Annotated in this window: 204 protein-coding genes, 5 tRNA genes, 6 rRNA genes, 1 pseudogene, 1 riboswitch and 1 other annotated feature (2 of these 218 cut by a window edge); of the genes and pseudogenes, 119 read left to right on the top strand and 97 right to left on the bottom strand. The window is 55.9% G+C overall.

Annotation, left to right across the window (positions count from 1 at the left end):
- From lldP to trmL, 5 genes are all read left to right on the top strand, one after another.
- Positions 1-348 carry the end of an L-lactate permease gene (gene lldP / locus LOC22_RS09885; RefSeq protein WP_003860175.1) on the top strand. The gene continues 1,308 nt to the left of window position 1, outside the view, so only the last 348 of its 1,656 coding nucleotides appear in the window; its start codon lies beyond the left edge, outside the window; the stop codon is at positions 346-348.
- Entirely contained in the window at positions 345-1,118 is a 774-nt protein-coding gene (gene lldR / locus LOC22_RS09890; RefSeq protein ID WP_006808630.1) for a transcriptional regulator LldR, read from the top strand. Before lldP ends, lldR begins: the two co-directional genes overlap by 4 nt.
- Positions 1,115-2,302 (top strand): FMN-dependent L-lactate dehydrogenase LldD, encoded by a 1,188-nt coding sequence (lldD, locus tag LOC22_RS09895; protein ID WP_017382576.1) that lies wholly within the window; start codon positions 1,115-1,117, stop codon positions 2,300-2,302. Before lldR ends, lldD begins: the two co-directional genes overlap by 4 nt.
- Before the next feature lie 180 nt (positions 2,303-2,482).
- Complete coding sequence (locus tag LOC22_RS09900) at positions 2,483-3,823, top strand: MFS transporter (protein ID WP_023295614.1); 1,341 nt, start codon at positions 2,483-2,485, stop codon at positions 3,821-3,823.
- Between the two features lie 45 nt (positions 3,824-3,868).
- Positions 3,869-4,342 (top strand): tRNA (uridine(34)/cytosine(34)/5-carboxymethylaminomethyluridine(34)-2'-O)-methyltransferase TrmL, encoded by a 474-nt coding sequence (gene trmL, locus LOC22_RS09905; RefSeq protein ID WP_003860178.1) that lies wholly within the window; start codon positions 3,869-3,871, stop codon positions 4,340-4,342.
- A 38-nt stretch (positions 4,343-4,380) separates the two neighbouring features.
- On the opposite strand, the gene ilvC is transcribed toward trmL, so the two are convergent.
- Positions 4,381-5,856, bottom strand: coding sequence for a ketol-acid reductoisomerase (ilvC, locus tag LOC22_RS09910; protein WP_006808634.1), 1,476 nt, complete (start codon positions 5,854-5,856; stop codon positions 4,381-4,383).
- Positions 5,857-6,008: 152 nt separating this feature from the next.
- Here ilvC and ilvY point away from each other — a divergent pair, with 152 nt between their 5' ends.
- On the top strand, positions 6,009-6,899 hold the full coding sequence (gene ilvY, locus LOC22_RS09915) for an HTH-type transcriptional activator IlvY (protein WP_017693777.1): 891 nt from the start codon (positions 6,009-6,011) through the stop codon (positions 6,897-6,899).
- 97 nt (positions 6,900-6,996) lie between these two features.
- Here the strand turns inward: ilvY and ilvA are convergent, their stop codons facing one another.
- The 7 genes from ilvA to ilvL form a co-directional block, all read right to left on the bottom strand.
- Positions 6,997-8,541, bottom strand: coding sequence for a threonine ammonia-lyase, biosynthetic (gene ilvA / locus LOC22_RS09920; protein ID WP_026094330.1), 1,545 nt, complete (start codon positions 8,539-8,541; stop codon positions 6,997-6,999).
- A gap of 2 nt (positions 8,542-8,543) precedes the next feature.
- Positions 8,544-10,394, bottom strand: a complete 1,851-nt coding sequence (gene ilvD, locus LOC22_RS09925; RefSeq protein ID WP_008501574.1) for a dihydroxy-acid dehydratase — start codon at positions 10,392-10,394, stop codon at positions 8,544-8,546.
- 60 nt (positions 10,395-10,454) lie between these two features.
- Positions 10,455-11,384 carry a branched-chain-amino-acid transaminase gene (ilvE, locus tag LOC22_RS09930; protein WP_003860182.1) on the bottom strand — a complete coding sequence of 310 codons (930 nt, stop codon included), beginning with the start codon at positions 11,382-11,384 and terminating at the stop codon, positions 10,455-10,457.
- An 18-nt stretch (positions 11,385-11,402) separates the two neighbouring features.
- On the bottom strand, positions 11,403-11,666 hold the full coding sequence (gene ilvM / locus LOC22_RS09935) for an acetolactate synthase 2 small subunit (protein ID WP_003860184.1): 264 nt from the start codon (positions 11,664-11,666) through the stop codon (positions 11,403-11,405).
- Positions 11,663-13,309, bottom strand: coding sequence for an acetolactate synthase 2 catalytic subunit (gene ilvG, locus LOC22_RS09940; RefSeq protein ID WP_230239515.1), 1,647 nt, complete (start codon positions 13,307-13,309; stop codon positions 11,663-11,665). Before ilvG ends, ilvM begins: the two co-directional genes overlap by 4 nt.
- Positions 13,310-13,311: 2 nt before the next feature.
- Complete coding sequence (gene ilvX / locus LOC22_RS09945) at positions 13,312-13,362, bottom strand: peptide IlvX (RefSeq protein ID WP_166792073.1); 51 nt, start codon at positions 13,360-13,362, stop codon at positions 13,312-13,314.
- Between the two features lie 86 nt (positions 13,363-13,448).
- Positions 13,449-13,547 (bottom strand): ilv operon leader peptide, encoded by a 99-nt coding sequence (gene ilvL, locus LOC22_RS09950; protein WP_001311244.1) that lies wholly within the window; start codon positions 13,545-13,547, stop codon positions 13,449-13,451.
- A gap of 340 nt (positions 13,548-13,887) precedes the next feature.
- On the opposite strand from ilvL, the gene LOC22_RS09955 reads away from it, so the two are divergent.
- On the top strand, positions 13,888-15,408 hold the full coding sequence (locus tag LOC22_RS09955) for a YifB family Mg chelatase-like AAA ATPase (RefSeq protein ID WP_032620478.1): 1,521 nt from the start codon (positions 13,888-13,890) through the stop codon (positions 15,406-15,408).
- 27 nt (positions 15,409-15,435) lie between these two features.
- Here LOC22_RS09955 and LOC22_RS09960 read toward each other — a convergent pair whose 3' ends face one another.
- Positions 15,436-15,774: a DUF413 domain-containing protein gene (locus LOC22_RS09960; protein ID WP_006808641.1), complete on the bottom strand. Its 339-nt coding sequence runs from the start codon at positions 15,772-15,774 to the stop codon at positions 15,436-15,438.
- 118 nt (positions 15,775-15,892) lie between these two features.
- Between LOC22_RS09960 and hdfR the strand changes: the two genes are divergently transcribed.
- The gene (gene hdfR, locus LOC22_RS09965) at positions 15,893-16,714 is read left to right on the top strand and encodes an HTH-type transcriptional regulator HdfR (protein WP_045339136.1); all 822 of its coding nucleotides are present in this window, start codon (positions 15,893-15,895) and stop codon (positions 16,712-16,714) included.
- Between the two features lie 100 nt (positions 16,715-16,814).
- Here the strand turns inward: hdfR and LOC22_RS09970 are convergent.
- The 9 genes from LOC22_RS09970 to btuB form a co-directional block, all read right to left on the bottom strand.
- Positions 16,815-16,890: transfer RNA gene (locus LOC22_RS09970), tRNA-Trp, on the bottom strand.
- Positions 16,891-16,942: 52 nt separating this feature from the next.
- Positions 16,943-17,019 (bottom strand) — tRNA-Asp (locus tag LOC22_RS09975).
- A 55-nt stretch (positions 17,020-17,074) separates the two neighbouring features.
- Positions 17,075-17,190: ribosomal RNA gene (gene rrf / locus LOC22_RS09980) — 5S ribosomal RNA — on the bottom strand.
- 72 nt (positions 17,191-17,262) lie between these two features.
- Positions 17,263-20,167: ribosomal RNA gene (locus tag LOC22_RS09985) — 23S ribosomal RNA — on the bottom strand.
- 180 nt (positions 20,168-20,347) lie between these two features.
- Positions 20,348-20,423: transfer RNA gene (locus LOC22_RS09990), tRNA-Ala, on the bottom strand.
- A 36-nt stretch (positions 20,424-20,459) separates the two neighbouring features.
- A tRNA-Ile gene (locus LOC22_RS09995) sits at positions 20,460-20,536 on the bottom strand.
- Between the two features lie 70 nt (positions 20,537-20,606).
- A 16S ribosomal RNA gene (locus LOC22_RS10000) occupies positions 20,607-22,148 on the bottom strand.
- The 16S, 23S and 5S rRNA genes sit together here with 4 tRNA genes alongside, the layout of an rRNA operon.
- A gap of 386 nt (positions 22,149-22,534) precedes the next feature.
- Positions 22,535-23,386, bottom strand: coding sequence for a glutamate racemase (gene murI, locus LOC22_RS10005; protein ID WP_003862067.1), 852 nt, complete (start codon positions 23,384-23,386; stop codon positions 22,535-22,537).
- Positions 23,331-25,181, bottom strand: a complete 1,851-nt coding sequence (gene btuB, locus LOC22_RS10010) for a TonB-dependent vitamin B12 receptor BtuB (protein WP_017694253.1) — start codon at positions 25,179-25,181, stop codon at positions 23,331-23,333. The genes murI and btuB overlap by 56 nt, the downstream gene beginning before the upstream one ends.
- A 65-nt stretch (positions 25,182-25,246) precedes the next feature.
- A riboswitch (cobalamin riboswitch) is annotated at positions 25,247-25,423 on the bottom strand.
- 104 nt (positions 25,424-25,527) lie between these two features.
- Between btuB and trmA the strand changes: the two genes are divergently transcribed.
- Positions 25,528-26,628, top strand: coding sequence for a tRNA (uridine(54)-C5)-methyltransferase TrmA (trmA, locus tag LOC22_RS10015; RefSeq protein ID WP_003862063.1), 1,101 nt, complete (start codon positions 25,528-25,530; stop codon positions 26,626-26,628).
- A gap of 80 nt (positions 26,629-26,708) precedes the next feature.
- On the opposite strand, the gene LOC22_RS10020 is transcribed toward trmA, so the two are convergent.
- The gene (locus LOC22_RS10020) at positions 26,709-27,068 is read right to left on the bottom strand and encodes a YijD family membrane protein (protein WP_017383113.1); all 360 of its coding nucleotides are present in this window, start codon (positions 27,066-27,068) and stop codon (positions 26,709-26,711) included.
- Between the two features lie 9 nt (positions 27,069-27,077).
- Positions 27,078-27,716, bottom strand: coding sequence for an HTH-type transcriptional repressor FabR (fabR, locus tag LOC22_RS10025; RefSeq protein ID WP_003862059.1), 639 nt, complete (start codon positions 27,714-27,716; stop codon positions 27,078-27,080).
- A 196-nt stretch (positions 27,717-27,912) separates the two neighbouring features.
- Here fabR and sthA point away from each other — a divergent pair, with 196 nt between their 5' ends.
- Positions 27,913-29,313, top strand: a complete 1,401-nt coding sequence (gene sthA, locus LOC22_RS10030; RefSeq protein ID WP_003862057.1) for a Si-specific NAD(P)(+) transhydrogenase — start codon at positions 27,913-27,915, stop codon at positions 29,311-29,313.
- Here sthA and oxyR read toward each other — a convergent pair.
- From oxyR to argC, 4 genes are all read right to left on the bottom strand, one after another.
- Positions 29,296-30,213 carry a DNA-binding transcriptional regulator OxyR gene (gene oxyR, locus LOC22_RS10035; protein WP_003862055.1) on the bottom strand — a complete coding sequence of 306 codons (918 nt, stop codon included), beginning with the start codon at positions 30,211-30,213 and terminating at the stop codon, positions 29,296-29,298. The two genes, sthA and oxyR, sit on opposite strands and share 18 nt — an antisense overlap.
- A 305-nt stretch (positions 30,214-30,518) precedes the next feature.
- Positions 30,519-31,892 (bottom strand): argininosuccinate lyase, encoded by a 1,374-nt coding sequence (argH, locus tag LOC22_RS10040; protein ID WP_032104309.1) that lies wholly within the window; start codon positions 31,890-31,892, stop codon positions 30,519-30,521.
- A gap of 105 nt (positions 31,893-31,997) precedes the next feature.
- Entirely contained in the window at positions 31,998-32,774 is a 777-nt protein-coding gene (argB, locus tag LOC22_RS10045; RefSeq protein ID WP_015569958.1) for an acetylglutamate kinase, read from the bottom strand.
- Between the two features lie 6 nt (positions 32,775-32,780).
- The gene (gene argC / locus LOC22_RS10050) at positions 32,781-33,785 is read right to left on the bottom strand and encodes an N-acetyl-gamma-glutamyl-phosphate reductase (protein ID WP_015569957.1); all 1,005 of its coding nucleotides are present in this window, start codon (positions 33,783-33,785) and stop codon (positions 32,781-32,783) included.
- An 88-nt stretch (positions 33,786-33,873) separates the two neighbouring features.
- Here argC and argE point away from each other — a divergent pair, with 88 nt between their 5' ends.
- The 3 genes from argE to gldA all read left to right on the top strand — a co-directional run bounded on the left by argE (position 33,874) and on the right by gldA (position 39,258).
- Positions 33,874-35,025, top strand: coding sequence for an acetylornithine deacetylase (gene argE, locus LOC22_RS10055; protein ID WP_230239516.1), 1,152 nt, complete (start codon positions 33,874-33,876; stop codon positions 35,023-35,025).
- Positions 35,026-35,296: 271 nt separating this feature from the next.
- Entirely contained in the window at positions 35,297-37,948 is a 2,652-nt protein-coding gene (ppc, locus tag LOC22_RS10060; RefSeq protein ID WP_017383108.1) for a phosphoenolpyruvate carboxylase, read from the top strand.
- Positions 37,949-38,154: 206 nt separating this feature from the next.
- A complete protein-coding gene (gldA, locus tag LOC22_RS10070) occupies positions 38,155-39,258 on the top strand; it encodes a bifunctional L-1,2-propanediol dehydrogenase/glycerol dehydrogenase (RefSeq protein WP_003862047.1) in 1,104 nt (367 codons plus the stop codon).
- Positions 39,259-39,349: 91 nt separating this feature from the next.
- On the opposite strand, the gene katG is transcribed toward gldA, so the two are convergent.
- The 4 genes from katG to metB all read right to left on the bottom strand — a co-directional run bounded on the left by katG (position 39,350) and on the right by metB (position 46,374).
- The gene (katG, locus tag LOC22_RS10075) at positions 39,350-41,530 is read right to left on the bottom strand and encodes a catalase/peroxidase HPI (RefSeq protein WP_045142634.1); all 2,181 of its coding nucleotides are present in this window, start codon (positions 41,528-41,530) and stop codon (positions 39,350-39,352) included.
- Positions 41,531-41,674: 144 nt separating this feature from the next.
- Complete coding sequence (gene metF, locus LOC22_RS10080; protein ID WP_032104303.1) at positions 41,675-42,565, bottom strand: methylenetetrahydrofolate reductase; 891 nt, start codon at positions 42,563-42,565, stop codon at positions 41,675-41,677.
- A gap of 213 nt (positions 42,566-42,778) precedes the next feature.
- Positions 42,779-45,211 carry a bifunctional aspartate kinase/homoserine dehydrogenase II gene (locus LOC22_RS10085; protein ID WP_017383103.1) on the bottom strand — a complete coding sequence of 811 codons (2,433 nt, stop codon included), beginning with the start codon at positions 45,209-45,211 and terminating at the stop codon, positions 42,779-42,781.
- A gap of 2 nt (positions 45,212-45,213) precedes the next feature.
- Positions 45,214-46,374 carry a cystathionine gamma-synthase gene (gene metB, locus LOC22_RS10090; RefSeq protein WP_015569951.1) on the bottom strand — a complete coding sequence of 387 codons (1,161 nt, stop codon included), beginning with the start codon at positions 46,372-46,374 and terminating at the stop codon, positions 45,214-45,216.
- 275 nt (positions 46,375-46,649) lie between these two features.
- On the opposite strand from metB, the gene metJ reads away from it, so the two are divergent.
- A complete protein-coding gene (gene metJ, locus LOC22_RS10095; protein WP_006179183.1) occupies positions 46,650-46,967 on the top strand; it encodes a met regulon transcriptional regulator MetJ in 318 nt (105 codons plus the stop codon).
- Between the two features lie 48 nt (positions 46,968-47,015).
- Here the strand turns inward: metJ and rpmE are convergent, their stop codons facing one another.
- Positions 47,016-47,228 carry a 50S ribosomal protein L31 gene (gene rpmE, locus LOC22_RS10100; protein ID WP_003862040.1) on the bottom strand — a complete coding sequence of 71 codons (213 nt, stop codon included), beginning with the start codon at positions 47,226-47,228 and terminating at the stop codon, positions 47,016-47,018.
- 200 nt (positions 47,229-47,428) lie between these two features.
- Here rpmE and priA point away from each other — a divergent pair, with 200 nt between their 5' ends.
- From priA to rraA, 7 genes are all read left to right on the top strand, one after another.
- On the top strand, positions 47,429-49,624 hold the full coding sequence (priA, locus tag LOC22_RS10105) for a primosomal protein N' (protein ID WP_015569950.1): 2,196 nt from the start codon (positions 47,429-47,431) through the stop codon (positions 49,622-49,624).
- Between the two features lie 119 nt (positions 49,625-49,743).
- Entirely contained in the window at positions 49,744-50,769 is a 1,026-nt protein-coding gene (cytR, locus tag LOC22_RS10110; RefSeq protein WP_017383100.1) for a DNA-binding transcriptional regulator CytR, read from the top strand.
- A gap of 92 nt (positions 50,770-50,861) precedes the next feature.
- On the top strand, positions 50,862-51,824 hold the full coding sequence (gene ftsN, locus LOC22_RS10115; protein WP_230239517.1) for a cell division protein FtsN: 963 nt from the start codon (positions 50,862-50,864) through the stop codon (positions 51,822-51,824).
- Between the two features lie 94 nt (positions 51,825-51,918).
- Positions 51,919-52,449 (top strand): ATP-dependent protease subunit HslV, encoded by a 531-nt coding sequence (gene hslV / locus LOC22_RS10120; protein WP_003862036.1) that lies wholly within the window; start codon positions 51,919-51,921, stop codon positions 52,447-52,449.
- A gap of 9 nt (positions 52,450-52,458) precedes the next feature.
- A complete protein-coding gene (gene hslU / locus LOC22_RS10125; protein WP_015569947.1) occupies positions 52,459-53,790 on the top strand; it encodes an HslU--HslV peptidase ATPase subunit in 1,332 nt (443 codons plus the stop codon).
- A gap of 62 nt (positions 53,791-53,852) precedes the next feature.
- Positions 53,853-54,779 carry a 1,4-dihydroxy-2-naphthoate polyprenyltransferase gene (gene menA, locus LOC22_RS10130; RefSeq protein WP_198739800.1) on the top strand — a complete coding sequence of 309 codons (927 nt, stop codon included), beginning with the start codon at positions 53,853-53,855 and terminating at the stop codon, positions 54,777-54,779.
- A 92-nt stretch (positions 54,780-54,871) separates the two neighbouring features.
- Complete coding sequence (gene rraA, locus LOC22_RS10135) at positions 54,872-55,357, top strand: ribonuclease E activity regulator RraA (protein ID WP_003862032.1); 486 nt, start codon at positions 54,872-54,874, stop codon at positions 55,355-55,357.
- Between the two features lie 585 nt (positions 55,358-55,942).
- On the opposite strand, the gene zapB is transcribed toward rraA, so the two are convergent.
- Positions 55,943-56,182 (bottom strand): septal ring assembly protein ZapB, encoded by a 240-nt coding sequence (gene zapB / locus LOC22_RS10140; RefSeq protein ID WP_003862031.1) that lies wholly within the window; start codon positions 56,180-56,182, stop codon positions 55,943-55,945.
- Between the two features lie 399 nt (positions 56,183-56,581).
- On the opposite strand from zapB, the gene LOC22_RS10145 reads away from it, so the two are divergent.
- The 4 genes from LOC22_RS10145 to fpr all read left to right on the top strand — a co-directional run bounded on the left by LOC22_RS10145 (position 56,582) and on the right by fpr (position 60,933).
- Entirely contained in the window at positions 56,582-57,427 is an 846-nt protein-coding gene (locus LOC22_RS10145; RefSeq protein WP_003862030.1) for an MIP/aquaporin family protein, read from the top strand.
- Between the two features lie 21 nt (positions 57,428-57,448).
- Positions 57,449-58,957, top strand: coding sequence for a glycerol kinase GlpK (gene glpK, locus LOC22_RS10150; RefSeq protein WP_006808669.1), 1,509 nt, complete (start codon positions 57,449-57,451; stop codon positions 58,955-58,957).
- 122 nt (positions 58,958-59,079) lie between these two features.
- The gene (gene glpX, locus LOC22_RS10155) at positions 59,080-60,090 is read left to right on the top strand and encodes a class II fructose-bisphosphatase (protein ID WP_015569942.1); all 1,011 of its coding nucleotides are present in this window, start codon (positions 59,080-59,082) and stop codon (positions 60,088-60,090) included.
- A 96-nt stretch (positions 60,091-60,186) separates the two neighbouring features.
- Positions 60,187-60,933 (top strand): ferredoxin--NADP(+) reductase, encoded by a 747-nt coding sequence (gene fpr, locus LOC22_RS10160; RefSeq protein WP_003862024.1) that lies wholly within the window; start codon positions 60,187-60,189, stop codon positions 60,931-60,933.
- Here fpr and LOC22_RS10165 read toward each other — a convergent pair whose 3' ends face one another.
- Positions 60,934-61,353 carry a DUF805 domain-containing protein gene (locus LOC22_RS10165; protein ID WP_006808672.1) on the bottom strand — a complete coding sequence of 140 codons (420 nt, stop codon included), beginning with the start codon at positions 61,351-61,353 and terminating at the stop codon, positions 60,934-60,936.
- A 112-nt stretch (positions 61,354-61,465) separates the two neighbouring features.
- Here LOC22_RS10165 and LOC22_RS10170 point away from each other — a divergent pair, with 112 nt between their 5' ends.
- Together LOC22_RS10170 and tpiA are read left to right on the top strand one after the other, a co-directional pair.
- Positions 61,466-62,062: a DUF1454 family protein gene (locus LOC22_RS10170; protein WP_017383094.1), complete on the top strand. Its 597-nt coding sequence runs from the start codon at positions 61,466-61,468 to the stop codon at positions 62,060-62,062.
- A 111-nt stretch (positions 62,063-62,173) separates the two neighbouring features.
- On the top strand, positions 62,174-62,941 hold the full coding sequence (gene tpiA, locus LOC22_RS10175; protein WP_003862019.1) for a triose-phosphate isomerase: 768 nt from the start codon (positions 62,174-62,176) through the stop codon (positions 62,939-62,941).
- Positions 62,942-62,977: 36 nt separating this feature from the next.
- On the opposite strand, the gene LOC22_RS10180 is transcribed toward tpiA, so the two are convergent.
- The 6 genes from LOC22_RS10180 to cpxP all read right to left on the bottom strand — a co-directional run bounded on the left by LOC22_RS10180 (position 62,978) and on the right by cpxP (position 69,115).
- Positions 62,978-64,282, bottom strand: coding sequence for an SLC13 family permease (locus LOC22_RS10180; protein WP_045327173.1), 1,305 nt, complete (start codon positions 64,280-64,282; stop codon positions 62,978-62,980).
- Between the two features lie 73 nt (positions 64,283-64,355).
- A complete protein-coding gene (locus LOC22_RS10185; protein ID WP_032670737.1) occupies positions 64,356-65,099 on the bottom strand; it encodes a CDP-diacylglycerol diphosphatase in 744 nt (247 codons plus the stop codon).
- A 118-nt stretch (positions 65,100-65,217) separates the two neighbouring features.
- Positions 65,218-66,207, bottom strand: coding sequence for a sulfate ABC transporter substrate-binding protein (locus LOC22_RS10190; protein ID WP_032660777.1), 990 nt, complete (start codon positions 66,205-66,207; stop codon positions 65,218-65,220).
- 216 nt (positions 66,208-66,423) lie between these two features.
- A complete protein-coding gene (gene pfkA, locus LOC22_RS10195) occupies positions 66,424-67,386 on the bottom strand; it encodes a 6-phosphofructokinase (RefSeq protein WP_003862009.1) in 963 nt (320 codons plus the stop codon).
- A 184-nt stretch (positions 67,387-67,570) separates the two neighbouring features.
- The gene (gene fieF, locus LOC22_RS10200) at positions 67,571-68,455 is read right to left on the bottom strand and encodes a CDF family cation-efflux transporter FieF (protein ID WP_023304638.1); all 885 of its coding nucleotides are present in this window, start codon (positions 68,453-68,455) and stop codon (positions 67,571-67,573) included.
- 153 nt (positions 68,456-68,608) lie between these two features.
- The gene (cpxP, locus tag LOC22_RS10205) at positions 68,609-69,115 is read right to left on the bottom strand and encodes a cell-envelope stress modulator CpxP (protein ID WP_003862006.1); all 507 of its coding nucleotides are present in this window, start codon (positions 69,113-69,115) and stop codon (positions 68,609-68,611) included.
- A gap of 150 nt (positions 69,116-69,265) precedes the next feature.
- On the opposite strand from cpxP, the gene cpxR reads away from it, so the two are divergent.
- Together cpxR and cpxA are read left to right on the top strand one after the other, a co-directional pair.
- On the top strand, positions 69,266-69,964 hold the full coding sequence (gene cpxR, locus LOC22_RS10210; RefSeq protein ID WP_003862004.1) for an envelope stress response regulator transcription factor CpxR: 699 nt from the start codon (positions 69,266-69,268) through the stop codon (positions 69,962-69,964).
- Positions 69,961-71,334, top strand: coding sequence for an envelope stress sensor histidine kinase CpxA (gene cpxA, locus LOC22_RS10215; RefSeq protein ID WP_015569937.1), 1,374 nt, complete (start codon positions 69,961-69,963; stop codon positions 71,332-71,334). Before cpxR ends, cpxA begins: the two co-directional genes overlap by 4 nt.
- 52 nt (positions 71,335-71,386) lie before the next feature.
- Here cpxA and yiiM read toward each other — a convergent pair whose 3' ends face one another.
- Together yiiM and sodA are read right to left on the bottom strand one after the other, a co-directional pair.
- Complete coding sequence (gene yiiM, locus LOC22_RS10220) at positions 71,387-72,061, bottom strand: 6-hydroxyaminopurine reductase (protein WP_230239518.1); 675 nt, start codon at positions 72,059-72,061, stop codon at positions 71,387-71,389.
- A gap of 66 nt (positions 72,062-72,127) precedes the next feature.
- The gene (gene sodA / locus LOC22_RS10225; protein WP_003861999.1) at positions 72,128-72,748 is read right to left on the bottom strand and encodes a superoxide dismutase [Mn]; all 621 of its coding nucleotides are present in this window, start codon (positions 72,746-72,748) and stop codon (positions 72,128-72,130) included.
- Between the two features lie 288 nt (positions 72,749-73,036).
- On the opposite strand from sodA, the gene rhaT reads away from it, so the two are divergent.
- The gene (rhaT, locus tag LOC22_RS10230; protein WP_017694058.1) at positions 73,037-74,071 is read left to right on the top strand and encodes an L-rhamnose/proton symporter RhaT; all 1,035 of its coding nucleotides are present in this window, start codon (positions 73,037-73,039) and stop codon (positions 74,069-74,071) included.
- Here the strand turns inward: rhaT and rhaR are convergent, their stop codons facing one another.
- Both rhaR and rhaS (LOC22_RS10240) read right to left on the bottom strand, forming a co-directional pair.
- Positions 74,072-74,920: an HTH-type transcriptional activator RhaR gene (gene rhaR, locus LOC22_RS10235; protein ID WP_230239519.1), complete on the bottom strand. Its 849-nt coding sequence runs from the start codon at positions 74,918-74,920 to the stop codon at positions 74,072-74,074.
- A gap of 73 nt (positions 74,921-74,993) precedes the next feature.
- Entirely contained in the window at positions 74,994-75,830 is an 837-nt protein-coding gene (gene rhaS, locus LOC22_RS10240) for an HTH-type transcriptional activator RhaS (protein ID WP_015569934.1), read from the bottom strand.
- Positions 75,831-76,131: 301 nt separating this feature from the next.
- On the opposite strand from rhaS (LOC22_RS10240), the gene rhaB reads away from it, so the two are divergent.
- The 9 genes from rhaB to rhaM all read left to right on the top strand — a co-directional run bounded on the left by rhaB (position 76,132) and on the right by rhaM (position 86,018).
- A complete protein-coding gene (rhaB, locus tag LOC22_RS10245) occupies positions 76,132-77,601 on the top strand; it encodes a rhamnulokinase (protein WP_047051662.1) in 1,470 nt (489 codons plus the stop codon).
- The gene (gene rhaA, locus LOC22_RS10250; protein WP_017382693.1) at positions 77,598-78,857 is read left to right on the top strand and encodes an L-rhamnose isomerase; all 1,260 of its coding nucleotides are present in this window, start codon (positions 77,598-77,600) and stop codon (positions 78,855-78,857) included. The genes rhaB and rhaA overlap by 4 nt, the downstream gene beginning before the upstream one ends.
- A gap of 96 nt (positions 78,858-78,953) precedes the next feature.
- Positions 78,954-79,784: a rhamnulose-1-phosphate aldolase gene (gene rhaD, locus LOC22_RS10255; protein ID WP_015569930.1), complete on the top strand. Its 831-nt coding sequence runs from the start codon at positions 78,954-78,956 to the stop codon at positions 79,782-79,784.
- Between the two features lie 82 nt (positions 79,785-79,866).
- Positions 79,867-80,853 carry a rhamnose ABC transporter substrate-binding protein gene (rhaS, locus tag LOC22_RS10260; protein WP_015569929.1) on the top strand — a complete coding sequence of 329 codons (987 nt, stop codon included), beginning with the start codon at positions 79,867-79,869 and terminating at the stop codon, positions 80,851-80,853.
- A 99-nt stretch (positions 80,854-80,952) separates the two neighbouring features.
- Positions 80,953-82,455, top strand: coding sequence for a sugar ABC transporter ATP-binding protein (locus LOC22_RS10265; protein WP_063933767.1), 1,503 nt, complete (start codon positions 80,953-80,955; stop codon positions 82,453-82,455).
- The gene (locus tag LOC22_RS10270; protein WP_230239520.1) at positions 82,456-83,460 is read left to right on the top strand and encodes an ABC transporter permease; all 1,005 of its coding nucleotides are present in this window, start codon (positions 82,456-82,458) and stop codon (positions 83,458-83,460) included. It abuts the gene before it with no gap.
- Positions 83,457-84,461 carry an ABC transporter permease gene (locus LOC22_RS10275; RefSeq protein ID WP_015569926.1) on the top strand — a complete coding sequence of 335 codons (1,005 nt, stop codon included), beginning with the start codon at positions 83,457-83,459 and terminating at the stop codon, positions 84,459-84,461. Before LOC22_RS10270 ends, LOC22_RS10275 begins: the two co-directional genes overlap by 4 nt.
- A 97-nt stretch (positions 84,462-84,558) precedes the next feature.
- Complete coding sequence (gene fucO, locus LOC22_RS10280; protein WP_039269443.1) at positions 84,559-85,707, top strand: lactaldehyde reductase; 1,149 nt, start codon at positions 84,559-84,561, stop codon at positions 85,705-85,707.
- Positions 85,704-86,018: an L-rhamnose mutarotase gene (gene rhaM / locus LOC22_RS10285; protein WP_062933607.1), complete on the top strand. Its 315-nt coding sequence runs from the start codon at positions 85,704-85,706 to the stop codon at positions 86,016-86,018. Before fucO ends, rhaM begins: the two co-directional genes overlap by 4 nt.
- Here rhaM and LOC22_RS10290 read toward each other — a convergent pair.
- The 4 genes from LOC22_RS10290 to LOC22_RS10305 form a co-directional block, all read right to left on the bottom strand.
- Complete coding sequence (locus tag LOC22_RS10290) at positions 86,006-87,283, bottom strand: MFS transporter (protein WP_230239521.1); 1,278 nt, start codon at positions 87,281-87,283, stop codon at positions 86,006-86,008. The genes rhaM and LOC22_RS10290 overlap by 13 nt on opposite strands.
- 44 nt (positions 87,284-87,327) lie before the next feature.
- Entirely contained in the window at positions 87,328-89,451 is a 2,124-nt protein-coding gene (locus LOC22_RS10295) for an alpha-galactosidase (protein WP_230239522.1), read from the bottom strand.
- A gap of 105 nt (positions 89,452-89,556) precedes the next feature.
- On the bottom strand, positions 89,557-90,552 hold the full coding sequence (locus LOC22_RS10300) for a LacI family DNA-binding transcriptional regulator (RefSeq protein WP_193136546.1): 996 nt from the start codon (positions 90,550-90,552) through the stop codon (positions 89,557-89,559).
- A 17-nt stretch (positions 90,553-90,569) separates the two neighbouring features.
- The gene (locus LOC22_RS10305) at positions 90,570-91,118 is read right to left on the bottom strand and encodes a helix-turn-helix domain-containing protein (protein ID WP_003861973.1); all 549 of its coding nucleotides are present in this window, start codon (positions 91,116-91,118) and stop codon (positions 90,570-90,572) included.
- Between the two features lie 103 nt (positions 91,119-91,221).
- Between LOC22_RS10305 and LOC22_RS10310 the strand changes: the two genes are divergently transcribed.
- Both LOC22_RS10310 and LOC22_RS10315 read left to right on the top strand, forming a co-directional pair.
- Positions 91,222-91,881: an AzlC family ABC transporter permease gene (locus tag LOC22_RS10310; protein ID WP_015569922.1), complete on the top strand. Its 660-nt coding sequence runs from the start codon at positions 91,222-91,224 to the stop codon at positions 91,879-91,881.
- Positions 91,881-92,204 carry an AzlD domain-containing protein gene (locus tag LOC22_RS10315; protein WP_163296844.1) on the top strand — a complete coding sequence of 108 codons (324 nt, stop codon included), beginning with the start codon at positions 91,881-91,883 and terminating at the stop codon, positions 92,202-92,204. Before LOC22_RS10310 ends, LOC22_RS10315 begins: the two co-directional genes overlap by 1 nt.
- A gap of 42 nt (positions 92,205-92,246) precedes the next feature.
- Here the strand turns inward: LOC22_RS10315 and LOC22_RS10320 are convergent, their stop codons facing one another.
- The 6 genes from LOC22_RS10320 to fdhD all read right to left on the bottom strand — a co-directional run bounded on the left by LOC22_RS10320 (position 92,247) and on the right by fdhD (position 98,413).
- The gene (locus tag LOC22_RS10320; RefSeq protein ID WP_017382680.1) at positions 92,247-92,846 is read right to left on the bottom strand and encodes a hypothetical protein; all 600 of its coding nucleotides are present in this window, start codon (positions 92,844-92,846) and stop codon (positions 92,247-92,249) included.
- The gene (locus LOC22_RS10325) at positions 92,837-95,260 is read right to left on the bottom strand and encodes a fimbrial biogenesis usher protein (RefSeq protein WP_230239523.1); all 2,424 of its coding nucleotides are present in this window, start codon (positions 95,258-95,260) and stop codon (positions 92,837-92,839) included. The genes LOC22_RS10320 and LOC22_RS10325 overlap by 10 nt, the downstream gene beginning before the upstream one ends.
- Positions 95,261-95,286: 26 nt before the next feature.
- A complete protein-coding gene (locus LOC22_RS10330) occupies positions 95,287-95,973 on the bottom strand; it encodes a fimbria/pilus chaperone family protein (RefSeq protein ID WP_047716213.1) in 687 nt (228 codons plus the stop codon).
- Positions 95,974-96,050: 77 nt separating this feature from the next.
- Positions 96,051-96,764 carry a DUF1120 domain-containing protein gene (locus LOC22_RS10335; RefSeq protein ID WP_032103438.1) on the bottom strand — a complete coding sequence of 238 codons (714 nt, stop codon included), beginning with the start codon at positions 96,762-96,764 and terminating at the stop codon, positions 96,051-96,053.
- 485 nt (positions 96,765-97,249) lie between these two features.
- Positions 97,250-97,462, bottom strand: a complete 213-nt coding sequence (locus tag LOC22_RS10340) for a DUF1471 domain-containing protein (protein WP_003861966.1) — start codon at positions 97,460-97,462, stop codon at positions 97,250-97,252.
- A 114-nt stretch (positions 97,463-97,576) separates the two neighbouring features.
- A complete protein-coding gene (fdhD, locus tag LOC22_RS10345; RefSeq protein WP_023295636.1) occupies positions 97,577-98,413 on the bottom strand; it encodes a formate dehydrogenase accessory sulfurtransferase FdhD in 837 nt (278 codons plus the stop codon).
- Between the two features lie 371 nt (positions 98,414-98,784).
- On the opposite strand from fdhD, the gene fdnG reads away from it, so the two are divergent.
- From fdnG to fdhE, 4 genes are read left to right on the top strand one after another with little or no spacing between them, the layout of a single operon-like run.
- Positions 98,785-101,835, top strand: a complete 3,051-nt coding sequence (fdnG, locus tag LOC22_RS10350; RefSeq protein WP_230239524.1) for a formate dehydrogenase-N subunit alpha — start codon at positions 98,785-98,787, stop codon at positions 101,833-101,835.
- A 12-nt stretch (positions 101,836-101,847) separates the two neighbouring features.
- Positions 101,848-102,750 carry a formate dehydrogenase subunit beta gene (gene fdxH, locus LOC22_RS10355; RefSeq protein ID WP_014072386.1) on the top strand — a complete coding sequence of 301 codons (903 nt, stop codon included), beginning with the start codon at positions 101,848-101,850 and terminating at the stop codon, positions 102,748-102,750.
- Entirely contained in the window at positions 102,747-103,382 is a 636-nt protein-coding gene (gene fdoI / locus LOC22_RS10360) for a formate dehydrogenase cytochrome b556 subunit (protein ID WP_015569914.1), read from the top strand. The genes fdxH and fdoI overlap by 4 nt, the downstream gene beginning before the upstream one ends.
- On the top strand, positions 103,379-104,308 hold the full coding sequence (fdhE, locus tag LOC22_RS10365; RefSeq protein WP_003861956.1) for a formate dehydrogenase accessory protein FdhE: 930 nt from the start codon (positions 103,379-103,381) through the stop codon (positions 104,306-104,308). The genes fdoI and fdhE overlap by 4 nt, the downstream gene beginning before the upstream one ends.
- 39 nt (positions 104,309-104,347) lie before the next feature.
- On the opposite strand, the gene LOC22_RS10370 is transcribed toward fdhE, so the two are convergent.
- Together LOC22_RS10370 and LOC22_RS10375 are read right to left on the bottom strand one after the other, a co-directional pair.
- On the bottom strand, positions 104,348-104,719 hold the full coding sequence (locus LOC22_RS10370) for a type II toxin-antitoxin system VapC family toxin (RefSeq protein ID WP_023295637.1): 372 nt from the start codon (positions 104,717-104,719) through the stop codon (positions 104,348-104,350).
- 2 nt (positions 104,720-104,721) lie between these two features.
- Positions 104,722-104,964 carry a ribbon-helix-helix domain-containing protein gene (locus LOC22_RS10375; RefSeq protein WP_015569912.1) on the bottom strand — a complete coding sequence of 81 codons (243 nt, stop codon included), beginning with the start codon at positions 104,962-104,964 and terminating at the stop codon, positions 104,722-104,724.
- Between the two features lie 198 nt (positions 104,965-105,162).
- Between LOC22_RS10375 and LOC22_RS10380 the strand changes: the two genes are divergently transcribed.
- Positions 105,163-106,083 carry an alpha/beta hydrolase gene (locus LOC22_RS10380; protein WP_017382675.1) on the top strand — a complete coding sequence of 307 codons (921 nt, stop codon included), beginning with the start codon at positions 105,163-105,165 and terminating at the stop codon, positions 106,081-106,083.
- A gap of 8 nt (positions 106,084-106,091) precedes the next feature.
- Here LOC22_RS10380 and fabY read toward each other — a convergent pair whose 3' ends face one another.
- The 6 genes from fabY to LOC22_RS10410 form a co-directional block, all read right to left on the bottom strand.
- Entirely contained in the window at positions 106,092-107,033 is a 942-nt protein-coding gene (gene fabY / locus LOC22_RS10385) for a fatty acid biosynthesis protein FabY (protein ID WP_015569910.1), read from the bottom strand.
- A 44-nt stretch (positions 107,034-107,077) separates the two neighbouring features.
- Positions 107,078-107,515 carry a D-aminoacyl-tRNA deacylase gene (dtd, locus tag LOC22_RS10390; protein WP_015569909.1) on the bottom strand — a complete coding sequence of 146 codons (438 nt, stop codon included), beginning with the start codon at positions 107,513-107,515 and terminating at the stop codon, positions 107,078-107,080.
- A complete protein-coding gene (locus LOC22_RS10395) occupies positions 107,512-108,393 on the bottom strand; it encodes a virulence factor BrkB family protein (RefSeq protein ID WP_003861949.1) in 882 nt (293 codons plus the stop codon). The genes dtd and LOC22_RS10395 overlap by 4 nt, the downstream gene beginning before the upstream one ends.
- Positions 108,387-108,986 (bottom strand): glucose-1-phosphatase, encoded by a 600-nt coding sequence (gene yihX / locus LOC22_RS10400; RefSeq protein WP_047055778.1) that lies wholly within the window; start codon positions 108,984-108,986, stop codon positions 108,387-108,389. Before yihX ends, LOC22_RS10395 begins: the two co-directional genes overlap by 7 nt.
- 118 nt (positions 108,987-109,104) lie before the next feature.
- Positions 109,105-109,905 carry a DeoR/GlpR family DNA-binding transcription regulator gene (locus tag LOC22_RS10405; RefSeq protein ID WP_003861944.1) on the bottom strand — a complete coding sequence of 267 codons (801 nt, stop codon included), beginning with the start codon at positions 109,903-109,905 and terminating at the stop codon, positions 109,105-109,107.
- 34 nt (positions 109,906-109,939) lie between these two features.
- Complete coding sequence (locus LOC22_RS10410; protein ID WP_230239525.1) at positions 109,940-110,836, bottom strand: sugar kinase; 897 nt, start codon at positions 110,834-110,836, stop codon at positions 109,940-109,942.
- A gap of 155 nt (positions 110,837-110,991) precedes the next feature.
- Here LOC22_RS10410 and yihU point away from each other — a divergent pair, with 155 nt between their 5' ends.
- From yihU to ompL, 7 genes are all read left to right on the top strand, one after another.
- Positions 110,992-111,882 (top strand): sulfolactaldehyde 3-reductase, encoded by an 891-nt coding sequence (gene yihU / locus LOC22_RS10415; protein ID WP_230239526.1) that lies wholly within the window; start codon positions 110,992-110,994, stop codon positions 111,880-111,882.
- Positions 111,883-111,899: 17 nt separating this feature from the next.
- A complete protein-coding gene (gene yihT, locus LOC22_RS10420) occupies positions 111,900-112,775 on the top strand; it encodes a sulfofructosephosphate aldolase (protein ID WP_100135133.1) in 876 nt (291 codons plus the stop codon).
- Positions 112,776-112,789: 14 nt separating this feature from the next.
- Entirely contained in the window at positions 112,790-114,031 is a 1,242-nt protein-coding gene (gene yihS / locus LOC22_RS10425) for a sulfoquinovose isomerase (protein ID WP_045348646.1), read from the top strand.
- A gap of 16 nt (positions 114,032-114,047) precedes the next feature.
- Positions 114,048-116,072 carry an alpha-glucosidase gene (locus LOC22_RS10430; RefSeq protein ID WP_230239527.1) on the top strand — a complete coding sequence of 675 codons (2,025 nt, stop codon included), beginning with the start codon at positions 114,048-114,050 and terminating at the stop codon, positions 116,070-116,072.
- Positions 116,073-116,117: 45 nt separating this feature from the next.
- A complete protein-coding gene (locus tag LOC22_RS10435) occupies positions 116,118-117,500 on the top strand; it encodes an MFS transporter (RefSeq protein WP_003861932.1) in 1,383 nt (460 codons plus the stop codon).
- A gap of 43 nt (positions 117,501-117,543) precedes the next feature.
- A complete protein-coding gene (locus tag LOC22_RS10440) occupies positions 117,544-118,968 on the top strand; it encodes an MFS transporter (protein WP_017382668.1) in 1,425 nt (474 codons plus the stop codon).
- 74 nt (positions 118,969-119,042) lie between these two features.
- Positions 119,043-119,729 (top strand): porin OmpL, encoded by a 687-nt coding sequence (gene ompL / locus LOC22_RS10445; protein ID WP_003861929.1) that lies wholly within the window; start codon positions 119,043-119,045, stop codon positions 119,727-119,729.
- A 79-nt stretch (positions 119,730-119,808) separates the two neighbouring features.
- Here ompL and typA read toward each other — a convergent pair whose 3' ends face one another.
- Positions 119,809-121,632: a ribosome-dependent GTPase TypA gene (gene typA, locus LOC22_RS10450; protein ID WP_003861927.1), complete on the bottom strand. Its 1,824-nt coding sequence runs from the start codon at positions 121,630-121,632 to the stop codon at positions 119,809-119,811.
- 377 nt (positions 121,633-122,009) lie between these two features.
- Between typA and glnA the strand changes: the two genes are divergently transcribed.
- The 4 genes from glnA (at position 122,010) to LOC22_RS10470 (ending at position 126,281) form a co-directional block, all read left to right on the top strand.
- Positions 122,010-123,419 (top strand): glutamate--ammonia ligase, encoded by a 1,410-nt coding sequence (gene glnA, locus LOC22_RS10455; RefSeq protein WP_003861925.1) that lies wholly within the window; start codon positions 122,010-122,012, stop codon positions 123,417-123,419.
- A 167-nt stretch (positions 123,420-123,586) separates the two neighbouring features.
- Positions 123,587-124,636, top strand: coding sequence for a nitrogen regulation protein NR(II) (gene glnL / locus LOC22_RS10460; protein ID WP_003861923.1), 1,050 nt, complete (start codon positions 123,587-123,589; stop codon positions 124,634-124,636).
- Between the two features lie 11 nt (positions 124,637-124,647).
- Positions 124,648-126,060 carry a nitrogen regulation protein NR(I) gene (glnG, locus tag LOC22_RS10465; RefSeq protein ID WP_003861919.1) on the top strand — a complete coding sequence of 471 codons (1,413 nt, stop codon included), beginning with the start codon at positions 124,648-124,650 and terminating at the stop codon, positions 126,058-126,060.
- 110 nt (positions 126,061-126,170) lie between these two features.
- Complete coding sequence (locus LOC22_RS10470; RefSeq protein ID WP_017382667.1) at positions 126,171-126,281, top strand: YshB family small membrane protein; 111 nt, start codon at positions 126,171-126,173, stop codon at positions 126,279-126,281.
- Positions 126,282-126,381: 100 nt separating this feature from the next.
- Here the strand turns inward: LOC22_RS10470 and hemN are convergent, their stop codons facing one another.
- A complete protein-coding gene (hemN, locus tag LOC22_RS10475; protein ID WP_015569899.1) occupies positions 126,382-127,755 on the bottom strand; it encodes an oxygen-independent coproporphyrinogen III oxidase in 1,374 nt (457 codons plus the stop codon).
- 188 nt (positions 127,756-127,943) lie between these two features.
- Positions 127,944-128,459 carry a Der GTPase-activating protein YihI gene (yihI, locus tag LOC22_RS10480; RefSeq protein ID WP_015569898.1) on the bottom strand — a complete coding sequence of 172 codons (516 nt, stop codon included), beginning with the start codon at positions 128,457-128,459 and terminating at the stop codon, positions 127,944-127,946.
- 579 nt (positions 128,460-129,038) lie between these two features.
- Here yihI and yihA point away from each other — a divergent pair.
- Positions 129,039-129,668 (top strand): ribosome biogenesis GTP-binding protein YihA/YsxC, encoded by a 630-nt coding sequence (gene yihA, locus LOC22_RS10485; protein WP_003861913.1) that lies wholly within the window; start codon positions 129,039-129,041, stop codon positions 129,666-129,668.
- Between the two features lie 313 nt (positions 129,669-129,981).
- On the opposite strand, the gene polA is transcribed toward yihA, so the two are convergent.
- Complete coding sequence (gene polA, locus LOC22_RS10490) at positions 129,982-132,774, bottom strand: DNA polymerase I (RefSeq protein ID WP_230239528.1); 2,793 nt, start codon at positions 132,772-132,774, stop codon at positions 129,982-129,984.
- A 439-nt stretch (positions 132,775-133,213) separates the two neighbouring features.
- Here polA and LOC22_RS10495 point away from each other — a divergent pair, with 439 nt between their 5' ends.
- A complete protein-coding gene (locus LOC22_RS10495; protein WP_032620765.1) occupies positions 133,214-134,122 on the top strand; it encodes an acyltransferase in 909 nt (302 codons plus the stop codon).
- A gap of 22 nt (positions 134,123-134,144) precedes the next feature.
- On the opposite strand, the gene dsbA is transcribed toward LOC22_RS10495, so the two are convergent.
- The 3 genes from dsbA to LOC22_RS10510 all read right to left on the bottom strand — a co-directional run bounded on the left by dsbA (position 134,145) and on the right by LOC22_RS10510 (position 136,127).
- Entirely contained in the window at positions 134,145-134,768 is a 624-nt protein-coding gene (dsbA, locus tag LOC22_RS10500; protein ID WP_003861908.1) for a thiol:disulfide interchange protein DsbA, read from the bottom strand.
- Positions 134,769-134,795: 27 nt separating this feature from the next.
- Positions 134,796-135,782 (bottom strand): serine/threonine protein kinase, encoded by a 987-nt coding sequence (locus LOC22_RS10505; RefSeq protein WP_023295647.1) that lies wholly within the window; start codon positions 135,780-135,782, stop codon positions 134,796-134,798.
- A gap of 75 nt (positions 135,783-135,857) precedes the next feature.
- Complete coding sequence (locus LOC22_RS10510) at positions 135,858-136,127, bottom strand: YihD family protein (RefSeq protein WP_003861904.1); 270 nt, start codon at positions 136,125-136,127, stop codon at positions 135,858-135,860.
- A 68-nt stretch (positions 136,128-136,195) separates the two neighbouring features.
- On the opposite strand from LOC22_RS10510, the gene mobA reads away from it, so the two are divergent.
- Both mobA and mobB read left to right on the top strand, forming a co-directional pair.
- The gene (mobA, locus tag LOC22_RS10515; RefSeq protein WP_230239529.1) at positions 136,196-136,780 is read left to right on the top strand and encodes a molybdenum cofactor guanylyltransferase MobA; all 585 of its coding nucleotides are present in this window, start codon (positions 136,196-136,198) and stop codon (positions 136,778-136,780) included.
- Positions 136,777-137,280 (top strand): molybdopterin-guanine dinucleotide biosynthesis protein MobB, encoded by a 504-nt coding sequence (gene mobB, locus LOC22_RS10520; protein ID WP_045142553.1) that lies wholly within the window; start codon positions 136,777-136,779, stop codon positions 137,278-137,280. The genes mobA and mobB overlap by 4 nt, the downstream gene beginning before the upstream one ends.
- Before the next feature lie 99 nt (positions 137,281-137,379).
- Here mobB and rrf (LOC22_RS10525) read toward each other — a convergent pair.
- The 4 genes from rrf (LOC22_RS10525) to LOC22_RS10540 all read right to left on the bottom strand — a co-directional run bounded on the left by rrf (LOC22_RS10525) (position 137,380) and on the right by LOC22_RS10540 (position 142,355).
- A 5S ribosomal RNA gene (rrf, locus tag LOC22_RS10525) occupies positions 137,380-137,495 on the bottom strand.
- A gap of 69 nt (positions 137,496-137,564) precedes the next feature.
- Positions 137,565-140,471 (bottom strand): 23S ribosomal RNA (locus LOC22_RS10530).
- A gap of 182 nt (positions 140,472-140,653) precedes the next feature.
- Positions 140,654-140,729, bottom strand: a tRNA-Glu gene (locus tag LOC22_RS10535).
- Positions 140,730-140,813: 84 nt separating this feature from the next.
- Positions 140,814-142,355: ribosomal RNA gene (locus tag LOC22_RS10540) — 16S ribosomal RNA — on the bottom strand.
- Between the two features lie 455 nt (positions 142,356-142,810).
- On the opposite strand from LOC22_RS10540, the gene LOC22_RS10545 reads away from it, so the two are divergent.
- Together LOC22_RS10545 and mdtD are read left to right on the top strand one after the other, a co-directional pair.
- Positions 142,811-143,518, top strand: a complete 708-nt coding sequence (locus tag LOC22_RS10545) for a FadR/GntR family transcriptional regulator (protein WP_003862405.1) — start codon at positions 142,811-142,813, stop codon at positions 143,516-143,518.
- Positions 143,515-144,948 (top strand): multidrug transporter subunit MdtD, encoded by a 1,434-nt coding sequence (mdtD, locus tag LOC22_RS10550; RefSeq protein WP_023295649.1) that lies wholly within the window; start codon positions 143,515-143,517, stop codon positions 144,946-144,948. The genes LOC22_RS10545 and mdtD overlap by 4 nt, the downstream gene beginning before the upstream one ends.
- On the opposite strand, the gene rbsR is transcribed toward mdtD, so the two are convergent.
- From rbsR to kup, 7 genes are all read right to left on the bottom strand, one after another.
- Positions 144,914-145,906 carry a ribose operon transcriptional repressor RbsR gene (rbsR, locus tag LOC22_RS10555; RefSeq protein WP_003862402.1) on the bottom strand — a complete coding sequence of 331 codons (993 nt, stop codon included), beginning with the start codon at positions 145,904-145,906 and terminating at the stop codon, positions 144,914-144,916. The two genes, mdtD and rbsR, sit on opposite strands and share 35 nt — an antisense overlap.
- 3 nt (positions 145,907-145,909) lie before the next feature.
- Positions 145,910-146,839, bottom strand: coding sequence for a ribokinase (gene rbsK / locus LOC22_RS10560; protein WP_045343944.1), 930 nt, complete (start codon positions 146,837-146,839; stop codon positions 145,910-145,912).
- Positions 146,840-146,947: 108 nt separating this feature from the next.
- Positions 146,948-147,838 (bottom strand): ribose ABC transporter substrate-binding protein RbsB, encoded by an 891-nt coding sequence (gene rbsB, locus LOC22_RS10565; RefSeq protein ID WP_003862397.1) that lies wholly within the window; start codon positions 147,836-147,838, stop codon positions 146,948-146,950.
- A 27-nt stretch (positions 147,839-147,865) separates the two neighbouring features.
- Positions 147,866-148,831 (bottom strand): ribose ABC transporter permease, encoded by a 966-nt coding sequence (gene rbsC, locus LOC22_RS10570; protein ID WP_003862395.1) that lies wholly within the window; start codon positions 148,829-148,831, stop codon positions 147,866-147,868.
- Positions 148,832-148,835: 4 nt separating this feature from the next.
- On the bottom strand, positions 148,836-150,341 hold the full coding sequence (rbsA, locus tag LOC22_RS10575; RefSeq protein ID WP_230239549.1) for a ribose ABC transporter ATP-binding protein RbsA: 1,506 nt from the start codon (positions 150,339-150,341) through the stop codon (positions 148,836-148,838).
- 7 nt (positions 150,342-150,348) lie between these two features.
- Positions 150,349-150,768, bottom strand: coding sequence for a D-ribose pyranase (gene rbsD / locus LOC22_RS10580; protein WP_003862392.1), 420 nt, complete (start codon positions 150,766-150,768; stop codon positions 150,349-150,351).
- A 214-nt stretch (positions 150,769-150,982) separates the two neighbouring features.
- On the bottom strand, positions 150,983-152,851 hold the full coding sequence (gene kup, locus LOC22_RS10585; RefSeq protein ID WP_006808744.1) for a low affinity potassium transporter Kup: 1,869 nt from the start codon (positions 152,849-152,851) through the stop codon (positions 150,983-150,985).
- Between the two features lie 222 nt (positions 152,852-153,073).
- Between kup and ravA the strand changes: the two genes are divergently transcribed.
- Both ravA and viaA read left to right on the top strand, forming a co-directional pair.
- Positions 153,074-154,570: an ATPase RavA gene (ravA, locus tag LOC22_RS10590; RefSeq protein ID WP_230239530.1), complete on the top strand. Its 1,497-nt coding sequence runs from the start codon at positions 153,074-153,076 to the stop codon at positions 154,568-154,570.
- Positions 154,564-156,015, top strand: a complete 1,452-nt coding sequence (viaA, locus tag LOC22_RS10595) for an ATPase RavA stimulator ViaA (RefSeq protein WP_015570153.1) — start codon at positions 154,564-154,566, stop codon at positions 156,013-156,015. Before ravA ends, viaA begins: the two co-directional genes overlap by 7 nt.
- Here the strand turns inward: viaA and asnA are convergent, their stop codons facing one another.
- Complete coding sequence (gene asnA / locus LOC22_RS10600; RefSeq protein ID WP_003862385.1) at positions 156,016-157,008, bottom strand: aspartate--ammonia ligase; 993 nt, start codon at positions 157,006-157,008, stop codon at positions 156,016-156,018.
- 151 nt (positions 157,009-157,159) lie between these two features.
- On the opposite strand from asnA, the gene asnC reads away from it, so the two are divergent.
- From asnC to phoU, 24 genes are all read left to right on the top strand, one after another.
- On the top strand, positions 157,160-157,618 hold the full coding sequence (gene asnC, locus LOC22_RS10605) for a transcriptional regulator AsnC (protein ID WP_003862383.1): 459 nt from the start codon (positions 157,160-157,162) through the stop codon (positions 157,616-157,618).
- Positions 157,619-157,708: 90 nt separating this feature from the next.
- Positions 157,709-158,158, top strand: coding sequence for an FMN-binding protein MioC (mioC, locus tag LOC22_RS10610; protein ID WP_003862381.1), 450 nt, complete (start codon positions 157,709-157,711; stop codon positions 158,156-158,158).
- Positions 158,159-158,532: 374 nt separating this feature from the next.
- Positions 158,533-160,422, top strand: coding sequence for a tRNA uridine-5-carboxymethylaminomethyl(34) synthesis enzyme MnmG (mnmG, locus tag LOC22_RS10615; protein WP_032668933.1), 1,890 nt, complete (start codon positions 158,533-158,535; stop codon positions 160,420-160,422).
- A 107-nt stretch (positions 160,423-160,529) separates the two neighbouring features.
- Positions 160,530-161,153, top strand: a complete 624-nt coding sequence (gene rsmG, locus LOC22_RS10620) for a 16S rRNA (guanine(527)-N(7))-methyltransferase RsmG (RefSeq protein ID WP_017383708.1) — start codon at positions 160,530-160,532, stop codon at positions 161,151-161,153.
- Between the two features lie 615 nt (positions 161,154-161,768).
- The gene (gene atpI / locus LOC22_RS10625; RefSeq protein WP_003862375.1) at positions 161,769-162,149 is read left to right on the top strand and encodes a F0F1 ATP synthase subunit I; all 381 of its coding nucleotides are present in this window, start codon (positions 161,769-161,771) and stop codon (positions 162,147-162,149) included.
- Between the two features lie 8 nt (positions 162,150-162,157).
- Positions 162,158-162,973, top strand: a complete 816-nt coding sequence (atpB, locus tag LOC22_RS10630) for a F0F1 ATP synthase subunit A (protein ID WP_003862373.1) — start codon at positions 162,158-162,160, stop codon at positions 162,971-162,973.
- 49 nt (positions 162,974-163,022) lie between these two features.
- On the top strand, positions 163,023-163,262 hold the full coding sequence (gene atpE, locus LOC22_RS10635; protein ID WP_000429386.1) for a F0F1 ATP synthase subunit C: 240 nt from the start codon (positions 163,023-163,025) through the stop codon (positions 163,260-163,262).
- 48 nt (positions 163,263-163,310) lie between these two features.
- Positions 163,311-163,781, top strand: a complete 471-nt coding sequence (gene atpF, locus LOC22_RS10640) for a F0F1 ATP synthase subunit B (protein WP_003862370.1) — start codon at positions 163,311-163,313, stop codon at positions 163,779-163,781.
- A 14-nt stretch (positions 163,782-163,795) separates the two neighbouring features.
- A complete protein-coding gene (atpH, locus tag LOC22_RS10645) occupies positions 163,796-164,329 on the top strand; it encodes a F0F1 ATP synthase subunit delta (protein WP_015570151.1) in 534 nt (177 codons plus the stop codon).
- 12 nt (positions 164,330-164,341) lie between these two features.
- Positions 164,342-165,883, top strand: a complete 1,542-nt coding sequence (gene atpA, locus LOC22_RS10650; protein ID WP_003862367.1) for a F0F1 ATP synthase subunit alpha — start codon at positions 164,342-164,344, stop codon at positions 165,881-165,883.
- A 51-nt stretch (positions 165,884-165,934) separates the two neighbouring features.
- Entirely contained in the window at positions 165,935-166,798 is an 864-nt protein-coding gene (gene atpG, locus LOC22_RS10655; RefSeq protein WP_003862364.1) for a F0F1 ATP synthase subunit gamma, read from the top strand.
- A 31-nt stretch (positions 166,799-166,829) separates the two neighbouring features.
- Positions 166,830-168,212: a F0F1 ATP synthase subunit beta gene (gene atpD, locus LOC22_RS10660; protein WP_015570150.1), complete on the top strand. Its 1,383-nt coding sequence runs from the start codon at positions 166,830-166,832 to the stop codon at positions 168,210-168,212.
- A 20-nt stretch (positions 168,213-168,232) separates the two neighbouring features.
- Entirely contained in the window at positions 168,233-168,652 is a 420-nt protein-coding gene (locus LOC22_RS10665; RefSeq protein WP_006177560.1) for a F0F1 ATP synthase subunit epsilon, read from the top strand.
- 138 nt (positions 168,653-168,790) lie between these two features.
- Positions 168,791-170,161, top strand: a complete 1,371-nt coding sequence (glmU, locus tag LOC22_RS10670) for a bifunctional UDP-N-acetylglucosamine diphosphorylase/glucosamine-1-phosphate N-acetyltransferase GlmU (RefSeq protein WP_045333544.1) — start codon at positions 168,791-168,793, stop codon at positions 170,159-170,161.
- A gap of 225 nt (positions 170,162-170,386) precedes the next feature.
- On the top strand, positions 170,387-172,216 hold the full coding sequence (glmS, locus tag LOC22_RS10675) for a glutamine--fructose-6-phosphate transaminase (isomerizing) (RefSeq protein WP_015570148.1): 1,830 nt from the start codon (positions 170,387-170,389) through the stop codon (positions 172,214-172,216).
- Between the two features lie 331 nt (positions 172,217-172,547).
- Positions 172,548-173,072, top strand: coding sequence for a fimbrial protein (locus LOC22_RS10680; RefSeq protein WP_045339486.1), 525 nt, complete (start codon positions 172,548-172,550; stop codon positions 173,070-173,072).
- A gap of 95 nt (positions 173,073-173,167) precedes the next feature.
- Positions 173,168-173,851 carry a fimbria/pilus periplasmic chaperone gene (locus LOC22_RS10685; protein ID WP_230239531.1) on the top strand — a complete coding sequence of 228 codons (684 nt, stop codon included), beginning with the start codon at positions 173,168-173,170 and terminating at the stop codon, positions 173,849-173,851.
- A 38-nt stretch (positions 173,852-173,889) separates the two neighbouring features.
- On the top strand, positions 173,890-176,367 hold the full coding sequence (locus tag LOC22_RS10690; RefSeq protein ID WP_230239550.1) for a fimbria/pilus outer membrane usher protein: 2,478 nt from the start codon (positions 173,890-173,892) through the stop codon (positions 176,365-176,367).
- A gap of 9 nt (positions 176,368-176,376) precedes the next feature.
- Entirely contained in the window at positions 176,377-177,429 is a 1,053-nt protein-coding gene (locus tag LOC22_RS10695) for a fimbrial protein (protein ID WP_047729016.1), read from the top strand.
- A gap of 246 nt (positions 177,430-177,675) precedes the next feature.
- The gene (gene pstS / locus LOC22_RS10700; protein WP_017383706.1) at positions 177,676-178,716 is read left to right on the top strand and encodes a phosphate ABC transporter substrate-binding protein PstS; all 1,041 of its coding nucleotides are present in this window, start codon (positions 177,676-177,678) and stop codon (positions 178,714-178,716) included.
- Between the two features lie 128 nt (positions 178,717-178,844).
- Positions 178,845-179,804, top strand: coding sequence for a phosphate ABC transporter permease PstC (gene pstC, locus LOC22_RS10705; protein WP_015570141.1), 960 nt, complete (start codon positions 178,845-178,847; stop codon positions 179,802-179,804).
- Positions 179,804-180,694 carry a phosphate ABC transporter permease PstA gene (gene pstA / locus LOC22_RS10710; RefSeq protein WP_003861156.1) on the top strand — a complete coding sequence of 297 codons (891 nt, stop codon included), beginning with the start codon at positions 179,804-179,806 and terminating at the stop codon, positions 180,692-180,694. Before pstC ends, pstA begins: the two co-directional genes overlap by 1 nt.
- 47 nt (positions 180,695-180,741) lie before the next feature.
- On the top strand, positions 180,742-181,515 hold the full coding sequence (gene pstB / locus LOC22_RS10715; RefSeq protein WP_003861154.1) for a phosphate ABC transporter ATP-binding protein PstB: 774 nt from the start codon (positions 180,742-180,744) through the stop codon (positions 181,513-181,515).
- A 26-nt stretch (positions 181,516-181,541) separates the two neighbouring features.
- A complete protein-coding gene (phoU, locus tag LOC22_RS10720; RefSeq protein ID WP_003861153.1) occupies positions 181,542-182,267 on the top strand; it encodes a phosphate signaling complex protein PhoU in 726 nt (241 codons plus the stop codon).
- A gap of 44 nt (positions 182,268-182,311) precedes the next feature.
- On the opposite strand, the gene yieH is transcribed toward phoU, so the two are convergent.
- Positions 182,312-182,977, bottom strand: a complete 666-nt coding sequence (yieH, locus tag LOC22_RS10725; RefSeq protein WP_017383705.1) for a 6-phosphogluconate phosphatase — start codon at positions 182,975-182,977, stop codon at positions 182,312-182,314.
- A gap of 165 nt (positions 182,978-183,142) precedes the next feature.
- Here yieH and adeP point away from each other — a divergent pair, with 165 nt between their 5' ends.
- Positions 183,143-184,480 (top strand): adenine permease AdeP, encoded by a 1,338-nt coding sequence (gene adeP, locus LOC22_RS10730; protein ID WP_017383704.1) that lies wholly within the window; start codon positions 183,143-183,145, stop codon positions 184,478-184,480.
- A gap of 88 nt (positions 184,481-184,568) precedes the next feature.
- Here the strand turns inward: adeP and LOC22_RS10735 are convergent, their stop codons facing one another.
- The 9 genes from LOC22_RS10735 to rpmH form a co-directional block, all read right to left on the bottom strand.
- On the bottom strand, positions 184,569-185,135 hold the full coding sequence (locus LOC22_RS10735; protein WP_045333543.1) for an NADPH-dependent FMN reductase: 567 nt from the start codon (positions 185,133-185,135) through the stop codon (positions 184,569-184,571).
- A 36-nt stretch (positions 185,136-185,171) separates the two neighbouring features.
- Entirely contained in the window at positions 185,172-185,918 is a 747-nt protein-coding gene (locus LOC22_RS10740) for a 4'-phosphopantetheinyl transferase family protein (RefSeq protein ID WP_017694032.1), read from the bottom strand.
- 122 nt (positions 185,919-186,040) lie between these two features.
- Positions 186,041-187,012 carry an HTH-type transcriptional regulator YidZ gene (gene yidZ, locus LOC22_RS10745; RefSeq protein WP_017383702.1) on the bottom strand — a complete coding sequence of 324 codons (972 nt, stop codon included), beginning with the start codon at positions 187,010-187,012 and terminating at the stop codon, positions 186,041-186,043.
- The gene (locus LOC22_RS10750; protein WP_045333542.1) at positions 186,981-188,156 is read right to left on the bottom strand and encodes an MFS transporter; all 1,176 of its coding nucleotides are present in this window, start codon (positions 188,154-188,156) and stop codon (positions 186,981-186,983) included. Before LOC22_RS10750 ends, yidZ begins: the two co-directional genes overlap by 32 nt.
- A gap of 111 nt (positions 188,157-188,267) precedes the next feature.
- Complete coding sequence (gene mnmE / locus LOC22_RS10755) at positions 188,268-189,632, bottom strand: tRNA uridine-5-carboxymethylaminomethyl(34) synthesis GTPase MnmE (RefSeq protein ID WP_015570136.1); 1,365 nt, start codon at positions 189,630-189,632, stop codon at positions 188,268-188,270.
- A 72-nt stretch (positions 189,633-189,704) separates the two neighbouring features.
- Positions 189,705-191,348, bottom strand: coding sequence for a membrane protein insertase YidC (yidC, locus tag LOC22_RS10760; RefSeq protein ID WP_003861138.1), 1,644 nt, complete (start codon positions 191,346-191,348; stop codon positions 189,705-189,707).
- Between the two features lie 2 nt (positions 191,349-191,350).
- Positions 191,351-191,608, bottom strand: coding sequence for a membrane protein insertion efficiency factor YidD (gene yidD, locus LOC22_RS10765; protein ID WP_001307474.1), 258 nt, complete (start codon positions 191,606-191,608; stop codon positions 191,351-191,353).
- The gene (gene rnpA / locus LOC22_RS10770) at positions 191,572-191,931 is read right to left on the bottom strand and encodes a ribonuclease P protein component (protein ID WP_006808764.1); all 360 of its coding nucleotides are present in this window, start codon (positions 191,929-191,931) and stop codon (positions 191,572-191,574) included. Before rnpA ends, yidD begins: the two co-directional genes overlap by 37 nt.
- A gap of 16 nt (positions 191,932-191,947) precedes the next feature.
- A complete protein-coding gene (gene rpmH, locus LOC22_RS10775) occupies positions 191,948-192,088 on the bottom strand; it encodes a 50S ribosomal protein L34 (protein WP_000831330.1) in 141 nt (46 codons plus the stop codon).
- Positions 192,089-192,726: 638 nt separating this feature from the next.
- Between rpmH and dnaA the strand changes: the two genes are divergently transcribed.
- The 4 genes from dnaA to gyrB are packed head-to-tail and all read left to right on the top strand — an operon-like array spanning position 192,727 to position 198,739.
- A complete protein-coding gene (dnaA, locus tag LOC22_RS10780) occupies positions 192,727-194,121 on the top strand; it encodes a chromosomal replication initiator protein DnaA (RefSeq protein WP_003861124.1) in 1,395 nt (464 codons plus the stop codon).
- Positions 194,122-194,125: 4 nt separating this feature from the next.
- Positions 194,126-195,226, top strand: a complete 1,101-nt coding sequence (gene dnaN, locus LOC22_RS10785) for a DNA polymerase III subunit beta (RefSeq protein WP_015570134.1) — start codon at positions 194,126-194,128, stop codon at positions 195,224-195,226.
- Entirely contained in the window at positions 195,226-196,299 is a 1,074-nt protein-coding gene (recF, locus tag LOC22_RS10790; protein ID WP_000060091.1) for a DNA replication/repair protein RecF, read from the top strand. The genes dnaN and recF overlap by 1 nt, the downstream gene beginning before the upstream one ends.
- Positions 196,300-196,327: 28 nt before the next feature.
- Positions 196,328-198,739: a DNA topoisomerase (ATP-hydrolyzing) subunit B gene (gene gyrB / locus LOC22_RS10795; RefSeq protein ID WP_230239532.1), complete on the top strand. Its 2,412-nt coding sequence runs from the start codon at positions 196,328-196,330 to the stop codon at positions 198,737-198,739.
- Positions 198,740-198,772: 33 nt separating this feature from the next.
- Here the strand turns inward: gyrB and LOC22_RS10800 are convergent, their stop codons facing one another.
- Positions 198,773-199,708 (bottom strand): LysR family transcriptional regulator, encoded by a 936-nt coding sequence (locus tag LOC22_RS10800; RefSeq protein WP_040117007.1) that lies wholly within the window; start codon positions 199,706-199,708, stop codon positions 198,773-198,775.
- Positions 199,709-199,821: 113 nt separating this feature from the next.
- Here LOC22_RS10800 and LOC22_RS10805 point away from each other — a divergent pair, with 113 nt between their 5' ends.
- From LOC22_RS10805 to LOC22_RS10840, 8 genes are all read left to right on the top strand, one after another.
- Positions 199,822-200,847 (top strand): zinc-dependent alcohol dehydrogenase family protein, encoded by a 1,026-nt coding sequence (locus LOC22_RS10805; RefSeq protein ID WP_017694027.1) that lies wholly within the window; start codon positions 199,822-199,824, stop codon positions 200,845-200,847.
- A 113-nt stretch (positions 200,848-200,960) separates the two neighbouring features.
- Positions 200,961-201,773, top strand: coding sequence for a sugar-phosphatase (yidA, locus tag LOC22_RS10810; protein WP_230239533.1), 813 nt, complete (start codon positions 200,961-200,963; stop codon positions 201,771-201,773).
- Positions 201,774-201,999: 226 nt separating this feature from the next.
- On the top strand, positions 202,000-202,689 hold the full coding sequence (gene dgoR / locus LOC22_RS10815) for a D-galactonate utilization transcriptional regulator DgoR (RefSeq protein WP_003861109.1): 690 nt from the start codon (positions 202,000-202,002) through the stop codon (positions 202,687-202,689).
- A complete protein-coding gene (locus LOC22_RS10820; protein ID WP_045906975.1) occupies positions 202,686-203,564 on the top strand; it encodes a 2-dehydro-3-deoxygalactonokinase in 879 nt (292 codons plus the stop codon). The genes dgoR and LOC22_RS10820 overlap by 4 nt, the downstream gene beginning before the upstream one ends.
- A complete protein-coding gene (locus tag LOC22_RS10825; RefSeq protein ID WP_230239534.1) occupies positions 203,548-204,165 on the top strand; it encodes a 2-dehydro-3-deoxy-6-phosphogalactonate aldolase in 618 nt (205 codons plus the stop codon). The genes LOC22_RS10820 and LOC22_RS10825 overlap by 17 nt, the downstream gene beginning before the upstream one ends.
- Positions 204,162-205,310: a galactonate dehydratase gene (dgoD, locus tag LOC22_RS10830; RefSeq protein ID WP_003861103.1), complete on the top strand. Its 1,149-nt coding sequence runs from the start codon at positions 204,162-204,164 to the stop codon at positions 205,308-205,310. The genes LOC22_RS10825 and dgoD overlap by 4 nt, the downstream gene beginning before the upstream one ends.
- Positions 205,311-205,427: 117 nt before the next feature.
- Positions 205,428-206,765 (top strand): MFS transporter, encoded by a 1,338-nt coding sequence (locus LOC22_RS10835; RefSeq protein ID WP_015570129.1) that lies wholly within the window; start codon positions 205,428-205,430, stop codon positions 206,763-206,765.
- Between the two features lie 51 nt (positions 206,766-206,816).
- Positions 206,817-208,046 carry a DUF3748 domain-containing protein gene (locus LOC22_RS10840; protein WP_072201432.1) on the top strand — a complete coding sequence of 410 codons (1,230 nt, stop codon included), beginning with the start codon at positions 206,817-206,819 and terminating at the stop codon, positions 208,044-208,046.
- Here LOC22_RS10840 and LOC22_RS10845 read toward each other — a convergent pair.
- A complete protein-coding gene (locus tag LOC22_RS10845) occupies positions 208,043-208,375 on the bottom strand; it encodes a YceK/YidQ family lipoprotein (protein ID WP_017383693.1) in 333 nt (110 codons plus the stop codon). The genes LOC22_RS10840 and LOC22_RS10845 overlap by 4 nt on opposite strands.
- 247 nt (positions 208,376-208,622) lie before the next feature.
- Positions 208,623-208,697 (top strand) — a sequence feature (ROSE (Repression Of Heat Shock gene Expression) occurs in the 5'-region of heat shock genes and acts as an RNA thermometer to modulate expression.).
- Between LOC22_RS10845 and ibpA the strand changes: the two genes are divergently transcribed.
- From ibpA to LOC22_RS10860, 3 genes are all read left to right on the top strand, one after another.
- Complete coding sequence (ibpA, locus tag LOC22_RS10850; RefSeq protein WP_006177605.1) at positions 208,691-209,101, top strand: small heat shock chaperone IbpA; 411 nt, start codon at positions 208,691-208,693, stop codon at positions 209,099-209,101. It overlaps the preceding feature by 7 nt.
- Before the next feature lie 136 nt (positions 209,102-209,237).
- Positions 209,238-209,666 carry a small heat shock chaperone IbpB gene (gene ibpB / locus LOC22_RS10855; RefSeq protein ID WP_015570126.1) on the top strand — a complete coding sequence of 143 codons (429 nt, stop codon included), beginning with the start codon at positions 209,238-209,240 and terminating at the stop codon, positions 209,664-209,666.
- A 191-nt stretch (positions 209,667-209,857) separates the two neighbouring features.
- The gene (locus LOC22_RS10860) at positions 209,858-211,519 is read left to right on the top strand and encodes a putative transporter (protein WP_017694020.1); all 1,662 of its coding nucleotides are present in this window, start codon (positions 209,858-209,860) and stop codon (positions 211,517-211,519) included.
- Here LOC22_RS10860 and LOC22_RS10865 read toward each other — a convergent pair.
- Positions 211,487-212,233 carry a GntR family transcriptional regulator gene (locus LOC22_RS10865; RefSeq protein ID WP_017383690.1) on the bottom strand — a complete coding sequence of 249 codons (747 nt, stop codon included), beginning with the start codon at positions 212,231-212,233 and terminating at the stop codon, positions 211,487-211,489. The genes LOC22_RS10860 and LOC22_RS10865 overlap by 33 nt on opposite strands.
- Before the next feature lie 222 nt (positions 212,234-212,455).
- On the opposite strand from LOC22_RS10865, the gene LOC22_RS10870 reads away from it, so the two are divergent.
- The 4 genes from LOC22_RS10870 (at position 212,456) to LOC22_RS10885 (ending at position 216,174) form a co-directional block, all read left to right on the top strand.
- Complete coding sequence (locus LOC22_RS10870) at positions 212,456-214,078, top strand: alpha-glucoside-specific PTS transporter subunit IIBC (protein ID WP_023302822.1); 1,623 nt, start codon at positions 212,456-212,458, stop codon at positions 214,076-214,078.
- Positions 214,075-215,397 (top strand): 6-phospho-alpha-glucosidase, encoded by a 1,323-nt coding sequence (locus LOC22_RS10875; RefSeq protein WP_015570123.1) that lies wholly within the window; start codon positions 214,075-214,077, stop codon positions 215,395-215,397. The genes LOC22_RS10870 and LOC22_RS10875 overlap by 4 nt, the downstream gene beginning before the upstream one ends.
- Before the next feature lie 92 nt (positions 215,398-215,489).
- Positions 215,490-215,837: a YidH family protein gene (locus LOC22_RS10880; protein ID WP_003861080.1), complete on the top strand. Its 348-nt coding sequence runs from the start codon at positions 215,490-215,492 to the stop codon at positions 215,835-215,837.
- Positions 215,827-216,174: a DUF202 domain-containing protein gene (locus LOC22_RS10885; protein WP_017383689.1), complete on the top strand. Its 348-nt coding sequence runs from the start codon at positions 215,827-215,829 to the stop codon at positions 216,172-216,174. The genes LOC22_RS10880 and LOC22_RS10885 overlap by 11 nt, the downstream gene beginning before the upstream one ends.
- An 82-nt stretch (positions 216,175-216,256) precedes the next feature.
- Here the strand turns inward: LOC22_RS10885 and dsdA are convergent, their stop codons facing one another.
- Both dsdA and dsdX read right to left on the bottom strand, forming a co-directional pair.
- Positions 216,257-217,543: a D-serine ammonia-lyase gene (gene dsdA / locus LOC22_RS10890; RefSeq protein WP_230239535.1), complete on the bottom strand. Its 1,287-nt coding sequence runs from the start codon at positions 217,541-217,543 to the stop codon at positions 216,257-216,259.
- A gap of 17 nt (positions 217,544-217,560) precedes the next feature.
- Entirely contained in the window at positions 217,561-218,898 is a 1,338-nt protein-coding gene (gene dsdX / locus LOC22_RS10895; RefSeq protein ID WP_049134769.1) for a D-serine transporter DsdX, read from the bottom strand.
- A gap of 204 nt (positions 218,899-219,102) precedes the next feature.
- Here dsdX and dsdC point away from each other — a divergent pair, with 204 nt between their 5' ends.
- On the top strand, positions 219,103-220,029 hold the full coding sequence (gene dsdC, locus LOC22_RS10900) for a DNA-binding transcriptional regulator DsdC (RefSeq protein ID WP_023302824.1): 927 nt from the start codon (positions 219,103-219,105) through the stop codon (positions 220,027-220,029).
- 84 nt (positions 220,030-220,113) lie between these two features.
- Positions 220,114-221,199, top strand: a pseudogene (locus tag LOC22_RS10905) (cellulase family glycosylhydrolase); the annotation flags it as partial.
- Here LOC22_RS10905 and emrD read toward each other — a convergent pair.
- The 4 genes from emrD to tisB form a co-directional block, all read right to left on the bottom strand.
- On the bottom strand, positions 221,105-222,289 hold the full coding sequence (gene emrD / locus LOC22_RS10910) for a multidrug efflux MFS transporter EmrD (protein WP_015570118.1): 1,185 nt from the start codon (positions 222,287-222,289) through the stop codon (positions 221,105-221,107). The pseudogene LOC22_RS10905 and the gene emrD overlap by 95 nt on opposite strands.
- A gap of 175 nt (positions 222,290-222,464) precedes the next feature.
- A complete protein-coding gene (locus tag LOC22_RS10915; protein ID WP_133982172.1) occupies positions 222,465-223,298 on the bottom strand; it encodes a DMT family transporter in 834 nt (277 codons plus the stop codon).
- 62 nt (positions 223,299-223,360) lie between these two features.
- Positions 223,361-223,807, bottom strand: coding sequence for a GNAT family N-acetyltransferase (locus LOC22_RS10920; protein ID WP_003861064.1), 447 nt, complete (start codon positions 223,805-223,807; stop codon positions 223,361-223,363).
- A 64-nt stretch (positions 223,808-223,871) separates the two neighbouring features.
- Positions 223,872-223,961 carry a type I toxin-antitoxin system toxin TisB gene (tisB, locus tag LOC22_RS22315; RefSeq protein ID WP_017383683.1) on the bottom strand — a complete coding sequence of 30 codons (90 nt, stop codon included), beginning with the start codon at positions 223,959-223,961 and terminating at the stop codon, positions 223,872-223,874.
- Positions 223,962-224,447: 486 nt separating this feature from the next.
- Here tisB and LOC22_RS10925 point away from each other — a divergent pair, with 486 nt between their 5' ends.
- From LOC22_RS10925 to LOC22_RS10960, 8 genes are all read left to right on the top strand, one after another.
- Positions 224,448-224,762 (top strand): type II toxin-antitoxin system HigB family toxin, encoded by a 315-nt coding sequence (locus LOC22_RS10925; RefSeq protein WP_023302825.1) that lies wholly within the window; start codon positions 224,448-224,450, stop codon positions 224,760-224,762.
- Positions 224,759-225,178 (top strand): helix-turn-helix domain-containing protein, encoded by a 420-nt coding sequence (locus LOC22_RS10930; protein ID WP_127350921.1) that lies wholly within the window; start codon positions 224,759-224,761, stop codon positions 225,176-225,178. Before LOC22_RS10925 ends, LOC22_RS10930 begins: the two co-directional genes overlap by 4 nt.
- A gap of 146 nt (positions 225,179-225,324) precedes the next feature.
- Positions 225,325-225,423 carry an ilvB operon leader peptide IvbL gene (gene ivbL / locus LOC22_RS10935; protein ID WP_057979964.1) on the top strand — a complete coding sequence of 33 codons (99 nt, stop codon included), beginning with the start codon at positions 225,325-225,327 and terminating at the stop codon, positions 225,421-225,423.
- A gap of 106 nt (positions 225,424-225,529) precedes the next feature.
- Positions 225,530-227,218 carry an acetolactate synthase large subunit gene (gene ilvB, locus LOC22_RS10940; RefSeq protein ID WP_062938354.1) on the top strand — a complete coding sequence of 563 codons (1,689 nt, stop codon included), beginning with the start codon at positions 225,530-225,532 and terminating at the stop codon, positions 227,216-227,218.
- Positions 227,219-227,221: 3 nt separating this feature from the next.
- Entirely contained in the window at positions 227,222-227,509 is a 288-nt protein-coding gene (gene ilvN / locus LOC22_RS10945; RefSeq protein ID WP_015570113.1) for an acetolactate synthase small subunit, read from the top strand.
- A gap of 125 nt (positions 227,510-227,634) precedes the next feature.
- Complete coding sequence (gene uhpA, locus LOC22_RS10950) at positions 227,635-228,228, top strand: transcriptional regulator UhpA (RefSeq protein ID WP_003861054.1); 594 nt, start codon at positions 227,635-227,637, stop codon at positions 228,226-228,228.
- Positions 228,225-229,730: a signal transduction histidine-protein kinase/phosphatase UhpB gene (gene uhpB, locus LOC22_RS10955; protein WP_033487017.1), complete on the top strand. Its 1,506-nt coding sequence runs from the start codon at positions 228,225-228,227 to the stop codon at positions 229,728-229,730. Before uhpA ends, uhpB begins: the two co-directional genes overlap by 4 nt.
- Positions 229,723-230,686, top strand: partial view of an MFS transporter gene (locus LOC22_RS10960; RefSeq protein ID WP_048973083.1) — the 5' portion only. 347 nt of this gene lie beyond the right edge of the window; 964 of the gene's 1,311 nt are visible here — the first part of the coding sequence; it begins with the start codon at positions 229,723-229,725; the stop codon falls past the right edge of the window. The genes uhpB and LOC22_RS10960 overlap by 8 nt, the downstream gene beginning before the upstream one ends.

A 230,686-nucleotide genomic window follows, 5' to 3' on the forward strand; every position in this document is an offset into this window, starting at 1 on the left:
CATACCGGCCACGCGTTTACCTTCTTCTCGCCGTTCCTCGGCTGGCTGGGGGTGTTCCTGACTGGTTCAGATACGTCATCTAACGCCCTGTTTGCCGCCCTACAGGCCACGGCCGCGCAGCAGATTGGCGTCTCGGACGTGCTGCTGGTCGCCGCGAACACCACCGGCGGCGTGACCGGGAAGATGATCTCGCCGCAGTCCATCGCCATTGCCTGTGCCGCGGTGGGGCTGGTAGGCAAAGAGTCGGATCTGTTCCGCTTTACCGTTAAACACAGCCTGATATTTACCTGCATGGTGGGCGTGATCACCACATTGCAGGCCTATGTCTTAACCTGGATGATTCCATGATAGTGATGCCCAGACGCCTGTCCGACGAGATTGCCACTCGCGTACGGGCGCTGATAGAAGAACAACAGCTGGAAGCGGGCATGAGATTGCCCGCCGAGCGTCAGCTTGCCGCTCAGCTTGGCGTGTCGCGCAACTCACTGCGCGAGGCGCTGGCGACGCTGGTTAGTGAAGGGGTGCTGCTGAGCCGTCGCGGCGGCGGCACCTTCGTGCGCTGGCAGCATGACGACTGGTCCGAACAAAACATCGTGCAGCCGCTGAAGACGCTGATGGAAAACGACCCGGACTACAGCTTCGACATCCTCGAAGCGCGTCACGCCATCGAAACCAGCACCGCGTGGCACGCGGCGATGCGGGCAACCGACGCCGACAAAGAGAAGCTCAAAGCCTGTTTTGAGGCCACGCAAAGCAGCGACCCGGACATCGCCTCCCAGGCGGACGTGCGGTTCCATCTGGCGATTGCCGAGGCCTCGCACAACGTGGTACTGCTGCAAACCATGCGCGGGTTCTTCGACCTGCTGCAATCCTCCGTAAAGCAGAGCCGCCAGCGCATGTATCTGGTCCCGCCGGTGTTTGCTCAACTGACCGAACAGCACGAGGCGGTGCTCAACGCCATTCTGGCCGGTGATGCCGAGGCCGCGCGCAAGGCGATGATGGCGCATCTCGGCTTCGTGCATACCACCATTAAACGATTCGATGAAGATCAGGCCCGACAGGCGCGTATTACCCGTCTGCCTGGCGAGAGTGATATTTCCAGGGAGAACAAAGCATGATTATTTCAGCAGCCAGTGATTATCGCGCCGCGGCGCAGCGCATTTTGCCCCCGTTCCTGTTCCACTACATTGACGGCGGGGCGTATGCCGAATACACCCTGCGCCGCAACGTGGAAGACCTGTCGGAGGTGGCCCTGCGCCAGCGCGTGCTGAAGAATATGTCTGACCTGAGCCTTGAGACGAAGCTGTTTAACGAAACGCTCTCCATGCCGGTAGCGCTCGCACCTGTCGGTTTATGCGGCATGTATGCCCGTCGCGGTGAAGTGCAGGCCGCCGCCGCCGCAGATGCCAAAGGCATTCCGTTTACCCTTTCCACCGTGTCCGTCTGCCCGATTGAAGAAGTCGCCCCGACCATCAAGCGCCCGATGTGGTTCCAGCTGTACGTCCTGCGCGATCGCGGTTTTATGCGCAACGCGCTGGAGCGCGCCAAAGCGGCGGGCTGCTCAACGCTGGTCTTTACCGTCGACATGCCGACCCCCGGCGCGCGCTACCGCGACGCCCACTCCGGCATGAGCGGCCCTAACGCGGCCCTGCGCCGTTACTGGCAGGCGGTGACGCACCCGCAGTGGGCGTGGGATGTCGGGCTGAACGGCCGTCCGCACGATCTGGGCAATATTTCGGCCTACCTGGGTAAACCGACCGGGCTGGAGGATTACATCGGCTGGCTGGCGAACAATTTCGATCCGTCGATCTCATGGAAAGACCTGGAGTGGATCCGCGAATTCTGGGACGGCCCGATGGTGATCAAAGGGATCCTCGACCCGGAAGATGCCCGCGACGCGGTACGTTTTGGCGCCGATGGGATCGTGGTCTCTAACCATGGTGGCCGCCAGCTTGACGGGGTGCTCTCCTCCGCCCGCGCCCTGCCGGCCATTGCCGATGCGGTGAAAGGCGATATTGCGATCCTGGCCGACAGCGGCATCCGTAACGGGCTGGACGTGGTGCGCATGATCGCCCTGGGCGCGGACAGCGTGCTGCTGGGCCGTGCTTACCTGTACGCGCTGGCCACCAGCGGCCAGGCGGGCGTGGCGAATCTGCTGAACCTGATCGAGAAAGAGATGAAGGTGGCGATGACGCTGACCGGTGCGAAAACAATCGGTGAAATCAGCAAAGACTCTCTGGTGCAGGAGCTCAGTAAGCTGCCTGCGGCGCTGGCCCCTCTTTCTCAGGGAAACGCGGCCTGATCTCCCCCGGTTAGCCTTCCCTTCTTCCGCGCCCGACTTCCCCCTCGGGCGCTTTTTTTGTTGAAAATAACACCTGCGTAACATTCTGGATAAGAAAATTTGACACACCCCGCCTCTCCGCAATTGTATAGACAAGCAAATACAAGAACACAAAAACAACATCACATCGGAGGGGAACGTATGGCGTATTCAGGTAAGGTGGATATTCAGCAGGTGATCGATGAAAGTCCTTTTTCAGGGTTTCACTGGCTTCTTATTGTGCTGGGCTTTCTGGTGCTGGCGATTGATGGGTTTGATACCGCAGCGATGGGTTACATTGCGCCTACGCTGTCGACAGAGTGGGGAATACATAAACAGGATCTGGGGCCGGTGCTGAGTGCGGCGCTGCTGGGGCTGTCGCTGGGAGCCCTGATTGCAGGTCCGGTATCGGACCGGATGGGACGCAAGCGCGTACTGGTCTTTTCATGCCTGTTCTTCGGCCTGGCGAGCCTGGGCACGGCCTGGGCGCAAAGTCTGAATACCCTGACGCTGTGGCGCTTTCTGACGGGCCTGGGCCTCGGCGCTGCCATGCCTAACGCCATCACGCTGATCTCCGAGTTTGCCCCCCAGCGCTGCCGCGCCATGGTAATTAACACCATGTACTGCGGCTTTCCGCTGGGTGCGGCGGGCGGCGGGGCGATCTCGTCCTGGCTTATCCCTCACCACGGCTGGCGAAGCGTGCTGCTGACCGGCGCGATTGCGCCGCTGATTTTAACGGTGCTGCTGGCGCTGCTGTTGCCGGAGTCGGTGAAGTTTCTGGTGCAGCGCGGGAAAGACGTCGCCCAGGTTCGCCGCATCGCCAGCCGGTTCGCCCGCAGCACGCTGGATAGCGTCACGGGCTTTTTCCTCGCGGAGGAGAAAGTCGCGTCGAAAAAAGGCAGCGTGTCGCAGCTGTTTTCCATGCCCTGGCTGCCCGGCACCCTGATGCTGTGGGTCACCTATTTTATGGGGCTGGTGATTTATTACGTCCTGCTGAGCTGGATGCCAACGCTGATGCAGGGGATGGGATATGCGCTGACGGAATCCGCCTGGCTTACCTCGCTGTTCACCTTCGGCGGCACCGCTGGCATTTTGCTCGCGGGCTGGATGATGGATCGCTGGGAAGCGCACAAGGTGGTCGCGTGTGGTTTCGTGCTGACGATGGGCCTGATTCTTTTACTCGGCATTGAGCATAACCATATCGCCCTGTTTGGCGGGTTAATTTTCCTGATGGGGATCGCGATGAACGGCGCGCAGTCGGGCATGCAGACCCTGGCCGCCACCTTTTACCCTACCGAGTGCCGAGCGACGGGTATCGCCTGGATGCAGGGGATCGGCCGCTTCGGCGGCGTGGCGGGCACCATGACCAGCGCCCAGCTTCTTTCCATGCAGTGGCAGGCGGACAGTATTTTAATGATCCTCAGCGTACCTGCTCTCGTGGCTGCGGCGGCAACCGTCTACAAAATGCTGTATAGCCGCGCGCAGGAGCCGGGCGTCGCCTAGTCCCTCTCTTTTCTGCTATTCTGCCCCCGCAATTAAGGGGGCAGCATGCTTAACATCGTCTTATTCGAACCAGAAATTCCGCCGAACACCGGCAATATTATCCGCCTGTGCGCCAACACCGGTTTTCGTCTGCACATTATTGAGCCGATGGGCTTTACGTGGGACGACAAACGTCTGCGCCGCGCGGGGCTGGACTACCATGAGTTTACCGCCGTCGTTCGTCATCACGATTACGCCGCGTTTCTGGGATCCGAAAAACCACAGCGCATGTTCGCCCTGACCACCAAAGGTACGCCAGCGCACAGCGCCGTAAGCTATCAGGACGGGGATTATCTGATGTTTGGTCCGGAAACCCGCGGCCTGCCGGCCACCATTCTGGATGCCCTGCCCGCTGAGCAGAAAATTCGTATTCCGATGATGCCGGACAGCCGCAGCATGAACCTGTCGAATGCGGTGTCGGTGGTGGTGTATGAGGCGTGGCGCCAGCTGGGTTATCCCGGCGCGATATTGCGTAGCTAAAACAGTTCGGGTGGCTTACGCCACCCGATTCGTCGTGTTTAGCCTGCTACCGCGATACGTTTCATATCGGTCATGTAGCCACGCAGTTTCTGGCCCACTTTCTCGATTTCGTGGCTGCGAATCGCTTCGTTGACGTCACGCAGCTGCGCGTTATCAACCGCTCCTTCCGCAATCGCCTGGCCCAGATCGCCCGCTTGCAGGGTGGTCATGAACTCTTTCAGCAGCGGTACGCAGGCGTAAGAGAACAGGTAGTTACCGTACTCGGCGGTATCGGAGATCACCACGTTCATCTCATACAGACGTTTACGGGCGATGGTGTTTGCGATCAGCGGCAGCTCGTGCAGCGATTCGTAGTACGCAGATTCTTCAATGATGCCCGAATCCACCATGGTTTCGAACGCCAGCTCAACGCCCGCTTTCACCATCGCGATCATCAGGACGCCTTTATCGAAGTACTCCTGCTCGGTGATCTTGCCGTCATACTGTGGTGCGGTTTCGAACGCGGTTTTACCGGTCTCTTCGCGCCAGGTCAGCAGTTTCTTATCGTCATTCGCCCAGTCCGCCATCATGCCGGAAGAGAACTCGCCGGAGATAATGTCGTCCATATGTTTCTGGAACAGCGGCGCCATGATGGTTTTCAGCTGTTCAGAGAGTGCGAACGCGCGCAGTTTTGCCGGGTTGGACAGTCGGTCCATCATCAGCGTAATGCCGCCCTGCTTCAGCGCTTCGGTGATGGTTTCCCAGCCGAACTGAATCAGTTTTTCCGCGTATGCCGGATCGGTGCCTTCTTCCACCAGCTTGTCGAAGCACAGCAGAGAGCCGGCCTGGAGCATGCCGCACAGGATGGTCTGCTCGCCCATCAGGTCAGATTTCACTTCCGCAACGAAGGAAGATTCCAGCACGCCCGCACGATGGCCGCCAGTGGCCGCAGCCCAGGCTTTGGCAATCGCCATGCCTTCGCCTTTCGGATCGTTTTCCGGGTGAACGGCGATCAGCGTCGGTACGCCGAAGCCACGTTTGTACTCTTCGCGCACTTCGGTGCCCGGGCACTTCGGTGCCACCATCACCACGGTGATGTCTTTACGGATCTGCTCGCCCACTTCAACGATGTTGAAGCCGTGGGAGTAACCCAGCGCGGCGCCGTCTTTCATCAGCGGCTGTACGGAACGCACAACGTCAGAGTGCTGCTTGTCCGGCGTCAGGTTAACCACCAGATCCGCCTGCGGGATCAGCTCTTCGTAGGTGCCCACTTTGAAGCCGTTTTCGGTCGCTTTACGCCAGGAAGCACGCTTTTCGGCAATCGCTTCTTTACGCAGGGCGTAGGAGATATCCAGCCCGGAGTCACGCATGTTCAGGCCCTGGTTCAGACCCTGTGCGCCACAGCCGACAATGACCACTTTTTTACCCTGAAGGTAGCTCGCGCCATCAGCAAATTCATCGCGCGCCATGAAGCGGCATTTGCCCAGCTGCGCCAGCTGCTGGCGCAAGTTCAGTGTATTAAAGTAGTTAGCCATGGGTGATACCTCGTGATGTTGTGTGTCTTATTGTTCGGTTCGCGTTTCAGCGAGAATGTACCCACATTACAACAGGAAATTTATTGCGGAAATTGATATATTCACAACGTCACATTGCAATTTATGCAATGTAAAAAGAGGGAGTGGAATCGGTGGATTTACGCGATCTGAAAATGTTCCTGCACCTGGCGGAAAGCCGTCACTTTGGCCGTAGCGCCCGGGCGATGCACGTCAGCCCCTCCACGCTGTCGCGCCAGATCCAGCGCCTTGAGGAAGACCTCGGCCAGCCGCTGTTCGTGCGCGATAACCGCACCGTCACCCTCACGGAAGCAGGTGAAGAGCTGCGCATCTTTGCTCAGCAGACGTTATTACAGTACCAGCAGCTGCGACACACCATCGACCAGCAGGGGCCGTCGCTTTCCGGCGAGCTGCATATTTTCTGTTCCGTGACCGCTGCCTACAGCCATCTTCCCCCCATTCTCGACCGCTTCCGCGCGGAACATCCGTCGGTTGAAATTAAGCTCACCACCGGCGATGCCGCCGACGCGATGGAAAAAGTGGTGACGGGCGAAGCGGATCTGGCGATTGCCGGAAAACCTGAAACGCTGCCGGGGGCGGTGGCGTTCTCGATGCTGGAGAATTTGGCGGTAGTGCTGATTGCCCCGGCGCTGCCCTGCCCGGTGCGCAACCAGGTTTCGGTGGAGAAACCGGACTGGTCCACGGTGCCGTTTATCATGGCCGATCAGGGGCCGGTGCGCCGCCGCATTGAGCTGTGGTTCCGCCGCCAGAAGATCAGTAACCCGTCGATTTACGCCACGGTCGGCGGCCATGAGGCGATGGTATCGATGGTGGCGCTCGGCTGCGGCGTAGCGCTGCTACCGGAAGTGGTGCTGGAAAACAGCCCGGAGCCGGTGCGCAATCGCGTGATGATTTTAGAACGCAGCGACGAGAAAACGCCGTTCGAGCTAGGCGTGTGCGCACAAAAAAAGCGGCTGCATGAGCCGCTTATTGATGCGTTCTGGACGATATTGCCGAACCACTAAAGCCGGGTGGCGCTGCGCTTACCCGGCCTACACGCAGTTCAACCCTTAGAACGTAGGCCTGATAAGCGCAGCGCCATCAGGCATTTTCCCGAACAACCTAACCCGCCAGGAAGAAACGGAACGCCGGGTTGTGGGTTTCGTCATGGCACTCATAGCCCAGCTCGTTCAGGCGCGTTTCGAAATCCGGCTCGTGCTCGCCCAGCTCGAACGCCGCCAGTACGCGGCCATAGTCGGTGCCGTGGCTGCGGTAGTGGAACAGAGAGATGTTCCAGTGCGTGCCCAACGTGTGCAGGAACTTGAGCAGCGCGCCCGGCGATTCCGGGAACTCGAAGCTGAACAGGCGTTCCTTCAGCGGCTTGGATGGACGGCCGCCGACCATGTAACGCACGTGCAGCTTCGCCATCTCGTCGTCGGAGAGATCGACCACGCTGTAACCGCCGTCATGCAGCAGGCTGAGGATCTCTTTGCGCTCCTCCACGCCACGGCTCAGACGCACGCCGACAAAAATGCACGCATCTTTGGCATCGGCAAAGCGGTAGTTGAACTCCGTTACCGAACGACCGCCCAGCAGCTGACAGAACTTCAGGAAGCTGCCCTTCTCTTCCGGAATGGTCACCGCCAGCAGCGCTTCACGCTGCTCACCCAGCTCACAGCGCTCGGAAACGTAGCGCAGACCGTGGAAGTTCACGTTGGCACCGGAAAGCACGTGCGCCAGACGCTCGCCGCGAATATTGTGCTGGGCGATGTATTTTTTCATTCCCGCCAGCGCCAGCGCGCCGGATGGTTCCGCCACCGCACGCACATCCTCGAAGAGATCTTTCATCGCCGCGCAGATAGCGTCGCTGTCGACGGTGACGATATCGTCGAGATACTCCTGGCACAGGCGGAACGTTTCGTCGCCAATGCGCTTCACCGCCACGCCCTCGGCGAACAGCCCGACGCGCGGCAGATCTACCGGATGTCCGGCGTCCAGCGCCGCCTTCAGGCAGGCAGAGTCTTCCGCTTCAACCGCAATCACTTTGATCTGCGGCATCAGCTGTTTGATCAGCACCGCCACACCTGCGGCTAAGCCGCCGCCGCCCACCGGGACGAAAACGCGGTCGAGATGGGCGTCCTGCTGCAACAGTTCCAGCGCCAGCGTACCCTGCCCGGCAATCACCATCGGGTGATCGAACGGCGGCACCCAGGTGAAGCCCTGCTGCTGCGCCAGCTCAATCGCTTTGGCTTTGGCTTCGTCAAAGTTAGCGCCGTGAAGCAGCACTTCTCCGCCGAACCCGCGCACCGCGTCGACCTTGATATCTGCGGTGGCGACCGGCATCACGATCAGCGCCTTCAGCCCCAGACGCGCCGAGGAGAACGCCACGCCCTGCGCGTGATTGCCCGCCGAGGCGGTAATCACCCCGCGCGCTTTCTGCTCGTCCGTCAGCCCGGCCATCATCGCGTAGGCGCCGCGCAGCTTGAAGCTGTGCACCGGCTGCCTGTCTTCACGCTTCACCAGAATGACGTTGTCGAGACGTGAAGAGAGTTTGTCCATTTTTTGCAGGGGCGTGACCTGCACCGCTTCATAGACCGGCGCGCGTAGCACCGCTCTCAGGTATTCCGCCCCCTCCGGGGCGGCGGATAAGGGTTGTGACTCGGCCATCATTAGCCCCCCAGTTTAGATTTATCGCGCACCGCGCCTTTATCTGCACTGGTGGCAAGACTCGCGTAAGCGCGCAGGGCGAAGGAGACTTCACGCTGACGATCTTTCGGCGTCCAGGCTTTGTCGCCGCGGGCTTCCTGCGCTTCACGACGGGCCGCAATCTCCTGGTCACTCAGCTTCAACTGAATGCCGCGGTTCGGAATGTCGATTTCGATCAGGTCGCCATCTTCGATGATCGCGATATTGCCGCCGCTTGCTGCTTCTGGCGAGACGTGACCAATGGAGAGGCCTGACGTGCCGCCAGAGAATCGACCATCGGTGATCAGCGCGCAGGCTTTGCCGAGGCCCATCGATTTCAGGAAGGTGGTCGGGTAGAGCATCTCCTGCATGCCCGGACCGCCTTTCGGCCCTTCGTAGCGAATGACCACCACGTCGCCTTCCACCACTTTGCCGCCGAGGATAGCGTCTACCGCTTCGTCCTGGCTTTCATACACTTTTGCCGGACCGGTGAATTTGAGGATGCTGTCGTCCACGCCTGCGGTTTTCACAATGCAGCCGTTTTCCGCGAAGTTACCGTACAGCACCGCCAGACCGCCGTCTTTGCTGTAGGCATGTTCCAGCGAGCGAATGCAGCCTTCGGCGCGATCGTCATCCAGCGTGTCCCAGCGGCAATCCTGCGAGAACGCCTGGGTGGTACGGATGCCCGCCGGACCGGCGCGATACATGTTTTTCACCGCGTCGTCTTTGGTCAGCATCACGTCGTACTGCTCCAGCGACTCCGGCAGCGTCAGGCCGAGCACGTTTTTCACGTCGCGGTTCAGCAGCCCGGCACGATCCAGCTCGCCGAGAATACCAATCACGCCACCCGCACGGTGGACATCTTCCATGTGGTACTTCTGGGTACTCGGCGCGACTTTACACAGCTGCGGCACTTTGCGGGAGAGCTTGTCGATGTCGCTCATAGTGAAGTCGATTTCAGCTTCCTGCGCGGCGGCCAGCAGGTGCAGAACGGTGTTGGTGGAACCGCCCATGGCGATATCCAGCGTCATGGCGTTTTCAAACGCCGCTTTGCTGGCGATGTTGCGCGGCAGCGCGCTGGCGTCGTCCTGCTCGTAGTAGCGTTTGGTCAGCTCAACGATGCGCTTACCGGCGTTAAGGAACAGCTGTTTACGATCGGCGTGGGTCGCCAGCAGAGAGCCGTTGCCCGGCTGAGAAAGGCCCAGCGCTTCGGTCAGGCAGTTCATGGAGTTGGCGGTGAACATCCCGGAACAGGAGCCGCAGGTCGGGCACGCGGAACGTTCCACCTGGTCGCTCTGCTCGTCAGAGACTTTCGGGTCCGCGCCCTGGATCATCGCATCGACCAGGTCGAGCTTGATGATTTTGTCGGAGAGCTTGGTTTTCCCCGCTTCCATTGGGCCACCAGAGACGAAGATCACCGGAATGTTCAGGCGCAGGGAAGCCATCAGCATCCCCGGGGTGATTTTGTCGCAGTTGGAGATACAGACCATCGCATCGGCGCAGTGGGCATTAACCATGTACTCCACCGAGTCGGCGATCAGCTCGCGCGACGGCAGTGAATAGAGCATTCCCCCGTGGCCCATTGCGATACCGTCATCCACCGCAATGGTGTTGAACTCTTTCGCCACGCCGCCGGAGGCTTCGATTTGCTCGGCAACCAGCTTACCGAGATCGCGCAGGTGCACGTGGCCCGGTACAAACTGGGTGAAGGAGTTCACCACGGCGATAATTGGCTTGCCGAAATCGGCGTCGGTCATTCCGGTGGCGCGCCACAGTGCGCGGGCACCCGCCATATTACGGCCGTGGGTGGTGGTGGCTGAACGATACTTAGGCATGCTTTATTTACTCCCGTCTGACTATTTAATGGGACGGTGCGTGCCGTCCCAAATTTATATTTAGTGATTAACCTGATCCAACCAGCCGTATTTGTCTTCTGTTTCGCCGGTGAACAGGCCGAAGAAGGCTTGCTGAATGCGTTTGGTGACCGGGCCACAGCGGCCTTCGCCCACCTGAATGCCATCGACGCTACGCACCGGCGTAATTTCAGCCGCGGTACCGGACATGAACACTTCGTCAGCCAGGTACAGGGATTCGCGGGACAGTACCTGCTCGCGCACTTCGATACCCAGATCTTTTGCCAGCTTGATGATGGCGTCGCGGGTGATGCCCGGCAGCGCGGACGAAGTGAATGGCGGCGTAAACAGAATGCCGTCTTTCACTTCAAACAGGTTTTCACCCGCGCCTTCGGAGATGTAGCCATTCACATCCAGCGCGATACCTTCCTGATAGCCGTGACGGCGCGCTTCGCTGCCGACCAGCAGTGAGGAAAGGTAGTTACCGCCCGCTTTAGCCGCAGTCGGGATAGTGTTTGGCGCCACGCGGTTCCAGGAAGAAACCATTGCGTCGATCCCCTGATCCAGCGCTTCCGCGCCCAGGTAGGCGCCCCACGGGAACGCGGCAATGATCACATCGGTGTTATAGCCGGCGGGCGGGTTCACGCCCATGCCAACGTCGCCCACGAACACCAGCGGACGAATATAGGCGCTGGTCAGTTTGTTCTGGCGAATCACCTCGCGGCAGGCTTCCATCAGCTCATCAACGCTTTGGGAGACCGGGAAACGATAAATTTTGGCTGAGTCATGCAGACGCTGCATGTGTTCGCGATGGCGGAACACCACTGGCCCTTTGTGAGAGTCGTAGCAACGGATCCCTTCAAACACGGAGGTGCCGTAGTGCAGCGCGTGGGACATCACGTGAACTTTCGCGTCTTCCCAGCGAACCATCTCACCATTGAACCAAATGTAATCAGCTTTTTTTGTCGTCATTTTTTCGTCCTGTCACGCTTAAGCGCGGATTTGTTGTGATGTGGTTGTGCTCTGGCAGATGGCAACATGGGCAACGTCTACCAGTTTTGATAACTGACTAAACAGTAAGTCGACCGGCCGCGGGCTGGCAACGGTTAATTCGATACTGATGTTCTGCGCGTCGGTGGCCGTTTCCATATTCATAGAGCAAATCTGAAAGCCACGGTGGCGAACCACGCGCAATACGCGTTCTAAAGTTTCCGGGTTGAAGCGAGCCTGCACGGCGACCTGATGTTGCATCATGATAATTTCTCCAGCATTTGTGAGTTACTGGCACCGGGCGGTACCAACGGCCAGACGTTCTCAAGCTCGTCGATTGAGACATGAAGCAGGTATGGCCCTTCGCTTGACAGCATGGTGTCGAGTGCCGCTTCAACCTGGTCTTTACGGGTGATGTGCTGGCCAGGAATGCCGAAGGCGCTGGCCAGGGTGAGGAAATCGGGGTTATCGGTCAGGGTCGTTTCGCTGTAACGCTCCTGGAAGAACAGCTGCTGCCACTGGCGAACCATGCCTAAACGCTGGTTATCGAGCAAGACGATCTTCAGCGGTAACTGCTTACGCTTCACGGTGCCGAGCTCCTGGACGTTCATCATGAAGGAGCCGTCACCGGAGATACAGATAACGGTATCGTTCGGGCGGGCAACCTGCGCGCCAACGGCTGCTGGCAGACCGAAGCCCATCGTCCCTAACCCGCTCGAGGTGATAAAGTTCTCCGGGCGGGTGTAGGTCATGTGCTGGGCTGACCACATCTGATGCTGGCCGACATCCGTCGTTACCACGCTGTCTGCGGGTTTACGGTCTGACAGCTGTTTCAACAGCAGCGGCGCATAGATGGCGTCGCCTGGGTGATCGTAACGCCACGCGTGTTCAGTACGCATATCAGCGGTGTGCTGACGCCATGAGTTGATATCCAGCGGCTGCTCCAGCGCCGGTAACAGCGCGTTAAGATCGCCCTGCAACGCGACATGCGCCTGACGCAGTTTGCTCATCTCCGCCGGGTCGATGTCCATATGGATCACTTTGGCGTTCGGCGCGAAGGTATTCAGCTTGCCGGTAACGCGGTCGTCAAAACGTGCGCCGACGGCGATAAGCAAGTCGCATTCCTGCACCGCCAGGTTTGCCGCTTTGGTACCATGCATCCCCAGCATGCCGAGGTAGTACGGGTAATCCGCCTCTACCGCACCGAGACCTTTCAGCGTGCAGGTGGCGGGCATTTGCGTGGTCGCAATGAACGCGCGAAGCGCCGGAACAGCCTGCGCCATGCCCACGCCGCCGCCTACGTACAGCATCGGTTGTTTGGCCTGCGCCATCATCTGACGCGCCTCTTCCACCTCTGCATGCGGGAACGCATTATCGCTTTCCACGGTAGAGAAATGCGGCTCCAGTTCGCCGAGTGCAACCTGGATATCTTTCGGGATATCAACCAGAACCGGGCCAGGACGGCCAGAGCTGGCAACCTCGAACGCTTCGGCCATCACCCGCGGCAGCTCTTCGAGAGACTGAACGAGGAAGCTGTGTTTGGTGCAGGCCAGCGATAAACCGAGCACATCCACTTCCTGGAAGGCATCGGTGCCGATGAACGGAGAGGCCACCTGGCCGGTGATCGCCACCACGGGTACGGAATCGAGCAGCGCGTCAGCCAGGCCGGTGATCAGGTTCGTTGCGCCCGGACCGGAGGTGGCCATACAGACGCCGGTTTTACCGGTCGCACGGGCATAACCGATGGCGGCCATCGCTGCGCCCTGCTCGTGTCGGCACAACAGGTGTTCCACGCCGCCGTCATACAGTGCATCGTAAATCGGCATAATTGCGCCACCCGGATAACCGAATACGGTTTCGACTCCCTGCGCGCGCAACGCATGTACTACCCATTGTGCCCCATTCATAGTTAGTTCCCCGTCATAAATCTGGAGAAACAGAATTTTGTGCTAGTCGTCATTCTCTGCTCCTCATTTAAGTTTTTTAGTCATAAAAAAACCCCCGGACCTTTCGGTGCGGGGGTCTTAGTTCGTTAAGGCTTGATTTCTAAGCCTTTCCTCGTCCAAGTGCAGCCCCGCACGGTGGGATAATAATCACCACCACGCTAATCACGACCAGGCTAATCACTCGTAGAAGGGCTGTCATTTTCAGTTCTTTTTGCATCTTGTTCGAAGGAATACCTAAAGAGTTACCACAGATATTTCATCTGACACAAGATTTTTTTATGACCTATATCTGTAGCATGCGAACTATTTCTTTCAAAATCGTTGTTTTATATAGGGAAAAAATAGAAATGAAGATTTTTCATTTTTTTGTCCTGTTTCATCAGGCAAGGCGCGCATGATTTCTTTTCTGCGAGGCCGATTCCACCGACATGTAAGGATTACATTTTGCCGCTAAAAGGCTGGAACGAGCGCCGTAATTCAGTGAATTAGTGCTAAACAGGAAAAAATGATGCTGGCATAGTCACCGCCAAGGAGGGCTTATGTCACTGTCAGTTGTTTATACACGCGCGGCCATCGGCGTGAAGGCACCGCTTATTTCTGTAGAGGTTCATTTAAGTAATGGACTGCCCGGACTGACGCTGGTCGGCTTACCAGAAACGACCGTTAAAGAGGCGAGGGATCGCGTGCGCAGCGCAATTATTAATAGCGGTTATGCTTTTCCGGCGAAGAAGATCACCATTAACCTTGCGCCTGCCGATTTGCCAAAGGAGGGAGGGCGATATGATTTACCTATTGCTATAGCGCTTCTCGCGGCTTCTGAACAGCTCAATACGCCAGGGCTAAGCTCGTGTGAGTTCGTGGGTGAATTAGCGCTTACAGGCGCGTTAAGAGGCGTTCCCGGAGCAATCTCGGGTGCGCTTGAAGCCATACGCGCGGGAAGACAAATCATTGTGGCCAATGAAAATGCCTCTGAAGTAAGCCTTATCGCCGAAAAGGGGTGTCTTGTCGCAGGACATTTGCAAGAGGTTTGCGCCTGGCTGGAAGGCCGACACGAGCTTGCCGAGCCGCAGGAGAATGACGAGGTGGCGCCAGCTTCGCCCGAAGATCTCAGCGATATTATGGGTCAGGAACAGGGTAAGCGGGCGTTAGAGATAACGGCCGCGGGTGGGCATAACCTGTTACTGATAGGTCCGCCAGGCACGGGGAAAACGATGCTGGCGAGCAGATTGAGCGGTCTGTTGCCACCCCTCAATAATCACGAAGCGCTGGAAAGCGCCGCGATATTTAGCCTGGTCAGTTCTACGTCGCTGCATAAACAGTGGCGCCGCCGTCCTTTCCGCTCTCCACACCACAGTGCGTCTCTTACCGCGATGGTGGGCGGGGGTTCGATCCCCGGACCGGGTGAAATCTCACTGGCGCACAACGGCATTTTGTTTCTGGATGAATTGCCAGAGTTTGAACGCCGCGTGCTGGATGCATTGCGGGAGCCGATTGAATCCGGCGAAATCCATTTGTCTCGTACTCGGGCCAAAATAAGCTACCCTGCGCAGTTTCAGCTGGTCGCGGCGATGAACCCTAGTCCTACGGGTCATTATCAGGGCAATCATAACCGCTGTACGCCGGAGCAGACGCTGCGCTATCTGAGTAAGCTGTCTGGCCCCTTCCTCGACCGTTTTGATTTATCTCTCGAGATCCCCCTGCCCCCGCCCGGTCTGCTGAGGCAAACCGGTATTAGGGGCGAAAGCTCAGCAACTGTGCGTGAACGGGTTATTGCGGCGCAGGCGCGGCAGTATGCTCGTCAGAACAGGCTGAATGCCCGGCTGGATAACAGCGGGATCCGACAGTTTTGTTCTCTCAACGCTGAAGATGCAGGCTGGCTGGAAGAGACACTGACGCGGTTTGGGCTATCCATTCGCGCGTGGCAGCGTTTGTTGAAAGTAGCGCGCACGGTCGCCGACGTGGAGGGCTGCCCCGGAATAGAGAGGCGGCATTTGCAGGAGGCATTAAGTTACCGTGCGATCGATCGGCTGCTGTTGCATCTGCAAAAAATGCTGGCGTAAAAAAAGGGGCCGTAGCCCCTTCTCTTCTTAATCGTCAGACTCGGTGTAGTCTTCTGCACCTTCCATCTGCGGCTTACCGCCAGACAGCGTATGGAAACGCTTAGGACGCTTAATGCGAGCCATATACTTGATCCATACACGTTCTGCATCAGACTGCGGCTCACGCTCACCACGGCAAACAGAGACAAACTGTTTTTCATCTTCGGTTGCCGGTTCACGTTTACCCAGATCCAGCTCGTTAAAGGCATAACCATGGCGCTCAAGAAGTTGAGCTTCTTTGATAGTGAAATCGCCGTGACGAGAGAACCCGCGCGGGTAATGTTTATTGTCGAAAAAACGATTAGTCGTCGTAAAGCTTTCCGCCATCCTACACGCTCCTAATTCTTTGGCCGAGCTATTTATGGCGCGGAGTATTAGTTACGCTTGACAGAGTGTAAAACAAAACATTTAAATCATAACGACAAATAATTTTGTGGAGAAAGATGTGGATACGGAATTGCTAAAAACTTTCCTCGAAGTGAGCAGAACGCGACACTTTGGGCGAGCAGCTGAAGCCCTCTACCTGACGCAGTCAGCAGTCAGTTTTCGTATTCGACAGCTGGAAAATCAACTGGGTGTGAACCTTTTTACCCGCCATCGCAACAATATTCGTTTAACTCCGGCTGGTGAAAAGCTGTTGCCTTATGCAGAAACCCTGATGAATACCTGGCAGGCAGCGCGAAAGGAGGTTGCGCACACCTCCCGGCATAATGAATTCTCGATCGGTGCCAGCGCATCGCTATGGGAATGCATGCTCAGCCAATGGCTTATGCGGCTATATCGCACACACAACCATCTGCAATTTGAGGCGAGGATTGCGCAACGTCAGTCGCTGGTTAAGCAACTCCACGAGCGGCAGCTTGATCTGCTGATCACCACAGAAGCCCCCAAGATGGACGAATTTAGCAGCCAGATTGTTGGACAGTTTAGCCTAGCGCTCTATGCATCGGAGCCTGCAATGATGAAGGCCGACCTGAATTATTTACGCCTGGAATGGGGGCCTGATTTTCAGCAACACGAGACGGGGTTAATTGCCAGCGATGATATCCCGCAGCTCACGACAAGCTCAGCGGAGATCGCATGCCAGCATCTTCCCGCATTGAAAGGCTGTACCTGGTTACCTGTTCGCTGGGCGGATAATAAACCTACACTCCATGTTGTCACCGATTCGACAACGCTCTCCAGGCCGCTGTATGCCATTTGGCTGCAAAACAGCGATAAGCAGTCGCAGATAAAAGATCTGTTAAAAACCAGCATACTGGATTAACGCAAAAGCCTGCGGAAACGCAGGCTGCTTATTCTTCAGGAAGGTGTTGAGCTGTTTTGCAGGCAAAAAAAAATCCTTTGCCGAAGCAAAGGATTCTATATGGCAGGGGCGGAGAGACTCGAACTCGCGACACCCGGTTTTGGAGACCGGTGCTCTACCAACTGAGCTACGCCCCTAAAGTTTTTGCCATTAAGCCTGCCGGAAGGGCAGGCTTAATGTCTTAATAAGTGGCGGAACGGACGGGACTCGAACCCGCGACCCCCTGCGTGACAGGCAGGTATTCTAACCGACTGAACTACCGCTCCACCGAATACTTCTGTAACCACCGGATTAATGCACCGGCTTACTACTTAATTTGATGCCTGGCAGTTCCCTACTCTCACATGGGGAGACCCCACACTACCATCGGCGCTACGGCGTTTCACTTCTGAGTTCGGCATGGGGTCAGGTGGGACCACCGCGCTAAAGCCGCCAGGCAAATTCTGTTAATCTGTATCAAAGCTGAAATTTGATTGTCTGTCTCTTCGCCAAAACACCTTCGGCGTTGTAAGGTTAAGCCTCACGGTTCATTAGTATCGGTTAGCTCAACGCATCGCTGCGCTTACACACCCGACCTATCAACGTCATCGTCTTTAACGTTCCTTCAGGAGACTTAAAGTCTCAGGGAGAACTCATCTCGGGGCAAGTTTCGTGCTTAGATGCTTTCAGCACTTATCTCTTCCGCATTTAGCTACCGGGCAGTGCCATTGGCATGACAACCCGAACACCAGTGATGCGTCCACTCCGGTCCTCTCGTACTAGGAGCAGCCCCCCTCAATTCTCCAGCGCCCACGGCAGATAGGGACCGAACTGTCTCACGACGTTCTAAACCCAGCTCGCGTACCACTTTAAATGGCGAACAGCCATACCCTTGGGACCTACTTCAGCCCCAGGATGTGATGAGCCGACATCGAGGTGCCAAACACCGCCGTCGATATGAACTCTTGGGCGGTATCAGCCTGTTATCCCCGGAGTACCTTTTATCCGTTGAGCGATGGCCCTTCCATTCAGAACCACCGGATCACTATGACCTGCTTTCGCACCTGCTCGCGCCGTCACGCTCGCAGTCAAGCTGGCTTATGCCATTGCACTAACCTCCTGATGTCCGACCAGGATTAGCCAACCTTCGTGCTCCTCCGTTACTCTTTGGGAGGAGACCGCCCCAGTCAAACTACCCACCAGACACTGTCCGCAACCCGGGTAACGGGTCTACGTTAGAACACCAGCCATTAAAGGGTGGTATTTCAAGGTTGGCTCCACGCAGACTGGCGTCCACGCTTCAAAGCCTCCCACCTATCCTACACATCAAGGACCAGTGTTCAGTGTCAAGCTATAGTAAAGGTTCACGGGGTCTTTCCGTCTTGCCGCGGGTACACTGCATCTTCACAGCGAGTTCAATTTCACTGAGTCTCGGGTGGAGACAGCCTGGCCATCATTACGCCATTCGTGCAGGTCGGAACTTACCCGACAAGGAATTTCGCTACCTTAGGACCGTTATAGTTACGGCCGCCGTTTACCGGGGCTTCGATCAAGAGCTTCGCGTTGCCGCTAACCCCATCAATTAACCTTCCGGCACCGGGCAGGCGTCACACCGTATACGTCCACTTTCGTGTTTGCACAGTGCTGTGTTTTTAATAAACAGTTGCAGCCAGCTGGTATCTTCGACTGATTTCAGCTCCACCCGCAGGGGCTTCACCTACACATCAGCGTGCCTTCTCCCGAAGTTACGGCACCATTTTGCCTAGTTCCTTCACCCGAGTTCTCTCAAGCGCCTTGGTATTCTCTACCTGACCACCTGTGTCGGTTTGGGGTACGATTTCGTGTTACCTGATGCTTAGAGGCTTTTCCTGGAAGCAGGGCATTTATCACTTCAGCACCGTAGTGCCTCGTCATCACACCTCAGCGTTAACAAGGTACCGGATTTACCTGGAACCTCCGCCTACATGCTTAAACCGGGACAACCGTCGCCCGGCTGACATAGCCTTCTCCGTCCCCCCTTCGCAGTAACACCAAGTACAGGAATATTAACCTGTTTCCCATCGACTACGCCTTTCGGCCTCGCCTTAGGGGTCGACTCACCCTGCCCCGATTAACGTTGGACAGGAACCCTTGGTCTTCCGGCGTGCGGGCTTTTCACCCGCATTATCGTTACTTATGTCAGCATTCGCACTTCTGATACCTCCAGCATGCCTCACAGCACACCTTCAACGGCTTACAGAACGCTCCCCTACCCAACAACACATAGTGTCGCTGCCGCAGCTTCGGTGCATGGTTTAGCCCCGTTACATCTTCCGCGCAGGCCGACTCGACCAGTGAGCTATTACGCTTTCTTTAAATGATGGCTGCTTCTAAGCCAACATCCTGGCTGTCTGTGCCTTCCCACATCGTTTCCCACTTAACCATGACTTTGGGACCTTAGCTGGCGGTCTGGGTTGTTTCCCTCTTCACGACGGACGTTAGCACCCGCCGTGTGTCTCCCGTGATAACATTCTTCGGTATTCGTAGTTTGCATCGGGTTGGTAAGCCGGGATGGCCCCCTAGCCGAAACAGTGCTCTACCCCCGAAGATGAGTTCACGAGGCGCTACCTAAATAGCTTTCGGGGAGAACCAGCTATCTCCCGGTTTGATTGGCCTTTCACCCCCAGCCACAGGTCATCCGCTAATTTTTCAACATTAGTCGGTTCGGTCCTCCAGTTAGTGTTACCCAACCTTCAACCTGCCCATGGCTAGATCACCGGGTTTCGGGTCTATACCCTGCAACTTAACGCCCAGTTAAGACTCGGTTTCCCTTCGGCTCCCCTATACGGTTAACCTTGCTACAGAATATAAGTCGCTGACCCATTATACAAAAGGTACGCAGTCACCCCATAAAGAGGCTCCCACTGCTTGTACGTACACGGTTTCAGGTTCTTTTTCACTCCCCTCGCCGGGGTTCTTTTCGCCTTTCCCTCACGGTACTGGTTCACTATCGGTCAGTCAGGAGTATTTAGCCTTGGAGGATGGTCCCCCCATATTCAGACAGGATACCACGTGTCCCGCCCTACTCTTCGAGTTCACAGCATGTGCATTTTCGTGTACGGGACTATCACCCTGTACCGTCGGACTTTCCAGACCGTTCCACTAACACACAAGCTGATTCAGACTCCGGGCTGCTCCCCGTTCGCTCGCCGCTACTGGGGGAATCTCGGTTGATTTCTTTTCCTCGGGGTACTTAGATGTTTCAGTTCCCCCGGTTCGCCTCGTTAACCTATGTATTCAGTTAACGATAGTGCAACGGATTGCACTGGGTTTCCCCATTCGGACATCGCCGGGTCAAGGGTTCATATCACCTCGCCGGCGCTTTTCGCAGATTAGCACGTCCTTCATCGCCTCTGACTGCCAGGGCATCCACCGTGTACGCTTAGTCGCTTAACCTCACAACCCGAAGATGTTTCTTTCGATTCACCATCGACTTGCGAAAATTTGAGAGACTCGAACACACATGAGCTGTGTGTCGTTTCAATTTTCAGCTTGATCCAGATTTTTAAAGAGCAAAACTTCGCAGTGCACCTTTTCAGGTTCACTCTGAAGTTTTCTTGTGTTCGCAGTAAAAGATGGTGGAGCTATGCGGGATCGAACCGCAGACCTCCTGCGTGCAAGGCAGGCGCTCTCCCAGCTGAGCTATAGCCCCATCGTTTACAACCTCTTCAAATTTGCGAGGCAAATTTGGTAGGCCTGAGTGGACTTGAACCACCGACCTCACCCTTATCAGGGGTGCGCTCTAACCACCTGAGCTACAAGCCTGTAGAGGTTTTTTACTGCTGTTTTTCATCAGACAATCTGTGTGAGCACTGCAAAGGCAGGTTCTTTAAGGTAAGGAGGTGATCCAACCGCAGGTTCCCCTACGGTTACCTTGTTACGACTTCACCCCAGTCATGAATCACAAAGTGGTAAGCGCCCTCCCGAAGGTTAAGCTACCTACTTCTTTTGCAACCCACTCCCATGGTGTGACGGGCGGTGTGTACAAGGCCCGGGAACGTATTCACCGTGGCATTCTGATCCACGATTACTAGCGATTCCGACTTCATGGAGTCGAGTTGCAGACTCCAATCCGGACTACGACGCACTTTATGAGGTCCGCTTGCTCTCGCGAGGTCGCTTCTCTTTGTATGCGCCATTGTAGCACGTGTGTAGCCCTACTCGTAAGGGCCATGATGACTTGACGTCATCCCCACCTTCCTCCAGTTTATCACTGGCAGTCTCCTTTGAGTTCCCGGCCTAACCGCTGGCAACAAAGGATAAGGGTTGCGCTCGTTGCGGGACTTAACCCAACATTTCACAACACGAGCTGACGACAGCCATGCAGCACCTGTCTCAGAGTTCCCGAAGGCACCAAAGCATCTCTGCTAAGTTCTCTGGATGTCAAGAGTAGGTAAGGTTCTTCGCGTTGCATCGAATTAAACCACATGCTCCACCGCTTGTGCGGGCCCCCGTCAATTCATTTGAGTTTTAACCTTGCGGCCGTACTCCCCAGGCGGTCGACTTAACGCGTTAGCTCCGGAAGCCACGCCTCAAGGGCACAACCTCCAAGTCGACATCGTTTACGGCGTGGACTACCAGGGTATCTAATCCTGTTTGCTCCCCACGCTTTCGCACCTGAGCGTCAGTCTTTGTCCAGGGGGCCGCCTTCGCCACCGGTATTCCTCCAGATCTCTACGCATTTCACCGCTACACCTGGAATTCTACCCCCCTCTACAAGACTCTAGCCTGCCAGTTTCGAATGCAGTTCCCAGGTTGAGCCCGGGGATTTCACATCCGACTTGACAGACCGCCTGCGTGCGCTTTACGCCCAGTAATTCCGATTAACGCTTGCACCCTCCGTATTACCGCGGCTGCTGGCACGGAGTTAGCCGGTGCTTCTTCTGCGGGTAACGTCAATTGCTGAGGTTATTAACCTCAACACCTTCCTCCCCGCTGAAAGTACTTTACAACCCGAAGGCCTTCTTCATACACGCGGCATGGCTGCATCAGGCTTGCGCCCATTGTGCAATATTCCCCACTGCTGCCTCCCGTAGGAGTCTGGACCGTGTCTCAGTTCCAGTGTGGCTGGTCATCCTCTCAGACCAGCTAGGGATCGTCGCCTAGGTGAGCCGTTACCCCACCTACTAGCTAATCCCATCTGGGCACATCCGATGGCAAGAGGCCCGAAGGTCCCCCTCTTTGGTCTTGCGACGTTATGCGGTATTAGCTACCGTTTCCAGTAGTTATCCCCCTCCATCAGGCAGTTTCCCAGACATTACTCACCCGTCCGCCACTCGTCAGCGAAGCAGCAAGCTGCTTCCTGTTACCGTTCGACTTGCATGTGTTAGGCCTGCCGCCAGCGTTCAATCTGAGCCATGATCAAACTCTTCAATTTAAAAGTTTGATGCTCAATGAATTAAACTTCGTAATGAATTACGTGTTCACTCGTTGAGACTTGGTATTCATTTAGTGTCCGAGGACATTAAGAATCCATGTCACTTTGAGTGCCCACACAGATTGTCTGATAAATTGTTAAAGAGCAGTTGCAACGCGGCTTTCAGCTCATCGTTGCGAGGTCCCGTATATTACGTTTTCCTCATTCAGAGTCAAGCAATTATTTTCACTTTTCTCTGTTGGTGTTCATCTCTGAACCCCGCTGTCCCGGCGGCTTGTAAGCCGTTGTTCCGTGTCAGTGGAGGCGCATTATAGGGAGTTCTCCGACGTTGACAACCCCTCTTTGAAAAAAAACGTTCAACCGTCTCTTTTTTGCTCAAAACCGTGCTACAGCGCCAGTTTTTCGAGCGTTTCGAAGCCATAACGACGTAAAACGGGCAAAAGTTGTTCGGTTTCTTTTGTTATCGCCATACAGAAAGCGATGTTCGCATCCGCTGATTTCGCATCCGGCGCCTCGTGTTCCAGCAGCCAGGCCGTCCGACGCGCAATTGCAGCACCGGAATCCACCAGCCGGGTCCCTTCAGGCAGAACCTTTAACAGCTCTTCCTGTAATAGCGGGAAATGGGTGCAGCCGAGAACAACCGTATCCGGTGGTTCCTGCATCCGCAGCCATGGACGCAGAATACGGCGCAGCTCTTCAAGCGATACCGTCTCGCCGTGCAGTTTTGCTTCCGCCATTTCCACCAGCTCCGCGGAGCCGAGCATGGCGATCTGGCATTCATTGGCAAAGCGCTCTATAAGCTCACGCGTATAAGGACGTTTTACCGTACCGCGCGTAGCCAGCAACCCCACAATGCCGTTCGCCGTCAGACGCGCCGCAGGTTTGATTGCCGGAACAACGCCCACAACCGGGAACGGGAATTTTTCGCGCAGGGCAGGAAGAGAGACCGTGCTTGCCGTATTACAGGCAATGACCGCCAGCGCCAGGGGATAACGCTTTTGTACCGCGGTGACGATTTCAACCACACGTTCAACAATAAAGTCTTCACTCTTTTCCCCATACGGGAACGCGACGTTATCGAAGGCGTAGATGTAATGGAGATCCGGCAGGAGCTGCCGAATCTCATCATAGACCGACAGCCCACCGACGCCGGAATCAAACACCAGCACGGTGGGACGCGGATCAGAAGGTGTAGCTGCCAGACAAGGTGTATTCCCGTCCTGCAGTTTGGTAGCCATAAACTGTCTCGTAATCTTTATCGAACAGGTTGGCTATTTTACCACGAACTGTGAGATGAGAGGTGACAGGATATGAAACCGCGACGTCCCACAGGCTGACGCCGCCCATTTTCACGCGTTCTGTTGCATAGGTATTCGGATCAACGGCAACATCATAGCGAGTGCCCAGATAACGGTACGCCAGATTCCAGTCGAGATCCCACACCTGCCAGTCAAGCTGATACTTAACCTGTTGCTTTGAGCGACGAGCCAGGACTTCGTTAGTTTTCGCATTACGCGGGTCGACGTAGTCGTAAGAAATCTGATGCCCTACCGGGCCAGTGTCGAACTGGGCCGTCGCCTCGATTCCTTTAATACGGGCTTCATCGACGTTGTAATAACGGTAAGTCCGCGGGTCGCTATTAATGAGGTTATCGATATCATTACGATAGCCCGTCACACGCCAGTTTACCGGCCCCGTCAGACCTTCAAAGCCGCCTTCCCACTGCTTACTCTCTTCTGGCTTCAGATCCGGATTACCGTAATCTTTACTGTGGATCTGGCTCATGGTCGGTGCTTTATACGCTGTACCGTAAGAACCGATGATGCGATACCCCTCGATGAACTCCCATGCGGCGCTGGTCTGCCAGGTGGCGTGATTGCCAAAATTAGAGTTATCGTCATTACGCGCCGCCGCTTCCAGCGTCACGCTGTTGAACTGCTGCATCGCCGAAAGGAACACGCCGGTATTACGTTGTTCGTAACCTTTTTCCAGATAGCCCGTACCCGCCTGGGTTTTCTGCTTCTGCCAGTCCAGACCCGCGCCGATATTGCCGTGACCCACTTCAACCGTATTCAGCCACTGGGTGGTGTACTGCTTCACGTCATCCATGGTTGCGGAGTCAGCGTAGCGGCCTTTTTTCGGATCATAGTTCTGATCTTTGCTACGGCCATACCCTGCCACCAGCTGTGACTGGAAAATACCCTGGTTATAGCGCAACCCGGTGTCCCAGTTCTGGCTGTAAACCTGACGCGTGTCCGGCCGCCCATCAATGCCGGTCGCGCCATAGTGATCGTAACCGTCATACGCGGAGCGGTTATCGTAGCCAAAGCCACGGACGAATCCGCTGACGCTGTCGGTAAACTGCTGCTCCACCGAGCCAAACAGCGATTTACTCATAAAACCATCGCGGTCTGGCTGGCGCGGGGCATCTTTTGCGGCAATATCAAAACCACGGGTATAGGTATAATCACCGGCCATGGTGATTTTGGTTTTATCGAACACCTGCTGGAAGGCACCGTTATAGTTTTGATACCCCTTTGAACCGACACCCGCAGAAATTTCCGCACCCGGCTTGTCGCGCCCGGTAATGATGTTAATCACACCGCCAATCGCGTCGGAGCCATACAGCGCCGAACGTGGGCCGCGAATGTACTCAATACGCTGAATCAGCGACGTCGGAATTTGGCTTAAATCGGGAACATTGCTGATCCCGGCATTATTCAGGGGGATACCATCAATCAGTACCAGAACATGGCGGGATTCCGTACCGCGAATAAACGTTGAAGAGGTTGACCCCATCCCGCCGCTTTGTGCGATGTCCACACCCGGCAGGCGTGACATGATTTCCACAACACTCGTTGCCTGCCAGCGTTCAATATCCTCACGGGTCACGACGGAGGTCGGAGCCAGAACGGTTTTTGCTGGTTGTTCGAAACGGTTTGCTGTCACCACCAACGAGTCGGCGCTTTCCTGCGCCCAGCCCGAAAATGCCGTGACGGAAAACGCCGTCAACAGCGATACTTTTTTAATCATTGTTAAAGCATCCACAATATAAGAAGGATGCCGCAGGCCTCATCGATAGCACGCGATGATGAAACCAAATGCGACGTGATCCCGGCAGGTCTTCGGGCTGGGTGGCGTTATACGGATGAAGACTTCCCATTTTCACAGTGTCTACAACTCTCATCCCGCCAGTCTTTACCGCTGCGCGTCAGCTCCAGATTTGCACTGGATTCCCTTTTCACTCTCAGGAGACCGGAAACAGAATGCTACAATTAGACACGTATAGATGTCCAGATAGCTATTAGCCATTAAATCTGGACATCCACTGCACAATCCCTACAATCCCCGCGTAATTCTTTATCACTCAGGACGCATCATGACCCCCGAACACCTCCCGACAGAACAGTACGACGCACAGCTGGCAGAAAAAGTTGTCCGCCTGCAAAGTATGATGACGCCTTTCAACGCGCCGGTTCCCGAGGTGTTTCGTTCTCCGGTCAGCCACTACCGTATGCGCGCTGAGTTCCGCATCTGGCACGATGGCGATGACCTGTACCACATCATTTTCGATCAGCAGACGAAATCCCGCATTCGCGTAGACAGTTTTCCGGCGGCGAGTGAGCTCATCAACCAGCTGATGACGCTAATGATCGACGGTGTACGCAATAATCCGGTGCTGCGCAACAAGCTGTTCCAGATTGACTACCTGACCACTCAAAGCAATCAGGCCATTGTTTCTCTGCTCTATCACAAAGCGCTGACCGACGAGTGGCGCGAGCAGGCAGAAGCCCTGCGCGATGCGCTGCGCGCACAGAACATCAACGTGCACCTGATTGGCCGCGCGACCAAAACCAAAATCATGCTGGACCAGGATTACATCGACGAGCGTCTGCCGGTAGCAGGTAAAGAGATGGTTTACCGTCAGGTAGAGAACAGCTTCACCCAGCCGAACGCCGCCATGAACGTGCAGATGCTGGAGTGGGCGCTGAAGGCGACAGAAGGGTCTAAGGGCGATCTGCTGGAGCTCTACTGCGGTAACGGCAACTTCTCGCTGGCGCTGGCGCGTAATTTCGAGCGCGTGCTGGCGACGGAAATCGCCAAACCGTCGGTGGCCGCCGCGCAGTACAACATCGCCGCTAACCATATTGATAACGTACAAATTATTCGTATGGCGGCAGAAGAATTTACCCAGGCGATGAACGGCGTACGCGAGTTTAACCGCCTGCAAGGGATTGATTTGAAGAGCTACCAGTGTGAGACAATTTTTGTCGATCCGCCGCGCAGTGGCCTGGACAGCGAAACCGAGAAGATGGTGCAGGCGTACCCGCGTATTTTGTACATCTCCTGTAACCCGGAGACGCTGTGTAAAAATCTGGAAACATTAAGCCAGACGCACAAGGTTGAACGTCTGGCGCTGTTCGATCAGTTCCCGTATACGCACCATATGGAGTGCGGCGTTTTACTTACCGCACGGTGATCTGTAGGCCGGATAAGCGTAGCGCCATCCGGCATTTTTTGGCAGATGGCGCTTCGCTTACCTGCCCTACAAATAATTCATTACTCCGGTAACTGGCTCTTGCGGCTACGCATGCGCGAGCCAATCCAGAACACCAGCGCCACAGACAGTACCGCAGGCAGGAAGTTAGAGCCAATATCCGGATACTCTGCACGCACCACGGTGCTGTACAGCAATACACCCAAAATAAAACAGGCTGCGGCCAGTCCCGGTAACCCAACCGGCATCGTGCGGTTCAGATAGCGTTGATGCAGGCAGTACACCGTCAGCACCAGCGCGATAATCGGGAAAATCGAGAACGGTACAATTGAGCTAAAAACCGCGGCAAACGTACCATTAATGGATAAGCCAGCGATCAATGCCAGCAACAGCGTTCCTTTATCCTGACCTGACTGTTTCATTACTCACCTTCACTCATCGTTTTGATGTGCCAACTTCTCTTGTTCACGGCGATACCAGTAGTACGCACCTTTAGAAATCATCCGCAGCTGCAATACCAGTCGCTCTTCGAGTTGCTTACGTTGTTCAATGCTGACATCCAGCGCTTCGGCACCCGCGCTGAAAACAATCGTCACCATCGCCTCGGCCTGTGCTTCAGTAAACGCACGCGGCATATGGTTTTCGAGTTCAAGATAGTCGGCAAGTTCCGCGATGAAATGCTGAATTTCACGTGCGACGGCGGCACGAAACGCGGCTGACGTTCCGGAACGCTCACGCAACAGCAGGCGAAACGCGTTAGGGTTATTGCCGATAAATTCCATAAATGTCGACACGGAGGTGCGGATCACGCTGCCGCCTTTGGCGATACGCTGACGCGCCTGACGCATAAGCTGGCGCAGCATCAAACCGCTCTCGTCGACCATGGTCAGGCCCAGTTCATCCACATCACGGAAATGACGATAGAAGGACGTTGGCGCAATCCCGGCCTCGCGCGCCACTTCACGCAGGCTCAAACTGGCAAAACTCCGCTCAGCACTCAGTTGACTGAATGCGGCTTCCACCAGCGAACGCCGGGTTTTCTCTTTTTGTTGTGCTCTTACGCCCATCACGATAGTTGAATCCTTCCAAAGGCCCGTTGGCACTATACCAGAGAATAAAATTAATCTGTTTACCTGGCTTTGTGAATGATTGTTTACGGGCGGTTTGTGCTCCACTGCCCGAAAAAAGCACAACGATAATTGGGTTACCCTGGCAATGATGTTATGATTCTGTTGCTTTTATGTATAAGAACAGGTAAGCCTTGCCATGCCACATTCCTACGATTACGACGCAATAGTTATTGGTTCCGGCCCCGGCGGCGAAGGTGCTGCTATGGGTCTGGTAAAACAGGGAGCCAGAGTAGCGGTTATTGAGCGCTACCATAACGTCGGCGGCGGTTGCACCCACTGGGGCACCATCCCTTCGAAAGCCCTCCGCCACGCCGTTAGCCGCATTATCGAATTTAACCAGAACCCTCTTTACAGCGACCACTCCCGACTTCTTCGCTCCTCCTTTGCCGATATCCTGAATCACGCAGACACGGTCATTAACCAGCAGACGCGCATGCGTCAGGGTTTCTATGAGCGCAACCACTGTGAAATTCTGCAAGGGAACGCGCATTTTGTGGATGAACACACCCTGGCGCTGGAGTGCCACGACGGTTCGGTTGAGACGCTCACCGCTGAAAAATTTGTGATCGCCTGCGGCTCCCGTCCTTACCATCCGGCAGACGTGGATTTCTCGCACCCGCGCATTTACGACAGCGACTCCATCCTCAGCCTGCACCACGAGCCACGCCATGTGATCATCTACGGCGCGGGCGTGATTGGCTGCGAATATGCGTCGATTTTCCGGGGAATGGAGGTCAAAGTTGATCTGATCAACACCCGCGACCGGCTGCTGGCGTTCCTCGATCAGGAGATGTCAGATTCCCTCTCCTACCACTTCTGGAACAGCGGCGTGGTGATTCGCCACAACGAAGAGTACGAGAAAATCGAAGGCTGCGACGACGGTGTGATCATGCACCTGAAATCCGGTAAGAAGCTGAAGGCGGACTGCCTGCTGTACGCCAACGGCCGTACCGGCAACACGGATTCATTGCAGCTGGAGAATATCGGGCTTGAAACCGACAGCCGCGGTCAGCTCAAGGTCAACAGCATGTACCAGACTGCGCTGCCGCACGTTTACGCGGTGGGCGACGTGATTGGTTACCCAAGCCTGGCCTCCGCCGCTTACGATCAGGGCCGCATCGCCGCACAGGCGCTGGTGAAAGGTGAAGCGACGGCGCATCTGATTGAAGATATCCCGACGGGCATCTACACCATTCCGGAAATCAGTTCTGTCGGCAAAACCGAGCAGCAGCTGACGGCCATGAAGGTGCCTTACGAGGTGGGTCGTGCCCAGTTTAAACATCTGGCGCGGGCGCAAATCGTGGGGATGAGCGTAGGTACGCTTAAGATCCTGTTCCATCGCGAGACGAAAGAGATCCTCGGTATTCACTGCTTCGGTGAACGCGCGGCGGAAATCATTCATATCGGCCAGGCGATCATGGAGCAAAAAGGTGGTGGCAACACCATTGAGTACTTCGTTAACACCACCTTTAACTACCCGACCATGGCGGAAGCCTATCGGGTAGCTGCGCTAAACGGCTTAAACCGCCTGTTTTAACGCGCTGTCGAAATGGCCATCCATCGCACCCCGGATGGCCTCTGCCAGCTGCTCATAGCGGCTGCGCAGCGGTGACCCCGGACGATAAACCAGACCAATGGTGCGACGCGGCTCCGGCTTAATACACGGCAGATAGACCACGCCATCACGTTTACGCTCGTGCGGCACCGCCAGCGCAGGCAGCAGCGTAATACCGCTTCCCGCCGCCACCATATTACGCAGCGTTTCCAGGCTGGTTGCGCGGAAATGGGTATCTTCATCGGCACCCGCTTCGAAGCAGAAGCCCATCGCCTGATCGCGCAGACAGTGGCCGTCTTCCAGCATCAGCAGTTTCTCACCGGCCAGATCGGCCATCGGCACGCGATCGCGGTTCGCCCACGGGTGATCTTCATAGATCGCCAGCATCATCGGCTCATCGAACAGCGGTACTTCAATAAACGCTTCACTCTCTTTGACCAGCGCCAGGATCGCGCAGTCGAGCTTGCCGCTGTCCAGCTGCGCCAGCAGCTGATGGGTTTGCGCTTCATGCAGGTACATTTCGAGTTTCGGGAACGTCTGGTGCAGCATCGGAATGATTTGCGGCAACAGGTACGGGCCAACGGTTGGGATCAGGCCAATATGCAGCGGGCCGGACATCGCTTCCCCCTGCTGGCTTGCCATTTCCTTGAGCACTTTGACCTCGCGCAGTACGGTGCGCGCCTGATCCACCAGCAGAAGACCTGCCTGCGTGAACAGTACCTTACGACTGGTGCGCTCCAGCAGCATCACGCCCAGCTCATCTTCCAGCTTGCGGATCTGACCGCTCAGCGTTGGCTGGCTGACGTGGCAGGAGTCTGCCGCGCGGCGAAAATGGCGATGCTCAGCTAACGCTACCAGGTATTCAAGATCACGAATATTCATTATTCATCCTCCGTCGCCACGATAGTTCATGGCGATAGATAGCATAGCAACGAACGATTATCCCTATCAAGCATTCTGTTGAATAATACATCACATAGACGAGGCGGCACGTGTTTGACCCTTGACGTCCCCGCACCGTCAGCGAGTTTCTCTCAAAACTCGAAAAACTAAAGCCAACGTGAACTTTTGCGGACCCCGTGGTCCGCTTTTTTTTGCGTAAAAAAAAGCCCAGCACTAAGCCAGGCTCCGTTTTTCTCCCTCTCCCTGTGGGAGAGGGCCGAGGTGAGGGCACCAGCCCGCACTATTCAAACCAACCGGTTTTTCGCATCCGCAATCGCCTGCGCTACCTGCTTCGGCGACACGCCACCTTTCGCTGCACGCTTATCCAGGCAGGATTGCAGGGCCAGAATCGGGTAGACATCATCCCCGATAACCGCGCTGAATTTTTGCAGGTCGGCAAGCGCCAGCTCTTCAAGGGCTTTACCCTGACGAATCGCTTCCACCACCGCTTCACCCACAATATGGTGCGCCTCGCGGAACGGTACGCCTTTCGCCACCAGGTAGTCCGCCAGCTCGGTAGAGTTAGCATACCCCTGCTGCGCCGCTTCCTGGCAGCGCGGACGTTTCACCTGAATGCCGTCCAGCACCAGCGCGCCCATATGCAGACAGTCCAGCCAGGTGTCGAGCGCGTCGAACAGCCCCTCTTTGTCTTCCTGCATGTCTTTGTTGTATGCCAGCGGCAGCCCTTTCAGGGTCATCATCATACCGGTCAGCGCGCCCTGCACACGGCCACACTTGCCGCGGATCAGCTCCAGCGCATCCGGGTTTTTCTTCTGCGGCATCAGGGAGGAGCCGGACGTCACGCGGTCGGACAGCTCTACAAACCCGGCTTCGCCAGAATTAAAGAAGATCAGGTCTTCGGCAAAGCGCGACAGGTGCACCATCCCGATAGAGGCATTCGAGAGCAGCTCCAGCACGTGGTCACGGTCAGAGACGCTGTCCAGGCTGTTGCGGGTGGCGGAGGCAAAGCCCAGCCAGCCTGCCAGCTGCTCACGGTCGATTTCATACGCCGTACCGGCCAGCGCGCCGCTGCCCAGCGGGCTGACGTCCAGACGCTTTAAGGTATCCTGTAAACGGCTCTCATCACGCGCCAGCATCTCAACGTAGGCCAGACACCAGTGCGCGAACGTCACCGGCTGCGCGCGTTGCAGGTGGGTATAACCCGGCATCACCGCATCCTGATTGCTCTGCGCGGTGTCCACCAGCGCGCTCTGCAACTGACGATTCGCCGCCAGCAGTTCGCCGACGGTCTCTTTGCACCACAGCTTCAGGTCGGTCGCCACCTGGTCATTACGGCTACGCCCGGTATGGAGCTTTTTACCCAACTGGCCGACTTTGTCGATCAGTTTGCCTTCCACCCAGCTGTGAATATCTTCGGCATCGCTCTGGAGGATTTGCTCCGGATCCAGACGCACCTCTTCCAGCAGGTTGTTCAGCGCCTCTTCCAGCTGCTGCTGTTCGTCTGCGGTCAGCACGCCAACGGTCACCAGCGCTTTGGACCAGGCCACAGAGCCGACAATATCCTGTTCGGCCAGGCGGTAGTCGAAGCGCAAAGAGTCGTTGAACTGTTTGAACCGCTGATCCGCTGCCTGTGTAAAACGCCCACCCCAAAGTGCCATAACGAATTTCCTTAATGATGATATTTTTGCCCGGTGGCGCTGCGCTTACCGGGCCTACAAAATTCACGTAGGCCGGATAAGCGAAGCGCCATCCGGCACAGAATCTTAAGCCAGAATACGCGTGCCAATCGGCGTGCCGTTAAACAACGCCGGGAGTTGCTCCGCGTGACGCCAGGAGGCGATATCCACCGGGCGGCCCAGCGTGCGGGCCGCATCCAGCGCGGCGTTAACTTTAACGATCATGCCGTCGGTGATAATGCCCTGATCGATCAGCTGCTCGGCTTTTGCGGCGGTCATTTCCGCAATGCGCTGGCCTTTGCCGTCCAGAATGCCGCTCACGTCGGAGAGCAGGATCAGGTCTGCGCCCAGCGTTGCCGCCAGCGCCGTCGCCGCCTGGTCCGCATTGACGTTCATCAGTTCGCCCTCTTCGGTCACGCCGATTGAGCTCACCACCGGCAGGAAACCGCCTTCCAGCAGGGTGTTAATCAGCTCAGGCGAACCTGGCTGCGCCAGTCCAACATGGCCAAGCTCTTCGTCGAGCTGGGTCACTTTTACGCTATCTCCATCGCCCAGACAGAGGCCAACGGAGGCGATATGGTGTTTCTTCGCCCACGCCAGCAGCGTTTTGTTCGCCGTTCCCGCCAGCGCGCCGGTAATGATGTCGATCTGATCCGCTGGCGTCACGCGCAGGCCATTTTTCTTTTTCACCGGCAGGTTGAGCCCTTTCATCAACTCATCCACCACGCAACCGCCGCCGTGCACAATCACCAGCGGACGTTGGTGTGATTCGCGATAGTTCACCAGTGCGGTAAACAGGCGCTCCAGCGCTTCTTCGCTGTCCAGCAGTACACCACCGAGTTTGATAATTAATGGATTCATCATCACACCTTAAATAAGAGCCTGCGTTTCAGGGAAGCCGAAACGAATATTTGCACACTGCATTGCCTGTGCGGCAGCGCCTTTGAGTAAGTTATCTTCTGCGGCGACCACAATCAGATGCTCGCCCTGCACGGCAAAGCCGATGTCGCAGAACGGCAGGCCAACCACGTTTTTCAACGCCGGCACGCCTTTGTCATACAGGCGCACCAGCGGTTTATCCGCATACGCCTGCGTGAAGACCTCGCTCACCTGTTCTTTGGTCACACCCGGCTTCAGGCGGCAGGTAATGGTTTCGAGGATCCCACGCGGGAAGCTGCCGAGGTGCGGGGTGAAAATTACATCCGCGCCCAGATGGGTGGTGATTTCAGGGTGATGGCGGTGATTAAACACGCCATACGGCTGAAGGCTCACTTCGCAGAAGCTGTTGGAGATCGCCGCCTTGCGCCCGGCGCCGCTCACGCCACTGGTGGCGTTGATCACCGGCCACTGATGCAGATCCAGCAGACCGGCGTCGATCAGCGGCTTCAGGGAAAGCTGCGCCGCCGTCGGGTAGCAGCCCGGCACGGCAATCAGATCCGCTTCTTTCAGTTTGTCAGCGCTCCACTCCGCCAGGCCGTACACCGCTTTTTCGAGCAGATCCGGGTGCTGATGGGTGAAACCGTAATATTTTTCGTAGAACGCGCTGTCGTTAACGCGAAACGCGCCGGAGAGATCAAAGACCACGCAGCCAGCCGCTAAAAATTGCGGTGCCAGGTCGTGGCTAACTTCATGCGCCGTGGCTAAAAACACAACGTCAACGCCGTCGGTGAACTCGCTGATGTCAGACATGGGCTGCAAAGGCAAATCAACCACGCCCTTAAGCTGTGGATGCAAATCGGAAATTAACTTTCCGGCATCATTGCTTTGCGCTGACACGGTCAAAGCGGTTATGGTCATATGAGGGTGGCGATTTACGTAGCTTACAAGCTCTGCGCCCGCATAACCGCTAGCGCCTACAATCAGCGTATTCAACATCGGGTTCCTTTATGCTCAACGATAATGTATTTTTATTCACATTTATTGCATGAATATTGATACTATCACGACCTAAGGTGTGTCAACAATGAAAATGAACTTACCGCCATTTATCGAGATTTACCGCGCCCTGATTGCCACACCCTCCATCAGCGCGACGGAAGAAGCCCTGGATCAGAGCAATGAGTCTTTAATCAATCTGCTGGCGGGTTGGTTTAGCGATCTTGGGTTTAACGTTGAGGTTCAGCCCGTCCCCGGAACACGCCACAAATTTAACCTGCTCGCCAGTACCGGACATGGCGCGGGCGGCCTGCTGCTGGCTGGCCACACTGACACCGTGCCGTTTGATGATGGCCGCTGGACGCGCGATCCGTTCACGCTGACCGAATATGACAACAAACTCTACGGTTTGGGCACCGCCGACATGAAAGGCTTTTTCGCCTTTATCCTCGACGCGCTGCGTGACGTGGACGTGACAACCCTGAAAAAGCCGCTCTACATTCTGGCGACCGCCGATGAAGAGACCAGCATGGCGGGCGCACGTTATTTCTCTGAAAACACATCGATTCGTCCTGACTGCGCGATCATCGGCGAACCGACCTCTCTGCAACCGATTCGGGCGCACAAAGGCCATATTTCTACCGCGGTGCGCGTGCTCGGACAGTCCGGCCACTCCAGCGATCCGGCGCGCGGCGTGAACGCCATCGAGCTGATGCATGACGCGATTGGCCGCATCATGACCCTGCGCGACGATCTGAAAGAGCGCTATCACTACGAGGCGTTCACCGTGCCGTATCCGACGCTAAACCTCGGCAGCCTGCACGGCGGTGATGCGTCCAACCGTATCTGCGCCTGCTGCGAACTGCATATGGATATCCGTCCTCTGCCGGGCATGACGCTGAGCGATCTGGATGGCTTACTGAACGAAGCGCTGGCACCGGTCAGCGAGCGCTGGCCGGGCCGTCTGACGGTCTCCGAACTGCATCCGCCGATTCCAGGCTACGAATGTCCGCCTGACCATCAACTGGTTCAGGTGGTGGAAAAACTGCTCGGCGAGAAAACCGACGTGGTGAACTACTGCACCGAAGCGCCGTTTATTCAGACGCTGTGCCCGACGCTGGTTCTGGGCCCTGGCTCCATCAACCAGGCCCACCAGCCGGACGAATATCTCGAAACCCGCTTCATCAAGCCCACTCGCGAACTCATTACCCAGGTTGTGCATCACTTCTGCTGGCATTAAAAACGCACCGAACAGTCCCCTCTCCCTGTGGGAGAGGGTTAGGGTGAGGGCAACAAATCGCATGATCTTCGTCACATTCCCATAAGCATCTCTTATCTGACGCAATACGAATTAAATTTCGTAAATTGCCCACATTTATTCGTTTGCTGAACCGTTTTCGCAGCAATTGACGACGGGGGTTTTACGTGGCTTTATAAAGGGAGATGACAAAATAATGTCCAGAAGATTTTCGCATGGGCATAAACAAAAATGATGGGGTGACTGGGTTTTTATGAACGAACAATATTCCGCGTTGCGTAGTAATGTCAGTATGCTCGGCAAAGTGCTTGGAGATACCATCAAAGACGCACTGGGGGAGAACATCCTCGACCGCGTTGAAACCATCCGCAAGCTGTCCAAATCTTCCCGCGCCGGTAACGAGGCCAATCGTCAGGAGCTGCTCACCACCTTGCAGAACCTCTCCAACGATGAGCTGCTGCCCGTTGCCCGCGCCTTCAGCCAGTTCCTGAACCTGGCAAACACCGCTGAGCAATACCACAGCATTTCGCCAAAAGGCGAAGCGGCCAGCAACCCGGAAGTCATTGCCCGCACCCTTCGTAAACTCAAAGACCAGCCCGACCTCAACGAAGCGACCATCAAAAAAGCGGTGGAATCCCTTTCGCTGGAGCTGGTGCTGACCGCACACCCAACCGAAATCACCCGTCGTACGCTGATCCACAAAATGGTGGAAGTGAACAACTGTCTGAAGCAACTGGATAACAAAGACATTGCCGACTACGAACGTAACCAGCTTATGCGCCGTCTGCGCCAGCTGATTGCCCAGTCCTGGCACACGGATGAAATTCGTAAGCATCGCCCAAGCCCGGTCGACGAAGCCAAATGGGGCTTTGCGGTGGTGGAAAACAGCCTGTGGGAAGGGGTCCCCAACTACCTGCGCGAGCTGAACGAACAGCTTGAAGAGAACCTGGGCTACCGCCTGCCGGTTGATTTTGTTCCGGTGCGCTTCACCTCCTGGATGGGCGGCGACCGCGACGGCAACCCGAACGTGACGGCGGAAATCACCCGTCACGTCCTGCTGCTGAGCCGCTGGAAAGCGACCGACCTGTTCCTGAAAGATATTCAGGTGCTGATCTCCGAGCTGTCGATGGTGGAAGCCACGCCGGAACTGCGCGCGCTGGCCGGTGAAGAAGGCGCCAGCGAGCCGTACCGTTTCCTGATGAAAAAACTGCGCGGTCAGCTGATGGCCACTCAGGCCTGGCTGGAAGCGCGCCTGAAAGGCCAGCGCCTGCCGAAGCCGGAAGGTCTGCTGAGCCAGAACGAACAGCTCTGGGAGCCGCTGTACGCCTGCTATAAATCGCTCCAGGCCTGTGGGATGGGCATCATTGCCAACGGCGAACTGCTCGACACCCTGCGCCGCGTGAAGTGTTTCGGCGTGCCGCTGGTGCGTATCGACGTTCGTCAGGAAAGTACCCGTCATACCGAAGCACTGGGCGAGCTGACCCGCTACCTCGGCATCGGCGACTATGAAAGCTGGTCAGAAGCCGACAAACAGGCGTTCCTGATCCGCGAGCTGAACTCCAAGCGCCCGCTGCTGCCGCGCAACTGGGAGCCAAGCAACGACACCCGCGAAGTGCTCAACACCTGTAAAGCGATCGTGGATGCGCCGAAAGGATCGGTGGCCGCCTATGTGATCTCCATGGCGAAGACCCCGTCCGACGTGCTGGGCGTTCACCTTCTGCTGAAAGAAGCCGGCATCGACTATGCCTTGCCGGTCGCCCCGCTGTTTGAGACCCTCGACGACCTGAACAACGCTAACGACGTGATGACCCAGCTGCTGAACATCGACTGGTATCGCGGCTTTATTCAGGGCAAACAGATGGTGATGATTGGCTATTCCGACTCCGCGAAAGATGCGGGCGTGATGGCAGCCTCCTGGGCGCAGTATCAGGCGCAGGATGCGCTAATCAAAACCTGCGAAAAAGCCGGTATTGAACTGACCCTGTTCCACGGACGCGGCGGCTCCATTGGTCGTGGCGGTGCGCCTGCACACGCAGCGCTGCTCTCTCAACCACCAGGAAGCCTGAAAGGCGGCCTGCGCGTGACCGAGCAGGGTGAGATGATCCGCTTCAAGTACGGCCTGCCGGAAGTGACCATCAGCAGCCTGTCGCTCTATACCAGTGCGATCCTGGAAGCCAACCTGCTGCCGCCGCCGGAGCCAAAAGAGTCCTGGTGCCGGATCATGGACGAGCTGTCTGACATCTCCTGCGACCTCTATCGCGGCTACGTGCGTGAAAACAAAGACTTTGTGCCTTACTTCCGCTCAGCAACGCCTGAGCAGGAGCTGGGTAAACTGCCTCTGGGTTCGCGCCCGGCCAAGCGTCGCCCGACCGGCGGCGTTGAATCCCTGCGCGCCATTCCGTGGATCTTCGCCTGGACGCAAAACCGTCTGATGCTGCCGGCCTGGCTGGGTGCCGGTGCGGCGCTGCAAAAAGTGGTGGAAGACGGAAAGCAGAGCGAACTGGAAACCATGTGCCGCGACTGGCCATTCTTCTCTACCCGTCTGGGCATGCTGGAGATGGTCTTCTCGAAAGCCGACCTGTGGCTGGCGGAATACTACGATCAGCGTCTGGTGAAACCAGAGCTGTGGGCGCTGGGTAAAGAGCTGCGCGAGCTGCTTGAAGGCGATATTAAAGTGGTGCTGGATATCGCTAATGACTCCCACCTGATGGAAGACCTGCCGTGGATCGCCGAGTCTATCCAGCTGCGTAACATCTACACCGACCCGCTGAACGTTTTACAGGCTGAACTGCTGCACCGTTCGCGTCTGGCGGAGGAGGAAGGTAAAGAGCCGGATCCGCGCGTTGAACAGGCGCTGATGGTAACGATAGCAGGCGTTGCGGCAGGTATGCGCAACACCGGTTAATGCTCAGTGCCCGGCAGCGCTACGCTTGCCGGGCACTTCTCGATCTTCCCCCTTCCCTGATCTCCCCCTCAATCTTTGCCACCGGTAAGGCAATCACGTTTCCCTTAGACGTAGCGCAACAAATGACCGGCACGCCGGGAGTAGAGTCACTCTTAGTGCAGTTCGAACAGGACAGAATTTACCTCAAACACTAAGGGAGTAATGTTATGGACCGTGTCATTCAATCCCCGGGAAAATACATCCAGGGCGCAGATGTTCTCACTCGCCTCGGCGACTACCTGAAGCCGCTGGCAAATCGCTGGCTGGTGGTGGGCGATAAATTTGTGCTGGGTTTTGCTGAAGAAACCCTGCGCCAGAGTTTTAAAAAAGCCGGACTCCATGCCGAAATTGCACCATTTGGTGGCGAATGTTCGCAAAATGAAATCGATCGCCTGAAAAAACTGGCCGACAGCGCTGACTGTCTGGCGGTGCTGGGTATCGGCGGCGGAAAAACGCTGGATACTGCCAAAGCGCTGGCCCACTTTATGGACGTGCCGGTGGCCATTGCCCCGACCATTGCCTCCACCGATGCGCCGTGCAGCGCCCTTTCCGTGATTTATACCGACAGCGGCGAGTTCGATCGCTACCTGATGCTACCGCACAACCCGAACATGGTGATTGTCGATACCAAAGTGGTGGCGGGCGCACCTGCGCGCCTGCTGGCCGCCGGGATTGGCGATGCCCTGGCAACCTGGTTTGAAGCGCGCGCCTGTTCGCGCAGTGGCGCCACGACCATGGCGGGCGGCAAGTGCACGCAGGCGGCGCTAGCGCTGGCAGAGTTGTGCTACAACACGCTGGTTGAAGAGGGCGAGAAAGCGATGCTGGCGGCGGAACAGCACGTGGTCACACCGGCTCTGGAACGCATTATCGAAGCCAACACCTATCTCAGCGGCGTGGGCTTTGAAAGCGGCGGGCTGGCGGCGGCGCATGCCATTCACAACGGCATGACGGCGGTGCCGGATGCGCATCATTTCTACCATGGTGAAAAGGTCGCGTTCGGCACGCTGACGCAACTGGTACTGGAGAACGCGCCGGTTGAAGAAATTGAGACCGTCGCCGCGCTTTGCCACAGTGTTGGGCTGCCGATCACGCTGGCGCAGCTGAATATCAAAGAGGATATTCCGGCCAAAATGCGGCTGATCGCGGAGGCGTCCTGTGCCGAAGGGGAAACCATTCACAACATGCCTGGCGGCGTAACGCCGGATCAGGTCTATGCGGCGCTGCTGGTGGCGGACCAGTACGGACAGCGTTTCCTTCAGGAGTGGGAGTAATAAAAAAGCCGGGTGGCGCTGCGCTTACCCGGCCTACATGGCACTTTAATTTGTAGGCCGGGTAAGGCGTAGCCGCCACCCGGCACAATGGCTACTTCACGTCAAACCGGTCCAAATCCATCACTCGCGCCCACGCGGCAACAAAATCACGAACGAACTTCTCGTGTGCATCACTGCTGGCGTAAACTTCGGCCAGCGCACGCAGGACTGCGTTTGAACCGAAGACCAGATCGGCGCGGGTCGCGGTGTATTTCACTTCCCCGCTGGCGCGATCGCTACCGGCAAACAGCTCGTTTGAGTCGTCGGTCGCTTTCCACTGGGTGTTCATATCCAGCAGATTAACGAAGAAGTCGTTGCTCAGCACGCCCTCGCGGTTGGTAAACACGCCATTCTTGCTGCCATCGAAGTTTGCACCCAGTACGCGCAAACCGCCGATCAGCACCGTCAGTTCCGGCGCAGTCAGGGTCAGCTGCTGGGCTTTGTCGATCAGCAGCGACTCCGTGGTGGATACATCCACCTGCGCACGGTAGTTGCGGAAACCGTCAGCAACCGGTTCGAGCAGGTTAAACATCTCGATGTCCGTCTGGTCCTGACGCGCATCCACGCGGCCCGGCGTGAACGGTACGTTGACGTAAACACCTGCGGCTTTCGCAGCCTGCTCAACGCCTACGACACCCGCCAGCACGATGATATCGGCCAGTGAAGCTTTGTTGGTGGTGCGCTGGATGGCTTCCAGAGCCGGTAACGCGCGAACCGCTGCGGCGTTCACATCCCAGTCGCGCTGAGGCGCCAGTGCCAGACGCGCGCCGTTGGCACCGCCGCGCTTATCGCCACCTCGGAAGGTTGAAGCCGACGCCCAGGCAACCGAAACCAGTTCGCTCACGGACAGACCGGATGCCACAATTTCCGCTTTCAGGCTTTCAATGTCTTCTTTCGACGGATTGAACACCGCCTGCGGCAGCGGATCCTGCCAAATCAGATCTTCTTTCGGTACTTCCGGGCCGATGTACCGCGCTTTTGGCCCCATATCGCGGTGGGTCAGCTTGAACCAGGCACGCGCAAAGGCTTCGTTGAAGGCCTGCGGATCGTTCAGGAAGCGACGGGAAATTTTCTCGAATTCCGGATCAAAACGCAGCGTCAGGTCGGTGACCAGCATGGTTGGCTTGCGTTTTTTCGACGGGTCGAACGGGTCAGGCATAATTTCCGGCGCATCCACGGCTTCAAACTGAATGGCGCCCGCCGGGCTACGCGTCTGCACCCATTCGTATTTGAACAGGTTCTCGAAGAAGTAATTGCTCCACTGGGTCGGGGTTTGAGACCAGATAACTTCCAGCCCGGAGGTGATGGCGTCAGCGCCAATACCGGTGCCGTGCGTGCTGGCCCAGCCCAGGCCCTGCGCTTCAATCGGCGACGCTTCCGGGTCAGTGCCCACGTGCGTGGCTTCACCTGCGCCGTGCGTTTTACCGAGCGTATGGCCGCCCGCAATCAGCGCGACGGTCTCTTCGTCATTCATGCCCATGTTGCCAAAGGTAGCGCGGATCGCCGCCGCCGCAGACAGCGGTTCACCGCTGGCGTTCGGCCCTTCCGGGTTAACGTAAATCAGGCCCATTTCGGTGGCCGCAAGCGGGCGCTTCGCCAGCGCTTCCGGGTCACGGTGGGTCAGCCAGGCTTTTTCATCGCCCCAGTTCACGTCCAGATCCGGTTCCCAAACGTCTTCACGCCCGGCACCGAAACCAAAGGTGCGGAAGCCGGAGTTCTCCAGCGCCACGTTACCCGCGAGGATAAAGAGGTCAGCCCAGGAGATTTTTTGTCCGTATTTTTGCTTAATTGGCCACAGCAGGCGGCGAGCCTTATCCAGGCTGACGTTATCCGGCCAGGAGTTCAGCGGTGCAAAGCGTTGCTGACCGCGTCCGGCGCCGCCGCGACCGTCAACGGAGCGATAGGTACCCGCACCGTGCCAGGCCATACGGATAAACAGGCCCGCATAGCTGCCCCAGTCGGCAGGCCACCACGGTTGTGAGTCGGTTAACAGTGCTTTGAGATCGCCCTTAAGGGCGGAATAGTCGAGCTTGCTGAATTCTTTGCGGTAGTCGAAGTCTTCACCCAGAGGGTTAGAACGGCTGGAGTGTTGATTAAGTAGATCGATGCGAAGTTGTTTAGGCCACCATTCTTTGCTGCCGGTACCTGCACCCGCGCTATGATCGACGCCGCCCTGGTGGAACGGACATTTGCCGGCGGATGCCGCGTTATTGGTCTCGTCTGACATGCTCATCGCTATGCTCCCTTTACAGTGTTACCGTTACGATATACACCACTAGCGATAAGAGATAGTTGAATTAATCCACAGATTCGATAGCTAATACCTTTTAACTCTCCGTTCGATTAAAAAACCCTCATTTTATGAGGGATTTTTACTTTACAGCGCCGGGCGAACACCGAGCGTATGGCAAATGGCGTAGCTCATTTCCGCGCGGTTCAGGGTATAGAAATGGAAATCTTTCACCCCTTCGCGACTTAAAATCTTCACCATGTCCATCGCGATATTGGCCCCCACCAGCTTACGGGTTTCCGGATCGTCGTCCAGCCCTTCGTACATTTTGGACATCCACAGCGGAATGCGCACGTTGGTCATATCTGCGAATTTCTTCGCCTGTTTGAAGTTCGAGACCGGCAGAATGCCAGGAATGATTTCGACATCAATACCCGCCGAGACGCAGCGGTCGCGAAAGCGCAGGTAGCTTTCCACGTCAAAGAAGAACTGAGTAATCGCGCGGTTAGCACCGGCCTCCACTTTACGCTTCAGGTTGAGCAGATCCGCCTGGGCGCTTTTGGCTTCCGGGTGAACTTCAGGGTAGGCAGCCACGGAGATATCAAAGTCGGCAACGTCTTTCAGCAGCCCGACCAGATCGGTGGCATACATCTCCGGCTTGCCGCTGCCTGGCGGGAGGTCGCCGCGCAGGGCCACAATGTGGCGAATGCCGTTATTCCAGTAGTCCTGGGCAATGGCGCGTAGTTCATCACGGGTGGCGTCGATACAGGTCAGGTGCGGTGCCGCTTCCAGACCGGTTCGATCTTTAATGCCCTTAATGATGCTGTGCGTGCGGTCACGCTCACCGGAGTTGGCGCCGTAGGTTACGGAGACGAACTTCGGCTTCAGGCTGCTCAGGCGATCGATAGAACTCCACAGGGTTTGCTCCATTTCACTGGTGCGCGGCGGAAAAAATTCAAAAGAGACGTTAATCTGGCCGTTTACTTCGGCCAGGCTCTGATTCAGGGCTTCCCGCTGGTTGGCGTGAAAAAAGCTCATACCTTACCTCTATCTTTCGCGTGTCGTTGTTTGTTGTGTTGTGAACTTCTATACGTTTAGACGTCCAGATGTAAAAATGACGGAAAAGCGGGATGACGTCAACAGAAATAATCAACATTAACGGTGAGGTTTGTTCAGGGAAGATGAAGGGCGTTCATGATGGGGGTGAGAAGCACGCCCTCTCCCCATTGGGGAGAGGGTTAGGGTGAGGGGTTACAGCAGCTTAGCCAGACGATTAATATCAGACTGAATGGCTCCGGCGGTGACATCGCGTCCCGCGCCCGGGCCACGGATCACCAGCGGGTTATCGCGATACCAGCGGCTTTCGATGGCGAAGACGTTGTCGCACGGCAGGAGCGCCGCCAGCGGATGTTCAGGACGCACCGCCTCCACGCCCACGCGCGCTTTACCGTTCGCCTCGAAGCGCGCCACGTAACGCAGCACCAGGCCCATCTCGTTAGCCGCTTCCAGACGTTGCACCATCTGCTCATTCAGCTCGTCGCCGTTCTCGAAGAAGTGATCGACGGACCCTTCCTCGCAGCCCGCAGGCACCAGCGACTCAACGCGTACCTGACCCGGCTCAATGTCGTAGCCGGCTTCACGCGCCAGGATCACCAGCTTGCGCATCACGTCTTTACCGGCAAGGTCAACGCGCGGATCCGGCTCGGTTAAGCCCTGCTGCCACGCCTGATCCACCAGGTCGGTGAACGGAACGGTGCCGTCAAACTGCAAAAACAGCCAGGAGAGCGTGCCGGAGAAGATCCCGCTCAGCGCCAGAATACTGTCGCCGCTTTCAATCAGGTCGCGCACGGTATGGTTCACCGGCAGGCCCGCGCCAACGGTGGCGTTATACAGCCAGTGACGGCCCGTTTTTTCGAATGCGTCATGGATCTGACGGTATTTATCAGTGCTGCTCGCGCCCGCCAGTTTGTTGGCGCTGATGACGTGGAAACCGTGGCTGGCGAAATCCAGATACTGATCGGCCAGCTGTTCGCTGGCAGTCACGTCCAGCACCACCAGATCGTCGTACGGGTGCGCGCGCATCCACAGGAACAGCGACTCTTCATCCTGCTCAACCGCTTCATCGTTAAAGAAGGCCAGCGCCCGGCTGGCGTCCAGCCCTTCGTAGTTCAGCAGGCTGCGGCGGCTGTCCACCACCCCTGCCAGAATAAATTCAAACCCGGTACGCGCCGAAAGCGTTACCTGCTCGCGGGCGAACAGCTCCAGCCAGCGGGAACCGATATTCCCTTTCCCGAACAGTACCAGGCCGATGCGTTTTTCCGCGCGGAACAGGGAGGTGTGCAGACCCTGAATCAGGCTTTCGGTTGGCCCTTTACGCAGCACGGCAACCAGACTGATGCCCTCTTCCGACTGCCAGGTGAACTCCACCGGCTGACCTTTCAGTTGCTGCCAGAAGCGGTGGCAGTGGAGCGGGTTACGGGTGACGCCCGCGCCCACCATCGCCACCAGCGCCAGCCCCTGACGCAGGCGAAGCTCGCCCGGCAGGCCCGCTTCATCCAGAATTTTCAGGGCGCTGTCCACCACTTCAGCGGTATAGCAGAACTGCAACAGCTGACGATCGTTATGTACGCCAACGGCCAGCGGACGCACCTGGGCACGTTTCAGGATGGTGTCGATATCTTTGTGTGCCAGTTTGAAATCCTGGCCCGCAGGCACCTGGAACTCAATCAGGCAGATGTCATCATGGCTGGTGACAATGCGCGCGCCCGTGCCGGATGCCAGCACGCGTTCAATGCGGGTGGAACCCTGATCCGGCGTGTAGCTACAGCGTAGTTGCAGGTCGATGTCGCTGCCGGAAACCGGCTGTAGCGTGCGCGCGTGCAGCACCGGGGCCGCCAGACGCGCCAGTTCGCTCGCTTCGTCGAGACGCAGCAGCGGCAGCAGGCAGGCATCTTTTACTTTGCGCGGGTCCGCGCTGTAGACACCGGCCACGTCGCTCCAGATGGTGACGCGGGACACGCCCGCCAGGGCGCCAATCTGCGTTGCCGAGTAGTCAGAGCCGTTACGGCCCAGCAGAACGGTTTCGCCAGCATTGCTGCGGCTGATAAAACCGGTGACGACAATACGTTTACCAGGATGTTGCACCAGCAGCTGTTGCAGCAGCGGGTAAGACAACCCTTCGTCCACCTGCGGCTGTGCGGCACGTTCGGCACGCAGGAAATCACGCGCGTCGAGCCAGGCGGCTTCCACACCAAGATGTTGCAGCACGGCGGCCATCAGGCGCGCAGACCACACTTCACCGTGGCCAACCACTTCCGCATACACTGCATCGGTAATGCCGCTGTCCAGCAGAGCGGCCAGACGCTCAAGGTCGTGCGTAAAAGCGCTAATCAGCCCGTCTGCCACGTCCGCAGGCAGCAAACCGGCAATCAGTTCACTCTGGTAACGACGTAAGGACTGTTGCACCTGATGCGCAGAGAGGCGATCGGTCTGGCTCAGTTTCAGCCAGCTAATCAACTGATTGGTGGTGCTGCCCGCCGCAGAGACAACCATCATGTCCCCCGGCTGTGAATACTCGGTCATGATCCCTGCGACACGCAGATAACATTTCACATCAGCAAGACTACTACCACCAAACTTGTGCAGCTGACGACCCTTCGTCCCTGCCTGCGCTATCACACTCATGATTACCCCTTGGCTGCGACCCGGAAGCCATTTTCCAGATCGGCAATTAAATCTTCAGAATCTTCAATACCGGTCGAGATACGCAGCAGCGTCTCGGAAATCCCGGCGGCGGCACGTGCTTCGGGTGCCATACCTGCGTGCGTCATGGTTGCGGCGTGGGAGATCAAGCTTTCTACTCCCCCTAAGGATTCCGCCAGCGTAAACAATGACAACCCGCTCAGGAAGCGACGCAGCGTTTGCTCGTCACCGTCCAGTTCAAAACTTAACATCGCGCCAAATCCTTTCTGTTGGCGCGCGGCAATCTCGTGCCCCTGATTTTCCGGCAGCGACGGGTGATAAAGCTTCTTCACCAGCGGCTGGGTTTTCAGGAAATCCACGATCGCCTGGGCATTACGCTGCGCCACGTCCATACGCGGCGACAGCGTACGGATGCCGCGCAACAGCAAATAGCTGTCGAACGCGCCCGCGGTGACGCCAATGTTATTGGCCCACCATGCCAGTTCGGTGACTACCTCAGGATCTTTGGCAATCACCACACCTGCTACTACGTCAGAATGGCCGTTCAGATATTTAGTGCATGAATGCAACACCAGATCGGCACCCAGTGCCAGTGGGTTCTGAAGGGCCGGACTGAGGAACGTATTATCCACTACACTTATCGCTCCCGCATCCCTTGCGAGCTGACAAATTTTCGCAATATCGACTACGCGCAACAATGGATTGCTTGGACTTTCCACCAGCACCAGCTTCGGCTGCTCGGCAAGCGCCTGTTTCAGCGCCTGTTCGTCGTTTTGATCGACAAACAGCACACGGTAGCAGCCACGTTTCGCCAGGCTATCAAACAGACGATAGCTGCCGCCATAACAGTCGTGCGGCGCCACCAGCAGATCGCCAGGTTTCAGGAACACCGTAGTCACCAGGTGAATGGCAGACATGCCGGTATTGGTTAATACCGCACCCGCGCCGCCTTCCAGTTCCGCCAGCGCGCGCTGCGTGACGTCACGCGTAGGATTGCCGCGACGCGAGTAGTCATGCGCGCGGGGTTCATTAAATCCGGTGAAATTATAGGTGCTGGAGAGATGAATTGGCGGGACAACGCAGCCGTACTGCTCGTCATCATTCAATCCGCTACGCACTGCGATGGTGGCCTGTTTACGCGTCATGGTGAGGCTTCCTGGCGAATGAGGTGAAAAGTCAGGCACCAGAGTAAACATTGAAAGTATGGACGTCAATACATCTGGACATCTAAACTTCTTTGCGTATAGATTGAGCAATGTGCAAATAGCCGTTAAAATTATATGCTTTAGGACACGCTACAGCGGCAATATCCGTGCCTCGGTATCGTCTCTACGGTAAACTACGCAAGATTACGGTTCAAAACTGATGGTTACCGGTTTTGCACCTTTAGATTAATGACTGAGAGGATTAAAGGTATCTCATGGCTGAATGGAGCGGCGAATATATCAGCCCATACGCTGAGCACGGTAAGAAGAGTGAGCAAGTCAAGAAAATCACGGTGTCCATTCCTCTGAAGGTGTTGAAGATCCTCACCGATGAACGTACGCGTCGTCAGGTGAACAACCTGCGTCACGCCACCAACAGCGAACTGCTGTGCGAAGCGTTCCTGCATGCGTTTACCGGCCAACCGTTGCCGAACGATGACGATCTGCGCAAAGAGCGCAGTGACGAAATTCCAGAAGAGGCGAAGGTGATCATGCGTGAACTGGGTATCGACCCGGATACGTGGGAATACTGATAAGCGGATACAAAAAAGGCACCTTGCGGTGCCTTTTTTTCGGGAAACTTATTTAGCGCCCGGGATGCTGAAACGCTTGTTGAAGCGGTCAACACGGCCACCGGTTGCAACATCACGCTGCTTACCAGTGTAGAACGGGTGGCATTTGCCGCACACGTCCAGGTTCAGATCGTGACCCACGGTAGAGCGGATCTGGATAGAGTTACCGCAAGAGCAGTTTGCAGTAATCATTTCGTATTTCGGGTGAATATCTTTTTTCATGGGAGAACCTCAGTTAAGGCCGCGTCGCTCTTCCAGCCCTAACGCCAGACACCACGCGATGTTGAATGTAAGTTCTTTGGCGTAAAATACACCAAAGGCGGCGAATCATACAGAATTTGACCAACGTATGCAAACTGATCCGCACGCCGCTTTCACTAATGTGTATACTAACGCGCCACTTTTCAAGTCAGGAAGATTCGATGCCCGTCGCTCACGTTGCCCTGCCCGTTCCGCTTCCCCGCACCTTTGACTACCTGCTGCCCGACAGCATGAGCGCCAAAGCGGGCTGTCGCGTGACCGTGCCGTTTGGCAAACAGCAGCGCGTGGGGATCGTGGTGTCCGTCAGCGAACACAGCGAACTGCCGCTTAACGAGCTGAAATCGGTTGTTGAGGTGCTGGACAGCGAGCCGGTTTACTCCACCAGCACCTGGCGGCTGCTGCTGTGGGCGGCAGATTATTATCATCATCCGATTGGCGACGTGCTGTTCCATGCCCTGCCCATTATGCTGCGCCAGGGCAAGAGCGCCAGCCACGCGCCAATGTGGTACTGGTTTGCCACCGAGCAGGGCCAGGCTGTGGACATTAACAGCCTGAAGCGCTCGCAGAAACAGCAGCAGGCGCTGGCCGCGCTGCGCCAGGGAAAAATCTGGCGCCATCAGGTCGACGAGCTTGAGGTAAGCGAAACCGCGTTGCAGGCATTAAGGAAGAAAGGGTTGAGCGAGCTGGCCAGTGAAGCACCTGCCCTTCACGACTGGCGCGACGGCTTTTCCGTCTCGGGCGATCGCCTGCGTCTGAATACCGAGCAGGCCACCGCCGTGGGCGCGATTCACAGCGCCGCCGATCGTTTTTCCGCCTGGCTGCTGGCGGGCGTCACCGGCTCCGGTAAAACCGAAGTATATCTGAGCGTGCTGGAAAACGTGCTCGCGCAGGGCAAACAGGCGCTGGTGATGGTGCCGGAAATCGGCCTGACGCCGCAAACCATCGCGCGTTTCCGTGAACGCTTTAATGCGCCCGTTGAGGTTCTGCACTCCGGCCTGAACGACAGCGAGCGCCTCAGCGCCTGGCTGAAAGCGAAAAACGGCGAAGCAGCAATTGTGATCGGCACCCGTTCATCGCTGTTTACGCCCTTTAAAAATCTCGGCGTTATCGTAATCGATGAAGAGCATGACAGCTCCTATAAACAGCAGGAAGGCTGGCGCTATCACGCCCGCGACTTAGCCGTGTACCGCGCCCACAGCGAGCAAATCCCCATTATTCTCGGGTCCGCCACCCCCGCGCTTGAAACGCTGCACAACGTTCGCCAGCGTAAATACCACATGCTGCGCCTGACGCGCCGTGCGGGGAATGCCCGCCCGGCCATTCAGCATGTGCTGGATTTGAAAGGCCAGCAGGTGCAGGCCGGGTTAGCGCCTGCGCTGATTAGCCGCATGCGCCAGCATTTGCAGGCGGGCAACCAGGTGATCCTGTTCCTGAACCGCCGCGGCTTCGCGCCTGCGCTGCTGTGCCACGACTGCGGCTGGATCGCGGAGTGCCCGCGCTGCGATCACTACTACACCTTCCACCAGGCTCAGCGCCATTTACGCTGCCACCACTGCGACAGCCAGCGTCCGGTCCCCCGTCAATGCCCGTCCTGCGGCTCAACGCACATCGTGCCGGTCGGTCTGGGAACGGAACAGCTTGAACAGGCGCTCGCGCCCTTCTTCCCGGACGTACCCATCTCCCGTATCGACAGGGATACCACCAGCCGTAAAGGGGCGCTGGAGCAGCAACTGGCGGAAGTGCATCGCGGCGGCGCGCGCATCCTGATTGGTACTCAGATGCTGGCGAAAGGGCACCACTTCCCGGACGTGACGCTGGTCGCCCTGCTGGACGTCGACGGCGCGCTGTTCTCCGCGGATTTTCGCTCCGCCGAGCGTTTCGCCCAGCTTTATACCCAGGTTGCCGGTCGCGCTGGTCGAGCGGGTAAGCAGGGCGAGGTGGTGCTGCAAACGCACCACCCTGAACATCCGCTGCTGCAAACTCTGCTGCACAAAGGCTATGACGCCTTCGCGGACCAGGCGCTGGCCGAACGTCAGACGATGCAGCTTCCCCCATGGACCAGCCACGTTATCATCCGTGCGGAAGATCATAATAACCAGCAGGCTCCGCTGTTCCTGCAACAGCTGAGAAACCTCCTGCAAGCCAGCCCGCTGGTGGATAATCAGCTGTGGATTTTAGGCCCGGTACCCGCGCTCGCCCCGAAACGCGGCGGCCGTTTCCGCTGGCAACTGTTACTTCAGCACCCCTCGCGTATCCGTTTACAGCAGATCGTCAGCGGCACGCTGGCGCTGATCAATACCCTACCGGAAGCGCGAAAAGTGAAGTGGGTTCTTGACGTCGATCCGATTGAAGGCTGAAGACGGATCGAAAAATTTAATGCGCCTCACACTTTTTATGAAAATTCTGTAACCGATTCCATTAACTATCTGTAAAAATGGTGCTGTCCGCAGTTCGGTGTTCAGGCGAGGAGAAGACGTTGAAGTCCAGGAAAGAGGTTGCCTCGGCGACCATGAAAGACGTTGCCGAGAAAGCACAAGTCTCAACAGCAACCGTGTCCCGCGCATTGATGAACCCTGACAAAGTCTCCCAGGCGACCCGAAACCGGGTTGAAAAGGCGGCGCTTGAGGTCGGTTATTTCCCGCAAGCCATGGGGCGCAACGTTAAACGCAACGAATCCCGCACCATCCTGGTGATCGTGCCGGATATCTGCGATCCCTTCTTCAGCGAAATCATCCGCGGCATTGAGGTCACGGCCGCCGCCCAAGGCTATCTGGTGCTGATTGGCGATTGTGCTCACCAGAACCAGCAGGAAAAAACGTTCATCGACCTGATCATCACCAAGCAGATTGATGGCATGCTGCTGCTTGGCTCACGCCTGCCGTTTGATGCCAGCATTGAAGAACAGCGCAATTTACCGCCGATGGTCATGGCGAACGAATTCGCGCCGGAGCTGGAGCTGCCAACCGTTCATATCGATAACCTCACCGCCGCATTCAACGCCGTGAACTATCTTCAGGAACTGGGGCATAAGCGTATCGGCTGTATCGCCGGACCAGAAGAGATGCCGCTGTGTCATTACCGCTTGCAGGGCTACGTTCAGGCGCTGCGCCGTACCGGGGCTATCGTCGATCCGCACTACATTGCGCGCGGTGATTTCACCTTTGAAGCGGGCGGGCAGGCGCTGGAAAAATTGCTGGCCTTGCCAGAACCGCCCACCGCGGTCTTCTGCCACAGCGACGTGATGGCGCTGGGGGCGTTATCCTACGCCAAACGTCACGGCCTGCGCGTGCCGCAGGACCTGTCGATAATCGGTTTTGATAATATTTCACTTTCGGAGTTTTGCGATCCGCCGCTTTCGACCGTTGCACAGCCGCGGTATGACATCGGCCGTGAAGCGATGCTGCTTTTGCTGGATCAGCTGCACGGTCAATCAGTTAGCAGTGGGTCACGGCTACTGGATTGTGAGCTGATTGTGCGCGGCTCTACCCAGGCATTAACTTAAAGTAAATACCTTTCGACACCCTTATCTGGTCAAAGCCCCGTCGCTTAAGTAACATGGCGGGCTGACGAACGAATAAATACAGCGAAACGATAGTGGCACAACGAGATTATGTACGTCGCGGCCAGCCGGCACCTTCGCGACGCAAAAAGAGTAGTTCAAAAAGCAAGCAACGCAGCCTGTCTGCTGTCTCCCCAGCTATGGTCGCCATTGCTGCGGCTGTGCTGGTGGCCTTTATTGGCGGCCTCTACTTCATTACGCATCATAAAAAAGAAGAGTCTGAAGCCCTTCAGGGTAACAAGGTCGTTGGCAACGGCCTGCCGCCGAAGCCTGAAGAGCGCTGGCGCTACATTAAAGAGCTGGAAAGCCGCCAGCCTGGCGTACGTGCGCCTACCGAGCCTTCTGCCGGGGGTGAAGTGAAGAATGCCGATCAGCTGACGGACGAACAGCGTCAATTGCTCGCTCAGATGCAGGCGGACATGCGCCAGCAGCCTACGCAGCTGAACGAAGTACCGTGGAACGAACAAACCCCGGCGCAGCGTCAGCAAACGTTGCAGCGCCAGCGTCAGGCTCAGCAGCAAACGCAACAGCAGCAGTGGACGCAGCCGGTACAGCAGCCGCGTACACAACCGCAGCAGCAGACGCGTACCGTACAAACTCAGCCTGTCCAGCAGCAACCGAAGGCGCAGCCGCAGAAGCAAACGGCACAGCCGTATCAGGATCTGTTGCAGACGCCTGCGCATACCACTGCGCAACAGCCAAAAACGCAGCAGGCTGCGCCGGTCACCAAAGAGACCGAGGCACCGAAGCAGACGGCTGAGAAAAAAGATGAACGCCGCTGGATGGTTCAGTGCGGTTCGTTTAAAGGCGCCGAACAGGCAGAAACGGTGCGTGCTCAGCTGGCATTTGAAGGATTTGACTCTCGCATTACCACCAACAACGGCTGGAATCGCGTAGTGATTGGACCGGTCAAAGGCAAAGAAAACGCAGACGGCACCATTTCCCGTTTGAAAGTGGCTGGCCACACAAACTGCATTCGACTCGCCTCCGGGGGTTGAAACCCCCAAAATCCCCCCCATCTATCATTTAATTCAGCCCTGAGCACAGGCTCAGGGCTTCTGTTTCCCGAATCTGTAACCAGGGGGTCTGCTCGTGACAACAATAGTAAGTGTACGCCGTAACGGCCAGGTGGTAATTGCCGGTGATGGCCAGGCCACGCTGGGTAATACCGTCATGAAAGGCAACGTGAAGAAAGTACGTCGTCTTTATAACGACAAAGTGATCGCCGGTTTCGCAGGCGGCACGGCTGATGCCTTCACGCTGTTTGAACTGTTTGAACGCAAACTGGAAATGCATCAGGGTCATCTGGTGAAAGCCGCCGTTGAGCTGGCAAAAGACTGGCGTACCGACCGCATGCTGCGTAAGCTCGAAGCGCTGCTGGCCGTGGCTGACGAAAACGCCTCGCTGATCATCACCGGTAACGGCGACGTGGTTCAGCCTGAAAACGACCTGATTGCCATCGGCTCTGGCGGCCCGTACGCCCAGGCCGCAGCCCGTGCGCTGTTGGAAAATACCGACATGAACGCGCGCGATATCGCGGTGAAAGCGTTGGATATTGCAGGTGATATCTGCATCTATACCAACCACAATCACACCATCGAAGAATTACCGTCTAAAGCGTAAGGATCGCCCATGTCTGAAATGACCCCACGCGAAATTGTCAGCGAACTGAACAAGCACATTATCGGCCAGGACGACGCCAAGCGCTCCGTGGCTATCGCACTGCGTAACCGCTGGCGTCGCATGCAGCTCGACGAAGAGCTTCGCCACGAAGTGACGCCAAAAAATATTCTGATGATCGGCCCGACCGGTGTGGGTAAAACCGAAATCGCCCGTCGTCTGGCCAAACTGGCTAACGCGCCGTTCATCAAAGTTGAAGCCACCAAGTTCACCGAAGTGGGCTATGTGGGTAAAGAAGTGGACTCCATCATCCGCGACCTGACCGACTCGGCGATTAAGATGGTGCGTGTCCAGGCAATTGAGAAAAACCGCTATCGCGCCGAAGAGATGGCCGAAGAGCGTATTCTCGACGTGCTGATCCCACCGGCAAAAAACAACTGGGGACAGGCTGAACAGCAGCCTGAACCTTCTGCTGCGCGTCAGGCATTCCGCAAAAAACTGCGCGAAGGCGAGCTGGACGACAAAGAGATTGAGATCGATCTCGCTGCCGCGCCAATGGGCGTGGAAATTATGGCGCCTCCGGGCATGGAAGAGATGACCAGCCAGTTGCAGTCCATGTTCCAGAACCTGGGCGGGCAGAAGCAGAAAGCGCGTAAGCTGAAAATCAAAGACGCGATGAAGCTGCTGATTGAAGAAGAAGCCGCGAAGCTGGTTAACCCGGAAGAGCTGAAACAGGATGCTATCGACGCGGTTGAGCAGCACGGTATCGTGTTTATCGACGAAATCGACAAGATCTGTAAGCGCGGCAACGCGTCCGGCCCGGATGTCTCACGCGAAGGCGTTCAGCGCGACCTGCTGCCGCTGGTGGAAGGTTGCACCGTCTCCACCAAGCACGGCATGGTTAAAACTGACCACATTCTGTTTATCGCCTCCGGTGCGTTCCAGATTGCCAGCCCGTCTGACCTGATCCCGGAACTTCAGGGACGTCTGCCAATCCGCGTCGAGTTGCAGGCGCTGACCACCGAAGATTTCGAACGTATCCTGACTGAGCCAAACGCTTCTGTGACCGTACAGTATAAAGCGCTGATGGCGACCGAAGGCGTGAACATTGAATTTACCGATGACGGTATCAAGCGCATCGCCCAGGCCGCGTGGCAGGTCAACGAAACCACCGAGAACATCGGTGCGCGTCGTCTGCACACCGTGCTGGAACGCCTGATGGAAGACATCTCTTATGATGCGAGCGACCTTAACGGTCAAAGCATTACCATTGACGCAGACTATGTGGGCAAACACCTGGATGCGTTAGTGGCAGATGAAGATCTGAGCCGTTTTATTCTATAATCGCGTTCAATGCATTTTCATCACTGTTGATGGGGGCTATGGCCCCCATTTTTATTGGCTAAATAACTATGACTGATATCAGCCGTACACAGGCGTGGTTCGAAAGTCTGCGCCCTAAAACGCTTCCTCTGGCTTTTGCCGCCATTATCGTCGGTACCACGCTTGCCTGGTGGCAGGGTCATTTCGATCCGCTGGTAGCAGGTCTGGCGCTTGTCACCGCCGGGCTGCTGCAAATCCTCTCTAATCTCGCCAATGATTACGGCGATGCGGTAAAAGGCAGCGACAAGCCTGACCGCATCGGGCCGCTGCGCGGGATGCAAAAAGGGGTGATTACCCAGGCACAGATGAAGCGGGCGCTGATTATCACCGTGGTGTTGATTTGCCTGTCCGGGCTGGCGCTGGTGACGGTCGCCTCGAAAACCACCAGTGATTTCATTGGCTTCCTGGTGCTGGGCTTGCTCGCCATTATTGCAGCCATTACCTATACCGTCGGGACGCGTCCTTACGGGTATATTGGTCTGGGCGACATCTCCGTGCTGGTGTTCTTCGGCTGGCTGAGCGTGATGGGAAGCTGGTACTTACAGGCGCACACGGTGATCCCTGCCCTGTTCCTGCCGGCGACCGCCTGTGGTCTGCTGGCGACGGCGGTGCTGAATATCAATAATCTGCGCGACATCGATAGCGACCGCGAGAACGGTAAAAACACGCTGGCCGTGCGTCTGGGTCCGGTGAATGCACGCCGCTATCACGCCTGCCTGCTCATCGGCGCGCTGGTCTGCCTGGCGCTGTTCAATCTGAGTTCGCTGCACAGCCTCTGGGGCTGGCTGTTTGTGCTCGCCGCACCGCTGCTGATTAAGCAGGCCCGCTACGTCATGCGTGAACTCAGCCCGGCCGCCATGCCACCGATGCTGGAACGTACGGTAAAAGGCGCATTACTGACTAACCTGCTGTTCGTCATCGGGATTGTCTTAAGCCAGACGCTGAGTTAGCTGACAAATATCAATTAACAATTGATGATTTTGCCAACAACGCATTTCGCACGATATACTGAACACATTCGCAGCAACAGAGCGTTAAACCTATGAAATACGATACCTCCGAGCTTTGTGACATCTACCAGGAAGATGTCAACGTCGTTGAACCCCTGTTCTCCAACTTTGGTGGACGGTCGTCGTTTGGCGGACAAATCATCACGGTGAAATGTTTCGAGGACAACGGGTTGCTGTACGATCTGCTCGAAGAGAACGGTCGTGGTCGCGTCCTGCTGGTGGATGGTGGCGGTTCAGTGCGCCGTGCACTGATCGATGCGGACCTCGCCCGCCTTGCAGTGCAAAACGAGTGGGAAGGGATTGTGGTCTACGGCTCCGTGCGCCAGGTGGACGATCTCGAAGACCTGGATATCGGTATTCAGGCCATTGCCGCCATTCCGGTTGGCGCAGCGGGTGAAGGCATCGGCGAAAGCGACGTGCGCGTCAATTTCGGCGGCGTGACCTTCTTCTCGGGTGACCACCTTTATGCTGACAATACCGGCATTATCCTTTCTGAGGATGCGCTGGATATTGAGTAGTTAATCGGTAAGCGAGATGCATAAAAAAACCGCCAACAGCAATGTGGCGGTTTTTTTGTCCCTCGGGATTCGCGGTCCGTTGGGACGTCTTACAGACTAACACCAAGGAACTTCATCATACTCTCGCCCAAACCTTGGGCAACCCTTCCTAACCTTTATAAAATCCTAATTGTCTGTGAATACCTTAACTACCTGGTTGATGCTCATTATGATACCGCGTCCCTTTCCGCCATCTCGCAAATGGGCATCGGTCCAGGGAAAGGTGTATTCACTACCGTAAAGCAGGCTAACATCAAGGCTTGTGTCCACCGACTTATCACCGGTGGTGAACGGTGGAGCGGTAAGCAGCAGGGACCGCATAATGAAACGCTATTTATGTATCGCGTTCATTGTCGCCAGCGTACTCGTTGTAAAGAGCGATGAACCTGTTGGGTTTGTTGCTTTTGCTACGACAGCGCAGGACAAGTAGCGTTAAGGCCGCCCAGGGCGGCCTTTTTTATGGTTTGATATCGGTTAGGGAAACCATAAAAAAGCCGGGTGGCGGCTTCGCCTTACCCGGCCTGTTCAATGCATTCCCTAAGGAAATCAAACTTCTTCCATACGTCCCAGCAGCGCCTGCAAGCGTTCCTGCCAGCCGTTCTGCTGTTCGCGCAGCTGGTTGTTTTCGCGCTCCAGTTCTTCACGGCTGTGCTGAGCATTCTGAACTTCCTGTGACAGGGAGTTGTTCTTTTCTTTCAGCTCTTCAATTTCCATTTGCAGCAGCGTGATGGTGTCAATCGCCTGCTGTACTTTCGATTCCAGTTTCTCAAACACTTCTAAAGACATGATCCTACCTCTCCTGAATTGCAAGGCGACGCTTTAACGTAAACGCGCACAACATATGTTCCGATTGTATGGAGCGCCGTCGCCCCTGTCCAGCGGCATGCCACGCAGATCGCGGTTTGCAACACTTTTCGGCCTCGTCCTGGTGCGTTCGCCGCATATACCCCTAAGTTGTTAACCCATAAGTTAAAGAAATGATTCAGCCCATAATCATTATCTGATGCAAAAACGCGCTTTATGGCGCGAAAACGCTCATTTTATTGACGCAGACCACACATTTAGATTTCGATATTTCTCGTTTGTGCTCGTTAACGATAAATTAACACTATGTCTACAGGGCATCGTGACTGTCACGGGCGGTCACGCAAACAATAAACATTACTCTTTTGCAGGATTCCGATTATGAGTCAGACATCAACCTTAAAAGGCCAGTGTATTGCCGAGTTCCTGGGTACCGGGTTGTTGATATTCTTCGGAGTAGGCTGTGTCGCAGCACTGAAAGTGGCGGGTGCCAGTTTTGGTCAGTGGGAAATCAGTATTATCTGGGGTCTGGGCGTGGCGATGGCCATCTACCTGACCGCAGGGGTTTCCGGTGCACATCTTAACCCGGCGGTGACCATCGCGTTGTGGCTATTCGCGTGTTTTGACGGACGCAAAGTTGTTCCTTTTATCATTTCGCAATTTGCTGGCGCCTTTTGCGCAGCGGCGTTAGTTTACGGGCTTTATTACAATCTTTTCATCGACTTCGAACAGACGCATCATATGGTGCGTGGCAGTGTCGAAAGTCTGGATCTGGCAGGCATTTTCTCAACGTATCCGAATCCGCATATCAATTTTGTGCAGGCGTTCGCGGTTGAGATGGTGATTACCGCTATTCTGATGGGCGTCATCATGGCGCTGGGCGACGATGGAAACGGCATTCCGCGCGGCCCGCTGGCGCCACTTTTGATTGGCCTTCTGATTGCGGTAATTGGCGCATCCATGGGTCCGCTGACCGGCTTTGCGATGAATCCGGCGCGTGACCTGGGTCCAAAAACCTTCGCCTTCTTTGCGGGATGGGGCGATGTCGCCTTCACGGGCGGCAAAGACATTCCTTACTTCCTGGTTCCGCTGTTCGGGCCAATCGTAGGGGCGGCGCTGGGCGCATTCGGCTATCGCAAATTAATTGGTCGCCACTTACCGTGCGACACCTGTGTGGAAGAGGAAAAAGAGACAACGTCCACCACACAACAAAAAGCTTCGCTGTAATCTGACTACGGGACACATACCATGACCGAAAAAAAATATATCGTTGCGCTCGACCAGGGCACTACCAGCTCCCGCGCTGTCGTAATGGATCATGACGCGAACATTGTCAGCGTGTCTCAACGCGAATTTGAGCAAATTTATCCGCGTCCAGGCTGGGTTGAACACGACCCGATGGAGATCTGGGCGTCACAAAGCTCCACGCTGGTGGAAGTGCTGGCGAAAGCCGACATCAGTTCTGACCAGATTGCCGCTATCGGTATCACCAACCAGCGCGAAACGACTGTGGTCTGGGAGCGCGAAACCGGTAAGCCCATCTACAACGCCATCGTCTGGCAGTGCCGCCGTACGTCAGAGATCTGCGAACAGCTGAAGCGCGAAGGAATGGAAGAGTACGTGCGCAGCGCCACCGGCCTGGTGGTTGACCCGTATTTTTCGGGCACCAAAGTGAAGTGGATCCTCGACCACGTGGAAGGTTCACGCGAACGTGCACGTCGTGGCGAGCTACTGTTCGGCACCGTCGATACCTGGCTTATCTGGAAGATGACTCAGGGACGCGTTCACGTCACCGACTACACCAACGCCTCGCGCACCATGCTGTTCAACATCAACACCCTGGAGTGGGATGACAAGATGCTGGACGCGCTGGACATTCCGCGCGCGATGCTGCCAGAAGTCCGTAAGTCTTCAGAAGTGTACGGCCAGACCAACATTGGCGGTAAAGGCGGCACCCGTATTCCTATCGCTGGTATCGCCGGTGACCAGCAGGCGGCGCTGTTCGGCCAGCTGTGCGTCAAGGAAGGGATGGCGAAGAACACCTACGGCACCGGCTGCTTTATGCTGATGAACACTGGCGAGAAAGCGGTGAAATCAGAAAACGGTCTGCTGACCACCATCGCCTGCGGTCCACGCGGTGAAGTGAACTATGCTCTGGAAGGGGCGGTATTCATGGCGGGCGCCTCCATTCAGTGGCTGCGCGACGAGATGAAGCTGATCAGCGACGCGTTCGACTCCGAATACTTCGCGACCAAAGTGAAAGACACCAACGGCGTGTACGTGGTGCCAGCGTTTACCGGTCTGGGCGCACCGTACTGGGATCCGTATGCCCGCGGCGCGATTTTCGGCCTGACGCGCGGCGTGAACTCAAACCACATCATTCGCGCGACGCTGGAATCCATCGCCTACCAGACGCGCGACGTGCTGGAAGCGATGCAGGCGGACTCCGGCATTCGTCTGCACGCCCTGCGCGTGGACGGCGGTGCGGTAGCCAACAACTTCCTGATGCAGTTCCAGTCCGACATTCTGGGCACCCGCGTTGAACGTCCTGAGGTGCGAGAAGTGACGGCGCTGGGCGCGGCGTATCTGGCAGGTCTGGCGGTTGGCTTCTGGCAAAACCTCGACGAGCTTCAGGAAAAAGCGGTTATCGAACGCGAATTCCGTCCTGGCATCGAAACCACCGAGCGCAACTACCGCTACAGCGGCTGGAAGAAAGCGGTGAAACGTGCCCTGGCGTGGGAAGAGCACGACGAGTAAACCTATATTCCCTCTCCCCTGGGAGAGGGTTAGGGTGAGGGGCTCCGACCGCACCGGTCCCCTCGCCCCTCCCCACTCTGTGATAAACTTCGTGCAATTCCTTTTGATTGTACGAGTACCTCATGAAACGTGAACTTGCTATCGAGTTTTCCCGCGTCACCGAAGCTGCCGCCCTCGCAGGCTACAAGTGGCTGGGCCGTGGCGACAAAAATACCGCAGACGGCGCTGCCGTCCACGCCATGCGCATTGTGCTTAATCAGGTCAATATCGATGGCACTATCGTCATTGGCGAAGGCGAAATCGACGAAGCGCCGATGCTCTATATAGGTGAAAAAGTCGGGACGGGCAAAGGCGATGCGGTGGATATCGCGGTCGACCCGATTGAAGGCACGCGCATGACGGCGATGGGCCAGGCCAACGCGCTGGCGGTACTGGCGGTGGGCGATAAGGGCTGCTTCCTCAACGCGCCCGATATGTACATGGAAAAACTGATCGTCGGTCCTGGCGCTAAAGGCGCTATCGACCTTAGCCTGCCGCTGGACGCCAACCTGCGCAATATCGCCGCGGCGCTGGGTAAAGCGCTCAGCGAACTCACCGTGACCATTCTGGCGAAACCGCGCCACGACGCCACCATCGCGTACCTGCAAGCGCTCGGCGTACGCGTGTTTGCTATTCCGGATGGCGACGTTGCCGCCTCTATTCTGACCTGCATGCCGGACAGCGAAGTCGACGTGCTTTACGGCATCGGCGGCGCGCCGGAGGGTGTGGTCTCTGCGGCAGTGATCCGCGCGCTGGACGGCGATATGCAGGCGCGTCTGCTGCCACGCCATGAGGTCAAAGGCGACAGCGACGAGAACCTTCGCATTGGTGCAGACGAACTGGCGCGCTGCGCGGCGATGGGCATCGAGGCCAATAAAGTGCTCGCGCTGAACGAGATGGCCCGCAGCGATAACGTGGTCTTCTCCGCAACCGGCATCACCAAAGGCGATCTGCTGGACGGCATCACCCGCAAGGGCAACATGGCCACCACTGAAACCCTGCTGATCCGTGGTAAATCCCGCACCATTCGTCGCATTAAGTCCATTCATTATCTCGATCGTAAAGATCCGGACGTACAGACGCACATTCTGTAAAACCGTTTGATCGATAGAGCTTTCCGGCCCGAATGGGCTGGAAATGTTTCCCGCAAGTACGGAAGATAGAAGAGAGAAACAGCACAGGAGAAGATCATGGCGGACTGGGTAACAGGTAAAGTCACAAAGGTACAGTTCTGGACCGATGCGCTATTTAGCCTCACGCTGCACGCTCCCGTTCATCCGTTTACTGCCGGGCAGTTTGCCAAGCTCGGGTTGGATATCGACGGTGAACGCGTACAGCGCGCCTACTCTTACGTTAATGCGCCTGATAACCCGGACCTTGAGTTCTATCTGGTCACCGTCCCGGACGGTAAGCTCAGCCCACGCCTCGCCGCGCTGAAGCCGGGCGATGAAGTGCAGATTGTCTCCGACGCGGCGGGGTTCTTCGTGCTGGATGAAATCCCCGACTGTGACACGCTCTGGATGCTGGCGACCGGCACGGCCATCGGCCCGTATCTTTCCATTCTGCAATACGGCAAAGATCTGGAGCGCTTTAAAAATATCGTGCTGGTTCACGCCGCGCGCTACGCCGCAGACCTGAGCTATTTGCCGCAGATGCAGGCGCTGGAACAGCGATATGGCGGGAAGTTAAAAATTCAGACGGTGGTCAGCCGCGAAACCGCAGCCGGCTCGTTAACCGGTCGCGTTCCGGCGTTGATTGAAAGCGGCGCGCTGGAAGAAGCGGTGGGTTTACCGATGAATACCGAAACCAGCCATGTGATGCTGTGCGGTAACCCGCAGATGGTACGCGATACGCAGCAGTTGCTGAAGGATACCCGGCAGATGACGAAGCACCTTCGCCGCCGGCCGGGCCACATGACCGCCGAACACTACTGGTGATCAGCGGTACTTCACCTCAAGGGTATCTTTTCCATATTTGTTCTCGCTCTGGGTGCCGATAAACGCGCCCAGTTCGACAACCATCATTACAAAGATAACCGTCGGCAGCAGTCTGCCCACCACCCATGGGAGGATTGAGGGCAGCATTGACCAGTTCCCCGCCACCAGCATCCACGCCAGAATAATCAGGAAAGCCCATGCGCCGGAGCGGCCACGATCGTGCAGACGTTTCACCACCACGGCGGCGGTTGGCCACAGTAAACAGACCAGCGCAAATGCCGCCGTTTGCGTGCTCAGCCATGCGTTGTAGGCAACAAAAAACAGAAGCAGCATGGCGACAACCCACGTTGCAATCCAGATCCAGAAGTCACGGCGTCCAATACGCCCTTTGAATGAAAACAGCCACTGCTGTATGGTCATGTAAGGTTCCTTATTATTGTTTAGCCCGCATTTTACCCTGGAGTTGTGACCTTTTGACAAGCCGACCAGATATCGTTTTAATCATGGGCAATGACGGCCAGGGGCAATGTTGATGAAAAGTTCGGCACACTCTCTTTATTTGTGTTTAGCGATGCTGAGCGCCAGTTTTTCCCTGTATGCCGCGGAAACGGCTTCCCCGGTCACCGCCCCCTATCTTCTGGCGGGCGCCCCCTCTTTCGATCAATCTATCAGCCAGTTCCGCGAAGCCTTCAACAAAGAAAACCCCTCACTTCCGCTGGGAGAGTTCCGTGCGATTGACAGCGCCCGCGATACGCCGACCCTGACCCGCGCGGCCAGCAAAATTAACGAGAATCTGTATGCCTCTACCGCCCTTGAGCGCGGAACGTTAAAAATCAAAAGTATGCAGATCACCTGGCTGCCGATTCAGGGGCCAGAGCAGAAAGCGGCGAAAGCGAAAGCGCTGGAGTACATGAGCGCTATTCTGCGCGCCTTTACCCCCACCTTCACGAAAGCGCAAAGCCAGCAAAAGCTGCAAAAACTGCTTACCGCCGGGAAAAACAAACGCTATTACGCCGATACGGAAGGTGCCGTTCGCTATGTCGTCGCAGATAACGGCGAAAAGGGGCTGACCTTCGCGGTTGAACCGATTAAGCTGGCCCTATCAGACGCACTCGAGGGGGCGAATTAATGACAAAAAGCAAAGCCTTTCGAGGGAAAATCTCTATACTGATTCACAGACCATGCTGCCCGACAGGGCGGCCATATTCCTTAATTCGCTTATTGAGCGTGGAGAATTGAAATGCGACATCCTTTAGTGATGGGTAACTGGAAACTGAACGGCAGCCGCCATATGGTAAACGAACTGGTTGCTAACCTGCGTAAAGAGCTGGCTGGCGTGACCGGCTGCGCGGTTGCTATCGCTCCGCCGGATATGTACCTGGATCTGGCTAAACGTGCCGCTGACGGCAGCCACATCATTCTGGGCGCGCAGAACGTTGACGTTAACCTGTCTGGCGCGTTCACCGGTGAAACCTCCGCTGAAATGCTGAAAGATATCGGCGCGAAATACATCATCATCGGCCACTCCGAGCGTCGCACCTATCACAAAGAATCCGATGAGTTCATCGCGAAGAAATTCGCTGTGCTGAAAGAGCAGGGTCTGATCCCGGTTCTGTGCATCGGTGAAACCGAAGCAGAAAACGAAGCAGGCAAAACCGAAGAAGTGTGCGCACGTCAGATCGACGCTGTGCTGAAAACCCAGGGCGCGGCAGCGTTCGAAGGCGCGGTTATCGCTTACGAGCCAGTCTGGGCGATCGGTACCGGCAAATCTGCAACTCCAGCGCAGGCACAGGCGGTGCACAAGTTCATCCGTGACCACATTGCAAAAGCAGACGCGAAAGTGGCTGAGCAGGTCATCATCCAGTACGGCGGTTCCGTTAACGCATCAAACGCAGCTGAGCTGTTCACCCAGCCAGACATCGATGGCGCACTGGTTGGCGGCGCATCCCTGAAAGCAGACGCTTTCGCGGTGATCGTTAAAGCGGCAGAAGCGGCTAAGCAGGCGTAATTGCCTTTGTGGCGGGTGGCGCTTCGCTAACCCGCCCTACAAATGACCTAACACGCTAAACCACAAATAATCCAGCGGCAGCAGCACCAGATACGTCGCAATCGCCAGCGCCAGACAAAGCAGCATCCCCGCCTTCGCAGGCACTTTCCCTAAGCCCATCGCCACTACAATCGGCGACGCCTGATACGGCAGCAGCGGCGTGGAATACCCCAGCACCTGAATCATGATCACCGACAGCAGCGGGAAGCCGGTCGCGTCCGAGAAGCTCTGCGCCAGCGTAGTGTACAGCGCAGGAACGCCGTTGGCGGTCATAATGAAGTTGAGCGCCGTGGTGATCCCCGTCAGCGCCAGGAAGCTGGTAAACGGGCGGTCTGCATCCAGCGGCATGATATGGAGCAACGCCTCGCCTACGGCCGCACCGATACCGGTCTGCGTCACCGTAATGGCCAGCCCGAGTATACCCGCGACGTAAATACAGGTGCGCATATTCACCCCCGCCGAGAACTCCTCCCCGGTGATAAAACCGATGCGCGGCAGCATAACGATGACCGAGGCCGCCAGCCCCGTCCACGCTGGCCCAACGCCGTGCCAGCTCTCCGTCACCCACATCGTCAACACCACCGCCAGCAGCCAGGCGAGTCGTTTTTCGTCACGCCCCATCGGTTCCGATGGCGTGAGATCCTTCGCCGGTTTCGGGTTGCCGGGGAACAGCCAGCAGATCAGGCCAATCAGAATCAGGCCTTTGAGAATACCCAGCACCGGGGTGTGCAGCAGCAGATACGGGACATAGTTGAGGTGGATACCGTATGAGCCTTCCGCCGCGCCGCTCATCACCAGGTTGGGCACGTTGGCGGGCAAAATAGTGGCCGAGAGCTGGAAGGTGCCAAACCCGACCGCCAGCGCCAGGCCAAACCAGGCCCGCGAGCCATCAGGAATGCCGGCCCGCTTCGCCATCGCGGCGACAATCGGCATCAGCAGCGCAATACGTCCCATGTTCGACGGCATCACGAATGCCAGGGCATAGCTCAGCAGCACAACGCTCGCCACCATCAGCACCCAGGAGTCGGTAAGCTTTGCCGACAGCGCCCGGGCGGCCCTGTCCGCCAGGCCGGTTTTCCGAATCGCCACGCCCAGCACAAAGCCGCTGAACACCAGCCAGAAGGCAGACGAGGCGAAGCCGCCGAAGATCACTTCCGGCGGGGCGATTCTGGCGGTCATCGCCGCCGTGAAAAACAACAACGCGGTGATAAATTCCGGCAACAGCGACGTCGCCCACAGCACGATGGTGACGCCGACGATCAGCGAGGGAAGCAGCAGAGGATGCGTTAACCAGAGCGACATACCTGTCTCCTGTAGAATTTTTCAGCAAGTCTACGGCGACAGGCAGGGCGAGTAAACGCTATTTATGGTGGGGTCACTTCAGGATATCGCATTGATGATCCTGCAATTCCTCAGCCGACGCGCGGTTAAAGGTAAGCAGGTTACGCTCTGTCGCCAGCAATACAAACGAGCCGTCCGACTGCTGCGCCATCGCCAGCGCGAAGCGTCCCATATGATCGCGGGCTTCCGGCAGCTCTTCCGCCAGCATCATAAACGGGCTGCGCTGCACCAGTTCGTTCTCCGTCACCCGACGGGCAAGGTATTCATGCCCTTCCAGCCCGCCCGGAAGCGGTAACCACTGGGTGCTGATTTGCCCCTGCGACGCGTTCAGCTTCTCACGCACGTCCGGGCGCAGACAGGAGATGTGGATATGAAAATGGTTTTGCGTGCGCCCGGTCGCGGAGTTGATGGTCAGCGAAACGGCGCTGTCAGGCACGTCGGCCCCCCGCTTCATGCTCATAAAGTTACGCGACTGCCATGCCAGCCAGAAGAAATTCGGTGTCTGCGGCTCAGTCAGCAGCGGGCTTTCGGTGCCGTTGATACGGTACGTGGGCATCAGCAGGTATTGCAGCGGCCCGTTGCGGTCCTTGAACACCACGTAGCCCGCATCTGGCTTCACCTGCGCGCACGGTGCCGGGTTACGGTTGTGCAGCTGGTTGGGCACACACTGGTCGAGAACGATATGACGCAACGCATTCGGATTACCCGCTTTCATCCAGTACACGCCGCCTGCGGCAAGGGCGATAACGATCAGAATCAGTAAGATAATTTTTTTCACAACGCGTTCCCTGTTTTCAATAGAGGCAAAAGAGTAACGCAAAATGATGACCAAATAAAAAACCCGGCGGATTTCTCACACCGGGTTACCGTGTCGTTCTTTGTAAAATGTAAAACGCTTAGCGCTTGCTGATCTGGTCGAAGGTGCCGCCGTTAGAGAAGTGCTCTTTCTGCGCTTTGGTCCAGCCGCCAAAAACCTCATCAATAGTGAACAGCTTCAGTTTCGGGAAGGCGTTTTCGTATTTCTTCGCGACGGCCTCATCGCGTGGGCGGTAGAAGTTTTTCGCCGCAATTTCCTGCCCTTCCGGTGAGTAGAGGTACTTCAGGTAGGCTTCCGCCACCGCTTTGGTGCCCTTCTTATCAACAACCTTATCGACGACGGAGACGGTCGGCTCAGCGAGGATGGATTCGCTCGGGGTGACGATCTCGAACTTGTCTTTACCCAGCTCGTTGGTCGCCAGCAGGGCTTCGTTTTCCCAGGCGATCAGCACGTCGCCAATGCCGCGTTCGACGAAGGTGTTGGTTGCACCGCGCGCGCCGGAGTCCAGCACTTCGACGTTTTTAAACAGTGCTTTGACGAAGTCCTGTGCTTTGGCCTGATCGCCGTTGTTGTGGTGCAGCGCGTAGCCCCAGGCTGCCAGATAGTTCCAGCGTGCGCCGCCGGAGCTTTTTGGGTTCGGGGTAATGACAGACACGCCTGGCTTAATCAGGTCGTTCCAGTCCTTAATCTGTTTCGGGTTGCCTTTACGCACCAGGAAGACAATGGTCGAGGTGTATGGCGCAGAGTTGTCCGGCAGACGCTTGATCCAGTTTTTGTCGATACGGCCACGCTCCGCGATCGCGTCCACGTCATAAGCCAGCGCCAGGGTAACCACATCGGCTTCAATACCGTTGATCACCGATGTCGCCTGCTTACCGGAACCGCCGTGAGACTGGCGAACCACCACGTTATCGCCGGTTTCCTGTTTCCAGTGCGCCGCGAAAGCTTTGTTGTACTGGTCGTATAGTTCACGCGTCGGATCGTACGACACGTTCAGTAACTGAATGTCCTTTGCCAGAACGCTGGTCGATGCCAGCAATAATGTTAACCCCACGCCCCATTTATTCATCGCCCAGCTCTCTTGTATAGTGTTTTGATGAAAGCAGCGTGCCAGAAAGCTAACCGATGATTAAAGAATAAAAAAAGATTGGCTATAACGTGGAGGAATAAAAGAAAGGGTGGGCGCATAAAAAAGCCCGGTGGCGCTTCGCTTACCGGGCCTACGAACCGTGCTTTTGTAGGCCGGGTAAGGCGAAGCCGCCACCCGGCGCAATACAGACGCCGATCAGTACAGTTTTTTCGCGCAGTCCAGCCAGTCACCCTTGAACGGACGCTTCATGTTTTCAATGGCATCGATGATGTCATGGTGAACCAGTTTCTCGTTCTGAATACCGACGCAGCGGCCGCCGTGGCCCTGAAGCAGTAGCTCGATCGCGTACGCGCCCATGCGGGACGCCAGGATACGGTCGTACGGGCCTGGGGAACCACCACGCTGAATGTGACCCAGAACGGTCGCGCGGGTTTCGCGTTTGGTTTCGGTTTCGATGTACTTCGCCAGCTCGTCAACGTCACAGATGTGCTCGGTGATAGCAACGATGGCGTGTTTCTTACCTTTCGCGATACCGGCTTTGATTTCAGCGACCAGATCTTCACGGCTGAATTCCACTTCCGGCACCACCACGAACTCACAGCCACCGGCAATTGCCGCCGCCAGCGTCAGGTCACCGCAGTAACGGCCCATCACTTCAACAATGGAAATACGCTGGTGTGAGGAAGAGGTGTCACGCAGGCGGTCAATCGCTTCCACAACGGTACCCAGCGCGGTGAAGTAACCGATGGTGTAGTCGGTGCCTTTGATGTCGTTGTCGATGGTGCCAGGCAGGCCGATGCACGGGAAGCCCATTTCAGTCAGACGTTTTGCACCCATGTACGAGCCGTCGCCGCCGATAACCACCAGCGCATCCAGACCCCGTTTTTTCATGTTTTCGATAGCCACTTCACGGATATGTTCGTCACGGAATTCCGGGAAGCGCGCAGAACCGAGGAAAGTACCGCCACGGTTGATCATGTCAGACACGCTGTAGCGGTCGAGCTGAACCATGCGGTCTTCATACAGACCCAGGTAACCGTCATAGATACCAAAAACTTCCAGACCTTCCGTCAGCGCTGCACGGACAACCCCACGGATTGCCGCGTTCATGCCCGGCGCATCACCGCCGCTTGTCAACACACCGATTTTCTTAATCATGACTACCTCTGAACTTAGGAATGCAAAATTGAAATCTGCTGCCGGAAGAAACTGTTCAACCGTCGAATACTGCAAATAGTATATCAATCCCTTCCAGCTGAATTGATTCAGGTCAGGCCATATGGTGGTAATTTATCCACAAAATGCTGCTCTGGCTCACTTTTTTACAACGAATTACGAAAGCTCAAAACGCCCTGGGTACGACAGAGCATGGGTCCTGGTGAATAATGACGTCTGACCCAGGGAAACGCTGCAAAATCGCCTGCTCCACCTGTTCAGCGACCATATGCGCCTGAACCAGTGGCAGGTTGTCTTCCATTTCCAAATGAATCTGAATAAAGCGGGTCGGCCCTGACTGCCGCGTACGAAGATCGTGAGCGCCACTGACGCCGGGCCAGTTGGTCACGATGGCATAAATTTCATCACGTTCTGCGTCCGGAAGCGCACGGTCAAGAAGCGACTGCACCGCGTCATACCCCATCCGCAACGCGCTGTATAAAATATAGATCCCTATCCCTAACGCAAACAACGCATCGGCCCGATGCCAGCCATACCAGGCCAGACCAAGCGCAATAAGAATAGCCCCATTCATCATAACATCAGACTGATAATGAAGCATATCGGCCCGTACAGCCTGGCTTTGTGTTTTGCGTACAACCCAGCGCTGGAACGTTACAAGAACAAGTGTGCTTATAAGTGCAACTACCGTTACGACCACGCCAACGCCCGGATCGTTCATCGGAGAAGGCGAAATAAGATGCTGAATACCGGTCAAAAACAGGAAAAGCGCAGAGCCCGAAATAAACATGCTTTGTGCCAGCGCGGCCAGCGATTCCGCTTTGCCGTGGCCAAACGTATGCTCTTCATCCGCCGGTTGCAGCGAGTAGCGCACCACCAGCAGGTTGGTCAGCGAGGCGGCAATATCCACCAGTGAATCCACCAGTGCCGCCAGAATACTGACCGACCCGGTGTACCACCACGCGAAAATTTTAATGATCAGCAAACACGACGCCATCACCGTCGCGGCTATTGCGGCCCGGCTTACCAGCCGTCCATAGGATTGATTCATAAACACTCCTGTCATGCCATGGCGCTAGTATAACGGATGGTGGTGGAGTGAAAGGATGAATAAAGCGTTAACAAACCTGAACAATGGGCAAAAAAAACCCCCACATCATGTGGGGGAAGACAGGGATGGTGTCTATGGCAAGGAAAACAGGGTTTACTGGTTACTACGGGTACTGCTATTGCTACTGAAAAGCGTCATATCTGAGCTTCGCTGCATCCGTGCAACCTCACGCAACTGGTTCATACGTTGCTGATGTTTGGTATTCAAAACCGCTTGCTGCTCGGGCGTTAGCAGGTGGAACATCTGGTTGCGAACCTTCGCCATCTCTACCTGGCGGGCAACCTGTTCCTGCGCCATTTTTTCGGCCTGAGCGCGTACAGCGCTTTCGTCAAAATTTTCTGCGGTGACAAGGCGATGCATTGTCTCCATTTCGCTAACATTAACAGGGGGCTGGTCGTGTCTTGCCCTCTGCATCAGATCTCGCATCTGTTGACGCTGATGTTCGGTTAAACTTATGCCGTCAAACATATGGCTTTGGCTGCTGTGCTGCGTTGCGCCCTCTGCTGAGGAACCGTTATCGCTGATGATAGCTACAGCAGCCTGGCTAAACGCACTGAAGGCCAGCGTTGAGGCCATGACGGCAGCGGTAACTTTGCGCATCACTTGCTCCCAAAATCTTTCGTGTCGCGATTCAACGAGAGACAGTCTACGATTCAGGCTGCAAACATGCGTCAGGGGGTGTAAAACAACGTAAAGTCATGGATTAGATAGCCTTGATGTCGTAATTTCTGCCTCGGAGGTATTTAAACAATGAATAAAATCCTGTTAGTTGATGATGACCGAGAGCTCACATCTCTTTTAAAGGAGTTGCTCGACATGGAAGGTTTCAACGTCCTGGTTGCCCATGATGGGGAACAGGCGCTGAGTCTCCTTGACGACAGCATCGATTTACTTTTGCTCGACGTCATGATGCCGAAGAAAAACGGTATTGATACGTTGAAAGAGCTTCGCCAGACACACCAGACCCCCGTCATTATGCTGACCGCACGCGGCAGCGAGCTTGACCGCGTACTCGGCCTTGAGCTGGGTGCGGATGACTATTTACCTAAGCCGTTCAACGACCGTGAACTGGTGGCCCGTATTCGCGCGATCCTGCGCCGCTCTCACTGGAGCGAGCAGCAGCAGAATACCGACAACAGCTCACCTACGCTGGAAGTGGACTCCCTGAGCCTGAACCCGGGCCGCCAGGAAGCGAGCTTCGACGGTGAAACGCTGGAGCTAACCGGCACCGAGTTCACCCTGCTGTATCTGCTGGCGCAGCATCTCGGCCAGGTAGTGTCGCGTGAACACTTAAGCCAGGAAGTGCTCGGCAAACGCCTCACCCCGTTTGACCGCGCCATCGACATGCATATCTCGAACCTGCGCCGTAAGTTACCGGAGCGTAAAGACGGTCACCCCTGGTTTAAAACCCTGCGTGGTCGCGGTTATCTGATGGTTTCCGCTTCATGATAGGCAGCTTAACCGCCCGCATCTTCGCCATCTTCTGGCTGACGCTGGCACTGGTTTTAATGCTCGTTTTGATGTTGCCAAAACTCGACTCACGCCAGATGACGGAGCTGCTCGACAGCGAGCAACGTCAGGGCGTGATGATCGAGCAGCACGTGGAAGCGGAGCTGGCAAACGATCCGCCGAACGATTTAATGTGGTGGCGCAGGCTGTTTCGCGCTATCGACAAGTGGGCGCCCCCCGGACAACGTCTTTTACTGGTCACCAGTGAAGGCCGCGTGATTGGGGCCGATCGCAATGAAATGCAGATTATCCGCAACTTTATTGGCCAGGCGGATAACGCCGATCACCCACAGAAAAAGAAATATGGTCGGGTAGAGATGGTCGGTCCTTTCTCGGTGCGGGATGGGGAAGACAATTACCAGCTCTATCTGATTCGCCCTGCGAGCAGTTCCCAGTCCGACTTCATCAACCTGCTGTTTGACCGTCCGCTTTTGCTGTTGATTGTCACGATGCTGGTCAGTTCCCCGCTGCTGTTATGGCTGGCGTGGAGCCTGGCGAAACCGGCGCGTAAGCTGAAAAATGCGGCGGACGAAGTGGCGCAGGGCAACCTGAGGCAGCATCCGGAGCTGGAATCCGGGCCGCAGGAGTTCCTGGCCGCAGGAACCAGCTTTAACCAGATGGTCAGCGCGCTTGATCGGATGATGACGGCCCAGCAACGTCTGCTGTCGGATATCTCCCACGAACTGCGGACGCCGCTCACGCGCTTACAGCTGGGTACCGCCCTGCTGCGCCGCCGCAGCGGTGAGAGCAAAGAGCTGGAGCGTATTGAGACGGAAGCGCATCGCCTGGACAGCATGATCAACGATCTGCTGGTGATGTCGCGCAATCAGCAGAAAAACGCGCTGGTGAGCGAAACGGTGAAAGCCAATCACCTGTGGCATGAGGTGCTGGACAACGCGGCGTTCGAAGCGGAGCAGATGGGCAAATCGTTCACCGTCAACTTCCCGCCGGGCCCGTGGCCGCTCTACGGTAACCCCAACACGCTGGAAAGCGCGCTGGAGAATATCGTGCGTAACGCCCTGCGCTATTCGCACACGAAGATTGAAGTGGCGTTTTCGGTGGATAAAGACGGGATTACGGTCATTGTCGATGACGATGGTCCTGGCGTCAGCCCGGAAGATCGCGAGCAGATTTTCCGTCCGTTCTACCGTACCGACGAGGCGCGCGACCGCGAGTCCGGCGGTACGGGGCTGGGTCTGGCGATTGTTGAAACCGCCATGCAGCAGCACCGTGGCTGGGTGAAAGCCGATGACAGCCCGCTGGGCGGGCTGAGGTTAACGCTGTGGCTGCCGCTGTATAAGCGTTCGTAACCGTATGTGCCGGGTGGCGGCTTCGCCTTACCCGGCCTACTTTCTGCGGGAACTATTTCCCCCACAATCTCCGCGAACTGCTCTCGATCTTGCCGCTTATCCGCCGCTTCTGCATCGTTCTGGTCCAGCTAGTGGATAATCCCGCCGCTGACAGCAGGCGGTGATACTGCTCGTCATCAAACGGCATATGCCAGGCAATTGCGCAGGCCTCGTATACCGACACCTCACTCAGGCGCGAAGCCAGCTCAAGCGGCGCATCCGCCGAAACCTGTCCCGCCTGCACCACGCGATACAGCCAGCCGGTTTTACCCGCGCTTTGCAGCTGGGCCGACATATCCTGAATGCCGAAATGGTAGTTAAGCTTAAAGCACGGTGAGCGCGGCTGGGTGACCTGAATCAAAGCATCGCCCCAGCGGTAAATATCGCCGATAAAGACGTTCTTCTCCGTTAGCCCCTCCGTTGAGAGATTTTCGCCAAACGCGGGGGCGACGAAGAGGTCCGCCTGTTCAGGAAATTCGGCTTTCCAGTGCGGATAGTGCTCGCGCGGATAGTGGCACAGCGCGCGATCGGGCCCGCCGTGGATTTTCTTTTCAGCCTGCTGGTCACCCGCAAGCCCGAGATCGGTCAACGTCAGCTCACCGTCGACCTGCACTTTGGCGATGGCGCTCGGGCGGCTGCCTTCGTACTCCCTTACCTTGCCTGTAAACACATTCACCGGGTAATGCATCTCCACTCCTTCAGATACAAAAAAAGCGAGTCATCAGACTCGCTTCTCACAGGCGTCAATGCAACCTTATTTTTTAGCGGCGAAACGCGCTGCTGCTTCGTCCCAGTTCACTACATCCCAGAAGGCTTTGATGTAGTCAGGGCGACGGTTCTGGAACTTCAGGTAGTAAGCGTGTTCCCACACGTCCAGACCCAGAATTGGGAAGCCGGATGCGCCAGAGATAGCTTCACCCATCAGCGGGGAGTCCTGGTTAGCGGTAGAAACGACCGCCAGTTTGTCACCTTTCAGGACCAGCCACGCCCAGCCAGAGCCGAAACGGGTTGCAGCGGCTTTTTCGAATTCCGCTTTGAAGTTGTCAACGGAACCGAAGTCACGCTCGATAGCCGCTTTCAGGTCGCCCTGAAGGGTGGTGCCGGTTTTCAGGCCTTTCCAGAACAGGCTGTGGTTAGCGTGACCGCCCGCGTTGTTGCGCAGCACGGTTTTCTTGTCTGCTGGCAGCTGGTCCAGTTTGGTGATCAGCTCTTCAACAGGCAGATTAGCGAACTCTGGCAGGCTTTCCAGCGCAGCATTCGCGTTGTTCACATAGGTCTGGTGGTGTTTAGTGTGATGGATTTCCATCGTCTGCTTGTCGAAATGCGGTTCCAGTGCGTCGTAGGCATACGGCAGGGATGGCAGTGTATAACTCATAATCCTCTCCATTATTGTCGGGCGGCACAGCTGTTAATGCCGCGTAAGCAGTTGGTTCATTATAGTTAATTAAATGATATTGAAAATGATTATCAATGCCGTAGTTTTTATAAGGTTATTCGATTTTTGATAAATGGCAAAATTGTGAGTCTGCTCACGTGCTTAACGTGCTGATTGCCATCCTGAACAAAAGTGCGGCAACCTTCTGAAGGTTACCAAACCGCCTCATTTTTACACTCATCAAGTCGGCGGGAAGCCTCCGGCTATAAAAACGATGAGGATGTAAAAATGAATCATGCGATTACGATGGGTATCTTCTGGCATTTGATAGGCGCGGCCAGTGCAGCCTGTTTCTATGCCCCGTTTAAAAAGGTGAAAGGCTGGTCATGGGAAACCATGTGGTCCGTTGGCGGTACCGTGTCCTGGCTGATTTTGCCGTGGACAATCAGCGCCATGCTGCTGCCCGATTTCTGGGGCTACTTCTCCTCCTTCAACGCCTCCACCCTGCTGCCGGTATTCCTGTTCGGCGCGATGTGGGGCATCGGTAATATCAACTACGGCCTCACCATGCGCTACCTCGGCATGTCGATGGGGATTGGCATCGCGATTGGCATTACGCTGATTGTTGGCACCCTGATGACGCCAATCCTCAACGGCCACTTCGACGTGCTGATCAACACCCAGGGCGGGCGAATGACGCTGCTGGGCGTGCTGGTGGCGGTGATCGGCGTGGGCATCGTCACCCGCGCAGGCCAGCTGAAAGAACGCAAGATGGGCATCAAAGCCGAAGAGTTCAACCTGAAGAAAGGGCTGCTGCTGGCGGTGATGTGCGGCGTCTTTTCGGCGGGCATGTCGTTCGCCATGAACGCCGCCAAACCAATGCACGACGCCGCTGCGGCGCTGGGCGTCGATCCGCTGTACGCTGCCCTGCCAAGCTATGTGGTGATCATGGGCGGCGGCGCGCTGGTAAACCTCGGCTTCTGCTTCATTCGTCTGGCAAAAGTGAAAAACCTGTCGGTAAAAGCCGACTTCTCGCTGGCAAAACCGCTGATCGTCACCAACGTCCTGCTCTCCGCCCTCGGCGGCCTGATGTGGTATCTGCAATTCTTCTTCTACGCCTGGGGTCACGCCAGTATTCCGGCGCAGTATGACTACATGAGCTGGATGCTGCACATGAGCTTCTACGTGCTGTGCGGCGGGCTGGTTGGGCTGGTGCTGAAAGAGTGGAACAATGCCGGGCGTCGTCCGGTTGGCGTGCTGAGCCTGGGCTGCGTGGTGATTATCATTGCGGCCAATATCGTCGGCCTCGGCATGGCGAACTGATTACGCTGCCTTTCGACTGCGATGACGCCACTGAACCGGCGTCATCCCCACCTCACGGTTAAACACCACCGAAAAGTAGTTACTGTCCTCAAAGCCGCAGCGCATCGCCACTTCACTCACCATCAGCTCCGTATGCTGTAACAGGTACTGGGCGTGGCAGATGCGCAACTGGCGCAGATAGTGGTTGACCGTCATCCCCGTCTGGGTGCGGAACTGCTGGCGCAGCGCGCGCTCGCTACACTGCTCCTGCTCGCAGAATTTTTCCAGCACGAAACTCTTGTTCAGACTGCCCGCAAGCCGGGTGATGAGCTTATCCAGCAGCGCTTCCTGCGTGGTGGCGGAGGGATTATCCGTGGCGTAACGATAGCGCTTCAGGGTCATCACCAGCTGGGCGAAAAGCAGCTCCGACATCTGGTTTGCCACCGGATCGCTCTTCTGGCTCTCCTGCTCCAGCTGGGAAATCGTCTGGCGCACCTGCGCCATGCCGTTGCTGCTTAAGCGCCAGTGCGGTTCGCCTCTGGCATCATGAAAACCGGGGATATTGCCCGCCCAGTCGACATTCAGTTTAAGCCTGTCGGGGCAGTAGATGACGTTCTGCAACACCAGATCGTTAACCGAGGCGTAGGAGTGTTTATCTTCAGCGCGAATGTAAAACAGGTCTCCGCGCGTGATGCGGTAGGGACGGTCGTTGAGGACGTGCAGGCCGTTGCCCCGCCACACCAGCACCAGCTCGCAAAACTCGTGGGTGTGCTCGGCAAAGACGTTTTGCGGGTAGCGGTCGGCCACCGCGACGGCCTGACTCGCGGAGGCAAAAAAATCATCTTTGCGAAGAATGAGCTGAGCAGCCACACCACAACCTCTACGGCCAATAACCGGACATTATTAGCCTTTTTACAGCAAAAAAACGGTGACTGCCCTCGCGTTACTGAAGCAACGCGTCTTTCCCCTGACGAATATCGCGCGGCGACCAGTTAAATTCCCGGCGAAACAGCGTCGAAAAGTGGTTACTGTCGCCGAAACCGCAGCGATAGGCGATATCGGTGACGCTTTCGTCGGTATGACGTAAAAGGTGACGCGCTTTGATCAGGCGCAGACGGTTCAGGTAGCGCTGCGGCGTCAGCCCGGTATGCTGCTTGAGCTGACGATGCAGCGTGCGCAGCGAGAGCGAAAAGTCATCCGCCAGCGTTTCCCAGCAGACATCTTCGGCAAAATGATCTTCCAGCCAGGCCATCAGCTGATTCAGGCGCGCGTCGTTATTTTCCAGCCCTTCCACCAGGCTGCTGCGCCGCAGCAGCACCAGCAGTTGCATAAACAGCAGCTCGCGGGTGGCAATGGCGTGCGTCTCCTGTCCATCCTCGCTCTGCTCCATCTGGCTCACCAGCTGACGCACCTGCTGCAACGTGGACTGATTCACCCGCCAGTGCGAGGGGTAGTGGCCGTCCTTCTCCTGCGGCAACAGCTGATTCAGCCCGGAAAGAAACTGGAACGCATCCGGAGAACGGTAGAGCACATTGGTCAGGCACAGGTTGTCGGTATGTTCATACAGGTGCCTGTCGTGATCGCGCACGAAGCACACCGTACCGCCGCTGATGGTATACGGCTGACCGTTGAATACGTGAATGCCCGTTCCGTGCTCAACAATCACAATTTCATGAAAATCATGATGATGCTCCGGGAACGCAGCCTGAGGCAGCCGTGGCTCAATCGCGACCGGCGAAGCCCCCGAAGGAAAAAAATCGACGCTGTGCAGTACGGTCATAACGGCCCCCACCAATGAGAAAAGTTCTCAAAATAGTAATTAAGGCCTTCCACGCTCACCTTAAATTTTTGACAGCAAACCGCGCAAAAGCTGTCGGTTTTTCAAGAAACAGACGGAAAGATCAGGAAATGCGGTCAGCGTCACACTGCCTGCAAACCCCGCCATTACTGGAAACTGTGAACTCCCTCACGTTCACCTTTGCTTTCTTGCCAGCGCGAGATTTGGGCTGTCAGTGGCGAGAAGGTGGCTATTTCTTCCCTTTCTTACACTCCTCGCTAATGACTTAAGAAAGGACCCGACCATGACTTTTCGCCATTGTGTGGCTGTCGATTTAGGCGCATCCAGCGGCCGTGTAATGCTCGCCACCTGGGACTGCGACCTGCACACCCTTACGCTTCGCGAAATGCACCGTTTCGCCAATTGTCTGCAAAAACAGGACGGTTTTGTTACCTGGGATATCGACGCCCTGGAAGCAGAGATCCGCACCGGACTTCACAACGTCTGCAAAGACGGTATTCGCATCGACAGTATCGGCATTGATACCTGGGGTGTGGATTACGTGCTGCTGGACAGTCACGGCGAACGCGTCGGCCTGCCGGTCTCCTATCGCGACAGCCGCACCGATGGGCTGATGGCGCACGCCATCGCGCAGCTTGGCAAGGAGAACATCTATGGTCGCAGCGGCATTCAGTTTCTGCCGTTTAACACGCTGTATCAGCTGCGCGCGCTGGTGGAGCAACAGCCAGAGCTGGTCGAAAAGGTGGCGCATGCGCTGCTGATCCCGGACTACTTAAGCTACCGTCTGACCGGCAACATGAACTGGGAATATACCAACGCCACCACCACGCAGCTGGTCAACATCAACACCGATAACTGGGATGAACACCTGCTGGCCTGGACGGGCGCCTCGCCGTCCTGGTTTGGCGCGCCAACCCATCCGGGCAATGTGATTGGTCACTGGCTTTGCCCGCAGGGGAATGAAATTCCTGTTGTCGCCGTCGCCAGTCACGACACCGCAAGCGCGGTCATTGCCTCGCCGCTCGCCAGCAAAGACGCGGCCTACCTCTCTTCGGGCACCTGGTCGCTGATGGGCTTTGAGAGCAAAACCCCGTACATCAGCGATGCTGCGCTGGCGGCGAACATCACTAACGAAGGTGGCGCGGAAGGGCGCTACCGGGTGCTGAAGAACATCATGGGCCTGTGGCTGCTCCAGCGGGTGCTGAAAGAGCAGAACATCACCGACCTGCCCGCGCTTATCGCGGAAACCGAAACGCTGAAAGCCTGCACCTTCCTGATTAATCCGAACGACGACCGCTTTATCAATCCGGTGCACATGAGCGCCGAAATCCAGGCCGCCTGTTTTGAAGCGGGGCAGCCGGTACCTTCCCGCCCCGCCGAGCTGGCGCGCTGCATTTTTGACAGTCTCGCCCTGCTCTATGCCGACATCCTGAGCGAGCTGGCTGACCTTCGCGGCAAACCGTTCACGCAGCTGCATATCGTGGGCGGCGGCTGCCAGAACCAGCTGCTGAACCAGCTCTGCGCGGATGCCTGCGGCATTACCGTGGTGGCAGGTCCGATTGAAGCCTCCACGCTCGGCAATATCGGCATTCAGCTGATGACCCTGGACGAACTGTCCAACGTTGACGATTTCCGTTCGGTGGTGACGGCGAATAACAGCCTGACCACCTTCACCCCCCATCCCTGCCATGAAATTGCCCGCTACCGGGCGCAGTTTCAGCAAAAACGACTGACTAAGGAGCTTTGCGCATGACCACTCAACTTGAACAAGCCTGGGACCTGGCTAAACAGCGTTTCGCCGCCGTCGGCGTGGATGTCGAAGAGGCGCTGCGCCAGCTCGACCGTCTGCCCGTCTCCATGCACTGCTGGCAGGGTGATGACGTCGCTGGCTTCGAGAACCCGGGCGGTTCCCTGACGGGGGGTATTCAGGCCACGGGTAACTATCCGGGCAAAGCGCGCAACGCCACCGAACTGCGTGCGGATCTGGAGCTGGCGCTGAGCCTGATCCCCGGGCCAAAGCGCCTGAATCTGCACGCCATTTATCTCGAATCCGACGAGCCGGTGGCGCGTAACGAAATCAAACCGGAGCACTTTACGAACTGGGTGGCGTGGGCGAAAGCCAACAAGCTGGGTCTGGACTTTAACCCCTCCTGCTTCTCGCACCCGCTGAGCGCGGACGGCTTTACCCTTGCGCACGCCAACGACGAAATCCGCCAGTTCTGGATCGACCATGTCAAAGCCAGCCGCCGCGTTTCTGCGTATTTCGGCGAGCAGCTTGGCACGCCGTCGGTGATGAACATCTGGATCCCGGACGGCATGAAGGACATCACCGTCGACCGACTGGCCCCGCGTCAGCGCCTGCTGGCCGCGCTGGATGAAGCCATCAGCGAAAAGCTGGACCCGGCGCACCACATCGACGCCGTCGAGAGCAAGCTGTTCGGCATTGGCGCAGAGAGCTACACCGTGGGCTCAAACGAGTTCTACATGGGTTACGCCACCAGCCGCCAGACCGCGCTGTGCCTGGATGCAGGCCACTTCCACCCAACCGAGGTGATCTCCGACAAGATCTCCGCCGCCATGCTCTTCGTGCCGCGCCTGCTGCTGCACGTCAGCCGCCCGGTGCGCTGGGACAGCGACCATGTGGTGCTGCTGGATGACGAAACCCAGGCGATTGCCAGCGAAATCATCCGCCACGATCTGTTCGACCGCGTACACATTGGCCTCGACTTCTTCGACGCCTCCATCAACCGCATCGCGGCGTGGGTTATCGGCACCCGCAACATGAAGAAAGCCCTGCTGCGCGCGCTGCTGGAGCCTGTCGCCGCGCTGAAACAGCTGGAAGAAAACGGCGACTACACCGCGCGCCTGGCGCTGCTGGAAGAGCAGAAATCCCTGCCGTGGCAGGCGGTGTGGGAGATGTACTGCCAGCGTCACGATGCGCCTGCGGGCAGCCAGTGGCTGGACAACGTGCGGGCATATGAGAAAGACGTTCTTGCCGCTCGTCAGTAAAAAACATTGCCCGGCGGCGCGTTGCTTGCCGGGCCTACAGGTAAAAGTAGGCCGGGTAAGCGTAGCGCCACCCGGCATTTTCAAAGGAAACACAGTATGCAGACCATCACCACCTCCTGGTTCGTCCAGGGCATGATCAAAGCCACCTCCGACGCCTGGCTGAAGGGCTGGGACGAGCGCAACGGCGGCAACCTGACGCTACGCCTGGACGATGCGGATATCGAACCGTTCGCAGCCGATTTCCACCAGAAGCCGCGCTATATCGCCCTGAGCCAGCCGATGCCGCTGCTCGCCAACACGCCGTTTATCGTCACCGGTTCCGGGAAGTTCTTCCGCAACGTTCAGCTCGACCCGCAGGCCAACCTCGGCGTAGTGAAAGTGGATAGCGACGGCGCGGGCTACCACATTCTGTGGGGGCTGACGGACGAAGCAGTGCCAACCTCTGAGCTGCCGGCGCACTTCCTCTCCCACTGCGAGCGCATCAAGGCGACCAATGGCAAGGACCGCGTGATCATGCACTGCCACGCCACCAACCTGATCGCCCTGACCTACGTGCTGGAAAACAATTCTGATTTCTTCACCCGCAAACTGTGGGAAGGCAGCACCGAGTGTCTGGTGGTGTTCCCGGACGGCGTCGGCATTCTGCCGTGGATGGTGCCGGGCACCGACGAAATCGGCCAGGCAACCGCGACGGACATGCAGAAACATTCACTGGTGCTGTGGCCATTCCACGGCGTCTTCGGCAGCGGCCCGACGCTGGATGAAACCTTCGGCCTGATCGACACCGCCGAGAAATCCGCAGAGGTGCTGGTGAAGGTTTATTCCATGGGCGGCATGAAGCAGACCATCACCCGGGAAGAGCTGATCGCCCTGGGCAAACGCTTTGGCGTCACCCCCATGCAGTCGGCGTTAGATTTGTACCAATAACAACATCGCGCCCCGCTCATTGAGACGGGGCGAAAACCACCTGCAATCCCTACAACTAACTCAAGTCAGTGGAGTAAAAGCAATGAAAATAAAAGCAAGCTTGATCCTCACCGTTGCCGCTCTGGCGTTGTCCGGTTCCGCTTTAGCAGAAGTGAAAATCGCCCTGGTGGCGAAGTCCTTAGGGAATGGATTCTTCGAGGCAGCGAACGTCGGCGCGCAGGAGGCGGCCAAAGAGTTAGGCGATGTAAAAGTGATTTATACCGGCCCGACCACCACCACGGCGGAAGCGCAGATCGAGGTGCTGAACGGGCTGATCGCCCAGGGCGTGGATGCGATCGCGATTTCCGCGAACGATCCGGACGCCGTCGTGCCGGTGCTGAAAAAAGCGATGCAGCGCGGCATCAAGGTTGTGTCGTGGGATTCGGGCGTGGCGAAAGCCGGGCGTCAGATCCACCTCAACCCGTCCAATAACGCCCTGATTGGCGAAACTAACGTCAAGCTCGCCGCCGATGCCCTGAAAGCGCTGAACGTGGAGAAAGGCGATGTGGCGGTGCTGAGCGCCACGCCAACCTCCACCAACCAGAATACCTGGATTGCGGAGATGAAAAAGGTGCTGCCGAAGTACCCGTCCGTCAATCTGGTGACCGTGGCCTATGGGGACGATCTCTCTGACAAGAGCTACCGCGAAGCGGTCGGCCTGCTGAAAACCTACCCGGAGCTGAAAGTGATTGTTTCGCCGTCTTCCGTGGGCATTGTGGCTGCCGCGCAGGCGGTGAAGGACCAGGGCAAGATTGGCAAAGTGTACGTCACCGGTTTAGGCCTGCCGTCTGAGATGGCGGGCGCGGTGAAGTCCGGCGCAAGCAAGAGCTTTGCCATCTGGAACCCGATTGACCTGGGCTATGCCGCAACCTACCTGGCGGATGACCTGGTGAAAGGCAACGCCACGAAAGGCGAGGCCAGCATGGGCAAGCTGGGCAAAGTGAAGCTGGATGCCGACGGCAACGGCGCGATGGCCGAGCCGTTCGTTTACGATGCCAGCAATATTGATAAGTTCTCAAAAATCTTTTGATGCGATTTGTAGGCCGGATAAGCGTAGCGCCATCCGGCAAAAGGCGGGTGGCGCTGCCGCTTACCCGCCCTACAAATTCCCCTGTCCAGGAGAACTATCATGACCCCATTGCTACAGCTTTCTGGCATCACCAAGGTGTTCCCCGGCGTGCGTGCTCTTGAGAACGTGCAGCTTGCGCTGTGGCCCGGCAAAGTGACGGCGCTTATCGGCGAAAACGGCGCGGGCAAGTCGACGCTGGTCAAAGTGATGACCGGCATATACCAGCCCGACGAGGGCGAAATTCTCTACAAGGCGATCCCCGTTCACCTTCCGACGCCGGAGTCGGCGCATAAAATGGGCATCACCGCCATTCACCAGGAAACCGTCCTGTTCGATGAACTCTCGGTTACCGAAAATATCTTTGTCGGTCAGTACCTTCACAAAGGCTTCCTGAAAAAGCTCGACTGGCCGGAAATGCACCGCCGGGCGCAGTCTATTCTCGCCCGCCTTGAGGTGCAAATCGACTCGCGCGCAACGCTGAAAACCCTGAGCATCGCCCAGCGTCACATGGTGGCGATTGCCCGCGCGCTGTCGTTTGAGGCGCAGGTGGTGATCCTCGATGAACCCACGGCGGCGCTGTCACAGCATGAAATCCTCGAGTTTTACCAGATTGTGGAGCGCTTAAAGCAGGAGGGAAAAGCCATCCTGTTTATCTCCCACAAGTTCGACGAGATTTTTGAGCTGGCCGATCACTACACCATTTTGCGCGACGGCGTGTTCGTCGGTGCAGGGGCAATAAATGAGATCACCGAGGAGCGGATGGTGTCGATGATGGTCGGGCGCGCCATTACCCAAACCTTCCCGAAAATAGACTGCGAAAAAGGCGAGACGGTGCTGGAGGTGAAAAACCTCTGCCATCCAACCGAGTTTGCGCATATCTCGTTCTCCCTGCGTAAAGGGGAAATCCTCGGCTTTTACGGGCTGGTGGGTGCCGGGCGTACCGAGCTGATGCAGGCGCTTTCCGGCGTCACGCGACCGTCGTCCGGGGAAATTATCCTCAACGGACAGCACCGGCGCTTCCGCCAGCCTGCGGATGCGATCAAAGCCGGTATCGTCTGCGTGCCGGAAGAGCGGCAGAAGCAGGGTGCGATTATCGAACTGTCCATTGCCCAGAACATCAGCCTGCCTCAGCTCAGCAGGCTCAATCCGAACGGCGTACTGCACGACGACCGCGAATGGAAGCTGGCAGACGAATACGCCAGACGCCTGCAAGTGAAAGCCTTCAGCTGGAAGCAGGCGGTGGAGACCCTCTCTGGCGGCAACCAGCAAAAGGTGGTGATCGGCAAATGGCTGGCGACGCACCCTGACGTGATCATCCTCGATGAGCCAACAAAAGGCATCGATATCGGCTCAAAGGCAGCCGTGCATCAGTTTATGTCCGAGCTGGTCAGTCAGGGGCTGGCGGTGATTATGGTCTCGTCCGAACTGCCGGAAGTGATGGGCATGGCGGATCGCATTATCGTCATGCACGAGGGGCTGATGGTGGCCGAATACCAGGCGGGAGACGCGACGGCGGAAACCATCGTCAGCGCCGCCAGCGGTGCAAAACAGGAGGCGGCATAAATGCTTAGCTCACTCTTAAAACACCGCGAGGCGCTGCTTGGCGCGGTGATTGTCCTGATGGTCGTCGCCATTGGCAGCCGCGTGCCATCGTTTATCGCACCGGGAAACCTGGTGGAGATGTTTAACGACACCGCCATTCTGATCGTCCTCGCGCTCGGGCAGATGTTGGTGCTGCTCACTAAAGGCATCGACCTGTCGATGGCGGCTAATCTGGCCCTGACCGGGATGATTGTCGCCCTGATTAATTTCCAATACCCGGACGTGCCCGTCTGGGCGCTGCTGATCCTTGCCAGCGCGCTTGGGCTGCTGATGGGCGCAATAAACGGCCTGCTGGTGTGGAAACTGGGCATTCCGGCGATTGTGGTGACGCTCGGCACCATGAGCATCTACCGCGGAATGATCTTTTTGCTCTCCGGCGGCGGCTGGGTGAACTCCAACCAGATGGGTGCAAACTTCCTCGGCCTGCCGCGTGCGTCAGTGCTGGGCCTGCCGGTGCTGAGCTGGTGCGCCATCGCCGTACTGCTGCTGGTGGGCTACTTCCTGCGCTACAGTCGCACCGGACGGGCGCTCTACACCGCCGGCGGGAACGCCACGGCAGCGTACTACACCGGGATCAACGCCGGGAAAATGCAGTTCATCAGCTTCTGCCTTTCCGGTCTGCTGGCCGGGTTCTGCGGCTACCTGTGGATATCACGCTTTGCCGTTGCGTATGTTGACGTCGCTAACGGTTTTGAATTGCAGGTGGTGGCAGCCTGTGTGATTGGCGGGATCAGCACCATGGGCGGCACCGGCCGCGTGCTCGGCTGTCTGTTCGGGGCGCTGTTCCTTGGCGTCATCAACAACGCCCTGCCGGTGATCGGCGTCTCCCCGTTCTGGCAGATGGCGATTTCCGGCTCGGTCATTGTCATCGCTGTGCTGCTGAACGAGCGCGGCAACAGGCGCAAAGGCAGGCTGATCCTGCGCGACGCGGCGCTGGCACGTCAGAAACTGGCGGTGAAACCATGAGCAAAATGATGACATCTGAAGAGTTCAAACCCACTTCTGCGCCGGGCATCTTCCAGCGCCTGCTGTGCTGGGAGGGCTTCCTGCTGGCGGTGACGCTGGCGGTGTTTGTGGTGAACGCGCTCGCCTCGCCCTACTTCCTCAATATCTGGAACCTCTCCGACGCGACGTTCAACTTCACGGAAAAAGCGATCATTGTGTTGCCGATGGCGATGCTGATTATCGCCCGGGAAATTGACCTGTCTGTGGCCTCCACCATCGCGCTCAGCTCCACGGTGATGGGCTTTTGCGCGGCGGCGGGCGTCGATACGCCGCTGCTGGTGTGCGTGGGATTAGGCGTCGGGCTACTGTGCGGGCTGTTCAACGGCATTCTGGTGACGCGCTTTAACCTGTCGTCCATCGTCATCACCATCGGCACCATGAGCCTGTACCGCGGGATCACCTACATCCTGCTCGGGGACCAGGCGCTGAACAGCTACCCGGAGAGCTTCGCCTGGTTCGGCCAGGGCTACGTCTGGGGCGCGCTGTCGTTTGAGTTCGCGCTGTTTATCGTGCTGGCCGCTCTGTTTGCCTTTGTGCTGCACCGCACCAATTTTGGCCGCCGCACCTACGCCATCGGCAACAACCCGACCGGCGCGTGGTACTCCGGCATCAACGTGAAGCGCCACAACCTGATCCTGTTTGCGCTGGTAGGACTGATGTCCGGCCTGGCGTCGGTGCTGCTCACCTCGCGTCTGGGCAGTACCCGCCCGACCATCGCGATGGGCTGGGAGCTGGCGGTGGTGACGATGGCGGTGCTCGGCGGCGTCAATATTCTCGGTGGGTCCGGCAGCATGGTGGGCGTGATTATCGCCGCCTTCCTGATGGGGCTGGTGACCTTCGGCCTGAGCCTGCTCAACGTGCCCGGCATCGTGATGTCGGTGATTATCGGCGCGATGCTGATCGTGGTGATTTCGCTGCCGATTATTACCCGCCGGGTGATGCAGCGAAGACGGATCTCATAGCCGGGTGGCACTGCGTTTACCCGGCCTACTTAACCGTAGGCCCGCGCAAGCGCAGCGCCGCCGGGCATAAAAATCACAGTAATTAAGGAGAATTATCATGAGCTTTATGTTGGCGCTTCCAAAAATCAGCCTGCACGGCGCGGGCGCGATCGGCGATATGGTCAATCTGGTGGCAAACAAACAGTGGGGAAAAGCGCTGATTGTCACCGACGGCCAGCTGGTGAAGCTGGGCCTGCTCGACAGCCTGTTTTCCGCGCTCGACGCCCATCAGATGTCGTATCACCTGTTCGATGAAGTATTCCCGAATCCGACGGAAGCGCTGGTGCAAAAAGGCTATGCGGCATATCAGGATGCGGAGTGTGATTACCTGATTGCCTTTGGCGGCGGCAGCCCGATTGATACCGCCAAGGCGATAAAAATCCTCACCGCCAACCCGGGCCCGTCAACCGATTACTCCGGCGTCGGCAAGGTGAAAAACGCGGGCGTGCCGCTGGTGGCGATCAACACCACCGCAGGCACGGCGGCGGAGATGACCAGCAACGCGGTGATCATTGACGCCGCGCGACAGGTGAAAGAGGTGATTATCGACCCGAACATCATCCCGGATATCGCCGTGGACGATGCCAGCGTGATGCTCGATATTCCGGCCTCCGTGACCGCCGCAACCGGCATGGATGCCTTGACCCACGCCATTGAAGCCTACGTGTCCGTCGGCGCGCACCCGCTGACCGATGCCAACGCGCTGGAGGCGATTCGCCTGATCAACCTCTGGCTGCCGAAAGCGGTCGACGACGGTCACAACCTGGAAGCGCGCGAGCAGATGGCTTTTGGTCAGTATCTGGCGGGCATGGCGTTTAACAGCGCCGGTCTGGGGCTGGTACACGCTCTGGCGCACCAGCCGGGCGCGACGCACAACCTGCCGCACGGCGTGTGCAACGCCATTCTGCTGCCGATCATCGAAAACTTTAACCGCCCGAACGCGGTCGCCCGATTTGCCCGCGTGGCGCAGGCGATGGGCGTTGACACGCGCGGCATGAGCGATGAAGCGGCCAGCATGTCAGCCATTCAGGCAATTCGTGACCTGAGCGCCCGCGTCGGCATTCCGTCCGGCTTCAGCCAGCTTGGCGTCACCAAAGCCGATATTGAAGGCTGGCTGGATAAAGCGCTCGCCGACCCGTGCGCGCCGTGCAACCCGCGCACCGCGAGCCGTGAAGAGGTCCGCGAGCTGTACCTGGAGGCATTATGATCCGCAAAGCGTTTGTGATGCAGGTAAACCCGGACGCGCACGAGGAGTACGCGCGCCGCCACAACCCGATCTGGCCTGAGCTGGAGGCGGTACTGAAAGCCCATGGCGCGCACCACTACGCCATTTACCTCGACAAAGCCCGCAACCTGCTGTTTGCGACGGTGGAAATTGAATCGGAAGAGCGCTGGAACGCGGTGGCAAACACCGATGTCTGCCAGCGCTGGTGGAAATATATGGGTGACGTTATGCCGTCGAACCCGGATAACAGCCCGGTGAGTGCGGCGCTGAAAGAGGTGTTTTACCTGGACTGATGTGTTAACGCTGCTGCCCTTGCGGTAGCAGCAATCTCCCGCCTGCCACTCAGCGTAAACGCCGACACCACCGTGATCGCCAGCACGAAGCAGCCCAGTATCAGATACGTCTCCTGGAAGCCGACCCGGTCATACATATTTCCGGCAAAGGCGGAGAGGAAGATCGCCGCCGACTGTTTGGCAAACTGGAAGCCAATCAGGTAGATGGTGGCCGACAGGCGCGTATCAAACACCCCGGTGATGTACTTGAATGCCCCCACCAGCAGGAACGGGACTTCCAGCGCGTGCAGCATCTTCAGGGCAATCACCTCCACGGCAGTGGTGGCAAACGACGAGCCGATAATGCGCGTCGCCATGATCACCCCGGCAATCAGCAGCGTGTTTTTCGCGCCGATGCGGTTAATGATCCACGGCGAGCAGAACATAATGATCGCGTTACAGATTTCCCCCGCCGTGGTGGCGAAACCAAAGGCACGGGTCCCCTCCTGCGGCGTGGCGAAGAAGGTTTTGAAGAAGGTGGCAAACTGCTGGTCGAAGACGTCATACACGCAGGCCACGCCAATCACGTACAGGATGAACATCCACATTCTGCGCTGGCGGAACAAGGTAAAAACGGTTTTAGCGGTGATCTGCGGCTGATTCGCGCCCAGGGCGTTCATCACCTGCGCCGTCTGGTTAGGCTTCGGTTTCGCGACCACCAGCAGCAGCATCAGCAACAGCGCCGCGGCCGACCCCATCCAGAAGACGTACGACGGATCGATGCCGAACAGGATGCCGCCCGTTGAGGCGCACAGCCCCCAGCCGAGACAGCCGAACATACGCGCCTTGCCGTACTCAAAAAAGCTGTTGCGGCTTACGCGCTCAATATAGGCCTCAATCGCCCCCGACCCCGCTGAGAAGACAAAGCCGATATACAACCCACCGCTCAGTGCCCCCAGCCAGATATTGGTTTTCAGCAGCGGGGCGAAGACGTACAGGAAGAACGGCGCGAACAGGAACAGCAGCACCGAGATGATCCAAAGCAGGTGTTTTTTCAGCCCCAGCTTGTCCGAAATGACCCCCAGCACCGGCTGGAAGGCAATGGCCGACAGCGAGATGCAGGAGAAAACAATCCCGGTATGGGTTTTGTTCAGGCCGATGATGTCCGACAGCCAGATCGGCAGGAACGGAAAGCAGGTGGCCATGATGAAGAAGTAGAGAAAGAAGAACAGCCCGAAGATCCAGAAATTAGGGTTGTCTTTGTGGGTACAGGTTGTTGTGTTCATTATTTTTATCCTCAACGGAGGGCCGGTTGCCCGGCCCGTCACCCTTACACGCGTTCCACACCAATCAGAATGGCGGTTTCCGGATCCAGAATCGGCAGTGCAATACCCGCCTGCATCAGCCACTCGCCGCTTACCGTTTGCGGCGCGTTCATCCACGCCGGCAGCTTACGCATGGTGTGCCCGCCCTCGCCCGTAATCTGGATGTTCGGGTGATCGAGCAGCGTGATGCGGTACAGCGCGCTGGCGTCTAACCCCGGCATGCGCAGCGGCATCATCAGGGTGTAATCCGGCATCGCGAGCTGGCTGACCAAAAACAGCCCCTGCGTCTTGTCTTCGCTCACTATACCCTGCGCCAGGGTGGTGGCGTCCGGCATATCCACGCGCCACTGGGTGCCGTGATGAATGACCTCTCGCCACCGCTTGTGCAGCGCGGCGTAATGGCGATAGCCTTCACGCTCCTGCGCATCGACGGTGAGCGGATCCAGCTCCAGCCCCATGTGACCAAACAGCGCTGTTAGCCCGCGGAACTGAATGCTGTGCTGGCGGAAGGTGGCGTGACATTTATGGTGACCGATATGCGCGCCCATCACCTCCGGCGGGAAGAAGTAGCTCATGCCGCGCTGGATAGTGTTGCGCTCCAGCGCGTCGTTGTTGTCGGACGCCCAGAAGCGGTGGCAGCGGGTCAGTACTTCATAATCGATTCGCCCGCCGCCGGAGGAGCAGGATTCAAACTCAATGTGCGGGAAACGCTCGCCCAGCACGTCCAGCAGGCGATAAAACTGACGCGTCTGGGCATCGGCGGCGGCTTTGCCTTTGTGCCCTGGCTGCACCAGCTCGCGGTTCATGTCCCACTTCACGTAGTCGACCGCGTGTTCGCCCAGCAGCCAGCTCATGCGTTCGACCAGATATTCAAAGGCCTGCGGAATATTGAGATTGAGGACCAGCTGGTGTCGCCCGGTCGCCTGGGCGTAGCCCGGCAGCGCCAGCACCCAGTCAGGGTGCGCGCGGTACAGATCGGAATCCGGGTTAATCATCTCCGGCTCAACCCAGATACCAAACTCCATGCCGAGCTGTTTAACGTGATCAATCACCGGCTTAAGGCCGTTCGGGTATTTTTTCTCGTCCAGATACCAGTCGCCCAGCGCGGCGTGGTCGTCGTTACGGCCTTTGAACCAGCCGTCGTCAATGATAAAGCGCTCCACGCCCAGCGCGGCGGCCTCGTCGGCCATGCGCATGATGTAGTCCGGATCGTGGTTGAAGTAGATCCCCTCCCAGGTGTTGAGATGCACCGGGCGCGGTTTATCTTCCGGGAAGCGGATAACGTTATCGCGCAGGTAGCGGTGGAACTGCTGGCTCATGCCATTCAGCCCGTGCGGGGAGTGGCTGGCATACAGGCGCGGCGTCCAGAGCGTTTCCCCCTCTTCAATCGCCATTTCACCCGGCAGGTAGAGCGCTTCGGCCTGCATATAGCGGCGGCCATCGGTTTTCGCCTCCGCACGCAGGCGGTGGTTGCCGCTCCAGCCCAGATGCACGCCCCAGACGTGGCCGTGCATTTCACTGAATGACGGCGTACCTGAAATCAGCGCCGGGAAATGTTCATGGGAGGTTTTACCCCGGCGGTTTTCAATCACAAAGCTGTCATGTTCAAGCATCACGCGGTGCGGCTGAAACTCCCTGATCCAGCGTCCGTGGAAGGCCATCACCTCCTGCGCGCGTTCGGCCACCGGCAGCGTTACGGCAAAGCGATCCACCTGCCACGCCTGCGTTTTCAGGTTGGTTAAGCCATGGCGCACCACCAGTACGCCGCTGGCATCCAGCGTTAATTCACTGGTCAGGCGCAGGCCCGCCTGTTTATCTTCTGCCGTTACCGTCAGAGTTTGCCCCTGCTGTTGTACGCCTGTGGTTGTGAAGACAGGCGATCCGTCCAGCCCCTGGCGATGCCCCTCAATGCCGGGCGAACCAAACAGGCCGTGCCCCAGCTCTGCCATCAGCGTGACGGGGGAGTCCACGTCCAGCCTGCCGTTAGCAACCGGGCGGGAAATACTTAGCGCATCCTGCGGCGAAAAGTGCTGAAGGTGCGGCCCCCAGTAGAGAATTTCGGCGAACGGGTGGGTTTTTAGCACCACGTCAACCGTATTGCTTTCAAGTCGAAAAATGGCATCTTGCATCGGACATCTCCTGTCATCGGGATGTCCTGAGTGTTGATCCGAAACGTTTCGGATACAAACCAAAACGTTTCGGATCTGTGATCGGGTTTTGAATTTTTGGTGTAATCAGGCCGTCTGGCCTGGGGAAAATTCCGGCTGCCAGAGCACCTGAAGGGTGTCGATGTCGTCGCCGTTAATCAGCTGGCGCACCATATCGGCAATCTGTTTCCCGACACCCTGACGGGTAGACTGGATCACCGCCGCGACGTCGATATCGACAATGCTGTCCTGCGGTAAACCGTCATAGACCACCAGCGAGACGGCATTTTCACCGGTTAAGCGCCCCATCTGCGCCAGAGCCATCGCTGCGCCGTCGCCGTGGGTGTTGCAGTCGGTAATGATGGCCGTGGGCGGCTGCGGCAGGGAGAGAAGTTCTTGCGTGGTGGCATACCCCACGCGGCGCGAGGGGGGCATGGCGCGCAGCCATTCGCTGGAAAGTCCGGCTTCCCGCAGCGCGTCCAGGTAGCCCTGGCGGCGCTGGGTGATGAATGCCTGGTTGTTGCTTTCGCCCAGCAGCGCAATGCGCCGATGGCCTTTCTCGATCAGCCAGCGGGTGGCCTGATACGTACCGGCATAGTTGTCGAAATCGAACCACGCGTACGGCTGCGGGAGCTGGCTGCGGCCGAGCGCCAGGAACGGGAACCCGGCGGCCTGAAGCTGCTCAAGACGCGGATCGTGATCCAGCGTATGCGCCACTATCAGCGCATCCACGCGTCGGCTCTGCACCATGCGCATATAGCTGTGTTTGTCCGCCAGATCGTCGTCAGCGATGAGCAGCAGGTCAATCTCATGTCGCGCCAGTTCGTGGCTAATTTCGCCGACCATGTCCATAAAAACGCTGTTATTGAGCGGAACAGGATGCACCGGAAACACCAGCCCGACGGCGTCGATTTTGCCCATCTTCAGGCGACGGGCAAAGGTATTTGGTCGGTAGCCACGGCGCTGGGCCTCCGCTTCCACGCGGGCGCGCGTCTCAGCCGAAACGTCGTCATACCCGTTGAGGGCGCGGCTGACGGTGGTAACAGACAGCCCCAGTTCTTTGGCAATGGCTTTAAGCGACATGATTTTCCGTATCTTCGTTAGTTTTGTTCCGCCACCAGCAGCGCGTGCGTATCCGGCTCCAGCGCCTTAAAGATATGCGGCTGGTCAGCGGGGTAGCAAATGTAATCTCCCGGGCCGAGCTCTTCCGCCGCGTCGATCAGACCGACCATCGCCCGCCCCTGGGTCACGATAATATGCTCAACCGACCCAGGCGGATGGGGCTGGGAAATACGGTCTGCCCCCGGCTGAGTCAGCAGCAGATAGATATCCCGACGCGCCCCCGGCGGACACGCCGCGAGCAAAATCGCCTCGTAGTTCGCCTGCCCGGCAACCACTTTTGTGCCCTCGCCGCGGCGGATCACCTGCGTGACGGGTTGCTGCGGCTCCAGTAACCGAGCAAACGGAATATCCAGCGCCACGCAAAGCGACCACAGCGTTTCCAGGCTAGGATTGCCGTTGCCAGACTCCAGTTGAGAAAGCGTGGATTTGGCGATCCCGGCACGGCGGGCAATTTCCGCCAGTGAGAGCCCGGTTCGCAGGCGCTCTCGCACCAGGCTTTTGGCGATCACGCTGATTGGCTGCGTCATAATAACGGCCTCTTTCTCTCTATAACGAACGAATCGTTCGTCTTGTAAAACGTTTCTGATGCGTTCATTATAATGGAAATACGTTCGATATGGCTAAAATGGTATGAAGAATCACCTCTCTTGCCTGAAAGGCGACACGATAAAAGCGATCGTCCTGGTCTGCCTCGCGGTGGGCGTGGTCGGCATGTCTTATGGCTCACTGGCGATGGCCTACGGTTTCCCGCTGTGGGTGCCGTTTGTCCTCTCCCTCACGGTGCTGGCAGGCGCATCCGAGTTTATGTTTATCGGCATCGTGGCGAGCGGCGGCAATCCGCTGGCAGCGGCAGCGGCCGGTTTACTGGTTAACGCGCGCCATGTGCCGTTCGGCGTTACGGTGCGTGAACTGGTGGGCAAGCGCGGCCTGAGCTTTCTGGGCTGTCATATCATGAATGATGAAAGTGTGGTGTTCGGCCTGTCGCAAAAAACCGCCGAGCAGCGTAAAGCGGCCTACTGGCTGTGCGGCCTGGGCGTGGCAATCATCTGGCCGCTGGGGGCGGTGCTGGGCGCGATGGTCGGCAAGCTGCTGCCAGATCCGGAAACCATTGGGCTGGACGCGGTGTTCCCGGCGATCCTGCTGGCGTTAGTGGTGCCGGCATTTAAAAACCGTACCACGCTGATCCGCGCCTGTAGCGGTGCAGTGTTGTCGCTGGCCGCCGTACCGTTTGCGCCGGTTGGCCTGCCGGTGCTGCTCTCTTTGCTCGGCCTTGCCGCGAGGAAAAAATAATGGAAAACATGACGGTCTTTCTTCTCGGCATCGCCATTCTTTCTGCCGGAACCTATCTGATGCGTCTTGGCGGAGCGAAGCTTGGCAACCGGCTGGCGCTTTCAGAACGGTCGCAGGCGCTGCTTTCAGATGCGGCTACCGTTTTGCTGTTCTCCGTCGCGCTGGCGACAACGTTTTATGAAGGGGACCATTTTGCCGGGATGGCGCGCGTGCTGGGGGTGGGGTTCGCGGTGTTTCTGGCCTGGCGCAAAATGCCGTTAATTGTGGTGATCGTCGCGGCGGCGGTGGTGACAGCGCTGCTGCGTCTGGCGGGGATCCACTAGAAAATATGCCCGACATAACAGGTCGGCCGGGCATAACAGAGATTATCGCGCAGGAAGCGTATCAACATTGAGCGTCAGCGTTTCTTCAAAATCCGTGGTGTTAGTAACGCTAAACGCCTTGTCAGAGAGATAGGTCGTGATCATCATAGTGGCGACAAACTGCTCGCCCGCCACTTCTGTACCGTTTACCGCCGCCAGCGCTTTTTCCGGCTTCAGCGTCACCTGAGAAGCGCCTCCCTGAACGGCTACCGCGCCAATATCGACCGCGGCCAGCTGCACGGGGTTCCCGTCCACCCGCCCATCTTTGAATTCGATTTTCATCGCGCCGCTGTCCGTAAAACGATACGCCAGGTTCTGTCGGGCAATCCCGTCTACGGAGATGCGCATTTTGCGCACATCCGGACACAGCACCGAAACCTGAACTTCACGCATCACAGAAGCATAACCGTTGTACACTTTGCCAATATGTTCAGCGGACGTTTGCCGCATATCCTCTTTACGGTAGCGCCCGTAATCGACTTTCTTCACCGCCGACATCATTTCACAGGCGCCGTCATCGGCCTGCGCCATTCCCGAAAGTCCCGCTGCGCCGCAGAGCAGCATAAGCATCAGCGCGTATTGACGAACGTTATTCAGAGACATTTCCCTGTCACCTCTTCATAGAATTTATTCGGTTCTGCCTCCGGCAGGGTGTACGTCAGCCTGCAACGCCCTTCATCCAGCTTCGCATACAGCTGCTGGCTGGCAGAGATATCGTTCAGGAAGATCACGCCGTCTTCTGGCGCACTCGTCACATACTCCCCTGCCGCGTCCACAATCGAGACACCTTCCGGCAGCGGCGTACCGTCCGCACGGCGTATACTGAGCAGCACGCGGCGCTGGCTTAACGTCGCAAACTCCCACTTCGCCACAGCGCCGTGAGACGCTTTGATCGCTGTTCTGCCATTTCTTACGTCCAGATTGCCTGGCAGGCTTTCCGTGTTGATCTCAATCGTGCTTTCACGGAACGGCGACAGCGCAGGAATAATCGCCTGGCCCCATTTATCGGTCCATACCGCGCCGCGCGGGGTACCTATCTCGATGCCAGCCACCGGTTTATCCAGTCTGGCAATGGCGTACGTATCGGTCACGCGGTAAGGCGAGAAGGTCACCCCGTCGCTGTGGGCGACAATCCCGCCGCTTAATGCTGCTGAGTAGTTGGTATTGCTGTCGTTATCTCCTCCTGCCGCCAGCGCCAGGTTGGTGTAATGCAGATTACTGTTCAGCGAGCTGTCCCAGCTGGTGGTGTTCTCTTCCTGGTCCTGAGTGACCCCCACCGTGTACTGGTTCTCAGCGTTGAGCGAGCCCATCGCCCGCGTGCCGTAAGAACGCTTACCTTCGCTCTCGCGATACCAGGAGCTGGTTGTCACGCCTGAGCGTCCCAGCGGGATCGACACGTTTACGTAAAACTGATCGTTGTCGCTGCTGTCGTGCCGGCTGACATCCGACTCCCAGTTCACGCTCACGTTGAAGTATTTAAAAGTCTGTGACCACGACGAGATAAACCGGCGACTGTCATAGTCGCTGTTCCAGCTCTCGTTGCGATAATAGCTGAGGGAAAAGCGGCCCAGCGTGGTACTCGACCAGTTGATACCGACGCTGGTGTCGTATTTGGTTTGCGACATATCGTCATCGTCGCCGTAAAGTTCCGCCATCTCGCGATAGTCCGGTGTGCCATAGCTACCGCCCAGCGAAAGCCCAATGCCCCACGGCAGGGAGTAACCCAGATCCAGCGTCGTTTTGTTGCCGTCGGTTTGCGTCTGGTTGTCTATTGACGCCAGAAAACCCAACGAGGCATACAGGTTCTGCATCGGTATGGTATCGAGGTTGCCGGAGAAGCCATAATAGTGGTTATCCGCCATCACCATACCGGCCAGGAAATTGACACGCTTATTGACAGACCAGCCGTTGTTGGCGGACACCACCCACGGATTTTCAAAGCGTGAGTCCATGTCTTCAACGCGGCCCATAGCCAGCGTAAAGCCCGGGGCACGGCCTATATGATTGCTGCGGAACGTACTTGCCGAGACAGTGAATCGGTTTTCGCTGCCGTCAGTCTCGGTGACCGTTACGTTCAGGTCGGTGTTGAGGTTCGCCAGCGGCACGTCATCCAGGTTGAACGGACCGGCAGGAACCAGCGTTGAGTAAATAAGCTGTCCGCCCTGGCGGATATCGACGCGCGCCTGCGGATTACGGGCAATACCGCTGACTTCGACGCCCGTCCCCACCTGAGGAGTGAGTGCGGTATCCGGCATCATCTGGACCCCGTAAATTCCCGGAATACTGAAGCGGCTGTTGGCGATGTTAATCTGGCCACCCTGCACCATCACGCCATAATCGGTAAAGGTACGCTGGGCATAGGTGTAGAGGGAGTCGACATCAAAATCCTGATCGCTGCCGTCGCTAATGAACTGCGTGCTGCGCACAATCCAGTCTCCGGCATTAAAGCCCATTTCAAAGGTCGACTGGAAACGGTCAGCGTTCTCATCATCATAGTGATTATGGGTGCCAAACATGGAGTAATTCAGCATGGCTGCACGTCCGCCACGCACCTCGGCGAACTGTCGGCCATAATCAGGGTCGATCGCTTCAGGCGGTACAACAACCGATATTTCATCAATATCCGGCGAAGTCTGAATCGTTGATCCGGACCAGTAGTGATAAATCTTCGGGCAGGTGCCTCTTTTCGTCTGTTTAATCAGGCCCGCGTTTTCCAGAAACGCTTTATCAATACAGGGCATTCCTTCCTCATCAAATTTCACGGGCATAATATTGCGCTGCTTACCATTAATATTAACCGTCACATTATGGTAGCCAGGGGTAAAACGGGGAGTGAGGGAATAGTAATCCGCAATGGCCGGATCAAGCCCGTTATTTTTTAAAGCATCGCTGTCAAATATGGCTCGCGCCAGTTCCAGAGATTCATTCGCATTAGAGGAAATCTCAGCCCGAATATTAAATGCCAGCACGCTAAGGCAAAACACGAGCATTCCCTTTTTACAGGAACCGTTTAACATAACTACTCCATGTTTGTTAAGTGATTTTATTGCTTAAGGTCGGCGATATAATTCCCTGCCTTATAGCCATAACGCGTTGCCGGATAGATTTCGATTTGTTTTTCGGATGCTGATATTTTGGCTGGGGCGCTGGCCGTCATTTTTTCGCCAGGAAGAATGTAAGTCTTAGCTAATGTCGCGATCGTACCCGAGGCCATTAATTTCACCTTTTGCTCCAGTCGGACGACATAAGGCGTATTATTCTCAACCGTGACATTGCCATTTTTTATCTGCCAGGTGAGTGCCTTCCAGGGTTCAATATTTACCGCCAGGCCAGCCGGGTGAATAATGACGGGAAGGTTCTGGCTAAACACCACTTTAACTTTATTTTTTTCACGCTGTGGGATAGCGGTAAAAATGACACGCTTAAAATGTTCCACCTTCAGCGGCTCATTATTGTTTTTCAGCACAAAACGCACGCGCTGGGTTTTACCCGCATCTACGCGCACAACCGGCTGCGTGGCAATCAGACCCGGTTTAGGGTCGTCCGGGAGATCAATAATTTTGGTGTACAGCAGCTGTGCTTCAGCATCGGTGTTTTTGACATCCATGCTGGCCCCCTGCTTGTCTTCATTGACAATAAGCAGCGAGGTATCCGGCACCATCCCGGCAGCCATACCGTTGAATGAGGCCAGCAGGCAGGCACAGATCAGCGTTCTCTTTAAAAGCAGCATAATATTAGTCCATTAATATTGGTATAGGACACCCCACCGGGGTGAGGTGTCAGGTATTTCATGATACGTGGGGGTGATTACAGATAAACCAGCTCAACGTTGGTTAAGCCGTCCAGGGTGGCTTCATCCGTGATATTTAAATCGTTGGTTGGGTTAATCATCGCGGCAATGCCCACGTTGAAGTTAATTTTAGTTTGTGCAACAGGTGCAATTGTACCGGTCGCTTGATCTGTGAAGGAATAAATCTCACTCTTATCTGCTTTCACCTGTAAATAGCGAACCCCGCTTTTAACTCCCCATGATGCACCGTTATCGCTGGTGAAGATTGGATAAAGGTTTACACCGTCTCCGTTGGTCGTCGCCCCGTCGGTCTTTTGGATACCCATTGAATAAGCGCCAATCTTCTTATCGCCATACATCCCCAGGCCAGCCGTAAAACCCACGCTGGTAGGGAAATCCGAATCAATAAAGTTCACCGGAATAGTCTCCGTAGGCGCAGAATCCACATGCGAATCGTTAAAGGTCACGCCAACGCGGGTCGCTTCTTCACAGGTAATAGAAATAGGGATAATTTTAACATCCGCCAGAGGGGTTGGGGTGGTGGAATTCAGACTAGCCACCTTCATGGTACCGAAATCAGCAATACCGCCACCGCTAATAAATGCCGGTGTACAGGAAGACGGAACAATTTTCCCCGTAACCTGAATATCAACACTGGAAGCCGCCATTGCTGAAGACGCCGCTACTGCCAGTACAGATGCCAGCACTCCTTTTTTAAACATCGCGTTCATTTAATCTCCTTATATGAGTTAAATACAAAATAAACCAAAAGAGAAATATTTGGTTTTAGGGGTAAAGATTTAATATTGTTTTTGAAACTATCATCATGAATAACCGGGGTCAATGACTCCGAATCTCTTTAGGATTAAAGCCTGAGGATTTCCTTATTATTTGGGATCAATTATTGATTATTTATATAATAAATCCCGAAATACAGTCTGAAAGACATGAAATCATACATTATAGAAATGAATTAAAAGAACTGGTCAGACCTTGTATTTAGATCATGTATGAGATTGCTGATTTTTAAGTAAGGGTACTCAACCGGACGGCACATTATAGTTATTATTCAACCAATAAGAAATATCCCGGAGGATATGGCTATTTTCTGTCAGGTTGAAAATACAGGCGGTTTGTACAGGAAGGCGGGATAAAACAGGGGAGCAGAATGAAACCTGTCCCTGCTCCGAAAAGCAAGGGACAGCGGCTATATGACTTATTTGTTCAGTTCAGCGGTCATGTGTACGCGGTTACCGGTGAATGCCTGGGTAATTTTGTAGGATGACGCGCCCGCTTCCTGAGCCTGTGCGGCGATTTTAGCTTCTGCACCATCCAGCGTAGAGGCGGATGCAGTCACAGTCTGCGCAGCGAAAGAACCGAAAGAAGTAGCCAGAGCGATTACAGCGACAAAAGTTTTGATGCTTTTCATGAGATAAACCTTTTCGTTAAGTTGTTTAGATAAGGCACCGTGCCTTGATGAGACAAATACTAGCCCTCATCATGAACAACTAAAAGCGGAAGGTTTTGCTATACTCATTCAAAATTACTGATTAACAATTAATCGCTGCGGATGGGTGTAAATTGTCGCCCTGCCCGGCTTGCAGAACCCCACCAGCGTCAGGTTGCAGCGCTCTGCCACTTCGACCGCCAGCGTTGTCGCAGCCGACACCGCAAACAGGATCTCCACGCCGCACATGGCCGCTTTCTGTACCATTTCATAGCTGGCGCGGCTGGAAACGAGCGCGGCCCCTTGCTGCCAGACGGCATCTTCACGCGCGCGACGGCCCAGCAGCTTATCCAGCGCCACATGGCGGCCCACATCTTCATGACCTCCGACGATCTCGCCCGACGGGAGCAACCACGCCGCAGCATGTGTACAGCCGCTCAGCTGGCCTATGGGCTGGACATCATTGAGGTGCTCCAGGGCTTTGTCGAGGTTACCGAGGTTGAAGGTCTGGGTAAACGGCAGCGGCGCGACGGGCTTACCGATATCGTTAAGCTGTTCAACGCCGCACACGCCGCAGCCGGTGCGTCCGGCCAGCGCCCGGCGGCGCTCTTTCAGCCCCATAAAGCGACGACTGGAGAGTTCGATTTGTACTTCAAGACCATTACAGGCCTGAACCACATCCATACCGTAGATCTCCTGCGGATGCGCAATGATGCCTTCCGAGAGGGAAAAACCTATGGCGAACAGTTCCAGATCTTTCGGCGAAGCCATCATCACCACATGCGAAATCCCGTTGTAAACCAGGGCAACGGGGACCTCTTCCGCCAGAAAATCCGGCGTGGCATGTGAAATGTGAGGCGGTCTGTGTACCGACAGTTCCACAATGCCCGCAGGCAGTGGCGACACGTGGGCAGCACGGTTTTGTTTAGACACAACGGTATTCCTGAACAACCACGGAAGTGAGCCTGCTATTGCAACACAAACGGCAGGCCTTACGCATAGTATGGATCAACTTTTCAGCAACCATTCTCCTACTCAATACGGAGGGGTGCAACCGATCAGCTGCTACACCTCTTTAACATGCACAGGATAAAATGTGATTGATATCACATTTTATAATCAATGCCGTGATAATACGTTCACTTTGTTTTAACCCCGTTAGAACAGGCGTACCGACATTGTGGTATTCTGGGCTTATCCCTCGGAGAAATGAGGGATTAATGCAAATTTTTCTCCTTTGCGGTTAATTCTCAACCGCAAAGTAAAACTACATAGCAATGTCGTAATGAACCAAGGAGTGACCCATGCAGGTCAGCAGAAGGCAGTTCTTTAAGATCTGCGCTGGCGGTATGGCAGGCACCACGGCGGCGGCACTGGGCTTTGCGCCCGGTGTAGCGCTGGCGGAAACACGGCAGTATAAACTGCTGCGCACCCGCGAAACCCGTAACACCTGTACGTACTGCTCCGTCGGCTGTGGGCTGTTAATGTATAGCCTCGGCGACGGTGCGAAAAACGCCAAAGCATCCATTTTCCACATCGAAGGCGATCCGGATCACCCGGTCAACCGTGGTGCGCTGTGTCCGAAAGGGGCCGGTCTGGTAGATTTTATCCACTCCGAAAACCGCCTGAAGTTTCCTGAGTATCGCGCTCCCGGCTCTGACAAATGGCAGCAAATCAGCTGGGAGGAAGCGTTCGATCGCATCGCTAAGCTGATGAAAGAAGACCGCGATGCCAACTTTATCGCGAAGAATGCCGAAGGCACCACCGTTAACCGCTGGCTCTCCACCGGCATGCTGTGTGCTTCTGCGTCCAGTAACGAAACCGGCTATTTAACCCAGAAATTTACGCGCGCACTCGGTATGCTCGCGGTCGACAACCAAGCGCGTGTCTGACACGGACCAACGGTAGCAAGTCTTGCTCCAACATTTGGTCGCGGTGCGATGACCAACCACTGGGTCGACATCAAAAACGCCAACCTCATTGTGGTGATGGGCGGTAACGCCGCTGAAGCGCACCCTGTCGGGTTCCGCTGGGCGATGGAAGCCAAAATCCACAACGGCGCGAAGCTGATTGTGATCGATCCCCGCTTTACGCGTACAGCGTCAGTGGCGGATTTCTACACCCCTATTCGTTCAGGTACTGACATCACTTTCCTGTCAGGCGTATTGCTGTACCTGATGACCAACGAAAAATATAACCGCGAGTACACCGAAGCCTATACCAACGCCAGCCTGATCGTGCGTGAGGATTACCACTTCGAAGATGGCCTGTTCAGCGGTTATGACGCCGAAAAACGCAAATACGACAAAACCAGCTGGAACTACGAGCTGGATGAAAACGGCTTTGCGAAGCGCGACACCACCCTGCAACACCCGCGCTGCGTGTGGAACCTGCTGAAAGAGCACGTTTCCCGCTACACGCCGGAGGTTGTCGAAAACATCTGTGGGACGCCAAAGGCGGACTTCCTGAAGGTGTGCGAGCTGATTGCGGAAACCAGCGCGAAAGATAAAACCGCGTCGTTCCTGTATGCGCTCGGCTGGACGCAGCACTCCATCGGCGCGCAGAACATCCGCACCATGGCGATGGTTCAGCTGCTCCTCGGCAACATGGGGATGGCAGGCGGCGGCGTGAACGCCCTGCGCGGTCACTCCAACATTCAGGGTCTGACCGACCTCGGCCTGCTGTCTCAAAGCCTGACGGGTTACATGAACCTGCCGAGCGAGAAACAGACTGACCTGCAAACCTACCTGACGGCCAGCACGCCAAAACCGCTGCTCGAAGGCCAGGTGAACTACTGGGGCAACTATCCGAAGTTCTTCGTCTCGCTGATGAAAGCCTTCTACGGCGACAAGGCGACGGCGGAAAACAGCTGGGGCTTTGACTGGCTGCCGAAGTGGGACAAAGGTTACGACGTACTTCAGTACTTCGAAATGATGCACCAGGGCCAGGTCAACGGCTATATCTGCCAGGGCTTTAACCCGGTGGCGTCGTTCCCGAACAAGAACAAGGTTGTCGAGTCTCTGTCGAAGCTGAAGTTCCTGGTGACGATTGACCCGCTCAATACCGAAACGTCGACGTTCTGGCAGAACCACGGTGAGTCGAACGATGTCGATCCGTCGAAGATTCAGACCGAAGTGTTCCGTCTGCCGTCTACCTGCTTCGCGGAAGAGAACGGGTCTATCGTCAACTCCGGCCGCTGGTTGCAGTGGCACTGGAAAGGCGCGGATGCCCCGGGCATCGCCTTGAACGACGGCGAGATCCTGGCCGGTATCTTCTTACGTCTGCGTAAAATGTACGCGGCTGAAGGCGGCGCAACGCCTGAGCCGGTGCTGAACATGACCTGGAACTACTCGACGCCAGAGAATCCGTCTCCGGAAGAAGTGGCGATGGAGAGCAACGGTAAGGCGCTGGCGGACGTTATCGACCCGGCGACCGGTGCGGTGCTGGCGAAGAAAGGCGATCAGCTCAGCACCTTTGCGCACCTGCGCGATGACGGTACGACCTCCAGCGGCTGCTGGATCTTTGCGGGTAGCTGGACGCCGAAAGGCAACCAGATGGCCAACCGCGATAACGCCGACCCGTCGGGCCTCGGCAATACGCTGGGCTGGGCATGGGCATGGCCGCTTAACCGCCGCATCCTCTATAACCGCGCCTCTGCTGACCCGCAAGGCAACCCGTGGGATCCGAAGCGTCAGCTACTGAAGTGGGACGGCGCGAAATGGGGCGGCGTGGATATTCCGGACTACAGCACTGCCGCACCGGGCAGCGATGTCGGGCCGTTTATCATGCAGCCTGAAGGGATGGGGCGCCTGTTTGCTATCGATAAGATGGCGGAAGGTCCGTTCCCGGAACACTACGAGCCGTTTGAGACGCCGCTGGGTACTAACCCGCTGCACCCGAACGTGGTCTCTAACCCGGCAGCCCGCATCTTCAAAGGCGATTTTGAAGCGCTGGGTAAAAAGGACAAGTTCCCTTATGTCGGCACCACTTACCGTCTGACCGAGCACTTCCACTACTGGACCAAGCACGCGCTGCTGAATGCCATCGCGCAGCCGGAGCAGTTTGTGGAGATCGGCGAGAAGCTGGCGAACAAACTCGGCATTGCCCATGGCGATACCGTGAAGGTCTCCTCTAACCGCGGCTACATCAAAGCCAAGGCGGTGGTGACCAAGCGTATTCGCACGCTGAACGTTCACGGTCAGCAGGTGGATACCATCGGCATCCCAATTCACTGGGGTTATGAGGGCGTGGCGAAGAAAGGGTTCATTGCGAACACCCTGACGCCGTTCGTCGGTGATGCGAACACGCAGACGCCGGAGTTTAAGGCCTTCCTCGTGAACGTGGAAAAGGTGTAACGGAGACGACTTATGGCTTATCAATCTCAAGACATTATCCGTCGTTCCGCGACTAACGGTTTCACGCCCGCGCCTCAGGCGCGGGACCACCAGCAGGAAGTGGCGAAGCTTATCGACGTGACCACCTGTATCGGCTGTAAAGCCTGTCAGGTGGCCTGTTCAGAGTGGAACGACATCCGTGACGAAGTGGGTCACAACGTCGGGGTGTACGACAACCCGGCGGACCTGACCGCCAAGTCCTGGACGGTAATGCGTTTCTCGGAAGTGGAGCAGAACGACAAACTGGAATGGCTTATCCGCAAAGATGGCTGTATGCACTGTGCGGATCCGGGCTGCCTGAAGGCGTGTCCGTCAGAAGGGGCTATCATTCAGTATGCCAACGGCATCGTCGACTTCCAGTCCGAGCAGTGTATTGGCTGCGGCTATTGCATCGCGGGTTGTCCGTTTGACGTGCCGCGCCTGAACCCGGAAGACAACCGCGTCTACAAATGTACGCTGTGCGTTGACCGCGTAAATGTCGGCCAGGAGCCAGCGTGCGTGAAGACCTGTCCAACTGGCGCTATCCACTTTGGCTCCAAAGAGGATATGAAAACGCTGGCGGCAGAGCGCGTGGGCGAGCTGAAAACTCGTGGTTACGATAACGCGGGCCTGTACGATCCGGCCGGGGTTGGCGGTACGCACGTGATGTACGTGCTGCACCACGCCGACAAGCCGAACCTGTATCACGGCCTGCCGGAGAACCCGGAAATCAGCGCGACCGTGAAGTTCTGGAAAGGCATCTGGAAACCGCTGGCCGCGGTCGGTTTTGCGGCCACCTTCGCAGCGAGCATCTTCCACTACGTCGGCGTTGGTCCGAACCGTGCGGAAGAGGAAGACGACAACCTGCATGAAGAGAAAGACGAGGTGCGCAAATGAGAAAACGTGACACCATCGTGCGCTACACCGCGCCGGAACGCATCAACCACTGGGTCACCGCCTTCTGCTTCATGCTGGCGGCGATAAGCGGGCTGGGGTTCTTCTTCCCGTCCTTCAACTGGCTGATGCAGATACTGGGCACGCCGCAGCTGGCGCGCATCCTTCACCCGTTCGTGGGTGTGGTGATGTTTGCCTCGTTCATCATCATGTTTTTCCGCTACTGGCACCATAACCTAATCAATCGGGATGATATCTTTTGGGCGAAGAATATTCGTAAGATCGTCGTCAACGAGGAAGTGGGTGATACCGGGCGTTATAACTTCGGCCAGAAATGCGTATTCTGGGCGGCGATTATCTTCCTGGTCCTGTTGCTGGTGAGCGGCGTGATCATCTGGCGTCCGTACTTTGCGCCTGCTTTCTCAATCCCGGTGATCCGATTCGCGCTGATGCTGCATTCATTTGCCGCAGTGGCGTTAATTGTGGTTATCATGGTGCATATTTACGCCGCCCTCTGGGTGAAAGGCACCATTACCGCGATGGTGGAAGGCTGGGTCACCAAAACGTGGGCGAAGAAACATCACCCGCGCTGGTACCGAGAAGTCCGCCAGAAACAGGAAAAGTCATCTGAATGAGTATTCGCATAATCCCGCAAGATGAGCTGGGGTCGAGCGAGAAACGTACGGCGGAGTATATTCCGCCGTTGTTATTCCCCAGACTCAAGAACCTCTACAACCGCCGCGCAGAGCGTCTGCGCGAGCTAGCAGAGAACAACCCGCTGGGCGATTTTCTGCGTTTTGCCGCGCTGGTCGCCCATGCGCAGGAAGTGGTGCTGTACGACCATCCGCTGCAAATGGACCTGACCGCACGCATCAAAGAAGCCAACGAGCAGGGCAAACCGCCGCTGGATATTCACGTCCTGCCGCGCGACAAGCACTGGCATAAGCTGCTGCATTCCCTGATCGCCGAGCTGAAGCCCGAGATGAGCGGCACGGCGCTGGCAGTCATTGAGAACCTGGAAAAAGCCTCCGATCAGGAGCTGGAAGAGATGGCGAGCGCGCTGTTTGCTTCCGACTTCTCACTGGTGAGCAGCGATAAAGCGCCGTTCATCTGGGCTGCGCTGTCGCTCTACTGGGCGCAAATGGCGAGCCTGATTCCAGGTAAAGCCCGCGCCGAATACGGCGAAGCGCGCCAGTTCTGCCCGGTGTGTGGTTCAATGCCGGTCTCCAGCATGGTGCAAATCGGCACCACTCAGGGGCTGCGCTACCTGCACTGCAACCTGTGTGAAACCGAGTGGCACGTGGTGCGCATCAAGTGCAGCAACTGCGAACAGACCCGCGATCTGAACTACTGGTCGCTGGAAAATGAAGACGCGGCGGTGAAAGCGGAGAGCTGCGGCGACTGCGGGACCTACCTGAAGATTCTGTATCAGGAAAAAGACCCGAAAGTCGAAGCCGTGGCCGACGATCTCGCCTCGCTGATTCTGGACGCGAAGATGGAGCAGGAGGGCTTTGCCCGCAGCTCGATCAACCCGTTCCTGTTCCCGGGTGAAGGGGAGTAATCTCCTGTGAGAGTGCCGGGCGGCGCGAGCTTGCCCGGCCTACACCTGGTAAGGCGTAAGGACCTCGTCAATACCCGCAAAATCTTTCGTGTTGCGAGAAATCAACGGACATTTTCTGCTCTGCGCTGTGGCCAGAATGATAGCATCAGGCAGTTTCATTCCATGCTTCTCACGTAGTAAAACGCTTCTTTCCACAATATCCCGAGACACATCAATAATTTCAAAAGCGCCCATAACGGCTGCCGTTTTCGCTTCATGACCATGCCTGCGAGCGCCCACCATTACTTCCATCCAGGTAATTAAGCTGATGGCACGATGCGACGCGGTATGCTCAATCGCATCCGCAGCTTCAACACGGTTGTTGAAGAGATCAATGAGAATATTGGTATCAAACACTGCCATGTGCTCCATGATTACCACTCCTCACGCAGCTTGCGTTCATACTCAAGCCCGTCCTCTTTTCTGTCTCCCCACAGACCAAGCGCATTTCGGATAACAGAAGAACTCTGCTGGTCGAGATACAGTTCTATCGCTTCCCGAAGCAGTTCAGCACGTGGTTGATTTCGCAATTGCTTGAGATTATCCAAACGTTGAATCACGTCATCAGACAAATCGATAAGTATTCTGCCCATATCAAGTTCCGCCAAAACGCTCATATATCACCTTAGCATATCATCTTTGGTTAATTTTCAGGCAAAATACTCTTTATCAATTTAGGGTGAAAGGACGTTTTTTAGGGAATGATCGATTTTGCGAGCCGCTTTCCACAATATGCACCTCTCAACATTTCTCTGTTTTCATCTGCTGTAAACCAGGCTATAAACTGTATAAAAACACAGTAAAAGGACGTAATCATGGCACTGGAAAAGGGTATTGATAAGCTGGTACAGGAGTTTATTGCCGCAGGACGACCTTCCTCGCGAAAGCAGAGTATTGATGACCGGAGAAGCGGATATGTCGCCAGCACAGCGCTAGCCGGGGAAACAGAAACGCGTGTCCAGGTTGAAACGCTTGTTCTTGAGGATATGACCTTTCGGGTATTTTCGCCTTTCAATGCCCCTGAAACGTTATCTTGTGCCCTCTACTATCATGGCGGTTGTTTTGTCAGCGGTGGGTTTGAAACCCATGATAATCAGCTTCGCCAACTGGCGTTTTACGGTAACTGCCGGGTCATTGCGGTTCAGTACAGACTCGCACCCGAGCATACTTTCCCCGCTGCGCATGACGATGCAGAGAGAGCGGCAGATCTTGTCTGGCAAAATGCAGAACAATTAGGTGTGGATAAAAACCGGATTACACTTTGTGGAGACAGCGCAGGAGGTCATCTTGCGCTGGTAACGTCATTGCGGCTTAAGGCCAAAGGTCTCTGGGATCCCGCGCAGCTCATTCTTATCTACCCCATGCTCGACGCTACGGCCAGTTTTGAAAGCTATACCCTCAATGGCATGGATTACGTGATTACTCGCGATACCCTTTTGAGCGGCTATGAAATGTATCTGGCTGGAGCCGACCGTCAACATCCTGAAGTCAGCCCACTGTGGCGCAACGACTTTAGCGGTCTGCCGAAGGTCCATATTGTTACCGCGGAGTATGATCCGTTACGCGACGAAGGCGAGGCGCTTTATCAGCGCCTCACGGAGCAAGGCGTGAAGTGTACCGCTCAACGATGGCGGGGTGTAATACACGGCTTCTTCCAGTTGGGTGGAATTAGCCAGTCAGCGCGAGACGTTATGCGAGATATTGCCTGGCGCATTAACCATGCCGGGCGAGAGTGAAAAGGAGACTACTCCTCCTCGTTCCCGCCCTCTTCATACGCGCCATACGGCTTCGCAGGCAGAACGATATAGGTGCCTTCAAACACCGCGCCTGGCGTTTCATCGCCGAACAGCTCCACCTGCATCTGTACGCGTGCTTTACGTCCACGCGCCAGACGGTCGAGATCGCCGCCCAGTGCGCCCAGGTCAGCAACCGCGCTCGGCTTGCCGCTGATCGGGGCGCTGTAGCGGATATGGGCATCGGCCAGAATAATGGTGCCGCCGAGATGACGTTCGCGCAGCATCAGCCAGATCAGTCCCCAGCCGGTGAGCGTGGCGAGTGAAAACAGGCTGCCGGCAAACAGGGTATGGTGCGGGTTCTGGTTGCCGGTTTCCGGCATGGTGGTAATAAATTTTTGCCCGGTATATTGCTGAATACGCACACCCATTTTTTCACTGAGCGGAATGTGCTGATACCACGCCTGCTGGAGCTGCCCGCACCAGTCGGCGCGATGGAGAATATCGTCCAGCGTGGCGATGGGTTTGATCATCAAAAAGTGACGAATCGGCGTAGTTTGCGGGGCGGTGATTTCCCCCTGATTCACGAAACCAAGCTTGGCAAAGAACTCAACGGCATCTTCGCGGGCGCTACAGGTGACACGCTTGACCCCTTCCTGACGGGCAACGGATTCCAGCGTCATAGCCATCAGCGTTCCAAGGCCTTTGTCCTGCACGGAGGGATGAACGGCCATAAAGCGGATTGAAGCTTCGTTGTCGGCATTGATATACAGACGTCCCACGGCAACGAGGTTGCCCTCTTCATCAACCACCATCTGGTGGTGCGCCATCGCGTCCCAGGCGTCGCGTTCAGAGCCTTTAGGTTGATGCAGTGGCTTGCGCAGCATTTCCCAGCGGAAATGGTAATAAGCGTCTAATTCTTCTTCCGTTTGCGGTACTCGAAGGTGATACATAGCTGTACTCTCTCTTGTTACCCGCGGCCATGCCGCCAGTTGGCTCATACCTGGAGCCAGAATGTGACGGGGCCATCGTTCACCAGCGAAACCTGCATATCCGCAGCGAATCGTCCGGTTTGTGTATTCATGTCCTGTTGGCGACAGCGCTCAACAAAGTACTCGTAAAGGGCTTCTGCGCGATCCGGTGCCGCGCCCTTCGAAAAACTCGGGCGCATGCCGCGTTCGGTATCCGCGGCCAGCGTAAACTGGGAGACCACCAGCACGCTGCCGCCCGCCTGCTGAACGTTCAGGTTCATCTTGCCTTCCGCATCGCTGAAAATGCGGTAGCCCAGTACGCGCTCACACAAGCGGTTGGCTTTTTGTTCGTCGTCATCCTTTTCGACACCCAGGAGCACCAAAAGTCCTGGGCCAATTTCACCCGTCACCTCATCCGCCACGGTGACGCTGGCACGGGTTACGCGCTGAATCAATGCAATCATGGTTGGTCTGCTTCTTGTTGTTTTTCAGCTTCTGCTGCTTTTTTGAGTTCGCGGTAGACCCCGAGAGTGACAGTTATTTCGGCGCCAAGCAAGACGATACACCACGTCCAGTAGACCCAGACAAACAAAATGGGGATCACCGCCAGCACGCCGTAAATCAGCTGATAAGAGGGGAACATGGTGATATAAAGCGCGAATCCTTTCTTGCCCAGCTCAAAGAGCAACGCCGCGACCAGCGCACCCACCACGGCATCCCGGTTGGGTACGCGCGTGGTTGGTACCACGCTGTAGAGCAGCCAGAACGAAAGCCACGATAAAATCAGCGGGAAGATACGCAGCACGTTATCGATCACGCTGTTTAAGTCGGTCGCCCAGCGCAGCGAAAGAAGGTAGGAACTGATCGCCAGGCTTGCCCCCGCCAGCAATGGGCCAAGGGTTAAAATCATCCAGTAGACGGCAAAGGAGTAAACCTTCGGGCGGACTTTTTTGCTCCGCCAGATGGTGTTGAGCGCACTGTCGATGGAGTACATCAGCAGCAGCGCGGTAACAATAAGCCCACATGCCCCCACCGCCGTCATCTTGCTGGAGTTAGCGACAAACTGTTCAATGTAGTTCTGGATCACATCGCCGGTGGCAGGAATAAAGTTCGCGAAAACAAAATGGCGAAGCTGCATGCTCACATCGGCAAACATCGGAAACGCCGAAAAAAGCGCAAAAATCACCGCCACCAGCGGCACCAGCGAGAGCAAGGACACGTAAGCGAGATTGCCCGCCAGCGTGGTCATGTTGTCCTCGTCAATGCGATGCCAGAGGAGTTTCAGCCACGCCCTCAGCGGGCGCGTGTGGTGATTGGCTTTTTGATGAACGGTTTTTAGCATAACTGCTTCGCAAAGTAGTTCGGTATCGTCTCTTTTCCGGTCACCAGAATGGAGGTGATACCTAACTGATTAGCCCCTTCTATATTATCGGCGTTGTCGTCAAAAAAGACCGCATCCGCCGCCGTGAATCCTTCTTCCTGCAATACCGCCTGATAGATGCGCGCCTCAGGTTTACGCATCCCCATATCCTGGGAGAGATACACCTTATCTGCCGCCGCGTGGATTTCCGGGTATTCATCCGGCCAGAAGGTGGTATGCAGGCGGTTGGTATTCGACAGGACGACGACACGATGCCCCTGCTCGCGCAGCTTGTGCATGATGTCGATCACTTCGGGGCGGATCGCGACAAATATGGCCTGCCAGCCGTGGGAAAACTGCTCGTAGCTTAACGAGAGACCCATTTCCTGACAGAAACGCTCTGCGAACGCTTCATCGCTGATCTCACCGCGCTCGTGCAGATGGAAAGTCTCACCCATCGCGAAATTCTGCTTTAACGTCGCCAGCGGAACACGGCTAAAATCGCTCCATGCGCCCAGCACCCGGTTAAAATCGATATCGACGATTACATTTCCTAAGTCAAAGATATAAAGCATGTTTATCTCCTTTCGCCGTGGAAAAGTAACTGTAGCGGGAAAGAGAAACTTTAGCTATGCGCCAGATTCAGCTTAGAGAAAGGAAAGGCCCGAATCGCAATATCGGGCCATAGGATTTTCAGCCAGCCTGCTGCTCTTCTCCGGAATTGACTTCGACAACCTCAACCTTGCTGGATTTGAGGTGATTTTGCAGCGCCGGGCCGGGCAGCTCATCGGTGAACAGCGCCGTCGCCTGCGCCACGTTGCCGATTTCAACCGCCGCGGAGGCGTGGTATTTCGTATGATCGGCCGCCAGTAAAATGTGACGGGAGTGAGCGATCATGGTTTTCACCACGCTGGCTTCGTTAACGTCAAATTCCATCATCGCGCCGTCGTGCTCTATCGCCCCGACGCTGGTGACCAGGTAATCTGCGCGAAATCCTGACACGAACGCTGTTGCCGCAGGACCGATAATGCCGCCGTTATGCGGGCGCAGCGTACCGCCGGGCACCATCACCTCAAAGCGCGGATTCTTATAAAGAATGTGCGCCACCCGCAGGCTGTTAGTGATGATGCGCAGATGATTATGGTTAAGCAGTGCCCGGGCAACGTGCTCCACGGTCGTCCCGATGGTGATAAAAATGGTCGAACCGTCGGGAATATAGTCCGCAATCGCTTCGGCAATCGCCCGTTTCTCTTCGGTAAGCGAGACTTCACGCTGTTCGAACGCCGTGTTGACCACGCTGGATGCCCTGCCCGCGCCGCCGTGATGACGGGTGATCAGCCCCTGCTCGCTGAGCTTACGGATATCCCGGCGCACGGTTTGCGTGGAGACATCCAGCAGCTGCGCCAGTTCATCAATGTTCATATAGCCGCGATCGGCAATCAGCGTCAGCAGCTGATCGTGACGCGGGTTGCCGGTCAGTTCGGTAAGGCTCATGGGCTGTCCTCTGAAAACCATCACGCCCCGCATTTTATACAAAAAGTGACAAAAAAGAGCGGGTTTGATCACAGTCGGGTATACCGGCGCGCCCGCCGGGCTTTGTACATTTCAGTGCTGCGACGGCGCTGGCAAAACGCACGGCGTCTGCGGCGGGTAATTTCTGCCCCAGGCTGACCGCCAGCGCACCGTGGAACACGTCGCCCGCCCCGGTGGTATCAATGACGTTCACTTCAAACCCAGGCTGATGACATAGCGTGTCGTTTTCCAGCCAGAAACAGCCGTCTCGCCCCTGTGTGACATACACATGTCCATTTGTGAGCGTTTGTGCTTTCTTCAGCGCGTTTTCGGTTTCATCCAGCTGCGTTAACCGCCGCAGTCCTGGCGCGGAGAAGGCCGCGTGGTCGCTTAAGGCGATCAGCTCCGCGATATCCTGCGGGGTGACATCCGCATCCAGCAACGTCGGTACACCCTGCTGACGGGCCAGGGTAAATGCCTGTTTTGCCCCGTCATGCCAGCGCACGTCGGCTAAGACAATGTCCCACTGAGAGAAGTCGATTTCATACAGCCAGTCTGCCGCCGCAGGGAGATCGGGGCTGGGGTAGTTGGCAATAACGCGCTCTCCGCTTGCGTCCACCAGCACCGCCGATTGCGACGATCGGGCTCCCTTAACTATGCGCGTATAGCGGGTGTTCACCCCCAGGGATTCCAGCTCCGCGAGCAGCCGTCTGCCGGTATCGTCGTCTCCCACCCGACCAATAAAATCCACTTCCGCCCCCAGTTTCGCGGCTGCCACTGCCGCCGTTGCCGCCGGGCCGCCGCCCACTTCCGTATAGTCTTTTGCGACATATTTCCCACCTTCTTTCGGTAAATCATCGAGATACCAGATGCGATCCAGCACGGTAATGCCGACACAAACGATGCGAGTCATGGTGATTCCTTCTGCGATTTCTGGTGCCTTCATTTTAATTTCACCAAATGTTTAAAAAGTGACCCGTGTCAATTTTTTGACTATAAATTACAAATACGATCAAAAACAGACACCACAAACGCGCAAAAATTGACACGATGTGACAGGAGAGAGGCATGTCAGCAATCGCATTTATCGGTTTAGGGCAGATGGGCGCGCCAATGGCGAAGAATCTGTTGAAGCAAGGTCATCAGCTTAACGTCTTTGACGTGAACCCGCAGGCGGTTCAGGCGCTGGTAGAGAGCGGTGCCCGGGCGGCGGCTACGCCCGCACAGGCAGCAACGGATGCCGAATTCGTGATCACTATGCTGCCAAACGGCGACCTGGTGCGCAGCGTGCTGTTCGGCGAGCACGGCGTGTGCGAAGGGTTATCTCGCGACGCGCTGATCATTGATATGTCCACCATTCACCCGCTGCAAACCGACGCGCTGATCCGTGACATGGCTGAGCAAGGCTTCAGCCTGATGGACGTGCCCGTCGGACGCACCTCTGACCATGCCATCGCCGGTACGCTGCTCCTGCTGGCGGGCGGTACGGCGCAGCAGGTTGAGCGCGCCACCCCCGTCTTAATGGCGATGGGCAATGAACTGATTAACGCTGGCGGGCCGGGAATGGGCATCCGCGTGAAGCTCATCAATAACTACATGAGCATCGCCCTGAACGCCCTTTCCGCCGAGGCCGCCGTATTGTGCGAAGCGCTTGGCCTCTCCTTTGACGTGGCGCTCAAGGTGATGAGCGGCACACCGGCGGGTAAAGGCCACTTCACCACGTCATGGCCGAACAAGGTGCTGAAAGGGGATCTTTCACCCGCCTTCATGATCGACCTTGCGCATAAGGATCTGGGGATCGCCCTCGACGTAGCCAACCAGCTCCACGTTCCGATGCCGCTGGGCGCGGCTTCCCGCGAAGTTTACAACCAGGCACGCGCCGCCGGGCGCGGGCGCGAAGACTGGACAGCCATTCTTGAACAGGTTCGCGCATCTGCCGGGCTGAAAAAAACACACTGATACGAAAGGACTGAGGAATGACGATGTACACCCTGAAAGATATCACCCGACCTTCCGGCGGTTTTGCGATGCTGGCCGTGGATCAGCGCGAAGCGATGCGCCTGATGTTTGCCGCCGCAGGCGCGCCGGTGCCGGTAACCGACCAGCATCTGACGGATTTTAAAGTCAATGCGGCAAAAATTCTGTCGCCGTACGCCTCTGCGATCCTCGTCGACCAGCAGTTCTGCTACCGCCAGATTGTCGAGCAGCAGGCCGTGGCCAAAAGCTGCGCAATGATTGTCGCCGCCGACGAGTTTATCCCGGGGAACGGCATTCCGGTCGACAGCGTGGTGATCGACAAGAACGTCGACGCGCAGGCGGTTAAACGCGATGGCGGCAAGGCGCTGAAGCTGCTGGTGCTGTGGCGCAGCGATGAAGATCCACAGCAGCGCCTGGAGATGGTGAAGGCGTTCAATACGCTGTGCCACGACAACGGACTGCTGAGCATTATCGAGCCGGTTGTGCGTCCACCGCGCCGCGGCGCCGCGTTTGACCGCGAGCAGGCGATTATCGATGCGGCCAAAGAGCTGGGCAACAGCGGTGCCGACCTCTACAAAGTGGAAATGCCGCTGTTTGGCAAGGGCACGCAGCAGGAACTGCTGACGGCCTCGCAGAAGCTGAACGAGAACATCGCCATGCCGTGGGTGATCCTCTCCTCCGGCGTGGACGATAAGTTATTCCCGCGTGCCGTAAGCGTCGCCATGCAGGCGGGGGCATCAGGCTTTTTAGCCGGTCGCGCCGTCTGGTCATCGGTGATTGGCCTGCCGGACACCGAGCTGATGCTGCGTGATATTTCCGTACCAAAACTTCAGCGTCTGGGTGAGATCGTCGACGAAATGATGGCTCGCCGTTAAGAAAGGACCCGAACATGAAATGGTTTAACACCCTGAGCCATAACCGCTGGCTCGAACAAGAGACCGACCGCATTCTCGATTTCGGTAAAAACGCCGCCGTACCGACCGGCTTTGGCTGGCTGGGCAATAACGGGCAGGTGCGCAGCGATATGGGCACCCATCTGTGGATCACCGCCCGCATGCTGCACGTTTACGCAGTGGCGGCGAACATGGGGCGTCCCGGCGCGTACGCCCTGGTTGAGCACGGCATTAATGCCCTGAACGGTCCGCTGCGCGACAAACAGCACGGCGGCTGGTACGCCTGCGTAAACGATGAAGGCGTGATTGATGCGTCCAAGCAGGGCTATCAGCATTTCTTCGTACTGCTGGGCGCGGCGAGCGCCGTCACCACCGGCCACCCCGAGGCGCGCAAGCTGCTGGACGACGCCATCGGAGTGATTGAGCGCTACTTCTGGAGCGAACAGGAGCAGATGTGCCTGGAGTCCTGGGACGAAGCCTTCAGCAAAACGGAAGACTATCGCGGCGGTAACGCCAACATGCACGCCGTGGAAGCCTTCCTCATCGTCTATGACGTGACCCACGACCGTAAATGGCTCGACCGCGCCCTGCGCATCGCCTCGGTGATTATTCACGACGTGGCGCGCAAAGGGGAGTACCGCGTTAACGAGCATTTCGACACCAGCTGGAACCCGATCCGCGATTACAACATCGATAACCCTGCTCACCGCTTCCGCGCCTACGGCGGCACGCCGGGGCACTGGATCGAGTGGGGCCGCCTGATGCTGCACCTGCGCGCCGCGCTGGAGGCCCGCTTTGAAACCCCGCCGGAATGGTTGCTGGAAGATGCGAAAGGCCTGTTTCACGCCACTATCCGCGACGCCTGGGCACCCGACGGGGCGGACGGCTTTGTCTACTCCGTGGGCTGGGACGGCAAGCCTATCGTGCGCGAACGCGTACGCTGGCCAATCGTCGAGGCGATGGGCACGGCTTACGCGCTCTACACCGTCACCGGCGAGGCGCAGTACGAAGCCTGGTATCAAAAATGGTGGGATTACTGCATCAAGTACCTGATGGATTACGAAAACGGTTCCTGGTGGCAGGAGCTGGACACCAATAACGAAGTGACCACCAAAGTCTGGGACGGCAAGCAGGATATTTACCACCTGCTGCACTGCCTGGTGATCCCCCGCCTGCCGCTGGCGCCGGGCTTAGCCCCTGCCGTCGCCGCCGGATTACTGGATAGCCTGGCCAAATAATAAAGACGGAGTTTTTATGCGTACCCTACACAATATTGACCTGAAAAATAACGAAAGTGGTTTCACCCTGCGCTGGCAGGACCGTCTGATTTTATCCCACTCTGCGGATGCCCCTTGCCTGTGGATCGGCGCAGGCGAGGCGGATATCGAGATGTTTCGTGGCAACTTCAGCATCAAAGACAAGCTCAACGAAAAGATTGCCCTGACGAACGCGACCGTTACGCAGCAAAGCACGGGCTGGGCAATCCGCTTTACCCGCGGCGACGCGGTGAGCGCGACGCTGCTGGTGGGCATGGATGCGGAGGGCCGTCTGGAGCTGAAGCTGAAAAATGACGCCGCCAGCCATAACCGCATCTGGCTGCGGCTGGCAGCTCAGCCTGACGATCATATCTACGGCTGCGGCGAGCAGTTCTCGTATTTCGATTTGCGCGGTAAACCGTTCCCGCTGTGGACCAGCGAGCAGGGCGTGGGCCGCAACAAGCAGACCTACGTCACCTGGCAGGCCGACTGCAAAGAGAACGCGGGCGGCGATTACTACTGGACCTTCTTCCCACAGCCTACCTTCGTGAGCACCCAGAAGTACTACTGCCACGTGGATAACAGCTGCTACATGAACTTTGACTTCAGCGCGCCGGACTTCCACGAGCTGGCGTTCTGGGAAGATAACGCCACGCTGCGCTTCGAATGCGCAGGAACCTACGTCGATCTGCTGGAAAAACTGACCGGCCTGCTGGGGCGTCAGCCTGAACTGCCGGACTGGGTTTACGATGGCGTGACGCTGGGTATTCAGGGCGGCACCGAGGTGTGTCAGCAGAAGCTCGACGCCATGCGCAAGGGCGGCGTGAAGGTGAACGGCATCTGGGCGCAGGACTGGTCCGGCATCCGCATGACCTCGTTCGGCAAACGCGTAATGTGGAACTGGAAGTGGAACAGCGCGCTCTATCCGCAGCTTGATGAGCGGATTGCGCAGTGGAAAGAGGAAGGCGTGCAGTTCCTCTCCTATATCAACCCGTACGTCGCCAGCGATAAAGATCTCTGCGAAGAGGCGGCACAGCGCGGCTATCTGACCAAAAACGCCGACGGCGAGGATTACCACGTTGAGTTTGGCGAGTTCTACGCGGGCGTTATCGACCTGACCAACCCAGAAGCCTACCGCTGGTACAAAGAGGTGATCAAAAAGAACCTGATCGAACTGGGCTGCGGCGGCTGGATGGCCGATTTCGGGGAGTATCTGCCGACCGATACCTTCCTGCACAACGGCGTGAGCGCGGAGATCATGCATAACGCCTGGCCTGCCCTGTGGGCGAAATGTAACTACGAAGCGCTGGAGGAGACCGGCAAGCTCGGGGAGATCCTGTTCTTCATGCGCGCGGGCTACACCGGCAGCCAGAAGCACTCGGTGATGATGTGGGCGGGGGATCAGAACGTCGACTGGAGCCTGGACGATGGTCTGGCGTCCGTCGTACCGGCGGCGCTGTCGCTGGCGATGACCGGGCACGGGCTGCACCACAGCGACATTGGCGGCTATACGACCCTCTTCGAGATGAAGCGCAGCAAAGAGCTGCTGCTGCGCTGGTGCGACTTCAGCGCCTTTACGCCGATGATGCGTACCCACGAGGGCAACCGCCCTGGCGATAACTGGCAGTTCGATGGCGACGCGGAAACTATCGCCCACTTCGCGCGCATGACCACCGTCTTCACCACTCTGAAGCCGTACATCAAAGCTGCGGTAGCGCAGAACGCGAAGAGCGGCCTACCGGTGATGCGCCCGCTGTTCCTGCACTACGAGGACGACGCGCGCGCCTACACGCTGAAATACCAGTACCTGTTTGGCCGCGATCTGCTGGTGGCGCCGGTTCATGAAGAGGGACGCCGCGACTGGTCGCTCTATCTGCCGCAGGACACCTGGGTCAATGCGTGGACCGGGGAAACCTGCCAGGGCGGTGACATCACCGTTGATGCCCCGCTCGGCAAACCGCCGGTCTTCTATCGCCAGCACAGCGAATGGGCAGATCTGTTTAGCACCTTACGTCATATCTGATAAGGCTCGCCCGCGGGGAAACCTGCGGGCAGACGGAGAACAATAATGAGTCAACATACTTCTGATCCGGCAACCCTGCGCCTGCCGTTTAAAGAAAAACTCGCCTACGGGATGGGCGATCTCGGCTCGAACATCCTGCTTGATATCGGCACGCTGTATCTGCTGAAGTTCTACACCGACGTGCTGGGGCTGCCTGGCACCTACGGCGGGATTATCTTCCTGATTGCGAAGTTTTTTACCGCCTTCACCGACATGGGCACCGGGATCATGCTCGATTCCCGGCGCAAGATCGGCCCGAAAGGGAAATTCCGCCCGTTCGTGCTGTATGCAGCCTTCCCGGTAACGTTGCTGGCGATTGCCAACTTCGTCGGCACACCGTTTGAAATTACCGGTAAAACGGTGATGGCGACGGTGCTGTTCATGCTGTACGGCCTGTTCTTCAGCATGATGAACTGCTCCTACGGCGCGATGGTGCCCGCCATTACCAAAAACCCGGACGAGCGTGCTTCGCTGGCCGCCTGGCGCCAGGGCGGCGCCACGCTGGGTCTGCTGCTCTGTACGGTGGGCTTTGTCCCGGTGATGAACCTGATTGAAGGCAACGACCAGCTTGGCTACATCTTTGCCGCCACCCTCTTCTCGCTGTTCGGGTTGTTCTTTATGTGGTGGTGCTATAAGGGCGTAACCGAGCGTTACGTCGAGACGCAGCCTGCTAACCCGGCGCAGAAACCGGGGCTGTTGCAGTCGTTTCGCGCCATCGCCGGGAACCGTCCGCTGTTTATCCTGTGCATCGCTAACCTGTGCACGCTGGGCGCCTTTAACGTTAAGCTCGCCATTCAGGTCTACTACACGCAGTACGTACTGAACGACCCGATCCTGCTGTCGTACATGGGCTTCTTCAGCATGGGCTGTATTTTTATCGGCGTCTTTATGATGCCCGGCGCGGTGCGGCGCTTCGGTAAGAAAAAGGTCTACATCAGCGGGCTGATGATTTGGGTGGCGGGCGATCTGCTTAACTACTTCTTCGGCGGCGGCTCGGTGAGCTTCGTGGCGTTCTCCTGCCTGGCGTTCTTCGGCTCCGCGTTCGTGAACAGCCTGAACTGGGCGCTGGTGTCCGATACCGTGGAATACGGCGAGTGGCGCACCGGCGTACGCTCCGAGGGGACGGTCTACACCGGCTTTACCTTCTTCCGTAAGGTATCGCAGGCGCTGGCGGGCTTCTTCCCGGGGATCATGCTCACGCAGATCGGCTATGTGCCCAACGTGGTGCAATCCGCCGGCACGGTTGAAGGGCTACGGCAGCTGATATTTATCTATCCGAGTCTGCTGGCAGTCATCACCATCGTGGCGATGGGCTGCTTCTACAACCTTAACGAGAAGATGTATGTGCGCATCGTGGAAGAAATTGAGCTGCGCAAACGTACGGCATAAATGACGTGATTGAGCGCCCTGCGGGGCGCTTTGAGGATCGACCATGACACATAATACTGATCCGTTAACCCTGAAATTGAGCCTGCGAGAGAAGTGCGCCTACGGGATGGGTGATTTTGGCTCGAACCTGATGCTGTGTATTGGCACGCTGTATCTGCTGAAGTTTTACACGGACGAGCTGGGCATGCCCGCGTTCTACGGCGGCATCATTTTTCTGGTCGCCAAGTTCTTTACCGCGTTTACCGACATGCTGACCGGGGTGCTGCTGGACTCCCGGCGTAATATCGGCGCGCGGGGCAAATTCCGGCCATTCATTCTCTACGCCTCCGTTCCGGTGGCGCTGGTGGCCACGGCGCAGTTTATGGCCAACGACTTTAGCCTGACGGTGAAAACGGCCCTCGCCACCGTGCTCTTCATGATGTTTGGCCTCTGCTACAGCCTGATGAACTGCGCCTACGGTGCAATGGTTCCGGCCATCACCAAAAACCCGAACGAGCGCGCGCAGCTTGCGGCGTGGCGTCAGGGCGGCGCAACGGTAGGACTGTTGCTCTGCACTGTCGGCTTTATGCCGATTCAGGCGCTGTTCGTCAGCCAGCCCTCACTCGGCTATCTGGTGGCCGCGCTGGTGTTCGTCACCGGGGGACTGTTCTGCATGTGGTGGTGCTACAGCGGGGTGAAAGAGCGCTACGTCGAGCTTACGCCCGATCACCATAAGCCCGGCATTCTGAAATCGTTCTGCGCGATTTTCCGCAATCCGCCGCTGCTGGTGCTGTGCATCGCCAACCTGTGTACCCTCGCCGCGTTTAACATCAAGCTGGCGATTCAGGTCTATTACACCCAGTACGTGCTGAACGATCTGCATCTCCTGTCGTGGATGGGCTTTTTCAGCATGGGTTGCATTCTGATTGGCGTGTTTCTGGTGCCTGGCGCGGTGAAGCGCTTTGGCAAGAAGCCGGTCTATCTGGGCGGGCTGACGCTGTGGGCGGTGGGCGACGTGCTGAACTTCGTCTGGGGAACCAGTTCCCTGCTATTCGTGCTCTTTTCCTGCATGGCTTTTTTCGGCACCGCGTTTGTGAACAGCCTGAACTGGGCGCTGGTGCCGGATACGGTTGATTACGGCGAGTGGAAAACCGGGATCCGCGCCGAAGGGTCGGTGTATACCGGCTATACCTTCTCGCGCAAAATCTCCGCGGCGCTGGCCGGTTTTCTGCCCGGTATCATGCTGACCCAGATTGGCTATGTTCCCCATGCCGTACAGAGCGCAGGCACGCTGCTTGGGTTGCGCCAGCTTATTTTCCTCTGGCCGTGCGGCCTGGCGATCGTTGCCGCCGTGACCATGGGGCTGTTTTATAAACTCAACGAAGCGCGCTTCGCCTTTATTATCGAGGAGATTGGAAAACGGAAAAAACAGACAGCAAATACCCCTGAGATAACCACCAACAATAAAGCGTCAGCAGTCACTTTATAACAATAAATCCGGCCACTATGTCCTTCCTGTTTATCAGGAGGGAGGCCTTTCTGTACCTGATACATGGACAAATTATGAAAAGAATCATTACTGTACTGATCGTGTCGTCTGTGTCCTGCCCGGTTTTTGCCGGGGCCTATGTCGAAACGCGCGAAGCCTACAACACCGCCTCTGAGCTGCACGAAGTGATCCTGCGTGCAGGCTATAACTTCGATATGGGCGCGGGACTGATGTTCACCAACGCTTATAACGTGGGGAAATGGGACGAACTGAAACACAGCTATAACGAAATCGAGGGGTGGTATCCACTCTTCAAACCGACCGACAAACTGACCTTCCAGCCCGGCGGCTTGATTAATGACAGCAGCGCAGGATCAGGTGGCGCGGTTTATTTAGATACTAACTATAAATTTACGGACTGGTTTAATCTGACGTTCCGCTATCGCTATAACCATAACAATTATGATACGCCGGACTATAACGGGCAGATGGATAAGAACGACACGCATGAATTCGCCAACTACTGGAATTTCAAAGTGACGGATGCGTTTTTCTACACCTTTGAGCCGCACTTTTTCCAGCGGGTGAATGATTACCACAGCAAAAATGGCAAAGATCATCACTGGGAAATTACTAACAAGTTCAGCTATAAAATCGACAGAAACTGGCTGCCGTATCTTGAGCTACAGTGGCTGGACCGATGGAATGATTACAACCGCGAGCAGTACCGGATCCGGTTAGGGTTGCGGTATTCGTTCTAATAAAAAAGCCGCTGATCGCTCAGCGGCTTTTTCGTTGCCGGGTGGCGCTTGCGCTTACCCGGCCTACGGCATAACCGAATTAGTCTTCTTTCGCACCGCGCATTGCACGTTTACGATCGTTCTCGGTCAGGTGACGTTTACGGATACGAATTGACTGAGGCGTCACTTCGACCAGTTCGTCATCATCGATGAATTCCAGAGCCTGCTCCAGCGTCATCTTGATCGGTGGAACCAGAACCGTTGCTTCGTCAGTACCGGACGCACGCATGTTGGTCAGTTTCTTACCGGTCAGGCAGTTTACCGTCAGGTCGTTAGAACGGCTGTGAATACCGATGATCTGGCCTTCGTAAACTTCAGCACCGTGGCCCAGGAACAGCTTACCGCGATCCTGCAAACCGAACAGCGCAAACGCAACCGCTTTACCCTGACCGTTGGAGATCAGCACGCCGTTGTTACGCTGGCCCACTTCGCCCGGACGAACGTCGTCGTAGTGGCTGAAGGTGGAGTACAGCAGACCGGTACCGGAAGTCATGGTCATGAACTCAGAACGGAAGCCGATCAGGCCACGGCTTGGGATCACGTAGTCGAGACGTACGCGGCCTTTACCATCTGGATTCATGTTTTTCAGGTCGCCTTTACGCTCACCCAGTGCCTGCATCACAGAACCCTGGTGCTGCTCTTCAACGTCCAGCGTTACGTTTTCGAATGGCTCTTGTTTACGGCCGTCGATTTCGCGGAAGATAACTTTCGGACGGGAAACCGCCATCTCGAAACCTTCACGACGCATGTTTTCGATCAGAACAGACAAGTGCAGCTCACCACGACCCGAAACGCGGAATGCATCAGCGTCTTCGGTTTCTTCAACGCGCAGCGCAACGTTGTGCACCAGCTCTTTGTTCAGGCGGTCAAGGATCTGACGAGAGGTAACAAACTTACCCTCTTTACCACAGAACGGAGAGGTGTTGACGTTGAAGAACATGGATACGGTTGGTTCATCAACGGACAGGGCTGGCAGCGCTTCGACGTTCTGCGGATCGCAGATGGTGTCGGAGATGTTCAGTTCACCCAGACCGGTGATGGCGATGATGTCGCCCGCTTCAGCGATGTCGCTCTCGATACGCTCAAGACCAAGGTGAGTCAGAACTTTACCGACTTTACCGTTACGGGTTTTGCCTTCGCTATCGATGATAGTGACCTGCTGGTTAGGCTTCACTTTACCGCGCTTGATACGACCAATGCCGATTACGCCAACGTAGTTGTTGTAGTCGAGCTGAGAGATCTGCATTTGCAGGGTGCCTTCCAGGTCAACGTTTGGCGCAGGAACGCGGTCAACAATCGTCTGGTACAGCGGAGTCATGTCTTCCGCCATGTCTTCGTGATCCAGACCGGCGATACCGTTCAGCGCAGACGCATAAACGATAGGGAAGTCCAGCTGTTCGTCGGTCGCGTCGAGGTTAACGAACAGGTCGAAGACCTGGTCAACAACCCAGTCAGGACGCGCGCCAGGACGGTCAACCTTGTTGATCACAACGATAGGTTTCAGGCCGTGGGCAAATGCTTTTTTGGTCACGAAGCGCGTTTGCGGCATAGGGCCATCAAATGCGTCAACCACCAGCAGCACGGAATCCACCATGGACATCACGCGCTCAACTTCACCACCGAAGTCGGCGTGCCCTGGGGTATCAACGATGTTGATACGGTAGTCATTCCATTTGATAGCGGTGTTTTTGGCGAGGATGGTAATCCCACGCTCTTTCTCCAAATCGTTGGAGTCCATCACACGCTCTTGAGTTTCGGCACGAGCATCAAACGTACCGGACTGCTGTAGCAGCTTATCAACCAGGGTAGTTTTACCATGGTCGACGTGCGCGATGATGGCGATATTACGCAATTTTTCGATCACAACTTTGCCTCAGGCATTTAGAAATAGCGCGTTATTGTACACGGATTAATCGCACTACAAAACAGGATCACAAACATCCCCCGCAAACAAGTATTGCAGAGATGCTTTGTGATCGCTTTCACGGAGCGGTAAAAGGGCACTTTAACGTAAATTGCACCAATATGGTGCTCGATGTTCACACAGAAGCACTATAATGGTGCAAAAAATCCAATGTGGTGCAGCCCTTCTGCACTATGGTGCGCATGATAACGCCTTTTTGGGGTGTTTTAAAAGTTGGCACAGATTTCGCTTTACAGAAATACAGTAAAAATATGGCAGCCCAGCCGATTTGAAGACCTCGTTACCACGACGACAATGACCAATCTGGAGAGTTAAGTATGTCCGCTGAACACGTTTTGACGATGCTGAACGAACATGAAGTGAAGTTTGTTGATCTGCGCTTCACCGATACCAAAGGTAAAGAACAGCACGTCACGATCCCTGCTCATCAGGTGAACGCCGAATTCTTTGAAGAAGGCAAAATGTTTGACGGCTCCTCCATTGGCGGCTGGAAAGGCATTAACGAATCCGACATGGTTCTGATGCCAGACGCAACCACTGCGCTCATTGACCCGTTCTACGAAGAACCTACGCTGATCATCCGCTGCGATATCCTGGAACCTGGCACGCTGCAAGGCTATGACCGTGACCCACGCTCTATCGCAAAACGCGCTGAAGAGTACCTGCGTTCTACCGGTATCGCAGACACCGTTCTGTTCGGGCCAGAGCCAGAGTTCTTCCTGTTCGACGACATCCGTTTTGGTGCTTCCATTTCTGGCTCCCACGTCGCTATTGATGACATCGAAGGCGCATGGAACTCTTCCACCAAATACGAAGGTGGTAACAAAGGTCACCGTCCGGGCGTGAAAGGCGGTTACTTCCCGGTTCCTCCGGTCGATTCTTCACAGGACATCCGTTCTACCATGTGTCTGATCATGGAAGAGATGGGCCTGGTTGTTGAAGCGCACCACCACGAAGTGGCAACGGCTGGCCAGAACGAAATCGCTACCCGCTTCAACACCATGACCAAAAAAGCGGATGAGATTCAGATCTACAAATACGTTGTGCACAACGTTGCGCACCGTTTCGGGAAAACCGCGACCTTCATGCCAAAACCCATGTTTGGCGATAACGGTTCCGGTATGCACTGCCACATGTCCCTGTCCAAGAACGGCACCAACCTGTTCTCTGGCGACAAATATGCGGGTCTGTCTGAGCAGGCGCTGCACTACATCGGCGGTGTTATCAAGCACGCTAAAGCGATCAACGCCCTGGCGAACCCGACCACCAACTCCTACAAGCGTCTGGTCCCAGGCTACGAAGCACCGGTGATGCTGGCTTACTCTGCCCGTAACCGTTCTGCTTCTATCCGTATCCCGGTGGTGGCGTCTCCGAAAGCGCGTCGTATCGAAGTGCGCTTCCCGGACCCGGCGGCTAACCCATACCTGTGCTTCGCAGCACTGCTGATGGCCGGTCTGGACGGTATCAAGAACAAGATCCACCCGGGCGAAGCCATGGACAAAAACCTGTACGACCTGCCGCCAGAAGAAGCGAAAGAGATCCCACAGGTTGCTGGCTCTCTGGAAGAAGCCCTGCAAGCGCTGGACGCAGACCGTGAGTTCCTGACCGCTGGCGGGGTGTTCACCGATGAAGCTATCGACGCTTACATCGCGCTGCGTACCGAAGAAAACGACCGCGTTCGCATGACGCCGCACCCGGTTGAGTTCGAACTGTACTACAGCGTTTAATTGATTTGTTTTACCCGGCGCATACGCGTCGGGAGTAGTTGCCGTGGAAACTTTAGCCCATCTTCGGATGGGCTTTTTTCTCCACCAACAACCTGATCTCACGCGCTTTTTACCTCTAAAACGCTATACTGCACTAAAATAGTGCAACGACTCCAGGAGACTGCTGAATGGCAACTGGCACGCTGCCCGATGCTGGGCAGATCCTCAATTCTTTGATTAACAGTATCTTGCTGGTCGACGACGAGCTGGCGGTGCATTACGCCAACCCGGCGGCGCAGCAGCTGCTCGCTCAAAGCGCCCGTAAACTGTTTGGCACGCCGCTGCCTGAACTGCTGAGCTATTTCTCGCTGAATATTGGTCTGATGCAGGAGAGTTTGCAGGCGGGTCAGGGCTTCACCGATAACGAAGTGACGCTGGTGATTGACGGACGCTCGCATATTTTGTCCCTCACCGCACAGCGCCTGCCAGATGGCATGATTCTGCTGGAAATGGCGCCGATGGATAACCAGCGTCGTCTCAGCCAGGAGCAGCTACAGCATGCTCAGCAGATTGCGGCGCGCGACCTGGTACGCGGGCTGGCTCATGAAATTAAAAACCCGCTGGGCGGCTTACGCGGTGCGGCACAGCTTTTGACCAAAGCGCTGCCTGACCCTGCCCTGGCGGAGTATACCAACGTCATTATCGAGCAGGCGGACCGTCTGCGTAATCTGGTCGATCGCCTGCTCGGGCCGCAGCAGCCGGGGATGCATGTTTCAGAAAGCATTCACAAGGTGGCGGAGCGGGTGGTGAAACTCGTCTCTATGGAGCTGCCGGATAACGTCACGCTGGTGCGTGATTACGACCCAAGCCTGCCGGAGCTGGCGCACGATCCAGACCAGATTGAACAGGTGCTGTTGAACATTGTGCGTAACGCGTTGCAGGCGCTGGGCCCGGAGGGTGGCGAAATTATTCTGCGTACCCGCACCGCGTTCCAGCTGACGCTGCACGGCGTGCGTTATCGTCTGGCGGCACGTATTGATGTGGAAGATAACGGGCCGGGGATCCCGCCGCATCTCCAGGACACCCTGTTCTACCCGATGGTCAGCGGTCGCGAAGGCGGCACCGGGCTGGGGTTATCCATAGCCCGTAATTTGATTGACCAACACTCCGGCAAAATTGAATTTACCAGTTGGCCGGGACATACCGAGTTTTCGGTTTTCCTGCCGATTAAAAAATAAAGGTGACGTTTATGCAACGAGGGATAGTCTGGGTAGTCGATGACGATAGCTCCATCCGTTGGGTGCTTGAACGCGCGCTCACAGGAGCGGGATTAAGCTGCACGACGTTTGAGAGCGGCAGCGAAGTGCTCGACGCACTCACCACCAAAACGCCGGACGTTCTGCTCTCGGATATTCGCATGCCGGGCATGGACGGACTGGCGCTCTTAAAGCAGATCAAACAGCGCCACCCCATGCTTCCGGTCATCATAATGACCGCCCACTCCGACCTGGATGCCGCCGTTAGCGCCTACCAGCAGGGGGCGTTTGATTATCTGCCAAAACCGTTTGATATCGACGAAGCCGTTGCCCTGGTCGAACGCGCCATCAGCCACTATCAGGAGCAACAGCAGCCCCGACACGCGCCGGATTTCGGGCCTACGACGGACATCATCGGTGAAGCGCCGGCCATGCAGGACGTGTTTCGCATCATCGGGCGTCTGTCGCGCTCGTCTATCAGCGTCTTGATTAACGGTGAATCAGGGACCGGTAAAGAGCTGGTTGCGCACGCCCTGCATCGCCACAGCCCGCGGGCGAAAGCGCCTTTCATCGCCCTGAACATGGCGGCGATCCCCAAAGATTTGATTGAATCTGAGCTGTTCGGCCACGAAAAAGGGGCGTTTACCGGGGCAAATACCATTCGTCAGGGACGCTTTGAACAGGCTGACGGCGGAACGCTATTCCTGGATGAAATCGGCGATATGCCGCTGGATGTTCAGACCCGACTGCTGCGCGTGCTGGCAGATGGCCAGTTTTACCGCGTGGGCGGCTATGCGCCGGTGAAGGTGGACGTGCGTATTATTGCCGCGACGCACCAGAACCTGGAGCTGCGCGTGCAGGAGGGGAAATTCCGTGAGGATTTATTCCATCGTCTGAACGTGATCCGCGTCCACCTCCCGCCGCTGCGCGAGCGTCGGGAAGATATCCCGCGTCTGGCGCGCCATTTCCTGCAAGTGGCGGCCCGCGAGCTGGGCGTGGAAGCCAAGCAGCTTCATCCGGAAACGGATGCCGCCCTCACCCGTCTGGCGTGGCCGGGCAACGTGCGTCAGTTGGAAAACACCTGTCGCTGGCTGACCGTAATGGCCGCCGGACAGGAGGTGTTGATTCAGGATCTCCCCGCCGAGCTGTTTGAAGCCACCGTGCCCGAAAGCACCGCCGGACATGCGCTGCCGGACAGCTGGGCGACGCTGCTGGCGCAGTGGGCAGATCGCGCGCTGCGTTCCGGTCATCAAAATCTGCTCTCCGAAGCGCAGCCTGAGATGGAGCGCACGCTGTTGACTACCGCGCTTCGTCATACCCAGGGCCACAAACAGGAAGCGGCTCGCCTGTTGGGATGGGGTCGAAACACCCTGACGCGCAAGCTGAAAGAGCTGGGAATGGAGTGATCTTACTCCGCTGTGTAAAGGTTACTAATTGAGCGCAAAGTGCCGTTATTTTGCGCTTTACTGTTCCGATGAGTTTTGTATGATCGTGCCCGGAAACAGGGGGGAGCATCATGCTGGAATCATTAGTGACTTTGCTTTCGAGCGGAGCAGCAGAAAGCCACACGCCACAAACTGCCGTTGCGGCGGTATTGTGTGCGGCACTGGTTGGGCTGTTTAGCTAACGCGCTGTCGATGAAAAGCCGGGTGGCGCTTCGCTTACCCGGCCTACATCTCGCACTTAAGTAGGCCGGGTAAGGCAAAGCCGCCACCCGGCATTACAGCTCAAATCACCCGCGAGAACTGCTGTAAACGCGCCTTCTGACGCAGATAGGCATCGAAGCACATGCAGATATTACGAATCAACAGACGTCCTTTCGGCGTGACGACAACCGCACTCTCCGACACATCCACCAGCCCGTCTTTCGCCAGCGGCGCCAGAAGCTTCAGGTCTTCGGCAAAGTAATCGCTGAATTGCAGATCCCATTGCGACTCCACCTCGCGAAATTCGAGACGGAAGTTGCAGATAAGCGCCTTAATCACATCACGACGGATGCAGTCGTCGCGGGTTAGCGCGATGCCGCGCCACAGCGCGTTGCCGGTTTCGTCTATCTGCTGATAGTACAGCTTCAGCTCTTTCTGATTCTGGGCGTAGCAGTCGCCAATCATGCTGATGGCGGAGACGCCCATTCCGAGCAGATCGGTATCGCCCTGGGTGGTGTAGCCCTGGAAGTTACGGTGGAGAACACCTTCGCGCTGGGCAATCGCCAGTTCATCGTCAGGGCGGGCAAAGTGATCCATTCCGATAAACTGATAGCCGGTTTCGGTCAGCGAGGCGATGGTCTCCTGCAAAATGTCCAGCTTTTGCTGGGCGGAAGGCAGATCCGCATCTTTGATTTTGCGCTGAGCGGCGAACAGCGTCGGCAGGTGCGCATAGTTAAAGACGCTCAGACGGTCCGGGTTAAGCTCAGCCACGCGTTTAAGCGTATAGGCGAAGCTCTCCGGCGTCTGCTTCGGCAGGCCGTAAATCAGGTCTATATTCGTTGAGGTAAAGCCGATTTCACGCGCATGGTTGAGTAAGGCAAAGATAAACGCTTCGTCCTGCTCGCGGTTTACCAGGCGCTGTACTTCTTTGTTGAAGTCCTGTACGCCCATACTCAGGCGGTTGAAACCTTCGGCGCGTAAATGATCCAGCACATCCAGCTCGATTTCACGCGGATCGACCTCGATCGAAATTTCGGCGTCGTCGTTAAAACTAAAATTGCCGCGCAGCAGCGCCATCAGGCGGCTGATCTGCGCTTTATTCAGATAAGTTGGCGTACCACCGCCCCAGTGAAGCTGGCTGACGTGACGCCCTTTAAACAGCGGTGCGCGGTGCAGAATTTCCTGTTCGAGCGCATCGAGGTATTGATCGGCTTTGTGCTGCTGGCGGGTAACGATTTTATTGCAGCCGCAGAAGTAGCAGAGCTTATGGCAGAACGGAATATGGACGTAGAGCGACAGCGGGCGCTCGGGATAGCGCGCCACAGCTTGCTGAAAATCCGCCTCGCCGAAAGCATCAGAAAACTCCAGCGCGGTGGGGTATGAGGTATAACGCGGCCCGGAATAGTTATATTTCTGGATCAGGGCCAAATCCCAGTCGATAGATGGTACAGACATGCTCACTCCTTCCGTTGGTGTCGCGTTCGTATACGGCGGCCCGTTCTGGTCCCGTTGCGGGCCATCATTCGGGTGCGCAGCCACTTCTGTCGCCGCGACAACCGCCGTAGTTTAACGAATAACCACACCAGATAACATATAACCGGAAGGGTTATAAGCAGGACGAGTGTACCTGCCGGGTGCAAATGTTAGTTTCCACCTTTCAGCAGACGCATCATATCTTCCTGCTTTTCGTCTTCCTCTTCGTCTTCTTCATCATCGTAGGACAGACCCAGCTTCTGCATCAGTTCATCAATGCGGTCCAGTTTGGCGTCCACCCAGGACTGCTCTTCAGCGGTCAGGGTTTCACCCTCTTCAAGACGTTCCAGCAGCGCATCCAGGCGCTCATCGTTCTCCAGCATATCCAGCTCAGCCTGCGGTGAAAGCATAGGTTTCTCGCTCTTTGGTTTGTGCTGCTTAGTGACCGGCGTGTCTGTCACGCCCAGTGGAATGGGAGTTTTACTGCCGATACGAGGATCTTTCTGCTGTTTGCCTTTTGCAGAAGCGCCTGCGGCACCGCCACCGTTAGCACGGCTACCCGCAGCATGGCCACGATGTTTTTTATCGCGTTTGCGATCGCGCGCTTCCTGATTCAGTTCTTCGCGCGTTTTGCGGCGTGCTTTTGCAGGGCGTTTCACGCCCGCAGCGGAGGTCGGTTTTTTCATGATGTTTTATCTTTAAGTCGTTTTCTTCAGTATAGAATTGCGGCGAAATCTAGCAGAAAGCAAGCAAAGAAAAAAGGCGACAGAGCAATCTGTCGCCTTTTTTCCTGACTCACAACCCTTAACGGGTCAGACATTCCCTGTTTGCCTGCAACAAACCCTGTTTATCCCTTGGCTACTACCGTCCGTGATACGGTTCCGTTTCCTGTTAAAAACGCCTCCAGGCGCCGGTCGTCCTGACAATCCTGAGTCTTCGCCTCCTGGCGCTCCTGACCCTTATCCTTAAGTCGTTATCCTGTTGGCATCCTCGCCCTGGCACACACTTTACCTTGTTCCCTTAAACTAACAAGCTATGAAAAGGTACAAAACCGGATTTTCAGATAATTACTCATTAATAACTCTTTGAATTTTAATACTTTGAGTTTTTTAGCGCCTGCGATTTCTCTTAAATTTCTCATACGCTTAAGGGCAGATCTCTTACATTCCGTAGGGCTTTCACTTACATGTCAATGACGAAGGGAAAAGCCTTTTGCCCGCATTCAGGTATAATCCCCGCAGATTACGATTTTTGGAGACGACCACGTGACTACCTGGAACTACCAACAGACGCATTTTGTCACCAGTGCGCCCGATATTCGCCACCTGCCCTCAGACACAGGGATTGAAGTGGCATTTGCTGGCCGCTCCAATGCGGGAAAATCCAGTGCCCTGAATACGCTCACCAATCAGAAAAACCTGGCGCGTACCTCAAAAACACCTGGCCGTACTCAGCTGATTAACCTGTTTGAAGTGGCTGAAGGCAAACGCCTGGTCGATTTACCGGGCTACGGTTACGCGCAGGTACCGGAAGAGATGAAGATCAAATGGCAGCGTGCGCTGGGTGAATACCTGGAAAAACGCATGTGTCTGAAAGGTCTGGTGGTGCTGATGGATATTCGTCATCCGCTGAAAGATCTCGATCAGCAGATGATTGACTGGGCGGTGGCAAGCGATATTGCGGTGCTGGTGCTGCTGACAAAAGCGGATAAGCTGGCGAGCGGCGCGCGCAAGGCGCAGGTGAACAAGGTTCGTGAAGCGGTGCTGGCATTCAACGGTGATGTGCAGGTTGAACCGTTCTCCTCGCTGAAAAAGCAGGGCGTGGATAAACTGCGACAGAAGCTCGACAGCTGGTTTAACGATCTGGAACCGGCGACAGAAGCGGAAGCAGAGTAACAACAGGCGCGGCGATGGCCGCGCTTTTTTTTTGCCAGAAACTTTCTTTGCCGCAATAAAAAACGCCCCAGTCATTACTGACTGGGGCGGCTAAAATATTCAGCCAAATCCGATTACGTGAAGTAAAAGGTCTGAAAGATAGAACATCTTACCTCTGTACCCTACGTCGTTAACTCTACTCTTTTTTTATCGCTGGACAAAGCACTTTTTGTAGTTTTTTTTCATTCTTTACATAGGGAATTCTAATGATCGTCACAAAACGCGCGTACTTATGTTGCTTACTTACATAAAACGCGCGTTATTCCGTTAACCCTTAGTGAGCCTGATCCCAGTTTTCGCCGCTACCCACTTCCACCAGCAACGGAACGTCCAGCTTCATGCTGTTTTCCATCAGTTCATGGATCTTCTGAGAGACCTTTTCCAGATCGTCTTTATGAACTTCAAAGACCAGTTCATCGTGTACCTGCATGATCATTTTCACGCGCGGCTTCTCTTTTTCGAGCCAGGCATCGACGGCGATCATTGCGCGTTTAATGATGTCCGCCGCAGTGCCCTGCATGGGGGCGTTGATCGCAGCACGTTCAGCACCCGCGCGACGCGCGGCGTTGCTGGATTTGATATCCGGAAGGTAGAGACGACGCCCATCCAGCGTTTCAACGTAGCCTTTCTCTTTCGCCTGCGCGCGGGTACGTTCCATATATTCCAGCACGCCCGGATATCGCTCGAAGTAGAGATCCATATACTTCTGCGACTCTTTACGCGGAATATTGAGCTGGCGTGAAAGACCAAAGGCACTCATGCCGTAAATCAGACCGAAGTTGATCGCTTTTGCGCTACGACGCTGCTCGTTTGTCACGCTCTCCAGCGGCAGCCCAAACACTTCGGCAGCGGTTGCCCGGTGGATGTCCTTCCCTTCGGCAAAGGCCGTCAGCAGGCCTTTGTCGCGTGACAGGTGCGCCATAATACGCAGTTCGATTTGCGAATAGTCCGCGGAGACAATCAGGTAATCCTCTGGCGCAATGAAAGCCTGGCGAATACGGCGGCCCTCTTCATTACGCACCGGAATGTTCTGTAGGTTAGGATCGGTTGACGAAAGTCGCCCGGTCGCCGCCACAGCCTGGTGATAGGAGGTGTGCACGCGGCCCGTTTTCGGGTTGATCATCAACGGCAGTTTGTCGGTATAGGTCGATTTCAGCTTAGCCAGACCACGGTATTGCAGAATAACTTTTGGCAGCGGATAGTCCAGCGCCAGCTCTTCCAGCACCTCTTCAGACGTTGAAGGGGCGCCGCCCGGGGTTTTCTTTAGCGGCTTGATACCCTGTTTTTCAAACAGGATGGTTTGCAGCTGTTTCGGTGACGACAGGTTAAATGCCTCGCCAGCAAGCTCATGCGCCTTCTGTTCAAGCTCGGTCAGGCGCTGCGCCAGCTCACCAGAGTGGTTATGCAGCACCGTTGGGTCGATTTTAACGCCATTGCGCTCAATGCGGGACAGCACAGGCACCAGCGGCATCTCAATGTTCTGGAACACATTCAGCGGCCCTTCGTGCTTCTGCAATTTCGGCCACATTTTGAGATGCAGCTGTAGCGTGACGTCAGCGTCTTCCGCGGCGTAGCGGCCTGCTTCTTCCAGCGCGATCTGGTTAAAGGTCAGCTGATTTTTGCCCTTACCGGCAATTTCTTCAAAGGTGATGGTTTTGTGTTTCAGCCAACGATCGGATAAGGAATCCATATCATGGCGGCCCGCCACGCTGTCCAGAATGTAAGATTCCAGCATGGTGTCAAAAGCGATACCACGCAGCTCAATGCCGTAGTTTTGCAGAATACCGCGGTCGTACTTCAGGTTTTGCCCGACCTTCAGCGCTTTCTCGTCTTCCAGAATCGGCTTCAGCAGTTCTAAGGCGCGCTCGCGGGAGATTTGCTCCGGCGCATCCAGATAGTCGTGAGCCACCGGAACATAGGCTGCAATACCCGGCTCCGTTGCGAATGACAGCCCCACCATATTGGCCGTAATGTTATCAAGGCTGTCCGTTTCGGTATCAAAAGCAAATACTGGCGCTTTTTTCAGCTTTTCAATCCAGGCGATGAGCCGTGACTCTTCAAGGATGGTTTCATAGTTGTCGAAGGAGAGCGCTACCGCCTCTTCTTCTGCCTGCTCTTCGGCATTGACAACGATGGTCTCTTTCGGCTTCGCCGCAGGTTTAGCCCCTTTCGCCTGAAGCCATTTCCCGGCTTCAACATCCGCGGTCCAGCGTTTAAATTCGTATTTTCTGAACAGGCCAAGCAGTTCGTCGGCGGCGGGTTCCTGCACTTCCAGCTGCTCGCAGGTAAGCTCCAGCTCTACGTCAGTTTTGATGGTGGCCAACTGATAGGAGAGATAAGCCACCTCTTTGTTATCGGCGAGCTTTCCGGCCATGGTTTTTGCGCCACGGAAGGTAAGACCGGCAATTTTGTCGGGTTCTGCATACAGCGTATCCAGCCCGCCCAGCCCTTGCAGCAGCGCCTGAGCTGTTTTTTCGCCTACGCCCGGTACGCCAGGAATGTTATCCGAGGAATCGCCCATCAGGGCGAGGAAATCAATAATGAGCTCTGGCGGCACGCCATATTTGGCGACCACTTCTTTCGGGCCAAGAATGGTGTTTGTCATGGTGTTGATCAGCGTGATCCCGGGCGTTACCAGCTGCGCCATGTCTTTATCACCGGTACTGATCAGAACCGGGCGGCCTGCTTTTTCCGCTTCGCGCGCCAGGGTACCAATTACGTCATCAGCTTCAACGCCTGAGACCGCCAGCAGTGGCAGCCCCATCGCTTTCACCATAGCGTGCAACGGTTCAATTTGCGCACGCAGATCGTCAGGCATAGGGGGACGGTGAGATTTGTAGTGCTCAAATAATTCATCGCGGAAGGTTTTACCCTTTGCATCAAACACCACGGCCGCATGGGTTGGGTGGTATTGCAGAATCAGGCTGCGAAGCATATTCAGCACGCCGTACATTGCGCCGGTAGGTTCCCCTGCGCTGTTGGTCAGAGGAGGAAACGCATGATACGCCCGATACAGGTAAGAAGAGCCATCGACGAGTATAAGTGGGTTTTCTGGGATCTGAACCATAATGTCCGTGCCTTTTATGAATTTATGGGTAAAGGATGCCACAGAAGGATGAAAACATCAGGTTTTAGCGCTTTATACAGAAAAAGATTTTGCGATCGGGAAGATCGCTCGCAAAACAAAACTGTGGATAAGTTTGTGCATATTTTTAATACAGGTGAATAACAGCTTTATAAAAGTGATACTGAAAACTTATTTATCTAATAAAATCAAAGCATTGCTATAAGATCACTTAAGATCGCGCTTCACTGATGTTTATTTAGTCTATGTGGATATAAGACTTAAGCACTCTGTCTATATGCAAAAATTCGCTGCCTGGCAGGAAAAGCCGCAGCCTCCTGGTGTGAAACCGCCCTGGTCTGAGCGAATTTCTGATAAGATCGGCGCCCAGCACCGGATAGCCGGCTGCTCAATTACAGCTAACTATCTGAATAAATTCATTATGTCGAGAATACTCGCAGCGATAACATTATGGTTAAGCGTCATTTTAACTATTCTGGTTACCATCGCCTGTTCTGTGCCAATCATCGTTGCCGGAATAATTAAACTTCTGCTGCCTGTCCCTCCGGTATGGCGCGCGGTGTCTGCTTTTTGTAATTTTATGATGTACTGCTGGTGTGAAGGGCTGGCGATCCTGCTGCATCTGAACCCCTGGCTGAAGTGGGATGTTCAGGGGCTGGAGAAGCTGAACAAAAAGAACTGGTATCTGCTGATCTGCAATCACCACAGCTGGGCCGACATCGTTGTATTGTGCGTACTGTTTCGCAAACACATTCCGATGAACAAATACTTTCTGAAACAGCAGCTGGCCTGGGTGCCTTTCATTGGACTGGCCTGCTGGGCGCTGGATATGCCGTTTATGAAACGCTATTCACGCAGCTATTTAATTCGTCATCCGGAACGCCGCGGTAAGGACGTGGAAACCACGCGCCGTTCTTGCGAGAAGTTTCGCGCGCATCCCACCACCATTGTTAACTTCGTCGAAGGATCACGCTTTACCGAAGAGAAGCGCCAGCAGACTCGTTCTCCTTATCAGAACCTGTTGCCGCCAAAGGCTGCGGGCATCGCAATGGCGCTCAACGTGCTGGGTGAGCAGTTCGATAAATTGTTGAACGTAACGCTCTGCTATCCGGAAAATGACAGGACGCCGTTCTACGATATGCTCAGCGGCAGGCTGACGCGTATCGTTGTCCGCGTTGATCTGATGCCCGTCAACACTGAACTGCACGGGGATTATGTCAACGATAAAAACTTCAAACGTCGTTTCCAGCTTTGGCTTAATACACTCTGGAAAGAGAAAGACGAGCAGATAGCTAAGATTAAATCTTCATACAAAAACGCCGGTCAGTGACCGGCGTTTTTCTTTATGTTTGTTACTTTTTCTCAACCAGGTATTTCACGGTATCAGCGTACTGTTGTACGAAGATATCCATGCTGGTCGTGTCCATACCACGCATATTCACCTGGTATTTGCCGTTAACATACATCGCCGGCACGCCCTGCAACTGGAAGTCAGCGGCAGCTTTTTCCTGCTGTGCCACGAGAGATTTCACCACGAAACTGTTCCAGGCAGCGTCGTAGTCTTCACCTTTAACACCGGCATCCACGAACACTTTACGGATATCTGCCGTAGTTTGTACGGTCTGGGTTTTCTGTACGGCTTCAAACATAGGCGCGGTGATCTTATCTTCCACACCCAGCGCAATCGCGACCGCCCATGCCTGAGTCAGATCTTTACCCAGTGGGCCAAGGAACTCAACGTGGTATTTCGTCATTTTGGTGCCTTCCGGCAGCTTTTTCTTCACGTTGTCAGAAACATGAAGTACCTGCTCAAACTCGTAGCAGTGCGGGCAGTAGAAGGAGAAGAACTCCAACACCTGAGGCTCGCCAGCAACAGGCTTGTCCAGCGTAATGTACTGCTTGCCGTCGGTAAACTGCGCAGCAGTTGCGCTAAATGCCAGAATCATACCAGCCAGCGCCAGCCAAATTTTTTTCATGATTAACTCTCTCCTGGGTGTGTCCAATTAATACATCGGCGTTAATTGCAAAGGGGGTTCCTGTAGAACCTTAACCTGCGCGGTAAATGTGGATATCTGGTTGCGCCAGTAATCCTCCCCGGTAAGCCAGGGGAAATTTCGGGGAAAAGCCGGGTCTTCCCAACGCCTGATTAACCACGCGAGATAATAAACAAATCGCATCGCACGTAAAGGTTCTATCAAGGCAATTTCGTCTGAATTAAAGGGGCTAAATTCTTCATAAGCTTCAATTATGGTCTCAAGCTGCATGCGCTGCTCGGCTTTATCACCGTTGAGCAGCATCCACAGATCCTGCACCGCGGGTCCCATACGTGCGTCATCAAGATCGACAAATAGTGGGCCATCGCGCCAGAGAATATTCCCGGCGTGGCAGTCACCGTGCAGGCGCAGAGTAGTAATATCATCCCGCCAGCAGGCTTTTACAGCATCAATAAGCTTATCGGTCGCCGTGAGGAAATTATCCTTTAGCGCATTCGGGATCAGCGCCGATGTTTCGAATACCTGTCGCGGCTCAATAAGATATTCCTGAACACCAATCGTCGGACGGGCAACAAACGGTTTTTTACGTCCCGTCTGATGAATGCGCCCCAGATAGCGGGCAACCCATTCCATCTGATCGATATTATCTGCCTCAAACTGTCTTCCGCCCAGGCTCGGAAATACCGCGTAGTAAAAGCCCTGATGGGTCAGCAGCGTTTGGTTATTGAATTTAATGGGTGCCGCAACGGGAACATCGTCATCCAGCAGATCGTGGGCAAACTGATGCTCTTCCTGAATTTGTTCTGCGGACCAGCGCTGTGGACGGTAAAACTTTACGACAAAGCGCTGGCGCTCTTCGTCCTGAAATTGGTAGACACGGTTTTCGTAGCTGTTTAAAGGGGTTAACCCGGAATCCACCCGAATACCCTGTTCGAACAGCGCATCCATAATGGTATCCGGGTGTAGTGTCTGGAAAGTAAAAGCCTGGTCGTTCATCCGATCATCCGGAAATTATACGAATGATTCAGGATATCATCTTGTGGCGATTTCGGTGGCTCCGCTTACAAGCTTTTACTCTTTAATTACGCCTCGGGCACGCAGTAATGCGGTTTTAAAATCCTCTTCATAATCTTTCTGAATGCCAGGAATAACAGCATCTTTAGCCGAGTCACGCATTTTCAGGTGGTAGATCAGGATGTCGTCAGAAAGGTCTGCCAGTTCGCCATCAAAACCTGACTCTTTCGCCAGTTTCTGTAAAAATTGCATCAGATTCAGCTCTGGCTCTTTTTGCCAGGCCGGCTGGAGAAGCTCAATGACTTCATTAAGACGTTTACATTTCATGGTAGTGCTCCTTTCATTTAGAGAGACACGTTAGCAGGGTCAATCCCACAATAAAAGAGGCGATATTCGTGAATCAATGCCAGGAAATCATCGGAGTTGTTCTGGCCGGGGGCAGGGCAACGCGTATGGGCGGAAAGGATAAGGGGCTTCAGCTCCTGAACAACACACCATTATGGCATCATGTTGCTGATACGCTTGCAGATCAGGTGTCCTCGATGGCGATCAGCGCTAACCGACATGTTGATATTTATCAGCGCAGCGGGTATCCGGTTTATCAGGATAACCTGGTGGACTACCCCGGTCCGCTGGCGGGAATGCTTTCCGTTATGCAGCAGTCGCATGGAGAGTGGTTTCTCTTTTGTTCCTGTGATACGCCCTTCATCCCGTCCTGCCTGGTTGAACGTCTGGTGCAGGGGCGCGGTGGTGCTCCCGTCGTCTGGGTACACGACGGTGAACGCGACCATCCAACGATCGCATTGATTAATCGCTCGTTAATATCCGCGCTGGAAGATTACCTGGCCGCAGGAGAGCGGCGCGTCATGGTATTTATGCGTCAGTCCGGAGGGCATTCCGTTGATTTCAGCGACATGAAATCGGCGTTTGTGAATGTAAACACGACGGAAGATTTGCAGATAATGCAGGAGAAGAAATGATACCCGTATTAGCGATCTCTGCCTGGAGTGGCACCGGGAAGACTACGCTGCTAAAAAAACTAATACCTGCACTTTGCGCCAAAGGCATTCGTCCCGGATTGATTAAGCATACGCACCATAATATGGATGTCGATAAGCCCGGGAAAGATAGCTATGAGCTGCGTAAGGCTGGCGCTGCACAAACGATGGTGGCGAGTAACCAGCGCTGGGCGTTAATGACAGAAACACCAGATGAAGCACCGCTGGATCTCGTTTATCTTGTCAGCCGGATGGATCACTCCACGCTGGATCTGGTGCTGGTTGAGGGGTTTAAGCATGAGGTCGTGCCTAAGATCTTGCTGTTCAGAAACGGCGCCGGGCATGATGTTAGCGAACTAATGCTGGATGAGCATGTGATTGCCGTGGCCAGTGACGTTGCGTTGTCGCTGGAAGTACCGGTTCTGGATTTGAATAATGTGGAGGGGATTGCAGCGTTTATTTTGGCGTGGTGTGCAGTCTGAGATCTGCCGGGTGGCGGCTTCGCCTTGCCCGGCCTGCCGTTTTTCAACAAACAAACGCAAAAAGGCCATCCTTCCGGATGGCCTCTTCACTTGTTTGATGCCTGGCAGTTCCCTACTCTCACATGGGGAGACCCCACACTACCATCGGCGCTACGGCGTTTCACTTCTGAGTTCGGCATGGGGTCAGGTGGGACCACCGCGCTAAAGCCGCCAGGCAAATTCTGTTAATCTGTATCAGGCTGAAAATCGTGTCTGTCTCTTCGCCAAAACACCTTCGGCGTTGTAAGGTTAAGCCTCACGGTTCATTAGTATCGGTTAGCTCAACGCATCGCTGCGCTTACACACCCGACCTATCAACGTCGTCGTCTTCAACGTTCCTTCAGGAGACTTAAAGTCTCAGGGAGAACTCATCTCGGGGCAAGTTTCGTGCTTAGATGCTTTCAGCACTTATCTCTTCCGCATTTAGCTACCGGGCAGTGCCATTGGCATGACAACCCGAACACCAGTGATGCGTCCACTCCGGTCCTCTCGTACTAGGAGCAGCCCCCCTCAATTCTCCAGCGCCCACGGCAGATAGGGACCGAACTGTCTCACGACGTTCTAAACCCAGCTCGCGTACCACTTTAAATGGCGAACAGCCATACCCTTGGGACCTACTTCAGCCCCAGGATGTGATGAGCCGACATCGAGGTGCCAAACACCGCCGTCGATATGAACTCTTGGGCGGTATCAGCCTGTTATCCCCGGAGTACCTTTTATCCGTTGAGCGATGGCCCTTCCATTCAGAACCACCGGATCACTATGACCTGCTTTCGCACCTGCTCGCGCCGTCACGCTCGCAGTCAAGCTGGCTTATGCCATTGCACTAACCTCCTGATGTCCGACCAGGATTAGCCAACCTTCGTGCTCCTCCGTTACTCTTTGGGAGGAGACCGCCCCAGTCAAACTACCCACCAGACACTGTCCGCAACCCGGGTAACGGGTCTACGTTAGAACACCAGCCATTAAAGGGTGGTATTTCAAGGTTGGCTCCACGCAGACTGGCGTCCACGCTTCAAAGCCTCCCACCTATCCTACACATCAAGGACCAGTGTTCAGTGTCAAGCTATAGTAAAGGTTCACGGGGTCTTTCCGTCTTGCCGCGGGTACACTGCATCTTCACAGCGAGTTCAATTTCACTGAGTCTCGGGTGGAGACAGCCTGGCCATCATTACGCCATTCGTGCAGGTCGGAACTTACCCGACAAGGAATTTCGCTACCTTAGGACCGTTATAGTTACGGCCGCCGTTTACCGGGGCTTCGATCAAGAGCTTCGCGTTGCCGCTAACCCCATCAATTAACCTTCCGGCACCGGGCAGGCGTCACACCGTATACGTCCACTTTCGTGTTTGCACAGTGCTGTGTTTTTAATAAACAGTTGCAGCCAGCTGGTATCTTCGACTGATTTCAGCTCCACCCGCAGGGGCTTCACCTACACATCAGCGTGCCTTCTCCCGAAGTTACGGCACCATTTTGCCTAGTTCCTTCACCCGAGTTCTCTCAAGCGCCTTGGTATTCTCTACCTGACCACCTGTGTCGGTTTGGGGTACGATTTCGTGTTACCTGATGCTTAGAGGCTTTTCCTGGAAGCAGGGCATTTATCACTTCAGCACCGTAGTGCCTCGTCATCACACCTCAGCGTTAACAAGGTACCGGATTTACCTGGAACCTCCGCCTACATGCTTAAACCGGGACAACCGTCGCCCGGCTGACATAGCCTTCTCCGTCCCCCCTTCGCAGTAACACCAAGTACAGGAATATTAACCTGTTTCCCATCGACTACGCCTTTCGGCCTCGCCTTAGGGGTCGACTCACCCTGCCCCGATTAACGTTGGACAGGAACCCTTGGTCTTCCGGCGTGCGGGCTTTTCACCCGCATTATCGTTACTTATGTCAGCATTCGCACTTCTGATACCTCCAGCAACCCTCACAGGCCACCTTCAACGGCTTACAGAACGCTCCCCTACCCAACAACGCATAAGCGTCGCTGCCGCAGCTTCGGTGCATGGTTTAGCCCCGTTACATCTTCCGCGCAGGCCGACTCGACCAGTGAGCTATTACGCTTTCTTTAAATGATGGCTGCTTCTAAGCCAACATCCTGGCTGTCTGTGCCTTCCCACATCGTTTCCCACTTAACCATGACTTTGGGACCTTAGCTGGCGGTCTGGGTTGTTTCCCTCTTCACGACGGACGTTAGCACCCGCCGTGTGTCTCCCGTGATAACATTCTTCGGTATTCGTAGTTTGCATCGGGTTGGTAAGCCGGGATGGCCCCCTAGCCGAAACAGTGCTCTACCCCCGAAGATGAGTTCACGAGGCGCTACCTAAATAGCTTTCGGGGAGAACCAGCTATCTCCCGGTTTGATTGGCCTTTCACCCCCAGCCACAGGTCATCCGCTAATTTTTCAACATTAGTCGGTTCGGTCCTCCAGTTAGTGTTACCCAACCTTCAACCTGCCCATGGCTAGATCACCGGGTTTCGGGTCTATACCCTGCAACTTAACGCCCAGTTAAGACTCGGTTTCCCTTCGGCTCCCCTATACGGTTAACCTTGCTACAGAATATAAGTCGCTGACCCATTATACAAAAGGTACGCAGTCACCCCATAAAAGAGGCTCCCACTGCTTGTACGTACACGGTTTCAGGTTCTTTTTCACTCCCCTCGCCGGGGTTCTTTTCGCCTTTCCCTCACGGTACTGGTTCACTATCGGTCAGTCAGGAGTATTTAGCCTTGGAGGATGGTCCCCCCATATTCAGACAGGATACCACGTGTCCCGCCCTACTCTTCGAGTTCACAGCATGTGTGCTTTCGTGTACGGGACTATCACCCTGTACCGTCGGACTTTCCAGACCGTTCCACTAACACACAAGCTGATTCAGACTCCGGGCTGCTCCCCGTTCGCTCGCCGCTACTGGGGGAATCTCGGTTGATTTCTTTTCCTCGGGGTACTTAGATGTTTCAGTTCCCCCGGTTCGCCTCGTTAACCTATGTATTCAGTTAACGATAGTGCAACGGATTGCACTGGGTTTCCCCATTCGGACATCGCCGGGTCAAAGGTTCATATCACCTCGCCGGCGCTTTTCGCAGATTAGCACGTCCTTCATCGCCTCTGACTGCCAGGGCATCCACCGTGTACGCTTAGTCGCTTAACCTCACAACCCGAAGATGTTTCACTTCTGATTGCGAAAATTTGAGAGACTCGAACACACATGAGCTGTGTGTCGTTTCAATTTTCAGCTTGATCCAGATTTTTAAAGAGCAAATATCTCAAACATGACTCGCAAGTCAGTTTTGAGATATGACGGCAGGTGACTTTCACTCACGAACCAGCAAGTGGCGTCCCCTAGGGGATTCGAACCCCTGTTACCGCCGTGAAAGGGCGGTGTCCTGGGCCTCTAGACGAAGGGGACGTACAGTCTCAATCGCAAGACGCCTTGCTATTTACTTTTCATCAGACAATCTGTGTGGACACTACAAAGGCAGGTTCTTTAAGGTAAGGAGGTGATCCAACCGCAGGTTCCCCTACGGTTACCTTGTTACGACTTCACCCCAGTCATGAATCACAAAGTGGTAAGCGCCCTCCCGAAGGTTAAGCTACCTACTTCTTTTGCAACCCACTCCCATGGTGTGACGGGCGGTGTGTACAAGGCCCGGGAACGTATTCACCGTGGCATTCTGATCCACGATTACTAGCGATTCCGACTTCATGGAGTCGAGTTGCAGACTCCAATCCGGACTACGACGCACTTTATGAGGTCCGCTTGCTCTCGCGAGGTCGCTTCTCTTTGTATGCGCCATTGTAGCACGTGTGTAGCCCTACTCGTAAGGGCCATGATGACTTGACGTCATCCCCACCTTCCTCCAGTTTATCACTGGCAGTCTCCTTTGAGTTCCCGGCCGGACCGCTGGCAACAAAGGATAAGGGTTGCGCTCGTTGCGGGACTTAACCCAACATTTCACAACACGAGCTGACGACAGCCATGCAGCACCTGTCTCAGAGTTCCCGAAGGCACCAAAGCATCTCTGCTAAGTTCTCTGGATGTCAAGAGTAGGTAAGGTTCTTCGCGTTGCATCGAATTAAACCACATGCTCCACCGCTTGTGCGGGCCCCCGTCAATTCATTTGAGTTTTAACCTTGCGGCCGTACTCCCCAGGCGGTCGACTTAACGCGTTAGCTCCGGAAGCCACGCCTCAAGGGCACAACCTCCAAGTCGACATCGTTTACGGCGTGGACTACCAGGGTATCTAATCCTGTTTGCTCCCCACGCTTTCGCACCTGAGCGTCAGTCTTTGTCCAGGGGGCCGCCTTCGCCACCGGTATTCCTCCAGATCTCTACGCATTTCACCGCTACACCTGGAATTCTACCCCCCTCTACAAGACTCTAGCCTGCCAGTTTCGAATGCAGTTCCCAGGTTGAGCCCGGGGATTTCACATCCGACTTGACAGACCGCCTGCGTGCGCTTTACGCCCAGTAATTCCGATTAACGCTTGCACCCTCCGTATTACCGCGGCTGCTGGCACGGAGTTAGCCGGTGCTTCTTCTGCGGGTAACGTCAATCGACAAGGTTATTAACCTTATCGCCTTCCTCCCCGCTGAAAGTACTTTACAACCCGAAGGCCTTCTTCATACACGCGGCATGGCTGCATCAGGCTTGCGCCCATTGTGCAATATTCCCCACTGCTGCCTCCCGTAGGAGTCTGGACCGTGTCTCAGTTCCAGTGTGGCTGGTCATCCTCTCAGACCAGCTAGGGATCGTCGCCTAGGTGAGCCGTTACCCCACCTACTAGCTAATCCCATCTGGGCACATCCGATGGCAAGAGGCCCGAAGGTCCCCCTCTTTGGTCTTGCGACGTTATGCGGTATTAGCTACCGTTTCCAGTAGTTATCCCCCTCCATCAGGCAGTTTCCCAGACATTACTCACCCGTCCGCCACTCGTCAGCGAAGCAGCAAGCTGCTTCCTGTTACCGTTCGACTTGCATGTGTTAGGCCTGCCGCCAGCGTTCAATCTGAGCCATGATCAAACTCTTCAATTTAAAAGTTTGATGCTCAATGAATTAAACTTCGTAATGAATTACGTGTTCACTCGTTGAGACTTGGTATTCATTTAGTGTCCGAAGACATTAAGAATCCATGTCACTTTGAGTGCCCACACAGATTGTCTGATAAATTGTTAAAGAGCAGTGCCGCTTCGTTTTCGCTGCGGCGCGGGGTGTGCATATTACGCTTTCCCGCTTCAGAGTCAAGCGTTTGTTTTGCTTTTCTCTGCTGACCCGGCGGCTTGCGTGCCGTTGTTCCGTGTCAGTGGAGGCGCATTATAGGGAGTTCTTCTGAAGTGACAAGAGGAAATTTAAAAAAAGTTTCTGACCGTGTTTTTTTTCACCAAAAGCGATGAGTTCAAGCTACAAATTGTTCTATTTGATGTATCTGCAACCACAATCACACCTGAGATGGCATAATTAACCGCATCAATATTTAAGGAATAAAAGCGATGCCATTAAGCGCACAACAGCTGGCAGCTCAAAAAAACCTGTCCTATGTGCTGGCAGAGAAACTGGCGCAGCTGATCTTAGCGGGTAAATATGCTCCAGGTAGCATCCTGCCCAGCGAGATGGAGCTGGGAGATCAGTTTGGCGTTAGCCGTACCGCCGTTCGCGAAGCGGTAAAAACATTAACGGCGAAAGGGATGGTGCTTCCACGCCCGCGCATTGGCACCCGCGTTATGCCTCAGGGAAACTGGAACTTTCTCGATCAGGAGTTACTCACCTGGTGGATGACCGAAGATAACTTTAATCAGGTCGTCGATCACTTTCTGGTCATGCGCAGCAGTCTTGAGCCTCAGGCCTGCCTGCTTGCCGCCACGCTCGGCACAGCCGAGCAAAAAGCGCAGCTCAATACTTTGATGGAAGAGATGGTGGATCTGAAAAAGCACTTTAACCGCGAGCGCTGGATAGCGGTCGATATGGCCTGGCATGAACATATCTATAATATGAGCGGAAATCCTTTCCTGACCTCCTTTGCTTCTTTATTCCATTCTGTGTACCACACTTACTTTACCTCTATCACGCAGGATGAGGTGGTGAAGCTGGATCTGCATCAGGCGATAGTCGATGCCATTCAGGAGAGCGACGGGCAGCGAGCCCTGAGTGCGTGCCAGGCGTTGCTGGCCGCGCCAACCCACCAGCAGGTAAATAAATGACAGAGAAAAAAGCACGCAGTATGGCCGGACTGCCGTGGATTGCAGCCATGGCGTTCTTTATGCAGGCACTGGATGCCACTATCCTCAATACCGCCCTTCCCGCCATAGCCCAAAGCCTTAACCGCTCCCCGCTGGCGATGCAATCCGCCATCATCAGCTACACCCTGACAGTGGCGATGCTTATTCCGGTCAGCGGCTGGCTGGCCGATCGTTTTGGCACACGCAAAGTGTTCATGCTGGCGGTGACGCTGTTCACGCTCGGTTCTCTGGCTTGCGCCCTCTCCACCTCTCTGACGGAACTGGTTATCTTCCGCGTTCTACAGGGGATAGGCGGCGCGATGATGATGCCCGTCGCGCGTCTGGCGTTATTACGCGCCTATCCGCGCAGCGAACTGCTCCCGGTGCTCAACTTTGTGACTATGCCTGGCCTGGTCGGCCCGATACTTGGCCCGGTTCTCGGCGGCGTACTGGTGACCTGGGCTAGCTGGCACTGGATCTTCCTGATTAATATTCCGATTGGTGTGGCAGGGCTGATTTATGCCCGCAAATATATGCCGAACTTCACCACGCCAAGACGCAGCTTCGATATGGGTGGTTTCTTCCTGTTTGGCCTGAGCCTGGTCCTGTTCTCCAGCGGGATGGAGCTGTTTGGCGAGAAAATCGTAGCGACGTGGCTGGCGATGGCCGTCATCCTCAGCGGTATTCTGCTGTTCCTTCTATATATACGTCATGCGCGTCGCCATCCGACACCGCTTATCTCTTTATCTCTGTTTAACACCCGAACGTTCTCCGTCGGGATCGCGGGCAATATTGCCTCGCGTCTGGGCACGGGCTGCGTACCGTTCCTGATGCCGCTGATGCTCCAGGTCGGTTTCGGCTATCCGGCCCTGATTGCTGGCTGCATGATGGCGCCCACGGCGATGGGCTCGATTCTGGCAAAATCGACGGTCACGCAGGTGCTGCGCTGGTTTGGCTATCGTAAGACGCTGGTTGGCGTGACGATCTTTATCGGATTGATGATTGCGCAGTTCTCCCTGCAATCTGCGGCGTTACCAATCTGGATGCTGATCCTGCCGCTGTTTGTGCTGGGTATGGCCATGTCGACGCAGTTTACGTCGATGAACACCATCACCCTTGCGGACCTCACCGACGAGAATGCCAGCAGCGGCAACAGCGTACTGGCGGTCACTCAACAGCTGTCGATCAGCCTCGGGGTTGCCGTGAGCGCGGCGGTACTGCGGTTTTATGAAGGGTTTGACGGTACAAATACCGTTGAGCAGTTCCACTATACCTTTATCACTATGGGCGCGCTTACCGTGGTATCGGCGGTGGTCTTTATGTTGTTAAAACCAAAAGACGGCCGGAACCTGATTAAAGAGCGTCACAAAGAGAAGGCTAAACCGAACCGCGTTCCATCAGAACAGGAGTAAGCTGCAAACGTTGCTGTTGCAGCGTGGGCTGGGCCATGCGGTGGATCAACACATCGATGGCCAGCTCGCCCAGTTCATCCTTCGGCTGATGGATGGTGGTCAGTGGGGGCGTCATGTAGCGCGCCAGTTCGATATCATCGTAACCGACGATCGCCATGTCGTCCGGAACACGTAATCCCGCCTGATACAGCGCCTGATATGCTCCGAATGCCATCGCATCGTTACCGATAAACACCGCCTGCGGACGCGGCTCTTGCGCCAGCAGTTTCTGCATTGCTTCAAATCCACCGTTAAATTCGAAATCGCCGGTGATGCGATAGCCATCAGGAATGGCAAGCCCCGCCCGTTCCATGGCCGAAAGATAGCCTTCCAGACGCAGGCGCGCCGGGGTTTTATCCAGCGGGCCGGTAATACAGGCAATGCGGGTATGACCTTTATCGATCAGATGCTGAGTCGCCATATCGCCGCCCAGCAGCGAGTTATCCTGGATCAGATCGCTGGTGCCGTCGAACGGCGCCCAGTCCATCATCACCGTGGGAATAGAAGGGTAACGCTGGATGATCTCTTTCGAAGGTTGATGCGTTTCGGTACAGAGCAGCAGCAGCCCGTCGACGCGTTTTTGCATCAGCGTTTCCAGGTTACGGTTCATGCGCTGCTCATCGCCTTCGGTATTGCACAGCACCAGGCTGTAGCCGCGCTCGAAGCAGCTGCGCTCCACGCCGCGCACCAGTTCAGAATAAAAAGGGTTGGTACTGGCCGTGATCAGCATGCCGATGGTGCGCGTCTGGTTGAGCTTCAGGCTGCGGGCCAGCGCAGACGGCGCATAGTTGAGTTCTTTAATTGCAGCGTCAACTTTCTCCCGAATCGCCTCGCTGACGAAGCGATCGTTATTGATTACGTGGGAGACAGTCGAGGTAGAAACGCCCGCCATACGGGCGACATCTTTCATTGTGGCCAAGCGTTACCCCTGCTGACTTAAGAATTCATCAATCTCTTTACGCCATGGAACAGAAGGCTGAGCGCCTTTACGCGTCACCGCAATCGCAGCGGCGGCATGCGCGAAGCGGATCGCGTCATCCATTGCTTTTCCTTCCAGCAGCGCCGTTACCAGTGCACCGTTGAAGGTGTCTCCTGCGGCGATGGTATCAATGGCTTTGACCTTAAAGCCCGGTACGCGACGGCCTTCGCCATTGACGCTAGCCCACACCCCACGGCTGCCGAGGGTGATGATTACGGTGCCGATGCCTTTTTCATGCAGTGCAAGCGCGGCACGCGCGGCATCGTCATCATTTTCGACACGGATACCCGTCAGCTTTTCCGCTTCGGTTTCGTTCGGGGTGATGATATCCACCAGCGCCAGCAGCTCGTCTGATAATACACGGGCAGGCGCAGGGTTAAGTAGGACAGACGTATGATTTTCATGCGCAATTTTCGCGGCGGCCAGCACGCTTTCAACCGGTGATTCCAGCTGCATCAGCAGGGCTTCCGCTCCGGCGATGATTCCACGCTGCGCTTCGACGCGTTCAGTCGTTAACGCGGCATTAGCCCCCGCATGAATACCGATGACATTCTCACCTTCCGCATTGACGAAAATCAGCGCCACGCCGGTAGATTCCCCTGCAACCACGCTGACGGGTGCAATGTCGATGTTGTCGCTTGCCAGCTGTTTGCGTACGCGCTCGCCGGTATCGTCATCACCCGTACAGGCGATAAACGCGATATTCGCCCCGCTGCGTCCGGCGGCAACCGCCTGGTTTGCGCCCTTACCGCCGAACGCCACCTGATACTGATTGCCAGTGACGGTTTCGCCCGGAGTGGGGAACGTTTCAAGGTTAAGAATGTGATCGGCATTGATACTGCCAAGGACGACGAGGTTGCCTGCGGTTTTCATGTATTGAGGTGTCCATCTGAGAGCGCCACCGGTATTACCCGGTGGCGTATGCCACACTTTTCTTTTATTTGGTGTCCCTCAGGCAGCCAGCGACTGCCTGAATCGCCTTTACTGCTTAATGACCAGTTTCAGGTCAACAGGATATTTGGCCTGAACTTTTTCGCCCTTCAGCACTTTATCGGCAGTTTGCACGCCAGTCGCGCCAATTTGCTCAGGCAGCTGAGCGATGGTCGCAGCCAGTTTGCCATCATTTACTGCTTTTTCACCATCCGGCGTGCCGTCAAATCCGACAACCATCACATCTGATTTACCCGCAGTCTGGAGCGCACGCAGCGCACCGAGCGCCATTTCGTCGTTCTGTGCGAATACCGCCTGCACATCAGGATGCGCGGTCAGCAGGTTCTGCATGACGTTCAGGCCCTTTGTACGGTCGAAGTCTGCCGGCTGGCTCGCCAGCACGTTGAATTTGTGCGCCGCTACAGCCTGCTGGAAACCTTCACCACGTTCACGGGCCGCGGAAGTCCCGGCGATCCCCTGCAACTCGATCACTTTCGCGCCTTCACCTGCTTTCTTCGCGATGTAGTCGCCAGCGATTTTACCGCCCAGTACGTTATCAGACGCAATGTGGCTGACCACATCCCCTTTCGTTGCCTGACGGTCAAGGGTGATGACCGGGATCTTCGCCTGGTTTGCCATCTTCACGGCGTTACCGACCGCGTCGGAATCGGTTGGGTTGATCAGCAGGATTTTGGTACCACGAACGGTTAAGTCCTGAACGTTAGCCAGCTCTTTCGCCGGGTTGTTCTGAGAATCCAGCACCACCAGGTTGTAGCCCAGTTTATCTGCTTCTTTCTGCGCGCCATCCTTCAGGGAGACGAAGAACGGGTTGTTCAGGGTAGAGACAACCAGCGCGATGGTGTCCTTCGCCATGGCGTTAGCACTTACGGTTGCGCTCAGCGCGACAGCAGAAACCAGGGTAGCCAGTTTTTTCATGTTCATATCTAAGATGTCCTGTAGTGTCGTCAGTTACTGTTTTTTGTTGTCTACCAGTACCGCCAGCAAAATCACCACTGCCTTAACGATCATCTGGTAATAGGAGGAAACACCTAACAAATTCAAACCATTATTCAGGAAACCGAGGATCAGTGCGCCGATCAATGTCCCAACAATGCGACCTTTACCACCCGCAAGGCTCGTACCGCCCAGAACCACTGCCGCGATGGCATCCAGCTCATAGCCCGTACCCGCCGTTGGCTGCGCGGAGGAGAGGCGCGCCACTTCGATGATGCCCGCCAGAGACGCCAGCAGGCCGCACAGGGAGTAAACGATAATTTTGACTTTATTAACGCTGATACCGGACAGGCGCGTTGCCGCTTCGTTACCGCCCAGCGCATAGATATAACGACCCAGACGGGTATGGTGCAGCATGTACCATGCCGCCAGGAAGACGATAGCCATGATCCAGACCGGGGTCGGGACACCCAGCGGGCGACCAATACCGAACCAGCCAAACAGATCGGCGTTATCGGTAAAACCGGTATTAATCGGGCTGCCGTTGGTGTACACCATGGTCACACCGCGCAGCAGCAGCATCATCACCAGCGTGGCGATGAACGCCTGAACGCGACCTTTCGCCACAATCACGCCGGTTACGGCGCCAATTGCCGCACCTGCCGCCAGCGCAGCGGCAACGGCCACCAGCGCGTTGACCTCAATACCAACAATCGACGCGGCGATCGCGCCGGTGAGGGCCAGCAGGGAACCGACGGACAGATCGATACCCGAGGTCAAAATCACCAGCGTCATCCCCACCGCCATAATGGCGTTGACGGAGGTCTGCTGAAGAATGTTGAACAGGTTATTGACGGTAAAAAAGTTCGGGCTCATGGTCGAGACAATCGCGATCAGCACCAGCAGGGCAATCAGCGATTTTTGTTCCATCAGCCATGCCTTTGTGAAATAGCGGCGACCAGAAACAGCCTGGGTAGTCATCTTCTTACTCCTGATTCACGCGATTAAGCTTGCCCACAGCGGCAGCCATCAGAACTTCCTGGGTGGCCTGCTCGCGAGTGAATTCACCGCCGAGATGCCCTTCATGCATGACGATAATGCGATCGCTCATGCCTAATACCTCTGGCATCTCGGAAGAGACCAGAATGATGCTCAGACCGTCGGCCTTGAACTGGTTAATCAGCTGATATATCTCTTTCTTCGCGCCCACGTCCACGCCGCGGGTAGGTTCATCAAGGATCAACACTTTTGGGCGCGTCATCAGCCCGCGGGCAATCGCCACTTTCTGCTGATTCCCGCCGGACAACAGGCCAATCGCCTGCTCCATCGATGGGGTTTTAACGTTAAAGAGACGGATAAAATCGCTGACCGCCTGCTGCTCATCTTTGTGTTTCAGGCTGCCGCCGCTGCGGCTGAAATAGCCTAGCGCCGTCAGGGACATGTTCTCTTTCACCGACATGCCCAGCACTAAGCCGTCGCGCTTACGGTCTTCGGAAATATAGACAATGCCGTTCGCCAGGCCATCCTGAGGCGAGCGGGTGACCACCTCATGGCCGTCGAGGGTAACGTAGCCGCTGGTGCGCGGCAGTGCGCCATAGAGCACTTTCATCAGTTCGGTGCGCCCCGCGCCCATCAGGCCCGCGACGCCAAGGATCTCGCCCTTGCGCAGGGTAAAGGAGACGTCATTCACGCCCGGCCCGCAGAGGTTATCCACCTTCAGGCGAATCTCTCCCGGCGCTTTCTCCAGATGCGGATACTGATCTTCGAGCTTACGTCCCACCATCATTTCAATCAGCGTATCTTCGGTCAGGGTTGCCACTTCGCGCTCGGCAATAAACTGCCCGTCGCGAAACACGGTGACGTCGTCGCAGATCTCGAATATCTCTTTCATGCGGTGTGAGATATAGACAATGCCGCGGCCCTGGGATTTCAGCTCACGGATCACGCGGAACAGGGATTCGGTTTCGGTATCGGTCAGGGCGTCGGTCGGTTCATCCATAATGATGACCTTCGACTCGAAGCTCAGCACCTTCGCGATTTCCACCATCTGCTGATCGCCGATGGAAAGGTCGCCCACCAGTCGGTCGCTCTTAAAGCGCAGATTCAGCTTCGCCAGCAGTTTGTCCGCTTTGGCATACATGGTTTTCCAGTCGATTTTGCCAAACCGGTTCACGAACTCACGGCCGAGGAAGATGTTCTCCGCAATGGTGAGCTGCGGGATCAGGTTCAACTCCTGGTGGATGATGCCGATGCCCGCTTCCTGAGAGGATTTCGGGCCGTTAAAGGTGGTCTCTTTACCCAGCCACAGCAGCGAACCGGCATCGCGTTGGTAGATACCGGTCAGCACTTTCATCATGGTGGATTTGCCGGCGCCGTTTTCGCCCACCAGCGCCATGACGCGCCCGGAATAGACGTTCAGCGCCGCACCGGAGAGGGCTTTTACGCCCGGGAACGACTTATCGATCCCTTTGAGTTGCAGTAATGCGTCCATGATGGCCTCAGAAGGTGACGCCAGCACAGAGAATGATATTCGCATACGGGGAGCACTCCCCGCTGCGAATCACCGCCTGACTGTCTGCGGTTTGTTGTTTGAACTGCTCGTGCGTTGTGTAACGAATTTCTATGGTGTTTCCCTGGTGCTGTTGCAGTTGCTCAATGTGGCTGAGCAACGTTTCGTGGAGTTGCGGATTATGTTGTTTGATTTCCGCCGCGAGAATGGCCGCCTCAACCTGCATCTCCGCGGTGACCACTTCCAGTACCTGCATGAACGAGGGTACGCCCTGCGTTAACGCCATATCGATACGGGTTGTGCTGCGCGGAACCGGTAAGCCTGCATCGCAAACCACCAGCGTATCGGTATGCCCAAGACGGGAAATCACCGATGAGATTTCTGAGTTGAGTACTGTGCCTTTCTTCATTTTTTGCTCCACTAGCGAAACGTTTCGCTAAAAACAGTGTAGCCGCAGAAGTGTTCAGAAAACCATCATGACGTAACGGATTTGTGATCAACGTCGAAACGTTTCGCTAAGTGAAATGCAATAGAGGAAAATTGCCCGGCGGCGCTACGCTTGCATGGGCCTACGGGTCTGGTAGGCCGGGTAAGCGCAGCGCCACCCGGCATATTCAGAAGGGTTAAATCTCGACCTGCGTCCCCAGCTCAATCACGCGGTTAGGCGGGATCTCAAACTGGTCAGGCGCACGCAGGGCGTTACGTTGCAGAATGAGATACAGCTTGCCGCGCAGGCGCAGATACCATGGGCGCTTGCCGATGATCAGCGACTCGTGGGACATAAAGAACGACGTCTCCATCATGCGGCAACTCAGGCCTTCCAGACCGCAGCGGTGGAACACCTCTTCCACGTTCGGCGTTTCGCGCCAGCCGTAGCTTGCCACCACGCGCCAGAAGGTTGGGGACAGCTGTTCAATCTGTACGCGACGCACGTTGTGAACGTACGGCGCATCTTCGGTACGCAGCGTCAGCAGGATCACGCGCTCGTGCAGCACTTTGTTGTGCTTGAGGTTATGCATCAGCGCAAACGGGATCACGTTCAGCGCGCGAGACATATACACCGCTGTGCCCGGCACGCGCACCGGTGGGGATTTCTCCAGCGAGGCGATCATCGCCTCAAGAGAGTTACCGTGCTCGTGCATACGACGCAGCAGGCGGAAACGTTCGCTCTTCCACGTCGTCATCACAATAAACATCACCAGACCCAGCGTCAGCGGCAGCCAGCCGCCGGAGACAATCTTGTCGAGGTTCGCAGAGAACAGCGGCACGTCGATGCAGAGGAAGCCAACCAGGATCAGCCCCACGAGGAACTTATTCCAGTGCCAGTTACGGTACGCCACGGTAGTGGAGAGAATAGAGGTCAACACCATCGTTCCGGTTACCGCGATACCGTACGCCGCCGCCAGATTACTGGAGTGCTCAAAGCTGACGATAACAATCACTACCGCGAAATAGAGCAGCCAGTTGACGAAGGGAATGTAGATCTGGCCAGACTCCATCTCCGAGGTATGGATAATGCGCATTGGGGAGAGATAACCCAGACGCACGGCCTGACGCGTCAGGGAGAATACGCCTGAAATGACAGCCTGAGAGGCAATGACCGTCGCCAGCGTCGCCAGGATCAGCATCGGAACCAGCGCCCAGTCCGGCGCCAGCAGGAAGAACGGGTTTTTAATCGCTTCAGGGTGTGCAAGCAGCAGCGCGCCCTGACCGAAGTAATTCAGCACCAGTGAAGGCAAGACCACGCTAAACCAGGCGACGCGAATAGGGAGTTTCCCGAAGTGACCCATATCCGCATACAGCGCTTCAACACCGGTAATGGACAGCACCACCGCGCCCAGCGCCACAAACGACACCACTTTATATTCAAGGAAGAAATGCACCGCCCACATTGGGTTCAGCGCGTGCAGGACATCCGGGTTGGCGATAATACTGCGTAAGCCCAGCGCCGCCAGGATCAGGAACCAGGCCAGCATAATAGGCGCGAACAGCTTACCCACCAGCCCGGTACCGTGTTTTTGTATGGCAAACAGCAACGTCAGCACGATAATAGCGAGTGGCACCACCCACGTATCAAGCTGTGGCGCGACAATCTCCAGCCCCTCTATGGCCGACATTACAGAAATCGCCGGCGTAATCACGACTTCTCCATAGAAGAAGCTGCCGCCAATCAGGCCGATGATGACCAGCACGGAGGTCATTCTTGCGGACGTATTGCGCCCGGCAAGGGACATCAGGGTCAGAATACCGCCCTCGCCCGCGTTATCAGCCCGCATTACGAAAGAGAGATACTTAAGGGAGACCACCAGGATCAGCAGCCAGAAGATGAGCGAGAGGAAACCAAATACGGCGTCACGCTCTACACCAAAACCAAACTGACCGGACAGACATTCACGAAGCGTATAAAGCGGGCTGGTGCCGATATCACCGTAGACAACCCCGATCGCCGCAAGCGTTACTGCGGGTAATGATTGCTTATTATCAGTGCTCATAGACTAGTCTTTTCGTTTGAATAACAAATGTGTGCTTAGTCCCTTGGCCCACAAAAAGCGCACAGTATGCACGATTCAATGCAAAATCGTACCCCTAAATGCAGCCGCATTAATGTAGCGCAAAGAAAATAGCGCCGCACTTCAGCCTATTACCAGGCCAGACCGAAACGTCTATACTCGCTTCAATTAGCCGCCACGACGGCGAAAGGATGCAAAACTATTATGGCTCACTCACATTTATTAGCAGAAAGAATTTCCCGCCTCAGCAGTGCGCTGGAGAAAGGCCTTTACGAGCGTAGCCACGCCATTCGCCTCTGTTTACTGGCGGCGCTGAGTGGGGAAAGCGTATTTCTGCTGGGCCCGCCGGGCATTGCCAAAAGTCTGATCGCACGCCGCCTCAAATTCGCTTTCCAGAACGCGCGCGCATTCGAGTATTTGATGACGCGCTTCTCCACGCCGGAAGAAGTTTTCGGCCCACTCTCCATTCAGGCGTTAAAAGATGAGGGACGCTATGAACGTCTGACGGCGGGCTATCTTCCGGAAGCGGAAATCGTCTTTCTTGATGAGATCTGGAAAGCCGGCCCGGCCATTCTGAATACCCTGCTGACGGCAATTAACGAACGCCGCTTCCGCAACGGCGCCAGCGAAGAGAAGATCCCCATGCGCCTGCTGGTGGCCGCGTCAAACGAACTGCCCGAAGCCGACAGCAGCCTGGAAGCGCTGTATGACCGTATGCTGATCCGCCTGTGGCTGGATAAAGTCCAGGATAAATCAAACTTCCGTTCTATGCTGGTAAGCCAGCAGGATGAAAACGAAAACCCGGTGGCAGCGTCATTGCAGGTCACGGACGAGGAATACCACCAGTGGCAGGAGGAGATCGGCAAGATAAAACTGCCCGATCCCGTTTTTGAGCTGATCTTTATGCTGCGCCAGCAGCTTGATTTGCTGCCTTCCGCGCCGTACGTCTCCGATCGTCGCTGGAAAAAAGCCATTCGCCTGCTCCAGGCAAGCGCGCTGTTTAGCGGCCGCGATGCTGTCGCCCCAATCGATCTGATCCTGCTGAAAGACTGCCTGTGGCACGACGCAGAAGGGATGAATCTGATGCAACAGCAGCTGGACGTTTTGATGACCGGACACGCGTGGGGTCAACAGTCGATGCTTAATCAACTGGGCGCGATTGCCCAACGTCGCCTTCAGCTCCAGCAGCAGCAAAGTGACAAAACCGCGCTGAAGGTGAACCGTCTTGGCGGGATGTTTGCCCGTAAACCGCACTATGAACTGCCCGCCGGGCTGACTGACGCCTCGCTCACGCTTCTTCTTCAGCAACCGCTGAAGCTTCATGATATGCAGGTTGTGCACGTGACGATCGAACGCGTTGCGCTGGTTCAGTGGCTGGATAAAGGCGGTGAGATCCGCGGTAAACTCAACGGTATCGGCTTTGCACAGCCGCTGACGATGGAAGTCGACAGCAGCCAGCACCTAGTGATCCGTGACGTCAGCCTTCAGGGATCGCGCCTGGCGCTGCCGGGCACGGCCTCCGATACTGTTCCGGAGGAGATCAAACAGCAGCTCGACGCGCTGGATAACGAATGGCATCAGCAGCACACGCGCTTCAGCGAGCAGCAGAAATGCCTCTTTATCCATAGCGACTGGTTAGGTCGCATTGAAGCCAGCTTGCAGGATGTCAGCGCGCAGATCAAACAGGCGCGTCAATGCTAACGCTGGACACGCTTAACGTCATGCTGGCGGTTAGCGAGGAAGGGTTGATCGAAGAGGTCGTCATTACCCTGCTCGCTTCACCGCAGCTGGCGGCCTTCTTTGAAAAATTCCCGAAGCTCCGAAAAGCAATGACGGACGATCTGCCCCGCTGGCGCGATAACCTGCGACAGCGGTTTAAGGAGACGGAAGTCCCGCCGGAACTGACAGAGGAAGTGGCTGGTTACCAGCAGTGCCAGCGGCTTTCAACACCGCAGTTTATTGCCCAGCTACAGCAAACCCTGACGCTGCTTGATAACGTTCACTCCCCGTTTGCCAGCCAGGCCAGAGCGCTGGTCACTGACAACCCCAGCTTTACTCCCGCCCTGCATACGCTGTTTTTACAGCGCTGGCGTCTGAGCCTTGTGGTCCAGGCCACGGCCCTTAATCAGCAGTTGCTGGACGAAGAGCGCGAACAGTTGCTCAGTGAAGTCCAGGAGCGAATGACCCTGAGCGGCCAGTTAGAACAGGTGCTGGTGGAGAATGAAAACGCCGCCGGTCGACTCTGGGATATGAGTGCCGGCCAGTTAAAGCGGGGCGATTATCAGCTGATCGTGAAGTACGGCGACTTTCTGGCACAACAGCCGGAGCTGATGAAGCTCGCAGAACAGCTCGGCCGTTCCCGGGAGGCCCGGTCGGTCCCAAAGAAAGATGCGCCGATGGAAACCTTCCGTACGCTGGTACGTGAACCCTCCACCGTACCGGAGCAGGTGGACGGGCTACAGCAAAGCGATGACATCCTGCGTCTGCTGCCTACGGAACTCAGCACGCTGGGCATGACCGAACTGGAGTATGAGTTTTATCGTCGGCTGGTGGAAAAACAGCTCATTACCTATCGACTGCATGGCGAAGCCTGGCGCGAGAAGATCAGCCAGCGTCCGGTGGTGCACCAGGATTTTGATGAGCAACCGCGCGGCCCATTTATTGTTTGCGTCGATACGTCCGGATCGATGGGGGGCTTTAATGAACAGTGTGCAAAAGCGTTCTGCCTGGCCCTGATGCGCGTGGCGCTCGCCGATCGTCGTCGCTGCTACATCATGTTATTTTCCAGCGAAGTGGTGGGGTATGAACTGACCAGCCCACAGGGGCTGGAGCAGGCGATCCGCTTTTTAAGCCAGCGCTTTCGCGGCGGCACCGATCTGGCCAGCTGTTTTCGCAGCATCATTGAGCGCATGCAGGGCGGAGACTGGTACGACGCGGATGCGGTGGTGATTTCCGATTTTATTGCCCAGCGGCTGCCGGACGACGTCGTGAATAAAGTGAAGGAGATGCAGCGCGTGCACCAGCACCGTTTCCATGCCGTGGCGATGTCTGCACATGGAAAACCCGGCATCATGCGCATCTTCGATCATATCTGGCGCTTTGATACCGGGTTGCGTAGCCGCCTGCTCAGACGCTGGCGACGTTAATTAAAGAAGAGAACCGACGCTCTCACGTACCTGCTGCGGCCAGACCCCACACTGTACCTGACCAATGTGAGAGAGTTGCAGCAGCAGCATGGTCAGACGAGACTGGCCAATACCACCGCCGATGGTCTGCGGCATTTCACCGCGCAGCAGTGCCTGGTGCCACTCCAGTTGCAGACGATCTTCATCACCGGTCACGGCCAGCTGACGCTTCAGTGCTTCAGCATCCACGCGGATCCCCATCGAAGAGAGTTCAAACGCATCTTCCAGAACCGGGTTCCAGACCAGAATATCGCCGTTCAGACCGGCATATTCGCTTTCGCCCACGGTGCTCCAGTCATCGTAATCCGGCGCACGGACGTCGTGACGTTTACCATCAGACAATTTCCCGCCAATGCCGATAAGGAATACCGCGCCCAGCTCTTTGGCGATCGCGCGTTCACGGCCTTTGGCATCCAGATCCGGGAAACGGCTCAGCAATTCCTGACTGTGAACAAAGTGGATCGTTTCCGGCAGGAACGGTGCCAGACCAAACTCTTTGCTCACGGCCGCTTCGGTTGCTTTGATCCCGGCGTAGATCGCCTCAACGGTGGATTTCAGCGTACCGACGTGACGCTCGCCATCTCCCATTACGCGCTCCCAGTCCCACTGGTCAACGTAGACAGAGTGAATCGGGGAAAGGCGGTCTTCATCGGGGCGAAGGGCTTTCATGTGCGTGTAAAGCCCTTCGCCCGCGCTGAAGTCGTGTTGTCCCAGGGTTTGACGCTTCCACTTCGCCAGGGAATGAACCACTTCGAACTGGGCGTCTGGCAGTGTTTTCACTTTTACCTGTACCGCTTTTTCGCAACCAGACAAGTTATCCTGCGTCCCGTCACCCACGCGGCTCAGAATCGGCGCCTGAACTTCAATAAGGCCAAGCTTCTCTTCCAGCTGGCGGGAAAAATGGGATTTTACGAAACTGATCTGGCGTTGTTTTGCGATGTAAGCGGTTTTCATTATTTATACTCCTGCGTCCTGTTGATACTGATTAAGCAACAGAACAGGCGCTTAATTCAATAACCCATCAACAAAAAGCCGCCTTCACTTTTGATTCGTTAAAATAAGACGCTAGAATAGAGGGAATCATTAATCTTCATAAGAAAAACCTATGGAAAATTATCAGATCGACAATCTGGACCGCGGCATTCTGGAAGCGCTAATGGCCAACGCACGCACCGCGTATGCCGAACTGGCGAAACAATTTGGCGTCAGCCCGGGGACCATTCACGTTCGCGTCGAGAAAATGAAGCAGGCCGGGATCATCACCGGCGCACGCATTGATGTCAGCCCGAAGCAACTTGGCTACGACGTCTGCTGCTTCATTGGCATTATTCTGAAAAGCGCCAAAGATTACCCCTCCGCGCTGGAGAAACTGAACGCGCTGGATGAAGTCACCGAGGCGTACTACACCACCGGGCACTACAGCATCTTTATAAAGGTGATGTGCCGATCCATTGACGCCCTCCAGCAGGTACTTATCAACAAGATCCAAACAATCGATGAAATTCAGTCCACTGAAACCCTGATCTCCCTGCAAAACCCGATCATGCGTACTATCCGCCCGTGATCGGGCAATTTCATTCCCACATTTTCCACAGGTAGATCCCAGCTCGTTCACAGCGTACAATGGCCGCCTCTTTATCTGAGCGAGCGATCAATGGCGGACATTACTCTTATCAGCGGCAGCACCCTTGGCGGTGCGGAATATGTAGCGGAACATCTGGCTGAGAAGCTGGAAGATGCGGGCTTTTCTACACAAACGCTGCACGGACCGCTGCTGGAAGATCTCCCGACTGACGGGGTCTGGCTGCTGATCACCTCCACGCACGGCGCGGGCGATCTGCCGGATAACCTGCAACCTTTATATGACGAACTGCTGGAACAACAGCCCGATCTGTCAAACGTCCGGTTTGGCGCTGTGGGGATCGGCAGCCGTGAATATGACACTTTCTGTGGCGCCATAGAGAAAGTAGAAGCTGCGGTGACCGCCTGCGGAGCAAAACAGCTGGGTGAAACGCTGAAGATCAACATCCTCGATCATGACATTCCCGAAGATCCAGCCGAGATCTGGCTCGCGGAATGGAAAAATTTACTCAAAAACGATTAAAGATCGTGCGATCAGATGTGGATAACTCTGGTTAAAAGCTCGTATTAAGCCGTAGTTATCCAAAGAACAACGTTGGTTTAGTTTTTGACCTGTGTATAAAGTGGCGATCTGATCCCAGCTTATACGGTCCAGGATCACCGATCATTCACAGCAAACGATCCTTCCTAACTGCATGATCTTATTTATGGGATCGGACTTATCCACAGAGGTCTGCGATCCTAATAAGAGATCACAATAGAACAGATCTCTAAATAAAAAGATCTTCTTTTTAATAGCCCAGGATCCCAATGCTTTCTCGAAAGACTAAAGTTGAGTAGAATCCACGGCCCGGGCTTCAATCCATTTTCATACCGCTTTACGCGAGGCAGACCACCATGTTTTATCAGGATCCTTTTGACGTCATCATCATTGGCGGGGGTCACGCAGGCACTGAGGCCGCAATGGCCGCAGCGCGAATGGGTCAGCAGACCCTGCTTTTGACACACAATATCGACACGCTGGGACAAATGTCCTGTAATCCGGCGATTGGCGGCATTGGGAAAGGACACCTGGTAAAAGAAGTGGATGCACTTGGCGGCCTGATGGCGAAAGCGATCGATCATGCGGGCATTCAGTTTAGGATACTAAACGCGAGTAAAGGTCCGGCTGTTCGCGCCACCCGTGCACAGGCAGACCGCGTGCTTTACCGTCAGGCTGTGCGCACCGCGCTGGAAAACCAACCGAACCTGATGATCTTCCAGCAGGCGGTAGAAGATCTTATCGTGGAGAACGATCGTGTTGTTGGCGCCGTGACCCAGATGGGTCTTAAGTTCCGCGCAAAAGCGGTTGTGCTGACGGTCGGGACATTCCTGGACGGTAAAATCCATATTGGTCTGGACAACTACAGCGGTGGCCGTGCTGGCGATCCGCCGTCGATTCCGTTATCTCGTCGTCTGCGTGAACTGCCGCTGCGCGTAAGCCGCCTGAAAACCGGTACGCCGCCGCGTATTGATGCGCGCACCATTGATTTCAGCGTGCTCGCACAGCAGCACGGCGATAACCCGATGCCGGTGTTCTCGTTCATGGGCAATGCGGCTCAGCATCCGCAGCAGGTGCCGTGCTACATCACGCACACCAATGAAAAAACCCATGACGTGATCCGCAATAACCTCGATCGCAGCCCAATGTACGCCGGTGTGATCGAAGGGATCGGCCCACGTTATTGCCCGTCGATCGAAGACAAGGTGATGCGCTTTGCCGATCGTAACCAGCACCAGATCTTCCTGGAGCCGGAAGGGCTGACCTCAAATGAAATTTACCCGAACGGCATCTCCACCAGCCTGCCGTTCGATGTACAGATGCAAATTGTTCGCTCAATGCAGGGCATGGAGAACGCAAGAATCGTTCGCCCTGGCTACGCTATTGAGTACGATTTCTTCGATCCGCGTGACCTGAAGCCAACCCTGGAAAGCAAATTCATCCAGGGTCTGTTCTTCGCGGGCCAGATTAACGGTACTACCGGCTACGAAGAAGCCGCAGCGCAAGGTCTGCTGGCCGGTCTGAACGCCGCTCGCTTCTCTGCCGAGAAAGAGGGCTGGGCACCGGCGCGTTCTCAGGCTTACCTGGGCGTTCTGGTCGACGATCTCTGCACGCTGGGGACTAAAGAACCGTACCGCATGTTTACTTCTCGTGCGGAATATCGCCTGATGCTGCGCGAAGACAATGCCGATCTGCGTCTGACTGAGGTGGGCCGTGAATTGGGTCTGGTGGATGACGAACGCTGGGCGCGCTTCAACGAGAAGCTGGAGCGTATCGAACAGGAACGTCAGCGCCTGAAAACCACCTGGGTGAATCCGCAGGCGGAAACCGCTGCCGAAGTAAACGCTCACTTAACAGCACCGCTGTCGCGCGAAGCCAGCGGGGAAGATCTGCTGCGCCGTCCTGAAGTCACCTACGAGAATCTGGTCAAACTGACCGCGTTCGCGCCGGGCCTTGAAGACGCGGAAGCGGCCGAGCAGGTCGAAATCCAGGTGAAATACGAAGGCTACATCGCGCGTCAGCAGGATGAGATCGAAAAACAGCAGCGCAACGAAAACACGCTGCTGCCGGAAATGCTGGACTATCGTCAGGTGACGGGCCTTTCCAACGAAGTGATCGCTAAGCTGAACGATCACAAACCTGTGTCGATTGGCCAGGCCTCACGTATCTCCGGCGTCACACCTGCCGCGATTTCGATTCTGCTGGTGTGGCTGAAAAAGCAGGGTATGCTGCGCCGCAGCGCGTAATGCTCTGAAAATTGCCCGGTGGCGCTGCGCTTACCGGGCCTACTGAACCCGTAGGGCGGGTTAGCGAAGCGCCACCCGCCACTTAAGTTTCTCAACAGGTATCCACCGTGCTCAATAAACTCTCTCGTCTGCTGGAACAGGCAGGTATTTCGCTCACCGATCACCAGAAAAATCAGCTGGTGGCCTATGTCGATATGCTGAACAAATGGAATAAAGCGTACAACCTCACCTCCGTACGCGATCCCAACGAGATGCTGATTCGCCATATTCTCGATAGCATCGTCGTGGCGCCGTATCTGAACGGGGAACGTTTTATCGACGTGGGCACCGGCCCGGGCTTGCCGGGCGTTCCGTTGTCTATTGTTCGACCGGAGAGTCAATTCACGCTGCTGGACAGCCTGGGTAAGCGCGTACGCTTTTTACGCCAGGTCCAGCATGAGCTGAAGCTGGAAAACATCACGCCCGTGCAGAGCAGGGTAGAGGAGTTCCCGGCTGAGCCACCGTTTGACGGCGTTATCAGCCGCGCATTTGCGTCACTCAATGACATGGTGAGCTGGTGCAAACACCTGCCGGCGGAGAAGGGGCGTTTTTATGCGCTGAAAGGGCAACTTCCGGGGGACGAAATCGAGCTGCTTCCGGACGGTTTTGCTGTCGAATCCATTGAGAAACTTCAGATCCCTCAGCTCGAAGGTGAGCGTCATCTGGTGATAATTAAGCCAAACACTTTTTAAAAATTAATAAAAAATGTGGAATTTGTGCTGTTCTGATCGTGTTAAAAAGCAGCACATCCCGTCTGTTTTGGCCGTTGTTAATTTAACCTTGTTGTTACCATGGGTTTTCTTATAGTTAACCTGAAGTGAGTTGTTCACTCTGAGGATAATCAACCATGAAAATATCAGCCTGCTAAAAGTGGGTAAAGGCAACAAGAATGGAATGTTAAATATTTATTAAGAATGTCAATAAAAGGTTTTTGTTGTATACGGCTCTGTTTTAAAAATAGTTGCGATTTTTTTGCTTTAATTTCATACAGATGAAATAAATCGTTTTACGTCTTTGATAAATACCACTTTATCGCAAATGTGTATTTTGTGATCTCGTGCACGCTTTATCACCAACGTTTCCGCGCTGTTTGCAGTTTTGCCTGAAGGTCGGCACTTAGGTCAAAAGTTGAAAAATAGGACTGGGGAAAAATATTTAAACATTTATTCACCTTTTCGCTACTTAATGTTTGAAATCACGGGTACGCACCGTATAATTTGACCGCTTTTTGATGCTTGACTCTGAGCCTTAAAGGACGTTTTATACGACACGCGGCATACCTCGAAGGGAGCAGGAGTAAAAACGTGATGTCTGTGTCGCTCTTGAGTAGAAACGTTGCTCGTAAGCTTCTGTTCATTCAGTTTCTGGCTGTGATAGCAAGTGGACTGCTGTTTAGCCTCAAAGACCCCTTCTGGGGCATCTCCGCCGCGTGCGGAGGTTTGGCGGTGGTTCTGCCAAACGTGTTGTTTATGATTTTTGCCTGGCGTCATCAGGCGCATACACCCGCCAAAGGCCGCGTGGCCTGGTCCTTCGCTCTCGGCGAAGTGTGTAAGGTGTTGCTGACCTTTGCTCTACTGGTGATGGCGCTGGCGGTTTTGAAAGTGGTATTCATGCCGCTGATAGCAACGTGGGTTTTGGTGCTGGTGGTACAAGTTCTGGCTCCAGCTGTAATCAATAACAAAGGGTAAAAGGCATCATGGCTTCAGAAAATATGACGCCGCAGGATTACATAGGTCACCATCTGAATAACCTTCAGCTGGACCTGCGTACATTCTCGCTGGTGGATCCACATAACCCCCCGGCCACCTTCTGGACGATCAACATCGACTCCATGTTCTTCTCGGTGGTTTTGGGTCTTCTGTTCCTGGCCATGTTCCGCAGCGTTGCTAAAAAGGCGACCAGCGGTGTTCCAGGGAAATTCCAGACGTTCATCGAGATGATCATCGGCTTCGTCCATGGCAGCGTGAAAGACATGTACCATGGTAAGAGCAAACTGATTGCTCCGCTGGCCCTGACCGTGTTCGTTTGGGTCTTCCTGATGAACCTGATGGACCTCCTGCCTATCGATTTCTTACCTTGGATCGGTGAGCACGTACTCGGCCTGCCTGCACTGCGCGTGGTTCCGTCTGCCGACGTGAACATCACCCTGTCGATGGCGCTGGGCGTATTTATCCTCATTCTGTTCTACAGCATCAAAATGAAAGGCGTAAGCGGCTTTGTGAAAGAGCTTACCTTGCAGCCGTTCAACCACTGGGCGTTTATTCCGGTCAACCTGATCCTGGAAGGCGTTAGCCTGCTGTCCAAACCTGTTTCACTGGGTCTGCGACTGTTCGGCAACATGTATGCGGGTGAGCTGATTTTCATTCTGATCGCGGGTCTTCTGCCGTGGTGGTCACAGTGGATTCTGAATGTGCCATGGGCCATTTTCCACATCCTGATCATTACGCTGCAAGCCTTTATCTTCATGGTTCTGACGATCGTCTATCTGTCGATGGCGTCTGAAGAGCACTGATTTTTTACCAACACTACTACGTTTTAATTGAAACAAACTGGAGACTGTCATGGAAAACCTGAATATGGATCTGCTGTACATGGCTGCCGCTGTGATGATGGGTCTGGCGGCTATCGGTGCTGCGATCGGTATCGGCATCCTCGGGGGCAAATTCCTGGAAGGCGCAGCGCGTCAACCTGATCTGATTCCTCTGCTGCGTACTCAGTTCTTTATCGTTATGGGTCTGGTGGATGCAATCCCAATGATCGCTGTAGGTCTGGGTCTGTACGTGATGTTTGCTGTCGCGTAGTAGTTGTTTTAAAACCCCAAGCCACAGAAATTTAAGAGGTATTGTGCTGTGAACATGAACGCAACAATCCTCGGCCAGGCCATCGCGTTTATTCTCTTTGTCTGGTTCTGCATGAAGTATGTATGGCCGCCTTTAATGGCTGCCATCGAAAAACGTCAGAAAGAAATTGCTGACGGTCTGGCTTCCGCAGAACGCGCTAAGAAAGATTTGGACCTTGCACAGGCCAACGCGACAGACCAGCTGAAAAAAGCGAAAGCTGAAGCTCAGGTAATCATTGAACAGGCTAACAAACGCCGTTCTCAGATCCTGGACGAAGCCAAAGCTGAAGCAGAACAGGAACGTACTAAGATCGTGACACAGGCTCAGGCTGAAATTGAAGCTGAGCGTAAACGTGCTCGTGAAGAACTGCGTAAGCAGGTTGCGATTCTGGCTGTTGCTGGCGCCGAGAAGATCATCGAACGTTCCGTGGATGAAGCTGCTAACAGCGACATCGTGGACAAACTTGTCGCTGAACTGTAAGGAGGGAGGGGCTGATGTCTGAATTTGTTACGGTAGCTCGCCCCTACGCCAAAGCAGCTTTTGACTTTGCTGTCGAACACCAAAATGTCGATCGCTGGCAGAATATGCTGGCGTTTGCCGCTGAGGTGACGAAAAACGAACAAATGGCCGAGTTGCTTTCTGGTGCGTTAGCGCCTGAAACCCTCGCCGCGTCGTTTATCGCCGTGTGCGGAGAGCAACTGGATGCCAACGGCCAGAACCTGATTAAGGTGATGGCGGAAAATGGTCGTCTCCGTGTGCTCCCGGATGTTCTCGAGCAGTTTGAGCACTTACGTGCCCTTAGTGAAGCTACCGCTGAAGTTGAAGTAACTTCTGCGACTGAACTGAGTAACGAACAGCTTGCGAAAATCACCGCCGCGATGGAAAAACGTCTGTCACGCAAAGTTAAGCTGAATTGCAAAATCGATAAGTCTGTAATGGCAGGCGTAATCATCCGCTCGGGTGATATGGTCATTGATGGCAGCGTACGCGGCCGTCTTGAGCGCCTTGCAGACGTCTTGCAGTCTTAAGGGGACTGGAGCATGCAACTGAATTCCACCGAAATCAGCGAACTGATCAAGCAGCGCATTGCTCAGTTCAATGTTGTGAGTGAAGCTCACAACGAAGGTACTATTGTTTCTGTAAGTGACGGTGTTATCCGCATCCACGGCCTGGCCGATTGTATGCAGGGTGAGATGATTTCCCTGCCGGGTAACCGTTACGCTATCGCACTGAACCTGGAGCGCGACTCCGTAGGTGCCGTTGTGATGGGTCCATACGCTGACCTTGCCGAAGGCATGAAGGTTAAGTGTACTGGCCGTATTCTGGAAGTACCGGTTGGCCGTGGCCTGCTGGGTCGCGTTGTTAACACCCTGGGTGCGCCAATCGACGGTAAAGGTCCGGTTGAGCACGATGGCTTCTCCCCAATCGAAGTTATCGCACCAGGCGTTATCGACCGTCAGTCCGTTGATCAGCCAGTGCAGACGGGTTATAAGTCCGTTGACGCTATGATCCCAATCGGTCGTGGTCAGCGTGAACTGATCATCGGTGACCGTCAGACCGGTAAAACCGCGATGGCAATCGACGCCATCATCAACCAGCGTGATTCCGGCATCAAATGTGTATACGTGGCTATCGGCCAGAAAGCGTCCACCATTTCCAACGTGGTTCGTAAACTGGAAGAGCACGGCGCACTGTCTAACACCATCGTTGTGGTAGCAACCGCGTCTGAATCTGCTGCACTGCAATACCTGGCGCCATACGCCGGTTGCGCAATGGGCGAATACTTCCGTGACCGCGGTGAAGATGCGCTAATCGTATACGATGACCTGTCTAAACAGGCCGTTGCTTATCGTCAGGTTTCCCTGCTGCTCCGTCGTCCACCAGGACGTGAAGCATTCCCGGGCGACGTATTTTACCTCCACTCTCGTCTGCTGGAGCGTGCTTCCCGCGTTAACGCGGAATACGTCGAGAACTTCACCAAAGGTGAAGTGAAGGGTAAAACAGGTTCTCTGACCGCTCTGCCGATCATTGAAACCCAGGCGGGTGACGTTTCTGCGTTCGTTCCGACCAACGTAATCTCCATTACCGATGGTCAGATCTTCCTGGAAACCAACCTGTTTAACTCCGGTATTCGTCCGGCGGTTAACCCGGGTATCTCCGTATCCCGTGTGGGTGGTGCTGCTCAGACCAAGATCATCAAGAAACTGTCCGGTGGTATCCGTACCGCGCTGGCACAGTATCGTGAACTGGCTGCGTTCTCTCAGTTCGCATCCGATCTGGACGAAGCAACCCGTAAACAGCTGAGCCACGGTCAGAAAGTGACCGAGCTGCTGAAGCAGAAACAGTACGCGCCAATGTCTGTTGCTCAGCAGGGCCTGGTACTGTTCGCGGCTGAACGCGGTTACCTCGAAGATGTGGAACTGGCGAAAATCGGTAGCTTCGAAGCCGCTCTGCTGGCTTACGTCGACCGTGATCACGCTCCGCTGATGCAAGAGATCAACCAGACCGGTGGCTATAACGACGAAATCGAAGGCAAGCTGAAAGCTATCCTCGATTCCTTCAAAGCAACCCAATCCTGGTAATCGTCCGGCGGCTTGTCTCAGGACAAGCCGTCTGGCATTGAGGAGAAGCTCATGGCCGGCGCAAAAGAGATACGTAGTAAGATCGCAAGCGTCCAGAACACGCAAAAGATCACTAAAGCGATGGAGATGGTCGCCGCTTCCAAAATGCGTAAATCGCAGGATCGCATGGCGGCCAGCCGTCCTTATGCAGAGACCATGCGCAAAGTGATTGGTCACCTTGCAAACGGTAATCTGGAATATAAGCACCCTTACCTGGAAGAACGCGACGTTAAGCGCGTGGGCTACCTGGTGGTGTCGACTGACCGTGGTCTGTGTGGCGGCTTGAACATTAACCTGTTCAAAAAACTGCTGGCGGATATGAAAGGCTGGTCCGATAAAGGCGTTCAGTGCGATCTGGCACTGATTGGCTCTAAAGGCGTCTCTTTCTTTAACTCCGTTGGCGGCAACATTGTCGCTCAGGTGACCGGTATGGGTGATAACCCGTCCCTGTCCGAACTGATCGGCCCGGTTAAAGTGATGTTGCAGGCCTACGATGAAGGCCGTCTGGACAGACTGTACGTTGTCAGCAACAAATTTATTAACACCATGTCTCAGGTGCCTACGCTCACTCAGATGCTGCCGTTACCGGCATCAGAAGATGACGAGCTGAAACAGAAAGCCTGGGATTACCTGTATGAACCCGATCCGAAACCGCTGCTGGATACCCTGCTGCGTCGTTACGTTGAATCTCAGGTTTATCAGGGCGTTGTAGAAAACCTGGCCAGCGAGCAGGCCGCACGAATGGTGGCGATGAAAGCCGCGACCGATAATGGCGGCAGCCTGATTAAAGAGCTGCAGTTGGTTTACAACAAAGCTCGTCAGGCCAGCATTACTCAGGAACTCACCGAGATCGTCTCGGGGGCCGCCGCGGTTTAACCAGGTTTACGAATTACGTAGAGGATTCAAGATGGCTACTGGAAAGATTGTCCAGGTAATCGGCGCCGTGGTGGACGTCGAGTTCCCTCAGGACGCCGTACCACGCGTGTACGACGCGCTTGAGGTACAGAATGGTAACGAGAGCCTGGTGCTGGAAGTTCAGCAGCAGCTCGGCGGCGGTATCGTGCGTACCATCGCCATGGGTTCTTCCGACGGTCTGCGTCGTGGTCTGGAAGTAAAAGACCTTGAGCACCCGATCGAAGTCCCGGTAGGTAAAGCAACACTGGGTCGTATCATGAACGTATTGGGTCAGCCAATCGACATGAAAGGCGACATCGGTGAAGAAGAGCGTTGGGCTATCCACCGCGCGGCACCTTCCTACGAAGAGCTGTCCAGCTCTCAGGAACTGCTGGAAACCGGCATCAAAGTTATCGACCTGATGTGTCCGTTCGCGAAGGGCGGTAAAGTCGGTCTGTTCGGTGGTGCGGGTGTAGGTAAAACCGTAAACATGATGGAGCTGATCCGTAACATCGCGATCGAGCACTCCGGTTACTCCGTGTTTGCGGGCGTGGGTGAACGTACTCGTGAGGGTAACGACTTCTACCACGAAATGACCGACTCCAACGTTCTGGATAAAGTATCCCTGGTTTACGGCCAGATGAACGAGCCACCAGGAAACCGTCTGCGCGTTGCGCTGACCGGCCTGACCATGGCTGAGAAGTTCCGTGACGAAGGTCGTGACGTTCTGCTGTTCGTTGATAACATCTACCGTTACACCCTGGCCGGTACTGAAGTATCTGCACTGCTGGGTCGTATGCCTTCAGCGGTAGGTTATCAGCCTACGCTTGCGGAAGAGATGGGTGTTCTTCAGGAACGTATCACCTCTACCAAAACCGGTTCTATCACCTCCGTTCAGGCGGTATACGTACCTGCGGATGACTTGACTGACCCATCCCCAGCCACCACCTTTGCTCACTTAGATGCAACCGTGGTACTGAGCCGTCAGATCGCGTCTCTGGGTATCTACCCGGCCGTTGACCCGCTGGACTCCACCAGCCGTCAGCTGGATCCACTGGTTGTTGGCCAGGAGCACTACGACACCGCGCGTGGCGTACAGTCCCTGCTGCAACGTTATCAGGAACTGAAAGACATCATCGCCATCCTGGGTATGGATGAACTGTCTGAAGAAGACAAACTGGTGGTAGCACGTGCGCGTAAGATCCAGCGCTTCCTCTCCCAGCCGTTCTTCGTTGCGGAAGTATTCACCGGTGCTCCGGGTAAATACGTTTCCCTGAAAGACACCATCCGTGGCTTTAAAGGCATCATGGAAGGCGAATACGATCACCTGCCAGAGCAGGCGTTCTACATGGTTGGTTCCATCGAAGAAGCCGTGGAAAAAGCCAAAAAACTTTAACGCCTTAATCGGAGGGTGATATGGCAATGACTTACCACCTGGACGTCGTCAGCGCAGAGCAACAAATGTTCTCTGGTCTGGTCGAGAAAATCCAGGTAACGGGTAGTGAAGGTGAACTGGGTATTTTCCCGGGTCACGCACCGCTGCTCACCGCCATTAAGCCTGGTATGATCCGCATCGTTAAACAGTTCGGTCATGAAGAGTTTATCTATCTGTCCGGCGGCATTCTTGAAGTGCAGCCAGGCAGTGTGACCGTTCTGGCCGATACCGCTATTCGTGGCCAGGATCTCGACGAAGCGCGAGCCCTGGAATCGAAGCGTAAGGCTGAAGAGCACATTAGCAGCTCTCATGGTGACGTGGATTACGCTCAGGCGTCTGCGGAGCTGGCCAAAGCGATCGCGAAACTGCGCGTTATCGAGTTGACCAAAAAAGCGATGTAACACCGGCTTGAAAAGCACAAAAGCCAGTCTGGATCCCAGGCTGGCTTTTTTTTTCGGCCTTAATTCATGATGAAAAAGATGTAGAATTTTAAGCATCAAACGTTTTTACTTCTCACACAAACTACCGTCAGGATGCGTATGTTAAACAGTGCGATGAGCGTGGTGATCCTTGCCGCAGGCAAAGGTACCCGCATGTATTCCGATCTGCCTAAGGTGCTCCACACGCTGGCAGGAAAGCCAATGGTTCAGCATGTTATTGATGCAGCGAATGAATTAGGCGCCAGCCAGGTGCATCTGGTTTATGGACATGGCGGCGATCTGCTGAAAAAAACGCTGCATGACGACAATCTCAACTGGGTGCTACAGGCAGAACAGTTGGGTACAGGCCATGCGATGCAGCAGGCTGCACCCTTCTTCGCTGATGATGAAGATATCCTGATGCTCTACGGCGACGTCCCGCTGATATCCGTTGAAACCCTCACTCGCCTGCGTGAAGCCAAACCGCAGGGCGGCATCGGTTTGTTGACCGTCGTGCTGGACGATCCAACCGGCTATGGCCGCATTACGCGTGAAAACGGCAAGGTAACCGGGATTGTTGAGCATAAAGATGCCACTGACGAACAGCGCCAGATTCAGGAGATCAACACCGGCATCCTGATTGCGAACGGTGCGGATATGAAGCGCTGGCTGTCCAGACTCAACAATAACAACGCGCAGGGTGAATACTACATCACCGACATCATTGCGATGGCGTACCAGGAAGGGCGTGAGATTGCCGCCGTTCACCCGGCTCGCATCAGCGAAACGGACGGGGTAAACAACCGTCTCCAGCTTTCTCGCCTGGAGCGTATTTACCAGTCCGAGCAAGCAGAAAAGATGTTGCTCAAGGGCGTTATGCTGCGCGATCCGGCGCGTTTCGATCTGCGTGGCACGCTGACCCACGGGCGCGACGTTGAAATAGATACTAACGTTATCCTGGAAGGTAACGTCACGCTGGGCAACCGCGTCAAAATCGGCACTGGCTGCGTGATTAAAAACAGCGTGATCGGTGACGACTGCGAAATCAGCCCGTACAGCGTGGTGGAAGATGCCCATCTTGAGGCGGCATGTACCATCGGCCCGTTTGCGCGTCTGCGCCCGGGCGCTGAGCTGCTGGAAGGCGCTCACGTAGGTAACTTTGTGGAAATGAAAAAAGCGCGTCTGGGTAAGGGCTCGAAAGCCGGTCATCTGACCTATCTGGGCGATGCGGAAATTGGCGACAACGTAAACATCGGTGCTGGAACCATCACCTGTAACTATGACGGTGCCAATAAGTTTAAAACCATCATCGGTGATGATGTGTTTGTAGGCTCCGATACCCAGCTGGTGGCGCCTGTCACCGTGGGCAAAGGCGTGACCATTGCCGCCGGGACAACCGTTACGCGCGATGTGGCCGAGAACGAGCTGGTGTTAAGCCGTGTGCCGCAGGTCAGCAAGCAGGGCTGGAAACGCCCGGTGAAGAAGAAGTAACAACAAGGCGGGTGGCGCTATGCTTACCCGCCCTACGATTGAGTAGGCCTGATAAGGCGTAGCCGACATCAGGCAAACCCGGGAGAGGAGATAAATATATATCTCCCCCCACAAGCAGTACCCATAAAAATAACCCCACTCTCTACAAGGCTCGGGGCGCCCGGAAAGGGCAAATACAGGTCAGCGACAACGCATGGCATAACGCCATAATCAGGAAATCTAACTATGTGTGGAATTGTTGGCGCAGTTGCGCAGCGTGATATTGCTGAAATCCTTCTCGAAGGTTTACGTCGTCTGGAATACCGTGGTTACGACTCAGCCGGTCTGGCTGTGGTCGATGCAGAAGGTCATATGACCCGTCTGCGTCGTCTCGGTAAAGTGCAGATGCTGGCCCAGGCTGCGGAAGAACATCCGCTGCACGGTGGCACCGGTATTGCACATACCCGCTGGGCGACCCACGGTGAGCCATCTGAAGGCAACGCACACCCGCATGTGTCTGAACACATTGTGGTGGTGCATAACGGCATTATCGAAAACCACGAACCGCTGCGTGAAGAACTGAAAGCGCGCGGCTATACCTTCGTCTCTGAAACCGACACCGAAGTGATTGCTCACCTGGTGCACTGGGAGCTGGCAAAGGGCGGTACACTGCGTGATGCGGTGCTGCGCGCTATCCCTCAGCTGCGTGGTGCTTACGGTACGGTGATCATGGATTCCCGCGACCCGTCCACGCTGCTGGCCGCGCGTTCCGGTAGTCCGATGGTGATTGGTCTGGGCATGGGTGAAAACTTTATCGCTTCCGACCAGCTGGCGCTGTTGCCGGTTACCCGTCGCTTTATCTTCCTGGAAGAGGGAGACATTGCCGAGGTGACACGTCGCAGCGTGACCGTATTCGACACGAAAGGCGAGCAGGTTAAGCGTCAGGAGATCGAATCAAACCTGCAATACGACGCGGGCGACAAAGGTGCTTACCGTCACTACATGCAGAAAGAGATCTACGAACAGCCAAACGCCATTAAAAACACCCTGACCGGGCGCATCAGCCACGGCGAAGTGGATCTGAGCGAGCTGGGCGCCAATGCCAACGAACTGCTGGGCAAAGTCGAGCACATTCAGATCGTGGCCTGCGGTACCTCTTATAACTCCGGTATGGTCTCGCGCTACTGGTTTGAATCCCTGGCGGGCGTGCCGTGTGATGTGGAAATCGCGTCTGAGTTCCGCTACCGCAAATCTGCGGTGCGTCGTAACAGCCTGATGATCACCCTTTCTCAGTCTGGCGAAACGGCTGATACCCTGGCGGCGCTGCGTCTGTCTAAAGAGTTGGGTTACCTGGGCTCGCTGGCCATCTGTAACGTGCCGGGCTCTTCGCTGGTACGTGAATCCGATCTGGCGCTGATGACCAAAGCCGGTACTGAAATTGGCGTGGCTTCCACCAAGGCGTTTACCACTCAGTTAACCGTTCTGCTGATGCTGGTGGCGAAACTGGCGCGTCTGAAAGGTCTGGATGCCTCCGTTGAACACGACATTGTGCATGGCCTTCAGGCGCTGCCGAGCCGTATCGAGCAGATGCTGTCTCAGGACAAACGCATTGAGGCGCTGGCGGAAGATTTCTCTGACAAACATCACTCCCTGTTCCTGGGGCGTGGCGATCAGTATCCGATTGCGCTGGAAGGCGCGCTGAAACTGAAGGAGATCTCTTACATTCACGCTGAAGCTTACGCGGCAGGTGAACTGAAACATGGCCCGCTGGCGCTGATCGATGCAGATATGCCGGTCATCGTTGTGGCACCGAACAACGAACTGCTGGAAAAACTGAAATCTAACATCGAAGAAGTGCGCGCCCGTGGTGGTGTTCTGTACGTCTTTGCGGATAAAGACGCCGGTTTCGCCAGCAGCGACAACATGCACATCATCGAGATGCCGCATGTGGAAGAGGTGATTGCGCCGATCTTCTATACCGTTCCGCTGCAACTGCTGGCTTATCACGTCGCGCTGATCAAAGGCACCGACGTTGATCAGCCGCGAAATCTGGCGAAGTCTGTTACCGTAGAATAATATTATATATCACTTAGGAATAACCCCGTTAATTTATGATTACGGGGTTATTTTTATATCAAAACATAAATATTTTCTGAAAAATAAAGTTTCCCACTTCTTATTAAATAAAAACTAATTACAGTGTGTCGACTTTTCTGTGTGATATAAAATTACATTAAGTAATAAAACGCTTATGTTTATTCTCTTATTCCATCAGTAATAATTAATACAATATTATTTCTCCTTGTTATTTTTATTTTTCAGTTTACTATTTCCTGGCCGGGATGGTTCGGCAATATTTGTTTTAATAATGAAACATGATTATTCATAACTTCAGGATAATGTCATAATGAATGGAAAACTTTTTAAAAGCGCATTAGTTTGCTCATCTTTGCTTTTAGGTTTGCAGGCGCACGCGGGGAACGGCAATGGTACTGTACACTTTACAGGCGAAATTATTGACAGCACCTGTGAGGTTACTGCACCAACACAAACTCAAACCGTTGACCTTGGTAAAGTCAATAAATCCGCCTTTTCTGGTGCAGGCTCGACGGCTTCCGTACAGGCTTTCCAGATCGATCTTGAAAATTGCCCTGATACATATAAAAAAGCCACCGCTCGCTTTGATGGTACAGAAGATGGAGACGGTTACCTTAAACTGAACGCTGGTGGAGCTACAGGGGTTGCCGTTGCCATCTACAACCGTGCTGACAACACCTTGCTGAAGCTCTACAACCAGTCAGTCAGTGCAGATATCGACGCTGATGGCAAGGCGACACTGCCGTTCATGGCTCGCTATATTGCTACCTCCGCAACCGTAACGCCTGGTGTGGCAAATGCGGATTCTGAATTTACTATCACTTACAGTAATTAACCTCTAGCTTTCCGAAATATAATCAGGCCTGGCAAGGCAGGTTTCTTTACGTCTAATGGACAGCGAAACCTCGCAGGCCTGTCACAGGATATGATATGCGCAGGCGTTTTATCGACATTTTTATTATTCTCTTTTTAGTCGTGTGTGCCTCTCCCTCCTGGGGTGGGATTATTATCGGTGGTACGCGGGTTATTTTCCCCAGCAATAAAACAGATACCACTATTTCTGTAATTAATAATGATACTTCCTTACCCTATCTGATTCAGGCATGGATTGATCCTTTTTTAGCCACAGAGAAAACGAAACCACCGTTTACCGTTATTCCTCCTGTTTCAAGGCTGGAGCCAAAACAGGAGCGCGTATTGCGCATTATTAAAACAAAAAGCGATTTACCCACCGATCGGGAATCTGTATTTTGGCTGAATGTGAAGAATATCCCTCCGACGCCGGACAAACAGAACAGCAAGCTGGAAATCGCAATTAAAACGCGCATTAAGTTATTCTGGCGCCCTGCCAGCATTACTGAAAAGCCTGAAACCGCCAGCCTAAAAGTCATCTGGCGCAAACAAGGCAATACCCTGGTGGTTAATAATCCTACGGCTATCCATATCAACGTTATTGATGTTGCTGTAGACGGCAAACCGCTGGATTTGGCGATGATTAAGCCCTTTGAGACGCTCAACATTCCCTTACCCGCTGGTGTCGCGAGTAAGACACTCATCTGGCATAGCATCAATGATTATGGCGCGATAAGCGACGCCATCAAACACCCCCTTTGACTCAGGCGAGATGGTTAACGTTGAAGCGCATCTATTTTATGTTATCCCTGGTGTCGCTGTGGGTCAGCGGCACGTATTCCGGGCACGCTGCTGGTGAAACCTTTAACTCACGATTGTTAGAACTTGAACATCCGGTCGACATTGATATCAGTCAGTTTAGCCGGCCCGATAATCTCCCTGAAGGGGATTATCAGGTTGATATTTATATCAACGAGCGCTTTTTTGAGCGCCGTGAAATCCATTTTTTTCGAACAAACAACGAGAGCGCACTCCAGCCCTGTTTCCGCGACTTAAAAAATACGCTGGCTACGTTTGGCATAAAAGTGGATGCCATAAAAGCACTGGCTACGATTAACACCAGCCGCTGCGAGCCCGTTCCCCCGCTGGCGGGAGCTACATGGGTTCTGGATGACGAAAAGCTCGCGTTACGGGTCTCTATCCCGCAGATTTATATGGATTCTTCAGCGCGTGACGCCATTCCGCCTTCACGCTGGGATCAGGGTATTAATGCCCTGATGGTGAATTATGATTTTTCAACCACCCAGACGTTGAAATCAGACTATGACAGTGACGATCTGTATTATCTGAACATGCGTAGCGGTATTAACCTTGGCAGCTGGCGACTTCGCAACTACAGCACCCTCAATGCGGTAAACAGCAACGGCAGTTATCATTCTGCGAGTACGTATTTACAACGTGATATTGCCAGCCTGCGAAGCCAGATAATGATGGGGGATACCTGGACGGCAAATGATCTATTCGATAGCAGCCAGGTGCGCGGCGTGCGCCTGTACACCGATAATGACATGCTGCCGGATAGTCTGAACGGCTTCGCACCCGTCGTCCGGGGCATTGCTAAAAGTAATGCCGTCGTCACCATTCGTCAGAATGGCTACATTATCTATCAATCTGCTGTTCCTCAGGGGCCGTTTGCCCTGACCGATCTCAACACCACCAGCAGTGGGGGCGATCTCGACGTTACGATCAAAGAAGAAGACGGTAGTGAGCAGCATTTTACGCAGCCTTATGCTTCCCTGGCGATATTGCGACGGGAAGGCCAGACGGACTTTGATATCAGCATTGGCGAACTGAACAACAGCGATCGCTATTCACCTGATTTATTGCAGGCTCAGCTTTTACGCGGCATGCAAGGGGGAATGACGCTGTATGGCGGCACACAGTTAGCTGAGAATTACACTGCCATAGCGGCTGGTATTGGTCAGGATCTCGGCGAGATCGGGGCGATATCGATGGATGTCACCCATGCGGCGTCTCGTTTTGTCGATGATACGGAGCAGGGGCAATCCTGGCGTTTTCTCTATTCCAAGACGTTCGATGTAAGTAATACCAGCCTGCGAATAGTAGGCTATCGCTATTCAACGGAAGGATTTTATACCCTGGATGAGTGGGCTTCCCGCAGGAGCGATAGCGAGACGTTCTGGCAAACGGGTAACCGCAGAAGCCGTCTGGAGGGAACGTGGACACAACCTTTTGCGCAGGGGTATGGAAATATTTACCTGACGCTGAGCCGTGAACAGTACTGGCGAACGGATAACGTTGAACGGCTGATCCAGATTGGTTACAGCAACAGCTGGAAACAGATGACGTGGAATGCGTCATGGAACTATACCGATACTGCGAATCATCACGATGGGGACTGGGAAAAGGATGGCGAAAACGAACACGTTTTCATGCTGTCACTCTCGCTTCCGCTCTCCCAGTGGTTACCGAACACCTACGCCAACTATAACGTTACTGGCAACAATAAAAACAGCGTCTCCCATCAGGTAGGCCTGAACGGAAGGCTGCTTCAGAACAACAACTTGAACTGGAACATACAGCAATCCGTTGATGAAAGTGGCGGCAGTACGGGGGGGAATGCGGGACTGGCATGGGACGCGGCTTATGGCTCCATGAAAGGTAACTATGCCTGGAGCAACGAAACCCGAAGTCTCAATTATGGCGTCAGCGGCGGCATTCTACTGCATTCAGAAGGTGTCACCTTCTCACAGGAAATGGGAGAAACCGTCGCGCTGGTGAAAGCTCCAGGAGCGGCGGGCCTGGCGGTGGAAAACAGCAGCGGTGTCGCGACGGACTGGCGCGGCTACACCGTAAAAACGCAGCTGTCACCCTATGATGAAAATCGTATCGCAATTGGCGACAGCGACTTTGCCTCTGGCAATGTTGAACTGGAAAAAAGCGTCCAGAATCTGGTTCCCACCCGTGGAGCGGTAGTAAAAGCGGAATTCGTTACGCATATCGGCTACCGCATCCTTTTCAACGTTCATCTCAGCAATGGCAAACCTGCGCCTTTTGGGGCAACGGGATCGGCAACGCTGGACACCGGAAGCGTTACGGGCATTGTCGGAGAAGAGGGCGAACTCTATCTCTCAGGCATGCCGGAAAAGGGGCAATTTACGTTGACGCTAAACGACGGCGCAACCTGTCGGGCGGAATACACGCTTCAACAACAGCCTGACGCTGGACTGGTGCAGATGCCCGTCACGTGTCGATAAAGGATTAAAATGAAACTGCAATACTGGCTTTTAGCCTTACTGACCTGCGTCTTTTATGCGCATGCGGCCCCAACCGGTTATTGTGTGCCAGACAATGGCAAATATCATAACTACCTCAATTTTACAGAGCAGTTTTCCATTACGGACAATATAGCCGGGACGACAACGCTTATTAATGTGAATAATAACAACACCTCGTTTAAAGGTACCTGCTACTGTCTGACCGGGCCGAATCAGAGTTACGATCACACCTACATAACCAGCGTCGTTAATCCGGCGCTGGTGCCTGCGGGAAGCAGGAACAATGTCGCCTATTTTAACCTGAATGAAAACGTTGATATCGGCCTGCTTGTTTACATACTTGGTGTCGGTTATACGGCCGTGCCTTTTGATCATCTGCCGAATAAAACCGGTACTCCCTATCAATGTCATAACGGCGTGAGTTCCGCCACCACGTTTTATAGTGGCGGCTCGGGGCAGGTCTATTTGTACGTTAAAAAAGCCTTTACCGGGGTGATGACGATCCCGGCGACGCTGGTGGCGAATATCTATGCCACGATCGACCCGCGTACTGTTTCGAATGAGATTATTTCTGATGTGATTGTTCAGGGAACAGTGACGGTTCCTCAATCTTGTGAGATTGACGAGGGGCAGGCCATTGTTTTTGATTTCAATAAAATCCTGGCGTCAGAGTTTTCGTCGACGAAAGGGAAAGCGCTGACCGATCGCAAAATCACTCGTACCGTGAACATCAAATGCACCAATATGATGTTCTACGACAAGCTCGACGCAACCCTGCATGCCTCAGCCGTGGCTTCTGATAATTCGATGATTGCGACGGACAACGAAGACGTAGGAATTAAAGTCTACGATAAATATAATCGGGAAGTGAATACGAATGGCGGTGCCCTTGAAGCGGAAACGACTAAAATTCCCGACATCATGGGGGATACGCTGGGCACGCTGACATTTTCAAGCGCGCCTGCCAGCGCGACAGGAGCGAGGCCCAAACCAGGCCAGTTCAATGCAACGGCAACTCTGACGATTGAAATCGCTCATTAAAATGACAACGGCTGTTTATGACAGCCGTTGTCATATCAGCTACGCTAAAACTGATTCATTGCAAAAAAGATGACAAAAATATGACCATGCTGTGAATTAATGGCTTTATTTTTCATGTGGTTATATCCATCGCTGGCTTTGTCATAAAACTGTCATATTTCGTACATTTATCTGTCACCTGTTTGTCCTATTTTGCTCATCGTAGCCACTTAAACAATGATTTACGAAATCCTTGCAGGAGACATTATGAAAGTTATGCGTACCACTGTCGCAACTGTTGTCGCCGCGACCTTATCAATGAGCGCTTTCTCTGCCTTTGCAGCAGCAAGCCTGACTGGCGCTGGTGCAACCTTCCCTGCGCCGGTGTATGCCAAATGGGCGGATACCTACCAGAAAGAGACCGGTAACAAGGTCAACTATCAGGGTATCGGCTCCTCCGGTGGCGTAAAACAAATTACCGCGAATACCGTTGATTTCGGCGCATCCGACGCTCCGCTGTCTGATGAGAAACTGAATCAGGAAGGCCTGTTCCAGTTCCCGACCGTGATCGGCGGCGTTGTGCTGGCTGTTAACATCCCTGGCCTGAAATCAGGCGAGCTGGTGCTGGACGGCAAAACCCTGGGTGACATCTACCTGGGCAAAATCAAAAAATGGGATGACGAAGCCATCACTAAGCTGAACCCGGGCGTTAAGCTGCCTTCGCAGAATATCGCGGTGGTTCGTCGTGCTGACGGCTCTGGTACCTCTTTCGTGTTCACCAGCTACCTGGCGAAAGTGAACGAAGAGTGGAAATCTAAAGTCGGTTCCGGCTCTACCGTTAACTGGCCAACCGGTCTGGGCGGTAAAGGCAACGACGGTATCGCAGCCTTCGTACAGCGTCTGCCTGGCTCTATCGGCTACGTAGAGTATGCCTACGCTAAGCAGAACAACCTGGCTTACACCAAACTGGTTTCTGCCGACGGCAAACCGGTTAGCCCGACCGAAGAGAACTTCGCCAACGCCGCGAAAGGCGCTGACTGGAGCAAATCCTTCGCGCAGGACCTGACCAACCAGAAAGGCGACGATGCATGGCCTATCACGTCTACCACCTTCATTCTGGTCCACAAAGAGCAGAAGAAGCCTGAGCAGGGTGCTGAAGTGCTGAAGTTCTTCGACTGGGCATACAAAAATGGTGGCAAACAGGCTAACGATCTGGATTACGCCAGCCTGCCAGACAGCGTGGTTGAGCAGATCCGTGCTGCATGGAAAACCAACGTGAAAGACAGCAGCGGTAAAGCACTGTACTAACAGGATATATTTAACGAAGATGGCGGGTGGCGCTGCGCTTACCCGCCCTACGGTTTAGTCTGTAGGCCCGGTAAGCGTCAGCGCCACCGGGCATATTCGTAAAAACGTCTCAAACAGAAGAGTAATTTATGGCTGCAACCAAGCCTGCATTTAACCCTCCGGGTAAAAAAGGTGACATGATTTTCAGCGCGCTGGTGAAACTGGCTGCGCTGATTGTGCTATTGCTGCTGGGCGGCATTATCGTGTCCCTGATTTTCTCCTCCTGGCCGAGCATTCAAAAATTTGGTTTCGCCTTCCTGTGGACCAAAGAGTGGGATGCGCCGAACGATATTTACGGTGCGCTGGTGCCGATTTACGGCACGCTGGTGACCTCTTTTATCGCCCTGCTGATTGCGGTTCCGGTGAGCTTTGGTATTGCCCTGTTCCTGACGGAACTGGCGCCTGGCTGGCTGCGACGTCCGCTGGGTATCGCCATTGAACTGCTGGCGGCCATCCCAAGTATCGTTTACGGCATGTGGGGCCTGTTTATCTTCGCGCCGCTGTTTGCGACGTACTTCCAGGAGCCGGTCGGTAACGTTCTCTCTGCCATTCCGTTTGTGGGGGCGCTGTTCTCCGGCCCGGCATTCGGTATCGGCATTCTGGCGGCAGGTGTGATCCTCGCCATCATGATTATTCCGTACATTGCGGCGGTCATGCGCGATGTCTTCGAACAAACCCCGGTGATGATGAAAGAGTCTGCCTACGGCATCGGCTGCACCACCTGGGAAGTTATCTGGCGCATCGTCCTTCCGTTCACCAAAAACGGGGTGATTGGCGGCATTATGCTGGGCTTAGGCCGCGCGCTGGGTGAAACCATGGCGGTCACCTTTATCATCGGCAACACCTACCAGCTCGACAGCGCCTCGCTTTATATGCCGGGGAACAGTATTACCTCCGCGCTGGCGAACGAATTTGCCGAAGCGGAATCCGGGCTGCACGTCGCGGCGCTGATGGAACTGGGCCTGATCCTGTTTGTTATCACCTTTATTGTGCTGGCTATCTCCAAGCTGATGATTATGCGTCTGGCTAAAAACGAGGGGGCACGCTAATGGCGACTCTCGACATGCAAAACACCGCTCAGCTTGCGGAATCCCGTCGCAAAATGCAGTCAAAGCGCCGGATTAAAAACCGTATTGCGCTGACGCTTTCCATGGCGACGATGGCGTTCGGCCTGTTCTGGCTGATCTGGATCCTGATGTCCACCATCACCCGGGGTATTGATGGAATGTCCCTGGCGCTGTTCACCGAGATGACGCCGCCGCCGAACACGGCGGGTGGTGGTCTGGCAAACGCCCTTGCGGGCAGCGGCCTGCTGATCTTGTGGGCGACCGTTTTCGGTACGCCGTTGGGCATCATGGCGGGTATCTATCTGGCGGAGTATGGCCGCAAGTCCTGGATCGCTGAAGTCATCCGCTTCATTAACGACATTCTGCTTTCTGCCCCGTCGATTGTGGTAGGTCTGTTTGTTTACACCATCGTGGTGGCGCAAATGGAACACTTCTCCGGCTGGGCGGGTGTGATTGCGCTGGCGCTGTTGCAGGTGCCTATCGTTATTCGTACCACTGAAAACATGCTGAAACTGGTACCGGACAGCCTGCGTGAGGCGGCTTACGCGCTGGGCACGCCGAAATGGAAGATGATTTCGGCGATCACCCTGAAAGCGTCCGTCTCGGGGATCATGACCGGTATCCTGCTGGCTATCGCCCGTATCGCCGGTGAAACCGCACCGCTGCTGTTTACCGCCCTCTCCAACCAGTTCTGGAGCACGGACATGATGCAGCCGATCGCCAACCTGCCGGTGACGATCTTTAAATTTGCGATGAGCCCATTCGCGGAATGGCAGCAGCTGGCCTGGGCCGGGGTGCTGATCATCACCCTTTGCGTACTGTTGCTGAACATTCTGGCGCGCGTCATTTTCGCGAAGAAGAAACACGGTTAAATTTTTACGGCGCGGCAGCTCGCGGCGCCGAATGAGGAAATGAGTCAATGAGTATGGTTGATACTGCCCCGGGTAAGATTCAGGTTCGTGATTTGAACTTCTACTACGGCAAATTCCATGCCCTGAAGAATATCAATCTGGATATCGCGAAGAACCAGGTAACGGCATTCATCGGTCCGTCCGGCTGTGGCAAATCCACGCTGCTGCGCACCTTTAACAAAATGTATTCGCTCTATCCGGAGCAGCGCGCAGAAGGTGAAATTCTGCTGGACGGTGACAACATCCTGACCAATACCCAGGATATCGCCCTGCTGCGTGCGAAAGTGGGGATGGTCTTCCAGAAACCCACGCCGTTCCCGATGTCGATCTATGACAACATCGCCTTTGGTGTGCGTCTGTTTGAGAAGCTCTCCCGTGCGGATATGGACGAGCGCGTGCAGTGGGCATTGACCAAGGCCGCATTATGGAACGAAACCAAAGATAAACTTCACCAGAGCGGGTACTCTCTCTCCGGTGGTCAGCAGCAGCGTCTGTGCATTGCGCGCGGTATCGCCATTCGCCCGGAAGTCTTGCTGCTGGATGAGCCGTGCTCAGCCCTGGACCCGATCTCAACCGGGCGTATCGAAGAGCTGATCACCGAGCTGAAGCAGGATTACACCGTGGTGATCGTGACCCACAACATGCAGCAGGCTGCACGTTGTTCTGACCACACGGCGTTTATGTACCTGGGCGAGTTGATTGAGTTCAGCGATACGGACGCGCTGTTCACCCGTCCGGCGAAGAAACAAACTGAAGATTATATTACTGGCCGCTACGGTTGATTTGCCTTAGTGCATGTGGAGAAACCATGGACAACCTCAATCTTAATAAACACATTTCCGGCCAGTTTAACGCAGAACTGGAAAGCATTCGCACCCAGGTGATGACCATGGGCGGCATGGTCGAGCAGCAGCTTTCTGATGCGATCACGGCGATGCACAACCAGGACAGCGAGCTGGCGAAGCGCGTTATTGAAGGCGACCACAACGTCAATATGATGGAAGTCGCCATCGACGAAGCCTGCGTGCGCATCATTGCGAAGCGTCAGCCGACGGCGAGCGACCTGCGTCTGGTGATGGCGATCATCAAAACCATCGCCGAGCTGGAGCGTATCGGTGACGTGGCGGATAAAATCTGCCGTACCGCGCTGGAGAAATTCTCCCAGCAGCACCAGCCGCTGCTGGTGAGCCTGGAGTCTCTCGGGCGCCACACCGTGCAGATGCTGCACGACGTGCTGGACGCTTTCGCGCGCATGGATCTGGACGAAGCGGTCCGTATCTACCGTGAAGACAAGAAAGTTGACCAGGAATACGAAGGCATTGTGCGTCAGCTGATGACCTACATGATGGAAGATTCACGTACCATTCCAAGCGTACTGACCGCGCTGTTCTGCGCGCGCTCCATCGAGCGTATCGGTGACCGTTGCCAGAACATTTGCGAATACATCTTCTATTTCGTGAAGGGGCAGGATTTCCGACACGTGGGCGGCGACGAGCTGGACAAGCTGCTGGCGGGTAAAGATCCGAAAGAGTGATATGTGTGGCGGGTGGCGCTAACGCTTACCCGCCCTACGTTAATTCAACGCGTAATATCCCACCCGCGCGCCTTCCACAACGCTGGCAGTTGCGCCAGATCGGTAAAGGTTGTCACTTTTGGATGGTCGATCGGCTTGTTGTGCGGATCGGCGCAGAAGTAAAACACCTCCATCCCCGCATCAATCCCTGACTGCGCGCCGGCAGATGAGTCATCCACCAGAATGCAGTTCTCCACGTTGACGTTCATCGCCTTCGCCGCGTGGAACATCAGCGCCGGATCGGGCTTCCAGCGCTGGATATCGTAGCCGCTGAACAGTTTTTCCGGGAAGTGGTGCAACATCTCCAGCTTGCCGAGCGAGTGCTGCATTTTGCTGACCGGGCCGTTAGAGACCACGCAGATCGGCACCGTCATCGCATCCAGCAGCGCGTTAGCGCCGGCGATAACTTCCAGCTCGGCGTCGAAGAGGCGTGCGACCTCGGCGCGGTACACCGGTTCCAGATCCGCTTTCACCAGATCCACCCCGTGCTCTTCGTTAATGATGTCGATGATCTCGTACAGCTTCACGCCCTTAAAGCGTTTAAACACCTCTTCGAGATCGAGCGTAATACCAAATTCCTGGAACATGGCGACATACGCGCGGGAACAAATGACCTCACTGTCGACCAGCGTACCGTCACAGTCGAAAAATACCGCTTCAATTCCGGACATGCCTTTCCCTTTTAACAAGTTTAACGTTTTCGTACGGCAGTTCACCGGGACGCAATCGTTGCCGTATAAGCAAAATCAATGAAAAAAGTATCCCGTAACCGCCACTATTGTCGCATTTTGGTATAGGATAGCGACGAATTTTCCCTCCTTGTTCGGAAATTGATGATGAGTCAACAACACACTACCCAGACGTCTGGTCAGGGGCTGCTTGAGCGCGTGTTCAAACTGCGCGAGCACGGCACAACGGCACGCACCGAAGTGATCGCCGGTTTTACTACCTTCCTGACGATGGTCTATATCGTTTTCGTTAACCCGCAAATTCTGGGCGTGGCTGGCATGGACACCAGCGCCGTCTTTGTAACCACCTGTCTGATCGCGGCCCTTGGCAGCATCCTGATGGGCGTTTTCGCTAATCTGCCCGTGGCGCTGGCCCCGGCAATGGGTCTGAATGCGTTCTTTGCGTTCGTGGTGGTTCAGGCAATGGGCCTGCCGTGGCAGGTTGGGATGGGCGCCATTTTCTGGGGCGCGGTCGGCCTGCTGCTGCTGACCATCTTCCGCGTGCGCTACTGGATGATTGCGAACATTCCCGTGAGCCTGCGCGTGGGCATCACCAGCGGTATCGGTCTGTTCATCGGCATGATGGGGCTGAAAAACGCTGGCGTTATCGTGGCGAACCCGGAAACGCTGGTGAGCATTGGTAACCTGACCTCTCACAGCGTGCTGCTGGGCGTGCTGGGCTTCTTTATCATCGCGATCCTGGCATCGCGCAACATCCATGCTGCGGTGCTGGTCTCTATCATTGTGACCACGCTGCTGGGCTGGATGCTGGGTGACGTGCATTACAACGGTATCGTCTCTGCGCCACCGAGCGTCTCTACCGTGATTGGCCACGTTGATCTGGCGGGCTCGCTGAACCTGGGACTGGCCGGGGTGATTTTCTCCTTCATGCTGGTCAACCTGTTTGACTCCTCCGGTACGCTGATTGGCGTGACCGACAAAGCGGGTCTGGCAGATGAAAAAGGCAAATTCCCGCGCATGAAGCAGGCGCTGTATGTGGATAGCATCTCTTCCGTTGCTGGCTCTTTCATCGGTACCTCGTCTGTTACCGCTTACATTGAATCCTCTTCCGGTGTGTCCGTGGGTGGGCGTACCGGCCTGACGGCGGTAGTTGTGGGTCTGCTGTTCCTGCTGGTGATCTTCCTCTCTCCGCTGGCGGGGATGGTGCCACCATACGCGGCAGCCGGCGCGCTGATCTACGTCGGCGTGCTGATGACCTCAAGCCTGGCGCGCGTGAAGTGGGAAGATCTGACGGAAGCCGTTCCGGCATTTATTACCGCGGTGATGATGCCGTTCAGCTTCTCGATCACCGAAGGTATCGCGCTGGGCTTTATCTCTTACTGCGTGATGAAGATCGGTACCGGCCGCTTCCGCGAACTTAGCCCGTGCGTGATTATTGTGGCGCTGCTGTTTGTGCTGAAGATTGTGTTTATTGATGCACACTAAGATGCTGGTGGTGTCAGGTGGCGCTTCGCTTACCTGACCTACTGACGAGTGTAGGCCCGGTAAGCGCTAGCGCCACCGGGCTTTTTTATCAGGCCTTCACCCGCTTAATATAATCCCCAAACGCGGTCAGCTGGCCAGAGAGATGGTCACGCGTACTCTGATCCACCACTTCACCCGTCTGCGGGTCGACCTTGTTCTGAATCACGCCGCCCATAAATTCCGGCTTGTTCATCACCATCGCATCCAGGAACACCAGGATCTGACGCAGGTGATACTGGCAGCGCGCGCCGCCGATGGCGCCCATTGAGCTGGTCTGGATCAGCACAGGTTTACCAGACAGCGGCTGCTCCGGTAAACGGGACAGCCAGTCAATGGCGTTCTTCAGACCACCCGGCACCGAGTAGTTATACTCAGGCGTCACAATCACCACGCCGTCAGCCTGACGGATTTGCTCGGCTATCGCTTCCACACTCTGCGGGAACCCTTCTTCCTGCTGAACGTCAGCATCATAAAGCGGGATGTCGCCAATGGACGGCAGGGTACTGATCTCCATTCCCGCAGGCGCCAGCTGCGGCAGCGTACGGGCAACCATCCCGTTAAAAGAACCTTTGCGCAGGCTTCCCAGTAACGTAACAACTTTCAACGTATCAGACATGATTACTCCTGTTTCATCATGATGATCCTGGACGGATCAGCTATGGGTGTATGCTTTTTCTGCCGGTAAACTGGTTAATCGCATCAGGCGCGCGGCGGGCTCGTTGGCGCGCTCAGGTACATCCGGAAGACTACGCCAACCGCGAGTGCTGTCAAACTCCCAGATTTTCAGCCGTTCGATGGCGGGGGTCACCGCAACGGACCAGATCAGTACGTCCTCAGCGTCGCAGAGTGCCTCTACCAGCGAGGCTTTTGTCGCGCGCAGGCGTCCGGAGCCGGGGAGCAGCTGCAACAGGCTGGCGTCGTCTGACGCCGCGCCGCTCAGTTTGCGGATGCTCTGGCGAAGGGTGATGAGCTGCGCTCTGGCTTCAACGGGGTCGTTCTGGTTACGTATCCACAGCTTTTCATTGCTGGAGAGCGGGTATTCATCGAGCGCGTTAGCACCATGGAAGCTGCGCGTGACGCGTTGTAGCTCCATATCCAGGCCGCAATCACCTTCCGTCGTCAGCGCGACGCCAACAATGTTGCCGGTGTACGCAATGGAAAAATGGGGGAGTGCCGGGTCCGCAAAAACCGGGCGACCTTCTGGCTGGGTGAGTATGTCCGGTAATTCGCTGGTGCCGTAGAGCATAAAAAGCAGTTCTGCGAGGAGCGCTCGGGAAGCTAAAAACCGCGTCCTGCGGTGTTCAGGTAGTTTGAGCGCCTCACTGTGACAGGCTGAAGAAAGTCTGGCCGATACGAGATGCCCTTCCGTTAATGTTCCTCGTGCAAAGTGCGTAGCCATTTTTCGCTCCTTGATAATGGTCGTAGTCGGTTAAACGGTTACATGATTATCGCTTAACTCAGCTTCTGTTTTAATCAGTAAATGGAAATAAGAGAAGCCTGAGCACCGAACTTTACATTATCTTAGGCAAAAACCTGACCTGGTGCGGTATACAGCGCTTTGATCGTCTCGCGCAGCCAGAGGATTTTCGGATTATGGCTGTTCCGTTTATGCCAGATCAGCGTGAAGGGGACGGTGAGCTTTTCTGCCTGCGCCTCATCGATGGGAATGGGCAGACAGACCAGATTACGCTGGTGGAGTTGATTGTAGTGATGACAGTAGTGCGGCGCAGTGGCAATGTAGTTGTGATCCGGCTGGGCCGCCATAAACATCGACTGTTCAAAACCGGGCAAACTCATGGCAATGTTACGCTCCCGACCCATCTCTCTTAGCACCTCGTCGAGCGCCCAGGTGTCGCTGCGTTCCCAGAAGATGCTGATATGCGGGTAGCGCAGAAACGTCTCCAGATCCCACGCCTCCTGGAGCGCGGGATGATCCTCGCGCAAATACACGCACGGACGGTCACTGAACAGGATTTCGTAGTCGATAAACCACGGCATCAGCTTTAGCAGTTCGCGCGAGCGAGGGTGCGTTTCACGCCCGGTGAAGCCCAGATCCACTTCTCCGCGCGTAATGGCGTCCAGCGAATCGTAATCCCATTGGCGCAGCTTCACCGTCGCCTGTGGGTAGCGTTCATTCACCTGCTCCAGCAGGGTATTAAAGCGGATCAGCATCAGCGGTGTTTCGGCGGCGAGCACAAACTTAAGCCCGCCTGGAGAGCTATGGTGGAATTTATCGAGGATCTGGTTGCCAATCTGCATCCAGTCGGCCAAATCCTGTTCCAGACTCACCGTCAGCGGTGTGGGCAATAGCCCTAAAGGCGTTTTCACAAACAGCGGATCGTCGAACCAGTCGCGCAGCTTCGCCAGCGATTTACTCACCGCGGACGGCGTCACGTTCATCCGCTTCGCGGCTTTGGTGACGCTGCGCTCCTGCAACAAAAGTTGCAGGCAAAGTAAAAGATTAAGATCGAGACTGCTGATGGGCTTCTTCATAGTGCGCCGCGGGCTGGATGACCATAAGTAAGGTAATGCAGAGTATGCTACAGCCAATCAGAACCCCGATCAGCATATTCAGCGCGTTAAGGCCGATCACCGCCGCCAGCCAAATCCACAGTGACGAACCGCAGACCTGCGCAATGCCCAGCACCGAGCTTGCCACGCCTGCCCGCAATGAAAACGGGCCAAGTGCCTGACTCATCGCCACACCAAAGCCGACGGAGAATCCGGCGCAGATCAGAGTAATGCCCACCAGCATTACAGCGTGTGAGGTGGCGGTCGCCAGGATCACGCCTGCGGCGAGGAACAGCGTCTGTGAGGTGAGCATCAGCGTGCGCTGGCGGAAGATGTTGAGCGCAAAGGGCGTGGAGAATGAAACCGCCATGCTCACCATCGCGGTTAGCGCCATCACCGTCGAATACTCACCGCGATCGAAGCCCATCGTCTCCATCAGCAACACCGGGGAAACGTTTACATAGGTGAGGATCACCGCCACGCTAAGCGTGGTGATTGTCAGCCGACTCAGGAAAAAGCGATTCATCAGCTTTTCAGCCGGATGGAGGGTTGCGGTGTGATATGGCTGTTGCGAACCGGGATGGGTCTCTTTCAGCACCGTCACGGACAGGATAAAGACGATGGCGCCCATTGCGGCCATGGTCCAGAAAAGACTCTGCCACGGAAATTTAAGCATAATCAGGTAGCCAGCAACCGGTGCCAGCACCGGGATGATGCAGGTAATGCCGTTCAGCATCGACAGCACTTTAGCGCGGCGCTGGGCGCTTAAGGTATCGCGAAGAATAGCAAACGCCACCACGTAACAGCCACCCGCGCCAATGCCCTGGATAAAACGGCCTGACAGGAACATTGTGCTTTCCTGAGCTACTGAAGACAGTACTGATGCCAGCGCAAAGATAACTGCACCCGTAATGGCGACGGGCTGACGGCCTGCTTTATCCGCGATTTTCCCGGCAAATACCATCGACGACGCCATTCCCGCGAGGTAGGCCGAAAACGCGATGTGCAGTTGCGCCTCGCTGGCACCCAGATCGCGGGCAATATGCGGTAGCCCCACCAGATACATATCAATGCCGGACGGATACAGCAGAACCAGCGCAAAACTACAGAACAGAAAACGAGCCATAAATCCCCCATAGATGCAGGCAAGCAGGATAGGGGGCGTGGAGGGATTAAGCGAGTTGCCATTTGGACAATGGTGATTTCCCTGGAGGAAATCACCCTGTATTAACGGGAATTACTTACCAATGCAGAAGCTCGAGAAAATCCGTCCCAGCAAATCGTCCGACGTAAACTCCCCGGTGATCTCGCTCAGGTTCTGCTGCGCCAGACGCAGCTCTTCCGCCAGCAGTTCACCGGCCCACGCGCCGATCAGCTGGGCTTTACCCTGCTCAAGGTGGCGAGCCGCCTCTTCCAGCGCCTGCAAGTGACGACGACGTGCCAGGAAGCCGCCCTCCATACTGGTGTCGAAGCCCATGCTCTGTTTGAGATGGCTACGCAGGGCTTCCACGCCTTCACCGGTACGGGCCGACAGGCGAATAAGTGAGTGACCATTCACATCGCTGATGCCCAGCGTTTCGCCGGTAACGTCGGCCTTGTTGCGCACCACGGTGATCGGCAGTTTAGCCGGGAGACGGGCGATAAAGTCTGGCCAGATTTCAGCCGGGTCAACGGCGTCGGTTGTGGTGCCGTCCACCATAAACAGCACGCGGTCGGCCTGCTCGATCTCCTGCCAGGCGCGTTCGATACCGATACGCTCGACTTCATCGCTCGCATCGCGCAGGCCAGCAGTGTCGATGATGTGCAGCGGCATGCCGTCGATATGGATATGCTCGCGCAGGACATCGCGGGTGGTGCCGGCTATGTCGGTCACGATCGCCGCTTCACGGCCCGCCAGGGCGTTCAGCAGGCTCGATTTTCCGGCATTGGGGCGACCAGCAATCACCACCTTCATTCCTTCACGCAGCAGGCTGCCCTGGCGCGCTTCGGCGCGAACGGCATCGAGATCGTTCATCACCTGGTTGAGCTGAGCTTCAATTTTACCGTCTGAGAGGAAGTCGATCTCCTCGTCCGGGAAGTCGATAGCCGCTTCGACATAGATTCGCAGGTGAGTAAGTGCTTCCACAAGGTGATTCACGCGTGCGGAAAATGCCCCCTGCAACGAGTTCAGCGCGGAGCGGGCTGCCTGTTCGGAACTGGCGTCGATCAGGTCGGCAATCGCCTCGGCCTGCGCCAGGTCGAGCTTATCGTTGAGGAAAGCACGCTCGGAGAACTCACCCGGCTTTGCAATGCGCAGGCCAGGCAGGGTCAGAATACGTTTTAACAGCAGGTCGAGGATCACCGGGCCGCCGTGACCCTGAAGCTCCAGCACGTCTTCGCCGGTGAAGGAGTTTGGGCCGGGGAACCACAGCGCGATGCCCTGGTCCAGCGGTGTGCCGTCGGCATCCTTAAACGGCAGATAATCAGCGTAGCGCGGCTTTGGCAGTTTACCCAGCACCGCTTCGGCCACCTCACGCGCCTTCAGGCCGGAGATGCGCAGAATGCCTACACCACCGCGTCCCGGTGGGGTTGCCTGGGCGACGATAGTGTCGTTATGGCTCATGGTTGCTCTCGTTCAATACAAATAAAAAAGGCGGTCAATCGACCGCCCTTATTTTAGCGTTAAGTTACCGAATCAGGACTTTTTCTTTTCGCGGCTATGCAGGCCACGTTTTTCCAGACCACGGTAAATCAGCTGCTGCTGGATGATGGTCACCAGGTTGCTGACGATATAGTACAGCACCAGACCTGACGGGAACCACAGGAAGAACACGGTGAAGATGACCGGCATAAAGGTCATGATCTTCTGCTGCATCGGGTCGGTCACGGTGGTCGGAGACATCTTCTGAATGAAGAACATCGTCACGCCCATCAGGATCGGCAGGATGTAGTACGGGTCCTGTGCGGACAGGTCATGGATCCACAGGGCGAACGGCGCGTGGCGCAGCTCAACGGAACCCATCAGCATGTAGTACAGCGCAAGGAAGATTGGCATCTGAATCAGCAGCGGGAAGCAACCACCCAGTGGGTTCACTTTCTCTGCTTTATACAGGGCCATCATCTCCTGGCTCTGACGCTGTTTGTCATCGCCCAGACGCTCACGCATAGCCTGAATCTTCGGCTGTAGCATACGCATCTTCGCCATGGAGGTGTACTGCGCTTTAGTCAGCGGGTACATGATGCCACGAACGATAAAGGTGATAACGATGATGGAGAAGCCCCAGTTACCCAGGAAGCTGTGGATGAACTTCAGCAGCTTAAACAGCGGCTGAGAGATGAACCACAACCAACCGTAATCGACGGTCAGATCCAGGTGCGGCGCAACGGCAGCCATTTTGTCCTGGATTTCCGGGCCGACCCACAGGGTGCTTGCCAGTTTACCGGTTTGACCCGGCTGCACCAGAACCGGCTGAGATTTGTAGCCGATGGCTGCAATACCGTTGCCGAGGTTCGCGGTGTAGAAGTTGTTCGTACCGTCGTTATTCGGTACCCACGCCGTCGCGAAATACTGTTGCAGCATTGCGACCCAACCGCCTTTAGAGCTGACGTTCAGGTTTTCGTTATCGGCAATGGTGTCGAATTTGTATTTCTCGTACTTGGTATCTGGCGTGGAGTAAGCCGCGCCACGGAAGGTATGCAGCGCAAAGTTGCTGCTGCCGGTGTCACGGTGAGACGGCAGATTGATGGACTGCTTCAGCTGACCAAAGGTAGAGATTTCCAGCGGTTTCGCACCGGCGTTCTGTACGCTGTAGCCCACGTTCACCGCATACTCACCGCGTTTCAGGGTGAAGGTTTTGGTGAAGGTGTTGCCTGCCGCGTCGGTGTAGGTCATCGGGATAACCAGTTCGTTCTGACCATCAGCCAGCACAAACGTGTCATTCTCGACGTTATACAGTGGACGCGCACCGTTAGCCGGGTTATCCGGGCCATCACGACCGGTCAGGCCGCTCTGCGCCTGGTAGATAAATTCAGGCGTGGTTTCCAGTAACTGGAACGGTTCGGTAGACTTCAGCTCTTTCGGGTAGGTCAACAGCAGCGCCTGCTCAACATCACCACCACGGGTGTTGATAGTCAGCTCAAGCACATCGGTCTTAACCGTAATCTGTTTCCCCTGGCCACTGGCCGGTACGCCCTGGTCGGCGGCGCTACCCGCTGCGGTGGTCGTGGTCTGCGTGGTCTGCTGCTGGGGTTGAGGATTTTTATCCTGCTCCCATGCCTGCCAGATCATGAAAGACACGAACAACAAAGCGATGATAAGAAGATTGCGTTGCGAATCCATCGTTAGTGTTCTCTGGTATCAAAAGGTCCTGGAGGGACGGGGTCGTCTCCACCTGGGTGTAAAGGGTGGCATTTTAATACGCGTTTCACCGTCAACCAACTGCCTTTTATCACTCCAAACCTGCGCAATGCCTCAATTCCGTAGCTTGAGCATGTTGGCGTGAAACGGCAGTGTGGCCCGAGTAGCGGACTAATCAGGCGTTGATAGACCCGAATGAGGGCTATCAGGACCCGCGAGCCAGGCGACAGTGGCGGCGCCATAATTTTTCCAACGCTTCCGAGAGAGCACGGTTATCGAGGTCGGCAACCCCTTTTTTAGCCACCACCACGAAATCCATTGAAGGCAGTTCGTGCTGACGTAAACGGAAGCTTTCACGCGTCAGACGTTTAATCCGGTTGCGTTCATGCGCACGCTTAACGTTTTTCTTGGCGACTGTGAGACCGATGCGGGGATGCCCCAGCGAATTTTGGCGGCCGAGGATGGTGATTTGCGGCGTGCCAGCCCGTAATGGCTGCTGGAAGACGAAAGTGAAATGAGTGGGAGTTAACAAACGTAACTCCCTGGGAAATGCGAGCTTAACCACTCAGGGGTTAGCTTTATTACTTGGAAACGGTCAGACGAGCGCGGCCTTTAGCACGACGACGTGCCAGAACCTGACGACCATTTTTAGTAGCCATACGAGCACGGAAGCCGTGAGAACGGTTGCGCTTCAGTACAGACGGTTGAAAAGTGCGTTTCATGGCGATTTCTACCTAAACTTGAAAAAATTCATGACTTTTGCGGATGCCCGACCGAGTTTCGAATGACGGACGCCGAAGCCGTGGGTGATTAAAGAGGCCGGATTGTAATAATTGTACACTCCGGAGTCAATTCTCTTTCCTTAAATCCCTGTGTATTTCCGCACGTTTTCGCGTGGAAAATGAGCAGCGGACGACGCAGGAAGATGAGCATCACGCGCCGGGTCGAGGATTATACGGGCTCAACGATAAAGCGCAAGGATCGTCCCGGATCTTCGTTAGATCATTTAAGCCAAAAATTGTCTGTGCTCATTAAATTTTCCAATATGCGGCCTAAATCGCGAGGCACTCGCGTCAGGATCGTTTACACTTACCCGATTCCGGATCTTCCTGTGGATAAATCGGGAAGAATCTGTGAGAAACAGAAGATCTCTGGCTCAGTTTAGGCTATGATCCGCGGTCCCGATCGGGATCCAGCGATCCTGGTCGGGCATAAACACAACATCGTTCAGGTTGTATCAACGATAGCGTGTATAACCGCAGATAGCGGTTCGCACATCACCCTGATGGGGTCATGTCGATGTGCGCCAACAATCATGAATATTCAATAGTTTTCTTTTATTGTTCGAGTGGAGTCCGCCGTGTCACTTTCGCTTTGGCAGCAGTGTCTTGCCCGATTGCAGGATGAGTTACCAGCCACAGAATTCAGTATGTGGATCCGCCCGTTGCAGGCGGAACTGAGCGATAACACGCTGGCTTTGTATGCGCCAAACCGTTTCGTGCTCGATTGGGTAAGGGATAAATACCTTAATAACATCAATGGACTGCTGAACGATTTCTGCGGGTCAGATGCCCCACAGCTGCGTTTTGAAGTGGGCACAAAGCCGGTCACCCAAACCGTTCGTGAAGTTGTCAATGTGGCAGCCCCTGCACAGGCGGCGCCCGCGCCAGCGCCTCGCGTTGCACCGGCTCGTCAGGGCTGGGATAACGTTCCGGCCCCCGCTGAGCCTACCTACCGCTCTAACGTTAACGTGAAACACACGTTCGATAACTTCGTTGAAGGTAAGTCGAACCAGCTGGCACGCGCGGCGGCTCGTCAGGTTGCCGATAACCCCGGTGGCGCTTATAACCCGCTGTTCCTGTATGGCGGCACGGGTCTCGGTAAAACGCACCTGCTGCATGCGGTGGGCAACGGCATTATGGCGCGTAAGCCCAATGCCAAAGTGGTGTATATGCACTCCGAACGCTTCGTTCAGGACATGGTAAAAGCCCTGCAAAACAATGCGATCGAAGAGTTTAAACGCTACTACCGTTCCGTTGATGCGCTGCTGATCGATGACATTCAGTTCTTTGCCAATAAAGAACGATCGCAGGAAGAGTTTTTCCATACCTTTAACGCCTTGCTGGAAGGCAATCAGCAGATCATTCTGACCTCGGATCGTTATCCAAAAGAGATCAACGGCGTTGAAGATCGTCTCAAATCCCGCTTCGGCTGGGGCCTGACCGTGGCGATCGAGCCGCCGGAGCTGGAAACCCGCGTCGCGATCCTGATGAAAAAAGCCGACGAGAACGACATTCGCCTGCCGGGTGAAGTGGCGTTCTTCATTGCCAAGCGCCTGCGTTCCAACGTGCGTGAGCTGGAAGGGGCGCTGAACCGCGTTATCGCCAACGCCAACTTCACCGGTCGGGCGATCACCATCGATTTTGTGCGTGAAGCGCTGCGCGATTTATTGGCTTTGCAGGAAAAACTGGTCACTATCGACAATATTCAGAAGACGGTGGCTGAGTACTACAAGATCAAAGTGGCAGATTTACTGTCTAAACGTCGTTCCCGCTCGGTGGCGCGTCCGCGTCAGATGGCGATGGCGCTGGCAAAAGAGCTAACCAACCACAGCCTGCCGGAAATCGGTGATGCGTTTGGTGGCCGTGACCATACGACCGTGCTGCACGCCTGTCGCAAGATCGAGCAGTTACGCGAAGAAAGCCACGACATAAAAGAAGATTTTTCCAATTTAATCAGAACATTATCATCGTGACGCTATGAAATTTACCGTTGAACGTGAACATTTATTAAAACCGCTGCAACAGGTGAGTGGCCCATTAGGCGGCCGCCCTACGCTGCCTATTCTTGGAAACCTGCTGCTTCAGGTCGCGGACGGTACGCTGTCGCTGACCGGCACAGATCTGGAAATGGAAATGATCGCGCGCGTTACGCTGACTCAGCCGCACGACGCGGGCGCGACCACGGTTCCGGCACGTAAATTCTTTGATATTTGCCGTGGGCTGCCGGAAGGCGCTGAAATCGCCGTGCAGCTGGAGGGCGACCGCATGCTGGTGCGCTCTGGCCGCAGCCGTTTCTCCCTCTCCACGCTGCCCGCTGCGGACTTCCCGAACCTGGATGACTGGCAGAGCGAAGTTGAATTTACCCTGCCGCAGGCGACGATGAAGCGTCTGATTGAAGCCACGCAGTTCTCCATGGCGCATCAGGACGTTCGTTACTACTTAAACGGCATGCTGTTCGAAACCGAAGGTGAAGAGCTGCGTACCGTGGCGACCGACGGTCACCGTCTGGCGGTTTGTTCCATGCCGATTGGCGATTCACTGCCAAACCATTCGGTGATCGTACCGCGTAAAGGCGTAATTGAACTGATGCGTATGCTCGACGGCGGTGAAACGCCGCTGCGCGTGCAGATCGGCAGCAACAATATTCGTGCCCACGTGGGCGATTTTGTCTTCACATCGAAGCTGGTAGACGGTCGTTTCCCGGATTATCGCCGCGTATTGCCGAAGAACCCGGATAAAACGCTGGAGGCGGGTTGCGACATCCTCAAGCAGGCGTTCGCGCGTGCCGCTATTCTCTCCAACGAGAAATTCCGCGGCGTACGTCTGTACGTGAGTGAAAACCAGATCAAAATCACCGCCAACAACCCGGAGCAGGAAGAGGCAGAAGAGATTCTGGACGTCACCTACGCCGGGGCTGAGATGGAAATCGGCTTCAACGTCAGCTATGTGCTGGATGTGCTGAATGCACTGAAATGCGAGAACGTTCGCATCCTGCTGACTGACTCCGTTTCGAGCGTACAGATTGAAGATGCCGCATCACAGTCGGCTGCTTATGTTGTCATGCCAATGAGACTGTAATGTCGCTCACCCGTCTGTTGATCCGCGATTTTCGCAATATCGAAAGCGCGGATCTCGCTTTATCCCCTGGCTTTAACTTCCTGGTTGGCGCGAACGGCAGCGGCAAAACCAGCGTGCTGGAAGCCATCTATACGCTCGGCCACGGCCGGGCGTTTCGCAGTTTGCAGATTGGTCGCGTGATTCGCCACGAGCAGGAATCTTTTGTTCTGCACGGGCGTTTGCAGGGCGCAGAGCGGGAAACCGCCATCGGCCTGACCAAAGACAAGCAGGGCGACAGCAAGGTGCGTATCGACGGCACCGATGGCCACAAGGTGGCGGAGCTGGCGTTGCTGATGCCGATGCAGCTGATTACGCCCGAGGGGTTTACTTTACTCAACGGCGGCCCCAAATACAGAAGAGCGTTCCTCGACTGGGGATGCTTTCACAATGAAGCCGGTTTCTTTAACGCCTGGAGCAACCTGAAGCGTCTGCTTAAACAGCGTAACGCCGCATTGCGCCAGGTCACGCGCTACGCTCAGCTGCGTCCGTGGGACATGGAACTCATCCCTCTTGCGGAACAAATCAGCCGCTGGCGTGCCGAATACAGCGCAGGTATCGCCGAAGACATGGCCGACACCTGCAAACAGTTTTTACCCGAGTTCTCTCTCACCTTCTCTTTCCAGCGTGGCTGGGAAAAAGAGACGGATTATGCCGAGGTGTTAGAGAGAAGCTTCGAGCGCGATCGCATGTTGACCTACACCGCGCACGGCCCGCACAAGGCGGATTTCCGCATTCGTGCCGACGGTGCGCCGGTGGAAGACACGCTGTCGCGCGGGCAGCTGAAGCTCCTGATGTGCGCGCTGCGCCTGGCGCAGGGGGAGTTCCTCACTCGAGAGAGCGGGCGACGCTGCCTGTACCTGATAGATGATTTTGCCTCGGAACTTGACGACGCGCGGCGCGGGCTGCTTGCCAGCCGCTTAAAAGCCACGCAGTCGCAGGTTTTCGTCAGCGCCATTAGCGCTGAACACGTTATAGACATGTCGGACGAAAATTCGAAGATGTTTACCGTGGAAAAGGGTAAAATAACGGATTAACCCAAGTTGAAATGAGCGAGAAACGTTGATGTCGAATTCTTATGACTCCTCCAGTATCAAAGTCCTGAAAGGGCTGGATGCGGTGCGTAAGCGCCCGGGTATGTATATCGGCGACACGGATGACGGCACCGGTCTGCACCACATGGTATTCGAGGTGGTAGATAACGCTATCGACGAAGCGCTCGCGGGTCACTGTAAAGACATCGTGGTCACGATCCATGCGGACAACTCCGTGTCCGTTAACGATGACGGTCGTGGTATCCCAACCGGTATTCACCCGGAAGAGGGCGTATCTGCTGCGGAAGTCATCATGACCGTTCTGCACGCAGGCGGGAAGTTCGATGATAACTCCTATAAAGTTTCCGGCGGTCTGCACGGCGTAGGCGTATCCGTAGTAAACGCCCTGTCGCAGAAGCTGGAGCTGGTTATCCAGCGCGAAGGCAAAATTCACCGTCAGATCTACCAGCATGGCGTGCCTGAAGCGCCGCTGGCCGTCACGGGCGATACCGAGAAAACCGGTACCATGGTGCGTTTCTGGCCGAGCCTCGAAACCTTCACCAACGTCACCGAATTCGAGTACGACATTCTGGCGAAACGCCTGCGTGAACTGTCGTTCCTGAACTCCGGCGTGTCGATTCGTCTGCGCGACAAACGCGACAACAAAGAAGACCACTTCCATTACGAAGGTGGTATCAAGGCGTTCGTTGAGTATCTGAACAAGAACAAAACGCCAATTCACCCGAATATCTTCTACTTCTCTACTGAAAAAGACGGTATCGGTGTGGAAGTGGCCTTGCAGTGGAACGACGGTTTCCAGGAAAACATCTACTGCTTCACCAACAACATTCCACAACGCGATGGCGGTACGCACCTGGCGGGCTTCCGCGCGGCGATGACCCGAACCCTGAACGCCTACATGGACAAAGAAGGCTACAGCAAAAAAGCGAAAGTCAGCGCCACCGGTGACGATGCCCGTGAAGGCCTGATTGCCGTGGTCTCCGTGAAGGTGCCGGATCCGAAGTTCTCCTCACAGACCAAAGACAAGCTGGTCTCTTCTGAGGTGAAATCGGCGGTTGAACAGCAGATGAACGAACTGCTGAGCGAATACCTGCTGGAAAACCCGTCCGACGCGAAAATCGTGGTGGGTAAAATTATCGATGCGGCGCGTGCCCGTGAAGCGGCGCGTAAAGCGCGTGAAATGACCCGTCGTAAAGGTGCGCTGGACCTGGCAGGCCTGCCGGGCAAACTGGCTGACTGTCAGGAACGCGACCCGGCGCTGTCTGAACTGTACCTTGTGGAAGGGGACTCCGCGGGCGGTTCTGCGAAGCAGGGCCGTAACCGCAAGAACCAGGCGATTCTGCCGCTGAAGGGTAAAATCCTTAACGTTGAGAAAGCGCGCTTCGACAAGATGCTCTCTTCTCAGGAAGTGGCGACGCTCATCACCGCGCTCGGCTGCGGCATTGGTCGCGACGAGTACAACCCGGACAAACTGCGCTATCACAGCATCATCATCATGACCGATGCGGACGTCGACGGCTCGCACATTCGTACGCTGCTGTTGACCTTCTTCTATCGTCAGATGCCGGAAATCGTTGAGCGCGGCCACGTCTACATTGCCCAGCCGCCGCTGTACAAAGTGAAGAAAGGCAAGCAGGAACAGTACATTAAAGATGACGACGCGATGGATCAGTACCAAATCGCGATCGCCCTTGATGGTGCGACCCTGCACGCAAATTCCAGCGCGCCAGCGCTGGCCGGTGAGCCGCTGGAGCGTCTGGTCTCCGAGTTCAACGCCACGCAGAAAATGATTGGCCGTATGGAGCGTCGCTATCCGAAAGCGCTGCTGAAAGAGCTGATTTACCAGCCGACCCTGACCGAAGCCGATCTGAGCAACGAGCAGACCGTCACCCGCTGGGTGAACACCCTGGTGAGCGAGCTGAACGAGAAAGAGCAGCATGGCAGCCAGTGGAAGTTCGACGTCCAGCAGAACGCTGAGCAGCAGTTCGAGCCGATCGTCCGCGTGCGTACCCACGGCGTCGATACCGACTACCCGCTGGAGCACGAATTTGTGACCGGTCCGGAATACCGCCGTATCTGCACCCTCGGCGAGAAGCTGCGCGGTCTGATCGAAGACGATGCGTTTATCGAACGTGGCGAACGTCGTCAGCCGGTAGCCAGCTTCGAACAGGCGCTGGAGTGGCTGGTAAAAGAGTCCCGTCGTGGTCTCTCTATTCAGCGTTATAAAGGCCTGGGCGAAATGAACCCGGATCAGCTGTGGGAAACCACCATGGATCCGGAAAGCCGTCGCATGTTGCGCGTCACCGTTAAAGACGCAATCGCAGCGGATCAGCTGTTCACGACCCTGATGGGCGATGCGGTTGAACCACGTCGCGCCTTCATCGAAGAGAACGCCCTGAAGGCGGCGAATATCGATATTTAATCGTCGCTTTACGACAGCATAACTGGCCGCGCTTCAGCGCGGCTTTTTTATGGACGCAGGAAACTCCAGCGACATCACTGCCGGTAAACGTTTGACCAGCATATCTATGGCAATTCTTACCCTTAGCGGCAGGTGTGGCGTCTGCTGCCAGACGGCATGAACGTCGAAGCGTACATCCGGGGCCTGCTTTAAGAGCGGGACAAGATCTCCCTGCTGAATTTCTTTAATGACCATCCAGCAGGGTAGCCACGCAAGGCCGTGGCCGGCCAGCGCCGCGTCGCAGATCGCCTGTAAATCATCCATATTGAGCGATGAGCGGGGAATAAACGTGCGCGACGTGCCATCGTAATCCATCAGCTGCCAGGGTAGGACTCTGCCCGCACGCGTGTAGTTAATGGCCGTATGCTGGCGTAAATCATCAACGGTTTGCGGCTGGCCATTCTTAAACAGATAATCCGGCGCGGCGCACAGCACCATGCGGTGTTCTCCAAGCTTTCTGGCGACCAGCACGCTGCTGTCAGCCAGAGCGCCATTGCGCACCGCCATATCAAACCCTTCTTCCACGAGATCCACGACGCGGTCGCTGAAGGACATTTCAAGCTCAAGCCCGGGATGCTCCTGCGCCAGCTCTATTAGCAGCGGGGCGATACACTGGCGACCAAACAGCACCGGCACGGCAACACGCAGCCGACCGCTGACCTGATGTTTTCCGGTTTCAAGCTGCGATTCAGCGCCACGGATCTCCTCCAGCGCGCGCAGGCAGCGTTCATAAAAAAGCGCGCCGTTATCGGTCAGCCTCTGACTGCGGGTGGTCCGATGAAACAGACGAACCCCCAGCCTCTCTTCAAGACGAGCAATGCTTTTTCCTACCGCCGAGCGCGACAAATGCAGACGGACGGCGGCCTGGGCAAAACTTCCTGCCTCAACGGAGGCAACGAAAACGGGAATATCTTTCAGCGTATCGGTCATGGACGGATTGTGTCAATTTGGTCATCAATGAAGGGAAAACTTATCGCCACTGGCGACGCTGAGTCAACGGTAGACTGTCAGAACTGAAAATCATCTGATGACAGGAGAAAAAAATGACTGAAACAATGCAACGCTGGTCAATGGATGCCCTTGGTCGTGAAAGCCTCAGGCTCGTTCAGGAGCCTGTTCCACAGCCAGGCCCGGGGGAGGTTCGCGTAAGGGTTAATGCCGTTGCGCTCAACTACCGGGATAAAATGGTGATTGAAGGCACGATGCCGATTCCGCTTTCCTTCCCGTTTACCCCAGCATCTGACATGGCAGGCGTGGTGGACAGCATCGGCGAAGGCGTTACGCGTTTCAAGCCCGGCGCACGCGTCATCTCAACCTTCTTCCCGGAATGGATCGACGGCAAGCCGCAGGCAGACGCGCGCGATTTGCCCTATAAAACGTCCGGTGGATACTTCCAGGGCATGCTGGCCGAATATGTGATTGTGAGTGAAAACGCGCTGGTGGCGTCCCCGGAAAGCCTGGATGACGCTGAGGCCAGCACGCTTCCTTGCGCGGGGCTTACCGCATGGTTCGCGCTGGTGGAGCGCGGTCATTTACGCGCCGGGCAATCGGTGCTGGTACAAGGGACGGGCGGTGTGGCGCTATTCGCTTTGCAGATAGCAAAAGCGCACGGCGCAGAGGTTATTGTTACGTCGGGGAGTGATGAAAAACTGGCGCGGGCCAAAAAGCTGGGGGCCAGCCAGGGCATCAACCGACTGAAAGGCGACTGGGCTGAAAATACGCTGGCACTGACGCAGGATCGCGGCATCGACCATATTATCGAAACGGTGGGTGGGGAGAACCTGAGACATTCCCTGCGCGCCGTTGCCGTTCATGGGCGGATATCGGTCATTGGCGTGCTGGCCGGGACAGAAATTTCTCTGCCTGCAAGCGAGCTGTTGCTGAAATCTCCCGTCATTCAGGGGATTGGGGTTGGACACCGCCGGGCGCTGGAAGATTTTGTCCGTGCTGTTGATGTCACGGAGTTAAAACCGGTGATTGAGCATCGCTACCGCTTTGACGAGCTGGAACAGGCGCTTGAACATCTGGATCGCGGTGCGTTTGGCAAAATCGTTCTCACCCGCGAGTGAGTTCCCGTTCCCGGGATAAACGTAAAAGGGGCTTTTTGTTGCGCAAGGTAGCTCTATTTTTGTGTGCTTAATCGCGTTAGCATGAGGTAGCACTCATTTATCCCGGGGACCCCATGGCCATCAAACTCATTGCAATCGATATGGACGGCACGCTGCTGCTGCCGGACCACACTATCTCTCCTGCCGTTAAAAATGCGATCGCCGCCGCACGCGAAAAAGGCGTGAACGTGGTGCTCACCACCGGACGCCCGTATGCCGGGGTGCACAGTTACCTGAAAGAGCTGCACATGAACCAGCCTGGCGATTACTGCATCACCTATAACGGCGCGCTGGTGCAAAAGGCAGCCGATGGCAGCACGGTGGCGCAAACTGCACTGAGCTATGATGACTACCTTTTCCTGGAAAAACTCTCCCGCGACGTGGGCTCTCACTTCCACGCGCTCGATCGCAATACGCTTTACACCGCCAACCGCGATATCAGCTACTACACGGTGCACGAGTCCTACGTTGCAACCATTCCACTGGTGTTCTGCGAAGCGGAAAACATGGACCCGGCAACCCAGTTCCTGAAAGTAATGATGATCGACGAACCCGCGATCCTCGACAAAGCCATTTCACGCATTCCGGCTGAGGTAAAAGAGAAATACACCGTGCTGAAAAGTGCGCCGTACTTCCTCGAAATCCTTGATAAACGCGTCAATAAAGGCACGGGCGTCAAATCGCTTGCCGATGCGCTGGGCATCAAGCCTGAGGAGATCATGGCGCTGGGCGACCAGGAAAACGATATTGCGATGATCGAATATGCGGGCATGGGCGTGGCGATGGATAACGCCATCCCGTCGGTAAAAGAAGTGGCGAACTTCGTGACTAAATCTAACCTGGAAGACGGCGTTGCCTGGGCGATCGAGACATTCGTTCTGTCGTAACAAGTGCTTTGAAAGATTAGCCCCGGTTATTAACCGGGGCTTTTTTTGGCCCTGAATTTATCAAATTGTTCTTTTTGTGATCTAGATTGTAGTACAACATTAACTGATTGTACTACATTGTCAGCACGGCAAAGACGAAAGGCCTCACGTTTGTACTGCAAAAGTGAGGCGAAATTCAGCGGTCGCGGTAAAGTAGTGATGGACTTACAGAGCACAAGGACTCTCCATGACACTCAATAAAACCGATCGCATTGTCATCACGCTGGGCACTCAGATTGTGGGTGGCAAATACGTTCCCGGTTCGCCGCTGCCAGCAGAGGCGGAACTGTGCGAGGAGTTTGAAACCTCGCGCAACATCATCCGGGAAGTGTTCCGCTCGCTGATGGCGAAGCGGCTGATTGAAATGAAGCGCTATCGCGGCGCGTTTGTGGCACCGCGTAACCAGTGGAACTACCTCGATACCGATGTTCTGCAATGGGTGCTGGAAAACGACTACGACCCACGGCTTATCGGCGCGATGAGCGAAGTCCGAAATTTGGTGGAACCGGCTATCGCCCGCTGGGCGGCTGAGCGCGCAACGTCAGGTGACCTGGCTCAGATTGAGTCGGCTTTAAACGACATGATCGCCAATAACCAGAATCGGGAGGCGTTCAACGAAGCGGACATTCGCTACCACGAAGCGGTATTGCAGTCGGTGCATAACCCGGTTTTACAGCAGCTTAGCGTGGCGATCAGCTCGCTACAGCGAGCAGTATTTGAACGTACCTGGATGGGCGATGAGGCCAACATGCCGAAAACGCTTCAGGAACATAAAGCGCTGTTCGATGCGATACGGCATCAGGACGGCGATGCGGCAGAGCAGGCGGCGCTGACCATGATCGCCAGCTCGACACGAAGGCTGAAGGAAATCACATGACATCACGCTACATCGCAATTGACTGGGGATCGACCAATCTGCGCGCCTGGCTCTACCAGGGTGAGCAGTGCCTGGAAAGCAGGCAATCAGAAGCAGGTGTGACGCGCCTGAACGGTAAATCCCCCGCAGCGGTGTTAGCAGAAGTGACACAAAACTGGCGCGACGGTACTACGCCAGTGGTGATGGCCGGAATGGTCGGCAGTAACGTGGGGTGGAAGGTCGCGCCTTACCTGTCAGTTCCGGTGCATTTCACCGCCGTTGGCGAGCAGTTAACGTCCGTTGGCGACAATGTCTGGATTATTCCCGGTTTATGCGTCTCTCGCGACGATAACCATAACGTGATGCGCGGCGAAGAGACGCAGCTGCTCGGGGCGCGCACCCTTTCTCCTTCTTCTGTCTACGTCATGCCCGGGACGCACTGCAAATGGGTCCAGGCGGATGCTGAGCAAATTCATGATTTCCGCACCGTGATGACCGGCGAACTGCACCACTTGCTGCTTAAGCATTCGCTGGTGGGGGCCGGTTTGCCGGAGCAGACCCCTTTGCCGGAAGCGTTTACCGCCGGGCTTGAGCGCGGGATCGCATCCCCTGCCGTTTTGCCGCAACTTTTTGAGGTTCGCGCCTCGCACGTGCTGGGAAATCTTCCGCGCGAACAGGTCAGCGAATTTCTGTCCGGCCTGCTGATTGGCGCAGAAGTCGCCACTCTGAGCGACGCGTTCGCCGGGCAGCAGGCCATCACGCTCGTCGCGGGTTCATCGCTGACGTCTCGTTACCGCCAGGCGTTCCACGCTATCGGACGGGATGTTGCTGCGGTGGAAGGCGACACGGCATTTCAGGCAGGCATAAGGAGCATCGCTCATGCAGTGGCAAACTGAACTTCCCCTGATCGCGATTTTGCGCGGTATCACGCCCGGTGAGGCCTTAGCGCACGTTGGCGCGGTGATCGACGCCGGGTTCGACGCGGTGGAAATCCCGCTCAACTCCCCGGAGTGGGAAAAAAGCATTCCGGCAATTGTGAAGGCGGTTGGTGATAAGGCGCTGATTGGCGCAGGCACCGTGCTGCAACCGGAGCAGGTGGATGAACTGGCGAAAATGGGCTGCAAGCTTATCGTCACACCGAATATCAACCCCGAGGTGATCCGCCGGGCGGTGGATTACGGCATGACCGTCTGCCCGGGTTGCGCCACGGCCACAGAAGCCTTTGCCGCCCTCGATGCGGGCGCACAGTCTCTCAAAATTTTCCCGTCGTCGGCCTTTGGTCCGGATTACATCAAAGCGCTGAAAGCGGTCTTACCCGCCAGCGTGCCGGTCTTTGCCGTGGGCGGCGTCACGCCGGAAAACCTGGGCCAGTGGATGAGCGCGGGCTGTGTGGGCGCGGGGCTGGGCAGCGATCTCTATCGTGCCGGTCAGCCCGTTGAGCGTACCGCACAGCAGGCGGCAGCATTTGTGAAAGCGTATCGAGAGGCAGTGCAATGAAAATAACCAAACTCACCACGTACCGTTTACCCCCGCGTTGGATGTTCCTGAAAATCGAAACCGACGAAGGCGTGGTTGGCTGGGGCGAGCCGGTGATTGAAGGCCGTGCGCGCACCGTTGAAGCCGCGGTGCACGAGCTGGGCGAATACCTGATTGGCCAGGATCCGGCACGCATCAACGACCTGTGGCAGGTGATGTACCGCGCGGGCTTCTACCGCGGGGGGCCGATTCTGATGAGCGCCATCGCCGGTATTGATCAGGCGCTGTGGGATATCAAAGGCAAAGTGCTGAATGCCCCGGTCTGGCAATTAATGGGCGGCCTGGTGCGCGACAAAATCAAAGCCTACAGCTGGGTGGGCGGTGACCGCCCTGCGGAAGTGATCGACGGTATCCGGCAACTGCGCAACATCGGTTTTGACACCTTCAAACTCAACGGCTGCGAAGAGATGGGCGTTATCGACAACTCGCGCGCGGTAGACCGGGCGGTGAATACCGTGGCGCAAATCCGTGAAGCCTTCGGCAACGAGATTGAGTTTGGTCTGGATTTCCACGGCCGCGTCAGCGCGCCAATGGCCAAAGTGCTGATTAAAGAGCTGGAGCCGTATCGCCCGCTGTTTATCGAAGAGCCGGTGCTGGCCGAGCAGGCGGAATACTATCCGAAACTGGCTGAACAGACGCACATTCCCATCGCGGCGGGGGAACGCATGTTCTCGCGCTTCGAGTTTAAACGCGTGCTGGAAGCGGGCGGCATTGCGATCCTGCAACCGGACCTCTCCCACGCGGGCGGCATCACCGAATGCTACAAAATTGCCGGAATGGCAGAAGCCTACGATGTGGCGTTGGCGCCGCACTGTCCGCTTGGGCCGATTGCGCTGGCGGCCTGCCTGCACGTCGACTTCGTCTCCCGCAATGCGGTGTTCCAGGAACAAAGCATGGGCATTCACTATAACAAGGGCGCGGAGCTGCTCGACTTTGTGAAAAACAAAGAAGACTTCAGCATGGAAGGTGGTTTCTTTAAACCGTTAACGAAGCCGGGCCTTGGCGTGGAGATCGACGAAGCCAAAGTCATTGAGCTGAGTAAAAGTGCGCCGGACTGGCGTAACCCACTGTGGCGTCATGAAGACGGTTCCGTAGCCGAGTGGTAAATCGCCGGATGGCGCTACGCTTATCCGGCCTACTCTCTCGTAGGCCCGGTAAGCGAAGCGCCACCGGGCAAAAAAAACGTACATAGAAAAAATATAACCCTCTGTAAATTACAGGGCATGGTGAGCGGCTTCGCTATGCCCAAAATCTGGAGACAGATTGCGATGGATATTCCAGTTACTGCTGCAAAAACCGGGCGTCGTCGTTACCTGACGCTGATCATGATCTTTATTACCGTGGTCATCTGTTATGTCGACCGCGCCAACCTTGCCGTGGCATCGGCTCATATTCAGGAAGAGTTTGGCATCACCAAAGCGGAAATGGGCTACGTCTTCTCGGCGTTTGCCTGGCTGTATACGCTCTGTCAGATCCCTGGTGGCTGGTTCCTTGACCGCGTGGGTTCACGTCTGACCTACTTTATCGCTATTTTCGGCTGGTCCGTGGCGACCCTGTTCCAGGGCTTCGCGACCGGGCTGATGTCGCTGATTGGCCTGCGCGCCATCACCGGGGTGTTTGAAGCGCCGGCGTTTCCGACCAACAACCGCATGGTGACCAGCTGGTTCCCTGAACACGAACGCGCTTCCGCTGTTGGTTTTTACACCTCCGGGCAGTTTGTTGGTCTGGCGTTTCTGACGCCGCTGTTAATCTGGATCCAGGAGCTGCTGAGCTGGCACTGGGTGTTTATCGTCACCGGCGGGATCGGCATTATCTGGTCGCTCATCTGGTTTAAGGTTTATCAGCCGCCGCGCCTGACCAAAAGCATCACCAAAGCCGAACTGGACTACATCCGCGACGGCGGTGGCCTGGTGGACGGCGATGCGCCGGTGAAAAAAGAGGCGCGCCAGCCGCTGACCAGAGCGGACTGGAAGCTGGTCTTCCACCGTAAGCTGGTGGGCGTATATCTGGGCCAGTTCGCAGTGACCTCCACGCTGTGGTTCTTCCTCACCTGGTTCCCGAACTATCTGACGCAGGAGAAGGGCATTACCGCGCTGAAGGCGGGCTTTATGACCACCGTACCGTTCCTTGCGGCGTTTTTCGGCGTGCTGCTCTCGGGCTGGCTGGCGGACAAACTGGTGAAAAAAGGCTTCTCACTGGGCGTTGCGCGTAAAACGCCAATTATCTGCGGACTGCTGATCTCTACCTGCATCATGGGAGCGAACTACACCAACGATCCGGTGTGGATCATGACCCTGATGGCGGTAGCGTTCTTCGGAAACGGTTTTGCCTCCATCACCTGGTCGCTGGTGTCGTCCCTGGCGCCGATGCGTCTGATCGGCCTGACTGGTGGCGTGTTTAACTTCGTTGGCGGCCTGGGCGGGATCACCGTACCGCTGGTCATCGGTTACCTGGCGCAGGACTACGGCTTTGGTCCGGCTCTGGTGTATATCTCTGCCGTGGCGCTGATCGGGGCGCTCTCCTACATCCTGCTGGTCGGCGACGTTAAACGAGTAGGCTAATCCCTTCGGATGTTTTACCCTGATGCGATAACCGCGCATCAGGGTATTTTCATGAAACAAATCACCTTCGCTTCCCGCAACCACCAGCTCACCAACATCAACACCTGGACGCCAGACAGCCAGTGGCTTGTCTATGATGTCCGCCCGTCCGGCGCGTCGTTTACCGGTGAAACCATTGAGCGGGTCAATGTTAGTACGGGCGAGGTTGAGGCGATCTACCGTGCGACTGACGGCGCGCATGTCGGCGTGGTAACCGTTCATCCGGCGCAGGACAAATATGTTTTTATCCACGGCCCGAAAAACCCGGATGCAGACTGGCAGTATGATTTTCACCATCGTCAGGGGGTGATTGCGCACAATGGTCAGGTGAGCAATCTTGATGCAATGGATATCACCGCGCCTTACACCGCAGGGGCGCTGCGTGGCGGCAGCCACGTCCACGTTTTTAGCCCGAACGGGCAGTTCGTCAGCTTTACCTACAACGACCATGTGCTGCACGCGCGCGATCCGCAGCTGGATTTGCGTAACGTCGGGGTGGCGGCGCCTTTTGGCCCAGTAAACCCACAGGGGAACCATCCGCGGGAATATGCCGGCACCTTCTGGAGCGTACTGGTAAGCCGTACAACGCCGAACCCGAAACCGGGCAGCGATGAGGTAAACCGCGCCTATGAAGAGGGCTGGGTGGGCAACGACAGGCTGGCGTTTATCGGCGATACGGTGTCTGCGAAAGGCGAGAAAGTGCCCGAACTGTTTATTGTCGATCTCCCCAAAGACGAGCAGGGCTGGAAACGGGCGGGCGATGCGCCGTTGCAGGGAACGCCTGATACAATGCCCGCGCCGCCTGCGGGCGTAACGCAACGTCGCTTAACCTTCACCCATCAGAAGGCGTATCCGGGGCTGGTGAACGTGCCGCGCCACTGGGTGCGCAGCAATCCGCAGGGGACGCAGATTGCGTTTTTAATGCGGGACGATAACGGCGTTGTGCAGCTGTGGCTTATCTCCCCTGAGGGCGGCGAGCCGCGTCAGCTGACCCACACTGAGCGTGATATTCAGTCGGCCTTTAACTGGCATCCTTCCGGCAACGGGCTGGGATTTGTGCTTGCAGGCCGTATTGCCTGCTGCGATGCGCAGACCGGAGAGGTGACGTTTTTGACGTCCGATCACGGCAATCCGCCGTCTGCTGACGCTGTGGTGTTTTCCCCGGACGGACGATTTATTGCATGGATGGAAGAGAAGGGCGGTTTCCGCCAGCTGTGGCTAACGGAAACCGCACAGAATTAGCGTGGAGGCATCTCTGCGGGCGGGATGACGGAATTGGTCGCCAGCTTTTCCTGCTCGCTTTTCTCAACGCGCGAACGCACTGAGCTGTCGGTGCGGAACATATCCCACGGCAGCAGAAGCGTATCGGCAACCGCCGTAAACGGCATATCAAGAATCGCCAGAGATTTGGTACCCCAGTTTGTCTCATCATCAGAGATCATTGCGGCACTGGCGCGCGTCCCCGGATATGTTCCTTCTTTACCGCCGGTGTGCGACATCACGCTCGAACACCCGCAAAGTAAAACAACCCCGCTGAACGACGCCAGCTTAATCAGAACATTTCTCATCATCACTCAGTCATCTTTAGTAGCACGGCATTGACCTGCAACTCAGGGTTATAGCGAGGCGCGTCCAAAATGGATAGCTCAAAACTCCCGCACTGTGGTCGTCATCGCAATTTAACCCTTTGTGCTGTGCCCCTGAGTCTATGCGACAACCAGCAAAGTGCAAAAAAATCTCACATCAACAGTCTTGAAAAGGCCGTATCCAGACCCATTTTAAGAATGTAACCCGATAACGGACACGCCTGATGGGTGTTCGGGGAAGCAGAAGCCTGTCCATGGTGGAAGGCTACATTTTCTCGCTGATTTCAGGAGCATTTATCCATGCGTAATTTCGATCTCTCTCCGCTATACCGTTCTGCCATTGGTTTCGATCGTCTGTTCAACCACTTAGAAAACAACCAGAGCCAGAGCAACGGCTATCCTCCTTACAACGTTGAACTGGTTGACGAAAACCACTATCGCATTGCGATTGCTGTTGCCGGTTTCGCAGAGAGCGAACTGGAGATCACCGCGCAGGACAATCTGCTGGTGGTGAAAGGCTCCCATACGGCCGAGCAGAAAGAACGAACCTACCTCTACCAGGGCATCGCAGAGCGCAACTTTGAGCGCAAGTTCCAGCTGGCTGAGAACATCCACGTCAAGGGCGCGAACCTGGTGAACGGCCTGCTGTTTATCGAACTGGAACGTGTGATTCCGGAAGAGAAAAAACCGCGTCGTATCGAAATCAACTAATTACGCGGGTCGCGTGAGCGGCCCACCCGAACTTGCTTGCCGTAACGGGAGCATATGCGAATCCGCAAGGGTTTGCAGGTACAACTGTGCACAAAATTAAACTGTGCCGAACTCGCTTCACAGAAGGAGATTTAGTATGCGTAACTACGATTTATCCCCCCTGCTGCGTCAGTGGATCGGTTTTGACAAACTGGCTAACGCGCTGCAAAGCGCAACCGAACAGCAGACCTTTCCGCCGTACAACATCGAAAAAAGCGATGATAACCACTACCGCATCACGCTTGCGCTGGCCGGGTTCCGCCAGGAAGATCTCGACATCCAGCTTGAGGGTACGCGCCTGACCGTGAAAGGGTCACCGGAAAAACCAGACACCGAGACCAAATGGCTGCATCAGGGGCTTGTCACTCAGCCGTTTAGCCTGAGCTTTACCCTGGCAGACCATATGGAAGTTTCTGGCGCGACGTTCACTAACGGGCTGCTGAACATTGACCTCACCCGTAACGTGCCGGAAGCCATTGCGCCTCAGCGCATCGCCATTAGCGAACGCCCGGCGTTGAACAGCTAAACCACGTTTTTGCCGGGTGGAAAACCTGCCGATCCTCTAGGTCGGGTAAGGCGCAGCCGCCACCCGACTCGCTCACAGATGCCATGAAGCCCTGCCCCGGCAGGGCTTTTTTGTGCGCCATCGCCCATACAACCGCCGTCAGCTCTGAGAGAATCCTTAGCATAACTATGGTTATACACAGGATGTGGATCATGAGTGATATCGCGTTAACCGTTAGCGTGTTGGCCCTTGTCGCGGTAGTGGGGCTATGGCTGGGGAATATCAAAATCCGCGGCGTCGGATTTGGCATCGGTGGGGTGCTGTTCGGCGGGATTTTTGTCGGCCATTTTGCCGACCAGCTTGGGTGGGTGCTCAGCGCCGATATGCTGCATTTCATCCAGGAGTTCGGCCTGATCCTCTTTGTGTATACCATCGGTATTCAGGTGGGGCCGGGCTTCTTCGCTTCCCTGCGCGTCTCCGGTTTACGCCTTAATCTCTTTGCCTTCGGCATCGTCGTGATGGGGGGGCTGGTGACCGCCATTCTGCATAAACTCTTCGCTATTCCGCTGCCCGTCGTGCTGGGCATCTTCTCCGGCGCCGTCACGAATACGCCCGCGCTCGGGGCGGGCCAGCAAATTCTGCGCGATCTGGGTATCCCTGCTGATGTCGTCGATCAGATGGGGATGAGCTACGCCATGGCCTATCCGTTTGGCATTTGCGGTATTTTGCTCTCGATGTGGCTGGTGCGCGTGCTGTTCCGTGTTAACGTCGAGCAGGAGGCAAAAGAGCATGAAAGCACGCTGACCAACGGCCATGCGCTCATTAAAACTATCAATATTCGCGTCGAAAACCCTAATCTGAACAATATGGCGATTCAGGATGTTCCCATTCTGAACAGCGCGACCATTATCTGTTCCCGCCTGAAACGTGATGAAACGCTGATGGTGCCTTCACCGGATACCCTTATTCAGCACGGCGATCTCCTGCATCTGGTAGGGCAACCGGCGGATTTAAACAATGCCCGGCTGGTGATTGGTCAGGAGGTGGATACCTCACTCTCAACCCGTGGAACGGACATGCGCGTGGAGCGGGTGGTAGTGACCAATGAGAAAGTCCTGGGCAAGAAAATACGCGATTTGCAGGTTAAAGAGCGTTATGACGTGGTGATCTCCCGGCTTAACCGCGCCGGTGTCGAGCTGGTGGCCAGCCAGGATGCCAGCCTGCAATTCGGTGATATTCTCAACCTCGTCGGGCGTCCCTCATCCATTGATGCCGTAGCGGACATGGTAGGCAACGCCCAGCAAAAACTCCAGCAGGTGCAGATGCTGCCGGTCTTTATCGGCGTCGGGCTTGGCGTCATGCTTGGCTCCATCCCCCTGTACGTGCCCGGCTTCCCGGTGGCACTGAAGCTGGGTCTGGCAGGCGGGCCGCTCATTATGGCGCTGATCCTCGGGCGTATCGGCTCCATTGGTAAGCTCTACTGGTTTATGCCGCCGAGTGCTAACCTGGCGCTGCGGGAGTTAGGCATCGTGCTGTTTCTGGCGGTGGTGGGGCTGAAATCCGGCGGCGATTTTGTCGATACTCTGGTGAACGGCGAAGGGATGAGCTGGGTAGGATACGGCATATTTATTACCGCTATCCCCCTGATAACGGTCGGATTACTGGCACGTATCTTCGCTAAAATGAACTATCTCACGCTGTGCGGCATGCTGGCCGGTTCCATGACCGATCCGCCCGCGCTGGCGTTCGCCAATAACCTGCACGCCACCAGCGGCGCGGCGGCGTTGTCCTACGCCACGGTTTATCCGCTGGTGATGTTTCTGCGCATCATCACCCCGCAGCTACTGGCGGTGCTGTTCTGGGGGATGGGCTAACAAGTCTTCCGGGTGGATACGCCGCAAATGGTAGTCCACCTGGTAATCGCTGGTGTTCCGGAACATCACGGAATAATTGAGGAACTCGCCGCTGTCGCTGTAGGAAAGGGAGGTGATGCGCAGCAGCGGCGTCTGTTCCGGCACATTCATATAACCGGCCAGCTGTTTATCTGCCAGCACCGGCGTCAGGCTCTCGTAGTTGCCGCTGATGGTGATCCCGCATTCCTTCTCGATGTAATCAAACTTAGACCCTTCGAGATGCGCCAGGGAAAGATTGCGGAACAGCTTCACCGGCATAAAGCTGTCCTCCAGCATCAGCGGTTTTCCGTCCACGTAACGCACCCGCCTTGAAAAATAGATCCGCTCATCAACCTGAATCCGCAGCTGGCTGGCGATGGCGGGCGGCGCGGGCATCACTTCAAACTGCAACACCTTGCTCTGCACTTCTTTCCCCTGCTGGCGCAGCACCTCCACCAGCCCGGTCAGATTAGTCGTTTCATGATGAACGTCTTTGCGCGCCACGAACGTCCCGCTGCCGTGTCGACGTTCAACCAGCCCCCAGCTTACCAGCAGATCCAGCGCCTTGCGGATGGTCATCCGGGCTACGCCAAACTCCTTTGCCAGCGCTTTTTCTCCGGGTAACGGACTGCCAATGTTGTAGTCCGAGGAATTCAGCCGCAGCCGTAGCCGATCGGCAATTGATTTGTAGATCACCAGTAGACCTCTCTGCGCACATCATGGCGTGGATTACGTCTTAACTTGTCTATGTTTAGTTTAAAAAGTAGACCTGATTGGTCAAATTAAAACCATGAATGCGATCACGAATCGCAGCGGCATACCATGTTGCTGCATCAGTAAGTTCTTATGCTCACCTCAGGCCAGTAAAAAACCATAAAGGCCTCTATCCCCTACAGGTTGTTTCATGAGGATTTAAAAATGCTCAGTCAAATACAACGTTTTGGCGGCGCCATGTTCACCCCGGTTTTGCTGTTTCCCTTTGCCGGGATCGTGGTTGGGATCGCCATCATGCTTCGCAATCCGCTGTTTGTCGGTGAGGCCTTAACCGCGCCGGATAATCTGTTCGCGCAAATTGTTCACATCATCGAAGAGGGCGGCTGGGCGGTGTTCCGTAATATGCCGCTGATTTTTGCTGTCGGCTTACCGATTGGCCTGGCAAAGCAGGCGCAGGGCCGCGCCTGTCTGGCGGTGCTGATTAGCTTCCTGACCTGGAACTACTTTATCAACGCGATGGGGATGACCTGGGGTCACTTCTTTGGCGTCGACTTCTCTGCTGAACCCACTGCCGGCAGCGGGCTGGCGATGATTGCCGGAATCAAAACGCTTGATACCAGCATCATCGGGGCGATTATCATTTCCGGGCTCGTCACCGCCATCCACAACCGATTTTTCGACAAGCCGTTGCCGGTCTTTCTGGGGATTTTCCAGGGCACCTCGTTTGTCGTTATCCTCGCGTTCTTCGTCATGATCCCTTGCGCCTGGCTGACGCTGCTGGGATGGCCGAAAGTGCAGATGGGCATTGAGTCGTTGCAGGCCTTTCTACGTACCGCTGGCGCGCTGGGCGTATGGGTTTATACCTTCCTGGAACGCATTCTGATCCCAACCGGATTACACCACTTTGTCTACGGCCCGTTTATCTTCGGCCCGGCTGCGGTAGAAGGCGGCATTCAGGTCTACTGGGCACAGCACCTTCAGGAATTCAGCCAGAGCACTGTGCCGCTGAAAACGCTGTTCCCGGAGGGCGGATTCTCGCTGCACGGCAACTCTAAGGTGTTTGGCTCAGTCGGTATTGCGCTGGCTATCTGGCATACCGCGTCGCCGGAGAACCGCGTCAAAGTGGCAGGTCTGCTGATCCCGGCCACGCTTACCGCCGTGCTGGTGGGCATTACCGAACCGCTGGAGTTCACCTTCCTGTTTATCTCGCCGTTGCTGTTTGCCATCCACGCCGTGCTGGCCGCAACGATGGCGACGGTGATGTATACCTTCGGGGTGGTGGGGAACATGGGGGGCGGTCTGCTGGACCAGTTCCTGCCGCAAAACTGGATCCCGATGTTCCATAACCACGCCTCGACGGTATTCACCCAGATTGGCATCGGCCTCTGCTTCACCGCTCTCTATTTCGTGGTTTTCAGGACGCTTATCGAACGTCTGAATCTCAAAACGCCGGGCCGGGAAGAGAGCGAAATCAAACTCTACAACAAAGCCGACTATAAGGCCGCGCGCGGGCAAACCACCGCCCCGGCGGCAGCCAGCCAGCAGATCGGGCAGGCTGCTGGGTTCTTACAGGCGCTCGGCGGCGCAGCAAACATCGAAAGTATCAATAACTGCGCCACCCGCTTGCGTATCGCCCTGGTGGATATGACGAAAACCCAAAGCGACGACGTCTTCAAAGCCCTGGGCGCACACGGTGTGGTGCGGCGCGGCAACGGCATACAGGTGATTGTCGGTCTGCACGTTCCTCAGGTGCGCGACCAGCTGGAATCGCTGATGAAAACCCCTTTAACAAACGAACAAACCACTCTGACAGAGGCTATATCATGAAAAAATTCTCAGTTGTTATTGCAGGCGGCGGCAGTACATTCACGCCTGGTATCGTCCTGATGCTGTTAGCCAACCGTGACCGTTTCCCACTGCGTGCGCTGAAGTTCTATGACAATGACGGAGCACGTCAGGAGATCATCGCCGAGGCGTGCAAAATCATCCTTAAGGAGCAGGCGCCGGAGATTGAATTTAGTTACACCACCGATCCTGAAGCGGCCTTTACCGATGTGGATTTCGTGATGGCGCATATTCGCGTGGGCAAATACCCCATGCGTGAAAAAGATGAAAAAATCCCGCTGCGCCACGGCGTGTTGGGCCAGGAAACGTGCGGGCCGGGCGGCATCTCCTACGGCATGCGCTCCATCGGCGGCGTGCTGGAGTTGGTGGATTACATGGAGCAGTACTCCCCGAACGCGTGGATGCTGAACTACTCCAACCCGGCGGCGATTGTCGCGGAAGCCACGCGCCGCCTGCGTCCGAACGCGAAAATTCTCAACATCTGCGACATGCCGATCGGCATTGAAGGACGTATGGCGCAAATCGTCGGTCTGAAAGACCGCAAAGAGATGCGCGTGCGCTACTACGGTCTGAACCACTTCGGCTGGTGGACGTCGATTGAAGATCTGAACGGCAACGATCTGATGCCGAAACTGCGCGAATACGTGGCGAAAAACGGTTATGTTCCGCCTTCGGAAGATGCGCATACTGAAGCGAGCTGGAATGATACTTTCGCCAAGGCTAAAGACGTACAGGCGCTGGATCCGGACACCATGCCGAACACCTACCTGAAGTATTACCTGTTCCCGGACTATGTGGTCGCCCATTCCAACCCGGAGCGTACCCGCGCCAATGAAGTGATGGATCACCGTGAGAAGCATGTATTCAGTTCATGCCGGGCGATTATCGAAGCCGGTCATTCTTCTGCCGGTGAACTGGAAATCGACGAACATGCGTCGTACATCGTCGATCTGGCGACCGCGATCGCCTTTAATACCCAGGAACGCATGCTGCTGATTGTGCCTAACAATGGGGCTATCCATAATTTTGACGCCGACGCGATGGTAGAAATTCCGTGTCTGGTCGGCCACAACGGACCGGAGCCGCTGACCGTGGGTGATATTCCGCACTTCCAGAAAGGGCTCATGAGCCAGCAGGTGGCGGTGGAAAAACTGGTGGTGGACGCCTGGGAGCAGCGCTCGTATCAGAAACTATGGCAGGCGATTACCCTGTCGAAAACCGTACCGAGCGCGTCGGTGGCGAAGGCGATTCTGGACGATCTGATTGAAGCCAACAAAGAGTACTGGCCGGAACTGCATTAATTTTCCTGACCGGCATCGCCAGATGCCGGTCTCCTTGTCCTGGCTGAATTACGCTATGCTGAAGCCTGCATGCAGCACGACAAGGAACCTTCATGAACATTTCCCGCCTCGGTGAAGCACCGGACTACCGCTTCTCACTGGCTAACGAACGCACATTCTTAGCGTGGATCCGCACCGCCCTGGGCTTTCTGGCCGCAGGTGTCGGTCTTGATCAGCTCGCCCCCGATTTTGCCACCCCGTTGATTCGCGAAGTGCTGGCCCTGCTGCTGTGCCTGATTGCCGGTGTGCTGGCGATTTATGGCTATCTGCGCTGGCTTAGAAATGAAAAGGCGATGCGTCTGAAGCAGGATCTCCCCTACACGCGCGGCTTGCTCATCATTAGTACGATTTTGCTGATGGTTGCGGGCGTAGTGATGTTACTGGTGTTGTATGCCGGATAGCCGCAAAGCGCGGCGGGAGGCGGACCCCGGGCTTCAGCCGGAGCGAACCTCGCTGGCCTGGCTGCGCACGCTACTGGGGTATGGCGCGCTGATCGCTCTTGCCATTAAGCACAACTGGCACCGCACGGGGGCGCCATTCTGGATCTCCATTGTTGTGCTGGCGCTGGTAGCCGTCATTTTATGGCGCTACACCCGCAGCCGTAACCTGATGGACGTGGCGCAGAACGACTTTGCGCAGCCGAAAGCGGTGCGGGATAAGTTCCTGATTGCGTTGGCTGTGCTGTCTCTGTCTTTACTCTTTGCAGTTACTCACATTCAGCAAATTATGAGCTTATAAGCCCGGTGGCGGCTACGCCTTACCGGGCCTACAACTGCCGCGAACCGTAGGCCGGGTAAGGCGTAGCCGCCACCCGGCATAATTACTTCCCTTTAGCTAAATACTTCGCCATCTCATCCTCCGGCACCATGCCGCCGCCGGTCGCCCACACCAGGTGGGTAACGTTCTCATCGGCATCGACGCGCAGCGGCCCGGCCATCCCCGCCAGCGCCGACGGCTCCAGGCGAATCCCTTCCTCCTGCGCCAGCCAGCCGAGCATGTCGTACATGCTTTGATCGGAGAGGGTATAGAACCCGTCGAGCAGGCGCTCCATCGCGCGGCCCACGAAGCCGGACGCACGCCCTACCGCCAGACCGTCCGCCGCCGTCACGTTATCAATGCCCAGATCCTGCACCGCAATCTCATCGTGCAGCCCGGTATAAACGCCCAGCAGCATACATGGTGAGTGCGTTGGCTCCGCGAAGAAGCAGTGGATGTTATCGCCAAAGGCCAGCTTCAGGCCAAACGCCACGCCGCCGGGGCCACCGCCGACGCCGCACGGCAGGTAGACGTACAGGGGATGATCGGCATCCACCACGCGGCCCTGCTCGGCAAACTGCGCCTTCAGGCGCTCGCCAGCAACCGCATAGCCCAGGAACAGCGTACGGGAGTTTTCATCGTCAATGAAGAAACAGTTCGGATCGCTTTCCGCCGCTTTGCGTCCCTGCTCCACCGCCACGCCGTAATCCTGCTCATATTCCACGACGATCACGCCGTGGCTGCGCAGTTTGGCTTTCTTCCACTCGCGGGCGTCGGCGGACATATGCACCGTCACCTTAAAGCCAATGCGGGCGCTCATAATGCCGATGGACATCCCGAGGTTGCCGGTTGAGCCCACCGCGATGCTGTACTGGCTGAAGAAATCCTTAAAGCGCGGCTCCAGCAGGATGCTGTAGTCGTCTTCGACGCTCAGCAGTCCGGCGTCCAGCGCCAGTTTCTCCGCGTGGGTCAGCACCTCATAGATGCCGCCGCGCGCTTTGATCGAGCCGGAGATCGGCAGATGGCTGTCTTTTTTTAGCAGCAGCGTGCCTGGAATGGCCTTACCGGACTCTTTCTCCAGCCGCGCCTGCATCGCCGGGATCGCGACCAGGTCGGATTCGATAATCCCGCCCGTTGCCGCCGTTTCCGGGAACGCTTTCGCCAGATACGGCGCGAAGCGTTTCAGGCGCGCGTGCGCGTCGTCCACGTCGGCTTTGGTCAGCCCGACATACGGCAATCCTTCCGCCAGCGTCGTGGTGCGCGGGTTAAGCCAGGTGGTTTCTTTCAGGGCAATCAGATCCTCAACCAGAGGAAACTGTGCGGTTAAAGTAGTGATAGTTGCGTTTTCCATAGTACGTCTCTTCGCGCTCAGATAATGAAGGAAAGCAGGAATGTGCCGCCAAGTGCAAGCACCGAGGCGATAAACGTCGCCGTCGTATAGTATTTGAAGGTCTCGTTCAGGGTCGCGCCGCAATACTGCTTCACCAGCCAGAAGAGAGAATCGGTCACGATCGTGCAGCCAATAGCGCCGGACCCGATGGCAATGGTGATGATCTCCGGGCTTACGTTCGGGTAGAGCGGCAGCATCGGCGCCACTATCGCCGTGGCACCCATCATCGCTACCGTTGCCGAACCGACGGCGGCGTGCAGCACCAGTGCCACCAGCCAGGCGAGAAGGATAGGGTGCATATGCAGGTTCGAGAGAATATGCGCCAGCGTCTCCGCCAGACCGCTAGTTTTAAGGATGGCGTTGAACGCGCCGCCCGCGCCGATAATCAGCAAAATGTTGGCGATAGAGCCAAAGCCGTGCTCCGTATGGGTCAGCATTGCGCCCATGCCCATGTGCTGGCGGATCCCCAGCAGGTAGTAGGCAAAAAACACGGCGATAAACATCGCGGTGATGGGGTTGCCGATAAACTCCAGCAGGGTATACAGCGAGCCTTCTTTTGCCATGTTCAGCTCGGCAATGGTTTTCACCAGCATCAGGGCAATCGGCAGCAGCACGGTGAACAGCGTGGCGCTCAGCGACGGCAGCGTGTGTTCTTCCCGCACCTTCAGGTCTGAAAATTCCGCCGGAACCGGCTTATAGGGCAGACGATCGCCGAGCAGCTTCAGGAACAGCGGGCCGCCAACCAGAGACGCCATCAGGCCCACCATCAGACCGTAGACAATCACCGTCCCGACGTCCGCCCCTAATTTATTGGTGACAAACAGCGCGGCCGGATGCGGAGGCACCACGCAGTGCACTGCCATTAGTGCGGTACAGAGCGGAATGGCCAGCTTGAGCAGCGACGTGTTGGTCTTTTTGGCGATGGAAAACGCCAGCGGGATCAGCAGTACCACGCCCACTTCCACAAACAGCGTAATGCCGCAGATCAGGCCGACCAGGACCATAATCACGTCCGCCGACAGCCAGCGGCAGCGCTGCAACGTAATCCCGATGCGCTCTGCCGCGCCGGAGACTTCCATCATTTTGCCGAGAATAGTGCCAAGACCGATAACCGCCGCCAGGAAGCCCAGCGTACCGCCAATCCCGCTCTCAATGGCGTTCACCATATCCAGCGGGCTCATCCCCATCATCGCGCCGACGAAAAAGCTTGCCAGCAGCAGCGCGAGGAACGGGTGAAACTTCAGTTTTACGATGGTTAAAACAATCAATACGATGCTGACAAGCAGCGTTGCCACAACCCAGACCTGAGATCCCATATCTCACCTCACCCTTATGTCATCTGGGGGTATTGGACGAAAAAACGGCGTGGGCTGACAAACGATATAAATTGGCGTTCAGATGAGCCAGATTGGATCAACTGAGTGACTGTGTTCTAAAAAGCGCACTTAACTCGTATTAGGTTCACATAAATTCATTCTTGAGCGGTATGCTGAACGCAGAAATTACGTGTGGGAATTGTGATGACCGATGCGAATGAAGGCAGAAACCGGCTTTTAAACGGCTGGCAGCTGTCGAAAATGTACACCTTTGAAGTGGCCGCCCGGCATGAGTCCTTCGCGCTGGCGGCGGCGGAGCTGTCGCTCAGCCCCAGCGCGGTGAGCCACCGCATAAACCTGCTGGAAGAGGAGCTGGGCATTCAGCTGTTTGTCCGCTCACACCGTAAAGTGGAGCTGACGCAGGAAGGCAAGCGCGTTTACTGGACGCTGAAATCGTCCCTCGACACCCTGAATCAGGAGATCCTGGATATTAAAAACCAGGCGCTGTCAGGTACGCTAACGGTGTACTCCCGGCCGTCGATCGCCCAGTGCTGGCTGGTGCCGATGCTGGGGGATTTTACCCGCCGCTACCCGTCGATTTCACTTACTATTCTGACTGGTAATGATTACGTCAACATGCAGCGAACCGGCATCGATCTGGCGCTCTATTTCGACGATACGCCGCCAAACCACCTTTCTCATCACTTTTTGATGGATGAAGAGATTTTGCCCGTCTGCTCGCCGGCGTATGCCCGGGAGCATGAACTGCTGAAAAACCCCCATAACCTCAGCCACTGCACGTTACTGCACGACCGTCAGGCCTGGAGCAATGATTCCGGTACGGATGAGTGGCTGAGCTGGGCGCAGCATTACGCGGCGAATATGCCGTTATCATCGGGTATTGGCTTCGATCGCTCTGATTTAGCCATTATCGCGGCCATGAATAATGTGGGGGTAGCGATGGGGAGAAAGCGGCTGGTGCAAAAACGTCTCGAACGAGGGGAGTTGATCGCACCCTTTGATGGGAAAACTCTCAAGTGCCATCAGCATTATTACGTCTCAACGCTTCCCGGCCGTCAGTGGCCGAAAATTGACGCCTTTATCGGCTGGCTAAGAGAGCTGGCGGGTTGAAGAATTATTACGCTTTCGCTCTACACCAAATGTGAAAAAGCGTGCTAAATACAGGTAATGCTTTTGATTTATCCAGGGTAAACCGTGTTAAAGCCTTTTATTGCCACTGCGATCTTACTCTCTTCCGGCTGGGCGATTGCCGCTGAGCCGCCGCTGACGGCTGCCCGTTACGCGCAGATGCTGGGCGTCGGAATGGATGTCGACTGGGCACGCACCGAGCGCGGTATCCGCGAGTTCGACCCGCTGGTGGTCCGTGATTTTCAGGTGAAAGGCATACACCATGTCCGTATTCGGGTGGCGGGCGAACCGACGGAAGCGCGGCTGATTCACCTGCGTAAGCTGGTGGAGGCCTGCGAGCAATACGGCGTCATCCCCATCATCGCTTATCAGGCCGATGAATATAAAAACGACCCGAAAGCGGATACCGAAAAAGAGGTGATTAACTGGTGGATTGCCGTGGCGCACTATTTTGGTCAGCGCTCGCCGTTGCTGGGCTTTGACCTGATCTACGAACCGGCGGACAAGCTCAACCACAACGTTGCTTCGCTCAACCGGGTGTATGAGAAAGCGATCAAAGACATTCACGCCATTGATGCCAGCCGCATGATTTTTATCGCCCCTCGTCTGCGCGCCGCGCCGGAGGATTTATCCAGCCTGAAGCTGCCCGCGCACAGCCAGAATTACCTGCTGGCGGAGTGGCATATTTTCCCCTGGGGCCCGCTGAAAACGAACGGTAAATACCCGTGGACGTCCGGAACTGCGGCTGAGAAAGCGGCTATCCGTAACCGAATCAACGCCGCGCTGCACTGGCAACAAAAAACCGGGCATGTGAGCTGGGTTGGCGGTTGGGGGGTGGGCGAATCGAAAAGCCTGACGCCAACCGCCTCGCAGATGGCGTTTGCCACGTTTATGGCGTGCGAGCTGCAACAGGCCAACATCCCGTATGCGATAAACGCCGATGTTCAGTTTTATGACGGGGAAGAGGGGGCGTGGCGGCCTGCCCCAGAGCGGCTATTGCAGGCGATGATTGCGCCCGTCTGTGAAAAGCCCGGCGAGAAGCCGGGCCATCATGCGGTTAAACCGGCTGTTCGTGATGCGAGACACGCGACGCCAGCGGCAGCCAGCACAGCAAAATCAGCAGCCCCATCAGGGTCATCAGCAAGCCTAAACTCGCCTGCCCGGTCTGCGGCATCATAGCCGAAAGCCAGGCCAGCGCGCCGGAACCGATGTTCTGCAAACCGCCCACCAGCGCGCCTGCCGTGCCTGCGAGGAACGGGAACGGCTCCATCGCGCCGCTGGTGGCGAGGGGAAACAGCATGCCCGCGCCGAAGAAGAACAGCGCCGCCGGGATGAGCAACGTCCAGACCGACATCACGTCAAACAGCCCCGGGATCCACATCATCAGCCCGGCCAGCAGACAGCTGATCACCGACTGCCACATCAGCGTGGAGAAACGCTTGTTCGGACGTCCGGCGAACCATGCGCCGAAGAACGCCGCTGGGATCGGCAGAATAAACAGAATACTCACCACCATGCTGCTCAGGCCAAGGCCTGCGCCCAGCAGCACGCCGGAACAGGCTTCAAACACCGCAATTCCCGCCAGGCCGCCGATTAGCATCAACAGATAACAGGTAAAGGACCCATTACCGAACAGCGTTTTGTAGCTGGCGATGAGCTTCGTGCGCGGCGCGTCTTTTGGGCGGGTTTCCGGCATCCAGCGCGCCATGCTGAAGGTGACAATAATGCACAGCACCAGCAGGAAGGCGTAACAGGCGCGCCAGGACCAGACGGTGTCCAGCAGACCCCCAATCAGCGGGGCCAACAGCGGGCTGACCAGAATACCCATATTTAACAGACTGTTGGCGTGACGAAGCTGTGTGCCCTGGTACATATCACGCGGCAGGGTACGCGCCATAACCCCGCCAACGCCGGTGCCCACGCCCTGAAGGGCGCTGGCGGCAATCAGGACGGTCAGGCTGTGAGTGGTAATGGCAATCACCGTCGCTACCATGAAAATGCTCATGCCCACCAGAATAACCGGACGACGCCCGACGCGATCGGACAGGGGACCATAAACCAGCTGTGAAACGCCATAGGTCAGCAGATAGGCTGCCATCACGCTCTGGACTGCACCTTCGCGGACGCTCAGATCTTTTGCCATATCGGCAATCGCCGGAATGTAGATGGTTTGTGCCATCTGCCCGACGGCCACCAGTAACACCAGCATCAACAATAAGTTCACGTTCCGTTGCTTTTTCATGTCGCTGAATACTTTTGCCAAAAGAGATAAATAAAGAATAAGTGACTACGCATTCCCATAAATGCGCGAGGAATCTACCACAGAGAGATGACAATTTAAGCATTACTGTGATGAATGACAGAAGGCGTGAAGGCAGGATTTGTAAACAAGATCGGCAACTAATGTTGCCAGCGAATTACGCCAGGCGCAGCAGGACCGCACCGGCAGCAATACCCATTGCCGCCGCGATGCGCAGGCCGGCAACCTTCTCTTTTAAAAGCACAAATGCGATTAATGCGCCGAAGAGAATAGAGGTTTCACGCAGTGCCGCGACCACAGCCAGCGGTGCCTGGGTCATCGCCCAGAGTGCCAGACCGTAAGATCCCATCGTCCCGACGCCGCCGAGCAGCCCTTTTTTCCAGTGCAGGCGCAGGTAGCTGGACGCTTCGTGACGCCGCGCCACCATTGCCCAGCTCAGCAGGCAGAAACCGTTCATGAAGAAGGTCCAGAGCGTATAGCCCAGCGCAGTGTCCGAGAGTCGCACACCGGTGCCGTCCACCAGGGTATACCCGGCGATAAAACAGGCGTTCAGCAGCGCCAGCCAGATCCCCTTGCGTGACTGCATGCGGCCGTTCATCGCCATGGCCAGAATCGACAGACAAATGACCCCAATGCCGGACCAGGCAAGCCAGGAGAGATGATCCCCGAGCACCAATACGCTGATCAGCGCCACCAGCAGAGGAGCCGTCCCGCGCATAAGGGGGTAGGTCTGGCTCATGTCGGAGACCTGATAGGTCTTCGCTACCAGCACGGTGTACACCACCTGTAACGCACAGGAGACGAACAAATATGGCCAGCTTGCGGCAGTTGGCTGAGGAGAGAAGGGCAGTAAAATCAGGGCAATAAGCGCGGCTGAACCGCTGACTCCGATCGCCGAGTAGAGCTTATCCGTTCCGGCTTTAACGATGGCGTTCCAGCTGGCATGCAGCAGTGCGGCGAACAGTAAAATGCAGAAAACGGTGATGGTCATGGCGTATCGGTTGGTGAAATGTCATCCAACTGTAACATTCACCCGTCGATGCTGCCAGCCGCTTACACTGCGCAAAAAAGGCGGTGCGTCACCCGGGGTTCGTCTGACACCAGCCTGAAGCCCGCCCGATGGTAAAATCCGTACGCGGTTTCCGGCGCATGGGTATTAAGAAAATCAAACCAGATGCTGGCATCCGCCATCACCACGGTCAAAAGCTGTTTGCCTATGCCCTGCCCACGGCACTTCTCGCTGACGTAGAGATGACGAATACGTCCGGCGCGCGGCTGCTGGCTGAACGGATCGCGATTAAGGCCGCACACGCCCACCAGCCTGCCGTTAAGAAACGCCCCCAGCAGTTTTTCACCCGGCGCGTTAAAGCGGTTTTCACCCCGCTGCCAGTTCTCTTCCAGCCTGCGCAGCATATTGAAATTCAACGCGATACTCTCCGCCTTCAGGGCGATATACCCGGGTTCATCGGGCGTGACGGGCTCAATTAACAGACGCGACATAGCATTCCCTCGTTATTAAAGAGGGGCGGTTGCCCGCCCCTCTCAGGTGCGACTTGAACCTGAATCACCGAACGTATTTCAGGACAGCATCAAGCAGTTGCAATACAGCAACAATGAGTTTGAGGACAAGTATGACCATATCCACGACGCTCATACGCGTCTCCTTTTGGTTAAAAGGAGCACGATGCTGGCGTACCTTTCCGCCGCCTGTGGCCAGCACCTGGATTGACGTAACACAGTGTGCTCACTTCAGGGGTTAAGGCACTGACGGCACCACCCGTTTCAGCCAGGACTTCGTTGCGCCGGTAAACTGCGGCCCCCTCGCTCACTGCGAACACCCTTAGTATAGATAAATACTGTATGTATGAACAGTATTTTATGGACAAAATTTGGAAGGCGATCCATACTCAAAAACGTCAAAATCCGTGCCGGAATTGCGCGTTCGTCTTCGATCGCTTATACTTTTCGCGTTGACGTAACACAGTGTGTTCTGCGGCAACCAACCGCAAAACCCTGATAAAAACCTCGCTTAGGCGGGGTTTTTTGTTTTCTGACGAAGTGAAAATAGTATCCTTCGTTGACTTATTGGCAACGGGTGTTATCGTTGCCATAATGGCAATGGACGCGGCAGGCAAGCAGGATGCATTTAATCTCAATGAAGGCAATTTTGGATGCGGTAAGCCAGTTCCCGCAACACAGAGAAGAGCTTCTCTTTTTAGGACGAGTTATTGAAAAGAGCCACTGCCCGACGCCCGCTGCACTGAGAAAACTTTTCCCAACGCTGGATAACTTCAAGTATCTTGATAAGCATTATGTTATTGATATTGCAAATAACAATCTCAGAGTAGTGGCTCTCATATTCTTTGAAAGCCAAAAGTTTTATGTGCGCCATGTTTTTACTCATAAGGAATATGACCGTTTTACGGAGAAACATCGCACTAAGGGGAAGAAATGATGATCGTCGCTGATGCAATGAAAGCTACGCACGCCCTTGTTGCGGCCGTTCCTTTACTGGGTGAACAGCCGAGCGAGAAAGATTATAAGGATGCGCTTGAGCTGGTTGAGTATCTCCTTATGAACGAGCCCAATAGCCCCTTGCTGGATATTGTGTGCGCCAGAATTAGCCATTTCGAAGCTAATCGGCCAGAGATAGTCGCATTACGCAAGGAGATGGAGTCCGTTCCCGTTGGAATTGCAGTTTTAAGAACCTTGATGGATCAATACAATCTGACGATATCGGATTTTAAGGATGAAATTGGTAGTAAATCGATGGTTTCACGGGTTCTGAATGGTCAGAGACAGCTTACTCTGAACCATATCAAAAAGCTGGCGGCCAGATTTGGGGTATCACCTGCGTTATTTATTGAGTGAGTAAAAACCCTTTATTGAGTGTCACCACCCAACAAACAAAACGTGATCCCTGACGCATTTTTGCGCAGATGAAAATATTTCCATTGTCACATCCGAAAACCTGTGTTTGTATAAATTCAATCAATGATTCCAAACACAGGTCCCCAATGACTTCATCCATCTTCACTTCGACCCTACTAAAAACTGCGCAACCTGCCGCAGTGGTCGTCGTGCGTGTGGTGGTGGTCGTCGGCAATGCGCCGTAGGGACTGGATCAACACACGAATCCAAAACCCCGCCGGCGCAAACCGGGCGGGGTTTTTCGTTTAGGACCCTCCCCGGAAGGCTGGCTCAGAAGAAAAGGACTGGAGCATGGCAAGTTCGGGCACAACATCCACCAAGACGCGTTTTACAGGCGCGCAGCTGATTGTTCATTTACTGGAACGACAGGGCATCACCACCGTTGCGGGCATCCCGGGTGGGACCGTACTGCCGCTGTATGATGCGTTAAGCCAAAGCACACAGATCCGCCACGTGCTGGCGCGCCACGAGCAGGGCGCAGGCTTTATCGCCCAGGGCATGGCGCGTACCCAGGGTAAACCGGCGGTCTGTATGGCCTGTAGCGGGCCGGGCGCCACTAACCTGGTGACCGCCATCGCCGACGCGCGTCTCGACTCCATTCCGCTGATCTGCATTACCGGCCAGGTGCCGTCCTCGATGATCGGCACCGATGCGTTCCAGGAAGTCGACACCTACGGCATCTCTATCCCCATCACCAAACATAACTATTTAGTTCGCGATATCAGCGAGCTGCCTCAGGTTATCAGCGATGCGTTCCGCATTGCGCAGTCTGGCCGCCCGGGCCCGGTGTGGATAGACATTCCTAAGGATGTCCAGACCGCAGAAATTGAGATCGACGTTCTGCCGGAGCCGGGTGACCGTGCCCCCGCGCCAGAATTCAGCGCTGAGAGCGTGTGCGATGCGGCAGCGATGATCAACGCCGCCAAACGCCCGGTGCTCTATCTGGGCGGCGGGACGATCAACGCCGCGGATGAAATCCGCCAGTTCGCTGAAAAAGCTAATTTGCCCACCACCATGACCCTGATGGCGCTGGGTATGCTGCCAAAAGCGCACCCGCTCTCTCTCGGCATGCTGGGCATGCACGGCGCGCGCAGCACCAACTACATCCTGCAAGAGGCGGATTTGCTGATAGTTATGGGGGCGCGTTTTGATGACCGGGCGATTGGCAAAACCGAGCAGTTCTGCCCGAACGCCAAAATCATTCACGTGGATATCGACCGCGCCGAGCTGGGTAAAATCAAGCAGCCGCACGTGGCGATCCAGGGCGACGTGGCCGAGGTGCTGGCGCAGCTGATCCCGCAGACGGAGGCAACCGACCGCGCCGACTGGCGCCAGCTGGTAGCCGATCTGCAACGGGAGTTCCCGGGCGCTATCCCAACCGAGGGCGACCCGCTGAGCCACTATGGTCTTATCAACGCCGTCGCCGCCTGCGTGGATGACAGCGCGATTATCACCACCGACGTCGGCCAGCATCAGATGTGGACCGCTCAGGCGTATCCGCTGAACCGTCCGCGCCAGTGGCTGACCTCCGGCGGCCTTGGCACCATGGGCTTCGGCCTGCCAGCAGCGGTTGGCGCGGCGCTCGCCAACCCGGACCGCAAGGTGATCTGCTTCTCCGGTGACGGCAGCCTGATGATGAATATTCAGGAGATGGCGACGGCGGCCGAAAACCAGTTAGACGTTAAAATCATTCTGATGAACAACGAGGCGCTGGGTCTGGTGCACCAGCAGCAGAGCTTGTTCTACAAGCAGGGCGTGTTTGCGGCGACCTATCCGGGGATGATCAACTTTATGCAGATTGCCGCTGGTTTTGGCCTTCACACCTGCGATCTGAACGCCGAAGAAGATGCCCACGCGGCGTTGCAGGATGCGATTTCTCGCCCTGGCCCGGCGCTGATCCACGTGCGTATCGACCCTGAACAAAAAGTGTATCCGATGGTGCCGCCGGGTGCGGCAAATACTGAGATGGTGGGGGAATAAGCCATGCAGAAACAATGTGATAACGTCATTCTGGAACTCACCGTCCGCAACCACCCAGGCGTCATGACCCACGTCTGTGGGCTCTTTGCCCGTCGGGCGTTTAACGTGGAAGGCATTCTGTGCCTGCCGATTCAGGGCAGCGAGCACAGCCGCATCTGGCTACTGGTGAACGACGACCAGCGTCTGGAGCAGATGATGGCGCAGATCGACAAGCTGGAGGACGTCACCAAAGTGGCACGCAACCAGTCCGATCCCACCATGTTTAACAAAATTGCGGTGTTTTTTGAGTAAATCACTTAAGGTAAGAGGCTTTTGCCGGATGGCGCTGCGCTTATCCGGCCTGCAAGGACGTTACACGTAGGCCGGATAAGGCGTTTGCGCCGCCATCCGGCGCGTTCACGCATCAGGATCAAACCATGACCACCATCGCCCTTATCGACGACCACCTTATCGTTCGCTCCGGCTTTGCCCAGCTTTTAAACCTCGAACCGGATTTTCAGGTTGTGGCCGAGTTTGGCTCAGGACGCGAGGCGCTGGCGGGCCTGCCGGGACGCGGGGTGCAGGTCTGTATCTGCGATATCTCAATGCCGGACCTCTCCGGGCTGGAGCTGTTAAGCCAGCTGCCGAAAGGGATGGCGACGATTATGCTCTCGGTCCACGACAGCCCGGCGCTGGTCGAGCAGGCGCTCAACGCGGGGGCGCGCGGGTTTCTCTCTAAACGCTGTAGCCCGGACGAGCTGATTGCCGCCGTGCGTACCGTCTCCACCGGCGGCTGCTACCTGACGCCGGATATTGCCATCAAGCTGGCGGCGGGACGGCAGGATCCGCTCACCAGACGCGAGCGCCAGGTGGCAGAGAAACTTGCCCAGGGCATGTCGGTGAAAGAGATTGCCGTAGAGCTGGGGCTGTCGCCAAAGACCGTTCACGTTCATCGCGCCAACCTGATGGAAAAACTCAACGTCAGTAACGATGTCGAGCTGGCGCGCCGTATGTTTGACAGCTGGCAATGAACTCCCTGTTTTCGCGGCTGATCGCCGTTGTTGCCAGCTTTTTCATCTTCTCCGCCGCGTGGTTCTGTCTGTGGAGTATCAGCCTGCATCTTGTCGAGCGCCCGGAGCTGGCGGTGCTGCTGTTCCCCTTTGGCCTGCGGCTGGGGCTAATGCTGCAATGCCCGCGCGGCTACTGGCCGGTGCTGCTGGGCGCAGAGTGGCTGATGCTGATCTGGCTGGCGCAGGAAGTGGCGTTGGCGCATCTGCCTTTATTGATGACCGGAAGCCTGCTCACGCTTATCCCGGTCGCCCTGATTTCCCGCTACCGTCACCAGCGCGACTGGCGCACGCTGCTGCGTCAGGGTGCGGCGCTGATTGCCGCCGCGCTGTTGCAGTCCCTGCCGTGGGTGGGTGAAAAGGAGGGGCTCAACGCCCTGCTGCTGACCCTCACCGGCGGCCTGACGCTGGCCCCGACCTGCCTGGTTTTCTGGCATTACCTTACCAGCACCGTCTGGCAGCCGCTCGGCCCGGCGCTGGTCTCCCAGCCGGTGAACTGGCGCGCCCGGCACCTGATCTGGTATCTGCTGCTGTTTGTGGTGAGCCTGTGGTTGCAGCTTGGTCTGCCCGCTGAATTATCACGCTTCACGCCGTTTTGTCTGGCGCTGCCGATCATCGCCCTTGCCTGGCATTACGGCTGGCAGGGCGCATTGATCGCCACGCTGATGAACGCCATCGCGCTGATTGCCAGCCAGACCTGGCACGATCACCCGGTAGATCTGCTGCTCTCGCTGCTGGCCCAGAGCCTGACCGGGCTGCTGCTTGGCGCGGGCATACAGCGCCTGCGCGAGCTGAATCAGTCCCTGCAAGCCGAGCTGGCGCGCAACCGCCGTCTGGCGGAGCGTCTGCTGGAGACGGAAGAGAGCGTGCGGCAGGAGGTCGCCCGCGAGCTGCACGATGACATCGGCCAGACCATCACCGCCATCCGCACCCAGGCGGGCATTGTTCAGCGCCTGGCGGCAGAAAACGCGGGCGTGAAGCAGGGCGGGGCGCATATCGAACAGCTTTCGCTGGGCGTCTATGATTCCGTTCGTCGCCTGTTAGGGCGGCTGCGCCCGCGCCAGCTTGACGATCTTTCGCTCGAGCAGGCAATACGCTCTCTGATGCGCGAGATGGAGCTGGAGAGCCGCGGGATTGTCAGCCATCTCGACTGGCGCATTAACGAACCTGCGCTGAGCGAAGGCCAGCGCGTGACACTCTTCCGCGTCTGCCAGGAAGGGCTGAACAACATCGTCAAACACGCCAGCGCCAGCGCGGTAACGATCCAGGGCTGGCAGCAGGACGAGCGCCTGATGCTGGTGATTGAAGACGACGGCTGCGGCCTGCCGCCGGGCTCCGGCCAGCAGGGGTTTGGCCTGGCGGGCATGCGCGAGCGCGTAAAGGCGCTGGGCGGCACGCTGAGCATCTCCTGCACCCACGGGACGCGCGTCAGCGTTAGTTTGCCGTTAAGGACGCACCATGTTTAAAACCCCCGCCAGCGCCGCCCCGCTAAGCAACAAAGCGGAAATCGATGCCCGCTACCGCTACTGGCGTCGCCATATCCTGATTACCATCTGGCTCGGCTATGCGCTGTTCTATTTCACCCGCAAAAGCTTCAACGCCGCCGCACCGGAAATCCTCGCCAGCGGCGTGATGACGCGCACCGATATCGGCCTGCTGGCGACGCTGTTTTACATCACCTACGGCCTGTCGAAGTTCTTCTCCGGCATCGTCAGCGACCGTTCCAACGCGCGCTATTTTATGGGCGTTGGGCTGATAGCCACCGGCGTGGTGAACATCCTGTTTGGCTTCTCCACCTCGCTGTGGGCCTTCGCCCTGCTGTGGGCGCTGAACGCCTTTTTCCAGGGCTGGGGCGCGCCGGTCTGCGCCCGCCTGCTCACCGCCTGGTACTCACGCAACGAGCGCGGCGGCTGGTGGGCGATATGGAATACCGCGCATAACGTCGGCGGGGCGCTGATCCCGATGGTGGTCGGCGCGGCGGCGCTGCACTACGGCTGGCGCGCGGGGATGATGATTGCCGGTGGCCTCGCGATTGTCGCCGGGCTGTACCTCTGCTGGCGCCTGCGCGACAGGCCGCAAACCGTCGGCCTTCCACCGGTGGGCGACTGGCGGCACGACAAGATGGAGATCGCCCAGCAGCAGGAAGGCGCGGGGCTGTCCCGCCAGGAGATCCTCACCAAATACGTGCTGAAAAACCCCTACATCTGGCTTCTGTCGCTCTGCTACGTGCTGGTCTACGTGGTGCGCGCGGCCATCAACGACTGGGGCAACCTGTACATGTCCGAAACTCTCGGCGTGGACCTGGTGACCGCCAACTCGGCGGTGACCATGTTTGAACTGGGCGGGTTTATCGGCGCGCTGGTGGCGGGCTGGGGCTCGGACAAGCTGTTCAACGGCAACCGCGGTCCGATGAACCTGATTT

Source organism: Enterobacter sp. AN-K1, assembly GCF_020971765.1.
GTDB classification, from domain to species: domain Bacteria; phylum Pseudomonadota; class Gammaproteobacteria; order Enterobacterales; family Enterobacteriaceae; genus Enterobacter; species Enterobacter hormaechei_C.

Bases quoted from the DNA above. Each gene is read 5' to 3' on its own strand.
- lldR (WP_006808630.1), top strand. From the start codon at position 345: ATGATAGTGATGCCCAGACGCCTGTCCGACGAGATTGCCACTCGCGTA.
- lldD (WP_017382576.1), top strand. From the start codon at position 1,115: ATGATTATTTCAGCAGCCAGTGATTATCGCGCCGCGGCGCAGCGCATT.
- LOC22_RS09900 (WP_023295614.1), top strand. From the start codon at position 2,483: ATGGCGTATTCAGGTAAGGTGGATATTCAGCAGGTGATCGATGAAAGT.
- trmL (WP_003860178.1), top strand. From the start codon at position 3,869: ATGCTTAACATCGTCTTATTCGAACCAGAAATTCCGCCGAACACCGGC.
- ilvC (WP_006808634.1), bottom strand. From the start codon at position 5,856: ATGGCTAACTACTTTAATACACTGAACTTGCGCCAGCAGCTGGCGCAG.
- ilvA (WP_026094330.1), bottom strand. From the start codon at position 8,541: ATGGCCGAGTCACAACCCTTATCCGCCGCCCCGGAGGGGGCGGAATAC.
- ilvD (WP_008501574.1), bottom strand. From the start codon at position 10,394: ATGCCTAAGTATCGTTCAGCCACCACCACCCACGGCCGTAATATGGCG.
- ilvE (WP_003860182.1), bottom strand. From the start codon at position 11,384: ATGACGACAAAAAAAGCTGATTACATTTGGTTCAATGGTGAGATGGTT.
- ilvM (WP_003860184.1), bottom strand. From the start codon at position 11,666: ATGATGCAACATCAGGTCGCCGTGCAGGCTCGCTTCAACCCGGAAACT.
- ilvG (WP_230239515.1), bottom strand. From the start codon at position 13,309: ATGAATGGGGCACAATGGGTAGTACATGCGTTGCGCGCGCAGGGAGTC.
- ilvL (WP_001311244.1), bottom strand. From the start codon at position 13,547: ATGACAGCCCTTCTACGAGTGATTAGCCTGGTCGTGATTAGCGTGGTG.
- LOC22_RS09955 (WP_032620478.1), top strand. From the start codon at position 13,888: ATGTCACTGTCAGTTGTTTATACACGCGCGGCCATCGGCGTGAAGGCA.
- LOC22_RS09960 (WP_006808641.1), bottom strand. From the start codon at position 15,774: ATGGCGGAAAGCTTTACGACGACTAATCGTTTTTTCGACAATAAACAT.
- murI (WP_003862067.1), bottom strand. From the start codon at position 23,386: ATGGCTACCAAACTGCAGGACGGGAATACACCTTGTCTGGCAGCTACA.
- btuB (WP_017694253.1), bottom strand. From the start codon at position 25,181: ATGATTAAAAAAGTATCGCTGTTGACGGCGTTTTCCGTCACGGCATTT.
- trmA (WP_003862063.1), top strand. From the start codon at position 25,528: ATGACCCCCGAACACCTCCCGACAGAACAGTACGACGCACAGCTGGCA.
- LOC22_RS10020 (WP_017383113.1), bottom strand. From the start codon at position 27,068: ATGAAACAGTCAGGTCAGGATAAAGGAACGCTGTTGCTGGCATTGATC.
- sthA (WP_003862057.1), top strand. From the start codon at position 27,913: ATGCCACATTCCTACGATTACGACGCAATAGTTATTGGTTCCGGCCCC.
- oxyR (WP_003862055.1), bottom strand. From the start codon at position 30,213: ATGAATATTCGTGATCTTGAATACCTGGTAGCGTTAGCTGAGCATCGC.
- argH (WP_032104309.1), bottom strand. From the start codon at position 31,892: ATGGCACTTTGGGGTGGGCGTTTTACACAGGCAGCGGATCAGCGGTTC.
- argB (WP_015569958.1), bottom strand. From the start codon at position 32,774: ATGATGAATCCATTAATTATCAAACTCGGTGGTGTACTGCTGGACAGC.
- argC (WP_015569957.1), bottom strand. From the start codon at position 33,785: ATGTTGAATACGCTGATTGTAGGCGCTAGCGGTTATGCGGGCGCAGAG.
- argE (WP_230239516.1), top strand. From the start codon at position 33,874: ATGAAAATGAACTTACCGCCATTTATCGAGATTTACCGCGCCCTGATT.
- ppc (WP_017383108.1), top strand. From the start codon at position 35,297: ATGAACGAACAATATTCCGCGTTGCGTAGTAATGTCAGTATGCTCGGC.
- gldA (WP_003862047.1), top strand. From the start codon at position 38,155: ATGGACCGTGTCATTCAATCCCCGGGAAAATACATCCAGGGCGCAGAT.
- katG (WP_045142634.1), bottom strand. From the start codon at position 41,530: ATGAGCATGTCAGACGAGACCAATAACGCGGCATCCGCCGGCAAATGT.
- metF (WP_032104303.1), bottom strand. From the start codon at position 42,565: ATGAGCTTTTTTCACGCCAACCAGCGGGAAGCCCTGAATCAGAGCCTG.
- LOC22_RS10085 (WP_017383103.1), bottom strand. From the start codon at position 45,211: ATGAGTGTGATAGCGCAGGCAGGGACGAAGGGTCGTCAGCTGCACAAG.
- metB (WP_015569951.1), bottom strand. From the start codon at position 46,374: ATGACGCGTAAACAGGCCACCATCGCAGTGCGTAGCGGATTGAATGAT.
- metJ (WP_006179183.1), top strand. From the start codon at position 46,650: ATGGCTGAATGGAGCGGCGAATATATCAGCCCATACGCTGAGCACGGT.
- rpmE (WP_003862040.1), bottom strand. From the start codon at position 47,228: ATGAAAAAAGATATTCACCCGAAATACGAAATGATTACTGCAAACTGC.
- priA (WP_015569950.1), top strand. From the start codon at position 47,429: ATGCCCGTCGCTCACGTTGCCCTGCCCGTTCCGCTTCCCCGCACCTTT.
- hslU (WP_015569947.1), top strand. From the start codon at position 52,459: ATGTCTGAAATGACCCCACGCGAAATTGTCAGCGAACTGAACAAGCAC.
- rraA (WP_003862032.1), top strand. From the start codon at position 54,872: ATGAAATACGATACCTCCGAGCTTTGTGACATCTACCAGGAAGATGTC.
- zapB (WP_003862031.1), bottom strand. From the start codon at position 56,182: ATGTCTTTAGAAGTGTTTGAGAAACTGGAATCGAAAGTACAGCAGGCG.
- LOC22_RS10145 (WP_003862030.1), top strand. From the start codon at position 56,582: ATGAGTCAGACATCAACCTTAAAAGGCCAGTGTATTGCCGAGTTCCTG.
- glpK (WP_006808669.1), top strand. From the start codon at position 57,449: ATGACCGAAAAAAAATATATCGTTGCGCTCGACCAGGGCACTACCAGC.
- glpX (WP_015569942.1), top strand. From the start codon at position 59,080: ATGAAACGTGAACTTGCTATCGAGTTTTCCCGCGTCACCGAAGCTGCC.
- fpr (WP_003862024.1), top strand. From the start codon at position 60,187: ATGGCGGACTGGGTAACAGGTAAAGTCACAAAGGTACAGTTCTGGACC.
- LOC22_RS10165 (WP_006808672.1), bottom strand. From the start codon at position 61,353: ATGACCATACAGCAGTGGCTGTTTTCATTCAAAGGGCGTATTGGACGC.
- LOC22_RS10170 (WP_017383094.1), top strand. From the start codon at position 61,466: ATGAAAAGTTCGGCACACTCTCTTTATTTGTGTTTAGCGATGCTGAGC.
- tpiA (WP_003862019.1), top strand. From the start codon at position 62,174: ATGCGACATCCTTTAGTGATGGGTAACTGGAAACTGAACGGCAGCCGC.
- LOC22_RS10180 (WP_045327173.1), bottom strand. From the start codon at position 64,282: ATGTCGCTCTGGTTAACGCATCCTCTGCTGCTTCCCTCGCTGATCGTC.
- LOC22_RS10190 (WP_032660777.1), bottom strand. From the start codon at position 66,207: ATGAATAAATGGGGCGTGGGGTTAACATTATTGCTGGCATCGACCAGC.
- pfkA (WP_003862009.1), bottom strand. From the start codon at position 67,386: ATGATTAAGAAAATCGGTGTGTTGACAAGCGGCGGTGATGCGCCGGGC.
- fieF (WP_023304638.1), bottom strand. From the start codon at position 68,455: ATGAATCAATCCTATGGACGGCTGGTAAGCCGGGCCGCAATAGCCGCG.
- cpxP (WP_003862006.1), bottom strand. From the start codon at position 69,115: ATGCGCAAAGTTACCGCTGCCGTCATGGCCTCAACGCTGGCCTTCAGT.
- cpxR (WP_003862004.1), top strand. From the start codon at position 69,266: ATGAATAAAATCCTGTTAGTTGATGATGACCGAGAGCTCACATCTCTT.
- cpxA (WP_015569937.1), top strand. From the start codon at position 69,961: ATGATAGGCAGCTTAACCGCCCGCATCTTCGCCATCTTCTGGCTGACG.
- yiiM (WP_230239518.1), bottom strand. From the start codon at position 72,061: ATGCATTACCCGGTGAATGTGTTTACAGGCAAGGTAAGGGAGTACGAA.
- sodA (WP_003861999.1), bottom strand. From the start codon at position 72,748: ATGAGTTATACACTGCCATCCCTGCCGTATGCCTACGACGCACTGGAA.
- rhaT (WP_017694058.1), top strand. From the start codon at position 73,037: ATGAATCATGCGATTACGATGGGTATCTTCTGGCATTTGATAGGCGCG.
- rhaS (WP_015569934.1), bottom strand. From the start codon at position 75,830: ATGACCGTACTGCACAGCGTCGATTTTTTTCCTTCGGGGGCTTCGCCG.
- rhaB (WP_047051662.1), top strand. From the start codon at position 76,132: ATGACTTTTCGCCATTGTGTGGCTGTCGATTTAGGCGCATCCAGCGGC.
- rhaA (WP_017382693.1), top strand. From the start codon at position 77,598: ATGACCACTCAACTTGAACAAGCCTGGGACCTGGCTAAACAGCGTTTC.
- rhaD (WP_015569930.1), top strand. From the start codon at position 78,954: ATGCAGACCATCACCACCTCCTGGTTCGTCCAGGGCATGATCAAAGCC.
- rhaS (WP_015569929.1), top strand. From the start codon at position 79,867: ATGAAAATAAAAGCAAGCTTGATCCTCACCGTTGCCGCTCTGGCGTTG.
- LOC22_RS10265 (WP_063933767.1), top strand. From the start codon at position 80,953: ATGACCCCATTGCTACAGCTTTCTGGCATCACCAAGGTGTTCCCCGGC.
- LOC22_RS10270 (WP_230239520.1), top strand. From the start codon at position 82,456: ATGCTTAGCTCACTCTTAAAACACCGCGAGGCGCTGCTTGGCGCGGTG.
- LOC22_RS10275 (WP_015569926.1), top strand. From the start codon at position 83,457: ATGAGCAAAATGATGACATCTGAAGAGTTCAAACCCACTTCTGCGCCG.
- fucO (WP_039269443.1), top strand. From the start codon at position 84,559: ATGAGCTTTATGTTGGCGCTTCCAAAAATCAGCCTGCACGGCGCGGGC.
- rhaM (WP_062933607.1), top strand. From the start codon at position 85,704: ATGATCCGCAAAGCGTTTGTGATGCAGGTAAACCCGGACGCGCACGAG.
- LOC22_RS10290 (WP_230239521.1), bottom strand. From the start codon at position 87,283: ATGAACACAACAACCTGTACCCACAAAGACAACCCTAATTTCTGGATC.
- LOC22_RS10295 (WP_230239522.1), bottom strand. From the start codon at position 89,451: ATGCAAGATGCCATTTTTCGACTTGAAAGCAATACGGTTGACGTGGTG.
- LOC22_RS10300 (WP_193136546.1), bottom strand. From the start codon at position 90,552: ATGTCGCTTAAAGCCATTGCCAAAGAACTGGGGCTGTCTGTTACCACC.
- LOC22_RS10305 (WP_003861973.1), bottom strand. From the start codon at position 91,118: ATGACGCAGCCAATCAGCGTGATCGCCAAAAGCCTGGTGCGAGAGCGC.
- LOC22_RS10310 (WP_015569922.1), top strand. From the start codon at position 91,222: ATGAAGAATCACCTCTCTTGCCTGAAAGGCGACACGATAAAAGCGATC.
- LOC22_RS10315 (WP_163296844.1), top strand. From the start codon at position 91,881: ATGGAAAACATGACGGTCTTTCTTCTCGGCATCGCCATTCTTTCTGCC.
- LOC22_RS10320 (WP_017382680.1), bottom strand. From the start codon at position 92,846: ATGTCTCTGAATAACGTTCGTCAATACGCGCTGATGCTTATGCTGCTC.
- LOC22_RS10325 (WP_230239523.1), bottom strand. From the start codon at position 95,260: ATGTTAAACGGTTCCTGTAAAAAGGGAATGCTCGTGTTTTGCCTTAGC.
- LOC22_RS10330 (WP_047716213.1), bottom strand. From the start codon at position 95,973: ATGCTGCTTTTAAAGAGAACGCTGATCTGTGCCTGCCTGCTGGCCTCA.
- LOC22_RS10335 (WP_032103438.1), bottom strand. From the start codon at position 96,764: ATGAACGCGATGTTTAAAAAAGGAGTGCTGGCATCTGTACTGGCAGTA.
- LOC22_RS10340 (WP_003861966.1), bottom strand. From the start codon at position 97,462: ATGAAAAGCATCAAAACTTTTGTCGCTGTAATCGCTCTGGCTACTTCT.
- fdxH (WP_014072386.1), top strand. From the start codon at position 101,848: ATGGCTTATCAATCTCAAGACATTATCCGTCGTTCCGCGACTAACGGT.
- fdoI (WP_015569914.1), top strand. From the start codon at position 102,747: ATGAGAAAACGTGACACCATCGTGCGCTACACCGCGCCGGAACGCATC.
- fdhE (WP_003861956.1), top strand. From the start codon at position 103,379: ATGAGTATTCGCATAATCCCGCAAGATGAGCTGGGGTCGAGCGAGAAA.
- LOC22_RS10370 (WP_023295637.1), bottom strand. From the start codon at position 104,719: ATGGAGCACATGGCAGTGTTTGATACCAATATTCTCATTGATCTCTTC.
- LOC22_RS10375 (WP_015569912.1), bottom strand. From the start codon at position 104,964: ATGAGCGTTTTGGCGGAACTTGATATGGGCAGAATACTTATCGATTTG.
- LOC22_RS10380 (WP_017382675.1), top strand. From the start codon at position 105,163: ATGGCACTGGAAAAGGGTATTGATAAGCTGGTACAGGAGTTTATTGCC.
- fabY (WP_015569910.1), bottom strand. From the start codon at position 107,033: ATGTATCACCTTCGAGTACCGCAAACGGAAGAAGAATTAGACGCTTAT.
- dtd (WP_015569909.1), bottom strand. From the start codon at position 107,515: ATGATTGCATTGATTCAGCGCGTAACCCGTGCCAGCGTCACCGTGGCG.
- LOC22_RS10395 (WP_003861949.1), bottom strand. From the start codon at position 108,393: ATGCTAAAAACCGTTCATCAAAAAGCCAATCACCACACGCGCCCGCTG.
- yihX (WP_047055778.1), bottom strand. From the start codon at position 108,986: ATGCTTTATATCTTTGACTTAGGAAATGTAATCGTCGATATCGATTTT.
- LOC22_RS10405 (WP_003861944.1), bottom strand. From the start codon at position 109,905: ATGAGCCTTACCGAACTGACCGGCAACCCGCGTCACGATCAGCTGCTG.
- LOC22_RS10410 (WP_230239525.1), bottom strand. From the start codon at position 110,836: ATGACTCGCATCGTTTGTGTCGGCATTACCGTGCTGGATCGCATCTGG.
- yihU (WP_230239526.1), top strand. From the start codon at position 110,992: ATGTCAGCAATCGCATTTATCGGTTTAGGGCAGATGGGCGCGCCAATG.
- yihT (WP_100135133.1), top strand. From the start codon at position 111,900: ATGACGATGTACACCCTGAAAGATATCACCCGACCTTCCGGCGGTTTT.
- yihS (WP_045348646.1), top strand. From the start codon at position 112,790: ATGAAATGGTTTAACACCCTGAGCCATAACCGCTGGCTCGAACAAGAG.
- LOC22_RS10430 (WP_230239527.1), top strand. From the start codon at position 114,048: ATGCGTACCCTACACAATATTGACCTGAAAAATAACGAAAGTGGTTTC.
- LOC22_RS10435 (WP_003861932.1), top strand. From the start codon at position 116,118: ATGAGTCAACATACTTCTGATCCGGCAACCCTGCGCCTGCCGTTTAAA.
- LOC22_RS10440 (WP_017382668.1), top strand. From the start codon at position 117,544: ATGACACATAATACTGATCCGTTAACCCTGAAATTGAGCCTGCGAGAG.
- ompL (WP_003861929.1), top strand. From the start codon at position 119,043: ATGAAAAGAATCATTACTGTACTGATCGTGTCGTCTGTGTCCTGCCCG.
- glnA (WP_003861925.1), top strand. From the start codon at position 122,010: ATGTCCGCTGAACACGTTTTGACGATGCTGAACGAACATGAAGTGAAG.
- glnL (WP_003861923.1), top strand. From the start codon at position 123,587: ATGGCAACTGGCACGCTGCCCGATGCTGGGCAGATCCTCAATTCTTTG.
- glnG (WP_003861919.1), top strand. From the start codon at position 124,648: ATGCAACGAGGGATAGTCTGGGTAGTCGATGACGATAGCTCCATCCGT.
- LOC22_RS10470 (WP_017382667.1), top strand. From the start codon at position 126,171: ATGCTGGAATCATTAGTGACTTTGCTTTCGAGCGGAGCAGCAGAAAGC.
- hemN (WP_015569899.1), bottom strand. From the start codon at position 127,755: ATGTCTGTACCATCTATCGACTGGGATTTGGCCCTGATCCAGAAATAT.
- yihI (WP_015569898.1), bottom strand. From the start codon at position 128,459: ATGAAAAAACCGACCTCCGCTGCGGGCGTGAAACGCCCTGCAAAAGCA.
- polA (WP_230239528.1), bottom strand. From the start codon at position 132,774: ATGGTTCAGATCCCAGAAAACCCACTTATACTCGTCGATGGCTCTTCT.
- LOC22_RS10495 (WP_032620765.1), top strand. From the start codon at position 133,214: ATGTCGAGAATACTCGCAGCGATAACATTATGGTTAAGCGTCATTTTA.
- dsbA (WP_003861908.1), bottom strand. From the start codon at position 134,768: ATGAAAAAAATTTGGCTGGCGCTGGCTGGTATGATTCTGGCATTTAGC.
- LOC22_RS10505 (WP_023295647.1), bottom strand. From the start codon at position 135,782: ATGAACGACCAGGCTTTTACTTTCCAGACACTACACCCGGATACCATT.
- LOC22_RS10510 (WP_003861904.1), bottom strand. From the start codon at position 136,127: ATGAAATGTAAACGTCTTAATGAAGTCATTGAGCTTCTCCAGCCGGCC.
- mobB (WP_045142553.1), top strand. From the start codon at position 136,777: ATGATACCCGTATTAGCGATCTCTGCCTGGAGTGGCACCGGGAAGACT.
- LOC22_RS10545 (WP_003862405.1), top strand. From the start codon at position 142,811: ATGCCATTAAGCGCACAACAGCTGGCAGCTCAAAAAAACCTGTCCTAT.
- mdtD (WP_023295649.1), top strand. From the start codon at position 143,515: ATGACAGAGAAAAAAGCACGCAGTATGGCCGGACTGCCGTGGATTGCA.
- rbsK (WP_045343944.1), bottom strand. From the start codon at position 146,839: ATGAAAACCGCAGGCAACCTCGTCGTCCTTGGCAGTATCAATGCCGAT.
- rbsB (WP_003862397.1), bottom strand. From the start codon at position 147,838: ATGAACATGAAAAAACTGGCTACCCTGGTTTCTGCTGTCGCGCTGAGC.
- rbsC (WP_003862395.1), bottom strand. From the start codon at position 148,831: ATGACTACCCAGGCTGTTTCTGGTCGCCGCTATTTCACAAAGGCATGG.
- rbsA (WP_230239549.1), bottom strand. From the start codon at position 150,341: ATGGACGCATTACTGCAACTCAAAGGGATCGATAAGTCGTTCCCGGGC.
- rbsD (WP_003862392.1), bottom strand. From the start codon at position 150,768: ATGAAGAAAGGCACAGTACTCAACTCAGAAATCTCATCGGTGATTTCC.
- kup (WP_006808744.1), bottom strand. From the start codon at position 152,851: ATGAGCACTGATAATAAGCAATCATTACCCGCAGTAACGCTTGCGGCG.
- ravA (WP_230239530.1), top strand. From the start codon at position 153,074: ATGGCTCACTCACATTTATTAGCAGAAAGAATTTCCCGCCTCAGCAGT.
- viaA (WP_015570153.1), top strand. From the start codon at position 154,564: ATGCTAACGCTGGACACGCTTAACGTCATGCTGGCGGTTAGCGAGGAA.
- asnA (WP_003862385.1), bottom strand. From the start codon at position 157,008: ATGAAAACCGCTTACATCGCAAAACAACGCCAGATCAGTTTCGTAAAA.
- asnC (WP_003862383.1), top strand. From the start codon at position 157,160: ATGGAAAATTATCAGATCGACAATCTGGACCGCGGCATTCTGGAAGCG.
- mioC (WP_003862381.1), top strand. From the start codon at position 157,709: ATGGCGGACATTACTCTTATCAGCGGCAGCACCCTTGGCGGTGCGGAA.
- mnmG (WP_032668933.1), top strand. From the start codon at position 158,533: ATGTTTTATCAGGATCCTTTTGACGTCATCATCATTGGCGGGGGTCAC.
- atpI (WP_003862375.1), top strand. From the start codon at position 161,769: ATGTCTGTGTCGCTCTTGAGTAGAAACGTTGCTCGTAAGCTTCTGTTC.
- atpB (WP_003862373.1), top strand. From the start codon at position 162,158: ATGGCTTCAGAAAATATGACGCCGCAGGATTACATAGGTCACCATCTG.
- atpE (WP_000429386.1), top strand. From the start codon at position 163,023: ATGGAAAACCTGAATATGGATCTGCTGTACATGGCTGCCGCTGTGATG.
- atpH (WP_015570151.1), top strand. From the start codon at position 163,796: ATGTCTGAATTTGTTACGGTAGCTCGCCCCTACGCCAAAGCAGCTTTT.
- atpA (WP_003862367.1), top strand. From the start codon at position 164,342: ATGCAACTGAATTCCACCGAAATCAGCGAACTGATCAAGCAGCGCATT.
- atpG (WP_003862364.1), top strand. From the start codon at position 165,935: ATGGCCGGCGCAAAAGAGATACGTAGTAAGATCGCAAGCGTCCAGAAC.
- atpD (WP_015570150.1), top strand. From the start codon at position 166,830: ATGGCTACTGGAAAGATTGTCCAGGTAATCGGCGCCGTGGTGGACGTC.
- LOC22_RS10665 (WP_006177560.1), top strand. From the start codon at position 168,233: ATGGCAATGACTTACCACCTGGACGTCGTCAGCGCAGAGCAACAAATG.
- glmU (WP_045333544.1), top strand. From the start codon at position 168,791: ATGTTAAACAGTGCGATGAGCGTGGTGATCCTTGCCGCAGGCAAAGGT.
- glmS (WP_015570148.1), top strand. From the start codon at position 170,387: ATGTGTGGAATTGTTGGCGCAGTTGCGCAGCGTGATATTGCTGAAATC.
- LOC22_RS10680 (WP_045339486.1), top strand. From the start codon at position 172,548: ATGAATGGAAAACTTTTTAAAAGCGCATTAGTTTGCTCATCTTTGCTT.
- LOC22_RS10685 (WP_230239531.1), top strand. From the start codon at position 173,168: ATGCGCAGGCGTTTTATCGACATTTTTATTATTCTCTTTTTAGTCGTG.
- LOC22_RS10690 (WP_230239550.1), top strand. From the start codon at position 173,890: ATGTTATCCCTGGTGTCGCTGTGGGTCAGCGGCACGTATTCCGGGCAC.
- LOC22_RS10695 (WP_047729016.1), top strand. From the start codon at position 176,377: ATGAAACTGCAATACTGGCTTTTAGCCTTACTGACCTGCGTCTTTTAT.
- pstS (WP_017383706.1), top strand. From the start codon at position 177,676: ATGAAAGTTATGCGTACCACTGTCGCAACTGTTGTCGCCGCGACCTTA.
- pstC (WP_015570141.1), top strand. From the start codon at position 178,845: ATGGCTGCAACCAAGCCTGCATTTAACCCTCCGGGTAAAAAAGGTGAC.
- pstA (WP_003861156.1), top strand. From the start codon at position 179,804: ATGGCGACTCTCGACATGCAAAACACCGCTCAGCTTGCGGAATCCCGT.
- pstB (WP_003861154.1), top strand. From the start codon at position 180,742: ATGAGTATGGTTGATACTGCCCCGGGTAAGATTCAGGTTCGTGATTTG.
- phoU (WP_003861153.1), top strand. From the start codon at position 181,542: ATGGACAACCTCAATCTTAATAAACACATTTCCGGCCAGTTTAACGCA.
- yieH (WP_017383705.1), bottom strand. From the start codon at position 182,977: ATGTCCGGAATTGAAGCGGTATTTTTCGACTGTGACGGTACGCTGGTC.
- adeP (WP_017383704.1), top strand. From the start codon at position 183,143: ATGAGTCAACAACACACTACCCAGACGTCTGGTCAGGGGCTGCTTGAG.
- LOC22_RS10735 (WP_045333543.1), bottom strand. From the start codon at position 185,135: ATGTCTGATACGTTGAAAGTTGTTACGTTACTGGGAAGCCTGCGCAAA.
- LOC22_RS10740 (WP_017694032.1), bottom strand. From the start codon at position 185,918: ATGGCTACGCACTTTGCACGAGGAACATTAACGGAAGGGCATCTCGTA.
- yidZ (WP_017383702.1), bottom strand. From the start codon at position 187,012: ATGAAGAAGCCCATCAGCAGTCTCGATCTTAATCTTTTACTTTGCCTG.
- LOC22_RS10750 (WP_045333542.1), bottom strand. From the start codon at position 188,156: ATGGCTCGTTTTCTGTTCTGTAGTTTTGCGCTGGTTCTGCTGTATCCG.
- mnmE (WP_015570136.1), bottom strand. From the start codon at position 189,632: ATGAGCCATAACGACACTATCGTCGCCCAGGCAACCCCACCGGGACGC.
- yidC (WP_003861138.1), bottom strand. From the start codon at position 191,348: ATGGATTCGCAACGCAATCTTCTTATCATCGCTTTGTTGTTCGTGTCT.
- yidD (WP_001307474.1), bottom strand. From the start codon at position 191,608: ATGGCGCCGCCACTGTCGCCTGGCTCGCGGGTCCTGATAGCCCTCATT.
- rpmH (WP_000831330.1), bottom strand. From the start codon at position 192,088: ATGAAACGCACTTTTCAACCGTCTGTACTGAAGCGCAACCGTTCTCAC.
- dnaN (WP_015570134.1), top strand. From the start codon at position 194,126: ATGAAATTTACCGTTGAACGTGAACATTTATTAAAACCGCTGCAACAG.
- recF (WP_000060091.1), top strand. From the start codon at position 195,226: ATGTCGCTCACCCGTCTGTTGATCCGCGATTTTCGCAATATCGAAAGC.
- gyrB (WP_230239532.1), top strand. From the start codon at position 196,328: ATGTCGAATTCTTATGACTCCTCCAGTATCAAAGTCCTGAAAGGGCTG.
- LOC22_RS10800 (WP_040117007.1), bottom strand. From the start codon at position 199,708: ATGACCGATACGCTGAAAGATATTCCCGTTTTCGTTGCCTCCGTTGAG.
- LOC22_RS10805 (WP_017694027.1), top strand. From the start codon at position 199,822: ATGACTGAAACAATGCAACGCTGGTCAATGGATGCCCTTGGTCGTGAA.
- yidA (WP_230239533.1), top strand. From the start codon at position 200,961: ATGGCCATCAAACTCATTGCAATCGATATGGACGGCACGCTGCTGCTG.
- dgoR (WP_003861109.1), top strand. From the start codon at position 202,000: ATGACACTCAATAAAACCGATCGCATTGTCATCACGCTGGGCACTCAG.
- LOC22_RS10820 (WP_045906975.1), top strand. From the start codon at position 202,686: ATGACATCACGCTACATCGCAATTGACTGGGGATCGACCAATCTGCGC.
- LOC22_RS10825 (WP_230239534.1), top strand. From the start codon at position 203,548: ATGCAGTGGCAAACTGAACTTCCCCTGATCGCGATTTTGCGCGGTATC.
- dgoD (WP_003861103.1), top strand. From the start codon at position 204,162: ATGAAAATAACCAAACTCACCACGTACCGTTTACCCCCGCGTTGGATG.
- LOC22_RS10835 (WP_015570129.1), top strand. From the start codon at position 205,428: ATGGTGAGCGGCTTCGCTATGCCCAAAATCTGGAGACAGATTGCGATG.
- LOC22_RS10840 (WP_072201432.1), top strand. From the start codon at position 206,817: ATGAAACAAATCACCTTCGCTTCCCGCAACCACCAGCTCACCAACATC.
- LOC22_RS10845 (WP_017383693.1), bottom strand. From the start codon at position 208,375: ATGATGAGAAATGTTCTGATTAAGCTGGCGTCGTTCAGCGGGGTTGTT.
- ibpA (WP_006177605.1), top strand. From the start codon at position 208,691: ATGCGTAATTTCGATCTCTCTCCGCTATACCGTTCTGCCATTGGTTTC.
- ibpB (WP_015570126.1), top strand. From the start codon at position 209,238: ATGCGTAACTACGATTTATCCCCCCTGCTGCGTCAGTGGATCGGTTTT.
- LOC22_RS10860 (WP_017694020.1), top strand. From the start codon at position 209,858: ATGAGTGATATCGCGTTAACCGTTAGCGTGTTGGCCCTTGTCGCGGTA.
- LOC22_RS10870 (WP_023302822.1), top strand. From the start codon at position 212,456: ATGCTCAGTCAAATACAACGTTTTGGCGGCGCCATGTTCACCCCGGTT.
- LOC22_RS10875 (WP_015570123.1), top strand. From the start codon at position 214,075: ATGAAAAAATTCTCAGTTGTTATTGCAGGCGGCGGCAGTACATTCACG.
- LOC22_RS10880 (WP_003861080.1), top strand. From the start codon at position 215,490: ATGAACATTTCCCGCCTCGGTGAAGCACCGGACTACCGCTTCTCACTG.
- LOC22_RS10885 (WP_017383689.1), top strand. From the start codon at position 215,827: ATGCCGGATAGCCGCAAAGCGCGGCGGGAGGCGGACCCCGGGCTTCAG.
- dsdA (WP_230239535.1), bottom strand. From the start codon at position 217,543: ATGGAAAACGCAACTATCACTACTTTAACCGCACAGTTTCCTCTGGTT.
- dsdX (WP_049134769.1), bottom strand. From the start codon at position 218,898: ATGGGATCTCAGGTCTGGGTTGTGGCAACGCTGCTTGTCAGCATCGTA.
- dsdC (WP_023302824.1), top strand. From the start codon at position 219,103: ATGACCGATGCGAATGAAGGCAGAAACCGGCTTTTAAACGGCTGGCAG.
- emrD (WP_015570118.1), bottom strand. From the start codon at position 222,289: ATGAAAAAGCAACGGAACGTGAACTTATTGTTGATGCTGGTGTTACTG.
- LOC22_RS10915 (WP_133982172.1), bottom strand. From the start codon at position 223,298: ATGACCATCACCGTTTTCTGCATTTTACTGTTCGCCGCACTGCTGCAT.
- LOC22_RS10920 (WP_003861064.1), bottom strand. From the start codon at position 223,807: ATGTCGCGTCTGTTAATTGAGCCCGTCACGCCCGATGAACCCGGGTAT.
- tisB (WP_017383683.1), bottom strand. From the start codon at position 223,961: ATGAGCGTCGTGGATATGGTCATACTTGTCCTCAAACTCATTGTTGCT.
- LOC22_RS10925 (WP_023302825.1), top strand. From the start codon at position 224,448: ATGCATTTAATCTCAATGAAGGCAATTTTGGATGCGGTAAGCCAGTTC.
- LOC22_RS10930 (WP_127350921.1), top strand. From the start codon at position 224,759: ATGATGATCGTCGCTGATGCAATGAAAGCTACGCACGCCCTTGTTGCG.
- ivbL (WP_057979964.1), top strand. From the start codon at position 225,325: ATGACTTCATCCATCTTCACTTCGACCCTACTAAAAACTGCGCAACCT.
- ilvB (WP_062938354.1), top strand. From the start codon at position 225,530: ATGGCAAGTTCGGGCACAACATCCACCAAGACGCGTTTTACAGGCGCG.
- ilvN (WP_015570113.1), top strand. From the start codon at position 227,222: ATGCAGAAACAATGTGATAACGTCATTCTGGAACTCACCGTCCGCAAC.
- uhpA (WP_003861054.1), top strand. From the start codon at position 227,635: ATGACCACCATCGCCCTTATCGACGACCACCTTATCGTTCGCTCCGGC.
- uhpB (WP_033487017.1), top strand. From the start codon at position 228,225: ATGAACTCCCTGTTTTCGCGGCTGATCGCCGTTGTTGCCAGCTTTTTC.